The following is a 226,999-nucleotide window of genomic DNA, read 5'->3' as shown; positions in this document are numbered from 1 at the left end:
GGAAGAGGATCAGCTCACCGGTGGAACGAATGGCGCCGACATTGGAGCCGATGGCGAAGTTGAGGTTCCGCGGCAGTCGTTCCACCCGAACCCGCGGCACGGCGTCGAGTGCCACCGCCAACGCCAGTGAGATATCGGGCCGGGAGCCGTTGTCGACGACGACAACCTCGATGTCATGGTCGCCGGAGTTGGCCAGGATGCTGTCCACCGAGTTCAGCGTCATCCGAGCGTCGTTGAAGACCGGCATGACGATCGAGACGCGTCCGCTCACCCGGTTCGGCAGCTCTCGCTCGGCCTGAGCCCAGTCACACCAGGCCTTGCCGAGGACGACGAACTCCCAATGATCGCCTTCCACGGTGGTGATCCGCGGCAGCCCGTCGTCGGAGTCGTCGTAGTCACAGCCGATGAACGGCAGGTAGTGCGGCTCGGTGATCGCCGACAGCCTGATCGCCAGGTCATGGTCGACCCAGCGTCGCAGGGACGGATCGAAGCCCCCCACGCTGCGCAGAAGCTCGGTGCCGACAACGGTCACGTTCAGATCGATGTGGTTGAACATCAGCAGCGTCTCGTGGCTGACCTGGGTGCCCCGATAGCGGACCCCGGTCTCGCTGTCGGTGAGCCGGGAACCGCAGTAGGCGAACTCGAGCCCCTGTGCCGCCATCGCTTTCACCGACAGCTCCAGGAAGCGGGGACGCCAGGTGTTGTCGGTGTCGAGGAAGGCGATGTAGCGGCCTCGGGCTTCGGCCAGCCCCAGGTTGCGGGCGGCACAGACGCCGGCGTGAGCGCCGCGAAGCAGTCGGATCCGCGGGTCCGCTGCGGCCAGCGCCTCGGCCACCGTGGCGGTGCTGTCGCTGGACCCGTCATCGATGATCAGGAGCTCCCAGGAGTGCATGGTCTGCGCCTGAATGGAGTCCACGGCGGTCGCAATCACCGACTCCCGGTTCCAGGCGGGCATGATGATCGAGACCAGCGGCTCACCGCTGCTCGCCGGCAACTCGAGCTGCTCGGTCGCTGCGATCCAGCGCCGCTCACGGTCCGCATTCCACTTCTTCGCCGAGCGCGGCTGGTTGTGCTCCAGCTGACGGCGGTGCGCCGTTGCCGTCCGGATCGCCCGATCACGCAGCTCGGGCCACGCGGTCTCGGTCAGGAAGCCGAGCGTCGGGTCCGGCCGCAGCCGCGAGTCCGGGCCAAGGCCGGCCAAGAGTTGAAGGACATCGGCCAGGATCAGGGCGCGCTTGCCGGCCTTGCCCCCTTCCATGCTCGCCTCTGGAACATGTGCGGGCGGGAAGAAGCCCGGTGACCACGGATGCCACAGCCCGGGCACCGTGAGCAGCCGGAAGACCTCAGCCAGGTCACCACGCAACCAGGCCCCCAGGATCCGCGGCTCCAGGTAGCCGGGCAAGATCGCCGGGTGGAAGGTGGCCAGGTCCAGAATGCCCTTGGTCAGGAAGTGGTTGGCTGCGCCGCGCAGATCGGCCGGGGCGTCCGGCTGTTGAGCGCGGTAGAAGTCCAGGTCGAACAGGCCGCTGCTGATCAGCAGCTCGATCAGCAGCTGGTTGCCCTCGGCGCTGCGCCCCACCGAACTGAGCGCGGCCAGCCGCGCACGGGGAGCCAGGCCGCGCACCTGAAGCCTTGTCGCCAACCGTCCGAGCCGACCTGCTTGGGTAGCGCCGAACTGTCGGGAGTGGCGCTCACCAGCGCTGGGTCGTGTCACGAGGAGGTCCTGTGGGGTCAGAGCGATCTTGTCCGGTCATGCTACCGGTGCCGCCCTCCCAGATGGGTCACGCCGTGACCCCTCAGCCCCGACGGATCCTCCGACGTCGAATGGTCGATCGGCACCCGGATCCGGTCCTCCCTTGAGAAATCCCGCAGGTATGCTGCGCCCGTGACCCCGGCCTTCACCACACGTGAGCCGGGCGCGTCCAGGTTGTGGCGGGGCATCGGTTGGCAAGTCGGACTTGTTTTCGTGGTGGCGGCCCTGGTGAACCTGGTCGGCAGCTGGATCCCCTACCCCTGGCGCGACGAAGCGGCAACCTGGATCTCCACCCAGCGCAGCCTGTCCCAACTCGGATCGATGCTGACCTCGGTGGATGCGGTTCACGGGGTCTACTACCTAGGCGTCCGCGCCTGGGCCGGCCTGTTCGGCAACTCGGTGGCCAGCCTGCGCGTCCTGTCCGTACTCGGAGTCGCCACCGCTGCGGCGCTGGTCACTGTGCTGAGCCATCGGCTGATCCCCACAGTCCGTCCGTTGGTCGCCGGGCTGATCTGCGGCCTGCTGCCGGCGCTGACCTGGGCAGCAACCGAAGCCAGGTCCTACTCCTGGGTAGCGGCGACGGCCTGCGCGATCGTGCTGGCCTTCGTGGTGGCGGTCGAGCGCGGTGGATGGCGGTACTGGGCGGTCTATGCAGCAGCCCTCGGGTTCGGTGTGCTCCTGTTCGCCTACCTTGCCCTGCTCGGTGTGGCCCTGCTGTCCAGCCTGCCCTGGTGTGCGCGGACGGCCCGGCGCCCCGCCATCGTGAGCAGCGCCGCAGGAGTCATCCTGGGCAGCCCTGTCCTGGTGATGGGGGCCGGCCAGGTGGGCCAGGTCGCTTGGCTCATGAGATTCCAGCCGTCCCTGGTCGGAGTCGGTGTCGAGCCGTTCTGGGGAACCACCCTGCCCGGGCAGATCATCGGTGGCGTAGTGACCGTCGCCGTCCTCATCGCTGCGGCGCTGGCGTGGCGGGAGCCGGAGCTGCGGCGGCCGCTTGCGATCTTGCTGAGCTGGTGGGTGACACCGTCGCTGATCCTGCTGGCGGCATCGGTCGTAAAGCCGCTCTACTTCCCTCGCTACGTCATCTTGAGTGTTCCGGCATTGGCGCTGCTGCTCGCCCTGCTGGCCGGCCGTTTGCCGTCCTGGTGGTTGCGCGTCCTGCTCGCCGCGGCTCTGCTGGCCGCGATGGTCCCCGCCGGGATCGCGGTGCGGCAACCCGAGGCCAAGCGCACTTCCCAGCCGGCGATCGCGGTCCTGGAGAACAGGGCTGAGCCGGGCGATGCGGTTTACATCGTCGGCCAGGACGTGGGTGGCCTGCGCTGGGCCTTCCCCGACACCTTCAGCAAGATCAAGATCATCGGCCAGGCCAAGCGCGGGTGGCGGAACAGATCGCTGTTCCAGCCCTCGACCTGGGTCAAGGAACTGGGCCGGGAACTGCGCGGGGTCCATCGCCTGTGGCTCTTCGCGGATCGGGGGGTGCTCAGCAACTCGGTGGCCGAGTTCAAAGATCACGGGTTCACCGAAGTCGAGCAGATCCAGGCTCCCGACTCCTACCGCACAGTGCTGGTGCTGCTGCGCCGCAGCTGAGTTCAGCCCGCGACCGGTTCGGCCACCACGGCGGGCGGTTTCGGTCCCACCAGGGGCTCACGGACGTTCACCAGGAGCGCCCCAGCCAGGGCGATCGCAAACGCCAGTTTGTCGTTCAACCGCATCCCCATCGTCATGGAGAGGTAGAAGCCCACGAAGGGGATCAGCACGCTGGCTGCGACTCGCATCGAGGTGCCGAGCCTGCCCAGCGGCAGCGCCGCCGCCCACAGGATCAGGTACCACTCACGGAAGGCACCCCCAGTGACGGCCCAGATCAGGGCCGCGGCCACGAGGAACTGATAGGGGTCGTCGAGGTAGCGGATGGCCAGGTAGCCGATGAGCAGCGCTCCGGCGATCAGTGTGGCCATCCGGATCGTCTCGATGCCGAAGCCGGCCCAGTGCGTCCCGAAGAGTGCGTCGATCACGGCCTGAGCCCAGGCGACCATCCGCGCCAGCCCGAGGTTCTGATACTTGAAGGGCGCGTCGGCGGCATTCAGCCACCCCACACCGAGTCCACTGGCCACACTGAGTCCCGCGAAGGTGGCCACGGAGATCGCCACCGACGCGAGCACCCGTCCCGCACTGCGGAGGAAGCCCCGATTGAGGCCGATCGGTACGAGGGCGACCGGTACCGCGACCAGCAGCGCCGGCTGCTTGATCGCGGCGGCGATGCCCACCACGATGGCGCCGCCGACCAGACCTGCCCGGGTCCAGGCCACGGCCAGCCCGGCGAGGGCGACCCCAGCCATCAGCAAGTCCACGTGGAGTCCGCCGATACCTTGGGTGATCGTCAGCGGGTTCAGCACCGCGAGCCAGACCGCGTAGCTCGGATCGACCTTCGCGGACGCCGCCAGTCGCCGGATCGCCCACCACAGCAGGGCGATCCCGATCAGCGACAGGAGCCGAAGACCGAGAAGGCCGGAGTAGGGCTGGCCCGCCCGCGGCCAGGCGAACACCTGGAACAGCCTCAGCGCGAGGGGCGGATAGATGGCGGTCTGCCCACACCAGCCGGTGTCGACCCGCACCGGTGACTGCGGGTGACACATCCCCACCTCGTAGGGGTTCAGACCGTCGTTGAGGGACCAGCCATTCTCGAGATACGCCCGCGGGTCGTTGGAGTTGAAGCCGTCAATGAAGAGCAATGGGAGGACCCAGGCCACGAAGACCACCAGCTGATGCGGCGCGTACCGCGCTTCCCGCAGGCGGCTCCAGGCCAGCAGCAGGACGGCCAGGCCCAACATCGACAGCGAGGCGGCGATCTCCCGTCCGCCCAATGCCTGGGTGAGCCGCTGCACGAGTGCGGGCCCCGGCACCCGGTCGGCCTGGATCATCTCGGGCAATCGCCCGATCGCAATCAGGCTCGAGCCGAGCATGCCGAGCAACCCGACACGCAGAACGGCCGGCAGCCAGGGGTAGGGCTTCATTTTCCGATCCCGATTGGTGGGGCTAAGCGCCTCGGACCAGCGAGGCTAGACGAAACCATAGCTTCGCGGATCTTCCGGACGGCGACGGTCCTGCATTCTCGCGACGGCGGACGGCGTAGCCATCGGCATGCCCAACCCGTGGCGGGCGCCGATCGGCCGGACACCGCTAGGCTCGACCACAGCTGCCCCACGCATGAAAGCGAGACTGCTCCATGGATCTTCTGGTCGTCGGATCGGGACTGTTCGGCCTCACCATCGCCGAGCGTGCCGCGACCCAGCTGGGGCTCAAGGTGACGATCATCGATCGCCGCGATCATCTGGGTGGCAATGCCTACTCCCAGGTCGAGCCGGAGACCGGGATCGAGTACCACCGCTACGGCGCACACCTGTTCCACACCTCCAACGAGGTGGTCTGGGACTACGTCAACCAGTTCACCAGCTTCACCGACTACGTCCACCGGGTGTACACCACGCACCGCGGCGAGGTCTTCCCGATGCCGGTGAACCTGGGCACCATCAACCAGTTCTTCCGGTCCGCCTACGGCCCCGACCAGGCGCGGGCACTGATCGCCGAGCAGGCCGCCGAGCTGGGCGGCAAGGAGCCGACCAACTTCGTCGAGAAGGGGATCTCGCTGATCGGCCGGCCGCTGTACGAGGCCTTCTTCATGAACTACACGGCCAAGCAGTGGCAGACCGACCCGGCTGAACTCGGGCCGGAGATCATCTCCCGGCTGCCGGTCCGGTTCACCTACGACAACCGCTACTTCTCCGACAAGTACGAGGGGCTGCCCACCGACGGCTACGGACCCTGGCTGGAGCGGATGGCCGACCACCCCAACATCGAGGTGGTGCTCGGCACCGACTTCTTCGACGAGAGCCAGCCGCTGCACAAGGCGGCGACCGTCGGCCAGGTGCCGGTGATCTTCACCGGGCCGATCGATCGCTACTTCGCCGATCAGCTGGGGGCGCTGTCCTGGCGAACCCTGGACTTCGAGCTCGAGGTGGCCGCCACCCCCGATTTCCAGGGCACTCCGGTGATGAACTACTCCGACCTGGACGTCCCCTACACCCGGATTCACGAGTTCCGGCACTTCCACCCCGAGCGCGCCTACACCAGCCCCAAGACCGTGATCATGAAGGAGTACTCGCGCTTCGCCGGCCCCGGCGACGAGCCGTACTACCCGGTGAACACCGCCCAGGATCGGGAGAAGCTGCTGGGCTACCGCGACCTGACCGAGGCCGAGCCCCAGGTCCTGTTCGGCGGACGGCTGGGCACCTACCAGTACCTGGACATGCACATGGCGATCGCCTCGGCACTGAGCCGCTTCGACTCGGTGGTCCGTCCGTGGTTCGGGGCGGCGAACTGATCCCGACCAGCAGCCCGGTGGCCGCGCGGACCAGCCTGCCGATCGCGGTGGTTGACCTCTGAGGGTTTGGTTGGCCGACCACTTCGCGACCGGGAACTCCCGGTCATCGTCGCCGAGTTCGCTGACTCCATTACCCCTAGACTGACGTCGTGGCCGCAACCACCGACACAGTTCACACGATTTCGGTCGTGATCCCCGTTTATCGCGGCGAGGCGACCCTCGAGGCATTTGTCAGCGAGATTATTCAGTGGACTGACCCCTTCGTCACGCCCGCCGGCCATCACGCTCGAATCAGCGAGATCCTGCTGGTGTTCGACCATGGCCCGGACAACTCCGCCAAAGTGATCCGAGAGCTGACCAGCGCCCACCAGGTCGTCCGGCCGATCTGGTTGAGCCGCAATTTCGGCCAGCATGCGGCGACCTTGGCCGGAATGGCTTCCTCCGGCGGCGACTGGATCGTCACGCTCGACGAGGACGGCCAGTACGACCCCGCCGACATCGGCGTCTTCCTGGATACAGCTCTCGCCGAGGGCGTGCCCCTGGTCTATGCGCGTCCGACCAACTCCGCCCCGCACGGCCTGTTCCGCAACCTCGCCTCCCGCGCAGCCAAGCGCATCGTCGACGTGCTGTCCGGCAATCGCAGTGCCCGCAACTTCCACTCCTACCGGCTCATCCTCGGAGAGATCGGACGCTCGGTGGCCGCCTATGCCGGATCCGGCGTCTACCTGGACGTCGCGCTCGGCTGGGTCGCACCGGAGGCCACCACCGCGCCGACCACGCTGCGGCCCGAGAGCAGAAAGTCCGGCTACTCGCTGCGCAGCCTCGCGTCCCACTTCTGGCGGCTGGTGCTGACCAGCGGCACCCGTGGCCTGCGGATGGTCGCGGCCTGTGGCGTGATCGTGGCCGTCCTGGGCGTGGCCTACGCCATCTACCTGGCCGTCGTGCAGCTGACTACGGGACGAATCGCTGAAGGCTGGACCTCGTTGATGGTCGTCCAGTTGCTCACCGCCGGGCTGGTGCTGTCATCACTGGGCGTGATCGCCGAGTACGTGGGCGTGGCCGTGAACATGGCCATGGGACGTCCGCCCTACCTGATCGTCTCCGACCCGGCGGACGGACCGCTGGGGCGTGACCGAGCCAGGCATGAGCAGTCCGACTAGCTCGCTCGTCATCGGCGGCGGCGGGCTCCTCGGCAGCGCCGTCATCGCCGAACTGCGCAGCCGTGGCCAGTCCGTCCGCCGCGCCCGGGTCCGCTGGACCGATGAACGCGAAGCGGCCGCCGACCTGTCGGACGAACTCGCGTCCATGGCGGACGGCGGAGGCGACCTCCGGTTGTGGTGGTGCGCGGGTGCCGGCGTCACTGCCACCGGTGCCGAGCAACTCGCGGCGGAGTTCGGCGTCTTCTCCGGCTTCGTCGACCAGGTAGCCCGGCTGGCCGCACACCACCCGGCACGGGTGACGCTACTGCTGGCCTCGTCGGCCGGCGCGGTCTACGCCGGCTCCGATGAGCCGCCGTTCACCGAGCGGACCAGCCCACTGCCGCTCAGCGACTACGGCCGACAGAAGCTCAGGGCCGAGGCGGCGGCCCGGAGCCTGGTGGCGTCCGGGGTCGGCGTTGCGATCGCCCGGATCGCGAACTTGTACGGACCGGGGCAAGACCTGAACAAACCGCAGGGTCTGATCTCTCAGCTCTGCCGCTCGGCGCATCTGCGTCAGCCGCTGAACATCTACGTGTCCTTGGACACTCTGCGCGACTACGTGCACGTTGCTGATGCAGCGGCCAGATGTGTCGGTCTTCTCGACGCCGTCGCGGCCGGAGAGCCGACCTTCGTGACCAAGATCATCTGCAGCGGCCATTCCGTCTCCGTCGGCGCTCTTCTGGGCGAAGCGAATCGGATCTACCGACGCAGAGTTCCGGTCATCCTGGCTGCCTCACCGTTGGGACGGCAGCAAGCCCGAGACCTGAGGTTGCGTTCGGTGGTTCTGCCGGAACTCGATCGTGTCGCTGCGCGCCCGATCGCCGCCGGCATCGCAGAAGTGCGGCGCGCCGTGGAGACATCGGCGCTTGCCGCTCGCGGTTTCCAGGCCGGCTGAACGGACGTAACTGTGTCAGTCTGGGTCCCGTTCCCGGAGTGAGCGGGTCGAGCCCGGTTATGCTCGCAATCGGAGATCGAAACAGAGGGAGTGCTGTGCTCGAGACAGCTGTGGGCCAGGACCGAAATCGCGTGTGGAGCGTCGTCGCCATTGTTGCGTTATTCGCCGTTTTGCTGGCCCTATCCCTCGCATTCTGGGGCGGTGCCACTCCATACGTCTTCACCGACTTGGACATCTACCGGGCCTCGCTGAGGGCGGTCGCGGCGGGAACCAGCAACACCTATGCAGCGTTGCCGTACCCGCCGATCGCTTTCGTGGCGCTGTCCTTCCTGGCCTACCTGCCGCCTGTGCTGGGCGACCAGGTATGGACGGCCCTCGAAGTCGCGCTGATCGTCGTCATCTCACTGGTCCTATCGATGCGGACGCTGGAGATCCAGGGCCGGGATCGGCGCGCGGAGCGCTGGACGCTGACCGCCCTGACGGCGACTGCGGCCCTGCTTCTGCTGACCACGCTCCCCGTCGTGAGCCAGATCACCGCCGGCCAGATGTCACTGGTGGTGATGTCGCTGGCGTTCATCGACCTGTGCGGGGTGCTGCCGCGCCGATACCGAGGCGCACTGGTGGGAGTCGCCGGGGCACTCAAGGTCACCCCACTGATCTTCGTGGTCTACTACCTGGTCACCGGCCAGCGCCGCAAGGCCGCCGTGGCGACCGGCTCGTTCGCGATCGTCACCGGGATCGGCTGGGCCATCTTCCCGGCAGCTTCCTGGCAGTTCTGGACCCGGGTCGGCGGCAGTGATCAGTTCGGAGACCCAGCCAGACGCGACAACCTCTCGATCCACTCGATGCTCACCCGAATCGCCCCGGAGCTGGGCGCCCAGTCCTGGCTCTGGCTCCTCCTCGGGGCCGCGGTCATGATCTCGGCGCTGTGGCGGGCGCGGGTCCACTTTCAGCGCGGCGAGAAGATGGAGTCGTTCCTGACGGTGGGAGCCGCGGCCACCGTGGTCGCCCCGATCGCCTGGCCGCACTACTTCGTCTGGTTGCCCGTGGTCGCGGTGTGGCTGTGGTTCACCGGACGTGGCCGAGCCCGAGTGGTGGCGGCACTCATCTACCTGGCCTACTCACAGGCGACTGTCACCACGATCCTCGCCCCGCTCGCGGACGCTCACCCACGGTCGGCGAGCGTCATCGACATCCTCGTTCTCATTCCGATGGCGATCGGAATCTTCGGGCTGCCTCACCGGCCCATGCCGCTGCCGGACCCCGCCGACAGCTCGGCGCCAGCCGGCTCCGGCGAACTCGCCTTGCAGCCCTGAACTGCACCGTGAACGGCGAGCCTCCGGGCCTGCCGAGCCACCTAGGCTGACAGCGTGTTCGCCCGCCTGAAGCCGCAGCCCGCCATTGACCGTCCCGACCTCTTGCCGCCTGCGGTGATCGCCGCCGTGCGCGCCTACCTCCCTGAGGCCTTGGTCTTCGAGATCGATCCGGCCCACTCCGACACCGAGACGCTGTGTGCGGTCTACGACCTGCCCATGGACGTGATGGGCAACGCCGTGCTGGTCTCCGGACGCCGCGACGGCACCGAACGCCGGGCCTGCTGCCTGACCTTGGCGCACCGCCGGGTCGATGTGAACGGCCTGGTCAAGCGGCGCTTGGACGTCCGCAAGGCCTCGTTCGCGCCCATGGAGGTGGCCGTGGCCGAGTCGGGCATGGAGTACGGCGGGATCACTCCGGTGGGACTGCCGGAGAGCTGGCCGATCTGGCTGGACGCGGCTGTGGCCGACTCGCCGGTGGTCTGCATCGGTGCCGGGATCCGGGCCGCCAAGTTGGTCGTCCCTGGCCCGGCGCTGGTCACTCTGCCCGGTGCCGAGCGGATCGAAGGCCTGGCTCGCGCCATCTAGGCCCAGCCGACAGCGCGGCACAGGGCCGCAGAAGGCTCAGCCGACCCGTGACTCCAGGCCGATGAACTCGCGGAAGGCCTGCGCCCCGGCCACCCGAATCGGCTCACCACGAACGAATCGGGACGGGGTCAGCAGCCACTGCTGCGAGCCGTGCCACTCCTCGGGCCGTCGGGTCTTCCGCATCAGGCCGTTCGGCTGGTAGCCGACCTTGCGGCTCACCGCATTCGACGCCGGGTTGTCGGCGAAGGCGGCCGAGGTGATCTCCTCGGCGTCCAGATAGTCGAAGACGAAGGCGCAGATCGCCTGCCGCATCTTGGTGCCGATTCCCTGCCCGTGGTGGGCGCGGCCCAGCCAGGAGCCGGTTTCACCCGTCCGGGTGATCAGGTAGTCCTCGGTGGTGATGCCCTGGGTTCCGACGATCCTGCCCTCGTACTCGACGGCCAACTCCAGGCCCCAGTGCTCCCGGGTCCAGGAAGCGCGCCGTCCCCACTGGTACTGGACGTAGTTGGCCGGCAGCCGATCCGGCGGAGCGTCGGTCCAGGGCACGAAGAAGGGCATCCGATCCGGCTCGTGGACGCCTCCGAGAGCAAGGTCGACCAGCGCCGGCATCACATCGTCGGTGATCGGACGCAGGACCAGCGGACCTGCTTCAATGCGCAGCCCAAACGGCGGCCAAATCTCGGAAAGCTCCATGCACCAACCCTATGGCCGAAGCCGCTCCGTGCGGCAACCGCAAAGGCTCCTCCGCGCCCCTACCGAGCAGGGGATGCGTCGCGGATGAGCGCTACTGGGCCAGGCCGTACAGGCGGTCGCCGGCGTCGCCCAGGCCGGGCACGATGTAGCCGACCTCGTTGAGCCGCTCGTCCAGGGCCGCGCAGACAAGAGTGCACGGGACGCCGATCGGGTCGACCAGCTCGCGCATCCGCTCGACGCCCTCCGGCGCGGCGATCAGGCAGATGCAGGTGATGTGGTCGGCGCCGCGGTCCACCAGGAACTGGACGGTGCCGCCCAGCGAGCCACCGGTGGCCAGCATCGGGTCCAGCACGTAGCACTGGCGTCCGGACAGATCCTTGGGCAGCCGCTCGGCGTAGGTGAAGGGCTGCAGGGTCTCCTCGTCGCGAACCATGCCGACGAAGCCGACCTCAGCGGTCGGCATCAGCCGCATCATCCCTTCCAGCATGCCCAGGCCGGCCCGCAGGATCGGCACGACCAGCGGACGGGGACGGGTGAGCTCCACGCCGGTGGTGACGGTGACCGGCGTCTTGACCTGCACCGGCTCGACGCGCACCTCGCGGGTGGCCTCGTAGGCGAGCAGGGTGACCAGCTCTTCGACGAGTTGGCGGAAGGTGGCGCTGGAGGTGTTCTCGTCGCGCAGCAGAGTGATCTTGGCGGTGACCAAGGGATGTTCGATGACACGAAGTTCCACGGGAGCAACCTTCCCACACCCGGGCGGACGGATTTGCACTGACCGGACTGTGCCAGCTCGGCGGTTATCTGCGACGATGGAAGTCCTCGCAGGGCCAAGGAGAAGGAGGCTGGGGTGAGCACGTCGGACGATGTGGAGTTCGAACTGCCCAACCGTGGCGACGACCGTCCCGGGCTGGATGACCTCGATGAGGTGATCGTTGTCGATGACCTTGACGACGAGGATGACGAGGATGACGTCGACGATGAGGACTACCCCGACGACGCCACCGAAGACGACATCGATTTGGTGATCGCGCTGTACCGCGAGGACGGCCAGGCGGTGGCGCTGCCACTGGAGCTCGACCTGGCCAACGACCTCGAGGCCCTGATCACCCAGCTGCGCCGAATGCCCGGCGACGGCGGTGCCCTCGGCTTGGTCTCGATCGCCTCCGAGGTGTTCGTGATCGTCCGAGTCCGCGGCAAGCACGTCCAGGTGCTCTGCTCCGACATCGTCGCGGCCACCGACTGGCCGCTGGCAAGGGACGTCGTGGACTTCCTCGGCGCCGAGCTGCCCGATGAGGATTCCGAGGACGACGGCTTCCCGGTCGGCGATCTGGACATCCTGGCCGACCTGGGCCTGCACGACTTCGAACTCGAAGCCCTCGCCGAGGACTACGAGGAGGATTCGGCCACTCTGGTCGAGCAGATCGCGACCCGGATCAAGTTCGGTCCGGAGTTCACCAAGGCGCTGGCCACCTTCGAGTGAACCGCTGGCAGCCCGCCATGGCGCAGGCGCTGGAGTTGGCCGCTGCAGCGCCGGTTCATGGCGACGTCCCGGTCGGTGCCGTGGTGCTGGACGCCTCCGGTGCGCTGATCGCGTCCGGGGTCAATGAGCGGGAGCTGACCGGCGACCCGACCGCACATGCCGAGGTGGTCGCGTTGCGTCGGGCGGCGGACGCCGTGGGCAGTTGGCGACTGGACGGCTGCACCCTGGTGGTGACCTTGGAACCGTGCACGATGTGTGCCGGCGCCATCGTCGCGTCCCGGGTGGAACGCCTGGTGTTCGGTGCTTTCGACGAGAAGGCCGGTGCGGTGTCGTCCCTGTGGGACGTGATCCGCGACCCGCGGCTGAACCATCGGGTCGAGGTGGTCGCCGGGATCGACGCAGAGGCCAGCAGCCGACTGCTGCGCGACTTCTTCGACGCTCACCGCTGAGCCGGTCCACCGGCAACCCGCGATTGGATCGCGCGGCACCTGGCTGGGTACACTCTCCCGCGGTGGCGTGTCTGAGCGGCCGAAAGAGCGCGCCTCGAAAGCGCGTGAGGGGCAACCCTCCGAGGGTTCAAATCCCTCCGCCACCGCCAACTGGTCTGAGACCACCTGAAGCCGGCGAACCTCCTGGTTCGTCGGCTTTCTGCTTGCCTGGCTCCGGTCGCTGAGCCCGGCCCCGGTCTCTGAGCCTGCCGAAGGGACCCATCGGACGATTCCCGGCCATCCCTCACCAGACGCCCGACACGTCGACCGGTCGCAGTAGCCTGCCGATCACAGGCCGGCCAGAGACACGGAGGCGCTCACAATGACCGACGACCCGAGTTTTGCCGCATTCATCGCAGCGGTGTGGGGCTTGTTCCAGATCGTGTTCCCGTTCGTCGCCCTCGGGCTGCTGATCAGCATCCACCTCCGACTCAAGGACGTTGCCAAGCAACAGTCCGAGACCTACCGGCAGATGCTCAAGCTGAGCAAGCAGCAGCGCTAGCCGCCCTCACTCCGGAGTTCCCGCAGGGCTTCGACAAGCTCGGCTGTCGGACGATTCCCGGACGGATCGGCCGACTTTCCCGAAAGCCACCTCCCGCCGGGAGCACCGCAGCTAGCCTGCGGCCATACCCGGCAGGTGGAGGCAGCCATGGACGACGACGCGTGGATGAGAATTTGGTCCTTGGTGACCTTCATCTGGACGGTCTTCTTCATGATCGTCTTCCCGATCATCGTTCTTGTCGGGCTCTACAGCCTGACCAAGGCGCTGGAAGAGCTGAGCCGCAAGCATGACCAGACGGCGACTCAGGTCGCCACGCTGATTGGTCTGGTCAGCCAGGGTCTCCCGAGTCTCGCGCCGGCCCCGGCCGAGCCGTTCGAGCAGCCCCCGGTCGCCGCGATCGTCGCCGGTTCGGTGTTGGAGCGGGCCCTCGCCGATCCGGAGACCCGCAAGGTGGCTTTGTCGATGCGTCGGGTGTACGGCTTGGCCGTGGCCGTGGACGTCGTGAAGCGCCGGGCGGCCGAACTCGGCCTCGGCGAGCTCGAGGTCACCGAAGACGAACTCGGCGCGGCACTCTCCTCCGAGCTTCCCGAACTGCCGACGTCCTCGGCCTAGCCGAAGTCGAGCTAGGGACGCGGGATCTCGATCCGCTCCCGACGGCCGCGGACGGTCAGGTTGATGGCCAGCCGACGCCACGTGTGGGGTAGCCGCGGACGCGTCCGCCAGCCGTCGGCGGTCAGCTCGAAGCCGGCGAAGCCGAACACCACGGCCTGCCACAGGCCGCCGGCCGCCGCCCCGTGGATCCCGTCGTCGGCATTGCCGCGGGCATCGGCCAGATCCGTCCGGGCGGCCCGGAGGAAGTGGACGTAGGCCAACTCGATCTCCCCGGCCCGGGCCGCCACCACCGAACTGATCGCCGGACCGAGGCTGGAGCCGTACTCGTGGTCGGTGCGCAGATCGTAGAAGGCCTGGTTGGCTCTTAGTTGCTCGGCGGTGAACAGCTCGGGCAGCAGGTGGGCCAGCATCAGCACGTCCGGCTGCTTGATGGCGCGGGTCCGCTGCACCTCCTCGAAGCCGAGCAGCCGCTGCCACGACACCGTCCGGTTGGGCTGGAGCAGCGCCTCGGGGAGCTCGTCGAGGTCGAAGTAGCCGGCGAACTGCTCGATCAGCCCACTCTCCGGTTCGAACGGGACGTACAGGCCGGCGGCCACCTCGAGCCAGTGGGCGAGTTCGGCGGCGTCCAGGCCGAGCTCGGCGCACAGCCGGGCCCAGTGCTGGGGCTGATGCTCGGCCAGCCAGGCCGCCAGAGCCCCGGCCGCGTGCAGATGCCAGGCCGCCAGCTGGTTGGTGAAGGCGTTGTCATCGACGACTTCGTGGTACTCGTCCGGCCCGATCACCTGCCGCAGGTGGTAGTGCCCGTCCGGCTCGGCCACCGCGGCCGAAGCCCAGAACTGGGCACCGTCGAGGATCAGTTCGGCGCCGTAGTCGAGCAGGAACTGCTGGTCGTTGGTGACCTGCCAGTACTGCCAGGCCGCATAGCCGACATCGGCGGTGACGTGCAGCTCCCGGTCGCCGCTGAGCACCGGCACCTGGCGTCCGGGGTGGTCGGGATCGGGAATCCAGCGCGGCGTGACCTCCTCGCCGGTGGCCGCCGACTCCCACGGGAACTGGGCGCCGCGGCGTCCGGCCTCGGCCGCCTTGCGCCGGGCCCCGTCCAGCCCGTGCCAGCGGTAGCGCAGCAGGTTCGCGGCCAGCTCGGGCTGAGTGAAGCTGAACACCGGCAGCATGAAGATCTCGGTGTCCCAGAAGACGTGATGCCGATAGCCCAGGCCGCTGAGCGTCTTGGCGCCCAGGCTGGCCCGGTCGGTGAACCGGGGTACCGCGATGTTCAACTGGAAGAGCGCGAACCGGATTGCCAGCTGGGCCTCCGGATCGCCGTCGATCTCGATGTCGCAGGCCTCCCAGACCTGGGCCCAGGCGGCATCGCTGGATGAACGCAGCCCGACCCAACCGAAGTGGACGGCCTGAGCGGCAAGCTCCCGCGCGGCGACCAGCGGCTGCTCGGCCTCGAACTCGGGCACCAGCGCCACGTACTTGGTCAGCTGCAACTCCTCACCACGTGCCAGCTCGGCGCGGTACTCGAGGGTCGGCTCACCGGTCTGCTCCAGGCCGACTCCCTCGACCTCGCCGGACGGCACCCGACAGCTCAGCTCGGCCACGCAGCCCAGGGTGATGCCGCTTGTTCGGGTGCGGACGGCCAGCTCGGCCCGGTTGCCGCTCACCTGCTGCCCGACCGGCGCCCAGTGGACCAGACCGGAGTTCTCCACGGCCGCCGACAATCCGGCCCAAGCGCGCAGCGGCAGCGGGGTCAGCGCCCGCACCGTCAGCCGGATCACGGCCAGCTGCGGACGGCTGAAGTCGATGAACCGCTGCCAGCTCAGCTCGGCCGCGGCCCCGTCCGGTCCCTGCCAGCGGTAGCTGCGAGACAGCACGCCGGTGCGCAGGTCCAGGCTGCGCCGGTAGTCCTCGATCCGGCCGGTGTCGAGTCGGATCGGCTGTTCCCCGGCCCACAGCTGCACTCCCCACCATCGCGGCAGGGCGGCCAGTTCCTCGCCGAAGACCGGGACCGCGTCCCACAGTCGGTGCGCGAAGCCGGCGGTTCGCTCGCCCGGATAGCCCTCTTCGAAGCCGCCGCGCAGGCACTGCTGACCGTTGCCGATGGTGAAGATGGTCTCGCCGTGATGCTGCCCGGACGCGTGGAACTCCGCCTCGTCCAGCGTCCAGCCGGGTGCCGGCTGGTCCGTGGCGTCCATCCTGCCTCCCGCGCTGCGTCGTGGAGTTGCGGTATCCGATGAGGCTACCCGAGCCTCCCTCGGCCAACCAGACGCGGACGACTAGGCCGAACGCTGCAGCGGCTCGGCGCCGGCCAGCCCTCGGGCCGCGGCGATGCCGGTGTACTCGGCGGCCACCCGGTAGGCCTGGACCTGTTCGGCCGGGATCGCGAAGCGCAGCGGGGTGCCCTCGTCCAGCACCACACCCACCCCGTACCGCTCGGCCCAGGCGAGCAGGTCGACGCCCAGCTGGGAGCGCAGCCGGGTGGCGCGCAGCTCGGCCAGCCAGCCGGCCCGCTCCGGGCGTCCGGCCTGGCTGAACGCGTAGGCCCAGGTGCGCAGTTGGTCGTCGGTGCGCAGCAGCGGAGCCCGTCCACCCTGCGCCGACGGCCCGGTCAGTAGGAACACCGGACGCAGCCCGAGCGCGGTGCCGAGCTGGAAGCGGTGCCACGGTGACGGGCCGGCGATCGCCAACCAGCTCAGTGCGGCGCGGACGGTCGTGGTCTGGTTCATTCGGCGTCTCCCTTGCTGATGGACGGCAATGGCAACTGCAGGCTGATCTGTTCGGTGGTGGCCGGTCGGCCGTGGATCAACGGCAGCCGTCCGGTGATCGGGGCCAGCTCGGGACCCTGGTCGTCCAGGGGGATCCGCAACTCGCCGGTGAGCTGGTAGGGCCGGCCGCAGACCAGCAACTCGCCGCCGGGTCCGGCCAGCAGCCGCAGCTGCAGCTCCTCGGTGGTCAACTCGGCGCGAACCCGGGATCCGGCCAGCCGGAAGCTGAACCGCAGGCCCGGCCAGCCGACCGGCAGCCGAGGATCGATGCTGATCCGTCCGCCGTGGTCGCGCAGGCCGCCGAAGCCGTAGACCAGCGCATTCCAGACCCCGCCGGCCGAGGCGATGTGGACGCCGTCGCGGGTGTTGTGGTGCAGGTCGGCCAGATCGACGAAGCTGCCTTCTGCGAACAGTTCGACGGCCCGCTGCGGGTAGCCCACCTCGGCCGCCACGATCGACTGCACCAGCGCTGACAAGGTGGAGTCCCCGGTGGTGATCGGGTCGTAGTACTCGAAGATGGCTCGGCGTTGCGCAGGCGTGAACTCGTCCCCGGCCAGGAAGGCGGCCAGCACGGCGTCGGCCTGCTTGAGCACCTGGTGCCGGTAGATCACCAGCGGGTGGTAGTGCAGCAGCAATGGATGCTGGTCACCGCTGGTGTGGGCCAGATCCCACACTGCGCGGGTCAGGAAGTCTGCGTCCTGGGCATGGACGCCGAAGCCCTCGTGATAGGGCACCACCATGGCGTCCGCGGCGGCCAGCCAGCCGTTCACCTCGGCGTCATCGAGGCCGAGTTCGGCGACGGCCTGCGTCCACCGCTGCGGGTCGGACGCCTCCAGCCGCCGGGCAGCGGCGGCGGCCACCCGCAGATGCTTGCGGGCCATCAGGTTGGTGTAGAGGTTGTTGTTCACCACGGCGCTGTACTCGTCCGGCCCGGTCACCGAGTGCAGGTGGAAGCCACCGTCCCGGAAGAACCCGAGGTCGGCCCACAGTCGCGCGGTCTCGATCAGCACCACGAACGCCTCACCCGTGAGGAACTCCGGGTCGGCGTTCACCGCGGCGTAGCGGGCCAGTGCATCGGCCACGTCGGCGTTGATGTGGTACTGCGCGGTGCCGGCCGCGTAGTAGGCGCTGGCCTCGTCGCCGTTGATGGTCCGCCAGGCGAACAGGGCACCCCGCTGGGCCAGTTCACGAGCTCGGTGTCGGGCCGAGTCGAGCAGCCCGAGTCGGAACCGCAGTACCTGGCGGGCCAGCTCCGGGTTGGTGTGGGTCAGGAACGGCACCAGATAGATCTCGGTATCCCAGAAGTAGTGTCCCTCGTAGCCAGAGCCGGTCACGCCCTTGGCGCCGATGCCGCGTCCGTCGGCCCGGCCCGCGGCTTGGGCCAGCTGGAACAGACACCAGCGGACGGCCTGCTGCAGCTCGGGCTGGCCGGGCAACTCCACGTCCGCATCGGCCCAATAGCCGGTCAGCCAGGCGGCCTGTTCGGCCAGCAGCGCGTCCACCCCGGCGGCCTGCGCCTGGTCGAGGTCGAACGCCGCCGACGCGGCCAGGCCGGCGACCGGGACACCGGCCTGGCCGTCGTGGTAGCTCAGCCACTTCACCAGCCGAAGCCGCTCACCTGCCGCGGCCGGGACCCGCCAGCTGCGGACGGCGTGGTCAGCGCTGGCAGCGCCGTCCACGTCGGCCGGGCTGGCCGAGTCGAACTGGTGGGCGACGCCAACGGCCAGACCGAGACCGGAGTTGGCGGTTCGCCAGCCGAGCGACCATCGGTCGCCGACCTCCTCGACGAGTTCAGTGACCAGGACGCGATGGCCGAAGCCACCGGCCCGGCGCGGATCGAAGCCGGCCCCCTCGGTGACCGCCGGCATTCCGTCGGCCCGATTGCGCAGCTCCGAGGTGACCACCACGTCGGCGGCGGCGTCCACCTCGATCTCGTAGACCACCTGGGCCACGTGCCGGCGGACGAAGCTGACCAGCCGGGATGAGTGCAGCCGGACATTCTTGCCGGACGCCGTACGCCAGCTCAGCTCGCGGCGCAGCACCCCGGTGCGGAAGTCGAGGACCCGGGAGTAGCTGCTCGCCTCGGCCGGGTCGAGGGTCTGGCCGTCGACGCTGAGCCGGACCAGCTTGGCGTCGGGCACGTTGATGATGGTCTGGCCGGTCTTGGCGAAGCCGTAGGCGGCCTCGGCGTGCTTGATCGGCCAGGTCTCGTGGAAGCCGTTCAAGAAGCAGCCGGGGGCTTCAACCGCGGTGGCCTCTTCGTCCTCGCCGCGCAGGCCCAGATAGCCGTTGCCGACCGCGAAGATCGTCTCCCGCTGGCCCAGCGAGGTGGTCTCGTAGCGCAGCTCGCCCAGCCCCCAGGCCAGCAGCGGGAAGCGGGCACGATCGATGAGCTCCTCGGCCATCGCGCCGCGCTGCGCGCCTGTTGCCACCAAACCCCCCGAGGTTCAGCCCGAGGCCAGGCCCCGGTTGATCGGCATTTGATCGTTCAAAGCTTGTGGATCGCGAAACGTCCATCATTGAGAAATGTGGGGGCGTCCGCTGGTTTGATCGATCAAAGTAAAGCACAATCGTGCCTCGGAGGTCACTGATGAGCAAGGCCAAAGCCGGCAAGAGAGCAACTTTGGCGTCCCTCGGCGATCAGCTGGGACTCTCCCGCCAGACCATCTCCAATGTGCTGAACAACCCGAGCATCGTCAGCGAGGAGACCCGCAACCGGGTACTGGAGGCGATCGAGGCCAGCGGCTACCGTCCGTCCGCAGCCGCTCGGGCGCTGCGCACCAAGCGTTCGATGACCATCGCGCTGCGCCTCTACCCGGCCGGGGACGGCATCGAGGGCGCCCTGATGGACCGCTTCACCCACGCGGTGACCGAGGCCGCTCAGGCCCACGGATACCGGATCGCCCTGTTCTGCGCCGACGACATGCGCAGCGAGGCCGACGCCCTGGTCGAGCTGCACGAGGAGGCGCAGATCGACGCGGCCATCATCTCCGACACCTACCCCGGCGACCCGCGACCGGCCGCGCTGTGGGAGGCCGGCCTGCCGTTCTCTGCGTTCGGTCGGCAGTGGGAGCGTCCGGAAGCTCCGCACTCCTGGGTCGACGTGGACGGACGCGTCGGCGTCCGGGCCGCGGTGGAACACCTGGTCGCAGCCGGTTATCGGCGGATCGGTTACCTCGGCCCGCGGGTCGGCGGGGCCAGCGAGGATCGACGGGCCGGCTGCCTGGAGGCGCTGGCCGAGTGCGTGCCGAGCGTCGGCGGGGATCAGGAGCTGACCGAGCGGGACACCCCCAAGGCCGGTGCCGCGGCTGCGTCCGCCCTGCAGGAACGCGGAGTGACCGCCGTGGTCTGCGGCAGCGATGCCATGGCCATGGGCGCCTTGTCGGTGTTCGGCCATCGCGACGGCCACGCGCCGATCGTCGGCTTCGACGACACCCCGGTGGCCCGGGCCATGGGGCTGTCCAGCGTGGCCCAACCGGTCGAGGAGGCGGCCCGGTTGGCCGTCGAGCTGGCCCTGGCCGCCGCCAACGGCGAACCGTCCCGACAGCTCCTGATCGAGCCCGAGCTCGTGGTCCGCCGTCTCGAGGCCTTCGCCCGCTGACCGGGGACGGTTCTCACCGTCCGCCCTTGTCGGTGGCTCACCGGGGGACGGCCTCAACGCCGTCCGCCCTTGTCGCGAGCGTGTGGCCGGATGGACGCAACCCGGGCCATCGTCTTCATCTCGGAGACATCCGGACGCTGCCGGACGCCTGCCGACGTGAGCCCGGGAGCACCCGTCCGACAAGGCCATTCGCACGATTACTGAGGCTCAGCGAACAGTCGTTCAGTCGGGCCGACCGCCGGTGAACGAAAGTGCGGGCGACACTCCTTTTCGGCACCCTCCGAACCGGGCAGAGTGGAGCCAGCCCACCCGCAACGTCTCAAAGGAGAGCACCTGTGAAGAAACTGATCAACGACCCCGCGAATGTGGTCGCCGAAACCCTGTCCGGTTTCCAGGCAGCACATGCCGATCTGGTCACCGTGCATTTCGATCCTGACTACGTCGTTCGCGCCGATGCTCCGGTCAAGGGCAAGGTCGGCCTGGTGTCGGGTGGTGGCTCCGGCCACGAGCCGCTGCACGCGGGTTACGTCGGCAAGGGCATGCTCGACGCCGCCGTTCCGGGCGCCGTCTTCACCTCCCCGACCCCTGACCCGATCTTCGAGGCCACCAAGGCCGTCGACGGTGGCGCGGGCGTCCTGCACATCGTGAAGAACTACACCGGCGACGTCCTCAACTTCGAGACCGCTGCCGAGATGGCCGACATGGAGGGCATCACCGTCAAGACCATCGTGGTCAACGACGACGTCGCCGTCGAGGACTCCACCTGGACCGCCGGACGCCGCGGCGTCGCCGGCACCGTCCTGGTCGAGAAGATCGCCGGTGCGGCCGCCGATCGTGGCGACGACCTGGACGCCGTCCTGGCCGTGGCCGAGAAGGTGAACTCGAAGGTGCGCTCGATGGGTGTGGCGCTCTCCGCCTGCACCGTCCCGCACGCCGGCAAGCCGTCCTTCGACCTGAGCGATGACGAGATCGAGATCGGTATCGGCATCCACGGCGAGCCCGGACGCCACCGCATCCCGATGGCCCCGGCCGACTCGATCACCGACCAGCTGGTCGACCCGATCCTGGCCGACCTCAAGCCGGCTGCCGGCACCGAGGTGCTGCTGTTCGTCAACGGCATGGGTGGCACCCCCGAGGCCGAGCTGTACATCGTGTACAACCACGCTCGGGCCCGCCTCGAGGCCGCTGGCCTGAAGGTCACCCGTTCCCTGGTCGGCAACTACATCACCAGCCTGGAGATGCAGGGCTGCTCGGTGACCGTGCTGGCTCTCGACGACGAGCTGACCGCCCTGTGGGACGCTCCGGTTCTCACCCCGGCCTTCCGCCGCGGCGTGTGAGGATTACCGAGTGACGGACAACCTTTCCCTGGCTTGGGCGCTGGCGTGGATTCGCGGCGCCCAAGCCACACTCGAAGAGCATCGGATGGAACTGATCGACCTTGACCGGGAGATCGGGGACGGCGATCACGGCGAGAACATGTCGCGCGGCTTCAAAGCCGTGGTGGCCAAGCTCGACGACAGCATCCCGGACGTCCAGGGCGTACTGAAGATGGTGGCATCGACTCTGATGTCCACCGTCGGCGGTGCGGCCGGGCCGTTGTACGGGACCGCGTTCATGCGGGCAGCCAAGGCCGCCGACAGCGATCTGGATTCCGAGAAGGTGGTCGCCATGATCGCGGCCGCCCTGGAGGGGATCGTGGCTCGGGGCAAGGCGACCACCGGCGAGAAGACCATGGTGGACGCCTGGACTCCGGCTCTGGAGGCGGCCACGGCCGCCCAGCAGGCCGGGGCGACGCCGGCAGCCGTCCTTCGGGCGGCGGCGGACGCTGCTGCGGCTGGTGCCGAGGCGACCATTCCGATGCAGGCCACCAAGGGCCGGGCGTCCTACCTGGGCGAGCGGTCGATCGGCCACAAGGATCCCGGGTCCACCTCGACGGCCTACCTGCTCGACGAGGCGGCGAAGGCAGCCGGGGCATGAGCAGCGTCGGTCTGGTGATCGTCTCGCACTCCGCCCAGCTCGCGGACGGAGTCGTCGAACTCGCTTCGCAGATGGCCCGTGACGTGCAGTTGCGGGCGGCCGGCGGCACCGACGACGGACGGATCGGCACCTCGTTCGACAAGGTGTCGGCCGCGATCACCGAGTTGCGGGAGGCCGGGCTCGATGTGGCGATCCTCACCGATCTCGGCTCGGCGACCATGACCGTGGACTCGGTCCTGGAGTTCCTGGACGAGGACGAGGCCGCGCACGTGAAGTTCAGTGACGGCCCGCTGGTCGAAGGTGCGGTGGCTGCTGCGGTGACCTCCCAGGTCGGTGGCGACCTGGACGCCGTGGTGGCGGCCGGACGCGCCAGAGAGCTGTTCGAGTAAGTCCAACGACGGGCCGGTTCCGCAGCTGCTGCGGAGCCGGCCCGTCCGCATATCCGAAGCCTCCCGGGCGGCCGATGAGCCTCGACCGGTAACCTGTCGCCTGGAAAGGAGCCGTGTGCAACTGGATCAAGTCTTGTTACTTGGTTCTGCACTGCTGCTCGCATCCATCGGCGCCGCCCGGCTGGGAAGCCGGTTCGGACTGCCGTCCCTGTTGCTCTTCCTGGGCCTGGGCGTCACCGTCGGAGCGCTCGGACTCAACTTCGATGACGCCGATCTGGCCCACTCCCTGGGCTTCGCCGCACTGGTCCTGATCCTGGGCGAGGGCGGTTTCACCACCCGCTGGTCGGAGATCAAATCGGCGCTGCCGAGCGCCATCCTGCTCGCCACCCTCGGCGTCGGCGTCTCGGTCGGGCTGATGGCGTTGTTCGCCCACTACGTGCTCGGGCTCGACCCGACCAGTGCCATCCTGCTCGGTGCGATCACCTCACCCACCGACGCGGCCGCCATCTTCTCGGTGCTACGTCGGGTGCCGCTGCCCTCGAAGCTGCGGGCCACCCTGGAGGCCGAGTCGGGCTTCAATGACGCGCCGATCGTGCTGCTGGTGGCCACCGCCACCAGTTGGACGCTCGGTGGTGGCACCGAAGGCGGACCGGTCTGGATGGTCGGCCTGATCCTGGTCGAACTGGTCGGCGGTCTGGCCGTCGGTGTGGCGATGGGCTGGCTGGGCGTCCGTGCGCTGCGGACGGTGGCGCTGCCGGCCGCGGGCCTCTACCCGCTGGCCGCCATGGGCTGGGCGGTGCTCTCCTACGGACTGGGCAGCATGGCCCACGTCTCCGGCTTCGCCGCGGTCTACGTCACCGCCCTCATGCTCGGCAACGGCCAACTACCGCACCGGCACGCCACCCGTTCCTTCGCCGAAGGGATCGGCTGGGTGGCCCAGATCGGGCTGTTCGTGATGCTGGGCGTGCTGGCCGACCCGTTCAAGGTGCCGCTGAGCATCGACTTGATCGGGGTGGCCGCCGGCGCCTTCCTGACTCTGATCGCCCGTCCGGTGTCGGTGTTCGTCTGTCTGGTCTGGTTCAAGGTGCCCTGGCGAGAACAGGTCTTCATCTCGTGGGCCGGGCTGCGCGGTGCCGTCCCGATCATCATGGCCACGGTCCCGTTGGCCGCCGGCGCCCCGGGCGCGGAGACCCTGTTCGACCTGGTCTTCGCCTTCGTGGTGGTGTTCACCCTGATCCAGGCGCCGACCCTGCCGTGGCTGGCGCGGGTGCTGAAGGTCTCCAAGGGCGACGACGCCACCGATGTGGAGTTCGAGTTCGCCCCGCTGGACACCATCAAGGCCGACATGTTGCAGGTGCACGTCCCGCAGGGCTCCCGACTGCACGGGGTGACCATCCGCGAGCTGCGGTTGCCGCGCAACTCGGTGGTCTCGCTGATCATCCGCGACGGTGAGCCGTTCGCGCCGGGGCCGGATCAGATCGTCCGCACCGGGGACGATCTGCTGGTGGTCACCAATGGCAAGGACCGTCCGACCGTGGAGCGTCGTCTGCGCAGCATCGCCTCCGGCGGCCGGCTGGCCCGCTGGCAGGCCGGCGGCTGAGCCGCGGCGTCCACGCGTTGACCGGAAGGGCCGAAGCGACTACTTCTTGCTGGGCTTGCCGGACGGGCTGGCGCTGGCCGACTCGGACGGCACCGGCTCCTCGGTGGCGGGGTCGCTCACCTCGCCCGTCGGGGTCGCCCGCGGGGCCGGCAGACAGATCGGACCCTTCACCGGATAGGTCGCCTTCGGGTTGTTCAGCTGCTCGAACTTGGTGCCCAGAATCACGTCGACGACGTGGCTGGTCCGTCCGTCCGCCTCGGCGGTCGAACCCGGGAAGAACTGCTGGACGAGCTTCACCTCGGGGTCGTTGACCGAGTTCCCGATCACCACGATGCCGGGCACCCGGCGTTCGCTGTTGTTGTAGTCGATCACCCGGAAATGCCACGAGAGCAGGTAGCCACGGGCATCCTTGGCCAGCCGGGGCACTTCGCTGCCGTTGTAGGTGCGGACGGTGACCTTGTCCGGAGTCAGGGCGCTGCCGACATCGGTCATCACGCAGGTATCGGCCGCCTTGATCAGCGGGACGCTGTAGGTCTTGTAGCCCCACCAGGCCCCGTAACCCAGGATCGCCAGCAGCGCGATGAGCGTGATCGGCGTCTTGACGACCCGAAGGACCTTCCTCACCTGTGCTCCTGCCTCAGTGGTGTTCCGCTGGCCGCCGACGCGGCGTCGTCCAGATTACTGGAGAACCAACACCCGGGCGTGCACTGTCGTTCGCTGCTGCAGGGCGGCCCGCAAGGCCCGGTGCAGACCGTCCTCGAGATAGAGGTCGCCCTGGTACGCCACGACGTGCGCGAACAGGTCTCCGTAGAACGTCGAGTCGTCTTCGAGCAGGGACTCCAGATCGAGGTTCCGTTTGGTGGTGACCAGGTCCGAGAGCTGCACCTGCTGCGGTGCGATCGCCGCCCATTGCTTCTGCAGATACCCATGTTCGGGGTAGGGACGGCCCTCACCAACGCGCTTGAAGATCACGGCTTCAGTCTAGGCCGGACGCCAGGTGGCCGGAGGTGAACCAGGTTCGACGGGCTTGCTTTGTTGAGAATGATTCTCATAATCTTCTGCTATGCGAATCCACAGCTTCTTCCTAGCCGCGGGGGTGGGCAGCCTGCTGCTCGCCACCGCACTGTCCCCGGCCACCACCGCCCAAGCCCACGAGAGCGTCCCTCGAGTGCCTGAGGTCTGGACGGTCGCCGATCGGCTCCTGGTCACCGACTCCTCCTCCGGCAACGTCATCGTGATCGACGACCAGGCGGTGCGCGAGCGAATCTCCACCCCGAAGGCCCCGATCAGCCTGGCCGCCAGCACCGACGGCACGCTGGCCTTCGCCTTCCGCGGTCGCAGCACCGATCGCGACCACGTCACCATGATCGACACCGCCTACGACGAGTCCACCGGCAAGGCCGGACGTCCCTACGTCGCCCGAACCTGGATCGCCAACTCCTCCGGCGGGGTGCACGACGGCCGACTGCCCGAGATCGACGGCAAGATCGGGATCGCCCTGGAAGCCAACGGCAAGCTGCAGCTGATCGACCCGACCAAGGTCTCCGGCCTGGGCGATATCAACGCCGGCGCCCTGAGCCTGGGCACGCCCGGCCACTACAGCTTCACCCAGGTCACGGCGCCCGACGGCACCGAGTTGCTGCACGTCGGCAACGTGATCGGCACCAGTCAGGTGATCGACGCCCGCACGGGAACCGTCCTCTCCCGCGGCACCGGCTCATGCCCGGCGCTGCACGGCAGCGTCCTGACCTCCGACAGCAGCCGGGTGATCTTCGCCTGCGGCAACGGACTGCGGGTGGTCCCGTCCGTCCCGGGCGTCGGTGAGCAGTCCTTTGTCAGCTACCCCGACGGCTTCCGCGACGGAGCCCTGCACCGCGGCACCGGCTCGATCGTCTGGGGAAGCAACGAGGGTGCCCTCACCGCCTTGCACCGCATCGACACCAGCACCGCGGTGCCGACCATCACCTCGGTGAAACTGGCCAATGGCAAGCATCGACGCACCGCGGTCGCGGTCGACTTCTCCGCTGATCGGACCAAGCTGTACGTGCTCACCCACCAGGGCTACCTGCAGCTGCGCAATGCCTCGACCGGCTCCCTGATCCGCGAGCGGAAGGTGATGAAGAAGATCTCCACGGCCATCGACGAGACCACCGAGTACGCGATCCTGCCCGATCTGGCCATCGGCGACACCCGCGCGTATGTCTCGGTGCCCCAGTCGGGTCGCGTGATCAGCCTGACCACCGACCTGCGCAAGGTGGCCAAGACGATCAAGACCGGCGGTAAGCCGACCCGCCTCGTGCTCCTGGAGCACTGACCCGGAGCTCTGGACGGCTGCGAGCAGCGCATCGCTCCGGCCGTCCAGAGGTGCGCTCTGCGACGACTACTCTCCCGGCGGTCGCGGGAGGATCAGCGGCCGGTGCCGGCGTAGACGACGGCCTGCTCGGACGAGTCCAGCCCGAATGCGGTGTGGCCGGCCCGGACGGCGACGTCCACCTGATCGATGTCGACCACGACCGAGATCCGGATCTCGGAGGTGGAGATCATCCCGATGTTGACCCCGGCCTCGGCCAGCGCCCGGAAGAACTTGGCGGTGACGCCCGGGTGCGAGCGCATCCCGACCCCGACCACCGAGACCTTGCCGACCTGGTCGTTGTAGACGACCTTGTCGAAGCCGATCCGCTCCTGGACGGCCTCGAGCGCCGCGATCGCCTTGGCGCCGTCGGACTGGGCCAGGGTGAAGGTGATGTCGGTGGCCTGCTCCTGGGTGCGGGAGACGTTCTGGACGATCATGTCGATGTTGATGTCGGCCTCGGCGATGATCGTGAAGATGTCGGCCGCCTCACCGACCCGGTCCGGCACCCCGACGATGGTGATCTTCGCCTCACTGCGATCGTGGGCGATTCCGGTGATCAGCGGCTGTTCCATGCCCAGTTCCTCATAGTTGATGTCCTTGACCCAGGTGCCCGGCTTGTCCGAGAAGGACGAGCGGACGTGTACCGCCACGTTCTCCCGGCGGGCGTACTCCACACAGCGCAGGTGCAGGATCTTGGCGCCGTTGGCGGCCAGCTCCAGCATGTCCTCGTAGCAGATCTCGGGAATCCGCTGGGCGCCCGGGACGATCCGGGGGTCGGCGGTGAAGACGCCGTCCACATCGGAGTAGATCTCGCAGTGGTCGGCCTTCAGCGCGGCGGCCAGCGCCACGGCCGTGGTGTCGGACGCGCCGCGGCCCAGCGTGGTGATGTCCTTGGTGGTCTGGGAGACGCCCTGGAAGCCGGCCACGATCACCACGTCCCCGTCGGCCAGCGCCGTGACGATCCGTCCCGGGGTGATGTCGATGATCCGGGCGTCGCCGTGGGTGCCGGTGGTGATCACGCCGGCCTGCGAGCCGGTGAACGAGCGGGCTTCGGCGCCCAGGTCGTTGATGGCCATGGCCAGCAGCGCCGCACTCATCCGCTCACCGGCGGTGAGTAGCATGTCGAGCTCACGCGGACGCGGGTTGGGCGAGACCTGCTGAGCCAGATCCATCAGGTCGTCGGTGGTGTCGCCCATGGCGGAGATGACCACGACCACCTCGTTGCCGGCGTTCTTGGTCGCGACGATCCGGCGGGCCACCCGCTTGATGCTCTCGGCGTCCGCCACCGAGGAGCCGCCGAACTTCTGTACCACCCGCACCTGGTCTGCCTCCACAACGGGGACGGTTCCGTTGCCGTCCATCCTTGTCCTCGCGATCGCTGGGGACGGTTCTATGGTCGTCCACCGGCGTTTCGCGGGCCGCGTCTACTTTGCCAGAGGTGGACGGCGCTGCCTACCCGCTGATCCGCTGCCGGACACCCTTGTCTCCGAGCCGGAATCCCTGACCCCGGCTCAGGGTCGGACAGTGGCAACTCCGGATACCCGGGGCTTTGCCGCGGATCTAGCCTTGAGTCATGTCCGCTCAAGAGCCCACGCAGATCCGCCCCGAGAACAACACCTGGGGTGACCCGCGATGGGAGCAGCCCAGCTTCGGCACTGCGCAGAACCAGCCCCCGGCCATGGAGGGCCAACTGGTCGGGATCCGTCCGTTCCAGGTGGCACCGCCGTCGGAGGCCGAGCGCGTGGTGGCCGCGATCCGTACCTGGGTGTGGCCGGTCTTCCTGGTAGCCGCCCTGATCACGGGCAACTGGAGTTCGATGTTCGTCACGACCTTGGTGGTGGCGATCGTCAGCGGCGCCGTCCTGAAGCGGATGCGCCGGGCTCGGCACACCACCTACATTCAGTGACCGGGACAATTCCCCGGCCACCCGAGTCCGCTTACCATGAAGCGGTGAGCCAAACTCCGTCGGACGAGCAGCAGTGGCACCAGCCCGCCTGGGACTCGTCGTCGGCTGATTCGATCTCGGATCCGCGACCTGCCGAGCTCACGCCGGTGAGCGGTGAGGTGCTGGTTCCGGCCAGGCGGTCCGTGCCATCAGCGCTGGAGTCGACGCTGACCGTCATCGTGTCGGCGATCTGGCCGGTGGCCGTCGTCGGCGCGCTCCTGGGGTTCGGTAGCTGGTGGTGGAACATCGGCATTGCCATCGTGGCCAGCTCGGTGATCGGCGCGATCAACAGCGAGTTGGCCAAGCGCCGCAAGGCCGGCTGAACCGCACATCGGCGTCGAGGTCAGGCTCTCCGGCGCCGCTGAGCAACCGCCGGGTGCGTCCACGCCTTGGCGGGAATTACCGCTGGGGGGTTGCCATGCGACGCCCGGCGGGGAAGGTTGTTAGGACCGATGACTAAGGAGTCGACATGACGACCAAGCTGGTTCCATACCTGAACTTCCCCGGAAACACGCGCGAGGCCCTCACCTTCTACCAATCGGTGTTCGGCGGGGAGCTGATCCTCCACACCTTCGCCCAGTTCGGCGTCACAGACATGCCGGCGGACGGGATCATGCACGGCGAGCTGACGTCCGAGGAGATCTCACTGGCCGCGTCCGACGCGATGCCCGGGGACGAGGCCAAGTGGGGCACCACCCGGATCTACCTGGCCGTGATGGGCGACGACCTGGCCACTCAAGAGGGCTGGTTCACCGCGCTGGCCGAGGGCGGCGAGATCGTGGTGAAGCTCGAGCGCCAGGTCTGGGACGACGTCTACGGGCAGGTGAAGGATCGCTTCGGCATGGAGTGGATGTTCAACATCACCGCGCCGTCCTGAGCGGCGACGTCCCGCGCCCCCGGACGTGCATAGCACCCCTGGTCACTGGGCATTTCGAGCGGACAATTCTCGGTCATAACTGGCTACTGGGTCACGGTTTGGAGAGGATTCCGGTACGGCAAGGCTCGCGGAGTGGACGGCCGCGCCCGGGTTGCCGACGGACCACACCACCTCGCTCCCGGATCTTGCGCCCACATACTCTCAACTCTCCCTAGGAGAACCCATGAAGTCCGCCCGCACGGGTCTGACTGCCGCACTCATCGCCTTGTTGGTGCCGGCCGTCCTGAGTGGTTGTTCGGGGGCCGCGGCTCCCGCCAACACGTCCAGCGCACCCACCACCAGCGCATCCTCGACCAGCGCAGCGCCATCGCCGAGCGCGTCACAGACCTCCGCCGCACCGACGCCCAGCGCGTCCACCGATGGCAACATCCTCACTCCCGAGCAGCGGCTGGAGATGTACGTCCAGGCCGAGAAGGCCCAGACCGACAAGGTCCTCGAGCAGAGCAAGGGCACCTACAAGAAGGTCGTGATCACCAGCGAGGCTCCGGGGACGATCATCTTCACCTACACCTTCGCCAAGAAGCTGGATCGCAAGGTCGCCAAGAAGTACTTCGACGGCATGGTGTCGACCCTGGAGTCGGTCCTCGACAAGAACGTCTACCCGGCCATGAACAAGGTCGGCGTTGTCGATCCGAAGGTGCGGTTCGTCTACCTGAACTCGGACAGCTCGAAGCTGTGGTCACACACCTTCGCCCCGAAGGCCTGATCTCAGAAGCGGTGCACCTTCTGCTCTCTTGACTCGCTGCGGCGGTCGTCGGTTTCCGGCGGCCGCCGCTGCTTTCCCCCTCGGCAGCAGCGGACGAGCGCGCGCCGACCGGGCCTGACCAGGCCCAGAACGTACGACTTCGTACGACGATGAGCGGCTGCGACTAGGGGTTGCGCACAAAACCCCTAGTCGCAGAGGTCGTTGAGTTATCCACACCTCGGGAACTTGCTCTGCCGCTCGGCGAGCACTTCGCCTACGATCACCGAATCGCCGCTGGTGCACTGGCCACCACCCCGGTCCGTCCGCCGCGGCGAGAGGGGGACGGCCATGGCCGGATCAGCGGGGGCTGCGCAGCGTCCACGACGCAACGTGCGCTGGATCGCGGCCGGCGTCCTCGCGGTCTGCCTGGGCACCCTCGGAGCGGCCCTGCTATGGGGAAACCTCTCGCAAACCGAGGCCGTCGTGATCGTGAAGCGTACGGTGTACCGCGACCAGGTGATCACCGCGACCGACCTGGGCGTCACCTCGGCGGCTCCGGCCCCGGGAGTGGCGACGGTTGCCGCCGAACGGCTGGCCGAGGTGATCGGACGCACTGCGCGTACGGACCTGGCCGCTGGAACTCTGCTGCATCCGGAAGGCTTTGGGGAGCCGCTGGTCGGAGGCGGGCAGGTGCTGATGGGTTTGCGCCTGCCCGCCGGCCGATTGCCGTCGATGCCACTGCCACCGGGGACCGCGGTTCTACTGGTTCCGGTCACGCGTGAGGCCGGCCAAGGCCCGGACGGGCCGTCGGTGACCGCCCAAATCGCCACCGCAGCCAAGCAGCTCCCCGACGGAGCCGCTCTGCTCGACGTCACGGTCGGCCAGGCCGAGGCCGAGCGGGTGGCCAAGCTGGCCGCCGCCGATCAGCTCTCCCTTCTGCGAGTTGCGGAGACCGGTCAATGAGCGTCTTCCTGCTGGCCAGCGCCGGGCACTCCCCTGGGGTGACCACCCTGGCGGTTGCGCTGGCCACCAACTCGATCGGACCGGCGCTGCTGGTGGACGCCAACCCCGAGCCCGATCAGTCGGTGCTGGCCGGCTATCTGCAAGGCATCGACCCGGGCGGACGAGGGCTGGGCGGACTGCTCCAGGCGCATCGCGAGCGGCGTCCGCTGGAGAGTGAGCTGGCCGCCATGACGGTCAGCCTGGGCGAGCCCGGCCACGACTTCCTGCCCGGCTTCTCCAGCCCCGGGATGGCCGGGCTGTTCGGTGCGGCCTGGCCGGACTTGGCTGCGGCGCTGGCCAGTGAGTCGGGGCTGGTGGTGGTCGACTGCGGACGGATCGGCGCCGCCGGGCTGCCGCCAGCCCTGGTGAAGGTGGCCGCCGGGGTGCTGGTGGTCACCGGGAGTCGACTTGTCGACTTAGCGGCGTTGCGGCTCTATCTGCCCGAGGTGGTCGAAGCCACCGATCCGGAGCGGGTGGGGCTGATCGTGGTCGGGCCCGGGCGGCCCTACGGATCGGGCGAGATCGCGGCTCGGTTCGGGGTGAGCGTATGGGCCAAGATCGCCTGGCGTCCGGCCGAGGCCGAGGTCTTCGCGGCCGGTGAGCCACCGCCACGCCGGCTGGCTTCGGGGGCCTTCCTCACCGACGTCCGGGGTCTGTCGGCCACCCTGGCCGAGCGGACCGAAGGCCATCGGCGGCTGATCGGGGTGCCCTCGTGAAGCGGCTGGCCGAGGTGGATCTGATGGGCACCGAACCCGAGCTACGGACGTCCTTCCGCGCCGACGAACTGGTGGCCGCCGAGCGCGACCCGTCCGGGGTGGACTGGCAGTTGGTGGTGGCGTTGCGCCGCAAAGCGTCCGAACTGATCAGTGCCGCGATCGCTGAGACCGCTGGCCCGCTAAATGAAGTGGATCGTCGGCTGCTGGGTCGCTCGATCATCCGTTCGGTGGTTCGCCAGCACACCGACGGCCTAGCCGAAACCGGTGCGGCACTGTGGCCGGTCGAGACCGAGTACGCCTACGCACAGGCCCTGGAGAGTGCGATCTTCGGCTACGGACGACTGCAGCCGCTGTTCGAGATCCCCGACGCCGAGAACATCGAGATCCACGGCTGCGACTCGGTGGTCGTCCAGTTCGGGGACGGGCACCGCGAGACCCGTCCGCCCGTGGCCGACAGCGATGCCGAACTTGTCGAGGCCATTCGCTTCTTGGGCGAGACAGTCAGCCCGGCCCGTCCCTTCGACGATGCCCACCCGATGATGACCCTGGCCTTGGGCGACCGGTTCCGGCTGCACGCGATCGGCTTCGGGCTGAGCTATCGGCCCTCGATCACGATCCGGCAGCACACACTCACCGAGATCACCTTGGACCGGCTGGCCGCCACCGGGATGATGCCCGAGGAGGTCGCCCGGCTCCTGCACGCGGCGGTGCTGGCTCGTAAGTCGATGGTGATCTCCGGGGACCAAGGGGCGGGAAAGACGACCCTGCTCCGGGCGTTGATCGCGGCCATCCCCGACAACGAGCGCTTCGGGACGCTGGAGACCGACTACGAGCTGCTCACCCATCTGCAGCCGAACCGGCGCAACATGCTCGCCCTGCAAGCCCGGGTCGGCATGGGTGAGATCACCGACGGACGCCGGCTGGGCGAGTTCACCGTGGCCGACCTGATCCCGGAAGCACTGCGCCAGAACCTCTCCCGGCTGATCGTCGGCGAGGTCCGTGGCGGTGAGGCCGCTGCCATGTTCGAGGCCATGACGGCCGGGGCCGGCACGCTGTCCACAACTCACTCGCATTCAGCGGCGTCCACCATCGACCGGCTGGCAGCCCGGGTGGCCCAGGGTGGGGTGCTTTCGATCGACGAGGCCTACCGGCAGATCGCTCATCACATCAGCCTGCTGATCCACGTCCGCTTGGTCGACGACACCTGGCGAGGCGGGACGCGCACCCGCAGCGTCGCCGAGATCCGGCAACTCACCGGTGGCGTCGAGGCTGGGCGTCCGGTCACCGAAGTCGTCTACACCACCGACGACGGCGCCCGGTTCACCCCGGGCGCGCAACTGCTCGCCGAGCTCGCCCCCTTCGCCGATGCCTGGCGGTCCCGATGAGTACCGCGCTGGCCGCGCTCTGCGGGCTCCTGATCGGCGGCGGCGTCCTGTTGATCGTCGCCGGGTTCCGGTTCGCTCCGGCCGAGGAGGCTCGTCCGCGCGCCTCGCGGCTGACCGCGGCCTGGCAGACTCCGGCTGGCAAGCGACGAGTTGCCCAGCTCGGCTTGGCCGTAGCCGGCGGGTTCGCGGCTGCCACCTGGACGGGCTTGCCGATGCTGATCGTGATCGTCCCGGCGGCTGTGTTCGGACTGCCGGTGCTGTTGTCCACGCCGGTGAACCGCGACGCCGAACTGCTTGAGGCGCTCGACCGCTGGGTGCGCAACCTGGCCGCGCTGCTCCCCACCGGGCGGTCGATCACTGACGCCATCCGGGTGTCGGCGCGCAAGGCACCCGACCCGCTCGGCCCGGAACTGCGGCTGCTGGTGGCCCGGCTCGATGACCGCTGGACGATCGAGCAAGCGCTGACGGCCATGGCCGACGTCCTGAACAGCGCGGACGCCGATGCAGTTCTGGCGGCTTTGATGCTGGCCGCAGAGCGCGGCGGCACCGGCGCCACGGCGACCCTCAATGCCCTGGCCGACACCATCCAGGATCGGCTGCGGGCGCTGCGCGAGATCGAGACCGAACGCGCCAAACCGCGGATCGTGGTGCGCCAAGTGACGATCTTCACAGTGGCGGCACTGGGATTGGCCTTGGTCTTCGGTGGTTCCTTCTTCGCACCGTTCGCCAGCCTGCCCGGGCAGGCCCTGCTGACCGGCTTGGTGGTGGCGTACCTCGGCTCGCTGCTGTTCCTGCGCCGAATGGCGCTGCCCCGTCCCCGCCAGCGCATTCTGCGGAGGGCGGCATGAACCTCACTATCGCTGCCGGGCTGACCGGAGGACTGATCGGACTGGGCCTGTGGCTGCTGATCGGAGCCGTCGCGCTGCCGTTCCGTCCCCGGCTCGCCGATGCCCTGGACCTGCTCGACGGGCAGCTGACCCCGCCGGAGCAGGCCTCCGGCACGGGGATCGACCGACTCGGGTCCTGGGTTCGGATCCGGGTCGGACGTCCGGTCACCGAAGCGACCAGCCGCCGACTGCGCCTGATCGGACGATCGGTCGACCGCCACTACGCCGGCAAGGCCCTGGGCGCCATGGTCGGGCTGGCCCTGCCCTGGCTGGTGAACCTGCTCGTCGGGGCCGGGACGACCGCGATCGGGTGGCCGGCCGCGGCCACCGCGGCACTCGGCCTGGCCGGCTTCTTCCTCCCCGACCTGCTGCTTCGTGGCCGCGAAGCCGCCAGCGCCGCCGACAACACCGAAGCCCTGCTGACCTTCTTCGACCTGGTGACTCTCGAGCGGTTGGCCAACCGGTCGAGCGGCCAAGCGCTGCGCTCGGCCGCACTGGTCAGCGACGCAGCGGTCTTCGTGGCGATCCGGGACGCCCTCGAGCGGGCTCGGCTCGAACAGCGTCAGCCCTACTCCGACCTACATCAGCTGGCCGATGAACTCCAGCTGCCCGCACTGGGCGACCTGGCCGACGTGCTCGCCCTGGAGGACTCCGGCGCCTCCTTGGCCGACTCGCTGCGGGCGCGCGTCCGGGAGCTCCGGGACGCCCACCTGACCGCGGCGAAGATCGCCGCCTCGTCGCTGTCGGAGCGGATGACCTTCTTCATGGTGATCCCGTCGATGGTCTTCGCCCTGTTCTTCCTGCTGCCCCCGATCCTCCGGCTGCTGGCCGGCTGACCCGCCACCGAAAGGAGTCCCCATGAAGACCGTCCACGAGCTGATCGGACGACTCGTCGCTCTGCGCCACGATGAGCGCGGCCTGTCCCAGTCGACCGAGACGGCGATTTACGTCGGCATCGCCGCCGTGGTGGCGCTGAGCATCGGCGCCTTCGTCACCACCTATGTGAACCAGCACCTGCCGCAGCCATGAACCAGCGCGGCGTGGCTGAGTCCGTCCAGTGGGCGATCCTGATGCCCGCACTGCTGATGCTGATCCTCGGCCTGGTCCAGACCGGCATCTGGCTGCACGGACGTGCCGTCGCCGCAGCGGCAGCCGCCACCATCGCGGATCTGCGTGCCCCCGGGGACGATCCGGCAGCCGCCGAGGAGGCCGGCCGGCGGGTGGCCACGACCGGAGGACTGACCGAGGTCGGCATCGACATCGCCGTCGATCGGGATCTGCTGGTGGTCACGGTGACCGGCCGTCCGCTGTCTTTCCTGGACTTCGGGCTCACTCAGATCCGGGAGCGCGCCGTCCTTCCGGCCGAGGTGGCCCGATGACTGGCCGCCAGCGCGGATCCGCCTCGATCGAGTTCACCTTGCTGGTGCCGGTCCTGGTGCTGCTGTTCAGTCTCCTGGTGGGCGGCGGACGGGTCTGGCTGGCCCGCAACAGCGTCGAGTCCATGGCCGGAGCGGCCGCCCGAGCCGCGTCCTTCGAGCGGCATGCCGATGCCGCCGACGCCGCGGCCCGACGCTTGGTCTCCGTGCAGGCCGATGTGAGCGGACTGCGCTGCGTCCAGCTCGGTGTTCGGCTCGATGCCGACGCCTTGAGCAGGCCGGCCGGGACGCCGGGCACCGTCCACGCGGCCGTGGACTGCACCGTCCCGCTGGCCGACATCTTGGTGCCCGGCTGGCCCGGCGAACTCCTGGTCAGCGCCGAGGGCAGTGCCGTGGTCGATCGCTATCGAGGGAGAAAGTGATGCGTTGGCTCCGCGGGCTGGGATCGGCCCTGACTCTGGCTCTGCTGCTGATCGGCGCCCCATTCGCCCTCCTCAACTGGGGTTGGTACCCGCAGCTCTCCGCCGCCGAGCTGCTCGGCCCCGACGACGGTTCGTTGCTGTTCGGACTGATCACCGCCATCGGCTGGCTGGCCTGGGCCGCATTTGGCCTGGCCACCGTCGTGGAGGCGGTCCGGCTGCTGGTCGGGCGTCCCTTCGTCCGGCTGCCCGGGCTGGTGGTCGTCCAGCAGCTCAGCGCCGGACTGCTGCTGGCGGTCCTGGCCCTAGCCACCACCGCCAGCACTCCGCGTGCGACCGAGCCAAGCCTCGCGCAGCCGCTGGCTCCACTGCCGGCCTCGCCGGCCGAGGCGCAGGAGAGCCTCCCCGAGGCGGACGCCAGCAGCTATCAGGTGCAGCCCGGGGACGACCTGTGGTCGGTCAGCGAGACCCTTCTCGGCGATGGACGGCACTGGCGCGAACTCGCCGCGGCCAACCCGTCGCTGCTGGCGGATCCGGTTCAGGAGCTCCGAGCCGGAACCCGGCTCGCCATGCCGTCCGGCCTGACCGTCGACTCGCACGCCGCCGCAACTCCAGACCCGCGGAACGCTGCACCACGTCGCGACACGTCGATCGTGGTCGAGCGCGGTGACACCCTCTCCGAACTTGCCCTCGAGCACCTGGGCGCGGCGTCCCGATGGCCGAAGATCGCCGCAGCGAACCGGGGCCTGATCAGCGACCCCGATCACATTGAGGTCGGTTGGCGCCTGAGGATCCCTGGCGCGAAGGCCACGCCGCCCGCACAGGAGGCCCCCGATCAGGATGGTCGACGCGGCCCCGCTGGCCCGGTCGCCCCCAGCAGGCTGGATCCCCCCACTGCTCGGCACGAAGCCCCGCCCCCGGTCGCACCCGAGCAGCCGACCGGCACCCCCGCTCCGGGGCCGGTCGCCGAGGCGCCGGTCGAGGCCGAGTCGGCGGTGAGCCCGTCGCCGATCGGACTGATCGGTCCGGTCGGGACCCTGGCGGCAGCGGTGATCATCGGCGCGGTCGAGACTCGGCGGGCCCTGCGGCTGCGGGAACGTCCGCGCGGTCGGCGGCTGATCGACGCCGATCCGGCAGCCGCCCGGTTGCGGGTGGCGCTGGGGACGGTGCAGCGTCCGGACCGGATCGTCGCGCTCGATCGGGCACTGCGTCACCTCGGCGAGCGGCTCGCGGCGGCCGGGCGTCCGCTGCCGCCGCTGTCCCGGATCGAGTTGGACGACCGCGCGCTGGCCTTCGAATGGACCCAGCCCGCCGGCGCTCCGCCCGAGGGTTTCGTCGGTGATCCGGACTGCTGGCAGATCGGGGTGGCGAAGGCCATCGAGCTCGGCCCGTCCGAACATCCCTGCCCCTACCCCTGCGTGGTCAGCGTGGGCACCGCTGCCGACGGACGGACGATCCTGGTCAACGCCGAGCAGTCCCGAGTGCTCGGCGTCGCGGCCGACGATGCAGAACTGGCCGGCTCGGCACTGTTGGCCATGGGGATCGAGCTGGCCTGTGCGCCATGGAGTGCGGAGGCGCAGGTGGTCGCCGCCGGAACCGGCAGCGAGTTGCTGGCGCTGTCGGGCGGCGAGCGCGTCCGACGTGCACCGGACCTGCGCAGCGCGATCAGTGACGCCGTCAGTCTCGCGGCTGAGCGCCGGAAGGCCTTGTCAGGTACCGGTCTCTCCGAGCTGCGGGCGGATCCGGACCGCGCCGATGCCGTCGCCCCGCTGGTGCTCGTCCTCGGTGAGGAGCTGAGTCCGCTCGAGTTGGCCCGCCTCGAGCATGCGCTCGACGGCGACCCGTGCGGGGTGGTGGCGCTCCTGCCGACCGGTTCCGGTGTCTCCGCCAACTGGCAGGTCCACCGAAACCGGGACGCCCTGTCCGGCCGACTGGACGGGTTGGCCGCCGGCCTGACTCCGCACACGGTGCCGTCCTCGCTTGCCAAGGATCTGGCCGGACTGCTGGCCGGCGCCGACTCCCCCGCCACCGAACCGGCCTGGTGGGCCGGGGCGGCCAACGTCCATCCGCTCCCGAAGAGAGCTGAGGAACCCGTGGACATCGTCCGAGTGATCACCGACTCCGAGCCGCGCCTGCTGCTGATCGGACCGACCGACCTGGTCGGCGCGCGGGGCGAACAGCCCACCCGGGCCCGCCAACAGCTGATCGAGCTGTGCGCCTGGATCCTCGAGCATCCGCGCAGCACCGCCACCCAGATGGCGGCCGGTCTGGGCATCGCCGAAGGCACCCGCCGCTCCAACCTGAGCCGACTCCGCAGCTGGCTCGGCACCTCGCCCGAGGGCCAGGCCTACCTGCCCGAGGCGTACGTCGGACGCATCGAGCTGCACCCAGGTGTCAGCTCCGACTGGCATCAGCTGCAGACCCTGCTGGCCGCAGGGCTGGACCGGTTGCCCGACACGTCCCTGGTCGCCGCGCTCGAACTCGTCCGTGGGGCCCCGCTGGCCGACGCCGCTCCCGGTCAGTGGCACTGGGCCGAGGAACTGCGCACCGACATCGCCAGCGCCCTGCGCGACACCGCCCTCGTCCTCACCGAACGCGCCCTGGCCCGGCGCGACTTCGACCAGGCCCGCTGGGCCGCGGCCCGAGCGCTGAGCGTCGCCCCGGCCGACGAACTGCTGATGGCCGCCCGAATCCGCACCGAACATCTGGCCGGAGCCACCAGCGAGGTGAACCGCCTGGTCACCCAAGTCACCCGCCAGGCCCGCCAGCTCGGCGTCGATCTGCTCCCCGAGACCGTCGAGCTCTGCCAGCAGGTCATCGAAGGCTCCATCCGGGCCCGCTGGGCCTGACTCACCCGGTTCCCGCTACCGAACGCAACTCTCGCTACCGAAAGATCGGCAGCAAACGTTGCACTCGGTAGCTAACGCGGAGAAGGAGGTGAGGAGCGAACGCGGCGAAGGAGGCGATCGCTAGCCGCTGAGGGACGGGGACATAGTCGAGACATCGCCACCGTGGACGAGTCGGTGGCCAACAGAGTCACCCACCTGCCCCTGACGCGATTTGCCGGATCGATCACCGGAGGAGAGCATCCCGCGACCCCGCAGGGCATCGAGCCTGCAGATCGCATCGCGTCGGACCCCAGCCGATCTACGCCAGACAGTGCCCACCCAGTCCGTCCAGTCCGCCCTCGCCCCCGGACCCACGCCGATCCACTCAGCCGGTTCCCGCTACCGAACGCAACTCTCGCTACCGAAAGATCGGCAGCAAACGTTGCACTCGGTAGCGAACGCGGAGAAGGAGGCGCGATTTCGACCCCAGGAGGGCCTCCATCAAGCCCGGAGACGCCCACCTCTCCTCGCGGAGAGCAGGTTGGTGAACAATGCCTGAAACAGCGCGTGTGGCGTCACCCGCATGGGGGACCCGGCGCTACGATTCGGGCGTGTTGGACGCTCAGCGTCCGGTACCTCGCCATCCGCCGAGCCATCCAGCTGGAACAGGAGTTCTGGTGGTCCTGATCACCGCGACCATCGCGCTCGCCGCCGCAATTGTGGTGGGCACGATCGGGCTGGTCCTGCTGGACGAAATGCGGCGCCCCTCCTCGGAACTCCGCCGACTCGGCGGGCTGCTGGCCTTGGTGCTCGGCGGTGCCGGCATGTGGCTGCTGGTCTCCGCGGTCGAAGTCAACGGCGCCTTCTGCGGCATCGCCGTCGGCGTCGTCCAGGAGCTCTTCGAAGCCAGCGTGCAGGCGGCCTCCGGATGCTCGGACACCCGCCGACTGCACCTCCTGCTGAGCGCGGCCTGCATCCTCGGCGGCACCGCCCTGGTGTTGATCACCCGGCGGGACCGGGGTGTGTCCAAGGCAGAACAGGCCGCACCCAAAGCCGACCAGCGCTAGGCCAACTCCCGGTAGGGCCCCTGGTGGATCGCCAGGTACACCCGGTTGCGCAGGTCATTGGCCTCCTGGTCGGTCATCGTCCAGCCCAGCGGACGCAACGTCACCCGCACCAGCGCATTCACCTGATTGGTAGCCAGCCCCAGCCGCTCCCGCGCCGCCGTGGGCAGTTCGGCATAGGGCGTCCGAGCCAGCACCTCGACCGACTCGATATCGTCCAGCCGATCCCGCAGCGCCAGCCGGATCTGGTCACCGAGCAGCTCGTCGGAGCGGTCGGCGTCCACCACTACTGAAAGGTCTCGGCGGATCGGCGGCAGCAGCGACACCTCTCGCCACGGGTCCAGGTCGAGCAATTGCTCCTTGATTCGCGGCTGTGACGAGCGCAGATAGCGGATGTCCGGAATGCCCTTGCGCAGCATCAGCGCCCGATCCAGGCCCATCCCCAGGGCCAACCCCGACCAGTCGGACGGGTCCAGCCCGCTGCGGGCCAGCACGTCCGGGTGAATCAGGCCACACTCGGCCAGCTCCAGCCACTGCCCCTGATGCCGGACGTCCACCTGCCGGCCGGCTCGGGTGTAGGGGTGCTCGACCGACGTCGTCCGCCAGCTCACCCCGGGCAGCACCGCCTGCACCACCACCTCGATCAGTTCCTCGAGCTGGGCGTCGTCGGCCCCGGGGTGCGACCAGACCCGCCACAGGTCCAGCTGGTGCGGCTCGCCGACGTGATGCCGGTCCACCACGTCGCGCCGGTAGACCAGGCCGGGCACGGCAATCAGTTCGTCCACCTGGTCGCCGCAGCCGGAGTAGGCCTCGAGCGCCTTGGGTAGCTCGGCGCTGGTGTGGCTGCGCAGCATGGTGGTCGGGCTCAGGTAGCGGGTGTAGCGCTGCTGCCGGGTGACGTCGTCGAGCCGGTAGCCGAGCCGGTCGTAGTTGTCGCCCACCGACACCACCGGCGGGTTGCGGACCAGCCGCAGGCTGCAGCCGAGCCGTCCGGTGACGGCGGTCAGCAGTTCGTCCAGCAGGAGTTGCAGAGCGTGAGGACCGCTCTCGGGGTTGCTCAGATCGCGCAGGGTCAACGCCTGCACAAGTTGGTCAGGGGTCAGATAGGTAGTCATGGGAGTCTCTCGGATCGTCTGGACGGGCGGTTCACACCCCCGGCCAGGCGATCAGGACGACTCGCTAGGACCTGCGCACGCAGCAGCCCCCGCGGCCGACGCCCGGCCGGGGGCAGCAAAATCGCTGGCTGGTCATGGACGCCATGCTACGCCCGTCCCGAGGCCAGCTCGCGAGCGCGCCGAATCACCTCAGGCATGGCCGACTGGATCTGCTCAAGGGTCACCTTGAAGTCCGAGTCGTCGCCGTACCACGGATCTTCGATGCTCGAACCGGGCTCGGCGGCCGGGATGAAGTCCGACATCAGATAGAGGTTGGTCGCATCCGAGACGACCTGGCGGATCCGGGACAGGTGCAGCGGCTCCATGCCGATCAGCATCGCCGCGCTGCGAATCTCGTCCGGGGTGATCTGGTGAGCGGAGTGCATCCCCGGCGAGTAGCCGTTCGCCCGCAGCACCGCGATTGCCCGCGGGTCCATGGGATTGCCCTGCTCCTCGGAGCTGACTCCCGCGCTGGTGAACTGCACGCCGCGCAGCTGCTCGTAGGCGGCCCGGGCCTCGGCGACCACCTGAGCCATCGGTGAGCGGCAGATATTGCCCCAGCAGACGAAACAGATCACCGGTTGACTCACCGGTGCTCCTCGCCCCGCTTGAAGAACGCGTTGACGATGAAACTGACCACCGAGACGATCAGGGCGCCCCAGAAAGCGCTCCCCCAGTCGTCCACATGCCAGGGGACGCCCACCTGCCCGGAAACCCAGGAGACCAGCATCAGCAGGCAGGCATTGATCACCAACAGGAAGATGCCGAGCGAAAGGAGGATCAACGGGGCAGAAGCGAACTTGAACAGCGGCTTCACGACGGCATTAACCACACCGAACAGGAAGGCCACCACGAGCATGGTGATCACCTGACCTGCGGTGTCCTGATGGCCCTGAATGCTGATTCCAGGCAGCCACCAAGTGGCTACGGCGAGGGCGGCCGCGCTGGCGAGGAGACGAGCAAGCATGGCCCCATGCTGTCACGGACGGCGCCGCAGCGGCGAGACTCTCCACCAACAGCTGGCTCCAGCGCAATGATCAGCGACGTCCGGTGAGCGTGAGTCTGGCAGAGTTGCGCTATTCAGACCCTCGAAAAGGTACTCATCGTGACGAATCTGCGTGGACGGCACTTCCTGCGGGAACTCGACTTCAGCCCGGCCGAGTGGCGACAGCTGCTCGATCTGACCGCGGACCTGAAGTCCCAGCGAAACTCCGGCACCGAGCGTCCGCAGCTGACCGGGGCGAACCTGGCGCTGATCTTCGAGAAGACCTCCACCCGCACTCGCTCGGCTTTCGAGGTGGCCGCCCATCAGCAAGGCGCGCACGTGACCCAGATGGACGGCAACTCGTCCCAGCTCGGCCACAAGGAGTCACCGGCCGACACCGCGCGGGTGCTCTCCCGGCTGTTCGACGGCATCGAGTACCGCGGCGCCAAGCAGTCCACGGTCGAGACCATCGCCAAGTACTCCTCGGTGCCGGTCTGGAACGGCCTGACCGACGAGTGGCACCCCACCCAAAGCCTGTGCGACATGTTCACCATGCGTGAGGCGTCCGGCAAGGACGATCACGACATCGCCTTCGCCTATGTCGGCGACGCCCGATTCAACGTCGGCTGCTCGCTGCTGATCGGCGGCGCCCTGCTCGGCATGGACGTGCGGATGGTGGCCCCGGCCAAGCTGCTGCCGCCGACCGAGGTGGTGGACGCAGCGCGCGATCTGGCGATCGAGACCGGCGCCCGGATCACTCTCACCGAGGACCTGGACGGCGTGAAGGGCTGCGACTTCCTGCACACCGACATCTGGGTGTCGATGGGCGAGCCGGAGAGCGTGTGGACCGAGCGGATCCTGCTGCTGAAGGACTACCAGGTGAACACCTCGCTGATGGAGCGCACCGGGGTGGACGAGGTGAAGTTCATGCACTGCCTTCCCGCCTATCACAACCGAGAGACCTCGGTGGGCGAGCAGGTGTTCTCCCGGTTCGGGCTGCCCGAGCTCGAGGTCACCGACGAGGTGTTCGAGTCCGAGGCGTCGATCGTCTTCGACCAGGCCGAGAACCGGATGCACTCGATCAAGGCGATCCTGGTCGCGACCCTGGCCTGAGGCGTCGACGGACTCGGCCAACGGAAACTCGAGGGCTAGATGTCCTCGAGGAACTCCAGCAGGCGAAGCTGGGCGGCCACGGCGTCCGGCGGGTTCAGGCAGAGCTGGACGTAGTCCTGCATTCCCGAGCGCAGCACCAGCTGGTGGAAGCTCGACCAGCGCGCGGGCGGACGCACCGCGAACGACTCCAGTCGGCTATAAGGGAGTTCGACGGTGCCGACCTCGTAGTTCGGCATGAACACCGGACGGGCGGCCTCGCCGCGATTCACGATCACCAGCTCGGTGGGGGTGAACACGATCATCGTCCCCGTGCTCACCTTCGGCCAGCCGAAGCCGCCGCGACAAGGCGCTTTGCGCGGATCGACGTGCAGGGCCAGCGCGGAGCCGAACCTGTCGGCCAGCGCGGCCAGGTGCACGCCGAACAGATGATCCCGTGGCTGCAACTGCCCGGTGGTCGGCAACCGGCGCTCCGGGCCACTGATCCGGGGCCGGATCAGGTCGGACACCTGTTCCATCACGTCCCCGCCGGTCGCCGGATGCGGAACGTCCAGCCGCCGTCCGTTGCGCAGTAGCAGCGTCCACTGCCCTTGGAGCAGGTTGGCGGTGGTGACCACACCAACCACCTCGGTGAAGCGGACGTCGAGGCGCTCCACCTCACCAGCGTCGGGCACCTCTGCCCGCAGCACCTGCAGTCGCTCCGGGAAGACGGCCAGCACGCTGTGATACAGATCGTCGCCCGGCTGGATCTGGCTGCGATCCCGGTCCCGCGGAATCTTCAGCAGGAGTTCGGCGTAGGCCAGGTCGGCCCAGTAGCGGCGAAAGCGCCGCGGCAGCTCAGCGGCCGAACGCACCGGATAGATCCACGGCCCGAAGGCGTCGTACTCGCGAAGATCGGCCGGGTCCACGGCCTCGCGCCACTGCACCACCCTGGTCGCCATCGACCCTCCGCTCGTCCACGACCTGGGTCGACTCTAGGCCACACGGGGCCGCCAACGGATAGCTTTGAGACATGGCTCTCCCACAGACTCTGCCGCTCTCCCGAGTTCCGGACCCGGCCGCCGCGCCGGCCCTGCGCTGGGGCATTCTCGCCCCGGGCTGGATCGCCAGTGCATTCGCCACCGCGGTCCGCACGCACACCAGCCAGCAGCTGGTCGCGGTGGGTTCGCGGAGCCTCGAACGGGCCCGCGACTTCGCCGATCGCTACGGCATCGCCCGCGCCTACGGCAGCTATGAAGAGTTGGTCGCCGATCCGCAGGTGGACGCCATCTACGTGGCCAGCCCGCACAGTGAGCACGCCGCCCAGTCACTGCTGGCGATCCAGGCCGGCAAGCACGTCCTGGTCGAGAAGGCGTTCACCCGCAACGCGCACGAAGCCCGCACCGTGGTGGACGCCGCCCGCCGCCATGGCGTCGGTCTCATGGAGGCCATGTGGACCCGGTTCCTGCCGCGGATCGACATCGTCCGCCAGCTGCTGGAGGACGGGGTGCTCGGCGAGCTGGAGCTGCTGGTGGCCGATCACGGACAGGCGCTCACCCACGTCCAGCGGCTGGTCGATCCGTCCCTGGCCGGCGGCGGCCTGCTCGACCTGGGCATCTACCCGATCTCATTCGCCTCGTTCGTCCTGGGCACCCCGAGCAAGATCCACTCCGCCGGCGAGCTGACCTCCGCCGGAGTGGATCGCCAGATCTCGGCGATCTTCTCCGGCTACGAGGAGCACCCGCATGCGCAGGCCCTGGTCAGCTGCACGATCGCGGCCAAGACCCCGACCACAGCGGTGATCGCCGGCGATCAGGCCCGGGTCGAGTTGGACGGCGACTTCTACACTCCCGGCCCGGTCCGGCTGGTGTTCGGGGACGGGCAGAGCCTGACCGCCCCGTCCGCGCCGATCACCGGGCATCAGGGGCTGGCCTATGAGGCCGCCCATTTCGCCCAGCTGATCAGCGACGGCTTCACCGAGTCGCCGCAGCTGGGGCTGGACGAGTCCGTCTCGATCATGGAGACCCTGGACGAGCTCCGCGCGCAGCGCGGCGTCCGGTTCCCTGGCGAGTAGCGCAACGAAAGCCGGGCCAGCGGCGTGTACTGGTTGTGACGATCCTGCAGGGGGTGGTGGTGGCTGAGCCGATCCGGGCCGCGGCCACGCTCGGCTACGGCTCCTTCGAGGAGTACGTCACGCTGCGCTCGTCCGCGCTGTTGCGGTTCGCATCGCTGATCACCGGCAACCGCGAGGACGCCCACGACGTCGTCCAGGAGGCGCTGGCCGGGCTGTACCCGAAGTGGACGCGGGTAGCCGCGTCCGGGCAGGTGGAGGCCTACGTCCGCCGCTCGATCGTGAACGCGCACGTCTCGGCCTGGCGCAAGGTGCGCCGACTGCACGTCGTCGAAGACCCGGCTGAGCTGCACGCGGCTCCGACCGTGGCCGACGCTTCGGCAGTGCTGGCCGACGCCGATCAGGCGGCCCGGCTGTGCCGAGAGTTGCCTCCGCAGCAGCGGGCCGCGGTAGTGCTGCGCTTCTATGAGGATCGCAGTTTCGCCGAGATCGGGACGATTCTCGGCTGCCCGGAGGCGACTGCCCGGTCGCATGTACATCGGGCGCTGGTCGCGCTGCGGGCTCGGCTGGAAGGGGGCCGCGATGACTGAGTCGCCCGAAGACGAGTTCAGCCGCGAAGAGCAAGCCTTCCGGGCCTCCTTCGCCGAGCCTGAGGAGTTCGAGCCGCTGGATCCGGCGCAGTTCGTCCGTCCGTCCCGGCGCAAGCTCCGGTGGGATCGGGTACTGAGCGCGGCCGCGGCGATCGTCGTGGTGGCCGGAGTCGGCTTCGGCTTCAGCCAGTTCGCTGGCCGAGGAGTGAGTGCCACCGTGGCCGAGGGGGCACCCAGCGCGGCGGCGTCGATGACTGCGCAGGACAAGGGCGAACTCGGCGGCGGAGTGGGCCAGCCGGCGCCTCATCTGCCAACCCCCGGGCTTGGCTCCACCGCGTCTGCCTGGAAGCTCACCAGTCAGGTCCCGCTCACGAGGATCGAGCCGGCCACAGGTTGGCTGGACGGGCGGTACTACCTCATCGGTGGCGCGGGTGCCTGCGGCCCAAGCGCCGACTGCAAGTCCTATCGAGACGGCGTCGCCTACGACCCGTCCACCGACTCCTGGACGTCGATTGCCGAGCCGCCGGTCTCACTGCAGGGCACCACCGGAGTGGCCTTCGAGGGCAAGCTCTACTTCACCCGCGCCACCGACCCCACGGCGAGCACGCTCGTGGTCTATGACCCGAGCACCAACTCCTGGGCCTCGATCGCCGCACCTGCCCGATTCAATGGTCTGGTGGTTGCCGGTGATCAGCTGATCGGCGTGGGGCTCGGCACCAGGCTCGGCGGCGACGCCACTGACCGGCGCTACGACCCGGCCAGCAACACCTGGACGGCGCTGCCAACCAACCCCTTCAGCCCCAACCAGGCCCGCTCGGTGGTGTCCATCGGTGATCGGCTGGTGCTGTCGGCCTACACGCTCAGCGGAGAGACGAAGTACGCCACCTTCGACCTCACGACGCAGACCTGGACCCCCGTTACGAACGTCACCGCGAGCGGCCGCATGACCGCGGTCGGCGGCTCGGTGGTCTTCCAGAAGGACGGGTCGTCGATGCTCGACACCTATCGGGTGGCGGACGGCATCGGGAGCGGGCTGGCCATGGACTTCTCCCAGGACGAGACCGACCGGCTCAAGGCCTCCGGGCTGTTCGCAGCCAACGGGACGGTGGTCGGCAGCAGGATGGTCTTCTACGGGCATCTCCTCGACCCGAGCGACAACTCGATGGTCCCGCTGCCCGACCTGCCCAAGGCCAAGCTCACCGACCAGATCGCGATCGGCAGCCCAAACGGCCTGCTCGTCTACCGGGTAACCGGAGTGGACAACAAGGCCAAGGCCACCGCCTACTACCTGCCGGTTTCGCCCTAGGGCTCGCCGCGGACCGCGACAGTCGGCGGCCGGTCGCCACGGATGGACGCCACCATGGACGCCACCTGCACGGTGGCCGGGACGTCGTGAGCGCGGAACACCGTCGTCCCTAGCCAGGCGGCGATCGCCGTGGCCGCCAGGGTGCCGTACAAGCGCTGGTCGACCGGCAGATCCAGGGTCTCGCCGACGAAGTCCTTGCGGCTGAGCGCCTGCAGTACCGGGAAACCGAGTCCGGCCACGGCACCGGTGGCCCGCAGCACCCGCAGTGAATGCCGGGTGGTCTTGCCGAAGTCCAGGGTCGGGTCGAGCAGCACCCGCTCGACCGGGACGCCGGCCGCCATGGCCCGTTCGGCCCCGGCCTGCATCGTCCTCAGCACGTCGTAGACCACATCGTCGGGGTGGTCGCCGTAGCTGATCGCCACCGGGTCGGTGCGCGGCGGGAGTCCACCGGTGTGCGAGACCACATAGCCGGCCTCGAGCTCGGCGGCCACGTTCACCAGCTCCGGATCGGCGCCGGCCCAGGTGTCGTTGACCAGGTCGATCCGGGCGTCCGCGCAGGCCAGAGCCACTTCGGAGCGCCAGGTGTCCAAGCTGAGCAGAACGTCCGGGTGCTGCTCGCGGGCCGCCAGCAGGAACGGACGAACCCGCTCGATCTCCTCGGCGGCCGACACCGGGCCGCCCTCCTGGCCGGCCCGCACCCCACCGACGTCGATCAGCGCGGCACCGTCGGCGACCATCTGGCTCAGCGTGGCCAGACCGGACTCCAGGCTGTGCCGGGCCGGGGCGTAGAACGAGTCCGGAGTGCGGTTGATGATGCCCATCACCGCCGGATGACCGGCGTCGAACACCCGTCCGCGTAGCACCAGCGGGGCCGGGGTCACCGGTGGGCTCGGCCAACTCTGCTCCATGCACCAACTGTGCCGCGCGGACGAGCGGCGCGGGCGATTCTCTACTGGTTAGTGCTGCGATGCGCCACACTGATGTCAGTTCCCCGGCCCAAGGAGTGGCTATGAGAGCCCGCGTCCTGCTCGTCGTCGCTGTGTTCGTGCTCTCCGGCTGCGCCATCGGCCAGCCCGCACCGGCTCCGAGCAAGAGCCCCGCCAGCACGTCCGCCGCCCCGACGACGAGTGCGCCGGTGGACAGCCCGTCCGCATCGCCCAGTGCCACACCGACCAGCCCGAAGCCCACGCCGTCCCCGGTGAAGACCACCGCCAAGCCGGTAGTGCCGAGTGCGGCCGGCGCCCTGAACGTGACCAAGTACGGCCAGGCCCACTTCGCCAGCCCGACCGGACGGATCTGGTGCGCCATGGACGAAGACGGCGTGCTGTGCCACTTCCCCAAGGGCATGAACATGACCAAGGTGCCCAAGTCGGACGTGGTCTGCCCGGGCGAGGGCCTGGACGTGACCGGGGTCAACGCCAGCGATGAGGTCGGCTACTTCTGCAGCGGCGGCGTCGAGTCGCTGCCGCAGACCAACGGCGAGTACGTCGACTGGTGGAAGCCCACCAAGTGGGCCTCGGTGAAGTACGACGGCTGGACGCTGGCCACCCTGCCCTACGGCAAGAAGCTGAAGCTCGGCGACTTCCTGTGCGCGAGCGCGAGCACAGGCATCATCTGCGGTAACGGCGCGACCGGGCAGGGCTTCGCCGTGGCGCTGGCCGGAGTGACCCTGATCGAGTGACCTGGGCGAGGACGCCTGGAAGGAGCATGAGGTGAGAGATTCTGTTCGCGGCGGAGTCGCCAGCCTTGTCCTGCTCGGTTTCCTGGTCGGTTGCCAGGCCGCGCCCGACTCCCCGCTGCTCACCGCTCGGCCCGCCCAGACCCACATGGCTGCGGCGCTGTCCGGGACGGTCAGTCGCGCCGACAACGGCTGCTACCTCCTCAACGGAATGCCGCTGGTCTGGCCGAACGGAACGACCGCCGTCCGCGACAAAGCCCGCCTGGCCGACGGCCGCGAGTTCATGGCCGGCTCGACAGTCTCCGGGGGTGGTGGCTTCATGAACGCTGGGGACGTGGCCGTGGTCCTCGACGAGGCGTCGGCGTCGAAGGCGGCGACCTGCCTGGGCTCCGGCGAGGTGGCCGTCCTGCAGGTCATCTCGTAGCGCACGCCCGCAGTGCACGGGTGCTCGAGGGCGAGTCTCGCCAGGGTCGTCCGCCCGCAGCAGGCCGGACGCCCTGAGTAGGGTGGCGCCATGTCCGTCCCGGTGGCCGAGCCGAGCAATCCGCTGCTCGATGCCTACCGGCGTCATCCGGGCTTGGGACGAGTGGACGAACTGGTCGCCGGCCCGGAGGTCCAGCCGCAGGCGCAGCTGCTCGCCGAGACGATCGGAACCCTCGGGCTCCCGCAACTGCTGACCGCCCGAGCCGAGGCCGCCCGGCAGGTGGCCGACGAGGGGATCAGCTATGGCAGTCGGCGCCGTCCGTGGCGGGTCGACCCACTGCCACTGCCGCTGGACGAAGCCGAATGGACGACGCTGGAGCATGGCCTGGCCCAACGGGCACGCCTACTGGACGCCGTCCTGGCCGACCTCTATGGACCCCGAACTCTTCTGCGACAACGCGTGTTGCCGCCGGCCGCGATCCTGAGTCATCCCGGGTTTGCCCGGGTGGCCGACGGTTCGGTCCAGGCCGGACAGCGGCAGCTGCTGACCACGGCCACTGATCTGGGCCGCAGCCCGGACGGCACCTGGCAGGTGATCTCCGATCGGCTGGGTACCCCGGCCGGGGCCGGCTACGCCATGGCCACTCGCCGGATCGTCTCCAAGGTGCTGGCCGGACTGCACCGAGCCAGCGACCTGGCCCGGCTGCGCGGCTTCTTCGTATCAATGACCGGTGCCCTGCTGGACGCCGCCGGCTCGGCCGAGGTGCCCCGGGTGGTCCTGCTGTCGCCGGGCGCGGATAGCCGCAGCTCCTACGACCAGGGCTTCCTGGCCGCCCTGCTCGGCTTCCCGCTGGCCGAGGCCGACGACCTGGTGATTCGGCAGGGACGGGTCTGGCTGCGGGCCGGCGATCAGCTCGAGCCCGTGGACGTGATCCTGCGCCGGGTCAGCGATGACCAGGCCGATCCGCTGGAGTTCCGCAGCAGCTCCGAGGTCGGGCTGCCCGGGCTGGTCGAGGCTAGCCGCCTCGGCAACGTCCGGGTGGCCAACCCGATCGGGGTCGAGGTGCTCGACAACCCCGCGCTGCTGGCCCATCTGCCCGAGGTCTGCGCGGCACTGCTGGGCGAACAGCCGCTGCTGGCCAGCCCGGACACCTGGTGGTGCGGCGAGCCGGCGTCCGCCTCGCATGTACGGGCCCATCTGGACGAGTTGGTGATCAAGCCGGTGGCTCGCACCGGGGTCGCTCCGGTGCGCTACGGCTGGCTGCTCAGTGCGACCGAACGCGAGGAACTGCTCGCCCGGATCACCGCCCAGCCGTGGGCCTGGTGCGGGCAAGCTCCGGTGGAGTTGTCCACCGCGCCGGTGGTGACCAGCGACGGGCTGGAGCCGCGCCGATTCGTCCTGCGCAGCTTCGGGGTGGCCACTGCCGACGGCTACCGGTTCCTGCCCGGCGGTCTGGGCCGGGTGGCCTCCAGCACGTCCGAACTGACCGTGAGCAGTGACCTGGGCGCGCTGGCCAAGGACGTCTGGGTGCCGGCCTCGGTGGCCGAGACCTCGGCTTCGGACGGACGCCGTCCGCGGCTGACTGTGGCCCGCGAGTCGGCCGTCCCGCCCCGAGTGGCCCGCGCCCTGATGACCATCGGACGCACCGCCGAGCGCGCCGAGAGCACCGCCCGGCTGCTCAAGGTGGCCGATGACCTGGCCGAGGACTTCGGCTCCCGTCCCGGTTCGGCCGGCGCGGCGGCCACTTCGACCCTGCTCGGCGCGGTCGGACGGATCACCGGCGTGGAGCGCTCGGTGGCCGAGTCCGGGGTCGGCTATCTGACCCGGGTGGCTCTCGATGAGACCGCCATCGGCGGCGTCCATCACAGCGTCCGGCGGCTGATCGGGGAGGCGCTGAGCGTCCGCGACCTGATGAGCGTCGACCTGTGGAGCGTCTTCGGACGGCTCGAGCAGACTCTGGCCGAGCCGCCGGCCGACAGCGACCAGCTGCAGCCGTTGCTGGCCGATGTGCTGGAGTCGCTGCTGGCCTACGCCGGGATCATGGCCCAATCGATGGTGCGCGACTCGTCGTGGGCCTTCCTCGACGCGGGCGGACGCCTGGAGCGCGCGGCCCACACGGTGAAACTCCTGGCCACCAGCCTGCTCGAGGTGGACGACCCGGCCGCGCCGACCGGTGAGTTGGTGGCCGATGCCGTGCTGCGTGCCGGTGAGTCGATCATCACCCACCGCCGTCGCGCCGCGGCCGGCACCGGCCCGGCCACCGGCCTGGAGTCGGCGGTCCAGCTGCTGCTGCACGATCTGTCCAACCCGCGTTCGGTGGCCTACCAGCTGGCCGCGCTGGCCGCCGACCTGCGGCTGGCCGGCGATGGGCAGCTGGCCGAGCAGGCCGAGGCCATCGCGTCCCGGCTGTCCGAGGACGCCGCGCTGGCCGACCAGCTGCGCGAACTCGGCGATGCCTTGGACGGCCTGGGGCGCCGGATCGCCGCCCGGCACTTCGTCCGGCAGGCCACCCGGCACGCCGCCGAGGCGTCCTGGAGTCGTCCGCTGGAGGTGCGATGAGCACTCCGGACGTCCGGCGCTACCGGATCACCCACCGCACCAGCTACCGCTACGACGACGTCCTGGAGGCCGGCTACAACCGCGGCCTGCTGCGGCCGCGGGAGACCGCGACCCAGCAGGTGTTGTCCTTCGAACTGACTTCGACGCCGGCCGCCGAGCAGCTCAGCGAACACCTGGACTACTTCGGCAACCCGTCGCTCTACCTGGAGACCCGGGCCCCGGTCACCGAGCTGGTGGTCGAGGCGGTCAGCCAGGTGCAGGTCAGCTGGCCGGCCCCCGATCTGGCCGCCCTGGACGCCTGGAGCGTGGCCGAGGCCGCGGCCGTCCTGGCCGCCGAGCTGGATCCGGTCGAGCACACCGAGTTCACCTGGCCGTCCCCGCTGGTGGCCATCGATGCCGGGCTCGGCGAGTACGCCGCGCAGGTGCTCGGGCCCGATCGTCCGCTGGGGACGGCGCTGGCCGAGTTGCTGCACGCGATCCACCGCGACTTCCGCTACACCACCGGGGCCACGTCGGTGCAGACCACACTGGCCGAGGTGCTGGCCACCCGGCAGGGGGTCTGTCAGGACTTCGCCCAGCTGACCGTGGGCTGCCTGCGCTGGGCCGGGCTGCCGGCCCGCTACGTCAGCGGCTACCTGGAGACCGTGCCGCCGCCGGGACGTCCAAAGCTGCGCGGGGCCGACGCCACCCACGCCTGGGCGTCCGTGCGCTGCCCGGACGGGAGCTGGGTCGACCTCGATCCGACCAACGACCAGTTCGCCGACTCCCGCTACATCGTGACCGCCTGGGGACGCGACTACTCCGACGTCTCCCCGCTGCGCGGCGTGGTGTTCACCGAGGCCGACTCGTCCACCCTGAGCGTCGAGGTCGACGTCGAGCCCTGCTGAGGGCGTCCCCACCGATCGCGTGGCAGGCTGGGGCCGTGACGTCGAAGCGAACCACGGTCGCACTCCGGACGACGGCCGGTGTGCTCGCCGCCCTGCTCCTGACCAGTTGTGCAGCCGCTCCGCCGGCCGACCCCGAACGGCCATCGCCGGCAGCAACCTCGGCGGCGCCGAGCCCGGCCTCATCGTCCACGCCGACCCAGGCCACACCCACCAAGGCACCGAGCCCGAGCCAGAGCGCGCCGCCGGCCGCCGGCCGGCTCGACGGACGGGTGATCGTGATCGACCCCGGCCACAATCGCAACTCCGACGGCCCGTTCATCCGGCACAAGGTTCCGGCCGGCAACGGCAAGACCAAGCCGTGCAACTCCACCGGCACTGCCACCAATGCCGACTACGCCGAGCATGCCTACAACTGGGCCCAGGCCAACGCGCTGGCCAAAGAGCTGCGCGAGCGCGGCGCGACCGTCCGGCTGACCAGGGCGGACGACGCCGGCAACGGCCCCTGCGTGAACACCCGAGCCAGCCTGGCCAACCAGCTGCACGCCGACCTGCTGATCTCGATCCACGCCGACGGCAGCTTCAGCAAGGGCGCGCGCGGTTTCCACGTGATCCTCTCCACCGTGATGGCCGGCGGATCCGGCGTCGAGGCCGAGTCGAAGAAGCTCGCCGAGCAGATCCGGTCGGTGCTCACCGCGCAGACCGGGATGCCGCGATCGACCTACATCGGCAGAGGCACCGCACTCAGCCCCCGATCCGACATTGCCACCCTCAACTTCGCGAAAGTACCCGCGGTGATGATGGAGATGGGCAACATGCGCAATGCCAAGGACGCCGCCCTACTCACCTCGTCCGCGTGGCGAACGAAGGCCGCCACCGCGCTGGCCGATGCGATCAGCGAGTTCTTGGACTGAGCCGACCAGACAGCACTGAGTCCGCCCCGCTATCGGCTACGGGACGGACTCAGTAGGGGATCGCTGGAGGCGGACGAACGCCGCCGGCTGTGGATCCAGTTCATGCACTGCGCGGCGGGCTCAGTCTCCGAATCCGTCGATCGCCATGAACTTGGTGCCACCACTGAGCTGGCCCATCGCGGTGGTGAACACGTTGGCCAGGTCGGCCCCGGAGGCTGCGCAGAAGAAGAAGTCGGTGTCGCTGTTCTCCGCAGCGACACCTGCGGGTGACGAGCAGTCGCCCGGATCTCCGTGACCGGTGACCGAGTCCTTGGTGGACGCGACGCTGGCCAGGACGCTGATCGACGAGGTGTTGCCACAAGAGCCCGAGTTCACCGCACCAAAGCCGATGGTGATGACCGTGATCCCGGCCGCCTTGGCGTTGTCAGCGACCTTCTTGAAGTTGTCGCACGCGGTCTGCAGGTTTGTGTTGCCGATGTCGTAGGTGTTGCTCAGATCGGTCACCGTGCCGTCGGCTCCCACGTTGGTGAACTTCTCACCAGGCTGACCGTCCGTCTCCAGGATCAGGACCTTCCTCGGCACGATCCCCAACGCGTCCCGAGCGGCCAGGTCGGCAGCCGAGATGTTGTTGGTCAGATTGCTGGAGTTCAGCAGGTACTGCGCGCCGCCCTTCAGCGCCGAAGCCAGGTGGGTACCCATGTCGTACCCGTCCTTGGTGCAGTACGAGCTGGTCCCCGAGGTCGTGTTCCAGTTGGCCACCGCGTAGGGCAGGTTGTTGATGCTGGTCTGCAGGCTCGTCCCGGTCTTGACCGTTCGCGACCCGGAGCCGTCCAGGACGTAGGCCCCCGAGGCATTGGTGTTCAGGTAGCTGTTGGTGAAGTTCACCGGCACCCAGGTCCCGGTGAGGACGTCGTTGTGATACTTGTACTTGTTGCCGGTGCCGGCATTGGTGGCGGCATTGCAGCCATTGACCGTACCGGTGTCCTGGGTCGAGGCGGGCGTTGTCGAGCTCGACTTGTTGCTGAGACTGGTGAAGAAGTTGTCCGACGTCGTCAGCGGTGCGATCGGATTGCTGGCGGTCGACTTGCTCTTGTGGATCGCCCCCATCGCCACGTACTGAACCCGCTGGTCCATGACGGTGAGCATCGACGAGATGCCGTCGCGCAGTGACTTCATGTTCGACAGCACGTCGCCGCCCGACCAGTCGAGCATCGAACCGGTGCGGTCGGCCATGACCACCACGTTCATCGGGTTCGGTGCTGCTTCACCGCCACAGGTCCCCCGGCAGGACACAGTCGAGACCCCCACCGGAGCGCTGGGGATGTTGATGGCCGGCCCGAAGACGAACTGAACGTTCCGGCTGGCGCTCACTTGGACGGCGTTGCACTTCACGGTGGCCGACGGGACGCACGGAATGGCGCAGACCGGCGAGGTGTCCGGGCACTGCTTCTTGCCCTTGTACGTGAAGGTGGCGCTGTCGGTCCAGGTCCCGGGGTTGCAGGTGGCCGGGATCTGGCGCTGATCCGGCGTTCCGTCGGACGCCTTGGCCACCACACAGAAGAAGTCCACCGAGATGTTGGACTGAGTCAGGTTGGGGTCATTGGCCATCGCGTAGCTCTTGGCGAGCTGGATCGCCGTGGACGCGCTGGACACCGGCATGTCGACCGCGACGGCTTGCGCTGCAGCGTCGACGGCGTTGCGCAGCTGCTGCTTCGCGAAGACCAGCCGGGCCACGTCGAAGCCCACCGCGCCGGCCGCGGCCAGCAACATCATCGAGATCGCGACCACGACTGCGGTCACGCCCCGTTGGTTTCGAGAGATCTTGGTTGCGCGCGAGGATTTCATCAGGCCGACTCGATCCGCATCTGGCTAGTGGCGACGATGACGCTCTGGCCGGGAAGGCCGAGGACGCCGGGGGTGATCCACTTGTAGGTATAGGACACCTTGACCTGCACTGAGTCACCCGGCGAGACCGAGGAGCAAGCGATCGCGGTGGGGGTGCCGGAGACCATGGTCTGGCACGTGATGTTGGTGGTGGGGGCGGTACCGATCAGGCTTGCCGAAGCCCGGCTGATCGCGTTGTTGGTCGCCGTCGTGTCGGCGCCACTGAAGCTGGCTGCGCGCGCGCCTTCGCGCGCCGCATTGCCGACGATGGCCTGGGCGTTGATCGCCATGCCCATGTCAACCATCCCGAAGATCATCACGATCAGGACCGGCAGCACCAGTGCGAACTCCACTGCTGCCGCTCCGCGCTCGGATGTCTGCGCAGGCTTGCCTCTACGCATCTATGTCTCATTCTGCCGATAACCGTTGAATCCGGACCCCCTCCAGAATTCCTCACCAGTTTAGGCAGCGTTGAAGAAGGGTGTCAATCCGTCCAAAGGCCCTAATGATAGCGCTCGACAGGAACACAGGAGCCTCCACTAGGGGCATCCACAGCTCCCGCCAAGGGGATGAAGTACCTAGTCAGAGCGGCTCTCGCGGGAAGCACACCCATGTAATTCATAGGCATTTCCTAGAGAAATCACCGCGAGTGTCACCCGTTCGGGCGACATTTGTTAATGCACGAGTGCTGGCCGGACAATTGCGCCGGGTTCACTCGAGTAAGCAATTTCCATGTCACCCATTTGGATGACGTGACCATCTTGAATGACGCCGCGACTCCAGCTCTTGCCGGCAACCAGATCCACTCGGACCTCCCGGTCGTTGCCCCGAACCGGACGCGCGCCGTAGACCGCTCCGCCCAGCGTCGCCAGGGTTCCGGCGCCGGGCACACCGGCCAGATACTGGCGCCGTCCACGCAGCTGCACTCGGGCCAGCACCTCGGCATGCCGGCTGAAGATCAGCTCCCCGCGCATCCGCGGCGAGATCAGCGCGCTGCCCAGCCACCACACCACGACCGATAGCCCGAGCAGCCCGCCGACGGTGACCAGCGTGGGCAGCGACCGAGCCAGAGCGCCATCGGCGCGCGCACCGGCCACGGTCACCAACTTGGGTTCGAAAGTCAGCCCGAGTCCGGCGGTGAGCGCAGGACGCCAAGGCGAGTCCACCGCAGCGTCGAAGGTCAGGTTGAGGTTGCGCAGGTCGCCGTCCCCGCTGAGCTGAAGCTGAGCATCCAGGTTCCTGGTCTGCCCGGGCGCGAGCTCGATCACCTTCGGCAGGCCACTGACCTCGGCGGACAGCTCGCCGGCGGCCGCCACCCGCAGACCGCTGAGGACGATCGGTACGTGCCGGTAAGGCGACTCGACCGTGACCCGGATCGGCAGCCACCCGGTCGAGCCGGAGCTGAAGTCGCCGGTCCAGCTCACCGCGATCGGGGCCTGGAGCTCGGTACCCAACAGACGGCCTGCACGCAGCTGCTCAACATCGGCGTTGATCGACGCGACGGCTCGGCTGATGCCCGAGGCCTTCACCGGCTGGGTCGTGGGGAACACTCGGCCGAGCATGGTGACGTCGACGGTCGAGGACAGCCCGAACAGATAGCTGGCGATCGGTCGCTGGCCGGCCAACCTGCGGCCGTTCTCGGCCAGCTCGCGCCAGGCCTTGCCCTCTTGGCTCTGGTAGTCCGATCCGGGCGCCGGATCCGGAATGCTGTCAGTGATCATCACCACGACGGCCTGCGGGTTGGCTGCATCCCGGGCGAGCTCGGTAACCGCAGCCTCCAGCGCGGCCCCCTGATCACTCCAGCCCACCGTGGCCTTCGGCAGTGCGCCGAGCATCCGGGCACCCTGATCGCCGACCAGGCCGCGGTACTGCGCGGTGACCGTCGAGTCGAAGCTGTACAGGGCCAGTCGATCAGTGGGCTGCATGATCTTGAGCAGTTGGCTCAGCGCAGAGTGGACGGTATCGGCCGACTTGCCTTTGGCCATCGAGGCGCTGTTGTCCACCAGGACGATGAAGTCAGTGGTCTGGACGGGCAGCGCCAGGGCCTTGATCACGCCGTCGGTGGGTCCCGGCGTCGCGCAAGCCACGCCTGCCGGCAACCCGATCAGGGCGGCGGCGACGGCGACCAGCCCCGCAATTCGTACGCGCAAAGACACGCGGCTCCCCTAAAGATGTCCTCCAATGGGTGACAAATCACCACAAGTCTGAACCCATTATTGCGCCTTGAGATAGTGCTTGACCATTCCTTTGACACAAGCGATGAATTGGGTGCATTCTTTTCAGCGGCCGGACTTCACAGTCGGGATGGACATCAGAAGCCGGCCACAGCGGAACCTATCCCAAACCCATCGAAAGGGGTCCCCAATGAAGAACCTGCCCGCCAAGATCGTCGGCACCGTCGTCGCTACCAAGGAGCGCGGTGCGACCGCGGTCGAGTACGGCATCATGGTTGCGCTCATCGCCGCCGTGATCATCACCGTGGTCTCCCTGCTCGGCACCCAGCTGAGCGGCATGTTCAACAACGTGAAGAACAGCATCTGACCTTCGCCTGAGCCGAGTGAGGCACTCCCCAGGACTCTGGCGGGGTGCCTCACTCAACGCTTGACGATCCTCCAGGCTGTCCCCAGCGGCCTGTGTCGAGCCCACACATTTCCTCCTCAATCCACGCCATTTGTCCCCCATTCGGGCGACATATGTTGAACCCGTCGAATCCCTACATTTGTCACCCGGACGGATGACAAATACGCACATTCAAGCACGGGGCGGTCACCCTCTCGGATGACCGGATATGAGGAATAAACAAAGTACGATTCTTCGGGGTCCTGACTCAGCTTGATCGGTGAGCCCGCTCGCGGTGGTCGCGAGACAGCGATCCCCGCCATGGTGCAGCCGAAGGCTTCACCCCAACCTCCGCTACTCGAGTTAAGGCGGTTACAGATGCAACGTCGAGTCATCGCAGCGATCGCGGCGGTGTTGCTGGCAGGCGTCGGAGCAGTCCTGATGTTCACCTACGTGTCGAACGCGGACGCCCGAGCCATGGCCGGCCAAGAGCCCACCGATGTACTGGTCGTCGTGGCTGCGGACGGTGTCCCGGCCGGAACTCTCGGCAAGAACCTGGCCCCGTTCGTCGAGCTGAAGAAGCTCCCCCGGGCCGCTGTCGCCGCCAACGCACTGAGCAACACCGTCGAGATCCAGGACCTGGCCACCACCACCGACCTCAAGCAGGGCGAGCAGGTGCTTGCCTCCCGCTTCGCCAAGCCCGACACCGACGGTGGCAAGAAGGGCGACATCCCGGTCCCCAATGACATGCAGCAGATCTCGATGGTCACCGAGTCTCAGCGCGCCGTCGCCGGCCGGATCATCCCCGGGGACAAGATCGCTATCAACGTCACCAAGGGCAATCAGACCGCCCAGGTGTTCCGCGACGTCCTGGTCCTGCGAGTGGACGGCGGCTCCACCCCCGACGGTGCAGCCTCAGGCTCGAGCGTGATGTTGACCCTCGCTCTCAAGCCCAAGGACGTCCGCCTGCTGGTCGCCTCGCTGCAGACCGCACAGCTATGGATCGTGCTCGACGCCAAGAACAACGACGGCAGCGCCGAGGCACCCATCTCACTTACCTTGGGCAAGGCATCGCAATGAGTCCCGCCCTGGTCATCAGCCCCAACCCTCAGGTCGTCGGCCTGGTTCAGCAAGCCTGGGGTCCGGACGGCTATGCGATCGCTCCGCTGCGGTTCCCGGCGACCATGGCCGCGCTGATGCAGGAGCTGCAGGGCGCACCCATGCCCGAAGTGGCCGTGCTCGATCCGGGGGATCAGATCCAAGCAGCGCTCTCCCTGGCCACCGAGCTCTCCGCGACCGCGGCCATCCCGGTGGTCCTGGTCAGCGACCAGGGCGCTGAGCTGGCGTTGCCGGCGCTGCGCGCCGGCGTCCGCGACATCGTTTCGCCCTACGGCCGTCCCGAGGAGATGCGTCAGGCTCTGCAGCGCGCTGCGGCCCTCAACGCCGGACGAGTCCAGCAGCCGATGGTGAACTCGGTTCCGCCGATGGCCACCGGCCAGGGCAAGGTGATCACCGTCGCCTCGCCGAAGGGTGGCGTCGGCAAGACCACCGTCTCGACGAACCTCGCCGTCGGCCTGGCCATGCGCGAACCCAAGTCGACGGTCCTGGTCGACATCGACCTGCACTTCGGTGACGTCGCCTCAGCACTGAACATCAACCCCGAGTACACACTGCCGGACATGGCCCACGGCCCGGTCAGCCGGGACAGCGTGGCGGTGAAGTCCTACCTGACCGAGCACTCGTCCGGGCTCTTCGTCGTTCCGGGCTCCGAGTCCCCGGCCGCCGCCGACACGGTCTCAGCCAAGGAGATCGGCACCCTGCTGCAGACCCTCACCGGGCAGTTCAAGTACGTGGTGGTCGACACCGCCCCCGGCCTGGGCGAACACACTCTGGCCGTACTGGATCAGACCGACACCTTGGTCCTGGTGACCAGCCTGGACGTCCCGGGCGTGCGTGGCCTGCGCAAGGAACTGGACACCCTGCGCGACATCAGCATCGTGCTGGAGTCCCGGGTAGTGGTGCTGAACTTCATGCATCCCAGCCGTGGCCTGACCGCAGCCGACGTCGAGGCGACCATCGGCCGCAAGGTCGACGTCCAGCTCCCGCAGTCCAACTCGGTGCCGATCTCGACCAACCAGGGCGTTCCGCTGCTGCAGGGCAACGGCCGCGACCCGGTGGCCAAGCAGTTGCGCAGCCTCGTGGATCTGATCGCCGCGGAGCAGACGGCCCCGGTCAAGGGGCACCGGTTCTTCGACTTCGGAGGGAAGAAGGAGGGCCAGCGATGAACCTTGCCGCACGCGTGAACGCCGCCAAGGGCGAGCGTGGGATTCCGCCGGAGGAGATCGCGTCCGCAGCTCCGACGACGCCGATGCGAGCACTCGCACCGGAAGCCGACTTCAGCGCCCCGGCCCCGTGGCTCCCGGTTCCCAACTCCGGCCAGCGACCGCTCAACGAGCCTGCGGTGAACTGGATGCCCGAGCCGGCATCGCAGGCCTCGGCCAGTGATCATCGGCTCTCCAACCGTGCCCAGGTGACCAATGTGGTCGTGGAGACCCACGATGCGCTGGCGCACATCAAGGAAGACGCCATCGAGCAGCTGTTCGAGCGAATGGGTGCGCGGCTGAACGACCCGAACCTCGACGAGAACGCCCTGCAGAACCTGGTCAACGTCGAACTGAACGCCATCATCGAAGGCGGACGACTGCCGCTGACGGCCCGCGAACGGCAGCGGCTGATCAACGAGGTGCGCGACGACGTCCTCGGACTCGGCCCACTGGAGGCTCTGATCGCCGACAAGTCGGTCACCGAAATCATGGTGAACGGTCCGCACAAGGTCTACGTCGAGCGCTCCGGCAAGCTCACCTTGACCCAGGTCAAGTTCTCCGACGAGCCGCACCTGCGCCGGATCATCGAGCGCATCGTCACTCGGGTCGGACGCCGCATCGACGAGTCCTCCCCGCTGGTCGACGCCCGCCTGGAGGACGGCTCGCGTGTCAACGCCATCATCCCGCCGCTGGCGGTGAGCGGGTCAACGCTGACCATCCGTAAGTTCTCCAAGGACGCGCTGAGCGTCCCCGACCTGATCAACTTCAAGACGCTGACTCCGGCCATGGCGGAGTTCCTCGAGGCCTGCGTGCAGGCTCGACTGAACATGATCGTCTCCGGCGGTACCGGCACCGGTAAGACCACGCTGCTGAACGTCCTGTCCGGCTTCATCCCTTCGCACGAGCGCATCGTGTCGATCGAGGACGCGGTCGAGCTTCAGCTTCAGCAGGATCACGTGGTCCGGCTGGAGTCCCGTCCGGCCAACGTCGAGGGCCGTGGCGAGGTCACGATCCGCGACCTGGTGAAGAACTCGCTGCGTATGCGTCCGGACCGGATCATCGTCGGCGAGGTTCGTGGCGCCGAGGCGCTGGACATGCTGCAGGCCATGAACACCGGCCACGACGGCTCGCTGTCCACCGTCCACGCCAACACCGCCCGCGACGCCCTGGCCCGTCTCGAGACCCTGGTGCTGATGGCCGGCATGGACCTGCCGCTGCGGGCGATCCGCGAGCAGGTCGCCTCGGCCGTGGACGTGATCGTCCAGATCAGCCGACTGCGAGACGGCACCCGCCGAATCACGTCGATCAGCGAAGTGATCGGCATGGAGGGGCAGACCCTCACCATGCAGGACATCTTCGAGTTCGACTTCGGCGCCGGTGTCTCGCCGGACGGCGTCTTCCTGGGCATCACCAAGCCGACCGGGGTGCGTCCGCACTTCAGCCAGAAGATGGCCGACCTGGGGATCAAGCTCTCGCCGAACACCTTCGGCGGTCCCGAGCTCTGGACCAGCCGATGACCGGATTCCTGGGCAGCTCGCAGGCACTCACCGTCGGCTCGATCCTGCTCGGGTTGGCGGCGATCCTGGTCTTCGTCCTGCTGCTGCTGCCCAGCAACCGCCTGCCGATCGAGCGGCGCCGGTTCAACCCCGACGAGCGGGATGCCGGGATCACGAAGCTCGCCGACCGGGCCACCGACCTGGTCGGACGCTTCCTCGGCGCTCGCGCCGACGGTCCGAACGAGGTCCTGGTCGAGGCCGGCATCAACATGCCGCTGAAAGAGATCGTGGTCATCGTCGGTGCCGGCAGCCTGGCCGGCTTCGCATTCGGCCTGGTTGTCGGCCAGCTCCTGCTGGCTATCGTGCTGGCGCTGGTGGTTCCGATTCTGGGCCGGATGGTGTTCTCAGTGTTGGCCGAGCGGCGCCGCAAGAAGTTCGAAGGGCAGCTCAGCGAGACGCTGCAGATGCTGGCCGGCAGCCTTCGCGCGGGCTACAGCCTGCCGCAGGCGATCGCCACCGTTGCTCAGGAAGGTGAGGAACCGACCTCGAGCGAGTTCACCCGGGTCACCAATGAAGTCCGGGTCGGACGATCGCTGACCGAGTCGCTGGACGACGTGGCCGTCCGGATGCGCAACGAGGACTTCTACTGGGTGACGCAGGCCATCGGCATCAACCGTGAGGTCGGCGGCAACCTGGCCGAAGTGCTGGACAACGTCAGCTCGACCATCCGCGGCCGCTCCGAGATCAAGCGTCAGGTGGCCGCATTGGCGGCGGACGGGAAGCTGTCGGCGATCATCCTGATGCTGCTGCCCTTCGTGGTCAGTCTCTTCCTGGCAATCCTCAGCCCGGCCTACATCGGCCGACTGGTGTCCAGCCCGGTCGGCTGGATGATGGTCGGCAGTGGCGTGGTCATGTTGGCCATCGGTGGGTTCTGGCTGTCCAAGCTGATCAACATCAAGTTCTAGGCGGCTGACATGGACCCCAAGCTGCAGCTCTTCTTCGGAATCATCGCCCTGTTCATCGGGCTGGCCATCCTCTTCTGGTTCGTCCTCGGTGGGAGCGCGGTGTCGCACCGGCAGGTGATGTCCAACCTGCGCCGGGACACCGAGGAGCCATCCCCTACCGGCCTGCCCGGCGACCGTGAGTTGAGCCCGCTGGACCAGGTCATCCAGCGGCAGACGCCGCCGGCGCTGGTTCGGCAAATGGCCAAGCTGTGGGCCGGAGCCGGACGTCCGGAGAAGTGGCCGGTGGAGCGGCTGCTCGCCACCAAGTACCTGCTCGGCCTGGTCGGCATTGCGGTGGCGATCGGTGCGGTCGTGCTGAACCCGAGCACCACCGGAGTCCTGCTCGGCATCGGCCTGGCTCTGCTGCTGTTCTTCCTGCCCGAGTTGCGGCTCTACAGCCGTTCGCTGGAGCGCCGCGAGGCGATCGCCCTGCAGCTGCCGGACATTCTGGATCAGATGAGCATCGCAGTGAAGGCCGGCCTCGGCTTCGATGCCGCGATGGCCCGAGTGGCTCGGACCGGTCGCGGTGAGCTGCCCGAGGAGTTGGTCCGCACGATGCAGGACATCCAGGTGGGGCAGAGCCGCCGGGCCGCCTACGCGGACCTGTCCGCGCGCACCGGCGTCGACTCGCTGCACCAGTTCACTCGCTCGATCATTCAGGCCGAGGCCTACGGCATCGCGCTGTCTGACGTGCTGGAGACCCAAGCCGACGAGTTGCGGATGGAACGTCGCCAGACGGCGGAGCGCCGCGCCATGGAGATCCCGGTCAAGGTGGTCTTCCCCCTGATTCTGTTCATCCTGCCGGCCATCTTCATCGTGGTGATGGGGCCTGGCGCGATCCAGATCATGGAGTCCTTCGGCGTACGATTCTGAGCTGTGAACTGGCTCCTGATCGCCTCGGGCACCGCACTGGCAGCGGCTGGAGCCGCCGGAGCCAACCCCTACCTTCGTCGCCGGATTCGCTCGACGGCATCATGGACCCGTCGCTGGCTGCAGGTACCGATCGCCGCCGTGCTCGGTGGGCTGGCCGGGCTGGCCGGCTCGATCGGGGAGTTCGTGGCCTTCGTGATCCTGGCGGTCGCCGCCAGCCTGCTGGTGGTCGTCGACTTCGCCGACTGGGAGCTGCCGGATGTGATCACCTTGGGTCTGTATCCGGTGCTCGCGATCAGCTTGGCCGGAGCCGCCTGGTCACTGGTTGACTTCGCACCGCTCCTCCACGCCGGGATCGGTGCCCTGGCAATGCTCTTGGTCTACTTCGTTCTGGCGCGGTTCGCCCCTGATCTCGGCTTCGGTGATGTGAAGCTGGCCGGGGTGGTCGGAGGCTTCCTGGGCTGGTTCGGTCCGGCCCAATGGACGCTCGGCTTCCTGGCCGCCTGGGTGAGCATGGCCGCCATCAGCGTGCTATTGCTGGTCACCAAGAGGATCAGCCGACAGGACTCACTGCCGTTCGGGCCGTGGATGATCCTCGGAGCCGTGATCGGTGCCCTGCTGGGCCCCACGGTGCTGCCCAGCCTGGCCTGAGTCGGCTAGTCGGCCAGAGGGAGTTCGGCCTCACCGTCGGACCGCGTCCGAACCACAAGGACGTCGCAGTGGGCATGCTCGACGACCTCGTCCGAGACTGAGCCGAGCAGCAGACCGGAGAAGCCGCCCAGTCCGCGCGTGCCGACCACCACCAGTTGGGCGTCGTGCGAGGCGTTGACCAGCTCTCGTCCGGCGGCGCCGTGGGGCACCTCGAGGCTCACGGCGAGGTCGGGATGCGCAGCCAACTCGGCGGCAACTTCTTCGGCGAGCTGCTCGCGAATCGCCTCGGCATAGTCGTCCACCGGCGGGACGTAGCCCGGGGCCCAGGTGCGCGGACGCGGTGCGTTGCTGATCGTCCAGGCTCGGACGATCCGGACCGGAGCACCCAGCGCGCTGGCCACCGCCAAACCCTTGCGCAGGGCATGCGCCGCAAAGACCGAACCGTCGTAGCCGATCACCACCGGAGCCTGCTGCGTCATGGGTCGACTCTAGCCCTCGAAGTGGGGATCAGAGCTGGCAGCGCTACGATCTTGTGCCTTAGGCAGGAAGGCGAATGATGAGTGCAAGCGCGGCGCGGAGCCGAGCCCAACAGCAGGCGATCGAGCAGGTGGAGACGTTCAGTTCCCACAACTATCACCCGCTGCCAGTCGTGATCGAGTCCGGCTCGGGGGCCTGGCTGACCGACGTCGACGGCAACCGCTACTTGGACTTCCTCTCGGCCTACTCCGCCGTGAACTTCGGGCACAGCAACCCCGAGTTGATCGCGGTTGCCACCGCGCAGCTGAGCAAGCTGGCCATCACCTCGCGGGCGGTCTACTCCGACACCTACGGCCCCTTCGTCGAGGGCCTGGCCAAGCTCTGCGGCAAGGACATGGTGCTGCCGGCCAATACCGGCGTCGAGGCCGTCGAGTCGGCCCTGAAGCTGGCCCGCAAGTGGGGCTACGAGGTCAAGGGTGTCCCGGAGGGCCTGGCCAACATCATCGTCATGGAGGGCAACTTCCACGGCCGGACGATCAGCGTCATCTCCTTCTCCAATGACTCCGACGCGACCGACAGCTACGGTCCGTTCACCCCCGGCTTCGTCCCGGTGCCCTACGGCGATCTGGACGCCATCGAGGCCGCCATGGACGAGCACACGGTCGCCATCCTGGTCGAGCCGGTGCAGGGTGAGGCCGGCATCATCGTCCCGCCGGACGGTTTCCTGACTGGCATCCGTGAGCTGTGCGACCAGCACCGGGTGCTGATGATCGCCGATGAGATCCAGTCCGGACTGGGCCGCACCGGCACCACCTTCTACTGCGAGCAGGCCGGCGTCGTCCCTGATCTCTACCTGCTGGGCAAGGCGCTGGGCGGCGGAGTCGTCCCGGTCTCAGCCGTGGTCGGTGATGCCGAGGTGCTGGAGACCCTGCGTCCGGGTCAGCACGGCTCGACCTTCGGTGGGAACCCGCTGGCCGCGGCCGTCGGACTGGCCGTAGTGAAGCTGCTGGAGACCGGCGAGATGCAGGCCCGTTCGGCCGAGCTGGGCGCCTACCTGCACCAGCGGCTGGCCGAGTTCATCGGCAACGGTGTCACCGAGGTTCGTGGCGTCGGACTGTGGGCCGGCGTCGACATCGACCCGGCGCTGGGCACCGGTCGCGCGATCTGCGAGCGGCTGCTGGCCAAGGGCGTCATCGCCAAGGACACCCACGGGCAGACGATCCGGTTGGCCCCGCCGCTGGTGATCACCCGTGAAGAGCTCGATCTCGCGATCACCGCTCTGGCCGAGGTCCTCGTCGAGGCCCGCGGCTGACCTCGGGACGGCTCTCAGGCCGTCCGCTGATACTCAGAAACGACGAAGTCCCGTTCTGCAGCCGCCCCCCGAGGCTGCAAAACGGGACTGAGTACGTCCCCCGCGCGATGAAGACTCGTCCCGCCGGGCCGGAAGGCGTCCGGCGGAACGAGCCTCTCGGCGCTCGACCGCGACGGTCAGGCTGCCTTGACCGCGGAGACTTCGAGATCGAGCACGACCTTCTCGCCAACCAGGACGCCGCCGGTCTCCAGCGCGGCGTTCCAGGTGAGGCCCCAGTCCTTGCGGTTCACAGTGACCTGGCCCTCGAAACCGATCCGGGAGTTGCCGAACGGATCGACCGCGGCGCCGCCGAACTCGAACGGCACGGTGACGGACTTGGTGACGTCCTTGATGGTCAGGTCGCCGGTCACCTCAACGGTCTCGTCGTCGATGATGGCGAAGCTGGTGCCCACGAAGGTGATGGTCGGGTACTTCTCGACGTCGAAGAAGTCGGCGCTGCGCAGGTGGCCGTCACGGTTGGCGTCACGGGTATCGATGCTGGTGGTCTGGATGGTCACCTCGAGGGTGGAGTTCGCCGGGTTGGCGCCATCGATGACGGCCTTGCCCTCGACCTGGTCGAAGGAACCGCGTACCTTGGCGATCATGGCGTGGCGGGCGATGAAGCCCACGCGCGAGTGGGAAGCGTCCAGCTGGTAGGTGCCGGTGAGTTCGTTGAGCTTGGTCATTGTCTTGCCTTTCCTGCTTAGTTGAAGTCTCAACTAAAACAGTACTCCTCGCTTGTTGATCCGTCAACAATCGGTGTACGTAGTTCACCTACGCTTCCCCTCCCGCAGCCGGGTAGCCGCGGGTAGGGTGGCGCACATTCGCGTCGGGCGGTGAAGCCCGTGCAGACCAGACGGAGGATGGATGGGAAACGCGACGTTCAGCCACGACTCAGTGAGCCTGGAGCTGCCTGTGGCGCTGGCCACTCAGGGCAACAATGGCTACGACATCACCAAGCTGTTGGCTGCAACCGGCGACACCACGCTGGACGTGGGTTTCGCCAACACGGCGTCCTGCCAATCGGCGATCACGTTCATCGACGGTGACGCCGGAATCCTGCGTTATCGCGGCTATCCGATCGAGCAGCTGGCCGAGAACTCCAGCTTCCTCGAGGTCTCCTACCTGGTCCTGTTCGGCGAGCTGCCGACCCGCGATCAGCTGGACGCCTTCAGCTCCGACATCGCCAAGCATCACCTGCTGGACGAGCGGATGCGCGAGATGTTCCGCTCGCTGCCGCGCAAGTCGCACCCGATGCCGGTGCTGTCGGCCGGCCTGAACGCGCTGTCCACCTTCGCCTACTCCAAGTGGGGTGAAGGCGCTTACGACCTGGACCGGGCCACCAAGGTGCTGCTCGGCTCGCTGCCCACCCTGGCCGCCTACGGCTACAAGAACTCCGTGGGTGAGCCCTTCCTCTACCCGGAGCGGCAGCTGAGCTACATCGAGAACTTCCTGCGGATGTCGTTCGGGCTGCCGACCCATCCCTACCCCTTCGACGACGCCATCACCCGGGCCCTGGACGTCCTGCTGATCCTGCACGCCGACCACGAGCAGAACTGTTCGACCTCGACCGTCCGGATGGTCGGGTCGTCGGGCGCGAACATCTACGTGTCGGTGGCCGCCGGGGTGTCGGCACTGTCCGGCCCACTGCACGGCGGGGCCAACCAGGCCGTCCTGGAGATGCTGCAGGGCATTCGGGCTGAGGGCGGCGACGTGACGTCCTACGTGAACAAGGTGAAGGACCGCAAGGACACCACCAAGCTGATGGGCTTCGGGCACCGGATCTACAAGAACTACGATCCGCGCGCGGCCATCGTGAAGAAGCACGCCGACCAGATCCTGCGCACTCATGGCGGCAACGACGAACTGCTCGATCTGGCTCTGAAGCTGGAGGAGGTGGCCCTCTCCGACTCCTACTTCCAGGAGCGCAAGCTCTACCCGAACGTGGACTTCTACACCGGCCTGATCTACCAGGCCATGGGCTTCCCGCAGAACATGTTCACCGTTCTGTTCGCCCTGGGTCGGCTGCCCGGCTGGATCGCCCACTTCCGCGAGCAAGCCTCCGATCCGGCCACCAAGATCAACCGGCCTCGTCAGATCTACGTCGGCGAGACCGAGCGCTCTTACGTCCCGATGGAGCAGCGCGGCTGATCGATTGGGGACGGTTCCATTACCGTCCGGCCTGATCTCCGGGTGACGGTTCACTGCCATCACTCGGAGACAGCTCCATTGCCGTCGCGCCCCGCCGAGCCGTCCGATCCGTGCCACGATGCGTGAGTGGACGCACGGACGCGGACGTGGCTGGTCGGGCTGACCCTGCTGGCTCTGCTTTGTCTGCCGGCCAGCATCACGCCGCCCCGAATCCAGCCGGCAACCGTCGGGACGCTGGCGGTCGAGGGCCGCGAGTTCCGGCTCCGGATCCCGTCGGGGTACGACTCGAGGCGTCCGGCCGGGCTGGTGATCGGGTTGCACGGCTACACCAGCAATGCCGACGAACTGGACTCCTACTTCGGGCTGAGCGCCGAGACTGAACGGCGTGGGCTGTTGCTCGCCTTGCCCGAGGGCACCCGGAACCTGCAGGGCCATCGGTTCTGGAACGCCACCGATGCGTGCTGCAACTTCGATCACTCCGAGGTGGACGACTCCGGCTACCTCAGCGCCGTGATCGCCACAGTGAGCGCGCAGTACGCCGTCGACCCGCGCCGAGTCTGGCTGATCGGGCACTCCAACGGTGGCTACCTGAGCCATCGGGTGGCCTGCGAGCATGCTGACCAAGTGACCGGCATCGTCTCGCTGGCCGGCATGCAGAACATCGATCCAGCGGCCTGCCGCCCGTCCGCGCCGGTGGCGGTGTTGCAGGTGCACGGCACCGGCGACGACACAGTGATGTTCGCCGGGGCCGGCTCGCCGCAGCGGGCCGACAGCTACCCGTCCGCCGTGAACACCGTGGCCGAATGGGCCCGGTTGGACGGATGCCAGCCCGATCCCACGCTCGGTGCCAGCCGCTACCTGACCACGGACGGTGCCGAAGCCCGGGTCAGCGTCTGGTCCCACTGCGAAGGCACCTCACAGGCCGAACTGTGGGCGATCCTCGACGGCGGCCACGTCCCACCGCTGCGATCGGACTTCGCCGCCACCATCCTGGACTGGCTGGACGCGCACGCTCGCTGAAGCCCTAGCCGCAGATGGTCCCAGGACCTATCGTGAATGTGCACTGATTTCGCCGATCGTTGGTATCAGGTGGCCAAAGGGGGCCTCATGCGCACGTCCGTCGCCAGCTGCGCCGGCCTGGTTCTCGCTCTGCTGGGCTCGATACTTGTGCCCACAGCGGCGTCCGCCGCTCCCACGATGACGCCGCAGGAGTTCGACCCCGCGCTGCGAAGCCTGCTCACCGATGTCACCGGAGACGGTCGCTACGACAAGGTCGACCTGAGCTCCGCCGGCACCGACCGCTACCGGCTGACCGTCACCGCCGCAGGAAGTGGTCGGACCTCCTCGGTGGAGTTCGCTTCCGCGGTGCCGGCGTCCATGGACGCCGATGCAGCCCTCTACGGCGCCGCCAACCTCGACGGCGTCCCCGGCGTGGAGGTGATCGTCCAGCGCTGGACCCGCTCAGCCACAGAGACCAGCGACGCCGTCGACCTGATCGTTTACACCTGGCGCGGCGGCAAGCTCGTGGCCGAGAAGGCGCCGAAGGGCGGCCGGGTGGCTGGCTGGCATTTCGGGGCGCTGTGGGGCAACGGCCAGGGCTATCGCTTCTTCGACAAGGGCGGGCACCGCTACGTCGAGGTCTCAACACTGAAGCAGCAGAACAGCGGCAAGTTCCTGTGGGTCGGCACGATCACCCGCTCGGTGTGGCGCAAGGGCCACTGGGTGAAGGTCTCCACCCGGAAGGTGAAGCTCACCGATGCGAAGGCGTTCACCTATCTGCGCTACTCAGGCCCGGACGTACTCAAGACCATCACCACCGCCGACATCGACGGTGACTCGCGACCCGACGAGCTCCGCTTCTACACCTATCAGGACACCGGTGCCGAAGGCCGCTACCGGGTGAAGGTGACCACCGCGACCGGGACGGTGTCGTCCCGGAGGTTCTATGCCCTGACTCCGCACCCGCTCACCGGCCTGTCCGACTTCGACGGTGTCGCCGGGGCCGAGATCCTGCTCTACATCAGCCTGGACTCGTCGTCCGGGGAGGTCCTCACCTGGCGCAATGGCAAGCTGACCCCTGAGGCGGCTCCGGAGAGCCAAGCCGGACGCACCCCGTACACCTGGCCGCTGGGTGGCGATGACAGCCTGACCCAGGTCACCCTGACCGTCGTGGACGGAGTGCACCACCTCGACTACCTCAATGTGGGGGCCCCATGGGAGAACGACCTCACCGCCCGGGTCGACCACATCGTGTGGCAGGACGGCAAGTGGGTCACCGTCTCCAGCGACTCCTACCCGAACTTCACCGAGGAGCAGTTTGACGCCCTGTGCTCGGGCTTCTGCGGCTTCCCGATCACCAAGCCCTGAGCGAGTCGGCGGCTCTACGGCACTAGACGGGCCTCTGGGCTGATCCCTCGCCGGCCTGACGAATGGCTCGCTCGATCTGTCGATCCGGGACGATCCACATCAAGGCGATTCCCACCAGGACGGCCGCGGTGACCCAGGACCCCCAGTCCCCGAGCAATGGCGCCACGAAGCCGACCAGATAGGCGGCGATCGACACCTTCATCTTCACCGAGTTGCGGGCAGCATCCACCAGCACCGCGTTCTCCGGATCGGCCCTGACCAGCTGACGGTGCAGCACGGCGTAGGCCACCGCGGCCAGCAAGGCGACCGCCGAGTAGCTGGCCATTGGCACCGGCTCGAACCCTGACTCGCCGGCCCAGGCGGTCACGAACGGGAACAGCGACAGCCAGAAGAGCAGATGCAAATTGGCCCACAGAATCGCGCCATTCACCGTCCGGGTGGCATGCAGGAGATGGTGATGGTTGTTCCAGTAGATCGCCACGTAGACGAAACTCAGCGCATAGCTGAGGAACTTCGGCCACAGCGCACCCAGATCGGCCCACTCATGACCCAGCGGCACCCTCAGCTCCAGCACCATGATCGTGATGATGATGGCGAGCACTCCGTCGCTGAAGGCCTCCAGCCGGCTCTTGGTCATTGGGCCTACTCAGGCGCTACTTCCGCAGATCCTGCAGCGGAACCACAGTCGGACGGGAGACGTCGGCGAAGAAGTCGTTGCCCTTGTCGTCCACCACGATGAAGGCCGGGAAGTCCTCGACCTCAATCTTCCAGATGGCTTCCATGCCGAGCTCGGGGTACTCCAGCAGTTCGACCTTCTTGATGCAGTGCTTGGCCAGCACCGCGGCCGGGCCGCCGATCGAGCCGAGGTAGAAGCCGCCGTGCGCAGCGCACGCGTCGGTGACCTGCTGGGAGCGGTTGCCCTTGGCCAGCATGATCATCGAGCCGCCGGCCGCCTGGAACTGATCGACGTAGGAGTCCATCCGTCCGGCCGTGGTCGGTCCGAACGAGCCGGACGCGTAGCCGTCCGGGGTCTTGGCCGGGCCGGCGTAGTAGATCGGGTGATCCTTCAGGTACTGCGGCATCTCCTCGCCGGCGTCCAGGCGCTCCTTGATCTTGGCGTGCGCGATGTCGCGTCCCACGATCACGGTGCCGGTCAGCGACAGCCGGGTCTTCACCGGGTACTTGCTCAGCTCAGCCAGGATCTCCGGCATCGGACGACGCAGGTCGATGGCCACGGCGCCACCGTCGGTGCCGGCCTCTTCCTTGTGCTTGGCCAGTTCCTCGTCGGTGATCTCCGGCATGAAGTGCGCGGGCTCCCGCTCGAGCGCCTCGATGAAGACACCCTCCGGGGTGATCTTGCCCAGGCACTGCCGGTCGGCCGAGCAGGACACGGCGATCGCCACCGGCAGAGACGCACCGTGGCGCGGCAGCCGGATCACTCGGACGTCATGGCAGAAGTACTTTCCGCCGAACTGGGCGCCGATCCCGAAGTTGCGGGTCAGCTCGAGCACCTGCTGCTCGAGCTCTACATCGCGGAAGCCGTGGGCGTCGATCGAGCCGGTGGTCGGCAGCGAGTCGAGGTACTTGGCCGAGGCGTACTTGGCGGTCTTCAGCGCGTACTCCGCGGAGGTGCCGCCGATGACGATGGCCAGGTGGTACGGCGGGCAGGCCGCGGTGCCCAGCGAGCGGATCTTCTCGTCGAGGAACTTCATCATCGACGCCGGGTTCAGGATGGCCTTGGTCTCCTGGTACAGGTAGCTCTTGTTGGCCGAGCCGCCACCCTTGGCCATGAACAGGAACTTGAAGGTGTTCTCGTGGCCAGGTGCGGTGTCGGCGTAGAGCTCGATCTGCGCGGGCAGGTTGTTGCCGGTGTTCTTCTCCTCCCACATGGTGATGGGAGCGTTCATCGAGTAGCGCAGGTTCAGCTTGGTGTAGGCGTCGTACACGCCCTTGCTGAGCGGCAGCTCGTCGGTGCCTTCGGTGAGCACCTGCTGGCCGCGCTTGCCCATGATGATCGCGGTGCCGGTGTCCTGGCACATCGGCAGCACGCCGCCGGCGGCGATGTTGGCGTTCTTCATCAGGTCGAGGGCCACGAACTTGTCGTTGGCGCTGGCCTCGGGATCGTCCAGGATGTTGCGCAGCTGCTGCAGGTGCGCCGGACGCAGGTAGTGGGCGATGTCGTGCATCGCGGTCTCAGCCAGCAGCTCCAGCGCCTCGGGGGCCACCTTCAAGAAGGTGCGTCCGTCCGGGCCCGCCACAGTCTCCACACCTTCGGTGGTGAGCAGTCGGTACTCGGTGTCGTCCGCGCCGATCGGGAGCAGGTCTGAATAGGTGAAGTCGGGCATCTCACTCCTTTGCTGAAGCCGTTGACTATTCTCCCACGCTGATGATGGGCGACCGACCGTCTGAGGCCGACGGACGCGGTCGCGGACGAACGTCGCGGTGTGCTGGAGACAGCTGCACATCCGGTGCGCCAGCGGACGCGGCTGGCTGGCCAGGAGCTCGACCGGGGCACCGCCGCCAGTGAGGCTCAGGAGGCCGACGCGAACCGCCGCATCGATACCCCATCAGGCCCCAGATAGGCCCCACCAGACCATCGAGACGGCGGATCACGTCACAAGAGCCAGCTGGGCAGGAAGGCCGGCTCAGGGAGGCCGTTCGAAAACCGTATCCCTTCACCCCGAGCCGCACCCCACCGCACCCGGCCGACCGACCCTGCCACGGAGGTCGAGGACGGCCTCCCTGAGCCGAGCCAACCCAAGAGGCTGACGCAGTTTGCCGGATCGATACCCCATCGGGCCCCGGATGGGCCCGAACAGACCATCGAGACGGCAAATCACGTCACCTGGGACGGCAACCAGCCACAGCAGTCGAGAACAAGCCAACGGGGTCGAAAATGATCCCCCTGAGCCGAACCTGCTCGAGTCGGGGAGAAGAGGCAGGAAGACTCGGCTACACCGGCTCGGGGACGGGCTCCGGACGGGCACCCGGGCGATCGAAGCGACGAGCGAAGAGCAGGGCCGGGAGCAGCAGGATGGCGGGCAGGAGGAAGGCCGGCCCGAGGCCCGGCCACGCCGACAGCAGCCCGAGGGCCACTGCCCCCAACACGGCGCCGACATAGTTGAACAGGTTGATCCGGGCGATCACCTGGTGCACCTGCTCGGGGGCCAGATCGCCGGCAGCGGAGAAGGTGAGCGGGACCAGGGTCCCGACTCCGACGCCGACGAAGGCAAATGCAGCCACCACGGCCACGGCATTGCCGAGCAGCGACACCCCGATCAGACCGAGGATGGCCACGATGACCGTCGGGACGAGCAAGCGAGCCCGGCTGTGTGCGACCAGCCGATCACCGACCAGCCGGGTCAGCAGGATGGCTGCCTGGTAGGCCGCGTAGCCCAGCGGAGCGATCACCGGACCGGCGGCCAGGTTGTCGTGCAGGTAGACAGAGCTCCAGGTGGAGACCGCCGAGTCGGCCACGTAGGCCACCATGATCAGGCTGCCGAACAGCCAGATCCCGGCGGTCGGCAGCGGCGACTTGGTGGCACCGAGCGAATCCTCGGCCGGCTCGAGGGCCGGCACCAGGCGTCCGCGCACTCCGAGCACGATGGACGCAATGATCACCGCGGCCACCACCAGCGAGGCGATGGCACCGTTGGCGGTGCCGAGGGTGGCCAGCCCGGACATCACCAGCGCAGCGGCGATCGACGCACCGGTGGCACAGGCGAACAGCGTCGACAGGACGGCCGTGCCCAGCCGCTGTTGCAGCTGGACGCCCTGCATGGCACTGGACGCGTCCACGGTGCCCAGGCCGATCCCGTACAGCGCGAAGCTGGCCATCAGCATCCCCGGCGAGGTCGACAGCGCCACCAGCGGTAACCCGATGGCCTGCAGGGTGAGCCCGGTGAGCAGGGAGACGTGTGAGCCCCGACGGACGGCCAGGCGCTCGGCCATCACGCTCCCGCCGGCCGCGGTGAGGCAGCACAGCAGAATCACGATCGACACCGTGGCATCGTCGATCCCGACCCGATCCTTCAGGCCGGGTAGCGAGGTGACCGCGGTCGCATAGCCGAAGCCCTGCGCGGCATAGGTCGCGCCGACCGCGACCCTCGATCCGCCGGAGCTCGCCATCAGCCGAGTTCCGGATGCGCGGCCTTGACCACGCCGAACGCCTCATGGGCGATCTCGATGGTCAGGTCCACATCGGCCTCGGTCAGGGAGGCGTTGATGAAGTGGTTGTGATGCGAGGTCAGGAAGATCCCGCGCCGCATCATCTGGGCGACCCACTCCTGGTGCAGCATCAGAGAATCATCGTCGGCCAGCCGCAGATAGAACAGAGCCGGTTCACCGGACGCGATCAGATGCAGCCCCTGATCGGCCGCCGCCCCGACCAGGCCGGTGGTCAGCCGGGTGCCGAGTTCGGCGAACCGGGCCGGTGCGTTCAACTCCCGCAGCTTGGTCTGGGTGGCGATTCCAGCCGCGAACGGCACCGCACTCATCCAGTACGAGCCGGTGTAGGTGATCGAGCTGACCACGTCCTTCAGCGCCGCCTTGCCGAGCAGCGCGGACACGTTGTAGCCGTTGGCGATCGCCTTGCAGAAACAGATCAGGTCGGCCTCGAAGCCGAAGTGATGATCCGAACCGGCCAGATCCAATCGGAAGCCGGCCCGGACGTCGTCCATGATCAACACCACGCCGTGCTTGTCGCACAGCTTGCGGATGGCCTGCCAGTAGCCCGGCGCCGGCAGCACGTTGTCCAGGAAGTTGCCGTGCATGTACGGGGTGGAGATGAACGCGGCAATTTCGCCGGAGTAGGCGTTGAGCACCTTCTCGAAGGCCACCGGGTCGTTCCACGGAATGATGATGTTGTTGGTGACGTCCTCTTCCAGGACGCCCGGGTAGTCGAGCTTCTGGGTCCACGGCGCGACGCCGTGGTAGTAGCCGGCGATGAACACGATCCGCTTGCGCTTGGTGGCGGCCCGGGCCGTCATGATGGCCAGCGTGGTGGTGTCGCCGCCGTTCTTGGCGAAGAAGGCCCAATCGGCACTGGCCACCTGGTCGACCAGCAGCTCGGCGAAGTCGACCATCGTGGTGCTCGGGATGGTGACCACGTCCTCGAGCTTGGCCTGGGCGGCCGCGGCGGCGTCCACGTCGGCGTCCTTGTAACCCAGGACGTTCGGGCCGTAGCCACACATGTAGTCGATGAACTCGTTGCCGTCGGCGTCGATGAAGCGGGTGCCGCTGGCCGTCTTGGAGAACAGCGGGAAGGACGACACCGGGACGTAGCAGCCCTCGGACGGGCCCTGGTGTCCGTAGATGCCGGACGGGACGACCTTGAGCGCCCTCTCCATGGCGGCCTGGCTGGCCGGGTACTCGTACAGCTTGCCGCCGCCGGAGACGGTGGTCACGGTCGGGTTGTCGGTGATGGTCATCTCAGGCTCCCAGGTACTGTCCGGCACGATCAAGGATTCGGTTCAGGTTGTCGACCATGTTCAACATGCCGCGCATGCCGACGGTGCCGGCGCAGATGCAGGCCATGGCACTGGCCTCGCCGGAGAGGATCCCGGCGGCGATGTCGAAGTCGGCGAAGCTCATGGCGGCCCGCGGGTTCGGCGAACGCTCGGGCAGGAAGGTCATCTGGTGATCGGCCACCCGCAGCGTGTAGGCCAGCTCGTCGCCGATCTCGACGGCGATGTCGCCGTCGGGGGTGTTCTTGGCGCTGTAGCGGCCGAGCTGGTCGTGGTTGGCCAGCTGGGCCACCGCGCCACAGGCCACGTACAAGGTGAGCTGGGTGCTGGCCTTGCGGAAGGCCGGGTCCTTCATGGCCTCAGGGGTCGGCTTGAGGAAGCGCTCGAGCTCCTCGGTCAGCGGGGCGAAGACCTTCAGCAGAAAGCCGATCCGGTGGAAACCGGTCACCGGGATCGGCTGCGCCTCACCGTCGATCACCTTGCTGAACGCCTGCGGTGAGGCGAACGGCAGCCGGATCGTGGCGCCGGTGGCGTCCGCGGTGTAGCTGGCCAGGCCGTCGGCGAAGCTCAGCACGCCCCGTGGTCCGTCGTGGACGGCGAAACCGATGCTGGTCGGCTTGCGGTCGGCAGCGACGATCTCGGCCGCCTTCGGAGACAGCCGGATCAGTTCGGGCAGGGCGCCGAGCAGTGCGTGCAGCTGCACGTACGCCTTCGCCTTGGGTTCCAGAGTGGTCAGCACGTGCCGGCTCCTTCGGTGGTGAGGTCCGCGGACGGGCTGAGTGCCGCGGACTGTTCGGTTTTCGCGATGGTCACAGGGACGGCCAGGGCCGCCATCGAGCGGGCGCTGAATCGTCCGCTGGTTCGGGCGGACGCCTCGTCACGGTGCGCCAGCCAGGAGTAGGTGATGCCGTCCAGCAGGGTGGTCAGCAGCTTGGCGATGTCGGGCAGCGGCTCGGTCCATTCGACTCCGGCTTGGGCCGCGGCCCGGGCCAGGGTGCGTCCGGCGGCGTCCAGGTAGATCCGGCGCTGCTGATCGAGGAGCTCGGTCATCCCGGCCCGCCGGGCGTGGATGGTGAGCTCGGCCAGGGCCAGTTCGTCATCGGGGGACGCCACCAGGCCGTCGACGAAGCGGTCCAGGCCGGTGGCCAGTAGGGCGTCCAAGCCGATCGAGGCGCCGTGGGCATCGAACACGGCCAGCACGTCCGCTGCCGCTCGGGCTTCGGCGTCGACCACCTGCTCGATCACGGCCTCCAGCAGCGCGTCCCGGGAGCCGAAGACGTAGTGCAGGCTGGCCAGCGACATCCCGGCCTCGGCGGCCACGGCGCGAGTGGTGGCGCCGGCCATGCCCTCGGCCGCGATCACCCGGATCGCCGCAGCGATCAGGGCCTTGCGACGCCGCGCCGGCGGGATCCGCTTCACTCGCGACCCAACTGCTTGTCGGCCACTGACAAGGTGAGCTTGGTCGGGGCGAAGCGGGCAGCCATCGCCTGGAAGGCGTTGCCGCGTCCGACGATCCGGCTGGGCCGCTTGGCGCCCTTGGCCAACTCACTGAACGCCAGCGACACCACGTCCTCGGTGGTGATCTGCTGTCCGACGTTGAAGGCGTCGGAGCCGGCCACCGCGAAGAACTCGGTCTGCGATGGCCCCGGCGCGATGTTCAACACCCGCAGTGGGGTGCCCTTCGATTCCTGCCAAATGGCCTCGGTGAGGAAGCGGACGTAAGCCTTGGTGGCGGCGTACACCGAGATGTTCGGCCCGGGCTGATAGGACGCCGTGCTGCTCACGTTGAGCAGGATCCCGGCCGGCGCGGCCAGCAACTGTGGCAGCAGCGCCCGGGTGAGCATGGTGAGCGCGGTGACGTTGACCGCGATCTCCTCGGCGATCCGGGCCGGATCCTGCTCGACGAAGATGCCGTAGGTGCCGAAGCCGGCGTTGTTGACCAGAGCGTCGATCCGCAGCCGCTGCTCGCTCAGCTGGGTGAGCAGGCCGGCGATGCCGTCCGGAGTGGAGAGGTCGGCGGGCAGGACGTGGCCGGTCGCGCCGAGACCGGCCAGTTCGTCGGCCAACGCACGCAGCCGATCCTCACGGCGGGCGACCAACACCAGGTCGTAGCCTTCGGCCGCGAACCGCCGAGCGAAGCCGGCGCCGAAGCCGGAGCTCGCTCCGGTGACCAGGGCAATGGGACGTCCCATTTCAGCTCCTCGCTAGAAGTGGGTCATTTGACCCACTTCAACTGTCGCGCACCCGTCCGCCCCCACGGAAGACCCGATCCACACCCTTCACGCAACGGTTACAAAGCCCACCCCCGCAGTGCCGCGACGGCAGCCGGGGGTCTGACATGGCAGTCTTGGAGCATGCACATCCTCGTTGTGGACGACGACCAGGCGGTCCGCGACTCGCTGGCCCGTTCCCTGCAGTACTCCGGCTATGAGGTGACCACCGCCAACGACGGCGTGGACGCCCTGGCCCGGCTGTCCTCACTGCGCCCCGACGCGGTGATCATGGATGTGATGATGCCGCGGCTGGACGGGCTGGAGACCACCCGCTCGCTGCGCGCGTCCGGCAATGACGTGCCGATCCTGGTGCTCACCGCGCGCGACGCCGTAGGTGACCGGGTGGACGGCCTGGACGCCGGCGCCGACGACTACATGGCCAAGCCGTTCTCGCTGGAGGAGCTGATGGCCCGGCTGCGAGCGCTGACCCGGCGCGGACGTCCGGCCGGCGATGAGCCCGGCTCGGAGGTGCTCGGCTTCGCCGATCTGACCTTGGATCTGCAGACACGCGAAGTGATCCGGGCCGGTCGCCGGATCAGTCTCACTCGCACCGAGTTCGCCCTGCTGCAGACCTTCCTGGAGAACCCGCGCCGAGTGCTGGAGCGCTCTTGGCTGCTGAACGAAGTCTGGGGCTTCGACTTCCCGACCACCGCCAACTCTCTCGAGGTCTACATCGGCTACTTGCGACGCAAGACCGAGGGTGAGGGCGAGGCCCGACTGATTCACACCGTGCGCGGCATCGGCTACGTGCTGCGCGAGACGCCGCCGTGATCCGCTGGCTGCGCTCCATCATCTCCGTCACCAACCGCCCACTTCATGACCGGCTCGCAGCGCTGATTTCGGCCGCCGTGGCCGGCGCGGTGGCGGTGACCGGCGTCGCCGCGTACTTGATCACCACCTTCACGATCTATCGGCAGACCGATGCCGAACTGATCGACATCGCTTCGCTGACCAGCCAATGGATCGCCAACGATGTGGAGGGCATGGGTCAGCTGAACAGCGACGCCTTGGCGACGGCGAACGTCACCTTGATGCTGGTCCGCTCGGACAACCGGACGTTCTCGCCGCCCGGCTCCAGCGACGTGCTGACAGTCACCTCGGCCGAGTTGGCGATTGCGCGCACCCAGACCGGGACCTCGGCGCGCACCGGCACCGACTCCAAGGGTGAGCCGTACCGGATCGTGGCCGTGCCACTGACCGACCTGAACAACCATTACGCGCTGGTGCTGGGCCGTCCGCTGGCCGCCACGGACGCCATCCTGCGCTCGCTGGCGTTCTCGCTGCTCACCTTCGGCCTGCTGGCCGTCCTGGTGGCCGGTGCCATCGGCTGGGTGATCGCGCGCTCGGGCCTGCAACCGATCCAGCGACTGACCGAGGCGGTCACCCGGGTGAGCGAGACCGAGCAGTTGGAGGCCGTCGATGTCGGCGGCATGGACGAGCTGACCGACCTGTCGATGTCGTTCAACAAGATGATGGCCGCGCTGCAGTCGTCCCGGGAGCGCCAGCAGCGGCTGATCGCCGACGCCGGCCACGAGCTGCGCACCCCGCTGACCTCGATGCGCACCAACGTCGAACTGCTGATCGCCGACGACCGGCAGGGAATGCTGCCCGATGGGGCCCGCGGCGAGATCCTGCGTGATGTGGCCGCCCAGCTCGGCGAGTTCACCCAGCTGATCGGCGACCTGGTGCACCTGTCCCGGGAGGACCGGGTCGAGCCGCATCCCGAGCCGATCGACCTGCGCGATGTGGTCGACAATGCCGTGACCAGGGCCAAGCGCCGCGGTCCCGGCATCACCTTCGACGTCGAACTCGATCCGCTCTACCTGGTCGGCGAACCGGACACCCTGGAGCGGGCCATCACCAACCTGCTCGACAATGCCGTGAAGTTCTCTCCGGTGGGTGGGACGATCACCGTCCGGCTGATCGGGGATCGGCTGCGGATCTCGGACGAAGGCCCCGGCATCGCCGATGAGGACCTGCCGCACGTCTTCGATCGCTTCTACCGCTCGTCCTCGTCGCGGAACACCCCCGGCTCCGGGCTCGGCCTTTCGATCGTCGCGCAGACCATCAAGGCGCACGGCGGCTGGGTGAAAGCCGGACGTTCGGCGGCCGGCGGAGCCGAGTTCACGATCCGGCTGCCCGGCTCCAGCGAGCCACCCGAGGGCAGCGCCGAGACTACGGGGACGATCCCGGCGGTGCCGGTCACCGAGTAGGCGCCGGCACCCCCGGTTCACTCAGCGCTCAGTAGCCGCGGGACGCGTCCGCGGTGACGTCCCCGGACAGCGCCGCCACGAACTCGTCGGTCGTGATCGGCTTGGAGAACATCGGGTAGTCGTACTTGATGGCGTTGGCGTGCTCCTCCAGCGAGGTTGCGCCGACCGCGTCGGTCAGGGTGTAGACCTCGAAGCCCTTCTCATAGGCCGAACGCATGGTCGACTCGACGCAGCAGTTGGTCAGGAAGCCGGCCAGCACGATGGTCTTGATGCCCTTGCTGCGCAGGATGAAGTCGAGGTTGGTGGAGCCGAAGGCGTCCAGGCCGCGCTTGCCTTCCAGGACGATCTCGCCGTCCGACGGCGCCACGTCGCCGACGATCTCGCAACCCCAGGTGCCCTTCACGAAGGAGTTGGACGAGACCACGCCGGCCAGGATGCCGTACGGGTGGGAGGAGATCTCGTAGTAGCCCGGAGCGAACGAGATCGGGCTGTGGATGACGCTGACCTCGGCCGCCCGGGCGGCGTCCAGGGCCTTCTTGGCATTGGTGACGGTGCCGGTGGCGGCGATCACGTCGGCGACCGCGCCGTGCAGGGTGCCGCCCTCGCTGGTGAAGTCGTTCTGGAACTCGATCAGGACCAGCGCAGTGCTGTTGGGATCCATTTACTGCTCCTTTGCAGACTTGTCGGGAGCGATTCCGGTCCCCGGGCGGGGTGACCCGGGGACCGGCGGTATCGCTATCTCAACGATGTCGCGGCACAGCGTCGCTGCCAAGGGCCTGTTCTGCTAACAATTCGAGAACGTGCCGATATTCGATGCCGGTGGCCCGGGTCATCCCGAGCTCACAGGTCCGGTTGCAGCTGGCGTGAGCCTCGGCGCCGAGCGCGGCCACCTCTTCGGCCTCCCGGCGAGTGGCCGACGCGGTGAGCTCGGGGTGCAACATGCCCCGGTCGCCGGCGAAAGCGCAGCAGCCGGTGGCCAGCGGGACGTTCACCTGCTCGGCCACGGCCTTGGACACCGCCACCAGATCGGGGTTGAGGCCCAGCTGGGTGGACGAGCAGGTCTGGTGGATGGTCAGCGAATCCAGCTTCTCGTAGGCACCGAGCACCGGCAGGACGTGCTCGGCCACGAACGCGACCGCGTCGATCACCTGGATGTTCAGCTCGGGCGCGGTGTCGATCATGTGCCGGAAGCCCTCGCTGCAACTGGACGCATCGCAGACCACCGGGAGTCGTCCGTTGTCGGTGGCGGCCACGATCACCGGCAGGACGCGCTCACGCATGGCCGCGTAGCCGTCCGGAATGCCCTTGCTCGACCAGGGCGTCCCGCAACAGACCGACTCAATCTGCTCGGGAACCAGCAGGTTGATCCCGGCCTTCGCGCACAGCGCCTCGAAGCTGAGCTGGACGCCCACCCCACCCGCGGCCGGCCCGAACATGACGTTCACGCAGGCCGGCAAGTAGACCGCGGTCACCTCACCGGACGGTACCGGACGGGCCCGGGACGCACCGCCGCCGGGCAACTCGGCTGACCACAGTGGGATGTTGTCCTCGCCCAGCATGGCCCGACCCAGCTTGTTCACCCCGCTCAGTGCGGCCTCCAGCGGCGAGGGCAGGTGGCTGGTCAGGTTCAGCACGGTCGAGAACGTCCCCGTAGTGCCCTTCCAGTGCTTCGACAGAGTCGTCCAGACCGCCTTGGTCGGGGCCGGTGTGGTCTGTTCGCGGCGCAGCTTCTTCACATACAGCCCGGTGTTGATCAGCACCGGGCAGGCCGTGCCACACATGCCGTCCACCGCACAGGTATGCACCCCGGCGTAGCGGTAGTCCGAGCCCAGCCGATCGGCCAAGCCCTGGTCACCGGCCAGTTCGGCGTTGCGGATCTCGCGGCGCAGGGCAATCCGTTGCCGCGGGGTCAGGGTGAGATCGCGGGACGGGCAGACCGGCTCGCAGTAGCCGCATTCGACGCAGCGGTCGATCTCGTCGTCCACGCTCGGCGGCAGCTTGATGTGCTTCAGATGCAGCTCGGGGTCGTCGGTGATGATAGTGCCGACGTTCAGCAGCCGGCTCGGGTCAAACAGGTCCTTGATGTCGACCATCACCTGGTACAGCTCGTCCCCGTACTGGCGGCGGACGTAGGGCGACATCACCCGTCCGGTGCCGTGCTCGGCCTTCAGTGAGCCATCGTTGCTGAGGATCAGGTCGACCATGTCTTCGGTGAAGCCGGTGTAGCGGCCCATCTGCTCATCGTTCTCGAAGCGATCGGTGAGCATGAAGTGGATGTTGCCGTCCTTGGCGTGCCCGAAGATGACCGAGTCCCGGTAGCCGTACTTGTCGAACAGGACGGCCAGGTCGGCGCAGGTGTCGGCCAGCTTGGCCACCGGCACCACGACGTCCTCCAGCAGCGCGGTGGTGCCGGACGTCCGGGCGCCGGCCACCGAGGTGTACAGGCCCTTGCGCAGCTTCCACAGCTTGCCGCGCAGCACCGGATCCTCGGTGAGCTCGACGGGTCCGGTCACCGGCAGGTCGTCCAGGGTCGGACGGGCGGACTGGGCCAGCTGCTCGAGCTCGGTCCGGGTGGTGGCCTGGTATTCCACCAGCAGCGCGGCCTGCTTGCTGACCTGCAGGTCCTTGATCAACTTCGGGGTGTCCGGGAACGCCTGGCCGACCCGCAGGCTGGTGGCGTCCATGAGTTCGAGGGTGGCCGCACCGGTGGCGACCAGCGCCGGCAGCGCGGCATTGGCCGCATAGAGATCGTCGAACACGACCAGGGCCGAGGCCACTTCGGTACGCAGTTCGATGGTCCGGAAGGTGGCCGAGGCCACGAAGGCCAAGGTGCCCTCGCTGCCCACCAGCAGGTGGGTGAGGATCTCCGGGACGGTGTCGAAGTCGACAAGGGCGTTGATGCCGTAGCCCATGGTGTTCTTCATCGAGAACTGCTGGGTGATCTTGGCCACTGAGGCCGGGTTGCTGATCACCCGCTGACGCAGCTTGAGCAGACCCTGGTAGAGGTCCGGCTCGAGGGCGCGCAGTTTGGCGTCCGCGTCGGAGGCGCCGGTGTCGATCACCGTGCCCGAGGGCAGCACGGCGACCACCGACTCCAGCGTGCGGTAGCTGTTCTCGACGGTGCCACAGGCCATCCCGGAGGAGTTGTTGGCCACCACGCCGCCGATCGTGCAGGCGGCTTCACTGGCCGGGTCGGGGCCGAACTTGCGTCCATAGCGGGCCAGGTGAGCGTTCAGTTGCTTCACCGTCACACCCGGTTGGACCCGCACTCGGGCGCCGCCGTCGAGGATCTCGACGCCCCCGAAGTTGCGTCGGACGTCCACCAGGACGCCTTCGGTGCCGGCCTGCCCGGACAGGCTGGTGCCGCCGGAACGGAAGGTCAGCGGGATACCGGCTTCGGAGGTGGCCCGAAGGAGTCGGGCCACCTCCTCAGCGCCGCGAGGGGCGATGATCGCAGAAGGCAGCAGCAGGAAGTGCGAGGCATCGTGGGCCAAGGCCCGCCGATCCAGTTCGCTGGATCGAATCTGGTTCGGATCGTCCACGCAGCCGGCCAGCAGCTGTAGGAGTACCTCCTGGGTCATCATCGCAGTCACGGCGTCGGCACCATCCAGGACAGCGCTCCTGCCTGTAGTGCCACCAGAACGGTGAAGTAGGCGAGTAGTCCGAGGCTCCACGGCAACACCTTCCGGAAGATCTCGCCTTCCCTGTTCACCATTCCCACTGCGGCCGCGGCAACGGCCAGGTTCTGTGGGGAGATCATCTTGCCCATTACACCACCGGACGAGTTGGCGGCCGCGACCAGGACCGGATCCAGACCCGACTGCTCGGCCGCAGTGACCTGCAGCATTCCGAACAGGGCGTTGGACGAGGTGTCCGACCCGGTGATGGCCACTCCGACCCAGCCGATCAGCGGCGAGACAAAGGCGAATGCTCCGGCCAGCCCGACTGCCAGGGCAGTACCCAGGCTGGCGGTCTGTCCGGACAGGTTCATCACGTAGGCCAGGCCGAGGACGCTCAGCACGGTGACGATGGTGAACCGGAGCTGCTTCAGCGTGCCCAGGTAGGCCTGGACGGCATCAGCCGGCTTCACCTTGTAGACGAACGCCGTGATGATGCCCGACAGCAGCAGCAATGTGCCGGTGGCCCGCAAATGGTCGAGGGTGAAGACCGTCGAGACCGGCTTGCCGGAGGCGTTCATGATGACCGAGGCCATCTTCCCGTCCGCGCCGGGGGCGTTCAGGCCGGGCCAGGGGAACTTCACCTGGCCGATCCCCAGCAGCCAGGTCTTCACGGCCGGGATCTGGCTGATCGAGAAGACGATCACGATGATGGCGTACGGGGCGATGGCGCCCCAGATCCGCTTGCCACCGGTGGCGGTGATCTCGGCGTAGTGGTCGAGCTTGCCCGAGGTCAGCGCGACGGCCTCTTCGGTCTCGATGGCGTGATCCAGCGGGACGGAGTTCTTCGGCTTCCACACCCGCAGCATCACCAGCACCACCGCGATGGTCAGCAGGGACGCCACCACGTCGGTGATCTCGACGGTGATGAAGTTGGAGGTGACGTACTGAGCCGCACCGAAGACCACACCGGCCACGATGGCCACCGGCCAGGTCTGCCGGACGCCGCGCCAGCCGTCCACCAGGAGGACCAGCACCAGCGGGACGATCATCGCCACGAAGGGGGTCTGCCGTCCGGCCATCTGGGAGAGCAGGTGGGTGGTCAGGTCCGGGTGGGTCGAGCTAACCGCACCGGACAGCGCGATGATCGGGGCGCCCATGGCCCCGAAGGCGACCGGGGCGGTGTTAGCCAGCAGGGACACGATCGCCGACTTCAACGGCTTCATGCCCGCGGCCATCAGCATGGCCGCCGAGATCGCCACCGGGGCGCCGAAGCCAGCCAGGGCCTCCATCAGAGCACCGAAGCAGAAGGCGATCAGGATGGCCAGCACGCGCTGGTCGTCCGATACCGAGCGGATCAGCTGGCCCAGCTGCTCGAACCAGCCGGTGACCACGGAGAGTTGGTAGACCCAGATCGCGTTGAGCAGGATCCACATGATCGGGAAGGCGCCGTAGAAGACGCCCTCGGCAGTGGCGCTGAAGGCCAGCACTACCGGCATGCCCCAGCCGACGATGGCGACCAGGACGGAGACAACTAGGGCGACGAGGGAAGCGATCCACGCCTTCACCTTGAACACACCGAGCAGCAGGAAGAGTAGGAGCAGGGGTAAAGCTGCCAGAAGGGCCGAGAGGGCGAGGCTCCCTACAATCGGCGCGAGCGGTTGGGTGAACACCTTGGAATCTCCTCACTGAGATTGACCGATGGGATGATTGTCAGACAAGTACACCCGTCACGCAAGAGGTTTTGGCAGACTCCGCCCGTCTACAATGCTCACAAGCGTTGAGTGAGGTGGGACGAGTGGTCCGAAGCATCGTCGTGACGTCAGTGATTGACGCCGTCGTAGAGGATCTGCGCAGCCAAGTTCTGGCCCGAGAGCTGCCCGCCGATCACCCGCTGACCGAGGCCGACGTGGCCTCCCGTTACGACGTGGCCCGGCCGACCGCGAAGGCCGCGATCGAGCGGCTGGTCAGCGAAAAGGTGCTGGTCCGCAAGAATCACAAGACCGCTCGCGTGGTGAAGCTCGGACCCGACGACGTCCGCGACATCTACCAGACCCGGGTCTACCTGGAGTCCGAGGTGTTGCGCCGGCTGGCCGCCCGACGGGCAGTGCCGGAGGAGGCCCGCGCGGCCAATGCCGAGATCGAAGATCTCTGGAAGCAGGGCATCTGGGACATCGTCGGCCCGGATATGCGCTTCCACACCTGCCTGATCGACTCCCTGGGCAGCGAGCGGACCAGTGCCGCCTACGCGTCCCTGGCCTTCGAGGTGAAGCTGTGCATGTCGCAGCTGCAGGGCAGCCAGCGACTCAGCCCCGAGATCATCGCCGCCGAGCACGCCCTGATCCTCACCCGGATCTCCGAGGGCGACGCGGTCGGCGCGGCCGCGGTCCTGGACGAGCACCTGTCCCGCGCTCGTGAACTCCTGGCCGCCGCGCTGGGCGGCGAGCCCGGCCCCGAGGCCTTCCGCCCGTCCACCGCGCTGCCCCGCTGACCTTGGGGACGGTTCCACACCGTCCACCCTGGTCGGCGCACGTCGTGGGGACAGACCCCAGCTGCGTCCACCACCCCTGATCGCTGAGCCTGTCGAAGCGACCCCGGGCTCACCTTCCGCGGAACGCAAAAGTCGCCGCGCCATGGCGGTGGCGCGACGACTCATTGCGGCGGAAATCCGCTGCGGGGTGCAGATCCTCAGGTGTCGCAGATCGAGAAGGCGACCGTTGGGCCGGCACTTGATCGAGCTGTCGGGGGGTTGACATCTGGAGCTCGCAGAAAGAACCATAGCGAAAGTTCACTTGTCTAACAAGTAGACGTGCTGGGCAATTAGGCAAGGATCCCCTAATGTGTCCTCTACAAGGCTCGGGAGGAGGGGCAGTGGTTCGCAGCATCGTGGTGTTGTCGGTGATCGACGCCATCGCCGAGGACGTGAGGTCGCAGGTCCTGGCTCAGGAGCTCGCCGCCGGCACGCCGTTGACGGAGGTCGAGGTCGCCACCCGCTATGACGTCGCGCGGGCCACGGCGAAGGCCGCCATCGAGCGGCTGGTCAGCGAGAAGGTGCTGGTCCGCAAGAACCACAAGACCGCCCGAGTGGTCACTCTCGGCCCTGACGATGCCCGCGATATCTACCTGACCCGCTCCTACCTCGAGGGCGAGGCGATGCGCCAGCTGGCCAAGCGCCGCGAGGTCCCCGAGGCCGCGAAGGCCGCGAACGAGGAGATCGCGCTGGCCGCCCAACAGGGACGCTGGGACACCGCCGATGCCGACCTGCGCTTCCACACGGCGATGATCAGCGCCCTGGGCAGCCCCCGGTCGAGTGCGGCCTACGGCTCGCTGGCCTTCGAGGTGCGCCTGTGCCTGTCCCAGCTGGAGGCAAGTCGGCTGCTCAGCCCCGAGGTGATCGCCGCCGACCACGCCCAGATCATCGCCGACATCGAGAGCGGCGATCCGGAAGCCGCCGCAGCCATGCTGCACGAACATCTGGCGCGGGCGCGCGAGTCGGTCGTCAAGGCCCTGGGCGGACAGCCCGGGCCAGAGGCGACCCAACCCTCCTCGGCGCTGACTCGCTGAGTTCGGCGCGGAGCGATCGGCTCCGCCCACAGTGAAAGGCCTTGCCCCGGCCCGACCGCGCGACCAGATTGGTGCCCATGAAGCTCCTGGTGCTGGGCGGGACCCGGTTCGTCGGACGGGCAGTGATCACCGAAGCGCTCGACCGCGGCTGGTCGGTGACCGCGATCCATCGCGGGCTGACCGGACGCCTGCCCGACGCCGTCGAGGCCCGCTTCGCCGACCGCTCCGACCCGTCCGCCCTGGCCTCGGCACTGGGCGCTGACCATTGGGACGCCGTGGTGGACACCTGGTCGGGGGCACCGCGGGTGGCCACTCTGGCCGCCCGGCTGCTGCGGGGTCGCGCCGGACACTACGGCTACATCTCCTCGGCCTCGGTCTACCAACCCGGTCAGCGCGAGGCTGAGGCCTCACCGGTCGTGGCCGGTGACCCCGAGGCTGATGGCGGCGACTACGCCGCCATCAAGCGTGGCGCCGAGTTGGGGATCCTCGAGTCCTTCCCGGACGCACTGCTGGCCCGACCCGGGCTGATCCTCGGCCCCGGGGAGGACATCGGACGGCTGCCCTGGTGGCTGGCCCGTGCGGCTGCCGGCGGGCCGATGGTGGCGCCGGGGGCGCCGGATCGTCCGCTGCAGTACGTGGACGTCCGGGACCTGGCGTCCTGGCTGCTGAATGCGCTTGTCAACGGACGTCGCGGGCCGGTCGACGTGATCAGTCGCTCCGGTCACGCCACCACCGCGACCCTGCTGGAAGCCTGCCTAGCGGCCACCGGCTCGACCGCCGAGCTGGTCTGGATCGACGAGGAGCGGCTGGCCGCGGCCGGGGTCGAGCCGTGGACCCAGTTGCCCTGCTGGGTGCCGACCACCGGCGAGTACGCCGGCTTCCTGGAGGCCGACACCACGCTGGCCGCGCGCACCGGGCTGAGTTGCCGCCCGGTCGCCCAGACCGTGACCGACACCTGGGCCTGGCTCCAGACCGAGGGCTTCCCCGCGCAGCGTCCCGACCGTCCGGTGCACGGTCTCCCTCCCGAACTCGAGCGCGCCCTGCTGGGGGACGGTTCCGAAATTCGTAGCGCCACCCGCTGACAAGGGTGGACGGCAATAGGAACCGTCCCCATTAGGGTCCAAAGGCGGACGAAAATGGAACCGTCCCCGGGTGAGGCTAGGCCGGGGCGCCGGCCCGGGTCAGCAGCCGGACGGTGCCCGCGGCGCCATCGACCAGGACCCGATCACCGGTGGCGAGCCGGGCGGTGGCGTCCGCGCAGCCGACCACAGCCGGGATGCCCAGCTCGCGGGCCACGATGGCCGCGTGACTGAGCGGTGCACCCAGGTCGGTGACGATCGCTGCGGCCCGTGGGAACAGCGGCGTCCAACCGATGTTGGTGAGCTGGGTGACCAGCACCTCACCCGGACGCAGTTGGTCGGCCTGGGCGAAGTCGTCCAGGCGCCGGACCACGCCTTCCACCTGTCCGACCGCCCCGGCGAAGCCATGCACCAGCGCCGGATCCTCGGAGTCCTCGGCACGGTCGGAGCTCCGCTCGCCCGACCCGAAGACCCAGTAGTCGGCGCGGCGGTTCGGATCGTCCGCCCACGCCAACGGGTCGAAGGCGCCATAGATCACCGCGGGCAACTGCGGCAGTTCGAGCAGCTGCTGGTGCCGGGCGCGTCGCTCCGCGAGCAGCTCACGATCCACCGGCTGGCCACCGAGACCGGCCAGCAACTCCTCGATGGTCAGGTAGAACACGTCCAGACCGAGCCCGAGCAGCTCGCCGGCTCGCAGCGCGAAGCGACGCAGCACCCAGGTGCCACGGACGCCCTCCGAGCGCGCCGCCTCCCGGGCAGCGGCCTGTCGAGCGGCCCGACGCAGCTTCCGCTCGACGCCCGCCCGCTCCTTGGCCGGCAGGGACGACAGCGCCTGCTGGTAGCCGGCGGCACGGCGGGCGGCCAGGTCGTCGAGCTCGATGCCGGTGGCGGCCGCCAGCTGGGCGTCCAGCCAGTTCGGGTCTTCGACCGGACGCGGCCAGGCCAACTCGATCTCGTTCACGCCGCGATGTCCGAACCGCGCCAGGTAGTCCGCCGGCGCCAATCGGCCGGCCCGCACCTCGGCCAGCCCGAGGGACGGGCCGAGGCTCTCCAGCCGTCCGGCCAGCCCGGAGAGATTGCCGAACAGTGCCGAGACCAGCTGGGCGTCATAGCGGGCCCGCAGCTCGGCTTCGAGCTGGGCGGGACCGTCCGAGGACAGCGCGATGGTCATCCAGAAGGAACGGATCGCCGCCGGCAGGAGCTGGCCGTGCCACAGGGTGAGGAGCTCGTCGGCGGTCCGGGAGGCGGCGATCTCGTCGCTGAGCCGTCGGCAGTCGTCCGGGTTTCGAGCCAGGTAGCCGTCCAGCTGACGCCGGTAGCCGACCATCTTCACCAACGATCCGAGCAGCCACAGGCCGCTGTCCTGCCAGTCGGTCTGCGTCATGGGCACCAGGGTGACTGGCACCTGGCTAGGCAGTTCACCCCACCAGCCAGCCATCTTCTGGTACACCTCGCGGGGAGTGGCCTTTGCATTGCGTCCGCGCCGGGCGGTGATCTGGACGCTCAGGTTGGCGTACGGGCGTCCGCCGATGTAGCCGGCCATCTCGCGTCCACGGATGGCCATGGACGGGCCGCCGTTGGCCTGCTGATATCGCATGAGTGAGATGGTCAGCGGCGTCTGTGGGACCGGGTTCGCCTCGCTCAGGTTGGTGGCCGACCACAGGCAGTTGCCGGTCAGCGAGTCGTTGTACTCGGCGATCCGCGGCTGATAGCCGCTGAGCGTGGTGATCGGACGGGCCTGCAACACCCACACCGTGCCGTCCGCGATCGCCCACTCGATGTCCTGTGGGATGCCGCCGAAGACGGTCTCGATCTGATGGCCGAGACTGTGCAGCTTCGCACCGAAGGGACGCAGCTCGTCCGGTCCGGTGAAGCCGCCGTCAGGGCGATGCAGGGTGAACTCGGTCGCGGTTGCCGCTCCGCTGACCAGCGACTCCCCTAGTCCGAGGACGGTGTTGCCCAGCATGGTGTCGAGTTCGCGGGTCAGCGGATGGACGGTGAACAGCACCCCGGCTCGCTCGGCGGGCACCATCAGCTGGACCACGACGGCCACCTGGCCGGTGTCATCGGCGCCGCGAGCCTCGGCATAGGCGGCGACTCGAGCCGCCCGTCCGGACGCCCGGACTGTGGCCAGCGCGGACGGTACCTGATCGGCCGACACCTCGAGCACCGACTCATAGGCCCCGGCGAAGGATGCGGACGCCGAGTCCTCACTCAGCGCGGAGGAGCGGACGGCGAACTGCCGCTCGCGGCCCAACCGGGACAGCTCGCCGGTCAGCCAGGCCGACGCCTCGGCGGTCAGCTCGTCGCCGTCGAAGCTGGCCGGCAGCAGGACCACACCGTCGGGGACCGGCAGCCCCCCTTGGCGCATGGCGGCCAGCGACCGGGCCTTGCCACCGGCCCCGAGCTCGCCGGGCGGCACATCGGTCAGCCGGTAGTGGGCACGTCCGGACGGCGCATAGCTGCGCTCGCGCAGCCAGCGACTCAGGCCCGCCGCCAGCCAGGCGCCGAGCAGCCAGCCGATCGTCCCGCAGACCACGGCCGCCAGGATCGACCAGGGCAGCCGGAAGCCGGCCAGCCAGGCGCCGCTGAAGCCGACCAGAGCGGCAGCACCGTTGGTGACGACAGCAGCGACCCCTCGTCGTCCGCGCTCGGTCATTCCTCGGCCTCGGTCCCCATGATTTCGCTGAACCCCGGGGCCCGGGCGATCACGTTCTCGGCCTTGTCGAAGGCCAAGCCGAAGCGCAGATCCCCGAAGACCAGCAGCTTGTCGCCGACCTCGATCCCGAAGTCGCGCCGCGCCTGGGCCGGGATGACGATCTGACCCCGATCGCTGACCGTGATCGCGCCGTAGAACCGTCGGTTCGGGTCGTTCGCTGCCTGCATGAGTCCTCCAAGATTTGTCTTACTTACAAGACTAATCCGGAACGCTCAGATTGTCATCTTGCGCTGAAATCAGCCGCTACGGGTTCGGCCAGGGATTGGCCGTGCAACCGCCGAGGTTGCCGGATTGGTCGGACATCACCGGGGCCGGCCTGCCCTTCTTGGGGCAGCGTTCGGCGGGCTCGCCGAGGAACAGTCCGGCGGCACGGTTGATCAGGTAGGCCCGCCAGGCGCCTGTGCCGGCGAAGGCTGCCGGAGCGGCCGACCAGGCCGAGGCGTCGAGTAGTACCGAGGCGCCCTTCACGCAACTACCGGCCACTGGCTGGCAGGTCCGGGCGGCGGTCGGGACGGAGGCCACGCTGATGGTGAACTCAGCCTTCTTCGGGTCGCTGACCAGGGCGAACCGGACGTCCCCGGAGCCGGCCCAGCTGCGCGGGTCGTTCAGCACACCGGCAATCAGGCGGCCCACCGCGTCCGGCTTCAGCCCGAGGCTGGTCTCCACCCGAACGCTGTAGCGGTGCAGCTTCCCGGCCGCACCCACTGCAGCCACGTCCACGGCGGCCGTGGCGAACTTGCCCGATGACTTCGCCGGAGCGGACGGACTCGGCACCGGCGATGGGCTCGGTGTCTCCTTCACCGTGGCCAATGGAGGGTCCTGGCTCGACACCGACGGGCTCGGCTCGGCGGCGGCCGAAGCCTCCGACGTCGGCAGCGGCAGCGCCGCGACAGTGGACGTGGGATGTCCCGTCCGCTGCACCGGCGTCGACAAGGCACGGAAGTAGAGGGCGCTGGCCGTGATCAGGGCCAGCGCGAGCAGCACCGCCACCGGCACCAACGGGGACGCCCGGTGCCGAGTCTTCCGCCCGGCTCGGGGTGCCTCGGCACGATGTTGGTCCTCCACGCTCACTCGAACACCCTAACCGGCGGACCACACCGCGTCGGCGGCAGCGCTCCGGAGCGCCGCAGAACGACCGGCCAACACCGCTCACCGGGAGGTCGGCTCAGCGGTCGCCGGCGCGGTCCGAAGTGATGGGCGACGGTTGGGCCATGGACGGCGGCACCACGTCCTTCCGGATGAACCACAGCCAGCGCGGCTGGACCAGCCAGCGCAACGGACGGCGCACGGCGGGGAGCATCAAGACGATGGCAAGAGTCACGGCCGCCGCCGCCAGCAGTGCGACACCCAGGTAGCCGTCGACCGCCTGCGGCCCTCCCCAGCTCCGCCACTGCCGCTGGATCGGCTGATGCAGCAAATAGGCGAACATGCTGCCCGCGCCACAGATCGACACCAGCGGGATGGCGCCGCGCGGAATCAGCGCCAGCATGGCCAGCACGACCAGTGCGGCCCACGCCAGCAGCACCACGCGCATCCCGAGTTCGAAGAGGACGTGTCCCCGGTAGCTGGAGTGCATCCCGATCATCCGCTGATTGAGCGTCCCGACCAGCGCCCAGCCGGCCGCGAAGGATGCCAGCAGGACGGCCACGGCGAGGAGGCGGACCAGAGGTGTCTGCAGTCGCTCCCGCAGCCCGGACTGTCGGGCATACCAACCGAGCAGGAAGATCGGCATCAGGGCAACGCTGTGCTGGATCGAGAACGACTGGACGCCGCCGGCGAAGCCCACCAGTAGCGAGGCCACGATCGCGATCAGCCCGAACCAGCGCACCAGCACGAGGTAGGGAAGGATCACCCGCAGAGTACCGATGGTCAGCAGGAACCACATCCCGAAGATCGGCATGTCCCAGTCCAGCCGCAGGTCGCCGTTGATCAGGTAGATCTGCACCCGCTGCAGCAGTTCGAAGAACAGGTAGACCACGACGATCGACTGCAGCAGCCGGATCATCGAGCGACGGGTGGGCGGCTCGGCGCTGGAGAACCAACCGGAGACAAAGATCAGGAGTGGCACTCGCAGGGCCCAGGTCGCGTAGAACGCGCTGTCCAGGACACCACCGCGGGTCGTGATCGACGCCATGAAGTGAAACAACACGACCAGGACGACCGCAATGAACCGCAGTGAGTCCATGCTGGGGTCGCGACGCCCGTCGGCGACCTCGGCGGCATAGTCGCCTTCGGCCGGTGCCCAGGTCGCCACGGCAGAAGACTAGGCCGCCGCCCTCGACCTCGGACGTGATCCGGCGGGTGCGGCGGGTGGGCAGAATCACTCAGAACGGCATCTCCGGCGGACGCGCCAGGCTCGGCCACCACAACGCAGAAGCGCCAGCCGTCCGAAGACGACCGGCGCTCCCGAAACGAACTCAGGCTGCGACAACACCCACACTGATGTGGGCGACCACACCGGCAGTCAGCTTGATGCCGACGGTGTGCTTGCCAACAGTCTTGATCGGCTTCGTGATCTCGATCGAACGCTTGTCGAGGGCCGGGCCACCGGCCTTCTTCACCGCGAGAACGATCTCGGCCGAGGTCACCGCGCCGAACAGCTTGCCGGCCTCGCCAGCGCGCGCAGGCAGGGTGACCTCGAGGGCCTCCAGCTGCTCACGGATCTGGACGGCGTGCTCGGTGCCGCGGATCTCACGGGCGTCACGCGCCCGCTTGATGCCTTCGATCTGCTTCTCCGCACCGCGGGTCCAGCTGATCGCATGGCCACGGGGCAGCAGGAAGTTACGGCCGTAGCCGTCCTTCACCTCGACGATGTCGCCGGGGATCCCCAGGTGCTCAACCGGGGCAGTCAGAATCAACTTCATCTGTAATCCCCCTTATCAGCGAGAGGTCGAGGCGTAGGGCAGCAGGGCGAGTTCGCGAGCATTCTTCACTGCGATCGCGACCTTGCGCTGCTCCTGCACCGAGAGGCCGGTGACACGACGGGCGCGGATCTTGCCGCGCTCGGAGATGAACCTCCGCAGCGTGGCGGTGTCCTTGTAGTCGATGTTGCCGATGCGAATGGACTTCGCCGGGGCAACCTTCTTCGACGATTTCATAGGCTTACGTTGTTGGGCCATTGTGGTGCTCTCCTAATACCGAAAGCCCGGCTCACGCCGGAATGACGCGGCACCGCGGTGCGATGCCGTGCGGATCAGAACGGGGGTTCCTCGCTCTGGGCGGACGCCCAGGGGTCGGCTCCAGCCGTCCGCTCCTGCGACCCACCGGCGTTGTTGCCCCATGAGGAGCCACCACCACCAGCAGAGCCGCCGCCGAAGTTGCCCGACGAGGTCCTCGTGACCTTTGCCGTTGCATACCTCAGCGAGGGACCGACCTCTTCGACCTCGACCTCGAACACGGTGCGCTTCTCACCCTCACGGGTTTCGTAGCTGCGCGACCGCAGCCGGCCCTGGACGATCACACGCATCCCCTTGGTGAGGGATTCGGCGACGTGCTCAGCCGGCTGGCGCCATACGGCGCAGTTGAGGAACATGGCATCCCCGTCCTTCCACTCGCCGCTGGCCCGGTCAAAGGTGCGCGGCGTCGAAGCGACGGTGAAGTTAGCTACGGGAGCACCCGAGGGGGTGAACCGCAGTTCCGGGTCGGCGGTGAGGTTGCCGACCACGGTGATGAGAGTCTCGCCAGCCATGTTTCAGTCTTTCGATCGGACTTCGCTTATCCCCCACAGCCTTTCAGGTGACACTGACAGGCGAAAGGGGTTCAGCAGGCGTCAGTGCAGATCGGGGCGGATGACCTTCGTCCGCAGGATCTGCTCGTTAAGGGTGAGCTGACGATCCAGCTCCTTCACGACGGCCGGTTCAGCGGTGACGTTGACCACCACGTAGATGCCTTCGGACTTCTTCTTGATCTGGTAGGCCAGGCGACGCCGGCCCCACACATCAGTCTGGTCCACAGTGCCACCGGCTTTGGTGAGTCCGGCCAGCGGCTTGTCCAGCAAGCCGTTCACCTGGCGGTCGTCGACGTCGGGATCAATGATCACTACGACTTCGTACTTGCGCATACGCGAACTCCACCTCCTCTGGTCTAGAGCGGCCACGGGCGCTTCCCGTGGCAGGAGGGCGTATTCATCAACCACCGCGAACGGTGGCCGACAGGCAACTCTACCGTCCGCGGGTTGTGCGGGGCGAATCGCTGACGCGATCGGCGCTCTGCCTAGTCCTCCACTCGGTACCAGCCACCACAGTCGCGAGACTCGAAGCCGGTGACGCTGGAGTCAAGGACCACTCGGATCGGATCGTGCGGATAGGTGGCCCGGCCGTCGGCGATGAAGTCATCTCGACTCCCATCGAAACCCGAGTTCGTCTGCCAGTAGCACTCGCCGTTCCACCAGTTGGTCTCGTAGGTGCCGGGCTTGATCTCCGGGCCCACGCTGAACTGGCCGTCGATGAAGTAGGTCATCTGCTTCATGGCGGACGGTTCGAAGGTGCGCCACGTGCCGCATCCGCGGTTGTAGAAGTAGCGGTCACCAGGATTAATGGTGACGATCACCTGGCCGTCGGAGTTCGGGCCCGCACCAAGGACCGAGAAGCCACGGTCTTCGCGATCCCACTCGCACAGGCTCCCACCCGGGGCCACGTAGGTGCCCGGCTTGATGTCGGTGCCAACCTCCAGCAGGCCGTCCTGAGATCCGCGAGAACCGACGTCGTAGTTGAACTTCCAGTACAGATCGCGGGTCTTGTAGCCCTTCCGACTGACGTGGATCACGACACCCAGCCGGTGCGTCTCATCCGCCGAGCGAATCGCGTACGTCCGCGAGGTGGCCCCCTTCATCGGGACGTCGTCGCTGTACCACTGGTACTTCACCTTCGTGTCGGCCGGCTTCCACGCCCCGACAACCCGCACCGTGCCGCCGACGGCGACCGCTCCGGTGAGGTCGATGCCCACATAGCTGATGGTGCCGAGCCCGACCTTCTTCGTCTTCCCGGACGTCTTCGACGCGGCCTTGTACTTGGACAGCGAGCCGGTCACCTTCACCGTGATCTGCTTGTTCAGATCGGACGAGCCGAGGGTGTAGGTCGCCTTCGTGGCGCCGCCGATCTTCTTGCCCGAGCGGTACCACTGGTACTTCAGAACAACCCCGGCAGGCTTCCAGGACGCCGTTGCCGCCGTGAGGGTCTCGCCCACCTTCGCCGTCCCGCTGATCTTCACCGAGCCGGCGCTGACCTTCTTGCTGGCGGCTTCGGCCGAGGTCGGGGCGAGGAAACCAAGGGTCAGCAGTCCGGTGAGCGCAATGCTGACGACAGTTCTGAAGATCCGGCGCATGAGGGCGTCCTTCTGGCTCTGAGTGGTGGCTCAATTCTGGCGCATACCGAAGGACCCCAGAGACCAGATCCGGCCTCCCGAACGGTCAATAAACGGACGTTTGACTAGGTAATCCGCTTGGACGACTTGGACGTCTTGGCAGCCGTCGTGTAACCGGCGCGGACTCCGGTGACCTTCACCGTGAGCGTCTTGCCCTTGTCCGCGATCGTGAGCAGATAGGTCGAGCCGGTGGCCCCATTGATCGCCTTGCCCGAGCGGTACCACTGGTAGCTGAACGTGACCCCGGAGGTCCACGAGCCACTGCTCACCCCCAGCGTCGATCCGACCTTGGTGGTGCCGGTGATCTTCGGCGTACTCGCCTTCATGGTCACCTTCGGCACGGTCTTGGTCGCCGCGGACGCCTTGGTCACGCCGAGATAGCCGGCCTTGCTGGCGGTGACTCGGGCCGAGAGCTTCTGGCCCACGTCGGCCAGTTGGACCTTGTACTTGCTCTTGGTGGCACCGGAGATCGCCGAGCTGCCTCGGAACCACTGGTAGCTCAGGGTCGCCGCCGGAGACCAGGTACCCGGCTTGGCGGTCAGGGTCGAGCCGACCTTCACCGTCCCGGACAGCTTCGGGGTGGGCTGGCTGCTGAACACCCGCAGCACCGTGCCCGCCGACACGGTCGAGGTGACCGTGGTGAGCCCGGTCTTCTGCGCGGTCACGGTGAGCGTGATCGGCTTGCCCTCGGACTTGCTGGGCACCTTGTAGCTGGACGCCGTCGACACCGGTTGACCGTCCAGCTTCCACTGGTAGCTGAGCGAGTCGGGAGTGGGCGACCAGGTGCTGGCGTGCCCGGTGAGGGTGGCCCCGACGATCGGAGTGCCGGTGATCGTCGGCGGTCCGGCGGCCACCAGAGCGTTGTGCACTTCGAAGACGTAGCGACCCGGGGTGCTGCTGCCCAGCGAGGACGCGATCAGCGGGCTCGAGCCACCGTCGACGATGGCGCCGGCCACGCCCGGGTTCACCCAGTAGTGGCCGCGAGTCCGATCGCCGGCCGTGTAGCCGACCCGCGCTGTGCCGGAGGCGTCCCACTGCACCTGGTCGTAGTTGAACGTCAGGTCAAAGTCACCGGCCGATCGTCCGGCCGCGCCGGACCTGGAGGTGATGATCAGCTGGAAGGTGTTCGGTGCACTGTCGTCCGCGCTGTAGTGGCCGACGTCGTTCCAGCGGATACAGGCGACCCCGTCTGCGGCGCCGTAGGTGACCGAGTCGGCGACGGCACCGGAGAGGTCACCGTCGAACCACAGCGGGGCGAGCACCGGCGCCCCCGACCAGGTGCCCAGGTCGGGGATCTCGGTGCGGTTGAAGCTGGAGTCCTTATCGTTCGCGAGGAAGGCGATACCGCGGTCGGTGACAACCAGGTTCGACCCCTTCTTCCCCCAGAAGGAGATCTCAAAGCCGAGGTTCATCACGGCCTGATTCAAGTCTCCGCCGGCCGCCAGCGTCATGCCTCCCTTGGTGGGATTGCAGGCGTCCTCGTTCTGGCCGGCGACCGACATGAAGGCGGACGTCCACTCCGGCAGCGTCACCAGGTCGATGCTGGTCAGCGAGTTCGCCACTCGACTGTTGGTGTCCGTCGGCGAGCCCGGATAGGAGCCACCCAGCCAGACCGTCCGGTAGCCGACCTTGCTGAAGCGCAGCGTGAAGGTCCGCCCCTCCGGGATCGACAGCTGGTAGCTGCCGTCGACGATGCTCTCCTCCGAAGCCGCGGGCGCCCAGGTGGAGTCGGTGTTCCAGACGAAGGCATCCACCGACACCCCACTCGGAGTAGCGGCATCGCCAAGCACAACCGTCCCACCGACCGTGATCATGTGGTCGTTGACCCTCATCGTGAAGTCGCGGCTGGTAGCCGCAGCTGCGAGGCTGACCGTCTCGGTGGCTTGTGCATAGGCGGCGCTGGGGTCCTTAAGGCCGACGACGAAGGTGCCGGGTGCGCTATAGGGGATGTCAATGTCGTAGGTGCCCAGATCCTTGTCGGTGCCATCGCCACTGGTGGTGAGGCCGGTCAGCGGGGTCCCAGCTGCGACTGCGGACAGGTTGGCGTAGATGCCGACCTCGATCCCGCCCAGCCGGGTGTTCGCATCGGCCGTAACCGAGCCGGATAGCTGGTACTTCCGCTTCATGGTGGCGGTGCCCAGGGCGATCGAACTCGCGCCCGCGCTGACGTACTCACCGGAACCGGTCGAGGTCGGCTTGACCGTGCTGAACCCGGACTGATGCCACCACTGGTCCCAGTAGCCAGACTTCTTGACCCCGATGGCGTACTTACCTCCGGCAGTGAGATCGGCCATCGGCACACTGACTGCCGATGCGGTAGGAGTGAGCGGATCACCGCAGGTGTAGGTCGAACCAGACCACGGGCACAGGTAGACCCCGAAGTTGCTCGCGCCCGACACCGAGAAAGTGATCACCGGGTCGGCGGCCATGGCGGACGGGGCCGCGCCCACGGCCAGGCTGAACACAGCCAGAACGGCCACAGCCGTCCGACGGAATAGCCGCATCCAACACCCCCGGGTCCGCTCCTCGAAGACCGGCCGGGAGAAATTCAACACTCCCGCCGAGACTGGATCCTCAGTGTAGGGGCCGAGGTGGGCCGGTCCTCTGGGAATGAGAGGATCGCCAGCGCTAATGCTGACTGGGCGTGGAAGCGACAGCGCTCAGTTGATTGTCAGCGCCGTCGAAATCACCATGGAACTCCGATAGCCGGCCTTTTCAGCTGTCACCCGCACCGAAACCTGATGGCCCAGATCGGCGGCCCGCACCTGATAGCTGCGTCCTGTGGCCCGCCGAATCGTGCGGCCATCACGCAGCCAGTAGTAGTGCAATCGCACCCCGGCCGGCTGCCAGCCGGTGCTGCCGGCGACAAGTCGCTGGCCGACCATCGGCGATCCCGTGATCGTCGCTGTGCCGCCGCTGAGTTGGCCCGACCTGATCCGGGTACTCAGGCCGGCAACGACCTGAGCCGACCTCGCCCGGTCCAGGCTGGCCCGCACCCGCACCGAGATCCGGCGATGTAGATCACCGGCAGTGAGCACTCGCGTGGCCTGCTGTGCGCCCCGGATCCGATGACCGTTGCGGTACCACTGGTACTGCAGTCGGGCGCTGACGGGCCAGCCGGTGGTGACCGCTGTCAGGGTCTGACCGACCGTCGGCGTGCCGACGATCCGGACCCCGCCGGTGCTCAGTGCCTTCACCGGCCCGGCCAACGTGATGGTGCCGAGGTTGCGCAGCCGCCCGGTGGTGGTGGTCATGCCGCCGGCGCAGCCCAGGCAGTAGCTGGCGCTGCCGTCCACCGGAGTGAAGCGCAGCTGGTAGCGGCCCGGCTTCAGGTGCAGCTGGTAGCTGCCCCGCAGCGCTGTCCCGCGAACCGTGGACGCCTCGTAGACCCCGGAGCGCACCAGCACGCCGGCGCGGGTGTAGACGTCGAGTTGGTAGAGCCGACTCGGCGGCTGATCCGGTCCGACGGCGGCCGGGAAACTGACCGTCCCGGAAAAGCCGGTGCCACCGATCAGCCGCAGGGTCGGTGCGGTGACCGCCCGTCCGCCGGCCACCACCACGGTGGTCTCGGCCCACTGGCACGGGTCGACCTGCTGCGGAGTGCAGGTGACCGTCGACTCGGCTACGACCCGATAGGTGCCGTCCGGCACCGGCCCGAAGCGATACGGACGCCGTCCGTCGGCCGGAGTGCCGGGCTGCAACTCCGAGCCTGGCCGGGGATCCTCGGCCGGTCCCCGCAGGCTGAGCGTGAGGTCGTAGCCGAATGGACGTCCGGCGCTGTCGAGCACCTTCCCGGTGATCGTGGCCCCGGCGCGCAACTGCAGATCCTGGTGAAGGCTCGCACCGCCGCCGAGCTCAACCACGAGCCGGTCCTTCAGGTAGGGGCTGCCGCCCAGATAGCTGGTGACGTAGCCGTCCGCCGATGCCGACAGTGAGTAGCTGCCCGGGGCCAGCCCGGCGAACTGGAACCCGCCGGACGCGTCGGTGGAGGTGCACTCGCTCGACCAGCCGCCGGACGGCTCAGTGAAAAGGCATACCTGGGCATTCGCGGCCGACCCGCCCTGGGGCAGGGTGACCGTTCCGAGAATCGATCCGTATCCCCCGGCCACCGCCGGCGCGGCAAAGCCGGAGGCCACAAAGGCCAATCCGAGCACGGCAATCAGGGCAGCGCGCAGTCCGGCCACAGCCAGTGAAATGCGCTTCTTGGACATGCCGTCCAGCCCCCCGAACGTTGTGAACAGAATCTCACGAGGGCGCGACAACATCACCGCCATCCCCCGATGGACTTCCCAGTAGGTCCATTATTGCTGCCGCCGGAAAGCCCGTCGAGACGAAGGCAGCGCCCGGCCCGGGCCAAATTGCGACCAAACGGCGTCACCGGTGTTCCCGGTGGTGACAGCCGAATTCACCAATCACTGAGCGCGGCGAACTCTCAACCCCTACTCACGGTTCGCGGCCTTCTCTGCGGATATCTGCACGCAGAAGGGCGCCGACGAACCGTGGTCGCCTAGCGTTCTGACTCGGATCCCCCGATCAGGAAGAAGTGCATGCCCAAGCTCGTCCGCGCCAGCATCGCGGTGCTCACCAGCATCGCCTTGTGGGTCGCCGTGCCCACGGCCGCACGGGCTGCCGATCCGGTCCCGGCACCGCCGGCCAGCCTGTCCAGCAATGTGATCGACGCCCACCCGGGCTATCAGCCGCAGACCACCTGCTCGCCCAGCGCGAAGCCGGGCGCGACCGCGCTGCTGAACCTGCTGATCACCACCTGGGGCGGATCGTCGTCCGGAATCTCGCGCGCCTGCACCACCGGCGGCACCTCCGAACACAAGGAGGGACGGGCGCTGGACTGGCACATGGACGTCAAGAACGCCTCCGACGTGGCCCAGGTCGACAAGGCACTGACCTGGATCACCGCCAACAACGGCGAGATCGCGCGTCGGCTCGGGATCATGTACATCATCTGGAACCAGCAGCTGTGGGCCACCTACGCCCCCGACCGCGGCTGGCGGAACGAAGCAGACCGCGGCTCCTACACGGCCAACCACAAGGACCACGTCCACATCTCGCTGACCTGGGACGGCGCCTACCAACAGACGTCCTGGTGGACCGGAGTGCCGGTCACCGTCCCGCTCGAGGGCGCCTGCGGCGGCACCGGGCAGCCCGGCTGCCTTCCGGTGATCCCGCGGTCCACCGACAAGACCTGGCCGTACCAGGAGACCTTCGTCCCGGCGAAGTTCGTGGCCGCTCCCAAGGCCGTCCCGATCATCACCGGCACCGCCCAGATCGGACGCACGCTGCAGGCCACCACCGGCAACTGGGCCACCGGAAACGCGAAGCTGAGCTACCAGTGGCAGGCCAACGGCACCTCGATCGAGGGTGCCGACCAGGCCTCGCTCGAGATTGCCCCGAGCCTCGGCGGCAAGACTCTGCGCGTCCAGATCACCGCCAAGCCCAGCAGCGGCAGCGCCACCACCCGCACCTCGGCGGCCACCGCCAAGGTCAGCCTGGCGAAGTTCAGCACCGGTGCCGCAGGCATCTCCGGAGTGTTCTCCCCGGGCAAGACGCTGACCGCCGGGGTGAGCAGCTGGACCCCGGAGCCGGAGAAGGTCAGCTACCAGTGGCTGCGCGACGGCAAGAAGATCTCCGGTGCCACGAAGGCCACCTACAAGGTGAAGAGCTCCGACAACAAGCACCAGCTCTCAGTGAAGATCACCGGCGCCAGCACCGGCTACCAGACAACGACGCTGACCTCGGCAAAGACCACAGTGCTACGCCAGTTCACCAGCGCCCCGATCCCGCAGGTGCGTGGCTCGCTGGTGGCCGGCGCCACGCTCAGTGTGATCACGGGCACCTGGTCGCCCAAGCCGTCGAAGCTGACCTATCAGTGGTACGCGGACGGGGTCGCGATCGCCAAGGCAACCAAAGCCACCGTGGTGCTTCCGTCCGACCTGGTCGGGAAGACGATCACCGTGAAGGTCACCGCGGCGAAGTCGGGGTATCGGACGATCAAGGTCTACTCCGAGCCCACCGCCGTGGTGTCGAGCTCCGGCCTGTCGGCCAGCGCGACTCCGGATCCGGCCGTGGTGCCGTCCAGCTCACCGGCCGCCTGGGCGCCGACGGCCGAGGCCAACCCGTCTCCGCTGGCTGCGGCCTGATCGGACGCCCACTCGTCCCGAACGTCCGGGGCACGGCACCGTCGAGCGTCGGAGCTGCCGCCGAATTTCTGATGGCGGACGCCCCAACCGGCGGCGGCCGAGTCGCTAGGGTGCAAGCACCACCTCCAAGGGAATCCCATGACCCGACGAATCACCGCACTCCTGGCCGCGATCTGTGCAACCGTGCTGCTCTGGACCAGCCCGGTCGCGGTGCCGTCCGCCGCAGCGAAGAGCCCCTACCCGCCCAAGACGCTGGCCACGGCGACCATCGATGCGCATCCCGGCTATGACCCACAGTCCCGGTGCACGCCGACGGCCAAGCCCGGCACCAAGGCTCTGCTGAGCCTGCTGATCAAGACCTGGGGCGGCGGATCGTCCGGCATCTCCCGGGCCTGCAGCGTCGGTGGAACCTCCGAGCACAAGGAGGGACGGGCGCTGGACTGGCACATGGACATGAAGAGCAAGTCCCAGCGCGGCCGGGTCGACAAGGCGCTGACCTGGATCACCGCCAACAACGGTGAGGTGGCCCGGCGGCTCGGGATCATGTACGTGATCTGGAACCAGCGGATCTGGTCGACCTACTACCCCGAGCTCGGCTGGCGGAAGATGGCCAGCCGTGGTTCGTACACCGCCAACCACAAGAACCATGTGCACATCTCGCTGACCTGGGACGGTGCCATGAAGCAGACCTCGTGGTGGACCGGGGTGCCGGTGACCGTCCCGCTGTACGGCAAGTGCGGCGTCGCCGGTAAGCCGGCCTGCCTGCGCACGATCGCCCGGGCCGGCTCCACGCGCTGGCCGTACCAGAGCACCACGGTGCCGGTCCCCTTCCTGCCGGCGCCGCGCAACTACCCCAACATCGGCGGCAGCCCGCGGGTCGGGCTCACCCTGACCGCGGTGCCGGGCACCTGGGTGCCGGACGGGGCCACGCTGAGCTACCAGTGGAAGCGCGGCCGGACGCCGATCAGCGGTGCCACCGGGGCGACCTATCAACTGGTCGCGGCCGACTACAACGCCGAGATCCGCGTGACGGTGACCGCGGCCGTAGGGGACGTGGTGCTGCCCGCCAGGACCTCGCCGGGCACCGCCGATATCTACCGCGGAAAGTTCGCGGCCAGTGGCGTCCGACTGCCCGAGGAGGCCGTGCTCGGCACCCCGCTGAGCGTCAACCTGGGCACCTGGAGCCCGACGCCGACCAGCTACCGCTACCAGTGGCTGCGCGACGGGAAGACCATCAAGAAGCAGACCGCGGCGACCTACCTGCCCAAGGCCTCCGATGTCGGTCACAAGCTCTCGGTGCGGGTCACCGGCAAGCTGGCCGGCTACACCGACCTGACCGTGACCACTCCTGCGGTGAAGGTGGTTGCGGCGTTCACGGCGACGCCGGCACCGACCATCAGCGGCTCGGCGAAGGTCGGCAGCACCCTGACCGCGAACGTGCCCGCCTGGACGCCGGCTGTAGCCAGCCTCAGCTACCAGTGGTTCGCCGGGGACACGGCCATCGACGGCGCCACCTCACGGGAGTTCGTGGTCACCGAGGCACAAACGGGTATAGCGCTCCGAGTGGTGGTCACCGGACGGCGCTCCGGCTACGGCAGCGTCCAGGTTTCCTCGGTGGCGACCAGCCCGATCGAGGCGGCGACACCGCCTCCGCCGCCGGAGACCCCCACGCCCAGCCCCACTCCGACGGACACGCCCGGCGGGTAGCGGACGGCTCAGCAGCCGGGCGGCAGCTTCTGGTCCAGACCGAGTTCGGAGACCAGCCGCAGGAACTGCGGACGCGATGTGGGTGACGGGTTGTGCGTCCCGTCCAGCCAGCCCTGAACGGTGGTGGCCGGAACACCGGCCAGCCGTGCCGTGGCCCGGATCGACAGATGCCGGGTCTTGCGCGTCTGGTCCAGAAGGTCGGCGAACTCAGACCAGCGCTCGGGGGTGAGCATGGCTCATTGTCCACCCATCGCGGCGGATCCGCCGGGAACCGACGTGACCGAGCGGACGTCCCGGTTCAGTCCTCGTCGAGCCACAACCCCGGATGAAGCTGGTCGGTGAGCTCGAGGAGCTCGACCAGCCGAAGAAACCGAGGCCGCAGGGCCGGGGTCGGAAAGTGCCGGGCCGAGAGCCAGCCCTGCATTGTCGAAGAAGGCACGCCGACCACTCGCGCGACGGTTCGGATCGAAAGATGTCGATCCTTTCGCGCCTGATCGATCAACACGGCGATCTCGGTCCTGGTGGGCCGCTGCTGCACAGAAATTCCTGTCGGGGTGGTGGTTGCCCAGGGTTGCCCCTGGCCAACGAAAAAGAACTCTGGTTCGGGCAGGCACTGACATGCGCGCCGGCTGCACGGTCGCTGATGCCCGAGCGGCCATCGAAATGGCCACACCCCTCGAAACAGGTCAGCGTCCCTGAAGTCCCCGGCTTACCGATCAGTGCCTGCTCGTCCTAGTGAACAACTCAGTAATGAAATCCTCCCAGCCCATTGGCGGATTTCGTACAGAGTCGTACAGACAAATAGCGGACAGAATTGGCCGAACGCTCGCCTGGGAGCGCGGCCGGGGCGACCCGGAGCGGGCCGCGACCAACCGTCCCGACAAGGACGGACGCTCAGAGGCGCGCCCAGGTCCGGTAGCCCCCATCGAGGTTGCGGACCCGGCGGCCGGATTGGGCAAGGGTGCGGGCGGCCAGGTAGCCACGCAGCCCGACCTGGCAGTGCACGATCACGTCGTCGGCCACCTCGTCGAGGCGGTCGCGCAGGTCGTCCACCGGGATGTTGATCGCGCCGGGGATGCCACCGGCCGCATACTCACTCGGCGTGCGGACGTCGATCAGCTGGACGCCACGAGCCAGCTCGGCGTCCAGTTCGTGCCACTGGATGGTGTCGGTGAGCCCGTCGCGCAGGTTCTCGGCGATGTAGCCGAGCATGTTCACCGGATCCTTGGCCGAGCCGAACTGCGGCGCATAGGAGAGCTCGAGGTCGGCCAGCTCGGAGGCGGTGATGCCTCCGCGGATCGCCGTGGCGATCACGTCGATTCGCTTGTCGACGCCCGATCCACCGGCGCCCTGGGCGCCCAGGACGGCATCGGTCTCGGCGTCGACGACCAGCTTCAGGCTGAGCCCTTCGGCACCGGGGTAGTAGCCGGCGTGGTTGGCCGGGTGAGTGTGGATCACTCGGATGGCTCGGCCCGCGGCTCGGGCGCGCTTCTCGGTCCAGCCGGTGGCCGCAGCGGTCAGGCCGAAGACGCCGACCACTGCCGTGCCCAGGACGGGCTTGGCGGACGCGGCCCGTCCGGCGATCACGTCAGCCACCAGGCGTCCATGGCGGTTGGCCGGGCCGGCCAGCGGCACCAAGGCCTGGGCGCCGCTGATCACGTCCCGCTTCACCACGGCATCACCGACGGCGAAGACCGCCGGATCGGAGGTGCGCTGGTGCTCGTCGACCAGGATCCCGCCGCGCTCGCCCAGTTCCAGGCCGGCCGCCTCGGCCAGAGTGGTCTCCGGCCGGACGCCGATGGCCGCGATCACCAGACCGGCGGCCAGGGTGCTGCCGTCGGAGAGGGTCACGCTGTCCTCGGCGATGGCGGTGACCGAGGCTCCCGTCACCACCCGGACGCCGTTGGCAATCAGCTTCTTCTCGACCAGAGCAGCCATTTCGACGTCCAGCGGGGCCAGCAGCTGCTCGGCCAACTCCACGATGGTCACCTCAAAGCCCTTGTGGATCAGGTTCTCGGCGAGCTCGACGCCGATGAAACCGCCACCCATGATCACCGCGGCGCGATCCGGACGATCGGCCACAGCGGCGGCCATGGCGTCCACGTCGGCGATGTTGCGCAGGGTGAGGGCGCGCTCGGCACCCGGGATCGGCGGCACGAACGGCGCGGCACCCGGGGCCAGGATCAGGGCGTCGTAGCTCTCGGTGTAGCGGCTGCCGTCCGCCAGGTTCGCGACCGTGACCGTCTTGCCGGCCCGGTCGATGGCGACCACTTCGGAGTTCACCCGGACGTCCAAGCCGAACCGTGCCTTGAGGCTGGCCGGGGTCTGCAACAGCAGCGCCTGCCGGTCGGTGATCACGCCACCCACGTAGTAGGGAAGCCCGCAGTTGGCGAAGGACACATGCCCCGAGCGCTCGAGCACCACGATCTCGGCGGACTCGTCCAGCCGACGCAACCTGGTCGCCGCGGACATCCCGCCGGCAACACCACCCACAATCACCGTCTTCACCCTGGTGACTATATACCCCCCGGGGTATCCGTCCTCAACTCGCCGGTGTGAACCTCCCCGGCCGCCGGCGACCTCCGAGGACGGCAACAAGACCGTCCCTGCCAGGAGGGACGGTGAGAAGGGAGTGAGGCGAGCCAGGGGCTCAGGTCAGCGCTTGAGGAACTTGCCGGCGCGGTTGTACATGTCCTCGACCAGAGCCGAGAAGCGCTGCTCGACCTCACGGCGCTTCACCTTCAAGCTCGGGGTGAGCAGGCCGTTCTCCTGGGTGAAGCCCTCGATCAGCAGCCGCAGATCGCGGATCTGCTCATGCTTGGGCAGCTTGGCGGTCAGCTCGCTGACCCGGCGCCGGATCTCGTCGAGTACCTGCTGGTTGTTCAGCAGCTCCTCGCGCTTGGACCAGCTCACCTGCAGCTGATGGGCAATGTCCTCCAGATGCGGCAAGGAGGGCGCGACCAGCAAAGTCAGATACGGACGGTTGTCGCCCAGCACCAGGGTGTACTCGAACAGCGGGTCGCTGGCCAACAGCCCCTCGATCGGGGCCGGAGCGACGTTCTTGCCGTTGCTGGTGACGATCAGGTTCTTGATCCGGTCGGTGATCTGCAGGAAGCCGTCCTCGTCGAGCGTGCCGACGTCACCGGTCTGCAGCCAGCCGTCCACGATGGTGGTGGCCGTCTCCTCCGGCTTGCCCCAATAGCCGGTCATCAGGTTCGGGCCGCGGTACTCGATCTGGCCACTGTCGGAGACTCGCAGCTCGCCGCCGTCCATCACCTTGCCGACCGTGCCGAACCGAATGCTGGCCGAGGAGGGGAAGGTGACCAGCGGGGACGCCTCGGTCAGCCCGTAGCCCTGCAGCACCAGCAGGCCACAGCCGTAGAAGAACTCCTCGATCTCCGTGCGCAGCGGCGCTCCGCCACAGGCCAGGACGACCTTGGGCCCGCCCATGGCGTCCCGGACCGCGCCCAGAGCCAGCTTGTCGGCGATCTTGAGCTTCAGCGTGAGCAGCGGCGCGGGGTGCTTCCCGGCGCGCAGCACGTCGTGATAGGCGCTTCCGGTGCGCAGCGCCCAGGCCAGGATCCGCTTCTTCAGCGGGCTGTCGGCCACCTTCTCCTGCGCGGTGATGAACACCTTCTCGAAGAGGCGGGGGACGCTGGCCAGCAGCGTCGGCTTCGCGGCCACCATCATCTCGGCGACCGTGCGCGGGTCGGGGACATAGGTGTTCAGGCAGCCGTCGGCCAGCACCACATAGGTCCAGGCTCGCTCGAGTGCGTGGCTCAGCGGCAGGAAGCAGAGCGACGAATCCTTGGGCGTGATCGTGAAGTAGCGGTTCAGTACGGCGACCTGATGGGTGAAGCCGCGGTGGGTGAGCATCACACCCTTGGGCTCACCGGTGGTGCCGGAGGTGTAGATGATGGTGGCCAGGTCGTCGGCGCGGGCCGCGGCCAGCCGCTCTTCCACGGCCGTGAAGTCGGACGGCGCCGCAGCCAACTCGTCGCTGAGTCCGGTCACACCGTCCAGCTCGTCGAAGCTGATCACGGCCACATCGTCCAGCCCGGCCTCGGTGAGCTTGTCGATCTCGGCCTGGCCGGCCACGAAAGCCACGGTGGCACCGGCATCGCGGATGATGTGGCGGACCTGCTCGGGGGTGCTGGTCGGGTACAGCGGGACGCTGACCAGGGCCGCGGTGGCGCAGGCCAAGTCGGCCAGGCTCCACTCGGGGCGGTTGGTGGAGAAGATGGCGACCCGATCGCCGGGGGCCAGGCCACGGTCGATCAGCCGCGCGGCCAGCTGCCGTACCTGCGCGCCGAGCTCGGCATAGGTCTGGACGACGAACTCTCCGTCCACTCGGACCCGCGTGGCCGGAAGCTCACCATGCCGGGCCACCGAACCGGCGAACATGACCGCCAGGTGACCTGCGTCCATCTCAAGCTCCTTTGTCGTGGGCGTGCCTAACTTACCCTTCCGTAGGTTTCTGGCCAACCATGTCGGTCGGATGTGCACGGGCTCCCCTCGGACTGCACCTAATGGCCTCCAGATCCGGGTCCATCAGCGCCCACCCAGTGGACCCTGGGCGAGGTCGGAGCCGCCGCCTAGACTGCAGGGCATGCCAGTCCTGGGAGCCCATGTCGACGCCACCGATCCCGTGGCCGCCGCTGCCGAGTTACGCGCCGGCGCCTGCCAGTTCTTCCTCGGTGATCCGCAGGCCTGGCAGGGGCCGAAGGTCGAGTACGCCGGCGGGGCGGCCGGGCTCCGCGAGACCGCGGCCGCAGCGGACGTGGCCCTGTACGTCCACGCGCCCTATGTGCTGAACCTGGCCAGCACCAACAACCGGATCCGGATCCCGAGTCGCCAGCAGCTGCAGAAGCAGCTCACCGCTGCCGCCGAGATCGGGGCAGCCGGCGTGATCGTCCACGGCGGCCACGTGCTGGCCAGCGACGATCCGCAGGTCGGCTTCGAGAACTGGCGCAAGGCGATCGACGGGCTGAAGATCGACGTCCCGCTGCTGATCGAGAACACCGCCGGCGGCGCGAACGCCATGGCAAGGGAACTCGAGCGGCTGGATCGACTGTGGGAGGCCATCTCCGGCTCGCCGAACGCCGACCGAGTCGGCTTCTGCCTGGACACCTGCCACGCCCACGCGGCCGGCAATGAGCTCAGCGGCCTGGTCGACCGGGTGCGGGCGATCACCGGACGGATCGATCTGGTCCACGGCAACGACTCCCGCGACGCCTTCGGCTCCGGGGCCGACCGGCACGCCAACCTGAGCGCCGGCCAGTGCGATCCCGAGGGCTTGGCCGAGGTCTTCGCCACCGCGGGCGCACCGATCATCCTGGAGACTCCGGGCGGGACGCCGCAGCATCTGGTCGACATGGCCTGGATCGGCCAGCACCTCCCCAGCTGAGCGTGGTCGGCACCGCACATCCGTCCATCGGCGAACCGGACGAACGCACCTCGGTTCACGGCCTACCCTCAGTCAGCGATAACCTGACCAGCGTGAGCACGAGCATCTACGCGGCATCTCCCGAAGGCCTGACCGGGAAGTCGATGGTGGCCGTGGGCCTGATCGAGGCCCTCACCCGCACGCTGGGATCGGTCGGCGTGTTCCGTCCGCTGGTCCGCGACGGCGTGAAGGACCCGATCCTGCAGACCCTGATCGAGCAGCCCGGCGTCAGCCAGGGCTACGACGAAGGCATCGGGGTCACCTACGACGACGTCCGTGCGGACGCCGATGCCGCGCAGGCGACCCTGGTCGAGCGCTTCGCCGCGCTGAAGGACAAGCACGAGAACGTCGTGATCCTCGGCTCCGACTACACCGACGTGGCCTCACCCACCGAACTGAACTTCAACGCCAAGGTCGCCGCGAACCTGAACACGCCGGTGGTCCTGGTGGTCAGCGGACGGGCCCGCGACGCCGAGGGGATCCGCGAAGCCGCCGAGGGCGGCCTGCGCGAGTTCCGGGCCAACCACGTGAAGGTGCTGGCCGTGATCGCCAACCGGGTCGAGCCTGAGTTGGTGGACGCGGTCAAGGCCGAGCTGGCCAAGCTCACCGACGTCCTGGTCGCCGTCCTGCCGTGTGAGAAGCTGCTGGCCGCCCCAACCGTGGCCGACCAGTTCGCCTCCGTCGACGCCAAGCTGGTGCTGGGCAACCCGGCCCTCCTGAACCGGGAGTCGGCCAGCGTCCTGGTCGCCGCCATGACCCTGCCGAACGTGTTGTCCCGGCTGGAGCCGGAGTCGACGGTGATCATGCCGTCCGACCGCTCCGACATGCTGCCCGGCCTGTTGCTGGCCCATACGTCCGGCTCGTTCCCCCCACTGGCCGCGATCCTGCTGCTGGGCGGCTACGAGATCCCCGAGACGATCAAGACCCTGATCACCAGCATTCACAACGAGCTGCCGATCGGCACCACCGAGCTGGGCACGTTCACCTCCGCCGAGCGGATGTTCCGGCTGGAGGGCGCCATGACGTCCAGCCCGCGCAAGGTCGAGGTGGCCCGCCGGATCTTCTCCGAGAACGTGGACGTTCCGGCGCTGCTCAGCGCACTGCAGGTGCATCGCTCGGAGGTGATCACCCCGCTGATGTTCGAGCATCAGCTGCAGGAGATCGCCCGCTCGGACCGTCGCACCATCGTCCTGCCCGAGTCGACCGATGATCGGATCCTGAAGTCCGCCGACATCCTGCTGCGCCGCGGCGTGGCCCGGCTGATCCTGCTCGGTGATGCCGGTGCCATCAAGGCCCGCGCCACCCACTTGGGCCTGGCTCTGGCCGGAGTCGAGGTGGTCGATCCGACCGACCCGAGGTTGGTTGAGCAGTTCGCCACCGAGTACGCCCGACTGCGCGCTCACAAGGGAGTCACCCTCGAACAGGCCAAGGACAAGCTGAAAGACCTGTCGTACTTCGGCACCATGATGGTTCACCTGGGGATGGCCGACGGCATGGTGTCGGGCGCCATCAACACCACGGCCAACACCATTCGTCCCTCGCTGGAGTTCATCAAGACCAGGCCCGGAGTGAGCGTGGTGTCCGGCTCGTTCCTGATGTGCCTGCCCGACCGGGTCGTGGTCTACGCCGACTGCGCGGTGAACCCGAACCCGACCGAGGAGCAGCTGGCGGACATCGCGATCAGCTCGGCGGCCACGGCGGCCGGCTTCGGCATCGAGCCGCGGGTGGCCATGCTCAGCTACTCCACCGGGACCTCCGGCACCGGGGTGGACGTGGACAAGGTGCGCGCCGCCACCGAGATCGTCCGGCAGCGGGCGCCCGAGCTGGCTCTGGAAGGCCCGATCCAGTTCGATGCGGCCGTCGATCCGGTCGTGGCCAAGACCAAACTGCCCGAGTCGGCGGTCGCCGGCCGGGCAACGGTGTTCATCTTCCCGGACCTGAACACCGGCAACAACACCTACAAGGCCGTCCAGCGGTCGTCCGGCGCGGTGGCGATCGGACCCGTCCTGCAGGGCCTGAACAAGCCGGTGAACGACCTGTCCCGAGGCGCGCTGGTGGAAGACATCGTGAACACCGTGGCGATCACGGCGATTCAGGCCCAGGCGGCCAAGTAGAGATCCGGACAATCCGAGGAGCGCTGTGAGCGAACCCGTCCTGCTGCTGAACTGCGGTTCCAGCTCGATCAAGTATCAGGTGATCGATATGGCGACCGAGGAGGTGGTGGCTAGCGGAATCATCCAGCGGATCGGCGAGAGCGAGAGCACTCTCGACCACGACTTCGGCGGTTCGAGCCGGCACGACTCACTCGGCTTCCCCGACCACGCGCATGCGCTGGCGCACCTGGTGAAGGTCTTCGACGAGGTCGGACCGAAGCTTTCCGAGGTGGTTGCCGTCGGGCACCGGACCGTCCATGGCGGTGAGGCGTTCCGGGAGACGACCGTGATCGACGATTCCGTGCTGGCCAAGCTGCGCGAGCTCAGCCCGCTGGCCCCGCTGCACAACCCGCCGGGCATTGCCGGGATCGAGGCCGCCATGGCCGTGCTCCCGGACGTCCCGCATGTGGCGGTGTTCGACACGGCGTTCTTCGCCACGCTGCCGCCGGCCGCCTACACCTACGCCATCGACGATGAGCTGGCTCACGCCCATGGCATCCGCAAGTACGGCTTCCACGGCACCTCGCACAGCTACGTCTCGAAGAAGGTGGCCGAGGTGCTCGGCCGCCCCTACGACAGCTTCAACCAGATCGTCTGCCACCTCGGCAACGGCGCCTCGATCTCGGCGATCCAGCGCGGCGTGGCTGTGGACACGTCCATGGGACTCACTCCGCTGGCCGGCTTGGTGATGGGCACTCGCTCCGGCGATGTCGACCCCGGTCTGCACGCGTTCCTGGGCCGGGCACTAGGCATCGACCTGAACGAGGTGGACGCCCTGCTGAACAAGAAGTCCGGGATGCTCGGACTGTGCGGGGCCACCGACTTCCGCGACATCACCGGGCTGATCAACGCCGGTGACCAGCGAGCCCGCCTGGCCATGGACGTCTATCTGCACCGCCTGGTCAGCTACGTCGGCTCGTACCTGGCGATCCTGGGTGGGGTGGACGCGCTGACCTTCACCGCCGGCGTCGGCGAGAACGATGCGTTGGTCCGCGCCGGAGTTGTCACGCGGCTGCAGCCGCTCGGCTTCCGCCTGGATGAGGCCGCCAACGCCGTCCGCTCCAAGGAGCCGCGGGTGATCTCCACTCCGGACTCGAAGGTGACCATCTTGGTGGTGCCGACCAATGAGGAACTGGCGATGGCCCGGGAGACCAAGGCAGCCATCGGCTGAGGCCGAATCGACCATGGATTCGGGGACTCTCAGTCCCGGGATCAGGGTTGGTTGTGGTCCGGACTACGGTCTACGTAATTTCATGTAGTCCCCCTGGCGCGGGACCTGCCATTTCACCCCTCCAGGGAGCGTAGAATCCCTAGTCAATCAACAGGTAGTGAGTTCCACTCCTGAAGATGCTTCTTGGCCGGTTCGGGGGTGGCGGCCCCCGGGCCGGCCAAGTCATTTTCTGAGCCAGAGCCGTCAACTAGTTATCCACAGGAGTTGTCCACAGTGGGGATAACTACATCGGTGTAACTTGCCCGTCGCCTGCGGCCCGACTCTGCCGGAAGAAGTGGCCGCTAGCGCAGCTCGGCGTCACTTGGGTAGGTCTCCCCATGCTCGCGCAGCCACGCGAGAGTGTCCACATCGAGGTAGGGGACGATACGGGCCGGCACCGCACCCGACCGGCGGAGCTCCTCGGCGACGATCCGGAGCGTGGTGCGCTCGAGCCAGACGAAGGCCACCCCCTTTGTGTCGAAGTTCGAGATTCCGACCACACCCGTGTAGCCCTCTGGTTCGGACAAGTAGTTCGGCGTGTAGTCGTCGTCAGTCTCGCCTTGCTCGCCTTCTTCGTCGCCCTCGTCGTCGTCTGCTTCCCCGCGCCCCTCAACCTGCGACTCAGACAGCTCACGCCCGTCAGCCCTGACCCGCAAGATCCGCTCCGTGGCTCGGCGCAGAGCCTCTCGCAGCAGCGTGGGGTCTGGGCTCTTCAGCAGCCCGGGATTTGGCCCCGTCACTCCGAAGCCCTCCACCATCAACTCCTGCAGAGGCATGAACGTCCGCGGATCGACGGTGATGTCTCCCCCGGGTGGGAAGTCCGACTCGACGGCACGACGCCAGTTCCGCTGGTGCTCGCGCAGCTCTGCGGCATCGTCGATCAACTCGTCGGCCGCGTCCCGCTCCGCCTGCGCCCACAGTCCGTCCGGATCGTTGTGCCCGCGGCTGGTGTCCTTGCCTTCACTGGTGACCAGCCGGGGTAGGGCGGACGCCGAAGGCTCGGCCGGCGTACTGCCCGGCATCGTCGAACCTGAGTTCGCCGCATCCTGCGGGCCGCAGCCCGAAAGCGCGAGTCCCAGGCAGAGGAGGCCCGCCGTCACAAGTCTGAGGTTCACCTGTCCATCCTCTCGTCCCTCACACCGGGCCGGTGGATGAAGCTCACGCTTAGTCCCCACATCTCTGAATCGCACAAGGCGTCCTTGTTGGACTTTGTTGCGGGCCCAGGCCTAACCTGCTGAGAACGGTCTCAACGGCCGCCCACGCCTCTGCGGCCCGCCGGGATGCCCCTGCATGAGCCGCCACAAGCCACTTCGCGAGATTCCCAGATGACCAAGAACCTGACGGTCGGCCCACCGCTTCGCCTGATCGTCCTCTTCACGCTGCCGCTGCTGATCGGCAACCTGTTCCAGCAGCTCTACTCGGTGACCGATGCCATGGTCGTCGGGCAGGTGCTCGGAGTGGACGCCCTGGCGGCCGTCGGTGCGTCCGGCAGCATTCAGTTCTTGCTGTTCGGCTTCTCGTTCGGCGCCTCGGCCGGCGTGGCGATTCCGGTGGCCAAGGCCTTCGGCTCCGGTGACTTGGTCCGGCTGCGCCGGGCCGTCGCAGCCAGTGCGGTGATCGGGGTCGGCATCGCCGCAGCGATCATGGTGGCCGGCCTGTTCGGCTCGCGCGGCCTGCTGACCTGGATGGGCACTCCGCCCGAACTCCTGGAGAACTCGACGACCTTCCTGGTCGTCCTTGCCTCCGGTGCGGCAGCGACCGTGGCCTTCAACTTCCTCAGCGCCCTGATTCGCGCTCTGGGCGACAGCCGGACGCCACTGATCTTCCTCGTCATCGCCTGCGTCCTGAACGCCGGCCTGGTGATCGTCTTCGTGGGCGGGCTGCACTGGGGCATCGCCGGCGCGGCGGCCGCCACGGTGGTGGCGCAGTCGATCTCGGTGGTCTTGTGCCTGATCCTGATCGCCCGCAAGATGCCCGAACTGCATCTGAGCCGCAGCGACTGGCGCGTCTCCGGCGCCGACCTGCGGGAGTCGGCCGAACTCGGTCTGACCATGGGCTTCCAGATGTCGGTGATCGCAGTGGGCGCGGCCATGCTCCAGTACGGCATCAACGGGCTGGGCACCAACGCCGTTGCCGCCTTCACCGCGGCCATGCGGGTCGACCAGGTGGCGGTGACGCCACTGGCGTCCATCGGCGTGGCCATGAGCACCTACGTGGCGCAGAACCGGGGCGCGCACCAGTGGGAGCGGATCCGAGTCGGCGTCTTCCGGATCACCATGCTGGCCATGGCCTGGGCGGCCGCGACCGGCGTCGCCATCGTGGTGTTCGGGACGAACCTGGTGCAGCTGTTCGTCGGCCCCAACGAGACCGCAGTGATCGCCATGGCTCATCAGTATCTGATCATCAATGGCGTTCTCTACTGGATCCTCAGCGTGCTGTTCGTGGTGCGCAACGCGATCCAGGGGCTGGGCGCGGCCGTGGTTCCGACCATCGCCGGCTTCATGGAGCTGGCCGCCCGAGGTACGGTCGGCATCGTTCTGATCGAGCGGATCGGCTTCCTCGGTGCCTGCCTGGCTGCTCCGCTGGCCTGGCTGGGGGCGCTGATTCCCCTGCTCATCTCGTGGTTCTGGCATCGCCATCAGCTGCTGAGGGACGAAGCCACCGGCCTGGCGGTCAGCGATGAGCGGCTCAACCAGGTGCTGGACGGAGTCACGTCCGCAGCACCCATCCTCGAGCCGTGCCTGAACTGCGAGCCTGTCGGGGACACCGCCAGCGGGGTCGGCATCGCACTTTCCGAGGACGAGGACGCACCCGCGGCAACCTCCGTCCCGGTCGAGCCGTCGATCGACCTGGAGCCCGCCGGCTGATCCTGGCACTGGCGATCCCTGGATAACCGGGCTCTGGTTGGCCCACTCTGACGAGGCGATTCTTGAATCACCGCCGATCGTCGGCGGACCGCCTACGAAGGAGACCCATGGCCCGCGCCATCGACCTCGCTCTGCCCGACCTCACCGGACGGCTCGCTGTCGTCACTGGAGCCAGCGACGGCATCGGCTTCCACATCGCGGCCCGGCTCGCAGCGGCCGGGGCTGAGGTGCTGCTGCCCGTCCGCAACGCCACGAAGGGCGATGACGCCGTGAATCGGATTCGGGCCGCGGTACCGTCGGGCATCGTGTCGACGCGGCGCCTCGACCTGTCGTCGCTGGCATCGGTCGCCGCCCTCGTCACGATGCTCGCCGAAGAGGGACGTCCGATCAACCTGCTGATCAACAACGCCGGGGTGATGACGCCTCCGACCCGGCAGACCACCGCCGACGGGTTCGAACTGCAGTTCGGGACCAACCATCTGGGGCACTTCGCCCTCACCGCGGGGCTGATGCCACTGCTGCGCGACGGCGCGGCACGAGTTGTGCTGCAGAGCAGCGTCGTGGCGCGCAATGCGTCCATCAACTTCGCCGACCTGAACTGGGATCGGGGCTACGGCAACGGGATGAGCGCCTACGGGCAGTCGAAGCTGGCCGAGGCGCTGTTCGGCTTCGAGTTGCAGCGCCGCAGCGCGGCCGACGGCTGGGGAATCACGGCGGCCGTGTCTCACCCCGGCATCTCGCCGACGAACTTGCTCGCCGCCCAGCCCGGGTTGGGTCGAGAGCACGACACTACGGGACGTCGGGTGATCGCCCAGCTGTCCCGGCTCGGTCTGCTGGTTGGTACCCCCGACAGCGCCTCACTGCCGGCCCTGCTCGCTGCCACTGCGCCGGACGAGGCGGGCCGCTTCTTCGGGCCGAAGGGGCCGGGCAACGCCGGCGGCGCGCCGGCCGAGCAGAAGCCATGGACGCCGATGACGTCGATCGCCGATGCCTCCCGGCTGTGGGCGCAATCTGAGCAGCTGACCGGGGTGAGCTTCCCCGGCTGATCACCCCCCGGTCACCAATCTGGGCGCTTGTTCGTCCATCACCCACGAAGGAGACTTGCCGCATGGACCGAGCCCAGTTGGCCGACTTCCTGCGCACCCGGCGCGAGGCGCTGCAGCCTGAGGACGTCGGCCTGGGCCGCGGCTCGCGGCGGCGCACCGCCGGGCTGCGCCGCGAAGAGGTGGCCGCCCTGTGCGACATGTCGGTCGACTACTACAGCCGGCTCGAGCAGGGCCGCGGGCCGCAACCGTCCGAACAGATGCTCGGTGCGATCGCCCGCGGACTGCGCCTGACCCTGGCCGAGCGGGATCACCTGCTGCTGATCGCCGGCCATCATGCACCGAGCCGGACGTCCCGCTCCCGCCACGTCGCGCCGGGGCTGATGCGGGTGATCGACAGGCTTCAGGACACCCCGGCCCAGGTGATGAACGAGATGGGCGAGACCCTGGTCCAGACCCCACCGGCCCGGACGCTGTTCGGCGACGAGACTCGGTTCACCGGGATGGCGCGCTCGCTGCTGTACCGGTGGTTCACCGACCCGGACGCCCGGCGGGTGTACCCCGAGGAAGACCACCCCGCGCACTCGCGGACCTTCACCGCTGGCGCTAGGCGCATCTACGCGGCACAGCGCCCCGGCTCGCCGATGCATCTGCTGGTGGCGGAGCTCCTCACGCTGAGCCCGGAGTTCGCCGAGCTGTGGGCCGCCCACGAGGTCGCCGAGGTACATGCCTACGAGAAGCAGCTTCAGCACCCCTCTGTCGGAGTGATGACCCTGCAGTGCCAGTTGCTGCATGACCCGGACCACGGCCAGGATCTGCTGATCTTCACCGCCGCGCCCGGCTCGGCAAGCTATGAGAAGCTGCAGCTCCTGAGCCTGGCGGACGAGCTTCGCGGCTCGTAGCGAAAGGGAATCCCATGACCCACCGGATCTTCGGCACGCCGTTCAGCGACATCTACCAGCTCTATCTGGCCAAGGTCGAGCGCAAGGGCCACACCCAAGCCGAACTCGATCAGGTGATCAGTTGGCTGACCGGCTACGACGCGGACGGTCTGGCGCGGGTCCTCACCGAGCGGACCACTGTCGGAGACTTCTTCGACCAGGCGCCGTCGTTCAACCCGCACGCGTCGCTGATCACCGGACTGATCTGCGGGATCCGGGTCGAAGAGATGGACGATCCGCAGATGCAGCGGGTCCGCTACCTCGACAAACTCGTCGACGAGGTGGCCCGCGGCAAGAAGATGAGCTCGATCCTGCGCAGCCCGGCCTGAGGAGGTCCGCGCCAGTCACGTCGCCACCTGCGGTACAGGATGGGGACGGTTCCTGTTACGTCCCAGCCGCGCTCGCCGAGCGCCGGGGCACAGGCCGGATCAGCTCGGGAAGGATGCTCGGTGGGCGAGGTCGACGTCGCAGCGGACGAGCTGGCGCAACGGCTGTCGGCACTTTCCGACTCGCGGCCCCGAGTGCTGGTCGGAATCTGCGGAGCGCCCGGAGCCGGCAAATCGACCTTGGCCGCGCTGTTGGCGTCCGAGTTGAACCGCGCCGACCCCGGCTCGGCCGTTGTCGTCCCGATGGACGGCTTTCACCTGGCCAAGTCGGTCATCGCCGCCGACGACCGGGCCCACCGGCGCGGGGCCCCGGACACCTTCGACCCGGACGGCTATGCGGCCCTCCTCGAGCGGCTGCGCGAGCCGGGGCCGAAAACCATCTACGCCCCGGAGTACCGCCGCGAGATCGAGGATCCGGTGGCCGGCGCGATCCCGGTGCCACCCGAGTGTCGAGTCGTGATCACCGAGGGCAACTATCTGCTGCATCCGGAACCGGTTTGGCGGCGAGTCCGGGCCTGCCTGGACGAGGTGTGGTACCTGAGCGCTCCGTCCGAGCCGGACCGGATCGAGGCGCTGATCCGGCGTCACGAGCGCTTCGGCAAATCCCCCGAGCACGCCCGGACGCACACGCTGGGCTCGGACCAGGCCAACGCCGAGCTGATCGCCGGCCACCGCTCGTCCGCCGACCTTCAGCTGCGTTGGCCGTCCTGGTAGCGGGCCGGGGACGGTTCCAATACCGTCCGCCCTTGTCAGAAGAAGCTGCAAGAACCGTCCCCGCGGCTCTCAGGAGCGCTCAGCCCCACCAGAACGAGGCGGCGATGATGCAGTACAGCCCGATCAGGGCGGCCCCTTCGAGCCAGTTCGACCGTCCGTCGAAAGTGATGATCGTCGTCAGCAGGACGGCCACCAGCACCGCCATCACCAGCATCGGCGAGAAGACCAGGGTCAGCGAGGCGAAGCCGAACAGATTGGACGCGATCACCAGCACCGGCGCCAACACCAAGGCGATCTGCAGCGGCGAGTTGATCACGACGGCGAACGCCATCTCGGACTGATTCTTGGCCGCCAGCTGCAGCCCGACGAAGTTCTCGATCGCGTTGCCGGCGATCGCGACGATCACCAGACCCGAGAAGGCCTCGGAGATGTTCAGGGCGTGCATTGCCGGCTCGAGCGCCTGGACGAACCAGTCCGACACGAAGGCCGCGGCCACCGCGGCCACCGCGAGCAAACCGATGGCCACCGGCAGCGACCACCGCGGCGCCTCTTTCGCCTCACCGGGCACCGCCTGCGGAAGATCGGCCTTGCGGATCGAAGCCGGCAGGCTCAGCGCGAACAGCGCGAGTAGGACCACCGCGGCGATCATCGACAGCGTCGTCTCGTGCTCCGAAGCCGGGGTGTGCAGGTAGTAGGCCAGCGACGGCAGCACCATCGCCCCCACCGAGACGAACAGCATGACGCCGATGAACTGGGCTCGCTCCGAATCCAGCCGCTGGGTCCCATGTTTGAGCCCGCCGACAAGGAACGACAGCCCAAGGACGAGCAGCAGGTTGGCCAGGATCGAGCCGATCAGCGCCGCCTGGACGACCTGGACCAGCCCGGCTTGCAGCGCGAACAAGGCGATGAACAGCTCCGGCAGATTGCCGAGCGCGGACTGCAGCACCCCGGTCGCTCCGGGTCCGAAGCGATCACCCAGCTGCTCGACGGCCCGTCCGACAAGAGCGGCTAGGGCGGCGACGGCGACTCCAGCCAGGACGAAGGCCAGCACGCTGCCTTGCCCGTTGGTCAACCAGGCCAGCAGTACCCCCGCGGCGCAGGCCGCGAACAAGATGAGGTCGGAGCGCTCGAAGCGGGTGCGTCCGCGCTTCTGGGCAGCGTCGTGAGCAGTCACGTCCGCAGCCTAAACCAGGCGCGCCGGGCCGGTTCGGCGAACCGGACCCGTTAGGGGACGGTTCCAAAACCGTCCACCCTTGTCAGCGAGAATGGCAGGAACCGTCCCCACTCAGTCGGCGGGCAGCGGGGCGGCCCGGGAGCGTCCGGGCATCTCGGCGAGGGGTCGGACGGCCAGGGCGGCGGTGACCAGCAGCAGCACGCCGCCGATCACATAGGACGCCTGCAGGCCGACCGCGTGAGAGAGCAGGCCGATCCCCGACGCCCCGAGTGGCATGGCGATGAAGGCCATCATCCGGTAGACCGCGGTGACCCGTCCGAGCAGCTCGGAGGGCACCACTCGCTGCCGGTAGCTGTTCACGATCACGTTCCAGGCCATCGAGAAGAAACCGGTGAAGATGAACGCCGCGAACGACACGATCACCTGCGGCACCGCCCCCAACACGATGGACGACACCGCGAACGCCGTGATCGAGGCCAGCACCGTCGCCCGTTCCCCCCACCAGCGCACCAGCGGAACCGAGGCGAGCGCGCCAGCGATCGCCCCCACCGCGAAAGCGCCCATCACGAGGCCATATGCCGATTCGGGCAGCCTCAGCAGCTCCAGGACGTACAGCACCAGCACCGCGATCACGCCCGAGGTGACGAAGTTCACAACGCCGACCGAGGCGGCCAGCGTCCGCAGCACCCGGTGGTGGATCAGATAGGAGAAGCCCTCGCGCAGCAGTTCGAGGTTGCTCTGCTCGCCGGTGTGCGCCGGACGTCCGGGCGCCCGCCGGGACACCCAGGCCGTGATCAGGGTGCCGGTCGCGAAGGCCAGCGCCGCGAAGCCGAACGGGGCGGCCGGGGCCAGCACGAAGACCAGGGTGCCGACCATGGGGCCGATCAGGTTCCCGGCCAGCGCCAGCGACATCTGGGTGAGCGAGTTCGCCCGTCCGAACTGTTCGGGGTCGACCAGCTCGGGCAGCACCGAGGAGGACGCGTTGTCGAAGAACGGCGCGGCCAGGCCCAGGACGAAGCCCAGCACGTAGATGGTCGGCAGCTCGGCCCAACCGGCCCACACCAGAGCAGCGAAGACGCCGGCGGCCACGGCCCGGACGGCATTGGACGCCCACATCAGCGGCAGCCGGGGCAGCCGGTCGGCGGCGACTCCGGAGGCCAGGCCCAGCAACAGCCAGCCGGCTTGGCCGAGGGCATCGGTGATCGAGATCAGCCGTGGGTCGCGGGTCAGTGTGGCGGCCAGCAGCGGCAATGCCCCGAAGAGCAGACCCTCCGCCAGATAGGACACCGAACTACCTAGCCAGACGGCCCAGAACCGTCGCCCCAATGGCTGCGCCACGACTTCCACCTCCGCCGAGCGAGTCTAGAACTGGGCATAGCGCCGACTCCGGGTTCCCAGGGTCGCTTCAGGGGACCCTTCGACGAGGTTCAGGGATCCGGCGGGCGGGTTCGGGGCCCCTTCGACAGGCTCGAGGACCGATCCGCAAGCTCGGCGACGAGGCTCCGAGACTCAGGCGTCGGTGGTGACCCGGGCCACGTGCAGGGCCAGGTAGGACACCTCGTCGTCGGTGAGGGCCTCGCCGAGCCGAAGCTCAAGGATCGAGGCCAGCCGCTGCGCACACTCCGCCGCCTGCGGGTAGCTGTCCCGGATCGCCTGGCCGATGGCCGAGTGGTTCTCCGACAGCTGGGTGTGCTGCTGGATCCGGACGAACAGGTAGCGCAGGTGGGTGATGAACCGCCCCACCGAGACGCTGCCGCTGGGCAGCACCACTCCGAAAGCCTGCTCGATCACCGTGACCAGCTGCTGGATGACCCCGGTCATCTTGTAGGTGTACGAGAGATCCCCGGTGGTGAAACTGGCGTTCACCAGGTGCAATGCCAGACCGACCGCCTCTTCTGCGGGCAGCTGGGTGCTGCTGCGGGCGTTGATGGCGGCCAGCAGCTGCTGCGCCTGCCGATACTCCTCGGCATAGAGGTGCTGCACCTCGGCCAGCAGCGGGTACTCCAGGTTCAGCCCGATTGCAGCCCGGCGCAACGCGTAGCTGACGTGGTCGGACAGAGCCACCACCAGGGCCGGGTTGTCGGCCAGCTTGCTGGCCCCGATCTGGGTCAGCGCCTCGCCCACCAGCGAGACATACTCCGGGGCGATGCCGGCCATCAACTCGGCCAGATGATCGGGGTCACGCCCGTCGGTGGGCACGAACGTCCGCACCACCAGGGCGTCATTGACCGGCTGACCCGGCCGGGTCTGGAAGCCCAGACCACGGCCGGTCAGGATGACCTCGCGGCCAGCGTCGTCCACGGCAAGGACGACGTTGTTGTTGAAGATTCTGGCGATCTCCATCTCAGTCCCGGGTCGGAGGGGTCACGGCGATCCCACTGTCCTCGATTCAGATGACCAGGTCAATCACCGGATCGCCGAGGCTGACCGCGACGGCAGGACGGGGGGTGACCGAGCTCAGGGTCAGGGTGTTGATCACCACGACCACGGTCGTGGCGTCGTAGCCGGCGCCCCGGATCGCATCCAGGTCGACGTCGGCCAGGACGTCCCCGGCACTGACTCGCTGGTCCTTGGCGACCTTGACGTCGAAGCCCTTGCCCTCCAGCCGGACGGTGTCGATGCCGACATGGACGAGCACCTCGACCCCGTCATCGGTGCGGATCCCGAAGGCGTGTCCGCTGTCGGGGACGGTAACTAGGACGCCGCTGACCGGGGCGACCACACGTCCGTTGGCGGGGACGATGCCGACCCCTTCACCCAGTGCCTTCGAGGCGAACACCTTGTCGGCGACCTCGGTGAGCGGGATCACCTGACCGGCCACCGGTGCACCGAGCACCGAGGTCGGGCCGGTGGCCGCTGCGGCGGCAGCCGGGACGTCCGTGGCGGTGCGAGCGGCCTCGAGAGCGAGATCGGCATCGGCCTGGGCGCGATCGGCCTCGTCCTGCGCCTTCTGCTCGGGGGTGCGGTAGTCGGAGACGATCACCAAGATCATGGCCGTGAAGAAGGCCAGAGTGATGGCCAGGCCGTAGCGCCACATCGGCTCGAAGACCGGAATGGTCAGCAGCGAGGTGAAGGCGAAGGCGTTGGTGGTGACCCCACCGAGCAGGCCGGTGGTCAGGCCACCGACCGCACAGCCGACCAGCATCCGCGGGTAGATCCGCTTGTAGCGCAAGTGAATGCCATACAGGGACGGCTCGGAGATGCCGCCCAGCAGGCCGGCGGCCAGGGCACCGGTGGCGACCTCACGCATTTCGACGTTGCGGTTGCGGATAGCCAGGACGAGCACGCCGGCGGTGGCACCGAAGCAGGCGAAGTTCCACGAGCCCATCGGGCCCTGGATGAAGTCGTAGCCCAGGGTCTGGATGTTGGCCAGCATCAGTGCGTTCAGCGGCCAGTGCAGGCCCAGCGGCACCAGGAACGGGTAGAGCATCGGGATGATGACCGCGAAGACCAGCGGAGCCGAGGTGTTCAACCAGGAGAGCCCAGTGCCCAGGCCGGTGCCGATCCAGATGCCGAGCGGGCCGATCAGGAAAGCGGTCACCGGGATCATCACGATCATCGAGAAGAACGGGACGAACACCATCTGGATGTTGGCCGGGAAGATCCGCTTCAGCGCCTTGTAGACCAGGGCCAGCACGGCGACCATGATCAGCGGCACGAAGACCTGGCCGCCGTAGCCATTGAGCTGCATGGGCAGTCCGAAGATCTGCGCCACGCAGGTCGGGTCGGCCCCGGCGATCGGGCTGGGGGTGCAGATCGTGTCCGGGAACCGGGTGGTGTTGGACAGGCTGATGAACTCCGGCGTCATCACCGCGCCCATCACCGTCGCCCCGACCCACGGGTCGATGTTCAGCTTCTTGGCCGCGTTGTAGGCGACCATGATCGGCAGGAAGTAGAAGACCGCGCGCCACATGGCGTCCACGAACACCCAGGACGCCGACTTGTCGGCGGCCCGGAAGTCGACCACACCCAGGGCGTCCAGGACCGCGGCGAAGGCGATGATCAGCGAGGCGCCGAGCAGCACGCCCAGCAGCGGACGGAACGAGTCCGACAGGTACTCGAAGAAGGCGTCCAGCCAGGCGAACTTGCCCCGCGCCTTGGCCCGGGCCGCGGCCTTCACGTCCGCGTCGGACAGGCCCTTGGAAACCCCGGACATCTCCGACAGGTTCATGATCTGGTTGTAGGTGCTCTGGACGGCACCGCCGATCACCACCTGGTAGCGGTCGCCGGACTGGGGCACGGTGCCCATCACTCCGGGGATCTTGTCCAACGCTGCTGCGTCGACCTTGCCGGCATCCTTCAGTTCGAAGCGAAGCCGGGTCGCGCAATGGGTGAGGCTCACGATGTTGCTCGGTCCACCGACCTTGGCAACGATCTGGGCGGCTGTGTCCGTCGTTGTAGACGCCATCGTCATTCCCTGTCTACCGGGCCCTCGAACGGGCCAGAAAATGAAAAAAGACCCGAGACGCACATCAGTGCATCTCAGGTCTTGCCCCTTGCGGGTAACAATCCTGTAGAGCCGAAGCTCTGCCATGAGGCTAACACCCGTCCAGCCGCCCGCGCACATTGCCTTGTCGCAGCCCGAACAGCGGGGACGGTTCCAGTACCGCCCACCCTCGTCACGGTCATCCCGGGGACGGTTCCCGTCCCGTCCACAGCGGCGCGCTCAGCGAGAGCGGAGAGCGACCCGGGTCTGGGTCTGGACGACCCCGCAGGCCTTCTTCAGATGCTTCAGCAGACCGTCCAGGGCCGCGGTGTCGGGCACCCGGGCGTGCAGCAGGTAGTCGTAGGGGCCGGTGACGTGGGCGGCGTCGACGATCTGGCGGACCGGCTCTATCGCGGCCAGGAACTGCTCGCCGTCGGTCGCCTCGCCCAGCCGGACGTCGATGAACACCTCCAGGCCGCGGGACGGCTGGGCCCGGTCGGCATCGGTGATGATCGTGTAGCCGAGGATCACCCCGTCCGCCTCGAGCCGACGGACGCGGGCCGCCACGGCATTCGAGCTCAGCCCGATCTGACGGGCGACATCCGACAGCGAGCGCCTCGCATTTCGCTGTAGAAGACCGAGAATTTCCTCATCCAATGGTTCCATGATGGACAACTCTACGGTCACGCTTCGAAATGCGCAGGAGCGCAGGCGGTGACCCCCTCAGACTTCTGCCATGGATCCGGTGACTGCCTCAGCCCTGGCCGGCGTGGCCGCCGGGTTTGCCATCGCCATGCCGCTGGGTGCGATCGGCGTCCTCCTGCTGCGCGAAGGCATGCTGAACGGGCGGCGAGCGGCCGTCGCCGGAGCCGCAGGGGTGGCCACCATCGACACCCTGTACTGCACGGCCGCGATCGTGGCCGGCGCCGCCGCTGCTCCGGTGATCCGCTCCTGGGGTGTCTGGCCGCGCTACCTGGCCGGGGCCGTCCTGGTCATCCTGGGCATCCAGCAGCTACTCGCCCTGCGCAAGCCGCGCGGCGAGGCTGCACCCACCGCCAGTACTGGACGTTCGGCCTACCTGAAGTTCTTCGGGCTGACCGCCATCAATCCGGCCACCCTGATCTACTTTCTGGCTCTGGCCAGCGCGCTTCCCGACACCGGTGGGCCGTGGGGCGGGATCGCCTTCACCGTCGGGGCCGGGCTGGCCTCACTGTCGTGGCAACTGGGCCTGGCGCTAGTCAGCAGCGGCGCCAAGGCCGTCCTGCCGGAGCGTGCGTCCACCTGGCTCGGCGTGATCGGCTCGGCCGTGGTCGTCGTGCTGGGTCTGGGAGTCGCCTTCAGCCGTTGAGCGGGCCTCGCGTTCCTCCCGCCGGCCCGCTCAGCCCTTAGCTCGCCTCGTCATTGAGTTCACTCAACCGAGTTTCTCGACGCATCGCCGCGCGGCGTCCTTCGCCTGGCTGGCAAATGGCGCAGACCGGTCGGTCGATCCCAGCAGCCGATCCGGGTGGGACGGGGCGTTGGTGATGTAGACCTGGACCGTCCCTCCACCGTAGGAGTCCGGATCGATATCCGAGTACGGATCCACCCACACGCGTACCGCCACCGCCCACCACTGGTCGCCGGCCGGCACCATCTGGGCGTTGCGGAACCGCACTCCTCCGCCCACGTTCCCGATCCGCTCGACATCGTGAAGCACCGCGGCCGGGACGTCCTTGCAGGTGAAGTCGGGGGTGGTGGTCGGACTGGGCTCCTCGGACGGTTCAGCGGCCTGAATCGTCCGATCGAGGGACGGGTCGTGTTCCTCCAGATACGGCGCCAGGCTGCAGCCGGACAACGCCACCATCAGGAACGCTGTGCAGGTGAGCTTGGCGACCGTCCGCATGGAATCACGCTAATCCGGACCCACGCGTGCGGCGGTGGATTCGGGGAATCTGCGGAGTAAGTGCGTCGGGCCGGGAGCGCCTCTCGGCGCGTGGCCGCTCGAAGCGGCGAAAGTTGGAGCCCGGGGCTACCGCGGCCCGACGCCCTATGAGGATAGGTCGTGCCGGTCACTTCACCAAACATCTCGCCGCGCGATGACGCGCCGTGGTCCACGCGGACGAAGCCGTCAGCCTCCGGGCCTCAGGCCAGCCGGTCCTCGCGCCACAGCTTGGCGCAGGCGGTGAGGTCGGCGGCCATGTCCTGCAGCCGCAGAGCCTGGGCCACGGCCCGGGTGCCGGCGGTGACGTCCGCACGTCCGGCGGAAACGACAAGGCAGAAGGCGGCGGCGCGCTCCAGAGCGACCGCGAGATCCCCGGCGAACACGCCGCGCAGGATCTCCTCGGCGACCCGACGCACTTCGTCCGGGCCGGGCGGTTCGGCCCCGGCGACCACGTGGTTCACCTCGGTGAAGCGGACGCCGGCCGCATACTCCCTTGCCACGCCCATGGCGTCGGTGGCCACCCACTCGCGCAGCAGGTACAGCCGCCACAACGCACCCGGCAGCGACCGTGCCGGACGGGCCGACCAGAGCTCGGCCAGGGTGTCCAGCCCGATCTCGTCGGTGATCGCCACCAGTCGGTCCGTGGCCGCCGGATCGGCGTTGGCTCGTCCGACCTTCACCAGGACTGCGGCCGTCTCGTGGGCGGCATGCAGCGCGGCGATCGGGTCGGAACGCTCACCGATCGCCTCCAAGGCGGACGGCTCCCGATAGCTCGGCCGATGCGGACGCGGGACTTCACTCACGCCAGTCAGGGTAACCCGGAGCACCCCCGGCCACACCACACCCGCCGGCTCAGCTGCGAGTGATGATCCACTTCGGCTGATCGCCCAGTTGCGGCAACTCGGTGGCGAAGAAGCTCGGATAGGCCGGGCGGTCTCGTCCGAACTCGGCCAGTGGCACCCATTCCAGCCACTCACGGACCCCGTCGAAGACCGTGCTGATCCCGTCCAGGACGATGCCCGGCCCGGCCTTCATCAGGAAGTAGAAGGTGAGTTCGTGGCAGTCGCGTCCGGCCAGCGAGGTGGTCGAGTCGCCGTTGAAGAAGTTCTCGTGGACGAAAGCCAGCCGCTCGATCTCCAGGGCGACCCCGGTCTCCTCACACACCTCACGGCGCACCGCGTCAGCAGCGGTCTCGCCGTGATGGACGCCGCCGCCGATCGAGTAGAAGTAAGGCTCGACCTCGTTGCGAGCCATCAGCACCCGGTCGCCGTCCAGGATGATGGCCGCCGCGCGGTAGCGAAACCAGCGTCCGTCCACGTCGAAGCCGCAGTCGAGTGGATCACTCATCGGCGTCCTCGTTCCTGGTTGCGCGTCCGGCTCGGACGCTACTCGGTCTCCGACGTCAGGGACGCAGCAGCACCTTGATGGCCCGCCGGGAGTCCATGGCGGCGTAGGCCTCTGCCACCTCGGCCAGCGGCAACTCGAGGTCGAAGACCTTGCCGGGGTGGATTCGTCCGGCCAGGACGAGCTCCATCAGTGCCGGCAGGTAGGCCCGGACCGGGGCCGGTCCACCGGCCAGCCCGACATTGCGCCAGAACAGTTGGGCGGCCGGCAGTTCGCCGTGCGGCAGCCCGACCGTCCCGATGGTGGCTCCCGGACGAGCGCAGGCCAGCGCCTGCAACCGGGCCTGCTCGGTGCCGACGCACTCCAGGACGGCGTCCGCGCCGATCCCCTCGGTGAGTTCGCGGACCTTGGCCGCGCCAGCCTCGTCCCGTTCGGCTATGACCGAGGTGGCACCGAACTCGATGGCCAGCTGCTGGCGGGCCTCGTGGCGGCTCATGGCGATCACCTGCTCAGCGCCCAACTGGGCGGCGGCCAGCACCGCGCACAGGCCGACGGCGCCGTCCCCGACCACGGCCACGCTCATCCCCGGACCGACACCGGCCGAGACCGCGGCGTGCCAGCCGGTGCCCATCACATCCGACAGGGTGAGCAGGTCGGCGATCTGCGATTCATCAGGCAGTTCAGGGGTAGCCACCAGGGTGCCGTCCGCGTTCGGGATCCGGATCAGCTCGGCCTGGCAGCCGTCGTAGGCACCGCCGTTGGGGCAGTTGGCCTGGGCGCCCTTGCGGCAGGTGGGGCAGGTGTTGTCGCAGTGATAGAAGCCACCGATGACGAACTGGCCGACGCTGACCCCGGTCACCGCCGATCCGATCTGCTCGACGATCCCGCAGTACTCGTGCCCGATGGCGACCGGCTTGGGGACGTCCCCGATGCCGCGGTAGCGCCACAGGTCGGAGCCGCACACGCAGGTGGCGACCGTCCGCACGATGGCGTCGGTCGGCTCGATGATCACCGGGTCGGGCCGGTCCTCCAGCCGGACGTCGCCGGCCCCATGAATCACGGTGGAACGCATGGCTTCAGTCCACCACGCCCGGACGCCGCCGGCCACGCTGCCCGCGCCGGAACGAAGTGTCAGCCAGGTGTGCGAGACTCGAATGGTGCGCGCTTATCGGGAGATTCTGAACATTCCCGGCGCTCTCAGATTCTGTGCGGCCGGTCTTGTCGCCCGCTCCGGCGGGGCGATGATGGGGCTCGGGCTGGTCTTGATGGTTTCGGCCATCTACGGCAGCTACGGCCTGGCCGGTGCGGTGACTGCGGCGAATGCCGTCTGCTGGGCGCTGGGCACCGCTGTGCTGTCGAACCTGGTCGACCGGTTCGGGCAGCGCCGGGTGATGTACCCGGCGGCCATCTTGTCGGCCATCGCGCTGGCGGTCACCGTGGTGCTGGCCGTGATGCAGGCACCGGCGTGGACGCTGTTCGCCCCGGTGATGATTTCCGGGGCCACCGGTGGTGCCCCCGGCGCGTTGGTGCGAGCCCGCTGGTCCTATGTCACCGACAACCCCGACCAACTGCACGTGGCGTTCTCTCTGGAGTCCACCCTGGACGAGGTGGCCTACATGGTCGGCCCGGTGGTGGCCACCGCGCTGTCCACCGGCGTCCATCCGGCCGCCGGCCTGATCGCCCCGATCATCCTCGGCCTGGTCGGAGCGCAGTGGTTCTACTCGCAGCGGTCCACCGAGCCGCCGGTGCAGGATCGTCCGGCGGCCCCCGAAGGCGCGGCCTGGCGACAGCTCGTCCTGCTGGTTCCCGGGGTTGGGGCAGTGGTCGCGGTGAACCTGCTGATCGGAACCGTCTTCGGGGCCATCGACGTGAGCGTGGTGGCTGCGGCCACCGACTGGAACGCTCGTCCGGCGTCCGGCCTGATCCTGGCTGTGTTCTCGCTGGCCTCGGCGATGGCCGGCTTCTACTACGGCGCGCGCCGCTGGGCCTCGCCGCTGCCGCGGCGGTTCCTGATCGGGGTCGCGGCCATGTTCGCGGCCACCATGGCTCTGTGCCTGGCCAACTCAACCTGGCTGCTGGCGGCCTTGGGCCTGCTGGTCGGCATCACCGTGGCGCCCACCCTGATCAACGGCAACTCGCTGATCGAACGGCTCGTCCACCCGGCCCGGCTCACTGAAGGCCTGGCCTGGATGGGCACCGGGATCGGGATCGGCGCCTCGATCGGCTCGGGGGTGGCCGGCCATGTGATCGACCTGGGCGGCTACTCGCTCGGCCTGTACTCGGTGGCGGTGTTCGGCGCACTGACCGCGATCATCGCCTTCGCCTCGGCCCGCGTCCTGGGACGTGCGGTGGCCAGCGACGATCCGGCAGCGGTGGCCGGCTGAGCGGCGCCGTCCGGCCCCACCTGAGCGGACGCCGTCCGCCCCGATGTCGAATCGCTCGCCTCAGCGGCGGCGCTCGCGATAACTTGCGCTAGCACACCCCGTTCAGCGCCGATCGACGGCGCCAGCGCAAGGAGGTCATCGGTGAGCGAACCGCTGCGAATCGGCATTCTGGGAGCGGCCCGGATCGCTGAAAGAGCCGTAGTTGCGCCCGCAAAGGCCCTCGGCGCCGAGGTCGTGGCGATAGCTGCCCGCAGCCCGGAGAAGGCGCAGGCCTACGCCGCGCAGTTCGGGATCGCGCAGGCCTACGGTAGTTACGCAGAATTGCTTTCCGACCCTGCGGTCGAGGTGGTCTACAACGCCCTGCCGAACAGCGAGCACGTCCGCTGGAACCTGGCCGCGTTGCGGGCCGGCAAGCACGTCCTGTCCGAGAAGCCGTTCGGCAGCAATGCCGCCGAGGCCCGCCTGGTCGCCGCCGAGCCGAAGGACGGTCTGGTGGTCTTCGAGGGCTTCCACCACCGCTATCACCCGGTCTACAAGCGCCTGCTCGAGCTGACCGGCAATGGCACCATCGGCCAGGTCACCGCCCTGAAGGTGCAGATGAAGTTCGACTGCACCGATCTGTCCGACATCCGTTGGCTGTGGCCGCTGGCCGGCGGCTCGCTCATGGACCTGGGTTGCTACACCATCCATGTGGCCAGGGACGTGGCCCAGGTGCTCGGCGGCTCCGTCCGTCCGGTCCGGGCGAGCGCCACCGCCCATGCCGGTCTCGACCCGCGTGTGGACGCCACCGCGACCGTGATCGCCGAACTGCCCGGCGGAGCTACGGCCACTCTGGAGTCCAGCCTGGAGGGTCCGCAGGAGATGTCGATCCTGGTCACCGGCACCGAAGGCACGCTGTTCCAGCCGAACTTCATCGACCTCACCAGCGACGACCGACTGATCATCGAGACCGGCGTCGGCCAGCGGGTGGAACGGCTGGGGACGGTCAGCACCTACACCCACCAGCTCGGCGCAGTGATCGCCGCGATCCGGGACGGGGCCGGCTTCCCGACCGACCTGGACAACGCCATCGCGAACATGGACGTGATCGACGAGTGCTACCGCCTGGCCGGGCTGCCGGTGCGGGAGTCGACCCTCTAGGCGTCCGCGGCGTGCTTCACAGAAGGCATCCGCAGTCGAGGCGAGTGCTCGCTGAGGCGAGCGAACCGGCGGCTGGCTAGCCGATGAGGCTATCCTGGCTACGATTTTCTGCACGCCAACCAATGACGGTGAGGGCTCGACAGTGACCAAGCGCGCCACTTTGGCCGATGTGGCCAAGCTCGCCGGCCTGTCCACGACCACGGTCAGCATGGTGCTGAACAACCGCCCGAACACCCGGCTGTCCGAGCAGGCGGCCGAGCGGGTCCGGGCGGCGGCGGCCGCACTGGACTACCGGCCGAATCCGGCCGCCCGCGGCCTGCGCACCGGCACCACTCGCACCATCGGCTTCATCTCCGACGAGGTCACCGTCACCCGCTACGCCTCGGCGATCATCAGTGGGCTGCTCGAAGAGGCCGAAGCCCACGACCATTCGCTGCTGATCACCGAGTCCGGACGTCCGGGCCAGCTGGAGAAGCTGGTCAGCCTGATGCTGGACCGGCGCACCGACGGCATCGTGTTCGGCCTGATGCGTGCCCGCCAACTGGAGCTGCCGCCGCTCACTGACGTGAACACGATCCTGGTCAACGCCACGTCGACGGCCGGCCACCCGTGCGTCCTGCCGGATGAGTACCGGGCCGGCTACCAGGCCGTGAAGTACCTCACTGAGCGCGGGCATCGCCGGATCGGCTTCATCGGACGCTCCGCCGACCTGCTCGAGCCGGCCTCCTCGGCCACGGTTGCCGAGCGCTACGCCGGGATGGACGCCGCCCTGGCCGAAGAGGGGATCGAGCTCGTCCACCAGGTCGACGGCAAGTACTGGGAGCCCGGCCTGGGCTACTCCGGTGCCGAGGAGATCTTCACGGCCGGGCCGGTGACCGCCATGATCGCGGCCAACGACCGGGTGGCGTTCGGGATCTACCAGTCCGCCCAGGAGCGCGGCTTGAAGGTGCCCGACGACTTGTCGGTGATCTCCTTCGACGACGAGTACCTGGCCTCGTACCTGCGTCCGCAGCTGACCACGATGCAGATCCCGTACCGGGAGATGGGTCGCACGGCCATGCAGCTGCTGCTCAGCCGGCAGGCGCCGCCGCTGACCCTGGTGCCGATGCCGGTCCAGGAGCGTGGCTCGGTTCGTCCGCTGAACTGAGCGGATCGTTCGTCCGCCGCGCTACTCGTTCGTCCGCCGCGCTACCGGTTGCCGAGGCCGTGCTACCGGTTGGTTGCGGTGCTACCGGTGTATGGGTAGCGCGGTGAGGGAAGCGGTAGCACGGTGAGAGACGGACGGAGCTGGTCTTGATCGCCGCCGGCCTGAGTCGCTTCGACGAGGCGGGCCGATGTCGTATCGTTCGAGGGCAGCCGGTGCTCGACCGGCCGGGGAGGGGGCGCGATGAAGTTCTGGTTCGTCGGCGCAGGTGCGATCGGCAGCTACATCGGCGGCTCGCTGGCCGCGGCCGGACACGACGTCACCTTCAGTGAGCAGCCGGACGCTGCTGCGGCGATCGCCGCGCAGGGCCTGGTGCTGACCCGGGACGGTCAGCCTCAGACCGTCCGCAACTTCCGGATCTTCGGCTCCACGGCAGAGGTGCTCGACGCCGGCCCCTACGACGTGGCCGTGGTGGCCCTCAAATCCTTCGACACCCCGGCCTTCCTGGACTCGCTGATCGCCACCGGGCGCGAACTGCCGGCCATGCTCAGCCTGCAGAACGGCGTGGCCAATGAGCCGTTGCTGGCCTCTCGACTGGGCGCGGACAAGGTGCTCAGCGGAACCGTGACCACCGCAGTCGGTAAGCCCGGGATGGGCCAGGTGGTCGAGGAGAAGCGCCGCGGGGTGGGCATCGCCACCACCCATCCGCTGGCGGCATCGCTGTTGGCCGCGCTGAACGACGCGTCCCTGAACGGGATCGGCTACCCGGACGCGGCCGCCATGAAGTGGTCCAAGCTGCTCACCAACCTGACCGGAAACGCCACCTCGGCCATCTTGGACGAGCCGGTCGGGGCCCTGTTCGCCGATCCGCGCAGCTATCGGATCGAGTTGGCCGTGCTGCGGGAATGCCTGGCCGTGATGGCTGCGCTCGGGCTACGTCCGACCGATCTGCCCGGCACCCCGGTCCGGGCGCTGGCGCTGGGCACCAAGCTGCCCCGGTTCATCGCCCAGCCGGCGCTGGCCAAGGCGCTCGGCGGTGGCCGCGGCGACAAGATGCCGAGCTTCCACATCGATCTGCGCTCCGGACGCGGCCAGACCGAGGTTCGTTTCCTCAACGGGGCCGTTGCTGAGGCAGGTGCCGCTCACGGCGTCCCTACCCCGGTGAACCGACTGCTCACCGACACCCTCGAGGCGCTGTCCTCCGGCCAGCTCCCCCTGGACACCTACCGTCACAACCCGGACGCGCTGCTGGCCCAGCTCTAACCCCGGGGACGGTTCCATCACCGTCCACCCTGCTCAGGCCGAATCGTGAGGACGGTTCCATCACCGTCCAGCCCAGCCGGGCAGAATCAGAGAGGAGGTCCGATGACCGGTTCCCTTGTCTGGTTCCGCCGCGACCTGCGTAGCTATGACCACGCCGCGCTGCATCACGCCTTGGCCGCCCGCGGACGCGTGCACGCCGTCTTCGTCTTCGACCCCGCCCTGCTGGATCCGCTGCCGCGGGCCGATCGACGTGTCGAGTTCATCCGGCACAGCCTGGCCGCCCTGGACGCCGAGCTGCGCGCCGCCGGCGGGGGCCTGATCGTCCGGCACGGGAACCCGGTGGACGAAATCCCGACGCTGGCCCGCGAGCTCGGCGTCACCGCCGTGCACACCAACACCGACTACGAGCCGTCCGCGATCGCCCGGGACGCAGCCGTGGCCCACGCCCTCACCGACGCCGGCATCGGTTGGCATTCCTGGGTTGACCAGGTGATCTTCGCTCCCGGCCAGGTACTCACCGGCGATGGACGCCCGTTCACGGTCTTCACGCCGTTCCGGACCGCCTGGCTGCGCCGGCTGGCCGCCGAGCCGGCACGTCCCTACCCGATCGACCTGACCGGACGTCTGGCCGCACCGCCGGCCCAGGCCGCGGTGCCCAGCCTTGCCGAACTCGGCTTCGAAACAGTGGACGGCCCGGACGGCGCCGGCACCAGTGCAGCGCGGCGGCTGCTAGCCGACTTCCTGTACCGGATCGACGACTACCACGAGGCCCGCGACTTCCCGGCCCAGCCGGGCACCAGCCGACTGAGCGTCCACCTGCGCTTCGGGACGATCTCGGTGCGCGAGCTGGTGGCCCTGGCCGCTGACCGGGCCGCCGCCGGCTCGACCGGTGCGGAGTCCTGGCTGAGCGAGCTGGTCTGGCGTGAGTTCTACTCCCAGCTGCTGGCCCATCATCCGAGGGTGGCCACCGAGGCCTTCCAGCCCGGCTACAGCCGAATCGAATGGGCCTTCGGCGAGCAGGCCGATCTGCAGTTCGAGGCCTGGTGCGCCGGACGCACCGGCTACCCACTGGTCGACGCCGGGATGCGCCAGCTGAACCGGACCGGCTACCTGCACAACCGGCTACGGATGGTCACGGCCAGCTTCCTGGTCAAGGATCTGGGCATCGACTGGCGTCGCGGTGAGGCCTACTTCGCCCGGCAGTTGCTCGACTTCGACCTGGCCTCGAACAACGGTGGCTGGCAGTGGACCGCGTCCACCGGCTGCGATGCGCAGCCGTACTTCCGGATCTTCAGCCCGGTCCGGCAGAGCCAGCGGTTCGATCCGACTGGGGCGTTCATCAGGTCATTCGTCCCCGAGTTGGCCGGACTGGACGATCGCAGCATCCACGCCCCGTGGCTCCTGCGGACCTCGGTGCTGGCCGCGGCCGGGGTACGGCTAGGTCAGGACTACCCGACGCCGCTGGTCGACCACGCCACGGCCCGTCAGCTGACCTTGGAGCGGTTCGCCTCGACCCGCACGCTGCGCGCCTGAGCGGACGGCCGCGGTTCCGTCCGTCCGCTTCGCTACCGGTCACTCCGCTTCGCTACCGGTGACCCCACTTCGCTACCCGTCCAGCGGTAGCGAAGTGACCCTACGAGTAGCGAAGCGCCACCACGGGTAGCGAAGCGACGGGCGGGCGCGTGACGGAGCGGGGACGAGTGGCGAGGCGAGGCGGCCAGACCGGGAGCGAAGCCGAGGTCAGATCCGGCGGACCAGCCCGGTCTCATAGGCGAACAGCACCAGGCCGACTCGGTCGCGCACCTGGAGCTTGGCCAGCAGCCGTCCGATGTGGGTCTTCACGGTGCCTTCGGCCATGTACAGCCGGGTGGCGATTTCGGCATTGGTGGCGCCGGCCGCGATCTCGGTGAGCACCTCGCGCTCGCGATCGGTGAGCACGTCGAGTCGGTGGTCGACGCCTTCCGGGCTGGTCGGCAGAGTAGGCAGTACATGGTCGAGTAGCCGCCGAGTGGCCGACGGGGCGATCACGGCCTCGCCGGCGGCGACCGTGCGGATGGCGTTCAGCAGTTCCTCGGGACGGGCGTCCTTCAGCATGAATCCGCTTGCCCCGGCCTTGAGCGCGCTGAAGACGTACTCGTCCAGATCGAAGGTGGTCAGCACCAGCACCCGAGTCGGCAAGCCCTCGGCCACGATCCGACGAGTGGCCTCGACCCCGTCCATCACCGGCATCCGGATGTCCATCAGCACCACGTCGGTGGGCGTCCGCCGCACCTCGCGGACGGTCTCAGCCCCGTCGGCACCCTCGCCGACCACCTCGAGATCGTCCTCGGCACCGATCAGCATCCGAAAGCCGCTGCGAACCAGCGCCTGATCGTCGGCCAGAAACACCCGAATCGGGCTCATCGCCATCCTCCATCTTGGCTGACCGGCCCGAGCACCGGCAGCACTGCAGTCACTTGGAAGCCGCCGCCCGGCCGCGGACGAGCGTGCAGGCGTCCGCCCATCGACGCGACCCGCTCGCTCATCCCGCGCAGTCCATGCCCCGGGGTCTCCGGGACGCCGGCCGTGGCTCCGAGGCCATTGTCCAGCACGTCCACCACGATCTCGGTCGAGCCATAGGTGACCGTCACCATCGCGGTGGCGTCCGGGCCGGCGTGCTTGAGGAAGTTGGTCAGCGCCTCCTGCACCACCCGATAGACGGTCAGCTCCAGCGCGGGCGAGGGACGCGTGGGCGGGCGTCCTTGAATGCTCAGCTGGACCCGGTCGGAGGTCCGCGAGACCAGTTCGGGAATGTCTTCCAGCCGTGGCGCCGGGGCGAAGTCGGCCGCACCCGAGCTCGGGTCGCGCAGCACGCCCAGGATCCGACGCATTTCCATCAGCGCCTCGCGGCCGGTTTCGGCGATCGTGGTCAGCGCCTCGGTGGCGGCCTCGGGCTTCTTCGCAGCCAATGCCCGTCCACCCTCGGCCTGGACGATCATCACCGACAGTGAGTGCGCCACGATGTCGTGCAACTCGGACGCGATCTGGTTGCGGGTGCGCGATTCGGCCAGCCGGGTCAGCTGCTCCCGCTCGGCGACCATCGTCCGGTAGCGCTCTTCGGCGGCGGCCACCCGGCCCAGGTGCGCCTCGCTGGACTCGCGGACGCGGCGTCCCACGGCGTACGGGGTGACCACCAGCGCCATGCAGACGAAGCTGTACAAAGCCAGTCCGACAAGGTCTTTCACGCTGAGGTAGGACGGATCTGTGACCACCCAGCGCAGTGGCCCCAGGACCGCGCCGATCGCTCCGACCGCCAACGTCACCCGGGCCTCATGGCCGGGGATCCAGCGGGCCACTGAGTAGGCGACGATCGGGACCGCGACCAGGGTGGCCATCGGAGTGTCGGAGACCACCACCTGGCCGAGCCCGGCCAGGGTGACCCCGGCCAGCGCCAGCAGCGGGGAGTGGCGACGCAGCACCAGCGAGCCGATCATCAAGGCCGCGGTGAACAGCTGCGCGCCGGCGGTCAGGTGGCTGATGCCGCGAATGCTGTACGGCGGAATGGTCAGCAGGCCCAGCCCGAAGGCCATCATGGCGTCGAGCACCCAGTCGTGGCGGGTGGCGCCGGGCGGGAAGAGAAGGTCTGCGTGGTGCATCGTCCTCCAGCCTAGATGAGCGCCCTAGAGCGGACGCTCTCAACCGACTCACAGCGCCGAACCGACCTCCTCCGTCCTCAGCGTGCTCTCCCTCGCAGGCTCGGCGGAGGGGGAGCAGGACGAGTGGGTCCAGCTAGCATGGGCGCAATCCGGAAGGGGTCCATATGACGGCTGGAGTGCTCAAGGCGTTCGCCGCAGGCGCGCTGCTGACCGTGCTGGCCGGCTGCACCTCGGCGCCGGCACCGGTGCCGAGCCCCTCCCCGACCGTGTCGAGCAGCACGTCCGCCCTGGCCAAGCTCGGGCCGGGCGACTGCCTTGGCGCCCTGGACGACGGCAGCTTCGACCTCGCCAAGGTGGCATCGACATCCTGCACCGGCCCGCACCACTGGGAGGTCAGCGAGGTCGTCCCGCTCACCGGCGAGGACTACCCCGGCGCGATCGACCTCAAGCAGCAGGCCGACGCCGATTGTGGCACTGCCTTCGCCGACTACGTCGGGGCCGAGCCTGGGTACAGCCGATACCTGCCCAGCTACCTGGTGCCGGACGAGACCGCCTGGTCTGACCCGAGCAGCCGACGGGCGGTCTGCCTGGCCGGCTCGGCCACCGAGGAGTTGCGTGCCTCGATCAAGGGCGACACCCAGCTGTTCGCCCGGATCGGTGAGTGCACCCAGTCCAACGGTGCCGCCACAGCACCCAAGGTGGTCCCGTGCACGAGGCCCCATGAGTACGAGGCCTACGCCGAGAAGCAGTGGACGGGCAAGGCCGCCCCGACCAAGGCCGAATCCGAGAAGCTCTACACCGAGGTCTGCGTGAAGGAGTTCACGAAGTTCGTCGGCATCGATGTGGGACGCTCCCGCTACGAGATCGCCGCCTTCGTGGCGCCGGCCGATGCCTGGGACAAGATCGCCGACCACCGACTTGTCTGCACCGTGGGCACGGCAGGTGGCACCCTCACCGGCTCGGTGAAGGGCAGCAAGGAGTAGCTCCTGGCGGGGGCCTCAGCCGCCGGGCAGGGTGCTGAAGTCGCTGACCTCGAAGCTCGGGTCGGTCTTGTCCGGGTGCGAGCTGAGCACCAGGTCCACGAAGACCTCGGCGGCCTGCTCGATCCGAGCGTCCAACCCGACCGAGGCGCCCCAGTCGGCAGTCGCCGCGAACACCGGGACGGCCGACACCAGCGCCCGCAGGTAGTAGAAGAGCGGCACCATGGCGTACTCGATCACCAGCGAGTGCCGCGCGGTGCCTCCGGTCGCGGCCGGGAGCACCGGCCGTCCACGCATCAGGTCACGACCCAGCGCATCGAAGAACAGCTTGAACAGCCCGGTGTAGGAGCCGTTGTAGACCCCGGTCACCGCGATCACGCCGTCCGCAGCCCGCACCTGGGCGAAGGCCTCCTCGAGCTTGGCGCTCGGTAGCCCGGTGACCAGGTGGTTGGCCAGGTCGGACGCGATTGTGCGCAGCTCCAGGTGGTTCACCACCACCGAGCTGCCGCGCTCGGCGAGGGCGGCCTGCGCCGCCTCGCCGAGCCGGGTTCCGAGCAGCCGGCTGCTGGAGTTCGCACCGGTGCCGGAGCTGACCACCAGCAGTTCGGTCATCGTCCGGCCTCGCCGGCTCCGACCAGCTCGCGCTCGTCCGTGGTGGCTTCGGCGGCGTCCCGGGCGGCGACCAGGGACGCGTGGGTCGGAGCGTCCGGGATGTGCGCCGGACGACCTTCGGCGAAGCCCTTGCGCAGCTCGGGCAGCAGCTCGCCGAGGATGTCCAACTGCTCCAGGACGGTCTTCAACGGCAGGCCGGCGTGGTCGAGCAGGAACAGCTGACGCTGGTAGTGACCGACGTGCTGGCGGAAGGACAGCGTCCGCTCGAGCACCTGCTGCGGCGAACCGACGGTCAGCGGGGTCTCGGCCATGAACTCCTCCAGGCTGGGCCCGTGACCGTAGACCGGAGCCACGTCGAAGTACGGACGGAACTCGTTGATCGCGTCCTGGGAGTTCTTGCGGGCGAAGAACTGGCCGCCGAGCCCGACGATCGCGGTGTCGGCCGGGCCGTGCCCGTGGAACTCGAAACGACGGCGGTACAGGTTCACCATCTGCTTGGTGTGACCCATGTTCCAGAAGATGTTGTTGTGGAAGAAGCCGTCACCGTAGAAGGCGGCCTGCTCGGCGATCTGCGGCGAGCGGATCGAGCCGTGCCAGACGAACGGGGCCACCCCGTCCAGCGGCTGCGGGGCCAGAGTGAAGCCGTTCAGCGGGGTGCGGAACTTGCCCTCCCAGTTGACGACCTCCTCACGCCACAGCCGGCGCAGCAGCGCGTAGTTCTCGACGGCCAGGTCGATGCCGTCACGAATGTCCTTGCCGAACCAGGGGTAGACCGGGCCGGTGTTGCCGCGGCCGAGCATCAGATCGACCCGGCCGTCGGCCAGGTGCTGCAGCACCGAGTAGTCCTCGGCGATCTTCACCGGGTCGTTCGTGGTGATCAGCGTGGTCGCCGTGGAGAGCATGATCTTCGAGGTTTGCGCGGCGATGTAGCCCAGCAGCGTGGTGGGCGAGGACGGGTGGAACGGCGGGTTGTGGTGCTCGCCGATCGCGAAGACGTCCAGGCCGATCTCCTCGGCCTTGCGCGCGATGGCGACCGAGGCCTTGATCCGCTCGTGCTCACTCGGGGTCCGCCCGGTGGTCGGATCGGTGGTGACATCACCGACGCTGAACAACCCGATCTGCATAGCTACTCCATTTGGTTGCAGTTTCAACTACTCGGTAGAACCGGATGCGGTGCCTCGATATTCCCAGGCCTGCGTCGGAGGCGACAGCGCGGTGAGCGGCCAGACAACCCCGCTGAGCGTGAGTGAACCGGCCCGACTACGCGACATTCGCACCCTCGGGACGTCCCCAGCGCCGCGGAGGCGCGAGAATGGCCGACATGAACCCGCTCGCCCTGGCCTGGGTCTGGCCCGACAGTCTGATCGCCGTCGGGATCATCGTGGTGATCGCCGTGCTCACTCGCTGGCTGATCGTCCGCGCCATCAGCCTGGCCAGCCGATCAGCGATCAAGCGTGCCCGGGCCCAGCGCGATCGCACGTTGAGCCGGGCCGAGCGGCTGCTCAGCCAAGCCACCGGGCTCGACTCCGAACGTGCCGAGCAGCGGATCCGGACGGTCGCCTCGCTGTCGCGCAATCTGGTCTCGATCACGGTCGTGGTGATCGGCCTGCTCACCATCATGTCGGTCTTCGACATCCCGACCGCACCGCTGCTGGCCTCAGCCGGGGTCGGCGGTCTGGTGCTGGCCTTCGGCGCACAGAGCCTGATCAAGGACTTCATCTCCGGGATCTTCATGATCATGGAGGACCAGTACGGCGTTGGCGACCTGGTGGACGTCGGCGAGGTCCGCGGCACCGTGGAGGAGGTTGGGCTGCGGGTCACCCAGGTCCGCGACCTGACCGGCACCCTGTGGTACGTCCGCAATGGCGAGATCCTGCGGGTCGGCAACCAGAGCCAGGGCTGGTCGACCGCCATCATCGACGTCCCGGTAGCGCAGGACGAGGACTCGGAGCGGGTGATCGAGATTCTCGACCAGGTCGCCGCCGACGCCGAGGATGACGAGGAGCTCTCCAAGGTGCTGCTGGAGCGTCCTGCCGTGGCCGGAGTGAACTCAGTCTCGGCCACCACGATGATCATCCGGATGACCGCCAAGGCCACCGCGAATCAGCACTTCGGCGTCCAGCGCACTCTGCTGGCTCGCAGCATGGCCGCCCTGGCCAAGGCCGGCGTTCGCGGCCCGGTGACCACCTTCGGCGTGGTCGGCCAGCAGTAGCCGGCTACTCGTCGACCGCGTCGGAACTCGGCAGCGGCGCCCGGAGCACGCGCTCGACCCGATCAGCCGGTGTCAGACCGCCGACTTCGTCGTTATCAGAGGGGTTCCGGAGGCCAACTCGCATCCGAGCGCCAATGTCGTCGTTATGGGCCGCCGTGAGCCAGGTCATTACGACAACATTGGCGGTCACGCTGATCCGCGGCAGCGAGACCGTGCTGACAACCACAACATCGGAGGTCGCGTTCAGCACCCCAGGGCTCGAGCGACCCGATCGACCACCACGGCAGGGTCGGTCATGATCTCCTTGGCCTGCCAGCGCACGAAGCGGTAGCCGAGGTCGCGCAGCACCTGCTCCCGTTCCTTCTCCAGGACGTAGCCGCTGGGGTCGGCGTACTTGACGGCACCATCGCACTCGCCGATCAGCTTGTCCTCCCACAGAGCATCCGGGAAGAAGGTCCCGCGATGGGTCCGCACCTCGGCCTGAAAGCGCGGACGAGGAAGCCCGGCCAGCTCGAAGTGACCGGCCGACAACGACTCCGCCGCAGACTCCCGACTTGGGTCGACCAGGGCCACCATCGGCCGAATCCGTGCGCAGTGGATGGTGGCTGCCGCCTCAGTCAGGAGGGTCGCGGCCGCCTCGACCAGGCGCCGGTTCGCGTAGTCGCGACGTCGGATGGTGGGGACGAGTCCCTGGCAGATCAGCCGGGCCGCAGCATCGAGCAGCACCAACGCCTCCGGCAGGGTCAGTCGGGCAGCGAGATCGACGGCCGTTCGCGCCGGGCTGGTCACCGGGTAGCCGGAGGGGTCGCGCTGTACCTGCGTGAGTGGCAGCGCCGCGACGCGATGGACGCTCGCCCGTGCCCGCGAACGGTGTCCGCCGGGCGGCAGGGTCACGCAGACCGGGAGGTCGTGCCACCCGCCGAAGCCCGGTGCCGGCAGCGACCACACCAGGGCGGCCGTCTGATGACTCAGCACCGCATCTGGGTTCACCACGAGCTCGGCATGCCCCCGGATCACATGCTGCTCGCCGGCATCAGCGGGCCAGCTCGCCGCGCTGAGATACACACCGTCGCGCATCGTGATCAGCTCGCCGCTGCGCAGCCGACTGCGGATCATGGCCTCGGTGACGCCCATGGCCAGCAGGGTGGCCCGGCTGACTGGTTGGGGCGGCAGGGGCCACGGCATCGGCTTTCGCACGTTGATCAGCGTGAGTCAGCCGCGCACTGCTGCGGAAGCGGTCGACGCAGATCTGTGGACGACAGCCGTGGCGATCAGCTGGTTCCACAGGTCCGGCGGGTATCCGCGACCAACGAGCGCCCGCCCGGGCACACCGTTCGCAGAACCTATCCCTTCCTCACCCACGCCCCACTCCACCGACAGCCGAGGCACTCACCCAGCCACCATGTTCAAGAACGGTGTGCCCGGGTGGGCTCCAGAAGGTGAGCCACAGGGGCCGCCCGCTCACCGCTCCAGGTTGGGACGGAAGTGGACGACGCTGCGTGGAAAGGCCTCAGTTCGGAGCCGGAGCGGACGCCAGGCTGCGGGTCGAGCCGATCGAGGCGATGACCACACACACCATCGCCACCAGCTCGACCCAACTCAGCTGCTCGCCGAGCACCAGCAGTGCGAACGCGGCCGCGGTGGCCGGCTCCAAGCTCATCAGGATCCCGAATACCCCGGACGGGATCGAGCGCAGCGCCACCATTTCCAGGCCATAGGGGATCACCGAGCTGAGCAGGCCGACCAGGGCACCCAGCAGCAGTACCTTGGGCTGCAGCAGGTCGGCCCCACCGGCGATCAGGCCCGGCACCAGGAAGAGCGCCGCACCGACCATCGAGCCCATCGAGACTCCGGTGATGCCTTCCCAGGAGCGTCCCGTGCCCCGGCCGAGCACGATGTAGCCGGCCCAGGCCACCCCGGCCAGCAGCGCGAAGCCGACTCCGATCCAGTCGATGCTGACCGGGAAGACGCCGAGCAGCGCCACGCCGATCGCGGCCAGCAGCACCCACAAGACATCGCGAAGCCGGCGTGAGCTGAACAAGGCCAGGCTCAGCGGGCCCAGGAACTCGATGGTCACGGCCAGCCCGATCGGGATCCGCGAGAAGGCCATGTAGATCGACCAGTTCATGGTGGCCAGCGCCAGCCCGTAGCCGAGCACCACTCGCCATTCGGCCGCGCTGCGTCCGCGCACCCGGGGACGGGCGATCACCCAGAAGATCACGGCGGCCACGGCCATCCGCAGCCAGGCGACCGCGGTCGGCGCGGCCAGCGGGAACAGCGACTTCGCGAAGGCCGCACCCAGCTGGACGGACGCGATCGAGCCGATCACCAGCCACACCGGGCTCAGCCAGGTCGGGAGCTTCAGGCTCATGCGGGCAGGAACTCGTCGTGCGCCGGGCAGGTCACCAGGTGGTCGTTGAACATTCCGACGGCTTGGGCGAATGCGTAGACGATGGTCGGCCCACAGAACCGGAAGCCGAGCTTCTTCAGCTGCTTGGACAGCGCATCGGTGCGCGGATCGGTCGCCACGTAGTCGAGCGGGCTGACCATCTCCCGGTCGATCTGGACTCCGCCGACCGCATCCCACATCAGGGCAGAGAAACCACCCGGGTAGGTGGCCTCGACCTGCTGCCAGGCCCGGGCATTGCCGATGGCTGCCTCGATCTTTCCGCGATGCCGGACGATCCCAGCGTCGCCGAGGAGGCGCACCACGTCCGGCTCGCCCCAGTCGGCGATCACGTCCGGATCGAGTCCGGCGAAGCCGGCGTAGAAGGCGTCCCGCTTGCGCAGGATGGTGATCCAGGCCAGGCCGGCCTGGAAGCCGTCCAGGATCAACTTGGCGAACAGCGCCTTGCTGTCATGGACGGGGCGCCCCCACTCGTCGTCGTGATAGGCGACGTACAGCGGATCATCCCCGCACCAACCGCAGCGCTCGCCCATCCGTCCGCCCTTTCGTCGGACTCATGCTAGGCCGAAGCTCCGACACCGGTGCGCGCTGCACACGCACCGGGCGGGTACAGCTCAGTCCTGGCCGAACTCGAGGAACATGACGCCCTCGGTCAGTCTGATCCGGTAGGTGTAGTTGCCCGGCTCGAGCGGCTGCTCGCCCACGTAGTCGATCGGGGTGATCCGATAGGGGTGCCCGTCAACCTTCGCCTCCAGGCTGGCGAGGCGGTAGGCCACCTTGAGGCCCATGTACTCGCTGTAGGTGCCCGGGGCCATCGCGCCTTCCCTGATGACGAGTCCATCCTGGAAGCCGAGCTTCACATCGCGCACGGTGACGCCGGTGTCGTTGTAGATCCGGACGTGCACCCCAGCGGTCGGGCTCGACGTCGCCACCGGCGGCTCGGTTGGGGTGGGGGTTGCCGACGGCACACCGATCTCCCCGGGGACGGAGTTGGTCGGGTTCGGGGTGGGGGTGGGCTTGGTCTGCGTCCCGTCAGCCCGGACGAGGCGCATCACTGCTTCATCATTGCCGCCGAAGAACTCCAGGAGATCCGCGCTGAGGCGAGCCTGAACCGTGTTGTCCAGTGCCTTGGCGAAGCGCTTCTGCAGCGCGGGGTCGCAGCCGTCCGTGACCTGTCCGCCGGTGGCGGCGAAGCTGAAGTCGAGAAGAACGCCACGCGGTGCGAACCGGTAGCTGCGCTGGCCGGTGTTGCAGCCGTCATTGGTCAGGGCCTTCGTCTCGGACGTGAAGGTGACACTCGGCTCGCTGGCGTTGCCCTTGGCCGCCACGGGCTGTCCGTCCAGCTGGATGACCGACCACCGGCTGCCGATGAGCTTGCTCGGATCGAACCAGCTGCTCGGCGACGCCGTCGGCGACGGGGCGGACGGAACGGCGGGCACCCCTGCAGAGGGACGCAAGGCCACCATGGTCACGCCCAACCCGGCGACGACCAGCACCGCAGCCGCGGCAGCCAGCCAGCGCGGCGGCGTCCAGCGAGTCTCGGGGACGAAGTCGGGGGACGACGCCCGGGCGATCACCTCGTCGATGTCGACCCGGACTCCGCCGGGACGATCGGCCACGGCCTGACGCAGGCCCTCGCGGAAAGTGCGCTCCAAGTCGTTCATTTCCCCTCCTCAATCCGTGAGCGCAGCCTCTTCAGCGCCCGGTTCACGTGGGATCGCGCGGTCGCCTCCCGGCAGCCCAGCGCGGTGGCGATCTCGGCATAGCTGAGGTCGCCGTAGAAGCGCAGCACCACCGCGGCCCGCTGGTCGGGCGCCAACTGCTGGCACAACCGCCAGACCTGATCGCTGGCCGCCACCGCCACGGACGGATCCGCGCCCACCGGAGCCGACGCCAGCAGCGCCGGGTCGGCCACACTGAGCGCCCGCGGTCGCCGCCGGATGACACCCAGGCAGGCGTTCACCAGCGTGCGATGGACGTACGCCTCGAACTCATCTCCGGAGGGCAGCTTCGCCCAGCGCCGGTAGAGCCCGGCCAGGGCGTCCTGCACGGCATCCTCGGCATCGGCGAGGTTGCCGGTGATCAGCCAGGCCAAGTCCCCCAGGCGCCGGCTGCGACTTCGTACGAAGTCGCTGAAGGCGGCGTCCCGGCCGGTCTCGACAGTCATGGTGACAGCATCCGTTCCCACACCTACAACAAGTCGGAGCGGGGCCGATTCGTTGCGGCGTTCGTACAACAGTTGGCCCACCGCTGCGCGAACCGGTCACGAATCTCGTTCTCCGCGCCCCCGTCCGGACCCGCTTCACACTAGGGTGAACGTGTGGACGCACCATGGGTGAAGCACTATCAGCCAGGGGTTCCGGCCCAGATCGAACTGCCAACAGAGTCGTTGGTTGCGCTGTATGAGCGCTCGGTCAGCGAGGCCGCGAACTCGATCGCTTTGGAGTTCTTCGGACGCACCACGACCTATGCCGCCTTCGGTGAGCAGGTCGAGCGGGTGGCCGAGGGACTTCGTCGACTCGGCGTGCACGCCGGCGACCGGGTGGCCCTGGTGCTGCCCAACTCGCCGCAGCATGTGATCGCCTTCTACGCCGTGCTGCGGTTGGGCGCGGTCGTGGTCGAGCACAACCCGCTCTACACCGAGCGTGAGTTGCGCCATCAGTTCGAGGATCACGGCGCCCGGGTGGCGATCTGCTGGGACGTCGCCGTCGCCAAACTGCAGGCACTGCCGGACGACATCGCGCTGTCCAAGATCGTGGCCGTGAACCTGCTGAAGGCGTTCCCGAAGCTGAAGGCCATGGCCCTGCACCTGCCCGTCCGCAAGCTGCGCGATACCCGGGCCAAGCTGACCCAGCCGACCTCGGGCACCCTGTCCTGGGAGCAGCTGGTGGCCTCCCCTCGGATCGATCCGGAGCACCCGAAGCCGAGCGTCCATGACCTGGCCGTGATCCAGTACACCTCGGGCACCACCGGGGTCTCCAAGGGTGCGATGCTCAGCCACTACAACCTGTTCGCCAATGCCCGGCAGGGCGAGGCCTGGATGCACGGCGCGCAGTACCGCAAAGAGAACTTCTACGCGATCCTGCCGATGTTCCACGCCTTCGGGATGACCCTGTTCCTCACCTACGGGATCTTGAAGCAGGCCCGGCTGGTGATTTTCCCGTCCTTCGATGTGGATCTGGTGCTGGCCGCGGCCAAGAAGACCCCACCGACGGTGTACTGCGCCGTCCCGCCGATCTACGAGAAGACCGCGGCCGAGGCCAAGAAGCGTGGGATCAGCCTGCGCTCGGCGAAGTACTGCATCTCCGGGGCCATGAACCTGCCCGAGTCGGTGGTCGAGCTGTGGGAAAGCGTCTCCGGCGGGCTGCTGGTCGAGGGCTACGGGATGACCGAGGCGTCCCCGGTCTGCCTGGGCAACCCGTTCGCGCCGTCCCGGCGGTCCGGGACGATCGGAATCCCGTTCCCGAGCACCTACATGAAGGTGGTCGACACCGAGGATCCGACCAAGGAGGTCGGCGTCGGTGAGCGCGGCGAGCTGCTGATCAAGGGCCCGCAGGTCTTCCACGGCTACTGGAACAACGTCGCCGACACCGAGAAGACGCTGCTGCCCGGCGGCTGGCTGCGTACCGGCGACGTGGTGACCGTGGACGCCGACGGCTTCACCACCATCGTCGACCGGGTCAAGGAGCTGATCATCACCGGTGGCTTCAACGTGGCCCCGTCCGAGGTGGAGGCCGTGCTGCGCACCCATCCGGATCTGGCCGACGCCGCGGTGATCGGGGTGCCCTCGCCGCACGGCGGCGAGAAGGTCGTGGCGCTGGTGCTGCTGCGTCCGGAAGGCAGCCTCGACGAGAAGGCCATGCGGGCCTGGTGTCGCGAGCGACTGGCCGCCTACAAGGTGCCCAAGCAGATCGTCGTGGTCTCCGACTTCCCGCGCTCGATGCTGGGCAAAGTCCTGCGCAAGCAGCTTCGCGACGAGTTCCTCACCCGCCAGGGCTGACCCGGCCGGATCAGGAGGGCAGCGGCGCCACGGTGGCCGCGTCGTCGGCCTGCCAGCGGGAGAGCACGGCGAGCGCGACCAGGAAGGTCAGGGCACAGGCGATGCCGCCGATGGCCAGCGTCCAGCGCGGACCCCAGGCGTCGCCGATCCAGCCGATCAGCGGAGCGCCCAGCGGCGTCCCGCCCAGGAAGATCGCCTGGTACAGCGCCATCACCCGGCCACGCATCACCGGCTCGGTGGACATCTGGACGGACGCATTGGCTGCCGTCATCACGGTCAGCGCGGCCAGGCCGGTCGGCACCAGCAGCACGGCGTAGGACCAGTAGCCGGGCATCACCGACAGCCCGATCTCGGCCAGCGCGAACGCGCCCAGCGAGCCGACGATTAGCTTCCAGGGCAGGTCCACCCGCCGGGCCGCCATCAGGCCGGCCGACAGCGAGCCGATCGCCAGCACCGAGCCGAGCAGACCGTACTGAACCGGGCCCACCTGGAACACGGCGGTCGCCATCAGCGCATTGGTGATCTGGAAGTTCATTCCGAAGGTGCCCAGCATGAACACGATGAACATGGCCAGCATGATGTCCGGACGCCTGCGGACGTAACGAACCCCGTCCATCACTGCTCCCTTGGCCCGAACCCGGGGAGCCGGGGTGAGCCGCTCGGGATCCATCCGGGCCAGCGCGGCCAGGACGGCCAGGAAGCTGAGTCCGTTGATGGCCAGCGCGGGACCGACGCCCCACCAGCCGATGATCAGTCCGGCCACGGCCGGTCCGATCAGCCGGGCCGCGTGGAATGAGGTGGTGTTCAGGCCGACCGCATTGGGGATGAGCTTGTCGCTGACCATCTCGGGCGCGAAGGCCTGCCGGGCCGGACCGTCGAAGGCCGCCGCCACGCCGAGCAGGGTGGCCAGCAGGTAGACGTGCCACAGCTGGATCCAGCCGCCGATCACCAGGACCGCCATGGTCACGCCGATCAGGCCTTGGGCGGTCTGGGTGCACATCAGCAGCCGGCGCTTGGACAGCCGATCGGCCAGCGCTCCGGCGTACGGCGCGAACAGCGCGATCGGCAGGAACTGCAGGCCGGTCACGATGCCCAGCGCCCAGGCCGAGTTGTTGGTCAGGACGGTCAGCACCAGCCAGTCCTGGGCGACGCGGGCCATCCAGGTGCCGATGTTCGAGATCAGCCCTCCGGTCCAGAACAGCCGGTAGTTGCGAATGCTGAGTGAGGCGAAAGTGGGCACCCGCTGGGCAGCGGCGGTGCTCACGCGTCCAACACCCGGTTCAAGACCTCGGTGGCCGCACGCAGAATCTCCTGGTCGGCCTCGCTGAGCCCGGCCAGCCGCCGCATCATCCAGTCGTCCCGGGCGTGGACGGTCTGCTCCAGCGCGTCCCGGCCGGAATCGGTCAGGGCGACCAGCTTGGAACGTCCATCGTTCGGGTTGCTGGCCAGGCTGGCCAGTCCTCGCTCGACGAGGCAGTTCACGGTCCGGGTCATGGACGGCGCCGCGACCCGCTCCTGTTCGGCGAGTTCGCTGGGGGTGCGCGGCCCGTCCATCAGCTTGAACAGCGCGCTGGCGTGGTGGGGAGCCAGTTCCGGGTTGGCTTCGAAGCGCACTCGACGGCTCACCTGCTGGCAGGTAGTACGGACGGCGTTCGCCAGCTGGCCCAGATCTTCACTCACAGTTAGTTAGCTTAGCTCATTAGTTTGGCTAACTAAAGTCACCAGCTGGCGGCCCACTCCACGAGGTCCGGGTCGGCCAGCGAGTCGACCACCAGGTCGGCGTCGAACTCGAGGTTCTTCAGGGTCGGCACCCCGACCACCGACAGCCCGGCCGCCCGCGCCGAGGCCAGCCCGGTCTCGGAGTCCTCGAAGGCCAGGCAGTGTTCGGGGGTGGCGGCCAGGGCGGCACACGCCTTCAGGTACAGATCGGGGGCCGGTTTGCCGATGGCCACGTCATCCAAGCTGACCACGGCGTCGAATCGTCCCCACAGCCCGGCCGGACGCAACGCGGCCTCGACCAGGCCGCGCGGGGAGTTGCTGGCCACCGCGATCGGCATCCGTCCGCGCAGTGAGTAGACCAACTCGACCGCGCCCGGCATGGCCACCGACTCCGCCGAGATCACCTCTGCGGCCAGCCGCAACAGCCGGGTGCCGATCGCAGCCTCGTTGCCGACCTCGCCGAACCGCTGCGCCATCAGCGCCACGGTGTCGGGGACCGACTTGCCGATGAACTCCGCCTTGATCGCCGGTGGGTACTCCAGGCCGCGCTCAGCGAAGATGGTCGCCTCGGCCTTCGTCCAGCAGGACTCGGTATCGACCAACAGCCCGTCGTTGTCGAACACGACCGCTTCGGGCCGGAAATGCAACGTCATTCAGTTCTCCTGCCGCCCGGCCCACCAGGCCAGCAGCTCGTCCTTGGCCCGTTGCTCACCGAGCGGTCCGTCATCAATCCGGCGCTCCAACAGGTACTTGTAGGCCGCGCCGACCTCCCGCCCGGGACCGATCCCGAGCACCTCCATGATCTGGGTCCCGTCCAGGTCCGGACGCATCGAGTCCAGCTCCTCCTGGGCGGCCAGTTCGTCGATCCGCCACTCCAGCTCCTCGTACGCGCGGCGCAGGGTGTCGGCCTTGCGCTGGTTGCGAGTGGTGCAGTCCGAGCGGGTCAGGATGTGCAGCCGCTCGAGCTGATCGCCGGCATCGCGGACGTAGCGGCGGACGGCCGAGTCGGTCCACTGGCCCTCGCCGTAGCCGTGGAAGCGCAGGTGCAACTCGACCAGCTTCGACACCGCCTTGATCTCGTCGTTGGAGAAGTGCAGCGCTTCCATCCGCTTGCGGGTCAGCTTCGCCCCGACCACATCGTGGTGGTGGAAGGACACCTTGCCGCCCGGCTCGAACCGCCGGGTGGCCGGCTTGCCGATGTCGTGGAACAGCGCAGCCAGTCGGCTGATCAGGTCCGGAGCGTGGCCGCGGGCCCGCTCCAACTCAATGGCCTGCTCGACAACGATCAGGGTGTGATCGAAGACGTCCTTGTGCCGGTTGTGCTCGTCGGACTCCATCCGCAGCGCGGGCAACTCCGGCAGCACGATGTCGGCCAGCCCGGTGTCGACCAGCAACTCCAGGCCCGGACGCGGGTCGGGCGACAGCATCAGCTTGGTCAGCTCGTCCCGGACCCGCTCGGCGGAGATGATCCGGATCCGCTCGGCATCGGCCTTCATGGCCGCGATCACGTCCGGGGTCGGCCGGAAGCCCAGCTGGGAGGCGAACCGGGCGGCCCGCATCATCCGCAGCGGGTCATCGGAGAAGGAGATCTCCGGGGCCGACGGCGTCCGGATCAGGCAGGCCTCCAGATCGTCCAAGCCCTTGAACGGGTCCAGCAACTCCCCGGTGACGGTGTCCAGGGCCATGGCGTTGACCGTGAAGTCGCGCCGGATCAGGTCGCCGCCCAGATGGTCGCCGAAGACGACCTCGGGCTTGCGGCTGTGATCGACGTAGCTGTCGGCGCGGAAGGTAGTGATCTCGACCAGCCAGGACGTCTTGTCGTCGATCCGGCAGGCGATCGTCCCGTAGGCGCGCCCGACGTCCCAGACCGCCTTGGTGAACTTCCGGACGATCTGCTCGATCTGATCCGGATGCGCAGAGGTGGTGTAGTCCAAGTCGGTGCCCAGCCGGCCGAGCAGGGCGTCCCGCACGGACCCGCCGACCAGGTAGAGCTCATGGCCCGCGGCGGCGAAAGCCTCAGTCAGCTGGCGCACCTTCGGCCCGGCGGCCAGCACCGCGTCCAGGGCGGCGCGTCGTTCAGCAGTCAGGTCAGGCACGACCGAGCAGTCTACCGGGCGGAGCTCCGGCTTCGCCTGTGAGCCTGGCCTCGGCTGAGCGCGTCCGGTCGGACGGCTCCGGCGACCCCCGTACGATAGGACGGTGACACGCGGTGGATCCGGCTTCTGGCGCCGCGCCCTGGGCTACCTGCTCGCGGTGCTACTGGCGGCCACCGGCATCGCCTGGCTGGCCCCGTCCACGGCCGAGGCGATCACCGTCCCGCAGCTGCAAGTCACCCTGAACAGCCTCACCGTCAGTGGCAGCGAGCCGGACGACACCGTCAAGATCACCGCCACCGTCACCAACACCAGCCCCGACCCGGTCTACGGAGTGCAGGCGATTCTGTGGCGCTCTCGCGATCCGATCCGCGACCCCGGGACGCTGCGCAAGGCCGAGGCCGCCGAGGCCGGCTGGGGCTCGCGGATGACCGCCACCCCGGACCACTACCGGCTGGTCACCCGCTCCACTGAGGCCTTCGCCCCGGGCGCGAAGACCCAACTCAAGCTCAAGGCCACGCTGGCCGACCTCGGCTTCGACACCACCGGAGCGGCCTACGCCTTCGGTCTGCAGGTGCTGGGCACCTCCGATCAGAGCAGCAGCTACGCCGTGGCCGGACAGATCCGCACCTTCGTCAGCCTGCCGGGAGCGCAGGTGCCGGTCACCTCGGCGGTGCTGCTCTCCACCACGCCCAGCAAGGTGATGGACGGACTGTTCAGCAACGAGTCGTTGTCGGCCGAACTCACCGGACGGCTGGGCACTCTGCTCACTGCGGCCGAACGGCCCGGACACAGCTGGCTGATCGACCCGGAGTTGCTGGACGAGGTCCGCGACCAGGCCGACGGCTACCAGGTGATCACCGGCGGCCAGACCGTCCCCGGTGCCGGCCAGGCGATCGCGGCCAGTTGGCTGGCCCGCTATCAGCAGCTGAATCGCAACTGGGGAGGCCGGACGCTGTACGGCAATCCGGACGTGGTCGGGGCAGCCGCTGCCGGCAACGCCGCGGTGCTGAGCCGCGCCGAGATGGTCGGTGACTCCGTCCTGGGGCTGTCGGATTTGCCGTTGGTGGTCGTGCCCAACGGCCTGATCCTCAACCAAGCCACGCTGGAGTCCCTTTCCGGGCTGGAGGACGCCGCCGTGCTGGCCGGCAACAGCTCGGCCACGCAGGTGCTCCAGCCGACCTCCGGCGGACCGATCGTGGTGCCGGTGATGAACACTGCGTCCGCCACCGCCGAGCCCGGGTCACTGGAGAGCCGACTGCTGTCCCTGGCCACCACCGTGGTGGCCGGCGGCTCGGGCCAGTTGCGACTGATCACCTCGGCCGCCGATCTGGCCAAGGATGAGTCCAGTCGTCCGGACTGGGTGGACGATCGCTCGCTGGCCGACCTGCTGGCCAGCGCGAAGGACGGCAGCCCTGAACTGATCGAGCAAGTCGGCCCGACCTTGTCGACCGCCGACTTCGACCAGCTCACCCAGATCGAGCACGACTTCGCCACGTATGAAGAGGTGGCGCCGAGCGCCGCCGTCCTGGCGCAGAGCGCGCCGGCCCTGGCCCGGCTGAGTTCCTCGGCCTGGATCCAGGTCCCGCAGGCCCGCGCCGACCTGCTCCGGGCGCTGTCGGATCGGGTCGGGCCGCACGCCCTCGATGACGGCATCGAGCTGCATGCCAGCTCCCGCTTCGTCATGTCGTCGCGGACGAATGAGTTCCCGATCACCGTGACCAACGAGCTCAGCGACCAGATCCAGGTGATGGTCCGGATCGTCTCGGACAACCCGCAGCGACTCACCGTCCCGCCGTCGAAGGTCTTCACCATCGACCCGGGCCAGAGCCAGACGGTGAACATCCGTCCCGAGGCCAGCTCCAACGGCGTGGTGGTCGCCACGGCGCAGCTGACCTCGGCGTCCGGGCACCGGATCAGCGAGGGCACCCGGATCGTGGTGGAGGTCACCGATCTGGGCATGGTGGCCTGGGTGATCGTGGCCATCTCGGCAGTGGTGCTGGTCGGTGCCACCGCCTTCCGTATTCGTCAGGTGCGCCGCCGCAACGCGGCCGCCGAGGCCCAGGTCGAGCCGGAGAGAGCCGAATGAGCGAAGCCACCAACTCTGGGCGCAAGCTGCTCAGCGCCACCGCAGTGATGGCTTCGGGGACCATGGTCTCCCGGGTGCTCGGTCTGATCCGAGCGGTCCTGATCGCGTTCATTCTGGGCAACTTCACGATGCGGGCCGACGTCCTCACCCTCGCGCTGACCGTGCCCAGCTCGCTGTACCTGCTGCTGGCCGGCGGCACGTTGAACAACGTGCTGGTCCCGCAGATCGTCCGTGCCGTCACCCGGGACGAAGACGGCGGACGGGCCTTCGTGGACCGGATCATGACCGGCTTCCTGCTGATCCTCGGCGCTCTGACTGTGGTGTTCACCGTTGCCGCCCCGCTGGTGATGTCGGTCTACACCAAGTCCAGTTGGCGAGCTCCGGAGATGGCGGAGCATTGGCGCGCGCTGCTGCTGATGAGCTATCTGACCATGCCGCAGATCTTCTTCTACGGCGTGTTCTTCCTGATCGGACAGGTGCTCAACGCCCGGGAGAAGTTCGGCCCGATGATGTGGGCGCCGGTGCTGAACAACGTGGTCTCGATCATCTCGCTGAGCGCCTACCTGTTCTTCTGGGGCGCCCAGACCTCCCGCGATCTGCCGTTCACCGACCAGCAGGTATGGCTGCTCGGCATCGGCTCCACGGTCGGCATCGCCGTGCAGACCTTGATCCTGCTGCCCTATCTGCGCCGGGCCGGGTTCAACTACCGTCCGCGGTTCGACCTGAAGGGCACCGGTCTGGGCCGCACGTTCCACGTGGCCAAGTGGATGGTCGGCTACGTCGCGCTGACCTCGCTGGCCCAGGTCGTGGTGACCAACATGGCCTCGGCCGGCGGCGTGAACGCCTACCAGCAGGCCTATCTGATCTGGATCCTGCCGCACTCGCTGCTGACCGTCTCGCTGGCTACCGCGATGCTCCCGGCCGCGTCCACCGCTGCCCTGGCCGGAGACCTGGCCGGGGTGGCCGCCGAGACGAACCGCGCGCTGCGGCTAGCCCTCACCTTCCTGGTCCCGGCCTCGGTGGCCTTCGTGGCGCTGGCCGATCCGATCGCCCGGGTGCCGTTCGGCAACGGCGCCGGCGCCAGCGACTATCACTATGTGGCCTGGGCGCTGGCCGCCTTCGGGATCGGCCTGGTGCCGTACACGATCCAGTATCTGTACCTGCGGGCCTTCTACGCCCTGGACAACACCAAGACCCCGTTCGGACTGCAGATCTGGATCAGCGGTGCGAACGCCACCCTGGCCGTGGCCTTCGTCCTGGCCTGGAACGACCCGAACACCGTGGCCGCCCGGCTGGCCCTGGCCTACTCGGTCTCCTATTTCCTGGGGGTGTTCCTCACCTACCGCTCCTTGAAGCGCCGGCTACCCGAGTTGGACGGACGGTCGCTATGGCAGCAGTTGGCCCGGCTGCTGCTGGCCTCGGCCCCGGCCGCCCTGGTCGGCTGGCTGATCACCTGGGCCGGCGCCGGGCTGGCGTCCAGCTGGCTGCGGCTGCTGGTCCTGGCTGTGGCCGGCGCGGCTGCGGTCGCGGTGTTCGTCCTGGTCGCCCGGCGGTTGGGGATCGATGAGGTGTCCTCGCTGCTCTCGATGCTGCGCCGAAAGCATGGCGACGACGGTGAGGCGGACGCCGCCGAGGTCCTGGTCGCCGAGGAGGACGCCGAGCTGTCCGGTGAGGTGCCCCTCGAGGAGCATGGCCGACCCGCCGACTACGAACGGCCGGAGCCGCCGCGAGCCGACATCAACCCGGACACCGATCCGGACGGGATCGGGGTCTTCGTCCAGGTCACCCCGCTGCCGCCCCCGCCGGAAGCGATCCTGGAGTACCCCGAGCCGTCCGTCGATCCGGGCACGGGTCGGGTCCTGGCCGGACGGTACCGGCTCGGCACCCTGCTCGCCGCCAGTGCGGCCGGCCAGTCCTGGCTGGGCCAAGACATCGTCCTGGGCCGCCCGGTGCTGGTGCAGCTGCTTCCGTCCGGGGCACCTCGGACCGCGGCCGTCCTGCGTTCGGCCCGGCAGGCGGCCGGTGCCACCGACGCCCGCTTCCTGCGCGTCCTGGACGTCGTGGTGCCCGACCTCACCGACCAGGCCAGCCTGCTCGATCAGACCGATGAGCCGCCGGAGGGTGCCTTCGTCGTCTACGAGTACGCCGCCGGCCAGACCCTGGCCAAGCTGCTCCGACGAGGGCCGCTGACCGGAGTCGAGACCGCCTGGGTGATTCGGGAGATCGCCGACGCCATCAACGGCCTGCACGCTCAAGGGCAGCACCACGGCCAGCTGAACCCGGCCACCGTGCTGATCACCAACTCGGGCAACCTGAAGATCCTCGGCTACGCGGCCGGGCTGGACGACGCCGCGCCGGGAACCGAGGCCGGCGACATCCTGGCCCTGGGCGAGCTGCTCTACGCCTGCCTGGTGGCCCGGTGGCCGATGGAGGCCGCCTTCGGCCTGCACCCGGTCCTGGAGAAGGACGGACGGCTGCCGCTGCCCAGCGAAGTGCGCAACGGGGTGGCTCCACAGCTGGACAAGATCGTCGATCGGCTGCTGTCGGTGGAACCCCGCGGGCATGCCGCCCCGATCGAGACCGCCTCCGAACTGACCACGCAGCTGTCCTTGGTGCTCGGCCCGACCAGCGCGGTCTCCGACCTGCGGGCCCGGCTGAACCGCAACGCCGACGAGTTGGACAGCCCGGCTCCGGTGTCGCGAGTGGCTCCGCCGCTGCCGACTCCGGCCGCGAGCCGGTTCCAGATGACGGTGCCGGTGGACGGCTCCAGCGCGGAGTCCGGCGATGAGGAGGAGTTCGTGGCGTCCGCCTTGGATCGCCAGGAGGGCTTCACACCCGTCCCGCCACCCCCGGTCAGCGCACCGGAGGCGCCGGAACCCCGCAAGCCCCGACTGCCCTTCGTGATCGGCACCTTCGGGCTGGTCCTCGCCGTGGGGCTCCTGGCCGCCGCGACGCTGACCGGCAACCCGGTGGTGGTGCCGACCACCGCACCGCCGGTCAAGCTGACAATCATCGCGGCCGACGACTTCGACCCGAAGGACGACGGTGGCAGCGGGGCGGAGAACCCGAAGCTGGTGCTGCAGGCCATCGACGGCAACCCGAAGACGTCCTGGGTGAGCGAGAAGTACAAGAAGACCGGCAACTTCGGCGGCACCAAGCCCGGCGTCGGACTGATCGTCGACCTGGGCACCATCCGTGAGGTGACCACGGTCGAGGTGATGTCGACCGACCCGGGTGGTGCCGTGCAGGTGATGGTCCCGAACGAGTCGCCAACGGCCGCTCCCAAGCGATCGGTCACCCAGTGGCACGCCGTGGCCACCGCCGCCGATCTGGCCGCGGACACCCTGCTGGCTCCCAGCGCACCGGTCCGGAGCCGCTACCTGCTGGTCTACCTGACCTCGCTGCCCTCGATCGGCAAGAGCGTCTACCAGGGCACCATCTCCGAGATCGCCGTCCTCGGCCGCTGAGCCGAGCCTCGGGCTCGCAGCCAACCCGGCGGGGTGGGCTGGTCGCGTTCTCGGACTGACCACAGCTGGGTCAGCGCGCACCTCCAGCCACTGCCAATTGCGGGTTTCAACAGACACGTCGCTCGAACGCGACCACCCCACCCCGCTCCCCCGACACCGCGCACCAGTGCCGAACCCGGTCCCTGAGCCCGTCGAAGGGACCCCCAGCGTCGGACGAGCCCAGCCAACCGACCGGGGCACCATGCGGCCAGCCCGGCGGAGTGAGCTGGTCGCGTTCTCGGACTGACCACAGCTGGGTCAGTGCGCACCTCCAGTCACCGCCAATTGCGGGTTTCAACAGACACGTCGCTCGAACGCGACCACCCCGCCCCGCTCTCGGGACCCCGGCCCCTGAGGCCGTCGAAGGGAGCCTTGTCTTCGACTGGGGCAAGGACACAAAACAGCGGTGCCGCCGGGGAGACCCCGGCGGCACCGCTGCAGTTCTGGCGAACTCAGATCGCGACGTCCCCGTCGACCCAGTCGAAGGTCTTGGTGACGGCCTTCTTCCAGTTGCGGTAGAGGCGAGCGCGCTCGTCCTGCTCGGCGCTGGGCACCCAGCGCTTGTCCTCGGCCCAGTTGGCGATGACGTCGGCCTCGCCGTTCCAGTAGCCAGTGGCGATACCGGCCGCGTAGGCCGCACCAAGGGCAGTGGTCTCGGCCACGACCGGACGAACCACCGGCACGCCCAGCTGATCAGCCTGGAACTGCATCAGGGTCTCGTTGGCAGTCATGCCGCCGTCGACCTTGAGCTCGGCCAGCTTCACACCGGAGTCGGCTTCCATGGCGTCCAGGACCTCGCGGGTCTGGTAGGCGGTGGCCTCCAGGACGGCGCGGGCGATGTGGCCACGGTTGACGAAGCGGGTCAGGCCGACGATCGCGCCGCGGGCGTCGGAACGCCAGTACGGAGCGAACAGGCCGGAGAACGCCGGGACGAAGTAGCAGCCACCGTTGTCATCAACGGACGCGGCGAGCTCTTCGATCTCCGGAGCAGAGGAGAACATCTTCAGGTTGTCGCGCAGCCACTGCACCAGCGAGCCGGTCACTGCGATCGAGCCCTCAAGGGCGTAGATGGTCTTCTGATCGCCGATCTTGTAGCAGACGGTGGTCAGCAGGCCGTTCTTCGAAGGAACGATCTCCTCGCCGGTGTTCATGATCATGAAGCAGCCGGTGCCGTAGGTGTTCTTCGCCATGCCGGCCTTGAACGCGGCCTGGCCGAAGGTTGCAGCCTGCTGGTCGCCCAGGTCGCCAGCGACCGGGACGCCACCGAGCAGACCCTGCTCGCGGCCGTAGCCGTAGACCTCGGAGGAGGACTTGATCGCGGGCAGCATGCTCATCGGGATGCCCATGTCGGCAGCGATCGAGGGATCCCAGCTGAGGGTCTTCAGGTCCATCAGCATGGTGCGGGAGGCGTTGGTCGGGTCGGTGATGTGCACGCCGCCGTCAACACCGCCGGTCAGGTTCCAGATGACCCAGGTGTCCATGTTGCCCATGAGCAGCTTGCCGGCCTCGGCGTCGGCGCGAGCGCCTTCGACGTTGTCCAGGATCCACTTGACCTTCGGGCCGGAGAAGTAGGTCGCCAGCGGCAGACCGACGCGAGCCTTGTACTTGTCCTGGCCCTCAGCGCCGCCCAGATCCTCGACGATCTTCGAGGTGCGGGTGTCCTGCCAGACGATCGCGTTGTAGACCGGGAGGCCGGTCTCCTTGTTCCACACGACGGTGGTCTCACGCTGGTTGGTGACGCCAACAGCCTGGATGTTCTCCTTGTTGAGGCTGGACTTGGCCAGGGCCTCGGCGACGACCTCGCGGACGGCGTCCCAGACCTCAATCGGGTTGTGCTCGACCCAGCCGGCGCGCGGGAAGATCTGCTCGTGTTCCTTTTGGCCCACGGAGACGATGCGGCCTTCGTGGTTGAAGACGATTGCGCGGGAGCTGGTCGTTCCCTGGTCAATCGCGAGGATGTACTTGTCGGCCATGGATAATTCCTTCCACATCTTTGTCGAATGGAGTGTGTGAGCGGGTCGGCGGCCACCGGCCCGCTCGTTTTCGTTCAGGGGCGGGTTGGGTGGTGGGTGAGCCCGGGATCGCCGGACCCACCCACCGTTTGTTGGTTATCAGGCCGGCAGCAGGAAGCCAGCGGTCAGGCCGGCGATAACGCCACCGACGATGGGGCCGAAGACCGGAACCCAGGAGTACGCCCAGTCAGACGAGCCCTTGTTCGGGATCGGCAGGACAGCGTGGGCAATACGGGGGCCGAGGTCACGGGCCGGGTTGATGGCGTATCCGGTGGGGCCACCGAGCGAGGTACCGATGCCGACGACCAGGAGGCCAACCGGGAGGGCGCCGAGCCAGCCGAGCTGACCGCCGCTCCAGTGGCTGAGGCCGAGGATGAACAGGACCAGAACGAAGGTGCCGATGAGCTCGGTGATGAAGTTCCAGCCGTAGTTACGGATCTCGGGACCGGTGGAGAACACGCCCAGCTTGTAGCCCTCGGGGGCATCCTCATCGAAGTGCTGCTTGTAAGCCAGCCAGCAGACGACTGCGCCGAGGAAGGCGCCGACCATCTGGCCGGCCAGGTAGGTCGCGATGGAAGCTGCGTCGACCGGCACGCCGGCAACGAACTCCTTGGCACCCGATGCCACCACGCCACAGCCGAGGAGGACCAGGATGGCGGTGCCAACGACCTCCGACAGGAAAACAGTTGGAAGCATCGTGATTGCTCGCTTTCCGACACCAACTCTGGTGTCAGTCTGTGCGTCCAATGGGACGCGGGGTTATCGATAGCTATACCGAGTGAGTAGGGATGGAGTGTTGGTCGAACCGGCCGTCAACGCCGTCCGGCGGGAACCTCGCCTGGGGTGAGGGACGAGTGGTGATTCAACCACTGGGGCCGGTGAGCGCGCGACTCGCAGCAATACCGGTCATGGCGAGCGGGCCAGCACCCTCGCTGTCCCGCCACGCTGGACATTTCACAGAAGCGCCGACCGGGCACCGGAGTCCAGTTCCGATGCCCGGTGGAAGCCGGACGACCGCTCGTGGCAGCGTCCCCCTCCCGGTTACAGATGAGGTTCATTTCGGCAACGGCAAGCGTCGGCGTTGCGTGAAGGCACATCGACGACTCCTTTGACGACTGAACCCCGTAGCAGCAGGCCAGATGAGCGCTTCTACCCCTGCCGGATGGCTTCATCTTGCTAAGGGTTGAACGCATGCGCTAGACCTGTGCACGAACGTGCATCGGAGGGAATCCCGGGTGAACGAGCGCTACGAGGAGATGTACCAGGCTGCGTCCCGGTACTACATCCAAGGTGAGACGATGGAGAGCATCGCTCGCCAGCTACGGCTCTCCCGTTCGTCGGTGTCCCGGCTCCTCAAGGATGCTCGCGAGTCCGGCCTGGTGCGGATCTCCCTGGCCGACCACCAAGGCTCCGCCTCTCCGATGGCCGCCACCTTGAGTCGCTACTTCGGGGTCCGGGTGCACATGGTCTCGGTCCGGGAGAACGCCAACGAGAACGTCCGCTTCGATCAGGTGGCGCGGCTGGCCGGACGACTGCTCACCGAGGCCGTCGAGGATCACCAGCTGATCGGGGTGGCCTGGGGAGTGACCCTCTCCCACGTGGTGCAACACCTGGGACGCCGCCCGCTGGTCGGGGCCAGCGTCGTCCAGATCAACGGCGGGGCCAACCAGCGCAGCTCGGGCATTCCCTACATCGGCGAGATCCTGCAGGCCTTCGGCGACGCCTTCGACGCCCGGGTCGTGCTGTTCCCGGTGCCGGCCTTCTTCGACTACGCCGCCACCAAGCAGGCCATGTGGCGGGAACGCTCGGTGCAGAACGTGTTGCGGCTGCACGAGCGGCTCGACCTGGCCATCTTCGGGGTCGGCTGCCTGGAGGGACGGGTGCCGTCCCACGTCTACAGCGCCGGCTACATGGACGCCGGCGACATGGCGTCCCTGGCCGCCGACGGCGTGGTCGGGGACGTCTGCACAGTGCTGCTGCGCGAGGACGGGTCCTATGCCGACATCAGCTACAACGAGCGGGCCACCGGGCTGACTCCGGCCGAACTGTCCCGGATTCCGCGCCGCTTCTGTGTGGTGGCCGACCCGTCCCGGGCTCCGGCCGTGGTCGGTGCATTGCGCGCCGGAACCGCGACCGACCTGGTGCTCGACGAGGGCACCGCGCGGGCCGTTCTGGACCGGCTACGCCTCTAGTCCGACCCTCGTGGCGCGATTTCCCAGCCTGAGGCTGCTCGCGTGCACGTCTGCCATACCTAGGCCACTAGCGCATTCAATCGACCCACCGGCGCTTTAGCCTAGGCGAGGACGCCTCCTCGCTGTGGTGGAGATCAACGTGGATCCACTGCCCCGTGGCCTGGCGTCGCCACGAAACCAGGAGGAGACGTGAGGAAACTCGCTGTTGACGTCGTCGTCATCGGTGGTGGCTCGACCGGCGCCGGCGTGGTGCGTGATGTCGCTATGCGCGGCTACAGCACTGTGCTGCTGGAGCGCGCGGATCTGGGCCAAGGCACCACCGGACGCTTCCACGGGCTGCTGCACTCCGGCGGCCGCTACGTGGTGTCCGATCCGCTGTCGGCCACCGAGTGCGCCCAGGAGAACGCGATCCTGAGCCGGATTCAGGCCGGTGCGGTCGAGATGACCGGCGGCTACTTCGTCACCGGACCCGACGACGACCCGTCGTTCGCCGACAAGTTCCTGGCCGGCGCGGCCGCCACCGGCGTCCCCGCCCAGGAGATCACCGTCGCCGAGGCGCTGCGCAACGAGCCCCGGCTGAACCGCGGCATCAAACGGGCCATCGAGGTGCTGGACGGCACCGTGGACGGCTGGCAGCTGGTCTGGGGAGCCGCCAACTCGGCTCGCCACTACGGCGCCCAGATCCTCACCTACCACCAGGTCACCAAGATCGACACCGTGGACGGGCACGTCGCGGCCGTCCACTGCAAGGACCTCAAGAACGGCGAGGACGTCCTGATCGAGACCGGCTTCGTGCTGAACTGCGCCGGCCCGTGGGCCGGACAGATCGCCGCCATGGCCGGCGCCCACCCGGTCGACGTCATCCCCGGACGCGGAATCATGGTGGCGATGAGCCACCGGCTGGTGAACCGCGTGGTCAACCGCTGCATCTACCCGGCCGACGGCGACATCCTGGTCCCGGTGCACACCGTCTCCATCATCGGCACCACCGACGTGAAGGTGGACGATCCCGATCACTTGGAGATCGAGCAGGCCGAGGTCCAGCAGATGTTCGACGCCGGCGAGGTGCTGGTGCCCGGCTTCCGCAAGGCCCGCGCCCTGCACGCCTGGGCCGGGGCCCGTCCGCTGATCAAGGACAACCGGGTGGCGGCCACCGACACCCGGCACATGAGCCGCGGCATGGCCGTCATCGACCACACCACCCGCGACGGCCTGGACGGAATGCTCACCATCGGCGGTGGCAAGCTGACCACCTACCGGCTGATGGCCGAGCACATCGTCGATGCCATGTGCGACAAGCTCGGCGAGAAGCGGGTCTGCCGCACCGCCGAAGAGGACATGCCGGTCGAAGGCGCCGGCCCCAACTACGTGGTCACCCATCGGCTGCATGACCGCGAGCATGACCGGCTCGACGACCAGATCATCTGCGAGTGCGAGCTGATGAGTCGCAAGATGTTCACCGACGCCCTGGCTGAACAACCCAAGGGCACCTTCGACGACCTACGCCGCCAACTGCGTCTCGGCATGGGTCCTTGCCAGGGCGGCTTCTGCAGCATGCGCGCGACCGGAATCGCCCTGGCAAGTGAACACATCGACATCGAGCGGGCCACCGAACTGCTGCGCCTGTTCCTGAAGAACCGCTGGATCGGGCTGTGGCCGATCCTGCACGGCGATCAGCTGCGGCAGACCGCCTTGGACAACTGGATCTTCTCCGGGACCCTCGACATCGAGCACCTCCCGGCCGCCGAAAGTGAGGTCGTGCTGTGAGCCGCGTGATCGTGATCGGGGCCGGGCTGGCCGGCCTAGTCGCCGCCAACCGGCTGGCCGACGGCGGGGCCGAGGTGCTCCTGCTCAGCAAGGGCATCGGTGGCCTGCAGCTCGGCCAAGGAACCGTGGACGTGCTGGGCTACAACCCGCAGCGGGTCACCAACCCGATCAAGGCCGTCGCTGAGGTCGCCGCCGAGCATCCCTACGCCACCATCGGCGCTCAGGGCGTGCTCACCGCGCTCGGTTACCTCAAGGAACTGGTGCCCGACCTGCTGGTCGGTGACCCGGAGGCGAACTACCACCTGCCCACGGCGGTCGGCGCGCTGCGTCCGACCTGCCTGGCCCAGCCGAGCATGCTGGCCGGCAACCTGAAGGCGGGTAGCTCCGTCGTGGTGGTCGGCCTGCGCCGGCTGAAGGACTTCCAGCCCGAACTGATCGCCGGCAACCTGGGCCGCACCGAGTTGCCCGATGGTGGACGGGTGGCCGCCCGCGCCATCAACGTCGACATCGCTGCTCGTGAGGGCGAGATCGACTCCTCCGGCCTGGCCTTCGCTCATGCCTTCGACGTGCCGGCCTTCCGGCAGCAGTTCGCCGATCTGCTGGCCCCGCTGCTGAAGGACGGCGAGATCGTGGCGCTGCCGGCCGTGATCGGGCTGAAGGATCGGCAGGCCCACTCCGACCTGGCCGCGAAGCTCGGGCACCCGGTCTTCGAGATCCCGCTGCCGCCGCCTTCTGTGGCTGGCTTGCGACTCAACCAGGCGCTCAACGCCCGGGCGCTGGCCGCCGGCGTGCGGATGGTCTCCGGGGTTCGTACGGTCGGCTTCGCTGCCGACGGCGACCGGATCCTCAACGTCCGCAATGCCACCGTGCCGGCCGAGCGGGAGTACCGCGCGGACGCATTCGTCCTGGCCACCGGTGGTTTCGAGGCCGGAGCTCTGGCCATGGACTCCTACGGCACGGTGACCGAGACCCTGTTCGGGCTGCCGCTGGTCGGCACCGAGAACACCCCGCTGATCCACGGTGACTACTGGGGTGCCGAGCAGCCCATCTTCTCCGTCGGTGTCGGCGTCGATTCGCAGATGCGGGTACTGGGTAACGGGAAACCGGTGTACGCGAACCTGCGCGCCGTCGGCGATGTGATCGCCGGCAGTACCCGCTGGGCCGAGAAGTCCGGGGACGGAGTCGCTGCCGCCAGCGCCGTCCTGGCCGCCGATTCGATCCTGAAGGAGTTGTGATGGCAACCGAAGGCTTGGAGTTCGCCGGCCACTCGCTGTCCCGGGCCAGCCTGGACGCATGTGTGAAGTGCACGATCTGTGAGACCCAGTGCCCGGTGGCCGCGGTGACCCCGCTGTTCTCCGGACCGAAGTACGTCGGCCCGCAGGCCGAGCGGTTCCGCAACGGTGAGTCGGTCGATCACTCCCTGGACTACTGCTCCAGCTGTGGCACCTGCACCCTGGTCTGCCCGCAGGGCGTCCAGATCGCCGAGCTGAACAGCCAGGCCCGTGCGGTGATGAAGGCCGACCACATGCCACTGCGCGACCGGCTGATCGGCCAGACCGTGCTGATGGGCAAGGCCATGACCCCGGTGGCGCCGATCGCCAGGGCCGCCCTGAACAACAAGCCGATCCGCAAGGTGATGGAGGCCGTGGTCAAGGTGCACGCGGACGCACCGATGCCGCCGCCTCAGTCGCAGACCTTCGAGGGCTGGTTCCGCAAGCGTCCGACTCCGGCCGGACCGTTCCCGCGCGGCACTGTGGTCTTCTTCCATGGCTGCGCCGGTGGCTACTTCGAGGTGGAGACCTCCAAGAAGTCGGTGGAGGTCCTGGAGCACCTCGGCTACCAGGTGCTGGTGCCCAAGCAGGGCTGCTGCGGCCTGGCCCAGCAGTCCAACGGGCTGTTCGCCGGCGCCACCAAGGACGTCCTGAAGCTGTGCGACGACCTGCGCGCGGCCGGCAAGGACCTGACCATCGTGTCCTCGTCCGGCTCCTGCACCGGCATGCTCAAGCATGAGGCGCACGAGATCATGGGCGTCGACGACGAGCGGCTGAAGGACGTCGGCACCCGGATCGTCGACATGATGGAGTTCCTGCTCGACCTGCACGAGGCCGGCGAGCTGCCCACCAACTTCGCCCCGATCGGGATGAAGGTGCCCTACCACGCTCCGTGTCAGCTGAAGAGCCAGGGCATCGGCAAGCCGGCCCTCGAGGTGCTGCGACTGATCCCCGAGCTCGAGGTCGTCGATTCCGGCGCCATCTGCTGTGGCATCGCCGGCACCTACGGTCTGAAGAAGGAGAAGTACGACGTCGCTCAGGCCGTCGGAAAGCCCTTGTTCGACATGGTGAAGGCGACCAGCTCCGAGCTGGCCCTGTGCGACACCGAGACCTGCCGCTGGCAGATCGAGAAGTCGTCCGGGGTGAAGACCGAACACCCGATCTTCCTGATTCACCGGGCCTACGGGCTCAGCTGAGCCGATCCCCGCAAGAGAGCGCGCCGTCGACGGTTGATGGTGCGCTCGATTGCGGGCTCAGCTGCCTGGCTGCGTCCGAGCTGCGAACGGACGCACAAAGACCGGCTGATCCGGAGTGGATGCGGCCTTGTCGTAGCGATATCCCGCGCCGTCGAACTCGATGATGGCCCGGGCGCTGTGCACCCGATTGAGCACCAGCCAGGCGGCCAGTTCGCCGCGAGCGCGCTTGGCGAAGAAGGAGATCACCGAACGGCGTCCGCGCGGATCGGTGTCCTCGAACCGCGGTGAGATCACCCGGGCGTCCAGCGAGCTCGGCTGGACGGCACTGAAGTACTCCGTCGAGGCCAGGTTGACCAGCACCGCAGAACCCGGCGACGCGGCCAGGTCCTCGGCGATCAGGTCGGTGATCCGCCGTCCCCACCACTGGTAGAGGCTGCCGCCCTGCTCGGTCTCCAGCCGGGTGCCCATCTCCAACCGGTAGGCCAGGATCAGATCGAGGGGACGCAGCAGCCCGTAGAGGCCCGACAGGATCCGCAGCGTCTTCTGCGCCTCGGTGTAGTCGCGGGTGCCGAACCGCTGCCGGGCGGCCAAGCCCTGGTAGGCGTCGCCGTTGAAGGCCAGCAGCGCCACCCGGGACGCCGAGGTCGGGAACGGGACGTCGAAGGCGGCCCACCGTTCGGCATTGCGAGCGGCCAACTCGTCGGAGATCCCGGAGAGCCGGGCCAGGTCGGCCACCGACTTGTTCTTCATCACGGCGGCCAGCGCCATGCTGTCGTCGAGCAGTCGCGGCAGGGTGTGGACGGTCTTGGGCACCGGGGACTCGAAGTCGAGCGCCTTGGCCGGCGAGATCAGGCTGAGCATTTGCCTGTGATCCTAGGCGGTCGACGAAGCCCGGACAGCGGGCAGTTTCTCGCAGTCAGTTCGCCCGCGGGTGGGCTCCTGGCACCAGTCCTGGCTAGGCCGAACGTCCTCCGACGGCCAGGATGGCGGTGGCCGGCAGGTGCAGCATTCCGTCCGCGGCCAGGTAGGCGGCGCTGAGCCGCTGGTACGCGCGCTCCATGGCGTCCGCCTTCGCCGGGCTCTGCGCCCGGTAGACCTGGCCGATCCAGGCGACGCCACGGCTCGGACCGCTCCACCACAGCTGGGGGTCGACCCGATGGACGAACTCGTAGGCCCAGACCCGCTCCAGCTGCACTCCGGCAGCGGACAGCAGCCCGCTCACCCCGTCCAGGCTGCGTTCGAAGCCGGTGGCGGCCGCCGACCGGGCCGCACCGGACGGCACCTCGGCCCCGGCCTGTGCCACCACGTCGTTCCACAGCTGCTGCAGCGGGTGCACCTCCGGCCAGGTGGAGATCGCCAGTCTCCCGTCCGGGCTCAGGAGCTGGGTCAGTCGGCGCACCGACGCCTGCGGCTCGGCCAGCTGATTGAGCACACAGTTGGCCGTGATGGCGTCGAACGGGCCGGTGACCCGGTCAAGGCCGGGCAGGCCGTCCTCAATGAACTCGACCCCGGGTACGGCCTGGACGGCCATGGCCAGCATGTCCGCCTCCGGATCAACGGCCACCACCTGACAGCCGCGATCTCGGGCGGCTCGGGCCACGCTCCCGGTACCGGTACCGACATCGAGCAGCCGGCTCCCGGCGGTCGGCGCCAGGGCGTCCAGCAGCGGGTCGACCAGCTGCGCACACAGCAGCGCAAAGGTCTCGGCATAGGCCTCCGCCTTGCCGGCCCACTTGCCGGTGTGGTTGCTCACCCGAGCGAGCTTAGGCCGGTCGCACGCCGGGCGTGCCGCAGTCTCAGCCGTTCCCGCGTCGACCCGACCGGCCGACTCACTCCTGGATGCTGATCAACCCAGTCCGAGCCGCAGCCCAGAGCTGGTTCTGCAGCTCGGCGATGGTGGCAGTGAGGCTGAGCAGCCAGCTGCCGTCCTCCTGGACTACGACCAGGCCGATCTGGCTCGGGTCGATGGCGGAGATGGCCGTATCGGTGGCGGCCTGGAGCTTGTGGATCACCTTGTCGCTGCTGATCCCGGTGGTGTCCTCGAAGGGCTTCCAATCCAGCTCGGCCAGGGTGGCGAACATGTCGTGTACGGCCTCCGACTGCTTCAGATCGCTCAGACAGGTCTTTGAGCCGTCCGCGGTGACGCAGGTCCCGTCCGTGATCTCGGTCTCGCCGTCCGGCGTGCTCAAAGTGAGCTGGTCGACCCGAATCTTGGCCTGCTGCCCACTGCGGACGATCTCGGAGAAGTGGCTCCTGCTCTGCAGTCCGGACAGGTTCACCTCCGACAACAACCCACTGGCCGCGGCGTAGCGACGCTCGGCCAGCGGCAACTCGGCAGCCACGGCCCGCGGCTCGCCCAGAAGCAGCGTTGAGATCAGCCCGCCGGGAGCATCGGTCGGGTTCGCGTGCCGCGCCGGAGTGACGCTCAGCAGCTCCTTGCGCTCCGGATCGGTCAGGACCTTGATGCCCTCTTGTCCGGTCGCTTCACCCATGCCGATGCTCGAGGTGAGCATCGGCGAGAGGTACCAGCGGCCGCCCTCGTTCACCACCACAACCCGGCCGACCAACGCGCACACGGCAGCGACGTCGGGATGATCTATGAGCTCGCCGGTCTTGGTCCACTTCGCACAGTCGGCCAGGTCCACCCAGTACGGGAAAGTGGTCTTGGCCTGGGTCAGCAAGTCGTCCTGCCAGCCATCCGGAAAGCCCAAGTCGATGGGCTTGGTCGGTGGCAGCCCGTACTTGGTCAGTGTGGCCGTCACCTGTGCGGACGCCACTGCCGGCACCTTCTGCAGCGCCGCCTTCAGGCGAACCAGGTCCGCGCTGACGGTGAGCTTGCCTTCGGTGAAAGTGACCAGTGCAATGTCATCGCTCACCTCGGTGGCCTCGGTCTTCAGACCTTCCAGGGACACCTGGAATGCCCCGGCCATCTCGGTGCTCAGCTCGATCGACTCCTTGGTCAGCGCGAGCAGGTCGGAGTTGTCCACCTTGGTGAAGCCGGGCTCCAGTCGAACCTCACTGGGCGCGATCTCTGCGGTGAGGTCGCCGACAGCGGTCAGCGGGTTGCTGAGCAGGTTCTTCATCGAGATCGAGTTGAACAAGCGGACGGACTTCTCAGCGACCTTGGCCGCCTCTTCGGTCGGGGTGGCTGCTCCGCCACTGCGCAGCAGGCCGAAGCCCCCGGTGAGGAAGCCGGCGACCAGAGCCACCACCACAATGGCCGCGGCCAGGGCGAGCGCCCAGCGGCGTCGGGTCAGCCGCGGCGCCGGCGCAGGAGTGACGCCGATCGGGGGCTCTGGCAGGTCGGTCGACGACGAGGTGGTCTGGACGGGCGGCTCGAACCAGACCGGACCGGTCGGGTTGGACGCCGGCTGTGCGGGATCAGCGGGGTTCGGGGCCTGGGCGGCGTCATCTCCAACCGGACGCGGTTCGTTCTCGTCGCTCATCGCGCCACCTCCTGTGTGCATCGCCGGACGGCGTTGCTGCTGACCCTAGCCTGCGGATCGGCCCGCTGACGGCGCCTGATGCGGGTCGTCAGGCGATTGTCCGCTGCACTGTCGTAGGGCGTCGCTCCGGCGCCCTGGGAGCCCCGATCTGGGGGCGTCGGAGGCCTCGACTGCGGATTGCCACACTCCCGGATCTGCCGTGCCTCACCACGTGGCTACCCTCAAGATCAGCCAGTGAACCTGTGACAGGTGGTTACCGCCATGACCTCCGCCGATCGCCGTCTTCGGACGGGCTCCCGTGCGTCCTCACCGATGCCGGACTCGGCTGGGCTGGCGTCACTCACCTCATGCAGGCGGATGGTTTCGCTGTAGTGATGCCTCCGGCCGGGCTCGGGAGTGGGGACCCCCGGGCCCGGCCGGGCATCTTCTTGCGGGTCACGCGCTCATACCACCCAGGGGTATCGGGAATGTCGCGGCGGCCGCCGTGGTTACAGCTGCGTGCCGGGCCCCGACAGCTAGAGTGGGGCGTCCGAGAATTCGTATGAGGAGCCATGTCCGAGATTCGCGAAGTCATCATCATCGGCTCCGGCCCGTCCGGTTACGCCGCGGCCATCTACACCGCCCGGGCCGGGCTGCGTCCGCTGCTGTTCGAGGGTGCGCTGACCGCCGGTGGTGCCCTGATGACCACCACCGAGGTGGAGAACTACCCCGGCTTCCCCGAAGGCGTAATGGGGCCGGATCTGATGGTCAACATGCGCGCTCAGGCCGAGAAGTTCGGCGCCGAGATCATCACCGATGATGTCGCTGCCGTCGAGCTCACCGGCCCGGTGAAGACCGCCACCGACTCCGAGGGCACCACCTACCAGGCCAAGGCCGTGATCTTGGCCATGGGCTCCGGGTACCGCCGGCTGGGCCTGGCCGATGAGGATCGGCTGTCCGGACGCGGTGTGTCCTGGTGTGCCACCTGCGACGGCTTCTTCTTCCGCGAGAAGGACATCGCTGTGGTCGGTGGCGGTGACTCCGCTCTGGAGGAGGCCACCTTCCTGACCCGATTCGCCAAGTCGGTCACCTTGATCCACCGCCGCGACGAGCTGCGCGGCTCCAAGATTATGGTCGAGCGGGCCAAGGCCGATCCGAAGATCCACTTCGCCTGGAACTCCCAGATCGTGGGCCTGGTCGGCGATCAGTCGCTGACCTCGATCACGCTGGCCGACACCGTCACTGGCGAAACCCGTGCGCTGCCGGCTGATGGCCTGTTCGTGGCCATCGGCCACGATCCTCGCTCGGAGATCGTCCGCGGCCAGATCGAGCTGGATTCGGCGGGCTACGTGAAGGTGGACGCTCCCAGCACCCGTACCAACCTGGACGGTGTTTTCGCTTGTGGCGACCTGGTCGACCACACCTACCGGCAGGCGATCACCGCCGCCGGCTCCGGCTGCGCGGCAGCCCTGGACGCAGAGCGCTACCTGGCGGCTCTGTCTGACGCCCCGGCTAGCCTGGCTAGCGCCAACTCGAACGCCTAGGAGCTTTCAATGTCCGCAGTTGCAGATGTGACCGATGCCACCTTCGACGAGGTGGTGCTGAAGTCCGGCAAGCCGGTGGTCGTCGACTACTGGGCCGACTGGTGCGCCCCCTGCCGTCAGCTCTCCCCGATCCTGGATGAGCTGGCCGGCGAGTACTCCGACAAGATCACCTTCGTGAAGCTGGACACCAACGTGAACACCCAGGTGCCGCTGCAGCAGGGCGTGCTCGGGCTGCCGACCGTCCAGGTGTTCGTGGGCGGCGAGGTGGTGAAGTCGTTCACCGGTGCCAAGCCGAAGTCGACCCTGCTGAAGGCGCTCGAAGAATACCTCTGATCCGTCCTGACTAGTCCGGGCTCGACACGGCGCGCGGACTGAGACCGCCGGCCGCCGGTTCGCCCGGGCCCTGAAGTGCAGCGGTCACCCGGTCGAGCAGAGCCTGGAACGGGTTGCGGCTCGCTACGGCCCGGTTCAGGTCCAGCCGGTAGTACCGCTCGTCCAGCTGACGGGTGAAGCCCACTGCGCGCAGGAAGTCCCGCGGCGGCACGCTGCAGCTGGGATGTGATCGCGAGCCTCGGCTGAGGATGGTGGTGGCTCCGTTCGCCTTCAACGCCGCCGCGGCACCCTGCACCAGTCGCTTGCCCAGCCCTCGTCCAGTGGCGTTCGGGGCCACCCACAGCTGCATGACCAGGACCGCAGCCGGCTCGCTCTGGCTCGGTGCTACCAGCAGCAGCGCGTCGGTCTGCCCGTCGCCGGCGATCCGCCACCCGCACAACCCCCAGGCGCGCACAGCCTCGACGACCCACTCGGCGTCGGGCGGCGTAGTGGTCCCACAGTAGGGGCACGCCAGGTTGGCGAGGTCGGCCTCGGTGACCGGGGTAAGGCTGCGCATCTGACTCCATGGGTGAGGTCGAGCCATCGGGCACTTCTCATCCTAGGCGGCCGGTTGCCGTAGTCCGAACCCTCCGTGCTGTGGGTCGCCGGCTGGCTAGGGTTGTTCCCGACGACGAAGTGAGGGGACATGGACGCGCAGGAGCCGGACGGCCCACTTCAGGTGGTGACCCTCGGGGCCTCCCGCTACCCAGAGGTGCTGGCGGTGTTGCGCGCCGGATTCGACACTGTGCGAGAGCAGTTTGGGATCACCGCGCAGAACAATCCGCACTACCCGGTGTACTGGACGGTGGGCGACGTGGCCCGAGCCGTGGCGCGGCCGGCCCGGTTGCTCGGGGTGGAAGTCGACTCTCGGGTGGCCGGCTGTGCGTTCGTTGGGCCGTCCCGGCGTCGTGAGGGTTGTTGGGAGTTGCGGCATCTGGCCGTGGATCCGGAGCATCGGCATCGTGGTCTCGGGCGGCTGCTGGTAACCGAGGCGGCGGCACATGCCGCCGCTGACGGTGCCGAGGCGCTGCGGATCGGCATCGTGGCAGAGAACCGACGGCTCTCCGACTGGTACCACGGGCTCGGCTTTGTGGACGTCTCTTGTGGAGAGAGCTACCCGCCGCTGCCTTTCACCGTCGACCACCTCGAACTCCCCTTGGCAGCCAAAGTGGATATGTCGATATAGAGCTAAATCAATAGATCGGCAATGCGAGCGAGGTCGGCCTGGTCAGCGAACTCGATCACCACTCGGCCGCGTCCCTTGCCGGGAGTGACCGTGACCCGGGTGTCCAGCTTCTCGCTCAGCTCGTTCGCCACCTTCGCGGCTTCGGGCGACGGCTCGGCCGTGCGCTGGGACCGCGGCGCCCGCTTGGGGCCGCCCTCCCCCAGGGCTACGAGTTCTTCGACTGCCCGCACCGAGAGCCCCTCGGCGACGATGCGGGTGGCCAGGTGCTCGATCTTGTCGCCGTCCGGCAGTGCCAGCAGCGCGCGAGCATGGCCGGCGCTCAACACACCGGCAGCCACCCGACGCTGCACGGGTGCCGGCAGCTGGAGCAGCCGAATGGTGTTCGAGATCTGCGGACGCGACCGCTTGATCCGCACCGAGAGCTCCTCCTGGGTGCAGCCGAAGTCGCTGAGCATCTGCTGGTACGCCGCGGCCTCTTCCAGCGGGTTCAGCTGCGCCCGGTGCAGGTTCTCCAACAGGGCATCGCGGAGCAGGTCAGCTTCCTCGGTGCGCCGAACAATGGCCGGAATGACGTCCAGCCCCGCCTCACGGGACGCACGCCAGCGACGCTCGCCCATGACCAGCTCGTAGCGTCCCGGCTCAAGCGGACGGACGACGACCGGCTGCAGGAGCCCGACCTCCTTGATGGAGCCGACCAGCTCGGCAAGCGCGTCGGCGTCGAAGTTCGTCCGAGGCTGGCGAGGGTTGGGCGTGATCGAGTCCAGCGGCAGTTCGGCGAAGTGCGCCCCCTGCGGCTCGGCCGGGACGGCAGCGTCCGGCTCGACACCATGGGCAAGTTCGGGATCGGTGCGTTGCAGTAGGTCCCCCAGGCCTCGTCCAAGTCCCGTGCGCTTGGGCTGTGCGTTCATGCGCTGCGCTCCTCTCCGGCCACCACGCCGCGGTTGGCGATCTCGGTGGCTGCGTGGAAGTAGGCCTGAGCTCCGGCCGAGGCCGGGTGATAGGTGAGGACGGTCTGTCCGTAACTGGGCGCTTCCGAGACCCGCACCGAGCGCGGGATGACCGCCTCTAGTGTCTGCTCGGCGAAGTGCTTGCGCACCTCCGCCGAGACCTGGGTGGCCAACCGGGTGCGGCCATCGAACATCGTGAGCAGAACCGTCGACAGGTACAGCTGGTCGTTCATCGATCCCTTGACCAGATTGATCGTGCGCAGCAGCTGGGTGACACCCTCCAGCGCGTAGTACTCACACTGAATCGGGATCAGGATCTCACTGGCCGCGACCAACGCATTCAAGGTCAGCAAGCCCAGCGATGGCGGGCAGTCGATGAAGATGTAGTCGGGCTTGCGGACCAGGAAGTAGTCGCGCAGCGCATGCAGCAGACGGCTCTCTCGAGCCGGTGTGCTGACCAGGCCGATCTCTGCGCCGGCCAGATCAATCGTGGCCGGCAGCACCCACAGACCCTCAGCTTCAGGGGACGCCTGGGCAAGCTCGGCGATCGAGGCTCCTGCGGTGAGCACCTCATAGGTGCCCTGGATCCCCTCGTGATGGTCGATCCCCAGTGCCGTGGAGGCATTGCCCTGCGGGTCGAGATCGACGACCAGCACTTCGAGTCCGCCGAGAGCGAGCGCGGTGGCGATGTTGACCGCCGTGGTGGTCTTGCCCACGCCGCCCTTCTGATTGGCAATCACGAAGGTCCGGGTCTGGGCAGGCCGGGGGAGCGTTGTTTCACGTGAAACAGGAGCGTCCAGGTCGTCCGGCTCGTCCGATCCATCGGCCGGAGTCTCCGGTCCCTCGAACGCAATCCGACGCGGCGCGTCAGGTGGCTTGATCGACATCACACTCCCACTGGCAAGACGGTTTCACGTGAAACATCAGGATAGGGTCTGCGGGTCCCCGTGGCGTCGGATCTCCACCGCCCAAGTGACCTCATCGGTCCCAGGGACCGGCAACTCACGAACAACGCCAGTAAGCCGGTCGCGGCGCAGGCTCCCCGCGGACGCCGCCAACTCCGCGGACGCGCTGGCGCCCTTCAACGCGACTATGGCTCCACCGGGGGCCACTAGCGGGACGCACCAGCCCACCAATCTATCCAGCGGAGCCACCGCCCGAGCGGTGACCACCTGATACGAGCCACGATGATCCTCGGCACGGGCCCGCACCACCTGCACCCGATCGGACAGACCGAGCTCCTCCACCGCGAGCTCCAGGAACTCCGAGCGTCGCAGCAGTGACTCGAGCAGGGTCACCTTCAGATCCGGTCGGTACAGCGCGAGCGGCAGTCCCGGCAGGCCGGCGCCCGAGCCGACATCCACCACAGTGGCGCCCTCAGGAAGCAGCGGGGCCAAGGCCACGCTGTTCAGAACGTGACGATCCCAGAGCCGCTCGCCCTCGCGCGGCCCGAGCAATCCCCACTCCACGCCTCGCGAGGCGAGTATGTCAACATATTGCTTTATCTCTTCAGTCGACGGGCCGAACAGCTCGGCCGGATGCCCGGTCACGCCTTGGGCAGCACCACAACGCGGCGCTGGGGCTCCTCGCCTTCGGACTCGCTGATCAGGCCGGCGGCCGCCACCGCGTCATGGACGATCTTCCGCTCGAACGGATTCATCGGGGACAAGCGGACCGGCTCACCGGACTCCTTGACCTCGGTCACCGCGTCAGCGGCCAACTCCTGCAGCGCGGTCCGACGGGTCTCCCGATGGCCGGCGATGTCCAGCATCAGCCGACTGCGGTGACCAGTCTCGGTCATCACTGCCAGCCGGGCCAGCTCCTGCAGCGCCTCGAGCACCTCGCCGTCCCGGCCGACCAGCACCTCGGAATCGGTGATGATCGAGACGTGGGCGCGGCCACCCTCGGTGAAGGTGTCGATGTCACCGTCGAGATCGACGATGTCCATCAACTCCTCCAGGTAATCCGCAGCGATCTCGCCCTCGTTCTCCAGGGCAACTTCCTTCTTGGAACGGCCCTCAGTGGTCTCGGCCTGGTCCTCGTCCACCGCAACGGGGACGTCGTTGTTCTCTTCGCTCATCGCAACTTCCTCTTCCATCTGGCTCTCACTCACTTCTTGCGGGCGGCGCGCGGGTTCTTCCGCGGCTGCTGCCGCTGGATCACCTGACGCTGCACGCCGGCATCACCGGACGCACCGGACTCGGTCGCCGTCGACTGCCGCGCGACCTTGGCCGGGTCGGCAACCGGACGCTTGGTGGCCCCGCGCCGCTTGGCGGCGATCTCGTCGGGGTCCTTGCCACGGGCCCTCATCCGCTCTTCCCAGTCGATGTAGGCCGGGGTGCCGGGTGCCGGGTTGTTGTGGATCAGGATGTACTGCTGACCCATGTTCCAGGTGTTGGTGGTCAGCCAGTACAGCAGCACGCCGATCGGGATGTTCACACCGCCGACCGCGTACATGGCCGGGAACATGTACAGCATCATCTTCTGCTGCTGAGCCATCGGCCCGGTCATGGCGTCCGGGGGCATGTTCTTGCGCATCAGCTGCATCTGCGTGATGAACAGCACGCCGGTCATCAGGACGATCAGCACCAGGGCCACGATCTGGGTAGCACCGAAGGTGGTGATCGGCAGGAAGGTCTGCGAGATGTGTGCACCGAACAAGGTGGCCTTCTGCAGCGAGGTCACCAAGGTGGCGTCCTGCTGGAAGAAGTGCCCCAGCACAGTGGGCAGGTAGCCGGTCGCATTCTCGGGGACGACCGTGCGCGAAACGCTGTTCAGCACGTTGAACAGCGCGATGAAGATCGGCATCTGCAGCAGGATCGGCATGCAGGAGGCCATCGGGTTGACGCCCTCCTCCTTGTACAGCTTCATCGTCTCCTGGCCGAGCTTCTCCCGGTCGGTGCCGTACTTGGCGTTGAGCTCCTTGAGCTTCGGCTGCAGCATCTGCATGTTGCGCGCCGAGTTGATCTGCCGCACGAACAGCGGAATCAGCAGTGTCCGGATCACGACAGTCAGCAGGACGATGGACAGCGCCCAGGTGCCTCCCCAGTTGGGGTCGAACACGAAGCCGAGCAGCCAGTGGAAGCCGACCATCACGCCGGACACGGCCCAGTACAGGGGCTGCATCATCGCGTCCAACAGCCGCATGAAGTCGTCCCACAGGTTCAGCGGGAGCAAAGAAAGTAGGGTCAACATGTCGCCTCTCGGGCGCTCAACGCGCCTTCATTGGTGCAGTTGCAGGCAGCAGCCTGCTCAGCGGCCCAAGCCGCCGCAGCCTCAGTTCCCGGGACCGGGTCGTAACCGCCGGCGGCCCACGGATGACAACTCAGCAGTCGCCGTCCGGCCAGCCAGGTGCCCTTGATCGAGCCGTGCACCGTCACTGCTTCCAAGGCGTAGGCCGAGCAGGACGGGTAGTACTTGCAGACATTGCCGTACAACGGGGAGATCACCGCGCGGTAGGCCTTGAGCAGGCCGATCAGGACGTACCTCATGAGGCAAGTCTCCCCAGGCAGTCACGCAGAGCGGTATCGAAGTCATCCCTGAGATCACCCGCAACTGCGGACGGCAGCGCCCTGACCACGACGTCCACACCGGACGGCGTCGCCGAGAACGCTGCGGCCGCGACATGCCGAAGCCGGCGCTTCACTCGATTACGAGTGACCGCCTTGCCCACGGCCTTGGAGACGATGAAACCCGCCCGCGAGTCATCCCGGCCATTGAGCCGGACGTGCATGACCAGGCTCCTGCGCCCACAACGGACGCCCTGATGCAGGGTGTCGCGGAACTCGTCAGGACGGCGAAGTCGCGACTGCGCAGGCAGCACCGCCCGCCGGCTCAGCCGGCCAGACGGGCGCGGCCCTGACGGCGCCGGGCCGAAATGATGGCGCGCCCTGCACGGGTGCGCATCCGCAGACGGAAGCCATGGGTGCGGCTGCGACGCCGGTTGCTCGGCTGGAAAGTGCGCTTGCTCACGCGAGTGCTCCCATATTCGGTAGGTTCTCGAAGCTGATGCGCCCACCTGGACGCACGGATGCCGCTGGTGCGACCGTCCAACGATACGCGGAGCGCATGATTCCGGGCAAACCGAACCCGAATCGCCGCACCGTCCAGACGACACGCCGATCATAGACGACCCAATTCTGAAAACTGTTTGCGAAGTCCTTCAGTCGTCGCTAAGTTGCTGGACAGCCGCCACGGATCACCCCCGTGCGCTGACGTGCGTACTCGTACACAATCTGTGGACAACCATGTGGGTAACGGGTGTCACGGTCGGGGAAGGGAGCCGGGTCGAATCAATGTCGCAATCTTCAGCGAACGCAGATCCAGCCTCCGCACAACTGGTTGACGCCTGGGATCACGTCCGGAAGAGCTCCGACCCATCGACTCTCGCCTGGCTGCAAGGCACGCGTCCGATCGCGATCCACGACTCGCTGGTCATCCTGGCTGTCGCCAACGAGTTCACCCGCGGACGGGTCGAGTCCCGGCTCCGTCCGATCATCGAATCCCAGCTCAGCGAGTACTTCGATCGGCCGGTCCGGCTGGCCATCACCGTCGATGCCAGCATCGCCGAGGAAGAGGCCGCCGAGGAGGAAGCCGCGGACGCCTTCGTGGCCGAGCCGGATCCGGTCCCGGCCAAGGCCGCCCAGCGCGGCGGTGACCGGCTCAACCCGAAGTACTCCTTCGAAACCTTCGTGATCGGGAACTCCAACCGATTCGCCCACGCGGCCGCCGTTGCCGTGGCCGAGGCGCCCGGCAAGGCCTACAACCCGCTGATGATCTATGGCGACTCGGGTCTGGGCAAGACCCACCTGCTGCACGCCGTCGGTCACTACATCCGCAACTATTACGACCGGGTCCGGGTGAAGTACGTCTCCACCGAAGAACTCACCAACGACTTCATCAACGCCGTCTCAGCGAACCGGACCGCGGAGTTCCGCCGCCAGTACCGCGAGGTGGACGTCCTGCTGGTCGACGACATCCAGTTCCTGGAAGGCAAGATCCAGACTCAGGAAGAGTTTTTCCACACCTTCAACACCCTGCACACCGCGCAGAAGCAGATCGTGCTCACCTCCGACCGTCCGCCCAAGGCCCTTGAAGCCCTGGAGCCGCGGCTGCGCAGCCGGTTCGAGTGGGGCCTGATGACCGACATCCAGCCCCCGGACCTCGAGACCCGGATCGCGATCCTCCGAAAGAAGGCCGTGGCCGAGCGGCTCACCGCCGGCCCCGACGTCCTGGAGTTCATCGCCAGCAAGATCCAGACCAACATCCGCGAACTCGAGGGTGCCCTGATCCGGGTCACCGCGTTCGCCAGCCTCAACCGGCAAGAGGTCGACCTGTCACTGGCCGAGATCGTCCTGCGGGATCTGATCCCCGACGGCGGCGAGACCCAGATCTCGTCCTCGGCGATCATGGCCCACGTGGCCGACTACTTCTCGGTCACGGTGGACGAGCTCTGTGGACAAAGCCGCACTCACGTGCTGGTCACGGCCCGTCAGATCGCCATGTACCTGTGCCGCGAGATGACCGACCTGTCCCTGCCGAAGATCGGCCAGCTGTTCGGCGGCCGCGATCACACGACGGTCATGCACGCCGATCGCAAGATCCGCCACCTCATCCGGGAGCGCCGCAGCGTCTTCAACCAGATCACCGAGATCACCAACCGAATCCGGCAGTCCGCCCTGCGCTGAGCGGCCTTCGCCCCTCACCACCCCTCCGGCCATGCACATCGGCCGCTACCACAGCAATAGCTGCACCGGTGAACATTGCGACAACCTCTAGACAACCGTCTACCAACATGGTCCCTCTCATGGGTGACTGTGCACCGATGTGAACAACCCTGGGGATAACTGGGGATGACTGTGTGCACAGCGCGGGACTCGGCTTGTTATCCGCAGCCGGCCCGAGTTCTCCCGAAGCTGTCCACAGCCTTCGTCCACAGGAGTTCAGGCGTGGCGACCAGCGATGTCAAGAGTTATCCACCGGATCCACAGGCCCTACTACGAGTACGAATTGATACATGTCGAGAGATCTTCAATGACGGGTTCTGCACAACTAGGGGATACTGCCTGGACCAGGCAAGCCTGTGCTGGGTGAGCTGCGCCGATATGATCGCGGCAGGTTGATTTCTAGGGAGTCATCGTGAAGATCCGTCTCGACCGCGACGTTCTGGCCGAAGCCGTCCAGTGGGCTGCCCGCAGCCTGCCCACTCGTCCGAGTGTGCCGATCCTGGCCGGCCTGCTGGTCAAGGCATCCGGCGGGCAGGTCGTGCTGAGCAGCTTCGACTACGAGACCTCGGCGCAGATCACGGTCAAGGCGGACGTGAGCGACGACGGCGTCGCGCTGGTGTCGGGACGACTGCTGGCCGATATCGCCCGTTCCCTGCCGAACAAGACCGTGGAGATCACCTCCGATCAGACCAAGATGGAGCTGGTCTGCGGCACCGCGCGCTTCACCCTGCAGACGCTGCCGGTCGCCGACTACCCGGCGCTGCCCGAAATGCCCGAGGCCACCGGGACCATCCCCAGCGAAGACTTCGCCAAGGCGGTCGGCCAGGTCTTCGTCGCGGCTGGCCGGGACGAGTTGCTGCCGGTGTTCACCGGTGTCCGGATGGAGATCGAGGGCGAGACCCTCTCGTTGCTGGCCACTGACCGGTACCGGATGGCGCTGAAGGAACTGCAGTGGTCGCCGCGCTCCAGCAAGGGTGAGGGTGCCGCGCTGGTACCGGCCCGGGTGCTGGCCGAGACCGCCAAGTCGATGACTGCCGGCGAGTCGGTGACGGTGAGCCTGTCCGCGGCCGCGACCGGTGACGGACTGATCGGCTTCGAGGGCACCGGCGCAGCCGGCGTCCGGCAGATCACCACCCGGCTCCTCGACGGTGAGTTCCCCAAGGTTCGCCATCTGATGAGCGTCCAGGCCGTGGTGAGCGTCCGCGCCAACACCGCCGACGTGATCGCCGCGGTGAAGCGCGTCGGCCTGGTGGCTGAGCGCAACACGTCGCTGCGGATGCTGATCGCCGACGGCTCGATCACCCTTGAGGCAGCCACCGGAGACCAGGCCCAAGCGGTCGAGGCGCTGGAGGCCATCGTGGCCGACACCACCGGCAACGGGTTGTCGATGACTGCGGCCGGCTTCAACCCGCACTACCTGTCCGATGCGCTGGCCGCCCTGGACGCCCCGTACGTGCAGTTCTCGTTCACCGCTCCCGGCAAGCCCTGTCTGCTGACCGGCCTGAACGACATCGACGGCGAGGAGCTCGGCGACTACCGGCATGTGATCATGCTGATGCGCCTTCCGGCCTGACCGGAGCCATCCACAATGCGCCTCCGGTGGCCGTCCCACCCGGCGGCAGGTAGCTAGATGTTCGTCACCCACCTCAGCCTGGCCGACTTCCGCAACTACACCTCGGCCGAGGTCGCTCTGGACGCGGGCGTCACGGTCTTCACCGGCGCCAACGGTCAGGGCAAGACCAACTTGGTCGAAGCCATCGAGTTCCTGGCCACCCTTGGTTCGCACCGGGTGGCCGGTGATCAGCCGCTGGTCCGGGCCGGCGCCGAGCGAGCGATCGTCCGCGGCAAGGTGCAGGCCGGCTTGGACGATTCGCGCAGCCTGCTGCTCGAAGTTGAGATCATTCCGGGCCGAGCCAACAAGGCGGCGCTGAACCGGGGTCCGCTGCGCCGGCCGCGAGATCTGCTCGGCGCCCTGCGGGTGGTGTTGTTCGCACCGGACGATCTGGCCATCGTCAAGGGCGATCCGGCCGACCGTCGCGGCTACCTGGATTCCTTGATCACTGCCCGTTGGCCGCGGCTGGCCGGCGTCCGCGCCGATTACGACCGGGTGCTCAAGCAGCGCGCCACCCTGCTGAAGTCGCTGTCGGGCCGCACCGGACGCGCCTCCGGAGCCGACGTGGCGGCCACCCTCGAAGTGTGGGATGGACAGCTCGCCGCCTTGGGTGCCGAACTGATCGCCGCGCGGCTGACCACGCTGTCCGAACTGCGTCCGCACTTGCTGCGGGCCTATGCCGACATCGCGCCCACCAACAACGAGGCCGGCATCGCCTACAAGTCCAGCTCGGTCACCGAGGATGAGGCGTCGATCACCGAGCTCACCCAGACCCTGCTGGAGAAGATGGCCGAGCGCCGCGGCGAAGAGATCGCCCGCGGACTGTGCCTGGTGGGCCCGCATCGTGACGACCTGACCCTCACTCTGGGTGGGCTGCCGACCAAGGGGTACGCCTCGCACGGCGAGTCGTGGTCCAGTGCTCTTGCGCTGCGGCTGGCGGCCTTCACCCTGCTGCGCGCCGACGGAGTGGAGCCGGTGCTGATCCTGGACGACGTCTTCGCCGAGTTGGACGAGACCCGGCGCGATCGCCTGGCCGACCTGGTTGGCTCGGCTGAGCAGGTGCTGATCACCGCGGCCGTGGTCGCCGATGTGCCGCCGGTACTGGCCGGGCGGCGCTACCAGGTGAAGGCTGCGACTGTGGAGGAGGTGGAATGAGCGAGCACGATCCCGAAGGCCAGGAACTGGCCCGGCAAATCGCGCGGGCCGCGCGGGGCGCGGCACCGAAACCCAAGCGTGGGCCGCGGGAGCGTCCGCTCGACGAGCCGACCCGAGTCGGCGACCTCCTCAAGGGCGTGATGGACGACCAGGGCTGGACCGCCGAGGTGAACGTCCATCAGCTGCTGGCCCGCTGGCCGGCTCTGGTCGGCCCGATCAACGCCGCCCATTCCACGCCGGAGTCCTACTCGCAGACCGTCCTGATCGTCCGGGCCGACTCGACGGTGTGGGCGGCCTCCCTGCGCAGCATCGCCCCGCAACTGGTGGCGGTGTTGAACGAGCAGCTGGGCCAGGGCACGGTGACCCGGATTCAGGTGATCGGGCCGCAGGCGCCGAGTTGGAAGAAGGGCCCGCGCTCGGTGCCGGGCCGCGGCCCGCGCGACACCTACGGCTGACCGTCGCGGGGTCCGGGCGGCGGCGGCCACGCGGGCCGATTTGGCCGCCTGAGCCCCGTCACCACATATCGGACCTTGTCCAGACCCCCGGTAGAGGCTGCAAAACGGCCTCTAAGGCCGGATAGGCCACACTGAGTGTGATCGGTGACCAGGAATCTTGGGTGGATGCGGTAGTATTGGGCCGTTGGAGAGCGCCGCTAGCTGCCCTGGCAGTTGGTGGCCATTATCACGTCCGAGGGGAACCCGAGTGACAGACGACCCCAGCGTCGCCGCCCAATCCGCCGCCGAAGCCGCCCACGTTGCCGAAGGCAACTACGACGCCTCCGCGATCACCGTCCTGGAAGGCCTCGAAGCCGTCCGCAAGCGGCCGGGTATGTACATCGGCTCGACCGGTGAGCGCGGCCTGCACCACCTGGTCTACGAGGTGGTCGACAACGCGGTGGACGAGGCCCTGGCCGGCTACTGCGACACCATCCTGGTCGAGCTGCTCGAAGGCGATGGGATCCGGGTCACCGACAACGGCCGCGGCATCCCGGTCAAGGAGCACCCCAAGGAGAAGATCTCGGCGCTGACCGTTGCGCTGACCATCCTGCACGCCGGCGGCAAGTTCGGCGACGGCGGCTACAAGGTCTCCGGCGGTCTGCACGGCGTCGGTGTCTCCGTGGTGAACGCGCTGTCCGACTCGCTGACCGCGGACGTGCGCCGCGACGGCTACCACTGGCAGCAGAGCTTCCACCTGGGCGACCCGCTGGCTCCGCTGGAGCAGCTCGAGGCCAGCGACGAGACCGGGACCACGGTCACCTTCTTCGCCAGCCCGACCATCTTCGAGACGACTCACTACTCCTACGAGACGCTGGCCACCCGGTTCCGGGAGATGGCCTTCCTCAACAAGGGCCTGAAGATCACCCTGGCCGACCGCCGAGCCGTCGATCCCGAAGAGGACGAGCCGGCCGAGCGCGAGCAGACCTTCTACTACACCGACGGCCTGATCGACTACGTGAAGTACCTGACTGGCTCGAAGGAGACCATCCACTCTTCGGTGATCGCCATCGACGCGGTCTCCGAAGAGCAGAAGATGAGCCTCGAGGTGGCCATGCAGTGGAACTCCTCGTTCAACGAGAGCGTCCACACCTTCGCCAACACGATCAACACCCACGAGGGCGGCACCCACGAAGAGGGCTTCCGCGCCGCGCTGACCAACACGGTCAACAAGTGGGGCGAGACCTGGGGGATGATCAAGAAGCGCGACGACCGGGTCTCCGGCGACGACATCCGCGAGGGCCTGACCGCGATCATCTCGGTGAAGCTGGCCGAGCCGCAGTTCGAGGGCCAGACCAAGACCAAGCTCGGCAACACCGAGGCCCGCTCGTTCGTCCAGAAGGTCGTCAACGACCTGCTCGGCGACTGGTTCGAGAAGAACCCGGCCGAGGGCAAGGACATCGTCCGCAAGTCCCAGGCCGCGGCGTCGGCTCGACTGGCCGCCCGCAAGGCGCGCGATATCGCCCGTAGCCGTAAGGGTCTGCTGAACCGCGGCCAGTACGGCAAGCTCTCCGACTGCTCGTCCACCGAGCCCAGCGAGTGCGAGGTGTTCATCGTCGAGGGTGACTCCGCCGGTGGCTCGGCCAAGGGCGGACGCGACCCGCGGACCCAGGCGATCCTGCCGATCCGCGGCAAGATCCTGAACGTCGAGAAGGCCCGGCTGGACAAGATCCTGCAGAACCGGGAAGTCGAGGCCATCTTCAACACCCTCGGCACCGGCGTCCAGGACGATTTCGATCTGGACAAGCTGCGCTACCACAAGATCGTCCTGATGGCCGATGCCGACGTCGACGGCGCCCACATCCGGACGCTGCTGCTCACCTTGCTGTTCCGGTTCATGAAGCCTCTGATCCACGCCGGCCACATCTACCTGGCCCAGCCGCCGCTGTTCCGGTTGCGCTGGAGCAACGCCGCCCACGAGCTGGCCTACTCCGACGAGGAGCGCGACCGGCTGCGCGACGAAGGCGTGGCCGCCGGCAAGAAGCTGCCGCAGGTGAACCCGATCCAGCGCTACAAGGGTCTGGGTGAGATGGACGCCGGTGACCTGTGGGACACCACGATGGATCCAGACAAGCGATCGCTGCTCCAGGTGACCTTGGAGGACGCGGCCGCCGCCGACCAGATGTTCTCGATCCTGATGGGTGAAGACGTCGAGCAGCGACGCAGCTTCATCCAGCGCAATGCCAAGGACGTCCGCTTCCTTGATATCTGACCTCAACCCGAACGTTGCGAGCCGTTGGCTGAGCCAGTCGAAGCCAACGCCGGACGTGATCCCTTCGACAGGCTCAGGGATCGATCGGCTGTACGAGCAAGCTCCGGAGAAGGAGAAGTTGAATGACTGACGGTCCAGACGAACCGATCGGCGCCGAAGACGTCGAGCTCGAAGCTCCCGAGCAGGGCCTGGTTCCGACCAAGGCCAAGACCGAGGAGATCGACCTGCAGGTCGAGATCCAGCGGTCCTACCTCGACTACGCCATGAGCGTGATCGTCGGTCGTGCGCTCCCGGACGTCCGTGACGGCTTGAAGCCGGTGCACCGCCGAGTGCTCTACGCCATGTACGACGGCGGCTACCGCCCCGACCGCGGCTGGAACAAGTGCTCCCGCGTGGTCGGTGAGGTGATGGGTCTGTACCACCCGCACGGTGACTCGGCGATCTACGACACCCTCGTCCGTCTTGCCCAGCCGTGGGTAATGCGGGCGCCGCTGGTGTCCGGTCAGGGCAACTTCGGCTCCCCGGGCAACGACCCTGCCGCCGCCATGCGATACACCGAGTGCAAGATGGCGCCGTTGTCGATGGAGATGGTCCGCGACATCACCGAGGACACCGTCGACTTCGTCCCCAACTACGACAACCGCGAGCTCGAGCCGACCGTCCTGCCGGCCCGGTTCCCGAACCTGCTGGTGAACGGCTCGACCGGTATCGCGGTCGGCATGGCCACCAACATCCCGACCCACAACCTGCGGGAGGTCTCCTCTGCGGTCCAGTGGGCACTGGAGCATCCCGAAGCCAGCAAGGAAGAGCTGCTTGAGGCGGCCATGGAGCGGGTCAAGGGCCCGGACTTCCCCAACGGCGCGCTGATCGTCGGACGCCAGGGCATCGAGGACGCCTACCGCACCGGTCGCGGCTCGGTGATCATGCGGGCCGTCATCGACATCGAAGAGGACAAGGCCGGACGCACCCTGCTGGTGGTCACCGAACTGCCGCACATGTGCAACCCGGACAACCTGGCCATCAAGATCGCCGAGCTGGTGAACGCCGGCAAGCTGACCGGCATCGCCGACATCCGCGACGACTCGTCCGCGCGTACCGGCCAGCGACTGGTGATCGTGCTCAAGCGCGACGCCCAGCCGCGCGTGGTGATGAACAACCTGTACAAGCACACCCAGCTGCAGGACACCTTCGGCTGCAACATGCTGGCGTTGGTGGACGAGGTGCCGCGCACGCTGCGGCTGGACCAGTTCATCAGCTACTGGGTCAAGCACCAGATGCAGGTCATTCAGCGCCGGACCGCGTTCCGGCTGCAGGAGGCCGAGAAGCGGGCCCACCTGGATCGCGGCTTGGTGGCCGCGCTGAACCGGCTGGACGAAGTGCTCGCCCTGATCCGGGCGTCCCGGACCGCCGAGGCGGCCCGCGAGGGACTGAAGGACCTGCTGGGCATCGACGACGACCAGGCGCTGCACATCCTGAACACCCAGCTGCGCCGGCTGGCCGCCATGGAGATCGAGCAGATCATCGCCCGGTTGGCCGACCTGGAGACCCAGATCAAGGACCTGCAGGACATCCTGGTCCGGCCCGAGCGTCAGCGTCAGATCATCAGCACCGAGCTGGCCGAGATCGTCGACAAGTACGGCGACGAGCGTCGCACCCGGATCATCGCCGCGGACGGCGATCTGTCCGAAGAGGACCTGATCCCCGACGACGAGATGGTGGTCACCATCACGCGCGGCGGCTACGCCAAGCGCACCCGGACCGACCTGTACCGGACCCAGAAGCGCGGTGGCAAGGGAGTTCGCGGCGCCTCGCTGCGGGCCGACGACGAGGTGGATCACCTCTTCGCGACCACCAACCACCAGTGGATCTTGTTCTTCACCAACCTGGGCCGGGTCTACCGGGCCAAGGTCTGGCAGCTGCCGGAGGCCGGACGGGACGCCAAGGGCGGCCACGTGGCCGGCCTGCTCAGCTTCCTGCCCGACGAGCAGATCGCCGAAGTGCTCACCCTGCGCAGCTATGACGACGCGCCGTACCTGCTGCTGGCCACTCGCAATGGTCTGGTCAAGAAGACCGAGCTGCGGGCCTACGACTCGCCGCGACAGGCGGGCGTGATCGCGGTGAACTTCCGCGAGGACGACGACGAACTGATCGGCGCCTCGCTGTGTTCGGCCGAGGACGACGTCCTGCTGATCTCCCGCAAGGGTCAGGCGATCCGGTTCGCCGCTGATGATGAGCAGCTGCGTCCGATGGGCCGAGCGACGTCCGGTGTCACCGGCATGAAGTTCCGTCACGGCGACGCGCTGCTGAGCATGTCGGTGATCGGGGCGGACATGCCCGAGGACGATCGCTTCGTGTTCACCGTCACCGACGGCGGCTTCGCCAAGCGGACCGCGGTCAGCGAGTATCGCCAGCAGGGCCGCGGCGGCCTGGGCATCAAGGCCATGAAGCTGAACGAGGATCGTGGATCCCTGGTCGGCGGCCTGGTCGTCCAAGAGTCCGACGAGGTGATCGCCATCAAGACCAGCGGTCAGATCATCCGCTCCGCAGTCGCCGACGTGCCGGCCAAGGGCCGCGACACGATGGGGGTCAAGTTCGTGGCGGTGGCTGGGGACGACGCGGTTTCGGTGATCGCCATCAACCCCGAGTCCAGCACCGACGACGAGACTTCCGGTTCCGTTGACCCGGAAGCTGACGAGCAGGGTAGCGTTGAGGCGCAACAGCCGCCGGCTGAGACTGATGAGGTCGAGCCGAACGCCGAGGAGGGAACCGGTGACTGACCAACCAGACCCCGCGTCGTCTGCCCCCAAGGGTGGACCGGACGCTCAGTGGAGCGTCGAGGGGGCCACCGGCGAGGCCACGTGGAACGAGGGCATGGCCGACACGGTGGTGCGGCTGCCCAAGGTGCCGGTTGCGCCGAAGCGTGACGGCAAGAGCCAAGGGCCCAACACGGGACGGACCCGTGCGGTGAGCGCCAAGGCGCCCAACCCGCCGGCCACTTCGACCCAGCCGCGAGGTCGCGCTACGCGCCGTCCGGCTGCCGAGGCTGCGCCGACCGCGGTGCAGGCTCCGGTGGCTGCTCCTCCGGTGCCGCCGACTCCGGTCGTCCCGGTGGCTGCGGCCGCCGCGGAGGCCACCAAGCCGCGCAGCGCCAACCTGCGCCGCACCCGGAAGGCGCGGCTGCGCTTGTCCCGGGTGGATCCGTGGTCGGTGATGAAGACCTCGTTCCTGTTCTCGATCGCCTTCGGGATCATGTTCTGGGTCTCGGTCTACGTGCTGTGGAACGTGGTCTCGTCCTCGGGCGTCTTCGAGGCGTTGAACAGCCAGATCACCAAGATCATCGCCAGCCCGACCAGCAACGACACCTGGAACATCCAGGACTACATCAGCACCAACAAGGTGCTCGGCCTCAGCGCGCTGTTCGCTGCGGTGAACGTGGTGCTGATCACCGCGCTGGGCACCCTGACCGCGTTCTTGTACAACCTGTCCGCCAACATCCTCGGCGGCCTGGAAGTCACCCTCGCTGAAAACTGATCCTTCGTGGACGTTTCTAGAAACGTCCACCCTGGTCAGCCCCGATTGTGGTGGCGGTTCCGCCACCGTCCAGCTGGTCCGGATCACCCCGATTTGAGCCTCTGGACGGGAGTCGGTAACCTTTCACCTTGCGTGTTCACCCGCGCGGCGGGCCTATAGCTCAGACGGTTAGAGCGCTGCCCTGATAAGGCAGAGGTCACTGGTTCAAGTCCAGTTAGGCCCACCAGATCTCTCGGAGATCCCCGCCGCCTTCCGTGAACCTTTCGGATGCGGGCACCCTCCTGTTCGGCTGCCCCGATCGCGCGGCCCGATGATGAGGCGAAGCGGGTCCCCCGTGCGGCACGAGGGTTGAGCGAAAGTGACCTGGCCGCCGAGCCCATGAGACAGGTCAAGCGATCGATCGCCACGATACGCAGGTTGCCCTCGAAGATGTACCAGGCGAGCTACATCGGGCCAGACATGGCTCGATACAACGCTCCGGGCACATTCACGGCCAGAGCGGGCGCGGAGGGCTGGGTCGCTTTGGAGCGACGGCTGATCGAGTGGGAGGAGTGGATGCCGCCAGCTCAACGGCGGGCCAAGCACATCCAGGATGACACTCAGACATTGCGCACCTACGCCGACACCTGGCTTCCGGAGCGGACCGCCGTCCGCGGCCTGAAGCCGAAGACTGTGAGTGAACATCAGCGCTACCTCGACCGGCTGATCTACCCGACGCTGGGGGAGCTGCGGCTGAAGGACGTGACGCCGGCGACGGTGCGGGCGTGGATCGGGAAGCTCAACGCGGGGACGCCGCGGGTCAACAAGCACGCCTACGCGCTGGTGAAGACGATCTTCGCTACGGCGGTCCAGGACGAGCTGCTGGATCGGAACCCCTGCCGGGAACGGATGCGGAAGCCCGTCCGGCACATCGGGGGCCGGCGACCCTGGGCGAGTTGGCGCTGTTGGTGGCAGCGATGCCGGAACGGTTGCGGCTGATGATTGAGCTGGCCGCCTGGTGTGCACTGAGGTTCGGTAAAGTGGTCGATCTGCACCGAGGCGACGTCGACCTCAAGAGCGGTGAGATTCGGGTCAGCCGCGCCGTCCAGTGGGTCGACGGCAAGAAAATCGTGGCAGCGCCCAAGGCCGACAGCGTCCGAGTGGTGGCTTTCCCGCCCCACATCGGGGAAGCGATCAAGGAGCATCTTCGGAAGCACGCCCAATGGCGCAAGGACGGCCTGCTGTTCCCAACGATGCATGGTGAGCAGTACCGGGCGCCCACCTTCCACCAGGCCTACTTCAGGAAGGCCAGAGAGGCCGCTGGACGGCCCGACACCTGCGCTTCCACGACCTCCGCGGCACACCGGAGCCACTTTGCGGCCGCGCCAGGCGCCACGCTGGCCGAGTTGATGCAGCGCTTGGGCCACTCCACCGTCTCAGCGGCTCTTGCCTACCAGCACGCCGCACAGGGCTCGGATAGGCGGATCGCGGAGCCGCTGTCAAGATTCGCCATTACCAGCAGCCACGAGCGTGGAACCTAGAGCGAGGGCGTTTCGTCAGACGAAGTCTCCGGCTTGGCAACATCGCCAGGCAGTGTGAAGTACAGTGTGAAGTATGAGTGAAGTGGTAGTGGATCCATTCATTGACGAAGAGCTCGAAGAGATCCCTCTAGCTGCGAGCCCCCTCGAAACGGTCATCTTCCAAGTTCAGTTCCCTGGGTCGCTGTCCAAACTGAAGCAAGCCCTCGCGACTGAGCGCCTGCAAGCGCTACTCGTGGACGACTTTCCCTACGCTGAGAAGCAGCGTGGCATGAGCTGGACCTTCCAGCCGGGCCAAATGCCTGTACAAGAGGCGGGGTCGGAGTTCTGGAACCTGTCCAGTGCGGATCGCAACGTCACAGCTTCCTTCGGTGGCGAATCTGCCTCGGTCGTGACCAGATCCTATGGATCCAGGGGCGAGTTCGTGGGACTCGTGCGAAGGGTACTGGCCGCAGTGCAGGAAGCGGGGAGTCCGCCCGCCGTAAGTCGGATCGGGCTTCGCTACATCGATCGGGTTGTCTTGAGGGAGAGCGGAGCCCGCGAATGGCTATCGTCTCTTAGTGAGCCATCTCGGGGCGTGCTTGCCGTGATTGACGAGGCTGACATTGAGTGCGTACCACTGTGCATACAGCAACTTGTGTACAAGTGGAGGGACGGTCCCCAACTGCAGGGCCGATGGGGCGTGCTTCCGAAGGGTGCGGTGATAGACCCAAACATGAAGGTGCACGACACGGAAACTTGGTTCCTAGACATCGATACGTTCATCGAGGATCCAACCGGAGGTCTCGGGTTCGATGCGGCCACGGACCAGTTGGAGTCCCTTGCTCGCCGGTCATATCGGTTCTTCCGCTGGATGGTTCCACTTCCTGCGCTGGGCCGATTCAGGCCCACTGGGATTGCCTCATGAACCCCTCGGTCCCGCAGTTGCCAGTGGTCTTCCGCGCCGCCAAACGGGTCGCTGCCATAGGCATGGCGGCAAGTACTGTCGCCCCTACTTCTGGCGGGGCTATGACCTTCTTTGAGGCGAGACCGTGGACCGCTTCACCAGTCCAATTTACTCAGCCTCCTCCAGTTCAGAGCACGACTGGGGGTCCGCTGAGTTTTGATGAGGTCCTAAACCGTCGCGCCGTAGTTGTTGGACTCGGGTCAACCGGACTCGCGTCGGCCGACAACATTCGCACGATCTACGAGCGATCGGGCCTTACCTGGGAGCAGCTGGCGCGGCTCTTCGGCGTCTCCCGTCGGGCGGTGCACTCTTGGGCGTCCGGCAGCCGCGTTAGTGCGCGTCACCTTGAGGCCATATATGACCTCGCTGGTCGACTCTCCAGTCGCGCTGGCGACCCTGAAGACAATCGAGCCTGGCTCCTCGACTCGTCATCGGGGTCCAGTGTGTACGAGCAGATACGGCTAGCCAACACGCGCAAGCCCGTAGAAGCCCGGCTCACCCCCCGTGAGCTGATGGGTATCAGCTGATCCCATCGAGATGGCAGACAACAGCATTCGTCAGGGCGACTACCTTCCCGAGGTTCGTCGCATCTTCTCTGTGTCGTCTGACGGCCCTGTAGAACACCCGACGGTGCTTGGGGTCGTCGTCATCTCACAATGCTGCGACCTTACGAAGGCGTCTGCAACCAACCTTCCCGTTTGTGCTGCCGTGGTTGAGCTACATGGAAGTGATGCGGCGCTGGCGAGATCTGGGAGGCAACCCCGGTATGCGAGCGCCGAGCATCTGGGCGAGGGCTTTTTTGTCGACTTCGGGGCCATGGGCTCGATTGAGACCGACCTTCTTGACGGGGCTGTTGCCGAGGAGGATGACGAACGTCGAAGAGTGTTGGCTGGAAGAGTCTCCCGCCGATTCAGCCGTTTTGCGTACCCTGATGAGGTCCAGCGCTACCTCCGCACGCTGCAAAAGAACCTGCGATCCCGAATCACAAAGGACTCCGCAGTTGCACGATGCTTGGATCAGCTCGCCACCCTGCGGGTGGAAGCTGACTGGGACGACGGCCCGCCTTGGGCCCTCAATGTCGTGTTCGTTCTCGGTGATGGAATCCTTCCGCCCCTCGGGGACGACCTTCCCCAACCCACTCTGCTCCGCGTCCTTCCAAAGGACCTGACCAAGACCGCCCAGTTGATCGATGCTTGCGCACCGGAAGATGCGCAGCTATTCCCGCTGTGGCAGCGGTTCTCACAGCTCTTGTGCGAGAGTGCCCTTGCCGAAGGTGTGCCAGGCGTCATTGAAGAGTGGACGACCGAGGTCACGGACGAGTCGGACTTCAGTTACGCACGGTTCATGAGATCAGCGGATCTGGATGTAGATGACCTCTCAGAGGTTGACTGAGCGACTCACCCAAACCCTTGTGTCACCCGAGTCATCGTGCCAACGATTTGACTCGCCACCGAGATGCATGAGGTCTGTGCCAGATCGAACTGCTCGGAGGCTGCTGGCGCACTCGCGGAGTTCGTGGGTCAGTGCCAACTCGCCAGATGCGCGGCTGCTTCTCCGTAGGTGATGGCGCTACTCGCGATGGCGATGACCAGGTCGTAGGCGTCGTCGTCGGGCACGTCCAGTTCGATGCTGTTGAGTCCGTAGAACACGACGGCCGCGAGCCAGCCGATGCGCCTGTTGCCGTCGATCAGGGCGTGGTTGCGGACTATTGACTCCAGGAGCACGGCAGCCTTCTGGTCGATCTCGGGATAGGCGTCCACACCGAACACCGTCGCCTGCGGTCTGTGCACGGCAGAGTCGAGCAACCCGACGTCCCGGATCGGGCCGACCTTCAGGTCATCGATGAGCGCTAGGACGTCTTCCAGCGTGAGGTACTCGATCACTTGCCCAGGCGGTCCAACAGGTCGGCGTACTGCTCTCGGGCGCCGGCGGACAGGGTGCGGATCTTGTCCTGTCGCAGCCTGCGGGAGGCCGCCTCGTGGATCGCACGGACGGTCGCTTCCTGCTTGCTCACGCCGTCAGCCTCAGCCAGAAGGGCGAGGGCGCGCTCATCGTCGGGGTGTAGTCGCAAGGTCATCGCCATCAGGCCATGATACCAACCTGGTATCGGGTCCCATGAGTTCGCTCGAGGATGCCGGGGAAGACGAGGCGGCGGAAAGTCAGGAGACCGCCTCAGTACTTCAGCACCCCGGGAGCAAGGTTGGCCACCAAAGCGACTAGCCCGCCCGCTCGATCTGGCGCCACCTGAAGAGCCTGCTGACCCGTTAGGGGGTTGAACAGGGTTCCGTCGACGAGCGCCAGGATGGAACCACCGATCCGATACATCGGGACTTCCAGCAGAGGATCCGCGAAGGCGTAGGGAGGCCTCCGCAGAGCGTGGCAAGCCGCCGTGAGGTGCGTCAAGCGCCGCAGCCGCTGACCCTCGGCCAGCGCTTCCAGACCCCCGCTCAGGTCGATCGCCATCGCCAGTCGAGCCACATCGCCGATTGTGAATCGGATCCATGACCCATCCGCCCCGTCCGCTGAGTCGGGGGAGACCTCCCGGACTCGACCGGCTAGCCATCGCAGGCGCCTCGACGTCATGAGGTCCTCAACCCCAAGCAACCGGCGCGTCGCGAGGAGCCCGTAGGTGGCCCGCAGTGGCTCACTCATCCGACGACGCGGTCCCGATCTTGGACCAAAATCTCCATAGAAATGACATTAGTGGCTAGTATTGGCAGAAATATCCGCGAAGGGCACCAATTTGTCGGACGTCCGGGCGAAGAGATAGACTCGCTCGATCACGCGTCAAGCCGACACGCCGACGGCTGATCGGGTGGCCATCAAGGATGGACCGAGGGAGAACGACGTGGCGAACGTCTACGACACGACGGATGGCGAGAAGGCCTGGGTCGACAAGGTCTGGAACAGCCAAGGCAAGGATGGCTTCATTGTCGTCCGGTCGGCTGAGGGTGCCCTCGCGACGCGCGCGAGCGCCCGCGGGTTCCGTCCCGCGCACTCGCAAACCCGTCGAAGTCGGTGAAGCTCGATGCTGGCCCATCGTCTCCCAAATCGGCGCAGACGGTGGGCCGGTACTTTTGTGCCTTAATTGATGACCCTTCCTGGGTGCGCCGGCGAGTTGAGACTGTTCACATCGTTGACCTCAAACGAGTCGAACGGCGGGTGACGCTTGACATCGATATGGAACGAGTAGCGGAAAGGGCTCGCGACGCAGGAGTCGATGGGGAGCACGTCCGCAAACTCCCCGTTCCTTTGGCAATGCTCCAGAAGACCCTGCTCTTGGATGTCGATGTGCGCGACCACAGCGGAGGCGCCGTCTCTATTGCCACCAGCCACGAGGACTCCCAGGCCGCTCACGCCACAATGCTCAGTCGCATCGCCGAACACATGCCAGGTATCGAACTGTCGGACTACCTGATCCAGAAGCTCTACGTAATCGCGAAGGACATGCCTTCCAAGACCGACTACGAAAAGTTGGTGAGTGGGGACCCTGCCTCCCGGGACATCGACGCGTGGACGCTCGGAGGCGAGAACGGTGTCATACCAAACGCTAAAGACAGCGCGGTGTGGGACGCGGTCTTCGAGAATGAGCACATCGTGCCGACGATCGTCGACTTCACCAGACTCTTCATGCCGACCATCTATCTGCGGAAGGACGGAGGACTGACGCTGGTCAAACTCCGCTATGTAGAGCGTGAATCGATCATCACGAGACGACGCAACGCCGGGCGGATCGGATGGGAACCAGCATCAATCCTCATCGAGGCGCCCGCCGTTGGTCGAGCGGAGCGAGAGCATCTGAGGTTGATCGCGCCGCCAGGCTTAAGCCTCACGGAGATGACCCTGGCCCGGATTCAGGACGGGTCGCCCCCGGCAGGAAAGCAGACCTTTGAGCGCCGGGTTACCCATGAACGCGGGGTGCTGTACTCGTCTGGGCTGCAGGTTGGGTCTTACCTTGCCCTCGCAAGGCTGGTGCCGAGCGCTGCTGAGTTCGCCATACCCGCCATGATCACGACTGGTATCTCGGCTTTGCTCCTACTCGTGGGTGCCTGGTACCAGGCTACTTTCGGGATCTTGGCCGACGCGCAATCCACCATCGCCCTCCTTCTTCTCGCTCCGTCAACCGTGGCGGCATACCTCACCAGAAGAGGCGAACACAAGCTGCTCGGCAGAGTCCTGATCTGGCCAAAGGTGCTCGTAGGAATCACCGTGCTTGGATCCCTGCTAGCGGCAGGCTCGATGGTTCTCGTCCGCAACCAGTTGGGCCCGTATCAAGTGTGGCCCGTTGTTGCACTCGACCTAGTACGCATCTGGACGACGACCGGGGCGTACAGCCTCTTGGTGGCGGTCGTGCTTGCGGTGTCAGCAATACGAGGCAGGATGGCTATGTCGAAGGTTGACGAGACCCCGTTGTCATGGCAGGTCCGAGTGCGCATCCTGTCCCACCGCTGACTGCGCCCGCCGAACGTCCAGGAGTTGAGAACGATTCCTTGTTGTCGGCCACCCACGAATCGGCGGTCGCGATGCCTGGAACGCGGCATTGCACGTAAGATGCACCGTCGCGAGGCCAGTTAGGCAACGCGTCTCGTTTGGCCTTGTGAGAGGCACCTTCCGGGAACCGCGTTGACTGGTTCAAGTCCAGTTAGGCCCACCAGATCTTCCCCGCCCGCCCCTCCGGTTCTGTGAGGGTGGGGCACATGCCGTCCGAAGCCTCTTCTTCTGGCATTTTCGGCGCGCCTCGTCTCTTGCGGGATCTTCATCGGGCCACCAAGGCTCGTCGACGGGAGACGGAACGCTCGCATTTGCCGCCGACAGCTCGGCCGTCTTGGCCTCCGCTGAGAATGCAACGCTCGTGGTGTCGAACGCGTGGAGGATGTGATGAGAAACACTGTCCTAGTCGCCGTCATCGGCATGGTTCTCGCGGGGTGTGGGTCTGTCTCGGCAGCTACGCCCGGGAACGTGCCGTCCTCAGTTCCAACGCCGACGCTCACCGTTCGGCATGGCGACAAGGAGGCTCCCAGCTTCAGGCCGAGACCATTCGTCGTGCGGTACGCCGATACCCAGCTCGAACTCGAGCCCTACACCTACTGCTGGTCGGGTGGGTCCAGCAGCGGCTGTGCGGATGGTGTCGATCATCATCCGCCGGAGATCGGTTCGCCGAGGGAGATCCTCGTGTTCGTCGCGACCAAGGAGTTCAACGAACTGGTGGTGACGCTAGAGCCTCTCGGCGCCGACGGCGCCGACCATGCGGTCGAGGTGAACAGCCGGTTCCTGGGGGACGGTTGGTGGCAGGCCGCGCAGCCCAGGGTGCCTGCCGGGACGTACCTGGTCAGCCTCTTCGCCGCCGACACCACCAGCAGTGGCGGCTCCGGCGATATGGTCGCCGATCTCATGTGGACTATCGACACGGATCGGTAGGAACGCGAACAACACGCGCGCTTGTGCCGCACAGGTCGCGGGAGCGTCCTATCGCGGGCGATCTGGAAGTGCGCGAGAAGGGCATCAGGGTCACCGCTCCTGGCTACGATCTCGCCTTCGTCAGGAGCGTCGTCGGGCTCAAGTTGGGGTGTGAGCCATCCGGCAGCCCGCTGTTTCAACAGCCGGAGCCGGGTGTGGAGGGTCCGACCAGCGAGGGCCGCGGTTACCTGCGCTGCTTCTCGATCATCTCGACCCAGCCACGCCACATCTCGCCTTGTTCGGCGTCGTCGAGCATCGCAGGGGTGATCAGGGCGAGCGCCTCGTCCAGGGCCCCCATCTGCATCAGGGTGGACAAGGCTGAGGACACGTCCACCCGTCCCTGCTGAGCCACCGCACTCACAGCCTGAGCCAGCGACGGGTCCCGCGGACGCGAGGCAGCCGAGACGAGCCTCTCAATCCGGTCGGCTGGCGTCGACGCGTCCACTAGGAGGGCGCGAGCGGGTTCAGTCGCCCGGGGATCGCCGCAACCGACCAGCCGCTCGAGGCATTCGGGGTTGTCGTGGAGCAGCCACGCGTCCCACAGCAGGTCGAGCCCGGCTTGGTCGGCGTACACCGTGTAGGCGATCCGTCCACGAGAGAGCAGGTCGACCCCTGCCTGGTGCGCGCGCGGGTCGGGGTCGGTGGCCAGCCGGGTCATCACCGAACCGATCACCCACTCATCGCTTTCGGTGTGGACGAGGCCGAGCACCGCCTCCAATGCCTCGGTGGTGGGGACGCGAGCGATCGCGCTCCACACGGAGCTGCGGACGTCGGCGTGGGGGTGGTCAGTGAGGGCGATTAGTCGGTGCAGCCATGGCTGCGGGTCCTGCAGTTGTCTGATCTCCCAGTGCCGGTTCACTGCTGCGTCGTCCGTGCGCGCATCGAGTTCAGCGAAGGCCGACTCCAGTCCAGGGATGTACCCCGAGGCCTCCGCGATCTCTTGCGCGTGGCGCTTGCGGAGCTCGGTCGTGTCGGCACGCAGGAGGTCGGCAAACGAGCGGTACCGGAATGCGCCGGGGTCGGTGACATCGAAGCTCCAGGCCTCCCACTCGCCGTCCGACTGGCAGGCCAGCGGATTGAGCAGGATGGCACTCTCCCACTCGAAGCACGAGATCTGGAGCAGGTGCGGAAGATGGCTCACCTTGAGCTGGACGCAGTCCTGCGTCCGGCTGTAGTCGAAGTACACCTCGTCGGGGAGGTTGCTCTCGGGCCCATCGCTCCAGATCTCCACAGTGTCGGGACTCTTGTCTCGTAGCCATCCGACCTGGCCGGTGGTCAGCAGTCCGGCATCGTCGCCTTCGTTGCTCGGGAGGAGGATGTGGTCCCACCCCGGCTTGGTGATCGCGCCATCGGTGAGTTCCAGGAACGCCCGATAGGAGGGCGGAAGGGTGCGGCCGAGCCGCTCCTCGAGCGCTGCGATCGCCTCCGCCGAGGCCGGTGCCCGGAGGATCGACGGGACGCGTTCATCCTCGTCGAGTCCGTCCAGAACGGCGGCCTCCCAGTCCAGCACCAGCCGATGAACCGTCTCCTGAACGCTCACCTCACGACCTCCCAGCTCAGGCTATCGACCACTTCCTGTTCGTATCGGGCCTGGCGAAAAGTGAGTCGAGGAGCAGCCGCTGGCCAGAATGCCGAACCTGCGCGGCGGCTACGGGTGAATCGAAGTGGTTTCCAGTGTGTAGGTTCCGCCTGACCGAATGGTCACCTCGTGCGGATCCACTTGCCCGCCACTTTCGTTCCCGATCGGGACGCTGGTGACCATGTAGATGCCCGGCGGCAACTCGATACGGAACGCACCATCCTTGCCTGCCTCGAAGTTGTAGACAGCTGGTGTCGAAGTGTAGATCGCGGTCGCGGTCAGCTTCGCCGCATAGGTATAGGTCTTGGGGTCTAAGCCTCCCTTCACGTACAGGTGCCCGACTAGTAGGCCAGGCGCAGGTGTTGGCGTTGGCGTGGACACGGGCTCATTGCTCGCTGCAGTGCAACCGGCCAGCAGGGCGAACACAGCCGCAACAGCTACCGGCAGCAGGAAGAGGCGTCCATGGCGTGCTCGGTTCATGATCAATCGATCCTCCTTCACTACGTAGACGCCTTCCAGACCAGCATTGTTGAGGCCCCTAGGTGACAACTTGAGTGCAACTCAAGACGCAGTAGGTTTGAAGCAACCCCCGTCTGAATGCAGACTCCACCAACGTTGGCGGTGACATGAAGTTGTCTGATCGTGCTCTTGCCTGGACCATCCTGGCCGTGGTTGGTGTCCTGGTGAGCGGCGGACTGACCTTCTGGTGGCTGCGTGCCAACGTGATCGCCCCGTCGTGTGGCGACTCTGCCACGGCGCAGCTGGACCGCGCGGTCGATGAGCTCAGCAGCCGAATCCCGAGCCTGCACTTCACCAGGTTCGGCGATAGCTGCGACTCAGGCGGTCAGGTGTACGCCTCGTGGGAGCACGATGGCCTGGACCAACTACTCACGCAGGCTGTGGCCGCCGGCTGCCGGGTGGAGGCTCGGGATCCCGACGACCTGGACAGCTCCCAGTCGATCACTTGTGGCACCACCGGACGGGACGTGATCCTCACCGCAGAACTCGGCAGCGTCCCTCTCGAGGGTCTACTGCTTCTGTCCTGAGTAGGCAGAACTCCCTCGCACGTCTCGAGCAGCCAGCATCGGAGGTCCCGAGGACTCCCGGGGCTCCCCATTCCCGGCCCGAGATGGTGTCGCCACTTGGTCAGAAGCAGCCCCAACTATCCCAGCGACGTGCTTTGATCGCAGCATGCTTCAACAGACCACACTCGCCAGGAAGATTTCTGACGGCCTGTATGGCCGACTTGAGTTCGATTTCGCGTGTAACCTCGGGCACGCCTTCAGTGAGGCGTACTTGCATGGAGTGCTTATGCAGATACTGGCTTCGAACTCAAACGCTCAGGATGAGGCGATACGCCCGTCTCATGCAGTGCCGGTGCTGCAACGGCGAGGTGTAGCTGGAAGTGGCCGTAAGCGAGAGGTGGACTTCGCCATCACCTCTCGAGCGAACGAGACGATCCCCCTGGTGTGCATCGAAGCCAAGTGGGCTGGATCCACGCACGCAAGCGAGGAGAACATCCTCCTCGACCTGTGCAGGCTGGCCCTTGTCCGCCAAGCCCATCCCGAGGCGACCTGCCTCTTCGTCCTTGCCGGGGGTAAGAGTGCCATGGCGAAGAGGCTGTCGACTGGCGTGCTGGCTCCACACGGGGGGAGAAGACCCAAGCAGCTTCTCCAGTCGGCATATGACGGGAATCAGAACACATACTTCATTAGGTCGACCGTTGGCGCCGCCTCAGTTCTCGATGCAAGCCTGCGGGCCAAGGTCGCTGAGAAGTTGCCTGAGATGCCGACCAGAATCGTGACGCGGCTCCACAAGCCGTCTTATGTGGATCCGCCGAACTGGGGTGTTCTGGCTTGGAGTGTCTTCGTCTAGCGGAAAAGCAACGAAGGCCTGGGAGCAATGGCATCGGTCGCTCGCCACCATTCCGCCTAGCGGTCCCATGATAGATCCCAGTCATGAACTGCTGCTCCCCAAGTCAATGCGGCTGATGGTGACGATGACAGCCGACCTGGAAGATCTCCGGTTCGAGAAGCTCGGTCCGGCTGTTGCCACCCGTGGTGTCTCACTAGTTCAGATCGGTGGGGTGTGGAGAGTCTGAGCCGTCTTGCTGGTGATAGCTGTCCCCGCGCTTGGTGTGACGCCTCCTTGTTCCAAATCCCCCAGTGGACGCAACGTTTCGCGTGATCGGTGCGTGGGTGTGAGTGTTGAGTGTCCATCCGGAGAGAGGCCCGGTATGTTTCGCAAGTTCATCGGCGTCGCGGCGCTGATCGCGGCAACCATCATGATGACCGCCTGCACCAGCGCGGGTGCGCCGGCTAGGTCGACGACGGTTCCGGCCACAAGTCCGTCCGCGGAGGCGTCGAGTGCCGGTAACTCCCAACTGCGTCCGCCGGTCTTCGTTGAGCCGGACAAGCTGGCCGGTCAGACCATCAGCGTCCGTCAGGACAGTGCTGTGGTGATCACGAGTGAGTCCACCGGGGACGAGCTGGGCAAGTGGACGGGCAGTACCGAGGACGCCACTGTCGCGGTGTTCTCCCCCGGTGGCACCCGGGACGGGGCCAGTTTCAACCCGGGCTTCGACGCAAAGAAGGTGGGCACCACGAAGGCGACCCTGACCGATCCGGCCGGCAAGTCAGTGAGCTTCACCATCCAGGTGCAGCCGGCCAACAGCTGACCAGGATGATCGCCCCGGCACCGTCCGGCGTTCAGCTCAGGCTGCCCCGCAGCAGGCTGTCGCCGGAGTGCTGGGGACGGTCGTCGAACCGCTCGCGAGAGATGTCGACGATCACGTAACCCTGCTCGATCAGGCTGCCGGTGATCCGGAAGTCCTGGACGGTGGCGTCCTTCGGCAGCACTCCGATCGAGACCATCCGCTTCAGGTCGGTGTTGATCAGCCACACCTCGAGGTAGCCGTCGCCGGGATCCAGCGGCTTCACCTGCACCCGTAGATCCAGACCGCTGGCCGCGGACGAGAGCAGTTCGGCCTCGCCGCCGCGGGTGCCGGTGTCGAGGGTGTCCAGCTGCGTCTGGGCCAGCACCGTGGGTCGGAGTCCCGGGGCATTCCCGACGACCTGAGTTCCGACTACACCGGCCACCACACCGATCGCCGCGGCTGCGGCGATCCAGCCGAAAGCCGGACGTCGCCGCCGGGCCAGTTCGTCCGGGACGCTCGGAGCAGCGGGGGCTGTGGGCGCCGGTGCGGCCTCGTCCGCCACCTCGGCACGAATGGACTCCCACACCGAGGCGGGCGGAGCCACCAACTCCTCGTCGGCGGCCTCACCGACCAGCGACATGGTCTCGCGCAGCTCGCCGACCACTGCCTGGCAGGACTCACAGCCGGCCACATGGGCGGCGGCCGACGGATCCACGGACTCGCCGAGAGCGAGCTGGGCCAGGATTTCGTCCTCAGGATGCATCGGCCCTCACCTCCCGGATGTCCTCTCGTAACTGCAGCAGTCCGCGCCGAATGTGGCTCTTCACCGTACCCAGCGGAAGATCGAGGCGCTGGGCGATCTCCTCATGAGTGTGCTCCTCGCCGAACGACAGCCGCAGGATCGTGGCCCGTGGCTCGCCGAGGTTGGCCAGCGCCGCAGCCACCACGACCTTGTCGACGACAGTTCCGTCCAGACCCGGAGTCGCCGTCGGCCCGGCCTCGGCAGCCACCGCGTGCAGGTTGCGGACGCTCCTGGCCCGCTGCGCCATCACATCGGCGATCACATGCTTGGTGATCCCCACCAGCCAGCCGGCCAGACTGCCCCGCGCCGGATCCAGACCGTGACGGCCACGCCAGGCGGCCACGAAGACTTGCTGGGTGACGTCCTCGGCATCGTGGTGATTTCCCAGGGTCCGCAGTGCAACCGTATGGACCAGGCGGGAGTGCTGGGCGAATGCTTCGGCCAGCGCCTGCTGATCGCCGTTCCGCAAGCGGACAGCCAGCTCCGCCGACGGGAGGGCGCTGTCGCTCGGCACGTCTTCAGCATAGGTGGGCCCGGCCCCTCCGCCGAGGGTTGCCGGGAAGGGGCCGGTGCCCACGCGGGTCAGAGGTTCAGCGGCCGAAGGACCAGGGTGATCCCGTGAGCGATCTGCTTGTTGCCCTTGTTCAGATCGAAGGCTCGCGGGTTGATCCACGGGTTGGCGTCGTTGCGGTCCAGATCCTTCAGCTCGATCAGACGCAGCCACTTGCTCTTCACGTCCACCGTGATCGCGGCACCCGGCAGCGCGGTGGCGAGCTTCGCGCCGTCCGCCTTCAGTGCGTCCTTGGAGCGGATCGTCGCTCCTGGCACCACGTGGTAGAGCAGGACGGCCTCGACGGCGTCCACCCCGACGGCACCGACCAGCGCCTCGAACGTCTTCTTTTCTGTGCTGGGCCACCGTCCGGTCAGGTCGCGCACCAGCACCTGGAAGGCGCGGTCGTTGGGAATGAAGGCGGTCAGCGGCACTGAGCCGTCGGCCAGGACGCCGACCGGGCTGCTCGGCTTGGCAGCCAGGACAGCCAGCACCGCCTCGGTGACGATGTCGTAGTCGTACCAGTTGTGGTCGAAGGTGTTGCCGTCGGAGGTGAGCAGCGCGGCCAGGCTGCGCTCACCCGCAGGCGAGGTGGACGCCTGGGCGGGCACTGCCACCAGGCCTGCGGAGACCAAACCGGCCACGGCAATCACACCGAGCCGGGCCAAAGTGCGTCGAAGCGTCATCGAATGCTCCCTTCAGCTGTGGCTGCACCGGCGTGCAGCTCGTCCTCTCTTCGCAGGCAGGGCCGCGGCTGGATGCAGACGAGGTCCACAGATCGCCCGATCTGCGCAGCACTACCTAGTCGTGCATCCAGCCACAGGGCTGGGGACGAAGCACAGGTACATCACTCGACCGAAAGGACCGTTCATGAAGCGCTTCGCTATTGCGGCCGCCATCCTCAGCCTGGGCCTGATCGCCACCGGCTGTACCGCTGCTGCCCCGGCCGCCCCGCCCAGTTCGGCCCCGGCCAGCTCGGCACCGGCGACCTCCGCCCCCGCCTCCCCCAGCCCGTCAATGAGCGAACCGATGATGTCCGACATCGTCGACACCGCCGTCGCGGCCGGCGACTTCAAGACTCTGGCCACGGCGTTGACCGCAGCCGGCTTGGTCGAGACCCTGAAGGGCCCCGGCCCGTTCACGGTCTTCGCGCCCACCGATGAGGCCTTCGCCAAGCTGCCGGCCGGCACCCTGGACGGTCTACTGAAGGACAAGAAGGCGCTGACCAGCGTGCTGACCTACCACGTGGTCTCCGGAGAGGTCATGGCCAGCCAGGTCGCCGGAATGAACGGCGAGAAGGTCAAGACCGTCCAGGGTGGCACCTTCACCGTGAAGGTGAAGGACGGCAAGGTCAGCCTCACCGACGGCGCCGGAAACACCGTGAACGTGATCAAGACCGACATCACCGCCAGCAACGGCGTGATCCACGTGATCGACGGCGTCCTGCTGCCGAAGAGCTAGCCCGTCCCCCAGCCGAGCCGCTCCCGGGTGCCCCGGGGGCGGCTTCGTGCTGTCCGGACGGAGCGCGTCGTCCGGTGATGACGGTTCGGCTCAGACCGGGTTGGCCCGGAGTACCCCGAAGCGCCGCAAGAGGAGTGTGGACAGCCAAGTGACCAGGGCGCCCAGCGCCGTCCCCCAGGCGATGTCGGTGACGGCGACGAATGCCGAGAAGCCGTTCAGCACGGTCAGGGCGGTCAGCCCCCAGGTGCCGTAGGTGAACAGGCCGAACAGTGCCCCGGCCAGCACCCGCCGGCCCAGCGGGACGTCCCCGGCCAACGGCTGCACTCCGAAATGCACCAGTCCGGCCACGTAGCCCAGGTAGAACACGATGGCCGCGACCGGCTGGAACGAGGCGGCCAGCAGCGAGCCGAGCTCAGCCCGATACACCCCGGACGCCACCAGGCCGATCCACACCCCGTCCACCAGGGTGAACACCACCAACGCGACCACGTAGCTGATCAACCAACGACGGAACCTGCTCATCTGCGACTCCTAGGATCTCGATAGAGGTTCTCGACAATGTCGTGGACCCGGGCCAGCAATGCGGCCCGCTTCAACTTCAGGGTAGGCGTGACCATGCCGCCCTTCTCGGTGAGGTCGGCGATCAGCAGCGAGAACCGCCGCACCTGCTCGGAGCGGGCCAGCTGTGCGTTCGCGGCCTGCACGGCCCGACTGATCGCCGCGACCAGCCGCGAGTCGTCGACCTGGACCAGGCCGCCGTCCACCGGAGCGCTGAGCTTCACGGCTCCGGCGAGACCTTCGCGCTGCGCCCAGGCATTCACCGACTCCGGATCCAGCAGGATCAGGCCACCCAGGTAGGGCTTTCCCTCACCGACCAGGACGGCGTGGGCCACCAGCGGGTTCTGCTCGACCGAACCCTCCCAGGCCGCCGGGGAAACGGTCTTGCCACCGGAGGTGACGATCACATCCTTGCTGCGCCCGCGCAGGGTCAGCCGGCCGGCGGCGTCCAACTCGCCCAGATCGCCGGTGCGGAAGAAGCCGTCGACGAAGGCGTCCGTGTTCGCCTCGCGGTTGCGGTAGCCGGCGAAGACCCCGACGCCGCGGGCCAAGACCTCGCCATTGGGGGAGATGCGGACGGTGGTGCCCGGCATCGGTACCCCGACGCTGCCGGCTCGGATCGAGCCGGGCAGGTTCCCGGTGAGCGGGGCGGTGGTCTCGGTCAGGCCGTAGCCCTCGACCACCGGCACCCCGATCCCGGTGAAGAAGCGGCACAGTTCGGCGTCCAGGGACGCCGCCCCGGACAGCAGGTACTCGATCCGTCCGCCGAGCAGGCCGCGCAGCCGGGAGTAGAACAGCCGATCGAAGACCCGGCGCCGCGCCGTCAGCCAGGGCGACGGTCGGGCGTCCGGGACGACCTGGCGCTCCTCGAGGAACCGTCCCCAGGCGATGGCGGTGTTCTGCGCGGCCGTCCAGACCAGACCCAGATGCTTGCTGGCCGCGGCGGCCGCGGCGGCGGCCTGCACCTTCTGCAGCACCCGCGGCACCACCACCAAGAAGGTCGGACGCAGCACGGCCAGCGCCGGCACCACCTCCTTCGGTTCGGCCAAGTGCGCGATCCGCATCCCCGAGGCCAGGCAGACCAGCTGCAGTCCGCGGGCCAGCACATGGGCCAGCGGCAAGAAGATGATCGTGTTCCCGTCCGCCTTCACCACCTCGGTGTAGGCCGCGGCGATGTTGCGGACCTGCAGGACGAAGTTGCGGTGGGTGATCAGGGCGCCGCGCGGCTCGGCCGTGGTGCCGGAGGTGTAGACGATGGTGGCCACCGCGTCCAGGTCGGCCGCGGTTCGGCGCTGCTCGAGCAGCTCATCGGAGACCGCCTCGCCCAGCTCGGCCAGCGCGTCCAGATCGTGGCCGGGGGCAGGGTCCATGGTCCACACGCCCAGCGGGCCGACGGCCTGCTCGGCCAGCGCTTCCCGCAGCAAGTCGGCTTGCTCGGACGAGCCGGCCACGCCGAGTCGGACCGCGGCGTCGGCGACGATCGTCCGCACCTGGACGGCAGCGGACGTGTCGTAGATCGGCACCACCACGGCGCCGGCGAACCAGCAGGCCATCTCGGCCACGGCCCACTCGTAACGGGTGGCGGCCATGATCCCGACCGAGTCCCCGGTCTCGATCCCGGCCGCGATCAGGCCACGGGCCAGCCGACGGACCTGTGCGGCGAACTCCCTGGTGGAGACCGGACGCCACGGCCCGCTGACCGGTGCGCCGGCGTCCCGGACGTCGAAGGCGACGTGATCGGGCGCCTCCGCCAGCCGGTTCAGCAGCAGATCGGTGGCATTCTGAAAACCAGTGGCGTCGACGAGCAGCGGTGTGCTCGCCTCAGCCAGTTCCGTCGACGGCATCGGTGCCTGGCGGATTTCGGTGGTCATGGCATTTCCTCCCCTTGTCGCCATCTTGGTCGTGATTGGAGGGAATCCACCAGCATCTGGTGCAGTTGTTGGGAGCAAAGGAATAAACCCGGTCGAGACGACGGCTGATTGCGGGAGGGAATTCAATGACGAAAGCTGAACGCACCTCGCTGGTGGCGACGCCGCTGGTCGTGGTGCTCGGGGTCGGGCTGGCCCTGGCCGGCAGCCAGGATGGCGCCATGATCGGATCGGTTCCGGTGTTCGCGGTGGCGGTGGCCGCCGCGTTCGTGTTGCAGTGGTTGGTCTTCGTGCCGTCCTTCGTAGCTCACACCGAGCGCTTCTTCGATCTGACCGGAAGCCTCACCTACATCCTGGTCACGCTGGCCACGCTGCTGATGGTGGGCAGCTGGGAGCCGCGTCGGATTCTGCTGGCGGCCGTAGTGCTGATCTGGGCGGTCCGGCTCGGGAGTTTCCTGTTCGGGCGGGTGAGTCGCACCGGCGCCGATGATCGTTTCGACGAGATCAAGGGCTCGCTGCCGCGATTCCTCGGGGTCTGGACGATTCAAGGCCTGTGGGTCAGCGTCACGGCGTCCGCGGCGTGGATCGCGCTCAGCTCGTCCGCCCCGCTGGGAATCGATGTCTTTGCGGTGGTCGGCCTGCTGTTGTGGGCAGTCGGATTCGCCATCGAAGTGATTGCTGATCGGCAGAAGAGCGCCTTCCGGGCCGATCCCGCCAATCGGGGACGCTTCATCTCCACCGGGCTGTGGTCGCGTTCCCGGCATCCGAACTACTTCGGCGAAATCCTGCTGTGGGTCGGGGTCGCCGTGATCGCTTTCCCGGCACTGCACGGCTGGCAGTGGGTCGGCCTGGTGTCGCCGATCTTCGTGGCGCTGCTGATCACCCGGGTCAGCGGGGTGCCGCTGCTCGAGGCGAAAGCCGAAGCCAAGTGGGGCGATCAGGCCGACTACCAGGAGTATCGACGCCGCACCCCGGTGCTGGTGCCACGCCTGGGCTGAGGTGAGGTCGGCGGTTCGGGCTCAGGACTCGACGGCCTTGAGCCCGATCACGCCGCCGATGATCATGGCCAAGAACAGCACCCGCCACAGCGAGGCGGTTTCGGCGCCGGTGATCATCCCGTAGCCGACGGTCAGGGACGCGCCGATGCCGACCCAGACCGCGTAGGCGGTGCCGGTCGGCAGACTGCGCATGGCGTAGGCCAGGCCAGCCATGCTGAGCAGTAGGGCGACGACGAAGACCACGCTGGGTGCCAGACGAGTGAGCCCCTCGGAGCGTCGCAGGGCCAGCGCCCACACAGCTTCAGCGATACCGGCCAGGACGAGGATGAGCCAGGACATGACGAGCCTTCCTGGCCGTCTTGTCGCTGACCGGGTACGGCTCCCTCGTCCGGGGCCCACGAAGGGGACCTGCCCTCCACTGTGCCAGAACCGTCCGCGGCGGGCACTCCGGACGGTTGGGCTCAGCTGCCCTCGGTGGCCAGGCTGATGGCCAACTCCATGTCGCGGGCCGCGCCCTTCGGGTCGGCGCGGACGGTGCTGAACGCGGAGACCAGCAGGGCCGTGAGGGTCTCGGCCAGCCGGGTGATCGAGGCGCCGCTGCGATCGGGGAAGCGGGCCTGAAGGCCGTGGGCAAGGCCCTCCTGCAGTTCGGCGCGATACTCAACGATCGCCCGTGCCACCGCCGAGTCCGCGCCCAGTGGAGAAGTGGCCGTGTTGATCAGCAGGCAGCCGTGGACGCCGCTGGCCTGATGTGCCGCGGTCTGGATCAGGCGCAGGTAGGTGACCACCGCGTCCGGATCGACCGGATTGTCGTACAGCGGACGAAGCCGCGGCCGGACCACCTCGTCCAGGTAGCTGATCACGGCGGCGTCGAAGAGACCGCGCTTGCTGCCGAAGGCGTGGTAGATGCTGGAGCGGCCGACGCCGGTGGCATCTTCGAGGTCGGGCATCGACGCCTCGGCGTAGCCCTGCTCCCAGAACACGCGACGGGCCGCCCGGACCGCCTGAGCGGTATCGAACTCCTGTGGTCGTCCCATCACTCCTCCACTTCTGATCAGCACCGCCACCCAGCCGATTTGTGTACCGGATGGTTCAGTATATATATTGGAACGGTCGATACACAACTACGGAGGCCCGGCCTCGCCCAGGTGGACAACCCCCGGCTGACTGCCGCGGTGGGCGTCCCTGGGAACGCAACGAAAGGCAGTGCAGTGACCAATCCCGTCCTCGAGCAGCTCACCGAGCGCCGTTCCGTCCGCGCCTTCACCGGCGAGACCGTGAAGGAGGCCGATCTCGCCGAGATCATCAAGGCGACCCAGCAGGCCCCGACCTCGATCAACGGCCAGCAGATCACTCTGGTCGTGGTCCGCGACAAGGAGCGGATCGCTCGGATCGCCGAGCTCGCCGGCCAGCCGGGGATCGCGGCCGCCGACGCCTTCGTCGCCTTCGTGGCCGACTTCAACCGGACCGCGGAAGCCGCCAAGCTGGCCGGCACTGAACAGGTCGTCGAGCGCAGCGCTGAGGGAATCCTGGTCGGTGCGGTCGACGCGGGTATCGCCCTGGCCACCTTCCAGGCCGCGGCCGCCGCGCTGGGCTACGGGACCACCCCGATCGGCGGGATCCGCCGCAATCCGGCCGAGATCATCGCGCTGCTGGAGCTGCCGCCGCGCACCTTCCCCATCGTCGGCTCCACCTTGGGGGTGCCGGACCGGGCGCGGCTGAACAAGGTGAAGCCGCGGGTTCCGGTGGAGTCCTTCGCCATGGCTGAGCGCTACGACGCCGAGAAGGTCGCCGAGGGCGTGGCCAGCTACGACCAGGTGCTGCGGGCCTGGTGGGACGGCCAGGGCCTGACCCAGATGGGCGGCTATGCCCAGGAGACCGCCGGGGTCTACTCCCGGATCTACTACCCCGAGGTGGCTGCCACTCTGCGCGCCCAGGGCTTCGAGTTCACCGACTGAGGTCGACTCCGGCGGCGGCTGACCCGGCTTCTCGAGCCCGGGTCAGTTGCCGTTGTCGTCTGTGGTGGACGGACGGGCGGCTTGCCGACGCTGCTCGGCCCGGGCCCGGTTGCGCAGGATCCGCTGGGCGCGGGTGGTCGGCATCTGAGTCCAGGTCGGGTTCGCGACCGTCCAGGCCGGATCGGTGAGCATCCGGGCGATCGCCAGGCCGGCCGCCAGCGCCACGATCACGCTGAGGGCCGCCGAGGCGTTGCTCAGCGCGTTCAGCGAGTCCCGGTTGATCATGGCCACCAGCGCCCGATAGGTGCTGGCGCCCGGGATCATGATCAGCACGGCCGGCACCGACAAGATGATCCGCGGTGCGGGCAGCCGCTGACTGGCCCAGCCGGCCAGCAGGCCGACCAGGATGGTGGCCGCCACCGCACACAGCAGGGGGTTTGCGGACGCGTCCATGGCGGTCAGCCGGGCCACGTTGGCGATCATCCCGATCACTGAGGCGGTCAGCGCCGGACGCAATGGGGTGTTGAAGGTGATCGCGAAACCGAACACGCCGATCAGGCTGGCCAGGGCACGCAATCCGAACAATGCGGCCGGCGCCAGATCCAGCGGTGCGATCTCGGCTGGGGTCAGACCGAACGTCCACGCCACCAGCCAGGCACCCAGCGCCGCGGCCAAGGTGACCATGGTCGCGTAGAGCAGCCGGGACACCCCCGAGGTGAAGTCGAACCGGGCCAGATCCAGGGCCGCGGTGAGCAGCGGGAAGCCGGGCACCAGGAACAGGATGGCCGAAGTGAATGCCGCCTCGTGGAGCGGGTGCGCGGCCGACGGCATCAGCCAGGCCAGCGCGGACGCACACAGCATGTAGACCAGGCAGGCAGCGGTCGCGGCCAGCCCGACCACGGCCAGCTGGTTGAGCCGGAACCGCTGCAGGGCGAGCTGGACGCCCTTGCCGAGCCCGGCCGCCAAGGCGGCGGCCAGGCACTCCTGCCAGCGTCCGTTGTTCAGGAAGGCGAAGGCCGCGCAGGCCGCGGCGGCTCCGGCCACGATGGCCAGGTGCGAGTAGTGGCGCGCCTTGGCTTCGACGGCGTCCAGCTGAGCATGGAGTTCTGCGGCGGTCAGCCCCGGTGCGGCCCGCAGCGAAACCCGTAGCAGCGCCGAGATTCGATCGGCGTTCACCACCGGAACCGGCACCTCCAGAACTTGGGTCCGGAAAGCGCCCTGGGCGCGGGTGGTGGCCACGATCTCGGTGAGGCTCACCTGCGCTTCGAGTTGCTCGATGCCCAGCGCCGCGGCCACCCGTCCCATGGCGGCCTTCACCCGGTAGGAGCCGGTGCCGGCGGTCAGCATCAGTGAGCCCATCCGGCACACCGCGTCCGACTTCTCGGCCAGGGCGGCGTCGCGTCCGACCGGTTCGGCGGGAGGGTTCGGCTGCAGGTCAGCCATGTCGTCACCTTCCTGGTCGGCCGAGGACGAACATGCCGGGCTCGGCGGAGAAGCACTGGGTTCTGATTGTCTCAGCCCTCAAGGTCCGGCTCGCCTACAGCCCGCCGCGCTACCCGAACTCCGCGAAGCTACCCGTGCACAGGTAGCGCGGTCGGGCTACGGGTAGCGCCGCGAGCAGGAGCGGTAGCGCAGTGGGGCTACGGGTAGCGCGGCGAAAATCGAGATCCCGGGCGCACCACGGGCGCCACGTCCTCAGTGGACCTCGACTTCGTCCTCGTCGGCAGAGGCCGGGCTAGCCACAGCGGTTCCGGTGCCGGCCAGCGCGTCCCGCACGGCCGCTTCGATCCGGGCGTCCTGCGCGGCCTTGGCCCGGCGGCGCAACCAGATGGTCAGGAGGACCGCACCGACCACGAGCACCAGGGCCAGCAGCGGGAACACCGGCAGCGCCATTGTCGAGCCGGACGCGGTGACCGGGGCCAGTGGCGAGGTCGAACCCGAGGCGTCGATCACCAGCGGTACCGCGCTCACCGTGGCGAACACCACGAAGCCAGCCAGCACCCCGGGCACCTGGACGGTCTGCGTCCAGCTCTCCCCTGGCAGCAGCTTCGGCGGTGCCGTGGCGGTCACCGGCGGGCTGGCGAACCAGCCGAACGGGCCGTTGACCAGGGCGGACGACTGCGCGGCCAGGACCGTGTTGCCGTTGTTGTGCAGGGTGTAGCTGATCGTGGCGTCACCGCTGGCCAGCGGGTTCAGCCAGCCACCCCAGCTCACCTGGACGCCGTCGACGGCCAGCTCCGGGGCCAGCGCACCGCCGACCCGCAGGCCGATCCGAATGCCCAGCCGGCGATCGACCGAGATCCCCGAGGCACCTTCGCTGGACAGCGAGGTGACGATGCCGCCGACGTAGTCGCCGGGGCTGGCATTGGTCGGAACCGCCACCCGGAAGGCGACCGCCTGCTCCTTGTCCGGGGCGATGGTGACCCGCTCGACCGACGGCTTCACCCACGCGCCGATCCCGGTCGACTGCTGGTCCTTGGTGAGTAGATCCAGCTGACCGTTGGTCGTCGTGTAGCCGTCGGCGGCGTAGATCGCCAGCTCGATGGGCTGCTTACCGTGGTTGGCGACCACCAGTTCGTCGTCGATGCTGCCCCCCGGCTCCACGGCATAGCTGAAGCTGGTCCGGCTCTTGCCGAAGTCGTTGGACGCGGTCCGCACCGTCCAGCTGGCATCGTCGGCCCAAGCCGTGGTCGGTAGCCAGGACACAGCAAGCAGCGCCGCGGCCGCGGCCGCGATCCCTCGGACGAAGGTGGAGCGGGTGACCATCGGAGTTCCTCTCGGGCGGACGATCGATGTTTGTGGGGAGGCGCTGGGGACGGCGCCACACGCTCCGTCCCCAGCGCCGAACCGGCTCAGCTGGAGAGCGCGGTGATGGTGAGGGTCGCGCGGTACGCGCCCTCGTCTGCGGACAGCTCAGGCACCTTCAGATCGAGGTCGGCGCCGAGCACGGCGCTCCCCCGGTCGTGGCCCTGCGTGGTCGAGCCGAGCACCCGAGAGATCGACAGGCCCTTGCCGTTGTCATCGAAGGACGACGCCACGGCGTCCCCAAAGGTGGCACCGCCACCGGCGGTGACCAGCTTCGGCCTCCAGCCGAGGTAGGAGCCGGAGAAGGACTTTCCGCCATCGGTGAAGTTGCCCACCGATGCCGACAGCGACCACGGCGACAGTGCGCTGCGGGTGTCGTTCACCTTGATCGGGTTGATCGCGCCCTGCGCCTCGAAGTAGCCGCCGGAGCTGTGGCTCGCGGTGCCCAGGTCGACCAGGGTGTTGTGGCCGTCGATCGTCCAGCCGAACTCGCCGGGCAGTTCCGGAACCGCAACCTGGATGTCCTGACCGTCGCCGTGGTTCGGGTGAATGGTGACCGAGTCGAAGACCGAACCGACCGGCTTGGCCGCCTCGCTGCCGTTCTTCGGGCCACACCACAGGACCTTGCCCAGCTCGACGGCTGCGTTCGGAGCGTCACAGGTGCCCGAACGGATGCCCTTCACGACCAGGGCGTCGTTCTTCACCTCGACCTTGACGTAGCTGCGCACGTGCTCCTGGTTCTGCACCGAGTTGTACCAGTAGCTGGACGGGTTCAGCGGGTCCGCCCCGTTGCCGGCGCCGCTGGTGCCGGAGGAGTCGGGGGTGGTCAGGTCGTAGTACTTCGAGCCGGAAGCCGAGTTGGCGGTGACGTAGATCACGCCGCCGGGGCCTTCGTAGACCTCGTCCTGGGCCGGCTGCTCGTCAGCATTGGCCTTGGCGCTGTTCTTGATCTCGTAGCTGCGCGAGTAGCTGTGGTCGTGGCCCTGCAGAACCAGGTCGACGCCCAGCTTGGAGAAGGTGGTCGGGAAGTCGACTCGGCGCACCTTGTTGTCGTTGTCCTTGGCGTGATCGGCCGGGGAGTAGATCGCGTGGTGGTAGACCAGCACGGTGTACTTGGCCTCGGCCCCGTGGTTGTTGATCACGTCGGTGACGTAGGCGACATGCGCCGCGTCGCCGCCGCCACCGGTGGCCGTGGTGTAGCTGTTGCTGTTCAGGTCGATGAACAGAACATCCTTGTAGATGAACCAGTAGTCGCCACCGGAGGTGTTCGACGCCGGGTTGCCGTTGGCGTACAGGGACGCCGACCGGTCGGTGTTCGGAGTGAAGAAGTGCTGCTCGTAGGCCTTGCCGCCGACGTCGTGGTTGCCGATGGTGGCCACCCACGGGTAGCTGCGCAGCTGCTCGGGCTGGGCGAAGGCGTCCCACTGGAGCTCGGTGTTGGCCGTCTCGACTTGGTCACCGCCGGAGACCAGCAGCTCGCTGTTCGGAGCCTCGTTGACTGCCACGTTCACGGTGTCGACCCAACCGGCCGCATCCTTCGTGACGTTGCCGGACGACCCGATCTGCGGGTCACCGAAGAACAGGAAGTCGAAGTTCCCGTCGAAAGACTGCGTCTTGAAGCTGTAGGTGTTCGACCAGTTGCCGTCCGAACCCACCCGGTAGGAGTAGGCGGTGTTCTTGGTCAGGCCGGTGAGGGTGGCGTGCCGGTTGAAGCCGCCCACGCTGGTGATGTTCGCGGTGCCCGAGGCGCTGAAGGTGGTGGCGCCGCTGGGGAAGTCGCCGCTGACCAGATCGGAGGTGCGGGCCAGCTGCACGACCTGGGTGGTGTCTGCGGTGGAGTACCAGCTGACGATCCGCTGGGCCTCATTAGCACCGACGCCAAGAATGATGTCGGTGAAGGTTGCGGGGGTATCGGCGTAGGCCGGGGTGGCCAGCAGGCCGCCGGTGCCGATCGAGACGCTCAGGGCGACTGCGGACGCCCAGAGCACGAGCCGTCGACGCACTGGCCGTCCGTCCCGTGCCGCTGCACTGAAGGAAGACATGGGTATCCATTCCTGTCAGGGGTTGCTCGCCGCCCGGCTGGACGGCAGCAACACTGTTTTGGCGCCAGGTGGACACCAGATGAACGGTTCCTCCGAGGCAATGGGCGGTTCCGGAAACACTGGCCGGTTGAGCGCGTGTTGTAGCTCGGACGGATGACCGGGCTCAGCCGAGGATCCGCTGGACGAACCAGATCGCTCCGGCCAGGACGACCCCGCTGGCGATCAGGATGCTCACCCAGCCACCCCACCGCGGTGCTCGTCGGCGCAGCAGGGCCAGCAGCGGGAAGGTGATGGCGATGATCCCGATCTGGACCACCTCAATGCCCAGGTTGAACACCAGCAGCGACCACAGCAGCGTCCATGACCATGGCTCGTCGATACCCAAGGCCGAGGCGAAGCCCATCCCGTGGACCAGACCGAAGATGAAGACCACGGCCAGCCGGAGCCGTCCGGCCCGATCCAGGCCCCAGGTGGTCCGACTGGCCAGCTCGGGGGCGGCCAGCGGGTCCTTACGGACCCGGAACAGATGCCAGGCGCCGACCACGGCGATCGAGGCCGCGATAGTCGGTTCGACGAACTCCGGCGGCAGGCTGGCGGTGTGGGTGGCGGCCAGGATGAAGGTCACCGAGTGGGCCAGGGTGAAGGCGCTGGCCGCGTAGATCACCTCGCGCAGCCGCCGGGAGCCGACGATCAGGGCCAGCAGGAACAGGATGTGATCCAGGCCGCCGAGCAGGTGCTCGGCGCCGAGCTGGAAGAACTCCCAGAACCGCTGGCCGACGCTCTGCGCGGTGGAGAAGGACGGCTGCTGCGCGGTGAGCGCGGCGCTGCCGGAGTGCAGATCCAGGTCGTAGGTCAGGATCGTGGTGGTGCCGGTGACGAAGCCCTCGGAGTCGGCGAACAGCGTGCTGGTGATCTCGTGGGCGTCGCTGGGCCGCGCGCAGTCGGCGTCCAGCACCAGGCCGGCGTAGGGGACGCCCTCCCGGATCGACATGGTGATCGGTCCCACCACCTGGGCCGGGCACGGGGCACCGTCCGCGCTGATCCGGAAGCGCTCGTCGACGTAGGCCTGGACGGTCGGCAGATGCGTGGTCAGAGCGGACGCCTGGGCGGTGGCGTCCTGATCCTCGAAGGCTGCGGTGCCGTCCCGGAAGAGCTGGTCGGTGTGCTGGGTGTCGGCGGCCGAGACCACCAGCAGGTCGTACTCGAGCTGGAGTTCAGCGCGGACCCGTCCGCTCTGCTCGCCGGGGGCGACGCTGGCGTAGACCACCGAGCTGAAGCCGTGGGCGGATGCGGCCGGCGCGAACCAGCCGGCGCCGAGCAGGATCGTGATGGCGATCAGCGCCCCATTGCGCGCGGCGGGGCGGACGGTGGTGTGGGGCATCGCCTGGTTCCTTCTGTCGGTTCAGCGCAAGGCTCACGGGCGCAGGTGAACGCCGGTTGGTCGGCTGGCGAACGTCGGAAGAACTCTGCTGCGGACGGCTGGATCTGAGCCTTGATCACCCCGCACAGTGGATCCGACAAGGCCCGGACGACCAGGAGCAGGCATGACGACTTCCCCGCACCGTGGGCTGCTGCTGGTGGCCGCCATGGCCGGGCTGGCCGCCGTGGCGGCGGTTGCGGCCACCGCCTTTGCCGCCGATCCGTGGCTGGAGGCTCGGCCGGTGCCCCGTCCGATCGGCGGGCTGGCTGCGGGCTTCGTCCCGTCCGGGACGCCGGCGCCGGAGTCGACCTTCACTCCGACCGCCGGATCCTGGCACGACCTGCGACCGGCCCCGGGGTATCGGGTGGTCCTGCTCACCACCGGCAATGATCGGCCGACCGGGACGCTTCGCTCTGCGGTTGGGGAGTGGGCGCGGGAGAACGGCGTCGACCTGCGCACGATCGTCGCGGACGCCCGGATCATCGCCGGTGCCAACGAGGCCATCGCACTGCATCCGGACCTGATCATCATCGTCGGGGAGGACCTGATCGATCCGATGGCCTTGGTCTCGGCCAACCACTTGAGCCAGCAGTTCCTGGTGGTGGGCGCCGAACTGGCCGAACCGACCAGCAACGTCACCGCCGCCGACTGGGCCGGCGCCTCCTTCCGCGGTGAGGGCCTGGGCACCTCGTCCACCTACAACCCGGCCTCCTTCACCCCACAGCGATGTGCGGACGCCGTCCGTGCCGGAGTCGCTGCCGTACTCAGCGGCCACACCGGCTTGGTGGTCTGGCTGGGCGACTGAGCGTCCGCGCACGCGGGTTGGCCGCTCACCGCTCCACCCTCAGGTTCGCAGCGGCGCTGCCCGTCTCGACACTTCGCTACCCGTCCTGTCGCGCCGCTACCGTTGCACGGGTAGCGAGGCGGGCGGAGCGGTAGCGCGGCGAGGTGGACGGGTAGCGCGGCGACCCCGGCGGGACGGCGATAGCATCGCGGGAACAGCCGACGAGGGAGTGGTGATGGGCTTCGCGGAACTGCATCTGCATCTGGAGGGGACGCTCGAGCCGGAGCTCGCCTTCGAGCTGGCTGAGCGCAACCAGCTCACCCTGCCTTGGCGCGATGTGGACGATCTGCGCAGCCGCTTCGACTACGGCTGCCTGCAGGACTTCCTGGACATCTACTACGCGAACATGGCCGTGTTGCGCACGGAGGCCGACTTCGCCGAGCTGACCGACGCCTACCTGGCCCGGGCTGCCCGGGCCGGCGTCGTCCGGGCCGAGGTCTTCCTGGATCTACAAGCACATACGGCCCGCGGAGTGCCGGCAGAGGTGGTCCTGGCCGGAGTCAGCGACGCGTTGAGCCGATCCGAGGTCGACCATGGGGTGAGTTCGGGGCTGATCGTCACCTTCCTGCGCCACCTCAGTGCGGACGACGCCGAGTGCGCCTACGACCAGGCCCTGGCCACCGGGGTCGAGCTCCTCGGGATCGGGCTGTGCTCGTCCGAGGTCGGTTTCCCGGCCGCACCATTCGCCCCGCTGTGGCAGCGGGCGCGCGCCGACGGGCTGCACACCGTCGCTCACGCCGGCGAGGAAGGCGGCCCTGACTACGTGTGGGAGGCGCTGCGCGAGCTGAAGGTGGAGCGGGTCGACCACGGCATCCGGGCCGTGGAGGATCCGTCACTGGTCGCGCATCTGGCCGAGCAGCGGATCCCGCTGACCAGCTGCCCGCTGTCGAACGTCCGGTTGAAGGCGGTACCGCACCTGGCCGCGCATCCGCTCCCGGCCATGCTGGACGCCGGCCTGCTGGTCACCGTGAACTCCGACGATCCGGCCTACTTCGGCGGCTATCTGGACGACAACCTGGTCGCCGTCCGCGATCAGTTCGGGCTCAGGCAGGATCAGCTGGACACCCTGGCCTGCAACAGCATCGAGGCCTCATTCCTGCCCGCCGCCGAGAAGGCTCGGCTGCTGGCGGTCGGCTGAGCCCAGGCGCTCAGAAGCCTGGCGCGGTGCCCGGTCCGAAGTTCTTCAGCATCACCAGCGGCTCGGTCGAGCTCTGGTTGACCACCCGGACGCCGCGGCGCGCGGCCGGCTCGGAGACGAAGAACTCGTCCTCGGTCAGCTCACCGAAGCGGATCAGCGTCGGTGCCGCGGCCGGATGGACGCCGAAGCGTCCGTGGCCCTGGATCACGATCACTCCGTAGGCATCGGCGTCGGTGATCACCACACTCGCGCCCGGACGCACGGTCAGCTCCTTGGCGCTGAACATGGCCGACTTGTACACGATCCACTTCTCGACGTAGCCGGGGTCGGCCGCGGCGACAGACTCGTCCGTCTCGAACGGGATCAGCCGGCGGCTGTTGGTGAAATCGGGGTCGGTGTTCAGCTTCCAGTCGAGCAGGTCGAGGATGTAGTCGTAGTCGCCGACCCGGTCGGCCGGGGCGTCCTTCCAGAGCAGCTCGTCGGGCACCTCGCGGTTGTTGCTCCACGACTCGCACATGCACAGCACGTCGGAGGCGGCCTGCGGCTCGTAGGTGCAGGCGCTGGCCGGGGCGTGCAGGACGCCGGCCGGCACGTCCCAGCCGGTGCCGAGCTGGGTCCGGTAGCCGAAGGACAACTCGGTGATCCGGTTGTCGCCACCCTTGCCGAAGCCGATCAGCCGCTCCCGCAGCTGGTCACGGGTCACTCCGGGCTGCAGGCCGAGGAAGGAGACCGGGTGTGCGGCCAGGTGGTTGTTCAGCTGCGGGGCGTAGTAGTAGGCCTCCGGCTTGGACACCTTGCCCAGTGCCCGGGCGTCCTCGTCGCGGTGATGGACGTGGAACGGCAACGACTGCTCGTTGTCGAAGAACTTGGCGAACACCGGCCACTTGCCGTAGGCCGCCCAGATCCGTGAGCCGATCAGGGTGTCCTGGTGATGGGCGATGAACTGGTCGAAGGGCAGCAGCTGACCCTCGGCGCCGCGCACCAGGCTGAGTCCCTCGAAATCACCGGTGGCCGGGCCGTTGTCGGCCCTGATCGGCGAGGCCAGCCAGCGCTCGTCGATCCCGCCGCGGTCCTTGCCGAAGGCGTAGTAGTCCTCGGGGTGCAGCCGGATCCGCCGGCCGGGGGTGGAGAAGACCCGGGGCACCCAGGTCGGGGCGAGGCGGACGACGCCGTCCCCGGCATCCAGGGTGCGATCGGCGGCAGCGGCGGAGAAGGTGGGCAGGACAGACATCGGTTCTCGATTCAGAGTGCGGAGCTCAGTCGCGGGACTGGGCGTCCTCGAACTCGCTGGTGATGATCACTCGGGCGCCGACCTCGGCGGCCATATCGAGCAGCGCCTGGCTGGGCCGCTTCTCGGTGATCAGAGTGGTGTTGGCCGACAGGTCGGCGACTTCGGCGAACTCCTGCTTGCCGAACTTGGTGGCATCGGCCAGCAGCAGAGTGTGCGAGGCGCAGTCCATCATTTCCCGCATCATCCCGGCCTCAGGAAGGCTGCTGGTCCAGACCGTCCCCTCGTCGGACACGCCGCCGACGCCGATGATGGCCCAGCGGGCGTGGATCGAGCGCGGCTTGCCGGCACCGTCGGACAGCGCCACCGGGCCGATGGTCACCTGGGAGCGGGGACGGAACGAGCCACCCAGCACATAGATCTCGCGGACCCCTCGGGAGTAGAGCTCCTGAGGCAGGGCCAGGTTGTTGGTGACCACGGTGATGCCGCGCAGCGCCGCCAGGTACTTGGCCAGTGCCAGCGTGGTCGTCCCGCCGTAGATGATCAGGCTCTGACCCTCTTCGATGAAGGTGGACGCGACCCGGGCGATCTCGTCCTTGGCCGCGGAGTGTGCGTCGATCCGCTTCACGAACGGCACCACATCGTTGAACCGGTCCTCGCGGGAGATGGTCACCCCGCCGTGCGTCCGCTCGACCGAACCCTGTCCGGCCAGGGTCTCGACGTCGCGACGGACGGTGTCCTCCGAGACCGCGAACTGCGTGGACAACTCGTGAATCGAGGCCTGGCCCCGGTCCCGCAAGAACTCCAGCATCTCGGCACGGCGACGCGCAGGGTAGAGGTTCTCCTTAGCCATACTCTCTCCTCAGGGGTGCGGCTTTATGCGGCAAATTGTGCCACTAGTGCCGCATCTATAGCAAGAGTCCGCGGAAGTTATCGATCTGTAACCGCAAGAACCCGCAAAAATGCCTTGACTCTCGGAGGAAATCGACGGCAGGATGAGCACGCCGGCGCGATCGTGAGTCTCAGAGCGGAGTCGCCGCTCCTCCGGCGCGTCACGCACGAACAAGGGAGTGAGATGCGTAAGAAGTTCCTGGCGGGGATCGCTGTGATGGCAGCAGCGACTCTGGCAATGACTGGATGTGCCAGTGGCAGCACCACCGCACCGACTTCAGCCGCAGGTAGCAGCAGCGCCGCCGCTGAGGAAGTTACCCTCGAATTCGCCCAGTGGTGGGAGCCGGAACTGCCCGCCAACGCACTGCGCGGCCTCATGGATCAGTTCGAGAAGGCAAACCCGGGTATCAAGGTCAAGCTGATCAGCGGCCCGTACGCCTCCACCAAGGAGCAGGTCGTCGCCGGTGCCGCGGCCGGCACCATGTCCGACGTGGTCGGCCTCGACGGAGCCTGGGTCAACGACTTCGTGAAGCAGGGCTCGCTGGCCAACCTGTCCGAGCTGATGAAGGCAGCCAGCTTCGACGAGAAGCAGCTGGCTGCCCAGGTGCAGCTGAACGGCTCCACCTGGATGATCCCCGTGGCGAACTTCGTCTACCCGATGTTCGTCAACGACGATCTGCTCAAGAAGGCCGGCGTCTCCGCCGTCCCGACCAACCGCACCGAGTTCACCGCTGCCGCCGCCGCGCTGACCAAGCTCGGCAACAACACCGCTGGCTGGGTTCTCCCGCTGGATTCCAGCGCGCCCAACGGCATCCAGAACGACGTGATGAGCTGGGTCTGGTCGTCCGGTGGCTCGATGCTGAAGGACGGCAAGCCGTACCTGACCGGCAATGCTGATGTGAAGTCCGCCATGGAGTTCATCAAGGGCATGTACGACGCCGGCTCGATCGCCAAGGGCAGCTTCACCATGAAGGAGCAGGACAAGGTCAACGAGTTCACCAACGGCCGGGTGGGCATGATGATCGACTCGCTGGCTCACGTGAACCTGATCCGCGAGCAGAACAAGGATCTGAAGTTCCAGGTCGCCGCGATTCCGTCCGCTGATGGCTACTCCGGCAAGCGCGGTATGCCGTACGCATCGTGGGGCATCGGTGTTGCCGCCAACTCCAAGCACCAGGCCGAGGCCTTCAAGCTGGTCGCCTTCCTGCTCGGCAAGGATGTCAACGCCACCCTCTGCAACGCGGCCCACGCCTTCCCGGGCAACGCCCAGGCCGTGCCGGACTTCGTGAACAGTGATCCGATCTTCAAGCAGGCCTTCGACATCTACCAGGCAGGCACTCCGACCAACGAGTTCACCGGTCTGCCGGTGGCCGAGGATCTGATGCGTTCCTTCGATGAGCAGTTCCAGAAGTACCTGGCCGGCAAGCAGTCCGCAGATGATGCGCTGGCTGCTGCGCAGAAGGCCTGGGACGCAGCCTTCGCCGGCTGATCCCACCTGATGTACCGAGTGGGGGCCTCACGGTTCACCTTGAGGCCCCCACTCCATGATCGAAAGGAGGCGCGGTGAGCACCACCACGCTCCCGGCACGAGCCAAGAGCTCCGGACCCGGCGGTAGCCGCTCCCGGGCGACTGGCGGCAAGAAGGGCTTGGCCAAGGCCTTGGTTCCCTTTGGCTACCTCTCTCCGACCGTCATCCTGCTGACAGTCTTGATGGTCATTCCGATCGTGATGGTCATCGGCTACTCGCTGATGGACAACGTGATCATGAAGAAGAACCCGCAGTTCGTCGGGTTCAAGCACTACAGCGACATCCTGTCCAGCGAGAGCTTCTGGACTGCGGTCACCAACACCTTGTTCTTCACCGGGGTGAGCGTCGTCGCTCATCTGATCCTCGGCCTGGCTTTCGCCATGATGCTCAACACCGACTTGTTGGGTCACAAGACCAAGGCCATCTTCCGCACCATCTACGTGCTGCCCTGGCTGTTCACCGTGGCGATCATCGCCGTGCTGTGGCGCCTGCTGCTCGAGCCGAACGGCGTCATCAACTACCTGCTGACGGCGTCCCACCTGGCCGGCTCGCAGATCGAATGGCTGGGCTCGCCGGAGACCGCACTGTTCGCGGTCACCTTCATCAACATCTGGTCCGGCTACCCCTTCTACATGACCAGCCTGCTGGCCGGCCTGCAGGGAATCCCCGGTGAGTACTACGAGGCCGCTCAGGTGGACGGTGCCAGCGCCTGGCAGCGCTTCACCCGAATCACCTTGCCGCAGCTGAAGCCGATCATCATCAGTATGGCCCTGCTGGACTTCATCTGGACCACCCAGCAGTTCGCGCTGATCTGGATGACCACCGGCGGCGGTCCGCTCGGCACCACGGAGATGCTGAGCACCTTCACCTACAAGCTGGCCTTCACCAAGTACCAGTTCGGGGCCGCGTCCGCGTCCGCCGTCATCGTCTTGGTGATCTCGATGGTGCTCGCGTTCTTCTACGTCCGCGCCCAGAAGGCGAGGGACTGATCATGACCAAAGCACAGACCCGCATGCTGGCCCGCACCGGGCTCTTGATCGCCCTGGTGCTCGGCGCGATCTTCGCCGGTGCGCCGGTGCTGTGGATGCTGTCGAGCTCGTTCAAGCCGAACACCGACATCTTCCAGTTCCCGCCGCATCTGATCCCGTCCACGTTCACCTTCGATGCCTACACCGCGATCTTCACCGATCCGGCCAAGGTGCGCTTCTTCCTGAACAGCTACTTCGTCTCGCTCTCGGTGACGGCGCTGACCTTGCTGGTCGGCATCCTGGCCGCCTTCGCGCTGAGTCGCTACGAGTTCCCGTTCAAGAAGATCCTGAACATGATCATCGTCAGCGTCCAGGCCGTCCCGCCGATCACGCTGCTGATCCCCTACTTCGGTCTGATCGTCTTCCTGGGCCTCTACAACAGCTACGCCGGGCTGATCCTGACCTACCTGGTCTTCACCCTGCCCTATGCGATCATCATGCTCACCGGCTACTTCAACACCTTGCCGCGTGAGTTGGACGAGGCCGTGAAGGTCGACGGCGGATCGTCCTGGACGGCGTTGTGGCGGGTCCTGGTTCCGATCAGCATCCCCGGCCTGGTCTCGGTGGGCATCTACACGTTCATGATCGCTTGGAACGAGTACCTGTTCGCGCTGACCCTGACCAAGACCCCCGAGATGCGGACGGTGCCGATCGGCATCCAGCTGCTGATGGGCCAGCACTCCTATGAGTGGAACCAGATGATGTCGATGTCGATCCTCGGATCGATCCCGATCATGCTGCTCTTCCTCTTCTTCCAGCGGTACTTCATCGGCGGCATGACCGCCGGTGCCGTTAAGAACTGAACTTCCCTACCAAACAAAGAAACACAAGGAGAAATAGCATGCTTACCAGCGGTGACGGAGTTCTCAAGGTCGCCAACGAGGCCGGCTTCGCCGTGCCGGCGTTCAACATCAGCGACTACGCGATGTTCCAGGGGATCGCGGACCTCTGCGAGGAGCTCCAGGCGCCGTGGATCGTGGCGATTCATCCCGATGAGTACGCCCACATCGGCCCGGACCTGATCAAGGCAATCCTGGCCCGCGCCTACCGTTCGTCGGTGCCGATGGCCGTCCACCTGGATCACGGCGGCACCTACGAGCAGGTGCTCACCTCGATCCAGAACGGCTACACCTCGGTGATGATCGACGCCTCGATCAAGCCGTTCGAGGAGAACGTCGAGATCACCAAGAAGGTCGTGGCCGCGGCTCACGCTGTCGGGCTGTCGGTTGAGGCCGAGCTCGGCACCATCGGCGCCAACGACTCCTACGGTGAGTCCGGCGCCAGCGAGGTCATCTACACCAAGCCCGAGGACGCCGTGAGGTTCGTCGAGCAGACCGGTGTGGACAGCCTGGCCATCGCCATCGGCACCTTCCACGGCCTGTACCCGGCCGGGATGAAGCCCGAGCTCAAGCTCGAGCTGCTCAAGGAGATCAAGGCGGTGCTGCCGATTCCGCTGGTGCTGCACGGTGGTTCGAACAACCCCGACGACGAGATCGCGATCGCTGCCAAGACCGGCATCAACAAGATCAACATCTCCTCCGACATCAAGGTCGGCTACCACGCCAAGATGCGTGAGGTGCTCGGCGACGATCCCAAGCTGCGTGAGCCGCTGATGATCCAGCCGGCCTGCATCGAGGCCATGAACGAGGTGGCGGCGCACAAGATCCGTCTCTTCGGCGCCGACAACAAGGCTCACCTGTACCGCTGAGGTTGGAGATAGTTCAGCAATGACTCACGAACTCGTCCTCGGACTGGGCGGAACCGTCGACTTCGAGATTGCTTGGGACGCCGAGCTGCTGGCCGAACTGGCCCGGCAGTATCGGATCGTCCGAGCCGACCTCGACGTGACCGCACCGGTCCAGGACGAGCGTGATCTGGTCTGCGCCATCCTGGCGTTTCTGGACGCCGACAGCGGCGGCGAGAAGTACATCTCGTCCTCGCAACTGGGCATCGACTTCGCTGAGCGCTTCGACTATCTGATCAGCCTGGGCGGCACCTGCGTGCGGGCCGCCCTGGCCATCGCCAAGCTGGGTGTACCCAGCCTGGTGCACCTTGTGAGCATCGACGACAACGTCCGCCGGCTGCTCCCGCCGGGAATCGACTACCTCAGCAGTGCGACTCGGGACTCTCTCGACCCGCACCTGATCGTCCAGTTCCCGGCTGGAGCGCGGGTGGCGCTCGTCGATGGGGAAGTGCGGGCCGAGCACCCGAACCGGATTATCTTCGTCAATGATCCGCCCAATCGGGACCTTGTGCTCAGCCCGGAACTACCCGCCGCCTTGGCCGGAGCACGGGCCTTCCTCCCGTCCGGCTTCAACGTGATGCGCGATCCGACCTTGTTGGCCGACCGGATCGCGTTCCTGCAGCAGGCGATGACCCAGCTGCCGGCCGAGGCGGTGGTGTTCTACGAGGACGCCGGTTTCCACGACAACGCCATGCGCGAGCTGGTCAGCCGCGACTTCCGCGGCCGGATCGACGTGCACAGCCTGAACGAGGACGAGCTGCAGTCCTACCTGGGGCGCCGGGTGAACTTGCTCGACCTGGACGACGTACTGGCCGCCCTGGGCGAGTTCAACCGCTTCGCGATCGCCCCAACTGTGGTGGTGCACACCAAGTACTGGTCGCTGGCCCGCGGTGCCCGAGCCGGGGAGTTCACCGATGCCCTGGCCGGTGGGATCGACCTGGCCAGCACCCGCTACTGCTACGGCGACAACTTCACGGTGGCGGATCTGGCCGCGGTGCGGCAGCTGAGCGTCCATGCCGGTGGGGCGCAGTTCTGTACTCAGATCCAGGATTGGTTGGGCGGTTCGGTCCGCTGCGTTCCCGGACGGGTGCTGGACGTGCCCCGTCCGACCACGATCGGCCTGGGTGACACCTTCGTTGGCGGCTTCCTCGGCACCCTGGTCTACGGGCCACTGGGCACCGAAACCGCTTCTGAGGAGGGCTGATGCTGAAGAGGATCTCGCCACTACTCACCCCGGCGCTGCTGGCCGATCTGGCCGCAATGGGCCACGGAGATCGGTTGGCCATCGTCGACCGCAACTTTCCCTCGACAACCTCGGCCTCGCAGGTGCACCACCTGCCGGGCGCCGATACGGCGGCCGCCTCGAAGGCCGTCCTCGAGCTGTTCCCGGTGGATACCTTCGACGTTCCGGCCGCCTACCGGATCGTTCCGCCGGGACAGCTCGAGACCTGGTTCGACTCACACCGCGAGTTCCAGGCCGAGCTGAACGCCGCCGAGGACCGCGAGGTGGAGGTCGCCCCGGTCGAGCGCTTCGACTTCTACGAGCTGGCCCGCACGGCCCACGCGATCATCCAGACCGGCGAGCCGCGCGGCTACTCCTGCTTCGTCCTGGTCAAGGGCGTCCTGTAGGTCACCGGTAACGGCGGACGGCCTCGCGGATCGCCTCCGCGTGCAGGTAGATGTCCTCGACCCGCTCCAGCGCGACCCTGGTCTCGACCTTCTCCTCGTTCAGCAGCCCCAAGTAGAGCTTCTTGCCGTTGAAGTGCAGTCGGCACACCGGCTTGCGGTTGTTGTCGTCCAGCAGGACCGCGAAGTAGGAGTGCTGGTCCCGCTCGTAGACGCGGTCGTAAGGCACTTCACTCGCCGCAATGGCCCGGACGATCTGGAAGCCCGCCCGCTCCTCTTCAGTGGTCTCAGTCTCCGGCGCCGACGGATCGGTCGGCTGGCCGTCCGCCTCGACCGGGGCTGTCGCCGGAGCGCCCGCCGCGTCACCGCTGAGCGCCGACTTCAGGCGGTCGTTCACGCGTTCACTGATGAACTGGGCCATGGCCTTGGATGTCAGTCGGCTGAACTGCTCGCGGACCTTGGCGTTGAAGTACTTGTCGTAGACCTGGGTGGCGAGCAGCTTGACCAGCTCATCGCTCGGCCGCTCGAACTGATCGGCCAATGCCCGCTTCAGTCCGCTGACGTACTTGAGTTCCTCGGCCGCCTGGATCACCGACTCCAGGTCGAAGACCTCCTTGGTGAGCTTCTTGAGTTCGGGCAGAACGTAGGGATCGATGTTCAGCAGGTCCAACTGCAGGAACGGCCGCTCGTCCATGATGTTGGTCCGCTCGAGGTCGGTGTAGAAGTGCCAGTGCTGACCATTGGTGAGGACGCCAATGCGCGCGTTGGAGGTGTGGAAGTAGCGGACGAGTTGGCCGGCATGGTCGAGGCTCAGGCTGTCGCCGATCCGCTTGGCCTCGATCAGCATCTGCACCTGGCCGTCGCGGAGGATCGCGAAGTCCACCTTCTCCCCGTGCTTCAGGCCCAGGTCGGCGACGTACTCGGGAAGCACCTCCTGGGGGTTGAACACGTCATATCCGAGGACGCGGCTGATGAAGGGCATGATCACCGCGGTCTTGGTCGCCTCCTCGGTGGTGAGCGCGGGACCGAACTCGCGGACCTTGTCCGCGACGTCATGCAGGGCATCTTCGAAGGTCATTGTTGATATCTCCCGGAGCGAAGTTGTCCGCATTTTCGCACCGGGATGAAATCCCCGTGCCGAATTCGGGGACTTGGCCGGCAATCGACCCCTGACGCAGGATTGCTCGCCGGTTCGATTGTCCGGGGCGACTAGCGTTGGTGCATGGACTACCAGCCGGAGTCGATCACTCGAGAAGAGGTGGACGCCCACGCCGGGGCCACCGTGCTGCAGTTCGGCACCAACTGGTGTGGCTACTGCCAGGGCGCGGACGCCGCCATCGAGCAGGTGCTCGGCGGACGCAGTGACCTGACCCGGATCCGGGTGGAGGACGGCAAGGGCCGTCCGCTGGGTCGCTCGTATCGGGTCAAGCTGTGGCCGACCCTGATCTTCCTGGCCGACGGCGTCGAGGTGGCCCGGGTCGTCCGGCCCTGGGGAACCGGCGAGCTGAGCGCCGCGCTCGACCAGCTCGACGGCGCGATGCCCGACTAGCCTCGGCGGACTCAACTGGGGACGGTTCCATTACCGTCCACCCCTTGTCAGGGGGCAGCGCTACGAATTTCGGAACCGTCCCCACGGCGCGGGTTGAGGCGTGAGTACCGCGGTTCGGGCCCAGAAGCCGGCCGGCGGCCCGCACACTACGATGCACAAGTGGCGAATCTCGTACTGACTGTCGTAGGTGACGACCGGGCCGGCCTGGTGGCGGCGCTGGCCACGGTGGTCAGCGCGCATGGGGGCAACTGGGAACAGAGCCGACTGGCCGAGCTGGCCGGTACCTTTGCCGGCATCGTCGAGGTCTCGGTTCCGGACGTCCGCAGCGCAGAGCTCATCGAGGCTCTCGGCGAGTTGGACGGCCTGCTGAAGATCACCACCCACCCCGGCTCGGAGCCGGCCGCGCCGGCCTGGCGCAGCCTGGAGCTGAACGTCCTGGGCAACGACCACCCCGGCATCGTCCGCGACGTCACCGACGTGCTCAACCAGCACCGGCTGAACATCGAGAAGCTGGCCACCCGAATCATCGAAGCCCCGATGTCGGGCGGACGGCTGTTCGAGGCCACCGTGGTGGCCCGGCTCCC

At 67.8% G+C, this 226,999-nt stretch carries 216 protein-coding genes, 2 tRNA genes, 1 pseudogene and 1 riboswitch (2 of these 220 only partly in view); of the genes and pseudogenes, 117 read left to right on the top strand and 102 right to left on the bottom strand.

Going from position 1 to position 226,999, the window contains the following annotated elements:
• A protein-coding gene (locus ATK74_RS14540; protein WP_143483697.1) for a glycosyltransferase crosses the window boundary here: on the bottom strand, nt 1–1,642 show its 5' portion. 1,517 nt of this gene lie to the left of the window's left edge; the window shows 1,642 of its 3,159 coding nt (coding positions 1–1,642); it begins with the start codon at nt 1,640–1,642; the stop codon falls past the left edge of the window.
• Nucleotides 1,643–1,885: 243 nt separating this feature from the next.
• Between ATK74_RS14540 and ATK74_RS14535 the strand changes: the two genes are divergently transcribed.
• Nucleotides 1,886–3,337, top strand: a complete 1,452-nt coding sequence (locus ATK74_RS14535; protein WP_143483696.1) for a glycosyltransferase family 39 protein — start codon at nt 1,886–1,888, stop codon at nt 3,335–3,337.
• Nucleotides 3,338–3,339: 2 nt separating this feature from the next.
• Here ATK74_RS14535 and mptB read toward each other — a convergent pair whose 3' ends face one another.
• On the bottom strand, nt 3,340–4,761 hold the full coding sequence (gene mptB / locus ATK74_RS14530) for a polyprenol phosphomannose-dependent alpha 1,6 mannosyltransferase MptB (RefSeq protein WP_098461719.1): 1,422 nt from the start codon (nt 4,759–4,761) through the stop codon (nt 3,340–3,342).
• Nucleotides 4,762–4,973: 212 nt separating this feature from the next.
• Here mptB and glf point away from each other — a divergent pair, with 212 nt between their 5' ends.
• From glf to ATK74_RS14505, 5 genes are all read left to right on the top strand, one after another.
• Nucleotides 4,974–6,128, top strand: a complete 1,155-nt coding sequence (gene glf / locus ATK74_RS14525) for a UDP-galactopyranose mutase (protein ID WP_098461718.1) — start codon at nt 4,974–4,976, stop codon at nt 6,126–6,128.
• A gap of 149 nt (nt 6,129–6,277) precedes the next feature.
• Nucleotides 6,278–7,288, top strand: coding sequence for a glycosyltransferase (locus tag ATK74_RS14520; RefSeq protein WP_211283392.1), 1,011 nt, complete (start codon nt 6,278–6,280; stop codon nt 7,286–7,288).
• Nucleotides 7,272–8,222, top strand: a complete 951-nt coding sequence (locus ATK74_RS14515; protein WP_098461717.1) for an NAD-dependent epimerase/dehydratase family protein — start codon at nt 7,272–7,274, stop codon at nt 8,220–8,222. The genes ATK74_RS14520 and ATK74_RS14515 overlap by 17 nt, the downstream gene beginning before the upstream one ends.
• Nucleotides 8,223–8,392: 170 nt before the next feature.
• Nucleotides 8,393–9,538 carry a glycosyltransferase family 87 protein gene (locus ATK74_RS14510; protein ID WP_169923877.1) on the top strand — a complete coding sequence of 382 codons (1,146 nt, stop codon included), beginning with the start codon at nt 8,393–8,395 and terminating at the stop codon, nt 9,536–9,538.
• Nucleotides 9,539–9,592: 54 nt separating this feature from the next.
• Entirely contained in the window at nt 9,593–10,123 is a 531-nt protein-coding gene (locus tag ATK74_RS14505) for a YbaK/EbsC family protein (protein ID WP_098461715.1), read from the top strand.
• Nucleotides 10,124–10,159: 36 nt separating this feature from the next.
• Here ATK74_RS14505 and ATK74_RS14500 read toward each other — a convergent pair whose 3' ends face one another.
• Nucleotides 10,160–10,816 (bottom strand): GNAT family N-acetyltransferase, encoded by a 657-nt coding sequence (locus ATK74_RS14500; protein ID WP_098461714.1) that lies wholly within the window; start codon nt 10,814–10,816, stop codon nt 10,160–10,162.
• Nucleotides 10,817–10,907: 91 nt separating this feature from the next.
• Entirely contained in the window at nt 10,908–11,534 is a 627-nt protein-coding gene (upp, locus tag ATK74_RS14495; RefSeq protein WP_211283474.1) for a uracil phosphoribosyltransferase, read from the bottom strand.
• 129 nt (nt 11,535–11,663) lie between these two features.
• On the opposite strand from upp, the gene ATK74_RS14490 reads away from it, so the two are divergent.
• The 5 genes from ATK74_RS14490 to ATK74_RS14470 all read left to right on the top strand — a co-directional run bounded on the left by ATK74_RS14490 (nt 11,664) and on the right by ATK74_RS14470 (nt 13,898).
• The gene (locus ATK74_RS14490; RefSeq protein ID WP_098461712.1) at nt 11,664–12,296 is read left to right on the top strand and encodes a tRNA adenosine deaminase-associated protein; all 633 of its coding nucleotides are present in this window, start codon (nt 11,664–11,666) and stop codon (nt 12,294–12,296) included.
• Nucleotides 12,297–12,313: 17 nt separating this feature from the next.
• A complete protein-coding gene (gene tadA, locus ATK74_RS14485) occupies nt 12,314–12,745 on the top strand; it encodes a tRNA adenosine(34) deaminase TadA (protein ID WP_098462303.1) in 432 nt (143 codons plus the stop codon).
• Between the two features lie 61 nt (nt 12,746–12,806).
• Nucleotides 12,807–12,894 (top strand) — tRNA-Ser (locus ATK74_RS14480).
• A 212-nt stretch (nt 12,895–13,106) separates the two neighbouring features.
• Nucleotides 13,107–13,286, top strand: a complete 180-nt coding sequence (locus ATK74_RS14475) for a hypothetical protein (protein WP_098461711.1) — start codon at nt 13,107–13,109, stop codon at nt 13,284–13,286.
• A 165-nt stretch (nt 13,287–13,451) separates the two neighbouring features.
• Nucleotides 13,452–13,898: a hypothetical protein gene (locus ATK74_RS14470; RefSeq protein WP_143483695.1), complete on the top strand. Its 447-nt coding sequence runs from the start codon at nt 13,452–13,454 to the stop codon at nt 13,896–13,898.
• 11 nt (nt 13,899–13,909) lie between these two features.
• On the opposite strand, the gene ATK74_RS14465 is transcribed toward ATK74_RS14470, so the two are convergent.
• The 3 genes from ATK74_RS14465 to ATK74_RS14455 all read right to left on the bottom strand — a co-directional run bounded on the left by ATK74_RS14465 (nt 13,910) and on the right by ATK74_RS14455 (nt 19,071).
• Nucleotides 13,910–16,096, bottom strand: coding sequence for a glycoside hydrolase family 65 protein (locus ATK74_RS14465; protein ID WP_098461709.1), 2,187 nt, complete (start codon nt 16,094–16,096; stop codon nt 13,910–13,912).
• Between the two features lie 81 nt (nt 16,097–16,177).
• The gene (locus tag ATK74_RS14460; RefSeq protein ID WP_098461708.1) at nt 16,178–16,627 is read right to left on the bottom strand and encodes a hypothetical protein; all 450 of its coding nucleotides are present in this window, start codon (nt 16,625–16,627) and stop codon (nt 16,178–16,180) included.
• The gene (locus ATK74_RS14455; protein ID WP_098461707.1) at nt 16,624–19,071 is read right to left on the bottom strand and encodes a glycoside hydrolase family 65 protein; all 2,448 of its coding nucleotides are present in this window, start codon (nt 19,069–19,071) and stop codon (nt 16,624–16,626) included. The genes ATK74_RS14460 and ATK74_RS14455 overlap by 4 nt, the downstream gene beginning before the upstream one ends.
• A gap of 185 nt (nt 19,072–19,256) precedes the next feature.
• On the opposite strand from ATK74_RS14455, the gene ATK74_RS14450 reads away from it, so the two are divergent.
• The 5 genes from ATK74_RS14450 (at nt 19,257) to ATK74_RS14430 (ending at nt 24,233) form a co-directional block, all read left to right on the top strand.
• A complete protein-coding gene (locus tag ATK74_RS14450; protein ID WP_098461706.1) occupies nt 19,257–20,267 on the top strand; it encodes a LacI family DNA-binding transcriptional regulator in 1,011 nt (336 codons plus the stop codon).
• Between the two features lie 335 nt (nt 20,268–20,602).
• Entirely contained in the window at nt 20,603–21,604 is a 1,002-nt protein-coding gene (dhaK, locus tag ATK74_RS14445; protein ID WP_098461705.1) for a dihydroxyacetone kinase subunit DhaK, read from the top strand.
• Between the two features lie 10 nt (nt 21,605–21,614).
• Nucleotides 21,615–22,244, top strand: coding sequence for a dihydroxyacetone kinase subunit DhaL (dhaL, locus tag ATK74_RS14440; RefSeq protein ID WP_098461704.1), 630 nt, complete (start codon nt 21,615–21,617; stop codon nt 22,242–22,244).
• Nucleotides 22,241–22,633, top strand: coding sequence for a dihydroxyacetone kinase phosphoryl donor subunit DhaM (dhaM, locus tag ATK74_RS14435; RefSeq protein WP_098461703.1), 393 nt, complete (start codon nt 22,241–22,243; stop codon nt 22,631–22,633). Before dhaL ends, dhaM begins: the two co-directional genes overlap by 4 nt.
• 115 nt (nt 22,634–22,748) lie before the next feature.
• On the top strand, nt 22,749–24,233 hold the full coding sequence (locus ATK74_RS14430) for a potassium/proton antiporter (protein ID WP_098461702.1): 1,485 nt from the start codon (nt 22,749–22,751) through the stop codon (nt 24,231–24,233).
• A gap of 39 nt (nt 24,234–24,272) precedes the next feature.
• Here the strand turns inward: ATK74_RS14430 and ATK74_RS14425 are convergent, their stop codons facing one another.
• Entirely contained in the window at nt 24,273–24,857 is a 585-nt protein-coding gene (locus ATK74_RS14425; protein WP_098461701.1) for a LytR C-terminal domain-containing protein, read from the bottom strand.
• A gap of 54 nt (nt 24,858–24,911) precedes the next feature.
• Entirely contained in the window at nt 24,912–25,205 is a 294-nt protein-coding gene (locus ATK74_RS14420; protein WP_098461700.1) for a type II toxin-antitoxin system VapB family antitoxin, read from the bottom strand.
• A 91-nt stretch (nt 25,206–25,296) separates the two neighbouring features.
• Between ATK74_RS14420 and ATK74_RS14415 the strand changes: the two genes are divergently transcribed.
• Nucleotides 25,297–26,547 carry a hypothetical protein gene (locus ATK74_RS14415; RefSeq protein WP_098461699.1) on the top strand — a complete coding sequence of 417 codons (1,251 nt, stop codon included), beginning with the start codon at nt 25,297–25,299 and terminating at the stop codon, nt 26,545–26,547.
• A gap of 92 nt (nt 26,548–26,639) precedes the next feature.
• On the opposite strand, the gene ATK74_RS14410 is transcribed toward ATK74_RS14415, so the two are convergent.
• On the bottom strand, nt 26,640–27,947 hold the full coding sequence (locus ATK74_RS14410) for an aspartate kinase (protein WP_098461698.1): 1,308 nt from the start codon (nt 27,945–27,947) through the stop codon (nt 26,640–26,642).
• A 212-nt stretch (nt 27,948–28,159) separates the two neighbouring features.
• Between ATK74_RS14410 and ATK74_RS14405 the strand changes: the two genes are divergently transcribed.
• The 14 genes from ATK74_RS14405 (at nt 28,160) to ATK74_RS14345 (ending at nt 39,833) form a co-directional block, all read left to right on the top strand.
• Complete coding sequence (locus ATK74_RS14405) at nt 28,160–28,492, top strand: hypothetical protein (RefSeq protein WP_098461697.1); 333 nt, start codon at nt 28,160–28,162, stop codon at nt 28,490–28,492.
• 44 nt (nt 28,493–28,536) lie between these two features.
• The gene (locus ATK74_RS14400) at nt 28,537–28,854 is read left to right on the top strand and encodes a hypothetical protein (RefSeq protein WP_098461696.1); all 318 of its coding nucleotides are present in this window, start codon (nt 28,537–28,539) and stop codon (nt 28,852–28,854) included.
• Between the two features lie 146 nt (nt 28,855–29,000).
• Nucleotides 29,001–29,408 (top strand): VOC family protein, encoded by a 408-nt coding sequence (locus ATK74_RS14395; protein WP_098461695.1) that lies wholly within the window; start codon nt 29,001–29,003, stop codon nt 29,406–29,408.
• A gap of 223 nt (nt 29,409–29,631) precedes the next feature.
• Complete coding sequence (locus tag ATK74_RS14390; RefSeq protein WP_098461694.1) at nt 29,632–30,174, top strand: DUF4854 domain-containing protein; 543 nt, start codon at nt 29,632–29,634, stop codon at nt 30,172–30,174.
• A 327-nt stretch (nt 30,175–30,501) separates the two neighbouring features.
• Entirely contained in the window at nt 30,502–31,116 is a 615-nt protein-coding gene (locus ATK74_RS14385) for an SAF domain-containing protein (protein WP_098461693.1), read from the top strand.
• Nucleotides 31,113–31,871, top strand: a complete 759-nt coding sequence (locus tag ATK74_RS14380; RefSeq protein ID WP_098461692.1) for a CpaE/TadZ family protein — start codon at nt 31,113–31,115, stop codon at nt 31,869–31,871. The genes ATK74_RS14385 and ATK74_RS14380 overlap by 4 nt, the downstream gene beginning before the upstream one ends.
• A gap of 23 nt (nt 31,872–31,894) precedes the next feature.
• Complete coding sequence (locus tag ATK74_RS14375; RefSeq protein ID WP_098462302.1) at nt 31,895–33,256, top strand: TadA family conjugal transfer-associated ATPase; 1,362 nt, start codon at nt 31,895–31,897, stop codon at nt 33,254–33,256.
• Nucleotides 33,253–34,104, top strand: coding sequence for a type II secretion system F family protein (locus ATK74_RS14370; RefSeq protein ID WP_098461691.1), 852 nt, complete (start codon nt 33,253–33,255; stop codon nt 34,102–34,104). Before ATK74_RS14375 ends, ATK74_RS14370 begins: the two co-directional genes overlap by 4 nt.
• Nucleotides 34,101–34,979 (top strand): hypothetical protein, encoded by an 879-nt coding sequence (locus ATK74_RS14365; protein WP_098461690.1) that lies wholly within the window; start codon nt 34,101–34,103, stop codon nt 34,977–34,979. The genes ATK74_RS14370 and ATK74_RS14365 overlap by 4 nt, the downstream gene beginning before the upstream one ends.
• A gap of 22 nt (nt 34,980–35,001) precedes the next feature.
• Nucleotides 35,002–35,172, top strand: coding sequence for a hypothetical protein (locus tag ATK74_RS15470; RefSeq protein WP_169923876.1), 171 nt, complete (start codon nt 35,002–35,004; stop codon nt 35,170–35,172).
• 11 nt (nt 35,173–35,183) lie between these two features.
• Nucleotides 35,184–35,522 carry a TadE/TadG family type IV pilus assembly protein gene (locus ATK74_RS14360; protein WP_169923875.1) on the top strand — a complete coding sequence of 113 codons (339 nt, stop codon included), beginning with the start codon at nt 35,184–35,186 and terminating at the stop codon, nt 35,520–35,522.
• Complete coding sequence (locus tag ATK74_RS14355) at nt 35,519–35,941, top strand: TadE/TadG family type IV pilus assembly protein (RefSeq protein ID WP_098461688.1); 423 nt, start codon at nt 35,519–35,521, stop codon at nt 35,939–35,941. Before ATK74_RS14360 ends, ATK74_RS14355 begins: the two co-directional genes overlap by 4 nt.
• Nucleotides 35,941–38,787 (top strand): LysM peptidoglycan-binding domain-containing protein, encoded by a 2,847-nt coding sequence (locus ATK74_RS14350; protein ID WP_098461687.1) that lies wholly within the window; start codon nt 35,941–35,943, stop codon nt 38,785–38,787. The genes ATK74_RS14355 and ATK74_RS14350 overlap by 1 nt, the downstream gene beginning before the upstream one ends.
• Nucleotides 38,788–39,443: 656 nt before the next feature.
• Complete coding sequence (locus tag ATK74_RS14345) at nt 39,444–39,833, top strand: hypothetical protein (RefSeq protein ID WP_098461686.1); 390 nt, start codon at nt 39,444–39,446, stop codon at nt 39,831–39,833.
• Here the strand turns inward: ATK74_RS14345 and srmL are convergent.
• From srmL to ATK74_RS14330, 3 genes are all read right to left on the bottom strand, one after another.
• On the bottom strand, nt 39,830–40,945 hold the full coding sequence (gene srmL / locus ATK74_RS14340; RefSeq protein ID WP_098461685.1) for a PheS-related mystery ligase SrmL: 1,116 nt from the start codon (nt 40,943–40,945) through the stop codon (nt 39,830–39,832). The two genes, ATK74_RS14345 and srmL, sit on opposite strands and share 4 nt — an antisense overlap.
• Nucleotides 40,946–41,091: 146 nt before the next feature.
• Nucleotides 41,092–41,574 carry a low molecular weight protein-tyrosine-phosphatase gene (locus ATK74_RS14335; RefSeq protein ID WP_098461684.1) on the bottom strand — a complete coding sequence of 161 codons (483 nt, stop codon included), beginning with the start codon at nt 41,572–41,574 and terminating at the stop codon, nt 41,092–41,094.
• Nucleotides 41,571–41,951 (bottom strand): phage holin family protein, encoded by a 381-nt coding sequence (locus ATK74_RS14330; RefSeq protein ID WP_098461683.1) that lies wholly within the window; start codon nt 41,949–41,951, stop codon nt 41,571–41,573. The genes ATK74_RS14335 and ATK74_RS14330 overlap by 4 nt, the downstream gene beginning before the upstream one ends.
• Nucleotides 41,952–42,086: 135 nt before the next feature.
• Between ATK74_RS14330 and argF the strand changes: the two genes are divergently transcribed.
• Nucleotides 42,087–43,082 (top strand): ornithine carbamoyltransferase, encoded by a 996-nt coding sequence (argF, locus tag ATK74_RS14325; protein WP_211283471.1) that lies wholly within the window; start codon nt 42,087–42,089, stop codon nt 43,080–43,082.
• Between the two features lie 35 nt (nt 43,083–43,117).
• On the opposite strand, the gene ATK74_RS14320 is transcribed toward argF, so the two are convergent.
• The gene (locus ATK74_RS14320; protein WP_098461681.1) at nt 43,118–44,020 is read right to left on the bottom strand and encodes a hypothetical protein; all 903 of its coding nucleotides are present in this window, start codon (nt 44,018–44,020) and stop codon (nt 43,118–43,120) included.
• Nucleotides 44,021–44,091: 71 nt separating this feature from the next.
• On the opposite strand from ATK74_RS14320, the gene ATK74_RS14315 reads away from it, so the two are divergent.
• The 3 genes from ATK74_RS14315 to ATK74_RS14305 are packed head-to-tail and all read left to right on the top strand — an operon-like array spanning nt 44,092 to nt 47,025.
• Nucleotides 44,092–45,132, top strand: a complete 1,041-nt coding sequence (locus ATK74_RS14315; protein ID WP_098461680.1) for a Gfo/Idh/MocA family protein — start codon at nt 44,092–44,094, stop codon at nt 45,130–45,132.
• A gap of 35 nt (nt 45,133–45,167) precedes the next feature.
• Nucleotides 45,168–45,719, top strand: a complete 552-nt coding sequence (locus ATK74_RS14310; protein WP_245840962.1) for a SigE family RNA polymerase sigma factor — start codon at nt 45,168–45,170, stop codon at nt 45,717–45,719.
• Nucleotides 45,712–47,025: a Kelch repeat-containing protein gene (locus ATK74_RS14305; RefSeq protein WP_143483693.1), complete on the top strand. Its 1,314-nt coding sequence runs from the start codon at nt 45,712–45,714 to the stop codon at nt 47,023–47,025. The genes ATK74_RS14310 and ATK74_RS14305 overlap by 8 nt, the downstream gene beginning before the upstream one ends.
• Here ATK74_RS14305 and folP read toward each other — a convergent pair.
• The gene (folP, locus tag ATK74_RS14300) at nt 47,022–47,933 is read right to left on the bottom strand and encodes a dihydropteroate synthase (protein WP_098461678.1); all 912 of its coding nucleotides are present in this window, start codon (nt 47,931–47,933) and stop codon (nt 47,022–47,024) included. The two genes, ATK74_RS14305 and folP, sit on opposite strands and share 4 nt — an antisense overlap.
• 101 nt (nt 47,934–48,034) lie before the next feature.
• Between folP and ATK74_RS14295 the strand changes: the two genes are divergently transcribed.
• The 5 genes from ATK74_RS14295 (at nt 48,035) to ATK74_RS14275 (ending at nt 53,484) form a co-directional block, all read left to right on the top strand.
• Entirely contained in the window at nt 48,035–48,706 is a 672-nt protein-coding gene (locus ATK74_RS14295) for a hypothetical protein (RefSeq protein WP_098461677.1), read from the top strand.
• A 31-nt stretch (nt 48,707–48,737) separates the two neighbouring features.
• Nucleotides 48,738–49,127, top strand: a complete 390-nt coding sequence (locus tag ATK74_RS14290) for a hypothetical protein (protein WP_098461676.1) — start codon at nt 48,738–48,740, stop codon at nt 49,125–49,127.
• A 90-nt stretch (nt 49,128–49,217) separates the two neighbouring features.
• Nucleotides 49,218–51,686, top strand: a complete 2,469-nt coding sequence (locus ATK74_RS14285; RefSeq protein ID WP_098461675.1) for a circularly permuted type 2 ATP-grasp protein — start codon at nt 49,218–49,220, stop codon at nt 51,684–51,686.
• Entirely contained in the window at nt 51,683–52,573 is an 891-nt protein-coding gene (locus ATK74_RS14280) for a transglutaminase family protein (protein WP_098461674.1), read from the top strand. Before ATK74_RS14285 ends, ATK74_RS14280 begins: the two co-directional genes overlap by 4 nt.
• Before the next feature lie 35 nt (nt 52,574–52,608).
• Entirely contained in the window at nt 52,609–53,484 is an 876-nt protein-coding gene (locus tag ATK74_RS14275) for an N-acetylmuramoyl-L-alanine amidase (RefSeq protein ID WP_169923874.1), read from the top strand.
• Nucleotides 53,485–53,604: 120 nt separating this feature from the next.
• Here ATK74_RS14275 and ATK74_RS14270 read toward each other — a convergent pair whose 3' ends face one another.
• The 3 genes from ATK74_RS14270 to ATK74_RS14260 form a co-directional block, all read right to left on the bottom strand.
• Nucleotides 53,605–55,284: a hypothetical protein gene (locus tag ATK74_RS14270; RefSeq protein WP_098461673.1), complete on the bottom strand. Its 1,680-nt coding sequence runs from the start codon at nt 55,282–55,284 to the stop codon at nt 53,605–53,607.
• Nucleotides 55,285–55,328: 44 nt separating this feature from the next.
• Complete coding sequence (locus ATK74_RS14265; RefSeq protein WP_098461672.1) at nt 55,329–55,769, bottom strand: TadE/TadG family type IV pilus assembly protein; 441 nt, start codon at nt 55,767–55,769, stop codon at nt 55,329–55,331.
• Nucleotides 55,770–56,042: 273 nt separating this feature from the next.
• Nucleotides 56,043–57,524 (bottom strand): vWA domain-containing protein, encoded by a 1,482-nt coding sequence (locus ATK74_RS14260; protein WP_143483691.1) that lies wholly within the window; start codon nt 57,522–57,524, stop codon nt 56,043–56,045.
• 208 nt (nt 57,525–57,732) lie between these two features.
• Here ATK74_RS14260 and ATK74_RS14255 point away from each other — a divergent pair, with 208 nt between their 5' ends.
• The 7 genes from ATK74_RS14255 (at nt 57,733) to ATK74_RS14225 (ending at nt 64,272) form a co-directional block, all read left to right on the top strand.
• Nucleotides 57,733–57,909 carry a Flp family type IVb pilin gene (locus ATK74_RS14255; RefSeq protein ID WP_098461670.1) on the top strand — a complete coding sequence of 59 codons (177 nt, stop codon included), beginning with the start codon at nt 57,733–57,735 and terminating at the stop codon, nt 57,907–57,909.
• 396 nt (nt 57,910–58,305) lie between these two features.
• Nucleotides 58,306–59,007 carry a Flp pilus assembly protein CpaB gene (gene cpaB, locus ATK74_RS14250; RefSeq protein ID WP_098461669.1) on the top strand — a complete coding sequence of 234 codons (702 nt, stop codon included), beginning with the start codon at nt 58,306–58,308 and terminating at the stop codon, nt 59,005–59,007.
• The gene (locus ATK74_RS14245; RefSeq protein WP_098461668.1) at nt 59,004–60,212 is read left to right on the top strand and encodes a CpaE/TadZ family protein; all 1,209 of its coding nucleotides are present in this window, start codon (nt 59,004–59,006) and stop codon (nt 60,210–60,212) included. Before cpaB ends, ATK74_RS14245 begins: the two co-directional genes overlap by 4 nt.
• Nucleotides 60,209–61,768, top strand: coding sequence for a TadA family conjugal transfer-associated ATPase (locus tag ATK74_RS14240; RefSeq protein ID WP_098461667.1), 1,560 nt, complete (start codon nt 60,209–60,211; stop codon nt 61,766–61,768). The genes ATK74_RS14245 and ATK74_RS14240 overlap by 4 nt, the downstream gene beginning before the upstream one ends.
• Entirely contained in the window at nt 61,765–62,712 is a 948-nt protein-coding gene (locus tag ATK74_RS14235; RefSeq protein ID WP_098461666.1) for a type II secretion system F family protein, read from the top strand. The genes ATK74_RS14240 and ATK74_RS14235 overlap by 4 nt, the downstream gene beginning before the upstream one ends.
• Before the next feature lie 9 nt (nt 62,713–62,721).
• A complete protein-coding gene (locus tag ATK74_RS14230; RefSeq protein WP_098461665.1) occupies nt 62,722–63,624 on the top strand; it encodes a type II secretion system F family protein in 903 nt (300 codons plus the stop codon).
• A gap of 3 nt (nt 63,625–63,627) precedes the next feature.
• Nucleotides 63,628–64,272 carry a prepilin peptidase gene (locus ATK74_RS14225; protein WP_098461664.1) on the top strand — a complete coding sequence of 215 codons (645 nt, stop codon included), beginning with the start codon at nt 63,628–63,630 and terminating at the stop codon, nt 64,270–64,272.
• A gap of 5 nt (nt 64,273–64,277) precedes the next feature.
• Here the strand turns inward: ATK74_RS14225 and ATK74_RS14220 are convergent, their stop codons facing one another.
• Nucleotides 64,278–64,751: a universal stress protein gene (locus ATK74_RS14220; protein WP_098461663.1), complete on the bottom strand. Its 474-nt coding sequence runs from the start codon at nt 64,749–64,751 to the stop codon at nt 64,278–64,280.
• 77 nt (nt 64,752–64,828) lie between these two features.
• On the opposite strand from ATK74_RS14220, the gene rocD reads away from it, so the two are divergent.
• Nucleotides 64,829–66,061: an ornithine--oxo-acid transaminase gene (rocD, locus tag ATK74_RS14215; protein ID WP_098462296.1), complete on the top strand. Its 1,233-nt coding sequence runs from the start codon at nt 64,829–64,831 to the stop codon at nt 66,059–66,061.
• 176 nt (nt 66,062–66,237) lie between these two features.
• On the opposite strand, the gene ATK74_RS14210 is transcribed toward rocD, so the two are convergent.
• Nucleotides 66,238–66,786, bottom strand: coding sequence for a YceI family protein (locus ATK74_RS14210; protein ID WP_098461662.1), 549 nt, complete (start codon nt 66,784–66,786; stop codon nt 66,238–66,240).
• Nucleotides 66,787–66,967: 181 nt separating this feature from the next.
• Between ATK74_RS14210 and ATK74_RS14205 the strand changes: the two genes are divergently transcribed.
• From ATK74_RS14205 to ATK74_RS14195, 3 genes are all read left to right on the top strand, one after another.
• Nucleotides 66,968–68,251 carry a citrate synthase gene (locus tag ATK74_RS14205; protein ID WP_098461661.1) on the top strand — a complete coding sequence of 428 codons (1,284 nt, stop codon included), beginning with the start codon at nt 66,968–66,970 and terminating at the stop codon, nt 68,249–68,251.
• Nucleotides 68,252–68,377: 126 nt separating this feature from the next.
• Entirely contained in the window at nt 68,378–69,271 is an 894-nt protein-coding gene (locus ATK74_RS14200) for a CE1 family esterase (protein ID WP_098461660.1), read from the top strand.
• Nucleotides 69,272–69,358: 87 nt separating this feature from the next.
• Nucleotides 69,359–70,618, top strand: coding sequence for a hypothetical protein (locus ATK74_RS14195; protein ID WP_098461659.1), 1,260 nt, complete (start codon nt 69,359–69,361; stop codon nt 70,616–70,618).
• A gap of 22 nt (nt 70,619–70,640) precedes the next feature.
• On the opposite strand, the gene ATK74_RS14190 is transcribed toward ATK74_RS14195, so the two are convergent.
• From ATK74_RS14190 to ATK74_RS14160, 7 genes are all read right to left on the bottom strand, one after another.
• Nucleotides 70,641–71,255: a TMEM175 family protein gene (locus ATK74_RS14190; RefSeq protein ID WP_098461658.1), complete on the bottom strand. Its 615-nt coding sequence runs from the start codon at nt 71,253–71,255 to the stop codon at nt 70,641–70,643.
• 16 nt (nt 71,256–71,271) lie between these two features.
• Nucleotides 71,272–72,963, bottom strand: coding sequence for a fumarate hydratase (locus ATK74_RS14185; protein ID WP_098461657.1), 1,692 nt, complete (start codon nt 72,961–72,963; stop codon nt 71,272–71,274).
• 607 nt (nt 72,964–73,570) lie between these two features.
• Entirely contained in the window at nt 73,571–74,746 is a 1,176-nt protein-coding gene (locus ATK74_RS14180; protein ID WP_098461656.1) for an MFS transporter, read from the bottom strand.
• Complete coding sequence (locus tag ATK74_RS14175; protein ID WP_098461655.1) at nt 74,746–76,047, bottom strand: aminotransferase class III-fold pyridoxal phosphate-dependent enzyme; 1,302 nt, start codon at nt 76,045–76,047, stop codon at nt 74,746–74,748. The genes ATK74_RS14180 and ATK74_RS14175 overlap by 1 nt, the downstream gene beginning before the upstream one ends.
• A gap of 1 nt (nt 76,048) precedes the next feature.
• Entirely contained in the window at nt 76,049–76,822 is a 774-nt protein-coding gene (locus ATK74_RS14170; protein WP_098461654.1) for a hypothetical protein, read from the bottom strand.
• The gene (locus ATK74_RS14165) at nt 76,816–77,502 is read right to left on the bottom strand and encodes a TetR/AcrR family transcriptional regulator (protein WP_098461653.1); all 687 of its coding nucleotides are present in this window, start codon (nt 77,500–77,502) and stop codon (nt 76,816–76,818) included. The genes ATK74_RS14170 and ATK74_RS14165 overlap by 7 nt, the downstream gene beginning before the upstream one ends.
• Nucleotides 77,499–78,275 carry an SDR family NAD(P)-dependent oxidoreductase gene (locus ATK74_RS14160; RefSeq protein ID WP_098461652.1) on the bottom strand — a complete coding sequence of 259 codons (777 nt, stop codon included), beginning with the start codon at nt 78,273–78,275 and terminating at the stop codon, nt 77,499–77,501. Before ATK74_RS14160 ends, ATK74_RS14165 begins: the two co-directional genes overlap by 4 nt.
• Nucleotides 78,276–78,437: 162 nt before the next feature.
• Here ATK74_RS14160 and ATK74_RS14155 point away from each other — a divergent pair, with 162 nt between their 5' ends.
• Nucleotides 78,438–79,127, top strand: coding sequence for a response regulator transcription factor (locus ATK74_RS14155; protein WP_098461651.1), 690 nt, complete (start codon nt 78,438–78,440; stop codon nt 79,125–79,127).
• Complete coding sequence (locus ATK74_RS14150) at nt 79,124–80,569, top strand: sensor histidine kinase (RefSeq protein ID WP_098461650.1); 1,446 nt, start codon at nt 79,124–79,126, stop codon at nt 80,567–80,569. Before ATK74_RS14155 ends, ATK74_RS14150 begins: the two co-directional genes overlap by 4 nt.
• Nucleotides 80,570–80,597: 28 nt before the next feature.
• Here the strand turns inward: ATK74_RS14150 and ATK74_RS14145 are convergent, their stop codons facing one another.
• From ATK74_RS14145 to ATK74_RS14135, 3 genes are all read right to left on the bottom strand, one after another.
• The gene (locus ATK74_RS14145; RefSeq protein ID WP_098461649.1) at nt 80,598–81,230 is read right to left on the bottom strand and encodes a cysteine hydrolase family protein; all 633 of its coding nucleotides are present in this window, start codon (nt 81,228–81,230) and stop codon (nt 80,598–80,600) included.
• 79 nt (nt 81,231–81,309) lie between these two features.
• A complete protein-coding gene (locus ATK74_RS14140) occupies nt 81,310–84,150 on the bottom strand; it encodes an FAD-binding and (Fe-S)-binding domain-containing protein (RefSeq protein ID WP_169923873.1) in 2,841 nt (946 codons plus the stop codon).
• Nucleotides 84,151–84,158: 8 nt separating this feature from the next.
• Nucleotides 84,159–85,859 carry an L-lactate permease gene (locus tag ATK74_RS14135; protein ID WP_098461648.1) on the bottom strand — a complete coding sequence of 567 codons (1,701 nt, stop codon included), beginning with the start codon at nt 85,857–85,859 and terminating at the stop codon, nt 84,159–84,161.
• A gap of 143 nt (nt 85,860–86,002) precedes the next feature.
• On the opposite strand from ATK74_RS14135, the gene ATK74_RS14130 reads away from it, so the two are divergent.
• From ATK74_RS14130 to ATK74_RS14120, 3 genes are all read left to right on the top strand, one after another.
• Nucleotides 86,003–86,677 (top strand): GntR family transcriptional regulator, encoded by a 675-nt coding sequence (locus tag ATK74_RS14130; protein WP_245840958.1) that lies wholly within the window; start codon nt 86,003–86,005, stop codon nt 86,675–86,677.
• A gap of 380 nt (nt 86,678–87,057) precedes the next feature.
• Nucleotides 87,058–87,750: a GntR family transcriptional regulator gene (locus tag ATK74_RS14125; RefSeq protein WP_211283391.1), complete on the top strand. Its 693-nt coding sequence runs from the start codon at nt 87,058–87,060 to the stop codon at nt 87,748–87,750.
• A 77-nt stretch (nt 87,751–87,827) separates the two neighbouring features.
• Nucleotides 87,828–88,832, top strand: coding sequence for an NAD-dependent epimerase/dehydratase family protein (locus tag ATK74_RS14120; protein ID WP_098461645.1), 1,005 nt, complete (start codon nt 87,828–87,830; stop codon nt 88,830–88,832).
• 76 nt (nt 88,833–88,908) lie between these two features.
• Here ATK74_RS14120 and ATK74_RS14115 read toward each other — a convergent pair whose 3' ends face one another.
• The 11 genes from ATK74_RS14115 to ATK74_RS14065 form a co-directional block, all read right to left on the bottom strand.
• Nucleotides 88,909–91,488, bottom strand: coding sequence for a PEP/pyruvate-binding domain-containing protein (locus tag ATK74_RS14115; protein ID WP_098461644.1), 2,580 nt, complete (start codon nt 91,486–91,488; stop codon nt 88,909–88,911).
• Nucleotides 91,485–91,715 (bottom strand): AbrB/MazE/SpoVT family DNA-binding domain-containing protein, encoded by a 231-nt coding sequence (locus ATK74_RS14110; RefSeq protein WP_098461643.1) that lies wholly within the window; start codon nt 91,713–91,715, stop codon nt 91,485–91,487. The genes ATK74_RS14115 and ATK74_RS14110 overlap by 4 nt, the downstream gene beginning before the upstream one ends.
• Nucleotides 91,716–91,791: 76 nt before the next feature.
• A complete protein-coding gene (locus tag ATK74_RS14105) occupies nt 91,792–92,619 on the bottom strand; it encodes a DUF3152 domain-containing protein (RefSeq protein WP_098461642.1) in 828 nt (275 codons plus the stop codon).
• Between the two features lie 94 nt (nt 92,620–92,713).
• On the bottom strand, nt 92,714–93,802 hold the full coding sequence (locus ATK74_RS14100; RefSeq protein WP_098461641.1) for an acyltransferase family protein: 1,089 nt from the start codon (nt 93,800–93,802) through the stop codon (nt 92,714–92,716).
• Between the two features lie 163 nt (nt 93,803–93,965).
• Nucleotides 93,966–94,412, bottom strand: coding sequence for a 50S ribosomal protein L9 (gene rplI, locus ATK74_RS14095; protein WP_098461640.1), 447 nt, complete (start codon nt 94,410–94,412; stop codon nt 93,966–93,968).
• Between the two features lie 15 nt (nt 94,413–94,427).
• Nucleotides 94,428–94,667: a 30S ribosomal protein S18 gene (gene rpsR, locus ATK74_RS14090; RefSeq protein WP_098461639.1), complete on the bottom strand. Its 240-nt coding sequence runs from the start codon at nt 94,665–94,667 to the stop codon at nt 94,428–94,430.
• A gap of 74 nt (nt 94,668–94,741) precedes the next feature.
• On the bottom strand, nt 94,742–95,236 hold the full coding sequence (locus ATK74_RS14085) for a single-stranded DNA-binding protein (RefSeq protein WP_098461638.1): 495 nt from the start codon (nt 95,234–95,236) through the stop codon (nt 94,742–94,744).
• Between the two features lie 81 nt (nt 95,237–95,317).
• On the bottom strand, nt 95,318–95,608 hold the full coding sequence (gene rpsF / locus ATK74_RS14080) for a 30S ribosomal protein S6 (RefSeq protein ID WP_098461637.1): 291 nt from the start codon (nt 95,606–95,608) through the stop codon (nt 95,318–95,320).
• 152 nt (nt 95,609–95,760) lie between these two features.
• The gene (locus tag ATK74_RS14075; RefSeq protein ID WP_098461636.1) at nt 95,761–96,870 is read right to left on the bottom strand and encodes an Rv1352/Rv1906c domain-containing protein; all 1,110 of its coding nucleotides are present in this window, start codon (nt 96,868–96,870) and stop codon (nt 95,761–95,763) included.
• Nucleotides 96,871–96,974: 104 nt separating this feature from the next.
• On the bottom strand, nt 96,975–99,389 hold the full coding sequence (locus tag ATK74_RS14070) for a nidogen-like domain-containing protein (RefSeq protein WP_169923872.1): 2,415 nt from the start codon (nt 99,387–99,389) through the stop codon (nt 96,975–96,977).
• A 180-nt stretch (nt 99,390–99,569) separates the two neighbouring features.
• Complete coding sequence (locus ATK74_RS14065; protein WP_169923871.1) at nt 99,570–101,120, bottom strand: carboxypeptidase-like regulatory domain-containing protein; 1,551 nt, start codon at nt 101,118–101,120, stop codon at nt 99,570–99,572.
• 336 nt (nt 101,121–101,456) lie between these two features.
• Here ATK74_RS14065 and ATK74_RS14060 point away from each other — a divergent pair, with 336 nt between their 5' ends.
• Nucleotides 101,457–103,064: a VldE C-terminal domain-containing protein gene (locus tag ATK74_RS14060; RefSeq protein WP_098461633.1), complete on the top strand. Its 1,608-nt coding sequence runs from the start codon at nt 101,457–101,459 to the stop codon at nt 103,062–103,064.
• A 138-nt stretch (nt 103,065–103,202) separates the two neighbouring features.
• Nucleotides 103,203–104,771 carry a VldE C-terminal domain-containing protein gene (locus ATK74_RS14055; protein WP_098461632.1) on the top strand — a complete coding sequence of 523 codons (1,569 nt, stop codon included), beginning with the start codon at nt 103,203–103,205 and terminating at the stop codon, nt 104,769–104,771.
• Between the two features lie 8 nt (nt 104,772–104,779).
• Here ATK74_RS14055 and ATK74_RS14050 read toward each other — a convergent pair whose 3' ends face one another.
• From ATK74_RS14050 to ATK74_RS14035, 4 genes are all read right to left on the bottom strand, one after another.
• The gene (locus ATK74_RS14050; RefSeq protein WP_098461631.1) at nt 104,780–105,004 is read right to left on the bottom strand and encodes a helix-turn-helix domain-containing protein; all 225 of its coding nucleotides are present in this window, start codon (nt 105,002–105,004) and stop codon (nt 104,780–104,782) included.
• 65 nt (nt 105,005–105,069) lie between these two features.
• Complete coding sequence (locus ATK74_RS14045) at nt 105,070–105,309, bottom strand: helix-turn-helix domain-containing protein (RefSeq protein WP_098461630.1); 240 nt, start codon at nt 105,307–105,309, stop codon at nt 105,070–105,072.
• Nucleotides 105,310–105,665: 356 nt separating this feature from the next.
• Entirely contained in the window at nt 105,666–107,279 is a 1,614-nt protein-coding gene (locus ATK74_RS14040; RefSeq protein WP_098461629.1) for an FAD-dependent oxidoreductase, read from the bottom strand.
• Nucleotides 107,280–107,426: 147 nt separating this feature from the next.
• Entirely contained in the window at nt 107,427–109,199 is a 1,773-nt protein-coding gene (locus ATK74_RS14035; RefSeq protein WP_098461628.1) for an AMP-dependent synthetase/ligase, read from the bottom strand.
• Between the two features lie 181 nt (nt 109,200–109,380).
• Between ATK74_RS14035 and ATK74_RS14030 the strand changes: the two genes are divergently transcribed.
• The 3 genes from ATK74_RS14030 to ATK74_RS14020 all read left to right on the top strand — a co-directional run bounded on the left by ATK74_RS14030 (nt 109,381) and on the right by ATK74_RS14020 (nt 113,541).
• Nucleotides 109,381–110,178, top strand: a complete 798-nt coding sequence (locus ATK74_RS14030; RefSeq protein ID WP_098461627.1) for a deoxyribonuclease IV — start codon at nt 109,381–109,383, stop codon at nt 110,176–110,178.
• Between the two features lie 92 nt (nt 110,179–110,270).
• Nucleotides 110,271–112,331 (top strand): phosphate acetyltransferase, encoded by a 2,061-nt coding sequence (pta, locus tag ATK74_RS14025; protein ID WP_098462293.1) that lies wholly within the window; start codon nt 110,271–110,273, stop codon nt 112,329–112,331.
• Nucleotides 112,332–112,356: 25 nt separating this feature from the next.
• A complete protein-coding gene (locus ATK74_RS14020; RefSeq protein WP_098461626.1) occupies nt 112,357–113,541 on the top strand; it encodes an acetate/propionate family kinase in 1,185 nt (394 codons plus the stop codon).
• A 341-nt stretch (nt 113,542–113,882) separates the two neighbouring features.
• Here the strand turns inward: ATK74_RS14020 and ATK74_RS14015 are convergent, their stop codons facing one another.
• The gene (locus ATK74_RS14015) at nt 113,883–114,602 is read right to left on the bottom strand and encodes a hypothetical protein (protein WP_143483689.1); all 720 of its coding nucleotides are present in this window, start codon (nt 114,600–114,602) and stop codon (nt 113,883–113,885) included.
• 303 nt (nt 114,603–114,905) lie between these two features.
• Here ATK74_RS14015 and ATK74_RS14010 point away from each other — a divergent pair, with 303 nt between their 5' ends.
• The 5 genes from ATK74_RS14010 (at nt 114,906) to ATK74_RS13990 (ending at nt 119,531) form a co-directional block, all read left to right on the top strand.
• The gene (locus ATK74_RS14010; protein WP_098461624.1) at nt 114,906–116,447 is read left to right on the top strand and encodes an MATE family efflux transporter; all 1,542 of its coding nucleotides are present in this window, start codon (nt 114,906–114,908) and stop codon (nt 116,445–116,447) included.
• Nucleotides 116,448–116,554: 107 nt separating this feature from the next.
• Nucleotides 116,555–117,493 (top strand): SDR family oxidoreductase, encoded by a 939-nt coding sequence (locus ATK74_RS14005; protein ID WP_098461623.1) that lies wholly within the window; start codon nt 116,555–116,557, stop codon nt 117,491–117,493.
• A gap of 62 nt (nt 117,494–117,555) precedes the next feature.
• Nucleotides 117,556–118,392, top strand: a complete 837-nt coding sequence (locus tag ATK74_RS14000) for a helix-turn-helix transcriptional regulator (RefSeq protein WP_098461622.1) — start codon at nt 117,556–117,558, stop codon at nt 118,390–118,392.
• 14 nt (nt 118,393–118,406) lie between these two features.
• Nucleotides 118,407–118,760 carry a DUF2200 domain-containing protein gene (locus tag ATK74_RS13995; protein WP_098461621.1) on the top strand — a complete coding sequence of 118 codons (354 nt, stop codon included), beginning with the start codon at nt 118,407–118,409 and terminating at the stop codon, nt 118,758–118,760.
• A 120-nt stretch (nt 118,761–118,880) separates the two neighbouring features.
• Nucleotides 118,881–119,531, top strand: a complete 651-nt coding sequence (locus tag ATK74_RS13990; protein WP_245840956.1) for a nucleoside/nucleotide kinase family protein — start codon at nt 118,881–118,883, stop codon at nt 119,529–119,531.
• Between the two features lie 79 nt (nt 119,532–119,610).
• On the opposite strand, the gene cax is transcribed toward ATK74_RS13990, so the two are convergent.
• The 5 genes from cax to ATK74_RS13965 form a co-directional block, all read right to left on the bottom strand.
• On the bottom strand, nt 119,611–120,705 hold the full coding sequence (cax, locus tag ATK74_RS13985) for a calcium/proton exchanger (RefSeq protein ID WP_098461619.1): 1,095 nt from the start codon (nt 120,703–120,705) through the stop codon (nt 119,611–119,613).
• A gap of 111 nt (nt 120,706–120,816) precedes the next feature.
• The gene (locus ATK74_RS13980; protein ID WP_281255382.1) at nt 120,817–122,043 is read right to left on the bottom strand and encodes an MFS transporter; all 1,227 of its coding nucleotides are present in this window, start codon (nt 122,041–122,043) and stop codon (nt 120,817–120,819) included.
• A gap of 171 nt (nt 122,044–122,214) precedes the next feature.
• Nucleotides 122,215–123,048 carry a PRD domain-containing protein gene (locus ATK74_RS13975; protein ID WP_098461617.1) on the bottom strand — a complete coding sequence of 278 codons (834 nt, stop codon included), beginning with the start codon at nt 123,046–123,048 and terminating at the stop codon, nt 122,215–122,217.
• 46 nt (nt 123,049–123,094) lie between these two features.
• Nucleotides 123,095–125,113, bottom strand: a complete 2,019-nt coding sequence (locus ATK74_RS13970; protein ID WP_098462292.1) for a glucose PTS transporter subunit IIA — start codon at nt 125,111–125,113, stop codon at nt 123,095–123,097.
• Nucleotides 125,114–125,371: 258 nt separating this feature from the next.
• Complete coding sequence (locus ATK74_RS13965; RefSeq protein ID WP_098461616.1) at nt 125,372–125,797, bottom strand: Lrp/AsnC family transcriptional regulator; 426 nt, start codon at nt 125,795–125,797, stop codon at nt 125,372–125,374.
• 70 nt (nt 125,798–125,867) lie between these two features.
• On the opposite strand from ATK74_RS13965, the gene ATK74_RS13960 reads away from it, so the two are divergent.
• On the top strand, nt 125,868–126,479 hold the full coding sequence (locus ATK74_RS13960; protein WP_098461615.1) for a LysE family transporter: 612 nt from the start codon (nt 125,868–125,870) through the stop codon (nt 126,477–126,479).
• A gap of 63 nt (nt 126,480–126,542) precedes the next feature.
• Here ATK74_RS13960 and ATK74_RS13955 read toward each other — a convergent pair whose 3' ends face one another.
• The 4 genes from ATK74_RS13955 to ATK74_RS13940 form a co-directional block, all read right to left on the bottom strand.
• Entirely contained in the window at nt 126,543–127,013 is a 471-nt protein-coding gene (locus tag ATK74_RS13955) for a hypothetical protein (protein WP_098461614.1), read from the bottom strand.
• Nucleotides 127,014–127,252: 239 nt separating this feature from the next.
• On the bottom strand, nt 127,253–127,855 hold the full coding sequence (locus tag ATK74_RS13950) for a hypothetical protein (RefSeq protein WP_098462289.1): 603 nt from the start codon (nt 127,853–127,855) through the stop codon (nt 127,253–127,255).
• 49 nt (nt 127,856–127,904) lie between these two features.
• Nucleotides 127,905–128,399 carry an NUDIX hydrolase gene (locus tag ATK74_RS13945; RefSeq protein ID WP_098461613.1) on the bottom strand — a complete coding sequence of 165 codons (495 nt, stop codon included), beginning with the start codon at nt 128,397–128,399 and terminating at the stop codon, nt 127,905–127,907.
• A 55-nt stretch (nt 128,400–128,454) separates the two neighbouring features.
• Nucleotides 128,455–129,468: a zinc-dependent alcohol dehydrogenase family protein gene (locus tag ATK74_RS13940; RefSeq protein WP_098461612.1), complete on the bottom strand. Its 1,014-nt coding sequence runs from the start codon at nt 129,466–129,468 to the stop codon at nt 128,455–128,457.
• Here ATK74_RS13940 and ATK74_RS13935 point away from each other — a divergent pair.
• The 5 genes from ATK74_RS13935 (at nt 129,467) to ATK74_RS13915 (ending at nt 135,860) form a co-directional block, all read left to right on the top strand.
• On the top strand, nt 129,467–130,780 hold the full coding sequence (locus tag ATK74_RS13935; RefSeq protein WP_143483688.1) for an MFS transporter: 1,314 nt from the start codon (nt 129,467–129,469) through the stop codon (nt 130,778–130,780). The genes ATK74_RS13940 and ATK74_RS13935 overlap by 2 nt on opposite strands.
• A gap of 141 nt (nt 130,781–130,921) precedes the next feature.
• Complete coding sequence (locus tag ATK74_RS13930; protein WP_169923869.1) at nt 130,922–131,920, top strand: Gfo/Idh/MocA family protein; 999 nt, start codon at nt 130,922–130,924, stop codon at nt 131,918–131,920.
• Nucleotides 131,921–132,062: 142 nt separating this feature from the next.
• The gene (locus tag ATK74_RS13925; protein WP_098461609.1) at nt 132,063–133,067 is read left to right on the top strand and encodes a LacI family DNA-binding transcriptional regulator; all 1,005 of its coding nucleotides are present in this window, start codon (nt 132,063–132,065) and stop codon (nt 133,065–133,067) included.
• 240 nt (nt 133,068–133,307) lie between these two features.
• Nucleotides 133,308–134,327 carry a ketopantoate reductase family protein gene (locus ATK74_RS13920; protein ID WP_098461608.1) on the top strand — a complete coding sequence of 340 codons (1,020 nt, stop codon included), beginning with the start codon at nt 133,308–133,310 and terminating at the stop codon, nt 134,325–134,327.
• Between the two features lie 102 nt (nt 134,328–134,429).
• A complete protein-coding gene (locus ATK74_RS13915; RefSeq protein WP_098461607.1) occupies nt 134,430–135,860 on the top strand; it encodes a cryptochrome/photolyase family protein in 1,431 nt (476 codons plus the stop codon).
• A 207-nt stretch (nt 135,861–136,067) separates the two neighbouring features.
• Here the strand turns inward: ATK74_RS13915 and ATK74_RS13910 are convergent, their stop codons facing one another.
• A complete protein-coding gene (locus ATK74_RS13910; protein ID WP_098461606.1) occupies nt 136,068–136,730 on the bottom strand; it encodes a response regulator in 663 nt (220 codons plus the stop codon).
• Nucleotides 136,727–137,962 carry a sensor histidine kinase gene (locus tag ATK74_RS13905; RefSeq protein WP_098461605.1) on the bottom strand — a complete coding sequence of 412 codons (1,236 nt, stop codon included), beginning with the start codon at nt 137,960–137,962 and terminating at the stop codon, nt 136,727–136,729. The genes ATK74_RS13910 and ATK74_RS13905 overlap by 4 nt, the downstream gene beginning before the upstream one ends.
• Nucleotides 137,963–138,126: 164 nt before the next feature.
• On the opposite strand from ATK74_RS13905, the gene ATK74_RS13900 reads away from it, so the two are divergent.
• Complete coding sequence (locus ATK74_RS13900) at nt 138,127–138,945, top strand: septum formation family protein (RefSeq protein WP_098461604.1); 819 nt, start codon at nt 138,127–138,129, stop codon at nt 138,943–138,945.
• A 15-nt stretch (nt 138,946–138,960) separates the two neighbouring features.
• Here the strand turns inward: ATK74_RS13900 and ATK74_RS13895 are convergent, their stop codons facing one another.
• Complete coding sequence (locus tag ATK74_RS13895) at nt 138,961–139,554, bottom strand: CE1759 family FMN reductase (RefSeq protein WP_098461603.1); 594 nt, start codon at nt 139,552–139,554, stop codon at nt 138,961–138,963.
• On the bottom strand, nt 139,551–140,678 hold the full coding sequence (locus tag ATK74_RS13890; RefSeq protein ID WP_098461602.1) for an LLM class flavin-dependent oxidoreductase: 1,128 nt from the start codon (nt 140,676–140,678) through the stop codon (nt 139,551–139,553). Before ATK74_RS13890 ends, ATK74_RS13895 begins: the two co-directional genes overlap by 4 nt.
• 197 nt (nt 140,679–140,875) lie before the next feature.
• On the opposite strand from ATK74_RS13890, the gene ATK74_RS13885 reads away from it, so the two are divergent.
• A complete protein-coding gene (locus tag ATK74_RS13885) occupies nt 140,876–141,766 on the top strand; it encodes a mechanosensitive ion channel family protein (RefSeq protein WP_098462287.1) in 891 nt (296 codons plus the stop codon).
• A 4-nt stretch (nt 141,767–141,770) separates the two neighbouring features.
• On the opposite strand, the gene ATK74_RS15465 is transcribed toward ATK74_RS13885, so the two are convergent.
• The 6 genes from ATK74_RS15465 to ATK74_RS13855 form a co-directional block, all read right to left on the bottom strand.
• Entirely contained in the window at nt 141,771–142,016 is a 246-nt protein-coding gene (locus ATK74_RS15465) for a hypothetical protein (protein ID WP_098461601.1), read from the bottom strand.
• On the bottom strand, nt 142,010–142,963 hold the full coding sequence (locus ATK74_RS13875; protein ID WP_143483687.1) for a hypothetical protein: 954 nt from the start codon (nt 142,961–142,963) through the stop codon (nt 142,010–142,012). Before ATK74_RS13875 ends, ATK74_RS15465 begins: the two co-directional genes overlap by 7 nt.
• A gap of 313 nt (nt 142,964–143,276) precedes the next feature.
• On the bottom strand, nt 143,277–144,137 hold the full coding sequence (locus ATK74_RS13870) for an EamA family transporter (RefSeq protein WP_098461599.1): 861 nt from the start codon (nt 144,135–144,137) through the stop codon (nt 143,277–143,279).
• Entirely contained in the window at nt 144,134–144,706 is a 573-nt protein-coding gene (locus ATK74_RS13865) for a DNA-3-methyladenine glycosylase I (protein ID WP_098461598.1), read from the bottom strand. Before ATK74_RS13865 ends, ATK74_RS13870 begins: the two co-directional genes overlap by 4 nt.
• 81 nt (nt 144,707–144,787) lie before the next feature.
• Nucleotides 144,788–145,837, bottom strand: a complete 1,050-nt coding sequence (locus ATK74_RS13860; RefSeq protein WP_098461597.1) for an META domain-containing protein — start codon at nt 145,835–145,837, stop codon at nt 144,788–144,790.
• Nucleotides 145,834–146,340 carry an RNA polymerase sigma factor gene (locus tag ATK74_RS13855; protein WP_098461596.1) on the bottom strand — a complete coding sequence of 169 codons (507 nt, stop codon included), beginning with the start codon at nt 146,338–146,340 and terminating at the stop codon, nt 145,834–145,836. The genes ATK74_RS13860 and ATK74_RS13855 overlap by 4 nt, the downstream gene beginning before the upstream one ends.
• A 153-nt stretch (nt 146,341–146,493) precedes the next feature.
• Between ATK74_RS13855 and ATK74_RS13850 the strand changes: the two genes are divergently transcribed.
• Complete coding sequence (locus tag ATK74_RS13850; protein WP_098461595.1) at nt 146,494–148,173, top strand: long-chain-fatty-acid--CoA ligase; 1,680 nt, start codon at nt 146,494–146,496, stop codon at nt 148,171–148,173.
• 10 nt (nt 148,174–148,183) lie between these two features.
• Here ATK74_RS13850 and ATK74_RS13845 read toward each other — a convergent pair whose 3' ends face one another.
• From ATK74_RS13845 to ATK74_RS13830, 4 genes are read right to left on the bottom strand one after another with little or no spacing between them, the layout of a single operon-like run.
• Entirely contained in the window at nt 148,184–149,437 is a 1,254-nt protein-coding gene (locus ATK74_RS13845) for an MFS transporter (protein WP_098461594.1), read from the bottom strand.
• The gene (locus ATK74_RS13840) at nt 149,434–149,853 is read right to left on the bottom strand and encodes a MarR family winged helix-turn-helix transcriptional regulator (RefSeq protein WP_098461593.1); all 420 of its coding nucleotides are present in this window, start codon (nt 149,851–149,853) and stop codon (nt 149,434–149,436) included. Before ATK74_RS13840 ends, ATK74_RS13845 begins: the two co-directional genes overlap by 4 nt.
• A gap of 38 nt (nt 149,854–149,891) precedes the next feature.
• On the bottom strand, nt 149,892–150,545 hold the full coding sequence (locus ATK74_RS13835) for an HAD family hydrolase (protein WP_098461592.1): 654 nt from the start codon (nt 150,543–150,545) through the stop codon (nt 149,892–149,894).
• On the bottom strand, nt 150,546–151,988 hold the full coding sequence (locus ATK74_RS13830) for a CCA tRNA nucleotidyltransferase (RefSeq protein ID WP_098461591.1): 1,443 nt from the start codon (nt 151,986–151,988) through the stop codon (nt 150,546–150,548).
• A gap of 103 nt (nt 151,989–152,091) precedes the next feature.
• Between ATK74_RS13830 and ATK74_RS13825 the strand changes: the two genes are divergently transcribed.
• Both ATK74_RS13825 and murJ read left to right on the top strand, forming a co-directional pair.
• Nucleotides 152,092–154,074 carry a DUF6049 family protein gene (locus ATK74_RS13825; RefSeq protein WP_098461590.1) on the top strand — a complete coding sequence of 661 codons (1,983 nt, stop codon included), beginning with the start codon at nt 152,092–152,094 and terminating at the stop codon, nt 154,072–154,074.
• On the top strand, nt 154,071–157,541 hold the full coding sequence (murJ, locus tag ATK74_RS13820) for a murein biosynthesis integral membrane protein MurJ (RefSeq protein WP_098461589.1): 3,471 nt from the start codon (nt 154,071–154,073) through the stop codon (nt 157,539–157,541). The genes ATK74_RS13825 and murJ overlap by 4 nt, the downstream gene beginning before the upstream one ends.
• A 491-nt stretch (nt 157,542–158,032) precedes the next feature.
• Here the strand turns inward: murJ and glpK are convergent, their stop codons facing one another.
• Together glpK and ATK74_RS13810 are read right to left on the bottom strand one after the other, a co-directional pair.
• The gene (gene glpK, locus ATK74_RS13815; RefSeq protein ID WP_098461588.1) at nt 158,033–159,553 is read right to left on the bottom strand and encodes a glycerol kinase GlpK; all 1,521 of its coding nucleotides are present in this window, start codon (nt 159,551–159,553) and stop codon (nt 158,033–158,035) included.
• 138 nt (nt 159,554–159,691) lie between these two features.
• On the bottom strand, nt 159,692–160,288 hold the full coding sequence (locus ATK74_RS13810; protein WP_098461587.1) for an MIP/aquaporin family protein: 597 nt from the start codon (nt 160,286–160,288) through the stop codon (nt 159,692–159,694).
• Nucleotides 160,289–160,827: 539 nt separating this feature from the next.
• Between ATK74_RS13810 and ATK74_RS13805 the strand changes: the two genes are divergently transcribed.
• From ATK74_RS13805 to ATK74_RS13790, 4 genes are all read left to right on the top strand, one after another.
• Nucleotides 160,828–161,784: a sugar-binding transcriptional regulator gene (locus ATK74_RS13805; RefSeq protein ID WP_098461586.1), complete on the top strand. Its 957-nt coding sequence runs from the start codon at nt 160,828–160,830 to the stop codon at nt 161,782–161,784.
• Nucleotides 161,785–161,973: 189 nt separating this feature from the next.
• The gene (glpA, locus tag ATK74_RS13800; RefSeq protein ID WP_098461585.1) at nt 161,974–163,551 is read left to right on the top strand and encodes an anaerobic glycerol-3-phosphate dehydrogenase subunit GlpA; all 1,578 of its coding nucleotides are present in this window, start codon (nt 161,974–161,976) and stop codon (nt 163,549–163,551) included.
• A complete protein-coding gene (gene glpB / locus ATK74_RS13795) occupies nt 163,548–164,786 on the top strand; it encodes a glycerol-3-phosphate dehydrogenase subunit GlpB (RefSeq protein ID WP_098461584.1) in 1,239 nt (412 codons plus the stop codon). Before glpA ends, glpB begins: the two co-directional genes overlap by 4 nt.
• A complete protein-coding gene (locus tag ATK74_RS13790; RefSeq protein WP_098461583.1) occupies nt 164,786–166,018 on the top strand; it encodes an anaerobic glycerol-3-phosphate dehydrogenase subunit C in 1,233 nt (410 codons plus the stop codon). The genes glpB and ATK74_RS13790 overlap by 1 nt, the downstream gene beginning before the upstream one ends.
• Before the next feature lie 57 nt (nt 166,019–166,075).
• Here ATK74_RS13790 and yaaA read toward each other — a convergent pair whose 3' ends face one another.
• From yaaA to ATK74_RS13775, 3 genes are all read right to left on the bottom strand, one after another.
• Nucleotides 166,076–166,879 carry a peroxide stress protein YaaA gene (gene yaaA / locus ATK74_RS13785; RefSeq protein ID WP_098461582.1) on the bottom strand — a complete coding sequence of 268 codons (804 nt, stop codon included), beginning with the start codon at nt 166,877–166,879 and terminating at the stop codon, nt 166,076–166,078.
• Nucleotides 166,880–166,973: 94 nt separating this feature from the next.
• Nucleotides 166,974–167,771: a class I SAM-dependent methyltransferase gene (locus ATK74_RS13780; RefSeq protein WP_098461581.1), complete on the bottom strand. Its 798-nt coding sequence runs from the start codon at nt 167,769–167,771 to the stop codon at nt 166,974–166,976.
• A gap of 76 nt (nt 167,772–167,847) precedes the next feature.
• Nucleotides 167,848–169,464, bottom strand: coding sequence for a hypothetical protein (locus ATK74_RS13775; RefSeq protein ID WP_098461580.1), 1,617 nt, complete (start codon nt 169,462–169,464; stop codon nt 167,848–167,850).
• 551 nt (nt 169,465–170,015) lie between these two features.
• Between ATK74_RS13775 and trxB the strand changes: the two genes are divergently transcribed.
• Nucleotides 170,016–170,987, top strand: a complete 972-nt coding sequence (gene trxB / locus ATK74_RS13770; RefSeq protein ID WP_098461579.1) for a thioredoxin-disulfide reductase — start codon at nt 170,016–170,018, stop codon at nt 170,985–170,987.
• Nucleotides 170,988–170,996: 9 nt separating this feature from the next.
• Nucleotides 170,997–171,320 carry a thioredoxin gene (trxA, locus tag ATK74_RS13765; RefSeq protein ID WP_098461578.1) on the top strand — a complete coding sequence of 108 codons (324 nt, stop codon included), beginning with the start codon at nt 170,997–170,999 and terminating at the stop codon, nt 171,318–171,320.
• A gap of 10 nt (nt 171,321–171,330) precedes the next feature.
• Here the strand turns inward: trxA and ATK74_RS13760 are convergent, their stop codons facing one another.
• The gene (locus ATK74_RS13760) at nt 171,331–171,876 is read right to left on the bottom strand and encodes a GNAT family N-acetyltransferase (protein WP_098461577.1); all 546 of its coding nucleotides are present in this window, start codon (nt 171,874–171,876) and stop codon (nt 171,331–171,333) included.
• A gap of 129 nt (nt 171,877–172,005) precedes the next feature.
• Here ATK74_RS13760 and ATK74_RS13755 point away from each other — a divergent pair, with 129 nt between their 5' ends.
• Nucleotides 172,006–172,545 carry a GNAT family N-acetyltransferase gene (locus ATK74_RS13755; RefSeq protein WP_098461576.1) on the top strand — a complete coding sequence of 180 codons (540 nt, stop codon included), beginning with the start codon at nt 172,006–172,008 and terminating at the stop codon, nt 172,543–172,545.
• Nucleotides 172,546–172,547: 2 nt separating this feature from the next.
• Here the strand turns inward: ATK74_RS13755 and ATK74_RS13750 are convergent, their stop codons facing one another.
• The 8 genes from ATK74_RS13750 to rpmH all read right to left on the bottom strand — a co-directional run bounded on the left by ATK74_RS13750 (nt 172,548) and on the right by rpmH (nt 177,464).
• Entirely contained in the window at nt 172,548–173,453 is a 906-nt protein-coding gene (locus ATK74_RS13750; protein ID WP_098461575.1) for a ParB/RepB/Spo0J family partition protein, read from the bottom strand.
• Entirely contained in the window at nt 173,450–174,379 is a 930-nt protein-coding gene (locus ATK74_RS13745) for a ParA family protein (protein WP_098461574.1), read from the bottom strand. The genes ATK74_RS13750 and ATK74_RS13745 overlap by 4 nt, the downstream gene beginning before the upstream one ends.
• A 36-nt stretch (nt 174,380–174,415) precedes the next feature.
• Nucleotides 174,416–174,961, bottom strand: a complete 546-nt coding sequence (rsmG, locus tag ATK74_RS13740; RefSeq protein WP_245840954.1) for a 16S rRNA (guanine(527)-N(7))-methyltransferase RsmG — start codon at nt 174,959–174,961, stop codon at nt 174,416–174,418.
• 77 nt (nt 174,962–175,038) lie between these two features.
• Nucleotides 175,039–175,572 carry a Jag family protein gene (locus tag ATK74_RS13735; protein WP_245840947.1) on the bottom strand — a complete coding sequence of 178 codons (534 nt, stop codon included), beginning with the start codon at nt 175,570–175,572 and terminating at the stop codon, nt 175,039–175,041.
• A gap of 29 nt (nt 175,573–175,601) precedes the next feature.
• Nucleotides 175,602–176,639, bottom strand: a complete 1,038-nt coding sequence (yidC, locus tag ATK74_RS13730) for a membrane protein insertase YidC (RefSeq protein WP_245841061.1) — start codon at nt 176,637–176,639, stop codon at nt 175,602–175,604.
• Between the two features lie 41 nt (nt 176,640–176,680).
• The gene (yidD, locus tag ATK74_RS13725; protein ID WP_098461570.1) at nt 176,681–176,983 is read right to left on the bottom strand and encodes a membrane protein insertion efficiency factor YidD; all 303 of its coding nucleotides are present in this window, start codon (nt 176,981–176,983) and stop codon (nt 176,681–176,683) included.
• Nucleotides 176,980–177,315: a ribonuclease P protein component gene (rnpA, locus tag ATK74_RS13720; protein ID WP_098461569.1), complete on the bottom strand. Its 336-nt coding sequence runs from the start codon at nt 177,313–177,315 to the stop codon at nt 176,980–176,982. The genes yidD and rnpA overlap by 4 nt, the downstream gene beginning before the upstream one ends.
• An 11-nt stretch (nt 177,316–177,326) precedes the next feature.
• A complete protein-coding gene (gene rpmH, locus ATK74_RS13715; protein WP_098461568.1) occupies nt 177,327–177,464 on the bottom strand; it encodes a 50S ribosomal protein L34 in 138 nt (45 codons plus the stop codon).
• 323 nt (nt 177,465–177,787) lie between these two features.
• Here rpmH and dnaA point away from each other — a divergent pair, with 323 nt between their 5' ends.
• The 14 genes and pseudogenes from dnaA to ATK74_RS13655 all read left to right on the top strand — a co-directional run bounded on the left by dnaA (nt 177,788) and on the right by ATK74_RS13655 (nt 192,077).
• A complete protein-coding gene (gene dnaA, locus ATK74_RS13710; protein ID WP_098461567.1) occupies nt 177,788–179,179 on the top strand; it encodes a chromosomal replication initiator protein DnaA in 1,392 nt (463 codons plus the stop codon).
• 451 nt (nt 179,180–179,630) lie between these two features.
• Nucleotides 179,631–180,791: a DNA polymerase III subunit beta gene (gene dnaN, locus ATK74_RS13705; RefSeq protein ID WP_098461566.1), complete on the top strand. Its 1,161-nt coding sequence runs from the start codon at nt 179,631–179,633 to the stop codon at nt 180,789–180,791.
• 57 nt (nt 180,792–180,848) lie between these two features.
• A complete protein-coding gene (gene recF / locus ATK74_RS13700; RefSeq protein WP_098461565.1) occupies nt 180,849–181,985 on the top strand; it encodes a DNA replication/repair protein RecF in 1,137 nt (378 codons plus the stop codon).
• Entirely contained in the window at nt 181,982–182,440 is a 459-nt protein-coding gene (locus ATK74_RS13695; protein WP_098461564.1) for a DciA family protein, read from the top strand. Before recF ends, ATK74_RS13695 begins: the two co-directional genes overlap by 4 nt.
• 247 nt (nt 182,441–182,687) lie before the next feature.
• The gene (gene gyrB, locus ATK74_RS13690; protein WP_098461563.1) at nt 182,688–184,691 is read left to right on the top strand and encodes a DNA topoisomerase (ATP-hydrolyzing) subunit B; all 2,004 of its coding nucleotides are present in this window, start codon (nt 182,688–182,690) and stop codon (nt 184,689–184,691) included.
• A 122-nt stretch (nt 184,692–184,813) separates the two neighbouring features.
• Complete coding sequence (gene gyrA, locus ATK74_RS13685) at nt 184,814–187,468, top strand: DNA gyrase subunit A (protein ID WP_098461562.1); 2,655 nt, start codon at nt 184,814–184,816, stop codon at nt 187,466–187,468.
• A complete protein-coding gene (locus tag ATK74_RS13680) occupies nt 187,461–188,222 on the top strand; it encodes a DUF3566 domain-containing protein (RefSeq protein ID WP_169923868.1) in 762 nt (253 codons plus the stop codon). The genes gyrA and ATK74_RS13680 overlap by 8 nt, the downstream gene beginning before the upstream one ends.
• Before the next feature lie 149 nt (nt 188,223–188,371).
• Nucleotides 188,372–188,448: transfer RNA gene (locus tag ATK74_RS13675), tRNA-Ile, on the top strand.
• Nucleotides 188,449–188,489: 41 nt separating this feature from the next.
• Nucleotides 188,490–188,753, top strand: a pseudogene (locus ATK74_RS15790) (hypothetical protein); the annotation flags it as partial.
• A 24-nt stretch (nt 188,754–188,777) separates the two neighbouring features.
• Nucleotides 188,778–189,200 (top strand): phage integrase central domain-containing protein, encoded by a 423-nt coding sequence (locus ATK74_RS15460; protein WP_169923867.1) that lies wholly within the window; start codon nt 188,778–188,780, stop codon nt 189,198–189,200.
• Nucleotides 189,200–189,742, top strand: coding sequence for a tyrosine-type recombinase/integrase (locus tag ATK74_RS13665; protein ID WP_169923866.1), 543 nt, complete (start codon nt 189,200–189,202; stop codon nt 189,740–189,742). The genes ATK74_RS15460 and ATK74_RS13665 overlap by 1 nt, the downstream gene beginning before the upstream one ends.
• A gap of 73 nt (nt 189,743–189,815) precedes the next feature.
• Nucleotides 189,816–190,646: a TIGR04255 family protein gene (locus ATK74_RS13660; RefSeq protein ID WP_098461558.1), complete on the top strand. Its 831-nt coding sequence runs from the start codon at nt 189,816–189,818 to the stop codon at nt 190,644–190,646.
• Nucleotides 190,643–191,212 (top strand): helix-turn-helix domain-containing protein, encoded by a 570-nt coding sequence (locus tag ATK74_RS15775; RefSeq protein WP_425440103.1) that lies wholly within the window; start codon nt 190,643–190,645, stop codon nt 191,210–191,212. The genes ATK74_RS13660 and ATK74_RS15775 overlap by 4 nt, the downstream gene beginning before the upstream one ends.
• A gap of 10 nt (nt 191,213–191,222) precedes the next feature.
• Nucleotides 191,223–192,077, top strand: a complete 855-nt coding sequence (locus ATK74_RS13655) for a hypothetical protein (protein WP_143483684.1) — start codon at nt 191,223–191,225, stop codon at nt 192,075–192,077.
• Nucleotides 192,078–192,205: 128 nt separating this feature from the next.
• Here ATK74_RS13655 and ATK74_RS13650 read toward each other — a convergent pair whose 3' ends face one another.
• The 3 genes from ATK74_RS13650 to ATK74_RS15230 form a co-directional block, all read right to left on the bottom strand.
• Complete coding sequence (locus ATK74_RS13650; RefSeq protein WP_098461556.1) at nt 192,206–192,568, bottom strand: type II toxin-antitoxin system death-on-curing family toxin; 363 nt, start codon at nt 192,566–192,568, stop codon at nt 192,206–192,208.
• A complete protein-coding gene (locus tag ATK74_RS13645; RefSeq protein ID WP_098461555.1) occupies nt 192,565–192,768 on the bottom strand; it encodes a CopG family transcriptional regulator in 204 nt (67 codons plus the stop codon). Before ATK74_RS13645 ends, ATK74_RS13650 begins: the two co-directional genes overlap by 4 nt.
• An 89-nt stretch (nt 192,769–192,857) precedes the next feature.
• The gene (locus ATK74_RS15230; protein ID WP_143483683.1) at nt 192,858–193,148 is read right to left on the bottom strand and encodes a hypothetical protein; all 291 of its coding nucleotides are present in this window, start codon (nt 193,146–193,148) and stop codon (nt 192,858–192,860) included.
• A 352-nt stretch (nt 193,149–193,500) separates the two neighbouring features.
• Here ATK74_RS15230 and ATK74_RS13635 point away from each other — a divergent pair, with 352 nt between their 5' ends.
• The 3 genes from ATK74_RS13635 to ATK74_RS13620 all read left to right on the top strand — a co-directional run bounded on the left by ATK74_RS13635 (nt 193,501) and on the right by ATK74_RS13620 (nt 196,103).
• A complete protein-coding gene (locus ATK74_RS13635; RefSeq protein WP_098461553.1) occupies nt 193,501–193,707 on the top strand; it encodes a hypothetical protein in 207 nt (68 codons plus the stop codon).
• 83 nt (nt 193,708–193,790) lie between these two features.
• On the top strand, nt 193,791–195,137 hold the full coding sequence (locus ATK74_RS13625; RefSeq protein WP_143483682.1) for a hypothetical protein: 1,347 nt from the start codon (nt 193,791–193,793) through the stop codon (nt 195,135–195,137).
• Between the two features lie 426 nt (nt 195,138–195,563).
• Nucleotides 195,564–196,103, top strand: a complete 540-nt coding sequence (locus tag ATK74_RS13620; protein WP_143483681.1) for a hypothetical protein — start codon at nt 195,564–195,566, stop codon at nt 196,101–196,103.
• Nucleotides 196,104–196,326: 223 nt separating this feature from the next.
• Here the strand turns inward: ATK74_RS13620 and ATK74_RS15545 are convergent, their stop codons facing one another.
• Nucleotides 196,327–197,682, bottom strand: coding sequence for an SMI1/KNR4 family protein (locus ATK74_RS15545; RefSeq protein ID WP_211283390.1), 1,356 nt, complete (start codon nt 197,680–197,682; stop codon nt 196,327–196,329).
• Between the two features lie 108 nt (nt 197,683–197,790).
• Nucleotides 197,791–198,201 carry a hypothetical protein gene (locus ATK74_RS15225; protein ID WP_169923865.1) on the bottom strand — a complete coding sequence of 137 codons (411 nt, stop codon included), beginning with the start codon at nt 198,199–198,201 and terminating at the stop codon, nt 197,791–197,793.
• Nucleotides 198,202–198,347: 146 nt separating this feature from the next.
• Here ATK74_RS15225 and ATK74_RS13605 point away from each other — a divergent pair, with 146 nt between their 5' ends.
• From ATK74_RS13605 to ATK74_RS13595, 3 genes are all read left to right on the top strand, one after another.
• Entirely contained in the window at nt 198,348–198,767 is a 420-nt protein-coding gene (locus ATK74_RS13605; RefSeq protein WP_098461548.1) for a hypothetical protein, read from the top strand.
• Between the two features lie 145 nt (nt 198,768–198,912).
• Entirely contained in the window at nt 198,913–199,596 is a 684-nt protein-coding gene (locus ATK74_RS13600) for a hypothetical protein (protein WP_098461547.1), read from the top strand.
• A 361-nt stretch (nt 199,597–199,957) separates the two neighbouring features.
• The gene (locus tag ATK74_RS13595) at nt 199,958–200,398 is read left to right on the top strand and encodes a hypothetical protein (protein WP_098461546.1); all 441 of its coding nucleotides are present in this window, start codon (nt 199,958–199,960) and stop codon (nt 200,396–200,398) included.
• A gap of 31 nt (nt 200,399–200,429) precedes the next feature.
• On the opposite strand, the gene ATK74_RS13590 is transcribed toward ATK74_RS13595, so the two are convergent.
• The 3 genes from ATK74_RS13590 to ATK74_RS13580 all read right to left on the bottom strand — a co-directional run bounded on the left by ATK74_RS13590 (nt 200,430) and on the right by ATK74_RS13580 (nt 202,415).
• Nucleotides 200,430–201,140 carry an anti-sigma factor gene (locus tag ATK74_RS13590; protein WP_098461545.1) on the bottom strand — a complete coding sequence of 237 codons (711 nt, stop codon included), beginning with the start codon at nt 201,138–201,140 and terminating at the stop codon, nt 200,430–200,432.
• A complete protein-coding gene (locus tag ATK74_RS13585) occupies nt 201,130–201,693 on the bottom strand; it encodes an RNA polymerase sigma factor (RefSeq protein ID WP_098461544.1) in 564 nt (187 codons plus the stop codon). The genes ATK74_RS13590 and ATK74_RS13585 overlap by 11 nt, the downstream gene beginning before the upstream one ends.
• A gap of 68 nt (nt 201,694–201,761) precedes the next feature.
• Nucleotides 201,762–202,415: a fasciclin domain-containing protein gene (locus ATK74_RS13580; protein ID WP_098461543.1), complete on the bottom strand. Its 654-nt coding sequence runs from the start codon at nt 202,413–202,415 to the stop codon at nt 201,762–201,764.
• A 184-nt stretch (nt 202,416–202,599) separates the two neighbouring features.
• Between ATK74_RS13580 and ATK74_RS13575 the strand changes: the two genes are divergently transcribed.
• Complete coding sequence (locus ATK74_RS13575; RefSeq protein WP_098461542.1) at nt 202,600–203,190, top strand: fasciclin domain-containing protein; 591 nt, start codon at nt 202,600–202,602, stop codon at nt 203,188–203,190.
• Between the two features lie 90 nt (nt 203,191–203,280).
• Here the strand turns inward: ATK74_RS13575 and ATK74_RS13570 are convergent, their stop codons facing one another.
• Together ATK74_RS13570 and ATK74_RS13565 are read right to left on the bottom strand one after the other, a co-directional pair.
• Nucleotides 203,281–203,712, bottom strand: coding sequence for a DUF2177 family protein (locus ATK74_RS13570; protein ID WP_098461541.1), 432 nt, complete (start codon nt 203,710–203,712; stop codon nt 203,281–203,283).
• Entirely contained in the window at nt 203,709–205,619 is a 1,911-nt protein-coding gene (locus ATK74_RS13565; RefSeq protein WP_211283389.1) for an AMP-dependent synthetase/ligase, read from the bottom strand. Before ATK74_RS13565 ends, ATK74_RS13570 begins: the two co-directional genes overlap by 4 nt.
• A 125-nt stretch (nt 205,620–205,744) precedes the next feature.
• On the opposite strand from ATK74_RS13565, the gene ATK74_RS13560 reads away from it, so the two are divergent.
• The gene (locus ATK74_RS13560; RefSeq protein ID WP_098461540.1) at nt 205,745–206,614 is read left to right on the top strand and encodes a DUF1295 domain-containing protein; all 870 of its coding nucleotides are present in this window, start codon (nt 205,745–205,747) and stop codon (nt 206,612–206,614) included.
• A gap of 21 nt (nt 206,615–206,635) precedes the next feature.
• Here ATK74_RS13560 and ATK74_RS13555 read toward each other — a convergent pair whose 3' ends face one another.
• Both ATK74_RS13555 and ATK74_RS13550 read right to left on the bottom strand, forming a co-directional pair.
• A complete protein-coding gene (locus tag ATK74_RS13555) occupies nt 206,636–206,953 on the bottom strand; it encodes a DMT family transporter (RefSeq protein WP_098461539.1) in 318 nt (105 codons plus the stop codon).
• A gap of 10 nt (nt 206,954–206,963) precedes the next feature.
• Nucleotides 206,964–207,026: riboswitch (guanidine-III (ykkC-III) riboswitch) on the bottom strand.
• Nucleotides 207,027–207,075: 49 nt separating this feature from the next.
• A complete protein-coding gene (locus ATK74_RS13550) occupies nt 207,076–207,651 on the bottom strand; it encodes a TetR/AcrR family transcriptional regulator (protein WP_098461538.1) in 576 nt (191 codons plus the stop codon).
• 174 nt (nt 207,652–207,825) lie between these two features.
• Between ATK74_RS13550 and ATK74_RS13545 the strand changes: the two genes are divergently transcribed.
• The gene (locus ATK74_RS13545; RefSeq protein WP_098461537.1) at nt 207,826–208,572 is read left to right on the top strand and encodes a nitroreductase family protein; all 747 of its coding nucleotides are present in this window, start codon (nt 207,826–207,828) and stop codon (nt 208,570–208,572) included.
• 42 nt (nt 208,573–208,614) lie between these two features.
• Here the strand turns inward: ATK74_RS13545 and ATK74_RS13540 are convergent, their stop codons facing one another.
• The 4 genes from ATK74_RS13540 to ATK74_RS13525 form a co-directional block, all read right to left on the bottom strand.
• Nucleotides 208,615–210,015, bottom strand: coding sequence for a threonine/serine exporter family protein (locus ATK74_RS13540; RefSeq protein ID WP_098461536.1), 1,401 nt, complete (start codon nt 210,013–210,015; stop codon nt 208,615–208,617).
• A gap of 252 nt (nt 210,016–210,267) precedes the next feature.
• Nucleotides 210,268–211,338, bottom strand: coding sequence for a WxL protein peptidoglycan domain-containing protein (locus ATK74_RS13535; protein WP_098461535.1), 1,071 nt, complete (start codon nt 211,336–211,338; stop codon nt 210,268–210,270).
• Nucleotides 211,339–211,424: 86 nt separating this feature from the next.
• Nucleotides 211,425–213,419 (bottom strand): purple acid phosphatase family protein, encoded by a 1,995-nt coding sequence (locus ATK74_RS13530; RefSeq protein ID WP_098461534.1) that lies wholly within the window; start codon nt 213,417–213,419, stop codon nt 211,425–211,427.
• A 163-nt stretch (nt 213,420–213,582) separates the two neighbouring features.
• Complete coding sequence (locus ATK74_RS13525; protein WP_098461533.1) at nt 213,583–214,800, bottom strand: HupE/UreJ family protein; 1,218 nt, start codon at nt 214,798–214,800, stop codon at nt 213,583–213,585.
• A 163-nt stretch (nt 214,801–214,963) separates the two neighbouring features.
• On the opposite strand from ATK74_RS13525, the gene ATK74_RS13520 reads away from it, so the two are divergent.
• Both ATK74_RS13520 and ATK74_RS13515 read left to right on the top strand, forming a co-directional pair.
• Nucleotides 214,964–215,644 carry a type 1 periplasmic-binding domain-containing protein gene (locus ATK74_RS13520; RefSeq protein WP_098461532.1) on the top strand — a complete coding sequence of 227 codons (681 nt, stop codon included), beginning with the start codon at nt 214,964–214,966 and terminating at the stop codon, nt 215,642–215,644.
• Nucleotides 215,645–215,858: 214 nt separating this feature from the next.
• The gene (locus tag ATK74_RS13515; protein WP_169923864.1) at nt 215,859–216,821 is read left to right on the top strand and encodes an adenosine deaminase; all 963 of its coding nucleotides are present in this window, start codon (nt 215,859–215,861) and stop codon (nt 216,819–216,821) included.
• A 10-nt stretch (nt 216,822–216,831) separates the two neighbouring features.
• On the opposite strand, the gene ATK74_RS13510 is transcribed toward ATK74_RS13515, so the two are convergent.
• Nucleotides 216,832–218,052 (bottom strand): cupin domain-containing protein, encoded by a 1,221-nt coding sequence (locus ATK74_RS13510; RefSeq protein WP_098461530.1) that lies wholly within the window; start codon nt 218,050–218,052, stop codon nt 216,832–216,834.
• 25 nt (nt 218,053–218,077) lie between these two features.
• Nucleotides 218,078–218,902: a DeoR/GlpR family DNA-binding transcription regulator gene (locus ATK74_RS13505; protein WP_098461529.1), complete on the bottom strand. Its 825-nt coding sequence runs from the start codon at nt 218,900–218,902 to the stop codon at nt 218,078–218,080.
• Nucleotides 218,903–219,124: 222 nt separating this feature from the next.
• Between ATK74_RS13505 and ATK74_RS13500 the strand changes: the two genes are divergently transcribed.
• From ATK74_RS13500 to ATK74_RS13475, 6 genes are all read left to right on the top strand, one after another.
• Entirely contained in the window at nt 219,125–220,429 is a 1,305-nt protein-coding gene (locus ATK74_RS13500) for an ABC transporter substrate-binding protein (RefSeq protein WP_098461528.1), read from the top strand.
• Between the two features lie 74 nt (nt 220,430–220,503).
• Nucleotides 220,504–221,457, top strand: a complete 954-nt coding sequence (locus ATK74_RS13495; protein ID WP_211283387.1) for a carbohydrate ABC transporter permease — start codon at nt 220,504–220,506, stop codon at nt 221,455–221,457.
• A gap of 2 nt (nt 221,458–221,459) precedes the next feature.
• Entirely contained in the window at nt 221,460–222,299 is an 840-nt protein-coding gene (locus tag ATK74_RS13490; RefSeq protein ID WP_098461527.1) for a carbohydrate ABC transporter permease, read from the top strand.
• A 38-nt stretch (nt 222,300–222,337) separates the two neighbouring features.
• Nucleotides 222,338–223,204 (top strand): ketose-bisphosphate aldolase, encoded by an 867-nt coding sequence (locus ATK74_RS13485; RefSeq protein ID WP_098461526.1) that lies wholly within the window; start codon nt 222,338–222,340, stop codon nt 223,202–223,204.
• 19 nt (nt 223,205–223,223) lie between these two features.
• Complete coding sequence (locus ATK74_RS13480) at nt 223,224–224,444, top strand: ADP-dependent glucokinase/phosphofructokinase (protein WP_098461525.1); 1,221 nt, start codon at nt 223,224–223,226, stop codon at nt 224,442–224,444.
• Complete coding sequence (locus ATK74_RS13475) at nt 224,444–224,869, top strand: RbsD/FucU family protein (protein WP_098461524.1); 426 nt, start codon at nt 224,444–224,446, stop codon at nt 224,867–224,869. Before ATK74_RS13480 ends, ATK74_RS13475 begins: the two co-directional genes overlap by 1 nt.
• Nucleotide 224,870: 1 nt before the next feature.
• On the opposite strand, the gene ATK74_RS13470 is transcribed toward ATK74_RS13475, so the two are convergent.
• Nucleotides 224,871–225,944: a type I restriction endonuclease gene (locus ATK74_RS13470; protein WP_098461523.1), complete on the bottom strand. Its 1,074-nt coding sequence runs from the start codon at nt 225,942–225,944 to the stop codon at nt 224,871–224,873.
• A 144-nt stretch (nt 225,945–226,088) separates the two neighbouring features.
• On the opposite strand from ATK74_RS13470, the gene ATK74_RS13465 reads away from it, so the two are divergent.
• Nucleotides 226,089–226,415 (top strand): thioredoxin family protein, encoded by a 327-nt coding sequence (locus ATK74_RS13465; protein ID WP_098461522.1) that lies wholly within the window; start codon nt 226,089–226,091, stop codon nt 226,413–226,415.
• 159 nt (nt 226,416–226,574) lie between these two features.
• Nucleotides 226,575–226,999 carry the 5' portion of a glycine cleavage system transcriptional repressor gene (locus tag ATK74_RS13460; RefSeq protein WP_098461521.1) on the top strand. 85 nt of this gene lie beyond the right edge of the window, so the window shows 425 of its 510 coding nt (coding positions 1–425); the start codon lies at nt 226,575–226,577; its stop codon lies off the right edge, out of view.

The organism is Propionicimonas paludicola (assembly GCF_002563675.1).
GTDB lineage: Bacteria > Actinomycetota > Actinomycetes > Propionibacteriales > Propionibacteriaceae > Propionicimonas > Propionicimonas paludicola.
This window is presented reverse-complemented; position numbering and strand designations above follow the sequence as displayed.

Excerpts from the sequence above, each read along its gene's own strand:
- ATK74_RS13560 (WP_098461540.1), top strand. The coding sequence starts at position 205,745 with ATGACGAAAGCTGAACGCACCTCGCTGGTGGCGACGCCGCTGGTCGTG.
- ATK74_RS13575 (WP_098461542.1), top strand. The coding sequence starts at position 202,600 with ATGAAGCGCTTCGCTATTGCGGCCGCCATCCTCAGCCTGGGCCTGATC.
- ATK74_RS13605 (WP_098461548.1), top strand. The coding sequence starts at position 198,348 with ATGAAGTTGTCTGATCGTGCTCTTGCCTGGACCATCCTGGCCGTGGTT.
- ATK74_RS14255 (WP_098461670.1), top strand. The coding sequence starts at position 57,733 with ATGAAGAACCTGCCCGCCAAGATCGTCGGCACCGTCGTCGCTACCAAG.
- glf (WP_098461718.1), top strand. The coding sequence starts at position 4,974 with ATGGATCTTCTGGTCGTCGGATCGGGACTGTTCGGCCTCACCATCGCC.
- dnaA (WP_098461567.1), top strand. The coding sequence starts at position 177,788 with ATGTCGCAATCTTCAGCGAACGCAGATCCAGCCTCCGCACAACTGGTT.
- ATK74_RS14230 (WP_098461665.1), top strand. The coding sequence starts at position 62,722 with ATGGACCCCAAGCTGCAGCTCTTCTTCGGAATCATCGCCCTGTTCATC.
- ATK74_RS13855 (WP_098461596.1), bottom strand. The coding sequence starts at position 146,340 with ATGACTGTCGAGACCGGCCGGGACGCCGCCTTCAGCGACTTCGTACGA.
- ATK74_RS13600 (WP_098461547.1), top strand. The coding sequence starts at position 198,913 with ATGCTTCAACAGACCACACTCGCCAGGAAGATTTCTGACGGCCTGTAT.
- yaaA (WP_098461582.1), bottom strand. The coding sequence starts at position 166,879 with ATGCTCAGCCTGATCTCGCCGGCCAAGGCGCTCGACTTCGAGTCCCCG.
- rplI (WP_098461640.1), bottom strand. The coding sequence starts at position 94,412 with ATGAAGTTGATTCTGACTGCCCCGGTTGAGCACCTGGGGATCCCCGGC.
- ATK74_RS14380 (WP_098461692.1), top strand. The coding sequence starts at position 31,113 with ATGAGCGTCTTCCTGCTGGCCAGCGCCGGGCACTCCCCTGGGGTGACC.
- ATK74_RS14005 (WP_098461623.1), top strand. The coding sequence starts at position 116,555 with ATGGCCCGCGCCATCGACCTCGCTCTGCCCGACCTCACCGGACGGCTC.
- ATK74_RS14220 (WP_098461663.1), bottom strand. The coding sequence starts at position 64,751 with ATGACGCAGCAGGCTCCGGTGGTGATCGGCTACGACGGTTCGGTCTTT.
- ATK74_RS13945 (WP_098461613.1), bottom strand. The coding sequence starts at position 128,399 with ATGAGTGATCCACTCGACTGCGGCTTCGACGTGGACGGACGCTGGTTT.
- ATK74_RS14115 (WP_098461644.1), bottom strand. The coding sequence starts at position 91,488 with ATGACCGAGCGCGGACGACGAGGGGTCGCTGCTGTCGTCACCAACGGT.
- ATK74_RS14240 (WP_098461667.1), top strand. The coding sequence starts at position 60,209 with ATGAACCTTGCCGCACGCGTGAACGCCGCCAAGGGCGAGCGTGGGATT.
- ATK74_RS14365 (WP_098461690.1), top strand. The coding sequence starts at position 34,101 with ATGAACCTCACTATCGCTGCCGGGCTGACCGGAGGACTGATCGGACTG.
- ATK74_RS13660 (WP_098461558.1), top strand. The coding sequence starts at position 189,816 with ATGAGTGAAGTGGTAGTGGATCCATTCATTGACGAAGAGCTCGAAGAG.
- ATK74_RS14160 (WP_098461652.1), bottom strand. The coding sequence starts at position 78,275 with ATGGGACGTCCCATTGCCCTGGTCACCGGAGCGAGCTCCGGCTTCGGC.
- folP (WP_098461678.1), bottom strand. The coding sequence starts at position 47,933 with ATGGAGCAGAGTTGGCCGAGCCCACCGGTGACCCCGGCCCCGCTGGTG.
- ATK74_RS14155 (WP_098461651.1), top strand. The coding sequence starts at position 78,438 with ATGCACATCCTCGTTGTGGACGACGACCAGGCGGTCCGCGACTCGCTG.
- ATK74_RS13935 (WP_143483688.1), top strand. The coding sequence starts at position 129,467 with ATGGCTTCAGTCCACCACGCCCGGACGCCGCCGGCCACGCTGCCCGCG.
- ATK74_RS14305 (WP_143483693.1), top strand. The coding sequence starts at position 45,712 with ATGACTGAGTCGCCCGAAGACGAGTTCAGCCGCGAAGAGCAAGCCTTC.
- ATK74_RS14385 (WP_098461693.1), top strand. The coding sequence starts at position 30,502 with ATGGCCGGATCAGCGGGGGCTGCGCAGCGTCCACGACGCAACGTGCGC.
- ATK74_RS13790 (WP_098461583.1), top strand. The coding sequence starts at position 164,786 with ATGGCAACCGAAGGCTTGGAGTTCGCCGGCCACTCGCTGTCCCGGGCC.
- srmL (WP_098461685.1), bottom strand. The coding sequence starts at position 40,945 with ATGACTACCTATCTGACCCCTGACCAACTTGTGCAGGCGTTGACCCTG.
- ATK74_RS13580 (WP_098461543.1), bottom strand. The coding sequence starts at position 202,415 with ATGACGCTTCGACGCACTTTGGCCCGGCTCGGTGTGATTGCCGTGGCC.
- ATK74_RS14185 (WP_098461657.1), bottom strand. The coding sequence starts at position 72,963 with ATGCCCGACTTCACCTATTCAGACCTGCTCCCGATCGGCGCGGACGAC.
- ATK74_RS14190 (WP_098461658.1), bottom strand. The coding sequence starts at position 71,255 with ATGACCAAGAGCCGGCTGGAGGCCTTCAGCGACGGAGTGCTCGCCATC.
- ATK74_RS14475 (WP_098461711.1), top strand. The coding sequence starts at position 13,107 with ATGACCGACGACCCGAGTTTTGCCGCATTCATCGCAGCGGTGTGGGGC.
- ATK74_RS13860 (WP_098461597.1), bottom strand. The coding sequence starts at position 145,837 with ATGAACGACTTGGAGCGCACTTTCCGCGAGGGCCTGCGTCAGGCCGTG.
- ATK74_RS15470 (WP_169923876.1), top strand. The coding sequence starts at position 35,002 with ATGAAGACCGTCCACGAGCTGATCGGACGACTCGTCGCTCTGCGCCAC.
- ATK74_RS14035 (WP_098461628.1), bottom strand. The coding sequence starts at position 109,199 with ATGGACGCAGGTCACCTGGCGGTCATGTTCGCCGGTTCGGTGGCCCGG.
- ATK74_RS13900 (WP_098461604.1), top strand. The coding sequence starts at position 138,127 with ATGACGGCTGGAGTGCTCAAGGCGTTCGCCGCAGGCGCGCTGCTGACC.
- ATK74_RS14195 (WP_098461659.1), top strand. The coding sequence starts at position 69,359 with ATGCGCACGTCCGTCGCCAGCTGCGCCGGCCTGGTTCTCGCTCTGCTG.
- ATK74_RS13975 (WP_098461617.1), bottom strand. The coding sequence starts at position 123,048 with ATGGAGATCGCCAGAATCTTCAACAACAACGTCGTCCTTGCCGTGGAC.
- ATK74_RS13835 (WP_098461592.1), bottom strand. The coding sequence starts at position 150,545 with ATGACGTTGCATTTCCGGCCCGAAGCGGTCGTGTTCGACAACGACGGG.
- ATK74_RS14285 (WP_098461675.1), top strand. The coding sequence starts at position 49,218 with ATGTCCGTCCCGGTGGCCGAGCCGAGCAATCCGCTGCTCGATGCCTAC.
- trxA (WP_098461578.1), top strand. The coding sequence starts at position 170,997 with ATGTCCGCAGTTGCAGATGTGACCGATGCCACCTTCGACGAGGTGGTG.
- ATK74_RS13940 (WP_098461612.1), bottom strand. The coding sequence starts at position 129,468 with ATGCGTTCCACCGTGATTCATGGGGCCGGCGACGTCCGGCTGGAGGAC.
- rocD (WP_098462296.1), top strand. The coding sequence starts at position 64,829 with ATGAGTGCAAGCGCGGCGCGGAGCCGAGCCCAACAGCAGGCGATCGAG.
- ATK74_RS14110 (WP_098461643.1), bottom strand. The coding sequence starts at position 91,715 with ATGCAGGCAGCGAACGACCCGAACCGACGGTTCTACGGCGCGATCACG.
- ATK74_RS13645 (WP_098461555.1), bottom strand. The coding sequence starts at position 192,768 with ATGGCGATGACCTTGCGACTACACCCCGACGATGAGCGCGCCCTCGCC.
- ATK74_RS14085 (WP_098461638.1), bottom strand. The coding sequence starts at position 95,236 with ATGGCTGGCGAGACTCTCATCACCGTGGTCGGCAACCTCACCGCCGAC.
- ATK74_RS13485 (WP_098461526.1), top strand. The coding sequence starts at position 222,338 with ATGCTTACCAGCGGTGACGGAGTTCTCAAGGTCGCCAACGAGGCCGGC.
- ATK74_RS13995 (WP_098461621.1), top strand. The coding sequence starts at position 118,407 with ATGACCCACCGGATCTTCGGCACGCCGTTCAGCGACATCTACCAGCTC.
- ATK74_RS14245 (WP_098461668.1), top strand. The coding sequence starts at position 59,004 with ATGAGTCCCGCCCTGGTCATCAGCCCCAACCCTCAGGTCGTCGGCCTG.
- ATK74_RS15225 (WP_169923865.1), bottom strand. The coding sequence starts at position 198,201 with ATGAACCGAGCACGCCATGGACGCCTCTTCCTGCTGCCGGTAGCTGTT.
- ATK74_RS13590 (WP_098461545.1), bottom strand. The coding sequence starts at position 201,140 with ATGCATCCTGAGGACGAAATCCTGGCCCAGCTCGCTCTCGGCGAGTCC.
- ATK74_RS13505 (WP_098461529.1), bottom strand. The coding sequence starts at position 218,902 with ATGGCTAAGGAGAACCTCTACCCTGCGCGTCGCCGTGCCGAGATGCTG.
- rpsR (WP_098461639.1), bottom strand. The coding sequence starts at position 94,667 with ATGGCCCAACAACGTAAGCCTATGAAATCGTCGAAGAAGGTTGCCCCG.
- ATK74_RS13620 (WP_143483681.1), top strand. The coding sequence starts at position 195,564 with ATGAGAAACACTGTCCTAGTCGCCGTCATCGGCATGGTTCTCGCGGGG.
- ATK74_RS13525 (WP_098461533.1), bottom strand. The coding sequence starts at position 214,800 with ATGCCCCACACCACCGTCCGCCCCGCCGCGCGCAATGGGGCGCTGATC.
- ATK74_RS14460 (WP_098461708.1), bottom strand. The coding sequence starts at position 16,627 with ATGAACCAGACCACGACCGTCCGCGCCGCACTGAGCTGGTTGGCGATC.
- ATK74_RS14320 (WP_098461681.1), bottom strand. The coding sequence starts at position 44,020 with ATGGCGACCAGGGTGGTGCAGTGGCGCGAGGCCGTGGACCCGGCCGAT.
- ATK74_RS14470 (WP_143483695.1), top strand. The coding sequence starts at position 13,452 with ATGAGAATTTGGTCCTTGGTGACCTTCATCTGGACGGTCTTCTTCATG.
- ATK74_RS13885 (WP_098462287.1), top strand. The coding sequence starts at position 140,876 with ATGAACCCGCTCGCCCTGGCCTGGGTCTGGCCCGACAGTCTGATCGCC.
- ATK74_RS13570 (WP_098461541.1), bottom strand. The coding sequence starts at position 203,712 with ATGAGCAGGTTCCGTCGTTGGTTGATCAGCTACGTGGTCGCGTTGGTG.
- ATK74_RS14390 (WP_098461694.1), top strand. The coding sequence starts at position 29,632 with ATGAAGTCCGCCCGCACGGGTCTGACTGCCGCACTCATCGCCTTGTTG.
- ATK74_RS13895 (WP_098461603.1), bottom strand. The coding sequence starts at position 139,554 with ATGACCGAACTGCTGGTGGTCAGCTCCGGCACCGGTGCGAACTCCAGC.
- ATK74_RS14145 (WP_098461649.1), bottom strand. The coding sequence starts at position 81,230 with ATGGATCCCAACAGCACTGCGCTGGTCCTGATCGAGTTCCAGAACGAC.
- ATK74_RS13515 (WP_169923864.1), top strand. The coding sequence starts at position 215,859 with ATGGGCTTCGCGGAACTGCATCTGCATCTGGAGGGGACGCTCGAGCCG.
- ATK74_RS13555 (WP_098461539.1), bottom strand. The coding sequence starts at position 206,953 with ATGTCCTGGCTCATCCTCGTCCTGGCCGGTATCGCTGAAGCTGTGTGG.
- ATK74_RS13695 (WP_098461564.1), top strand. The coding sequence starts at position 181,982 with ATGAGCGAGCACGATCCCGAAGGCCAGGAACTGGCCCGGCAAATCGCG.
- dhaM (WP_098461703.1), top strand. The coding sequence starts at position 22,241 with ATGAGCAGCGTCGGTCTGGTGATCGTCTCGCACTCCGCCCAGCTCGCG.
- ATK74_RS13490 (WP_098461527.1), top strand. The coding sequence starts at position 221,460 with ATGACCAAAGCACAGACCCGCATGCTGGCCCGCACCGGGCTCTTGATC.
- ATK74_RS14055 (WP_098461632.1), top strand. The coding sequence starts at position 103,203 with ATGACCCGACGAATCACCGCACTCCTGGCCGCGATCTGTGCAACCGTG.
- ATK74_RS14330 (WP_098461683.1), bottom strand. The coding sequence starts at position 41,951 with ATGCTTGCTCGTCTCCTCGCCAGCGCGGCCGCCCTCGCCGTAGCCACT.
- ATK74_RS14315 (WP_098461680.1), top strand. The coding sequence starts at position 44,092 with ATGGCTCTCCCACAGACTCTGCCGCTCTCCCGAGTTCCGGACCCGGCC.
- gyrA (WP_098461562.1), top strand. The coding sequence starts at position 184,814 with ATGACTGACGGTCCAGACGAACCGATCGGCGCCGAAGACGTCGAGCTC.
- ATK74_RS13955 (WP_098461614.1), bottom strand. The coding sequence starts at position 127,013 with ATGCGGACGGTCGCCAAGCTCACCTGCACAGCGTTCCTGATGGTGGCG.
- ATK74_RS14065 (WP_169923871.1), bottom strand. The coding sequence starts at position 101,120 with ATGTCCAAGAAGCGCATTTCACTGGCTGTGGCCGGACTGCGCGCTGCC.
- yidD (WP_098461570.1), bottom strand. The coding sequence starts at position 176,983 with ATGAGGTACGTCCTGATCGGCCTGCTCAAGGCCTACCGCGCGGTGATC.
- ATK74_RS13920 (WP_098461608.1), top strand. The coding sequence starts at position 133,308 with ATGAAGTTCTGGTTCGTCGGCGCAGGTGCGATCGGCAGCTACATCGGC.
- ATK74_RS14000 (WP_098461622.1), top strand. The coding sequence starts at position 117,556 with ATGGACCGAGCCCAGTTGGCCGACTTCCTGCGCACCCGGCGCGAGGCG.
- ATK74_RS13810 (WP_098461587.1), bottom strand. The coding sequence starts at position 160,288 with ATGCTTCCAACTGTTTTCCTGTCGGAGGTCGTTGGCACCGCCATCCTG.
- ATK74_RS13595 (WP_098461546.1), top strand. The coding sequence starts at position 199,958 with ATGTTTCGCAAGTTCATCGGCGTCGCGGCGCTGATCGCGGCAACCATC.
- ATK74_RS13480 (WP_098461525.1), top strand. The coding sequence starts at position 223,224 with ATGACTCACGAACTCGTCCTCGGACTGGGCGGAACCGTCGACTTCGAG.
- ATK74_RS13550 (WP_098461538.1), bottom strand. The coding sequence starts at position 207,651 with ATGGGACGACCACAGGAGTTCGATACCGCTCAGGCGGTCCGGGCGGCC.
- ATK74_RS13970 (WP_098462292.1), bottom strand. The coding sequence starts at position 125,113 with ATGGCGTCTACAACGACGGACACAGCCGCCCAGATCGTTGCCAAGGTC.
- ATK74_RS13530 (WP_098461534.1), bottom strand. The coding sequence starts at position 213,419 with ATGTCTTCCTTCAGTGCAGCGGCACGGGACGGACGGCCAGTGCGTCGA.
- ATK74_RS13750 (WP_098461575.1), bottom strand. The coding sequence starts at position 173,453 with ATGAACGCACAGCCCAAGCGCACGGGACTTGGACGAGGCCTGGGGGAC.
- ATK74_RS14175 (WP_098461655.1), bottom strand. The coding sequence starts at position 76,047 with ATGACCATCACCGACAACCCGACCGTGACCACCGTCTCCGGCGGCGGC.
- trxB (WP_098461579.1), top strand. The coding sequence starts at position 170,016 with ATGTCCGAGATTCGCGAAGTCATCATCATCGGCTCCGGCCCGTCCGGT.
- ATK74_RS14370 (WP_098461691.1), top strand. The coding sequence starts at position 33,253 with ATGAGTACCGCGCTGGCCGCGCTCTGCGGGCTCCTGATCGGCGGCGGC.
- ATK74_RS15230 (WP_143483683.1), bottom strand. The coding sequence starts at position 193,148 with ATGGCGATCGACCTGAGCGGGGGTCTGGAAGCGCTGGCCGAGGGTCAG.
- ATK74_RS14410 (WP_098461698.1), bottom strand. The coding sequence starts at position 27,947 with ATGGACGGCAACGGAACCGTCCCCGTTGTGGAGGCAGACCAGGTGCGG.
- ATK74_RS13735 (WP_245840947.1), bottom strand. The coding sequence starts at position 175,572 with ATGAGCGAAGAGAACAACGACGTCCCCGTTGCGGTGGACGAGGACCAG.
- ATK74_RS14120 (WP_098461645.1), top strand. The coding sequence starts at position 87,828 with ATGAAGCTCCTGGTGCTGGGCGGGACCCGGTTCGTCGGACGGGCAGTG.
- ATK74_RS15775 (WP_425440103.1), top strand. The coding sequence starts at position 190,643 with ATGAACCCCTCGGTCCCGCAGTTGCCAGTGGTCTTCCGCGCCGCCAAA.
- murJ (WP_098461589.1), top strand. The coding sequence starts at position 154,071 with ATGAGCGAAGCCACCAACTCTGGGCGCAAGCTGCTCAGCGCCACCGCA.
- ATK74_RS14015 (WP_143483689.1), bottom strand. The coding sequence starts at position 114,602 with ATGCCGGGCAGTACGCCGGCCGAGCCTTCGGCGTCCGCCCTACCCCGG.
- ATK74_RS14265 (WP_098461672.1), bottom strand. The coding sequence starts at position 55,769 with ATGCGTAGAGGCAAGCCTGCGCAGACATCCGAGCGCGGAGCGGCAGCA.
- ATK74_RS13905 (WP_098461605.1), bottom strand. The coding sequence starts at position 137,962 with ATGCACCACGCAGACCTTCTCTTCCCGCCCGGCGCCACCCGCCACGAC.
- ATK74_RS13565 (WP_211283389.1), bottom strand. The coding sequence starts at position 205,619 with ATGACCACCGAAATCCGCCAGGCACCGATGCCGTCGACGGAACTGGCT.
- ATK74_RS13870 (WP_098461599.1), bottom strand. The coding sequence starts at position 144,137 with ATGAGCCTGAAGCTCCCGACCTGGCTGAGCCCGGTGTGGCTGGTGATC.
- ATK74_RS14405 (WP_098461697.1), top strand. The coding sequence starts at position 28,160 with ATGTCCGCTCAAGAGCCCACGCAGATCCGCCCCGAGAACAACACCTGG.
- ATK74_RS14050 (WP_098461631.1), bottom strand. The coding sequence starts at position 105,004 with ATGCTCACCCCCGAGCGCTGGTCTGAGTTCGCCGACCTTCTGGACCAG.
- ATK74_RS14515 (WP_098461717.1), top strand. The coding sequence starts at position 7,272 with ATGAGCAGTCCGACTAGCTCGCTCGTCATCGGCGGCGGCGGGCTCCTC.
- ATK74_RS13465 (WP_098461522.1), top strand. The coding sequence starts at position 226,089 with ATGGACTACCAGCCGGAGTCGATCACTCGAGAAGAGGTGGACGCCCAC.
- ATK74_RS14030 (WP_098461627.1), top strand. The coding sequence starts at position 109,381 with ATGCCAGTCCTGGGAGCCCATGTCGACGCCACCGATCCCGTGGCCGCC.
- ATK74_RS13475 (WP_098461524.1), top strand. The coding sequence starts at position 224,444 with ATGCTGAAGAGGATCTCGCCACTACTCACCCCGGCGCTGCTGGCCGAT.
- ATK74_RS14060 (WP_098461633.1), top strand. The coding sequence starts at position 101,457 with ATGCCCAAGCTCGTCCGCGCCAGCATCGCGGTGCTCACCAGCATCGCC.
- ATK74_RS14455 (WP_098461707.1), bottom strand. The coding sequence starts at position 19,071 with ATGGCCGAGGAGCTCATCGATCGTGCCCGCTTCCCGCTGCTGGCCTGG.
- ATK74_RS13775 (WP_098461580.1), bottom strand. The coding sequence starts at position 169,464 with ATGAGCGACGAGAACGAACCGCGTCCGGTTGGAGATGACGCCGCCCAG.
- ATK74_RS14375 (WP_098462302.1), top strand. The coding sequence starts at position 31,895 with ATGGGCACCGAACCCGAGCTACGGACGTCCTTCCGCGCCGACGAACTG.
- ATK74_RS13960 (WP_098461615.1), top strand. The coding sequence starts at position 125,868 with ATGGATCCGGTGACTGCCTCAGCCCTGGCCGGCGTGGCCGCCGGGTTT.
- ATK74_RS13915 (WP_098461607.1), top strand. The coding sequence starts at position 134,430 with ATGACCGGTTCCCTTGTCTGGTTCCGCCGCGACCTGCGTAGCTATGAC.
- rpsF (WP_098461637.1), bottom strand. The coding sequence starts at position 95,608 with ATGCGCAAGTACGAAGTCGTAGTGATCATTGATCCCGACGTCGACGAC.
- cpaB (WP_098461669.1), top strand. The coding sequence starts at position 58,306 with ATGCAACGTCGAGTCATCGCAGCGATCGCGGCGGTGTTGCTGGCAGGC.
- ATK74_RS14205 (WP_098461661.1), top strand. The coding sequence starts at position 66,968 with ATGGGAAACGCGACGTTCAGCCACGACTCAGTGAGCCTGGAGCTGCCT.
- ATK74_RS14075 (WP_098461636.1), bottom strand. The coding sequence starts at position 96,870 with ATGCGCCGGATCTTCAGAACTGTCGTCAGCATTGCGCTCACCGGACTG.
- ATK74_RS14350 (WP_098461687.1), top strand. The coding sequence starts at position 35,941 with ATGCGTTGGCTCCGCGGGCTGGGATCGGCCCTGACTCTGGCTCTGCTG.
- ATK74_RS14395 (WP_098461695.1), top strand. The coding sequence starts at position 29,001 with ATGACGACCAAGCTGGTTCCATACCTGAACTTCCCCGGAAACACGCGC.
- ATK74_RS14235 (WP_098461666.1), top strand. The coding sequence starts at position 61,765 with ATGACCGGATTCCTGGGCAGCTCGCAGGCACTCACCGTCGGCTCGATC.
- ATK74_RS14500 (WP_098461714.1), bottom strand. The coding sequence starts at position 10,816 with ATGGAGCTTTCCGAGATTTGGCCGCCGTTTGGGCTGCGCATTGAAGCA.
- ATK74_RS14355 (WP_098461688.1), top strand. The coding sequence starts at position 35,519 with ATGACTGGCCGCCAGCGCGGATCCGCCTCGATCGAGTTCACCTTGCTG.
- ATK74_RS13500 (WP_098461528.1), top strand. The coding sequence starts at position 219,125 with ATGCGTAAGAAGTTCCTGGCGGGGATCGCTGTGATGGCAGCAGCGACT.
- ATK74_RS13760 (WP_098461577.1), bottom strand. The coding sequence starts at position 171,876 with ATGCGCAGCCTTACCCCGGTCACCGAGGCCGACCTCGCCAACCTGGCG.
- ATK74_RS14465 (WP_098461709.1), bottom strand. The coding sequence starts at position 16,096 with ATGGACGCCACGGACCAGCCGGCACCCGGCTGGACGCTGGACGAGGCG.
- ATK74_RS14180 (WP_098461656.1), bottom strand. The coding sequence starts at position 74,746 with ATGGCGAGCTCCGGCGGATCGAGGGTCGCGGTCGGCGCGACCTATGCC.
- ATK74_RS13470 (WP_098461523.1), bottom strand. The coding sequence starts at position 225,944 with ATGACCTTCGAAGATGCCCTGCATGACGTCGCGGACAAGGTCCGCGAG.
- glpK (WP_098461588.1), bottom strand. The coding sequence starts at position 159,553 with ATGGCCGACAAGTACATCCTCGCGATTGACCAGGGAACGACCAGCTCC.
- ATK74_RS13910 (WP_098461606.1), bottom strand. The coding sequence starts at position 136,730 with ATGAGCCCGATTCGGGTGTTTCTGGCCGACGATCAGGCGCTGGTTCGC.
- ATK74_RS14295 (WP_098461677.1), top strand. The coding sequence starts at position 48,035 with ATGAGAGCCCGCGTCCTGCTCGTCGTCGCTGTGTTCGTGCTCTCCGGC.
- ATK74_RS14280 (WP_098461674.1), top strand. The coding sequence starts at position 51,683 with ATGAGCACTCCGGACGTCCGGCGCTACCGGATCACCCACCGCACCAGC.
- ATK74_RS13865 (WP_098461598.1), bottom strand. The coding sequence starts at position 144,706 with ATGGGCGAGCGCTGCGGTTGGTGCGGGGATGATCCGCTGTACGTCGCC.
- ATK74_RS13535 (WP_098461535.1), bottom strand. The coding sequence starts at position 211,338 with ATGGTCACCCGCTCCACCTTCGTCCGAGGGATCGCGGCCGCGGCCGCG.
- mptB (WP_098461719.1), bottom strand. The coding sequence starts at position 4,761 with ATGAAGCCCTACCCCTGGCTGCCGGCCGTTCTGCGTGTCGGGTTGCTC.
- ATK74_RS13965 (WP_098461616.1), bottom strand. The coding sequence starts at position 125,797 with ATGGAACCATTGGATGAGGAAATTCTCGGTCTTCTACAGCGAAATGCG.
- ATK74_RS14450 (WP_098461706.1), top strand. The coding sequence starts at position 19,257 with ATGAGCAAGGCCAAAGCCGGCAAGAGAGCAACTTTGGCGTCCCTCGGC.
- ATK74_RS13755 (WP_098461576.1), top strand. The coding sequence starts at position 172,006 with ATGGACGCGCAGGAGCCGGACGGCCCACTTCAGGTGGTGACCCTCGGG.
- yidC (WP_245841061.1), bottom strand. The coding sequence starts at position 176,639 with ATGCGGCTGTTGGACGCGATGATGCAGCCCCTGTACTGGGCCGTGTCC.
- recF (WP_098461565.1), top strand. The coding sequence starts at position 180,849 with ATGTTCGTCACCCACCTCAGCCTGGCCGACTTCCGCAACTACACCTCG.
- ATK74_RS14415 (WP_098461699.1), top strand. The coding sequence starts at position 25,297 with ATGCGAATCCACAGCTTCTTCCTAGCCGCGGGGGTGGGCAGCCTGCTG.
- ATK74_RS14210 (WP_098461662.1), bottom strand. The coding sequence starts at position 66,786 with ATGACCAAGCTCAACGAACTCACCGGCACCTACCAGCTGGACGCTTCC.
- tadA (WP_098462303.1), top strand. The coding sequence starts at position 12,314 with ATGGCGCAGGCGCTGGAGTTGGCCGCTGCAGCGCCGGTTCATGGCGAC.
- ATK74_RS13745 (WP_098461574.1), bottom strand. The coding sequence starts at position 174,379 with ATGTCGATCAAGCCACCTGACGCGCCGCGTCGGATTGCGTTCGAGGGA.
- ATK74_RS13665 (WP_169923866.1), top strand. The coding sequence starts at position 189,200 with ATGATTGAGCTGGCCGCCTGGTGTGCACTGAGGTTCGGTAAAGTGGTC.
- ATK74_RS13890 (WP_098461602.1), bottom strand. The coding sequence starts at position 140,678 with ATGCAGATCGGGTTGTTCAGCGTCGGTGATGTCACCACCGATCCGACC.
- ATK74_RS14010 (WP_098461624.1), top strand. The coding sequence starts at position 114,906 with ATGACCAAGAACCTGACGGTCGGCCCACCGCTTCGCCTGATCGTCCTC.
- ATK74_RS14140 (WP_169923873.1), bottom strand. The coding sequence starts at position 84,150 with ATGACCCAGGAGGTACTCCTACAGCTGCTGGCCGGCTGCGTGGACGAT.
- ATK74_RS13540 (WP_098461536.1), bottom strand. The coding sequence starts at position 210,015 with ATGGCTGACCTGCAGCCGAACCCTCCCGCCGAACCGGTCGGACGCGAC.
- ATK74_RS13655 (WP_143483684.1), top strand. The coding sequence starts at position 191,223 with ATGGCAGACAACAGCATTCGTCAGGGCGACTACCTTCCCGAGGTTCGT.
- ATK74_RS13520 (WP_098461532.1), top strand. The coding sequence starts at position 214,964 with ATGACGACTTCCCCGCACCGTGGGCTGCTGCTGGTGGCCGCCATGGCC.
- ATK74_RS13510 (WP_098461530.1), bottom strand. The coding sequence starts at position 218,052 with ATGTCTGTCCTGCCCACCTTCTCCGCCGCTGCCGCCGATCGCACCCTG.
- ATK74_RS15460 (WP_169923867.1), top strand. The coding sequence starts at position 188,778 with ATGCCGCCAGCTCAACGGCGGGCCAAGCACATCCAGGATGACACTCAG.